The sequence below is a fragment of the Novosphingobium sp. AAP83 genome (assembly GCF_001295795.1).
Lineage (GTDB): Bacteria > Pseudomonadota > Alphaproteobacteria > Sphingomonadales > Sphingomonadaceae > Novosphingobium.
On record NZ_LJHY01000022.1, the window covers coordinates 230,687 to 454,325 of the forward strand.

The 223,639-nt window shown below is 59.6% G+C and carries 199 protein-coding genes, 7 tRNA genes and 2 pseudogenes (1 of these 208 only partly in view); 86 read left to right on the forward strand and 122 right to left on the reverse strand.

From position 1 onward, the window contains the following. The 9 genes in view from IP81_RS20455 to IP81_RS12720 are tightly spaced (at most 46 nt apart) and all read right to left on the reverse strand, a layout consistent with a single transcriptional unit that may run on beyond the window. Window positions 1–11 carry the start of a hypothetical protein gene (locus IP81_RS20455; RefSeq protein ID WP_157573196.1) on the reverse strand. 157 nt of this gene lie to the left of the window's left edge, so the window shows 11 of its 168 coding nt (coding positions 1–11); its start codon is at window positions 9–11; its stop codon lies off the left edge, out of view. Continuing rightward, entirely contained in the window at window positions 8–775 is a 768-nt protein-coding gene (locus IP81_RS12685; RefSeq protein WP_054108347.1) for an MBL fold metallo-hydrolase, read from the reverse strand. The genes IP81_RS20455 and IP81_RS12685 overlap by 4 nt, the downstream gene beginning before the upstream one ends. Window positions 776–785: 10 nt before the next feature. Further along, window positions 786–1,562 (reverse strand): TatD family hydrolase, encoded by a 777-nt coding sequence (locus IP81_RS12690; RefSeq protein WP_054108552.1) that lies wholly within the window; start codon window positions 1,560–1,562, stop codon window positions 786–788. A gap of 5 nt (window positions 1,563–1,567) precedes the next feature. Beyond that, window positions 1,568–3,127 (reverse strand): methionine--tRNA ligase, encoded by a 1,560-nt coding sequence (gene metG, locus IP81_RS12695; RefSeq protein ID WP_054108553.1) that lies wholly within the window; start codon window positions 3,125–3,127, stop codon window positions 1,568–1,570. A 46-nt stretch (window positions 3,128–3,173) separates the two neighbouring features. Beyond that, the gene (locus IP81_RS12700; protein WP_054108348.1) at window positions 3,174–4,139 is read right to left on the reverse strand and encodes a hypothetical protein; all 966 of its coding nucleotides are present in this window, start codon (window positions 4,137–4,139) and stop codon (window positions 3,174–3,176) included. Continuing rightward, window positions 4,136–4,768 carry a dTMP kinase gene (tmk, locus tag IP81_RS12705; protein ID WP_054108349.1) on the reverse strand — a complete coding sequence of 211 codons (633 nt, stop codon included), beginning with the start codon at window positions 4,766–4,768 and terminating at the stop codon, window positions 4,136–4,138. Before tmk ends, IP81_RS12700 begins: the two co-directional genes overlap by 4 nt. Further along, entirely contained in the window at window positions 4,765–5,940 is a 1,176-nt protein-coding gene (locus tag IP81_RS12710) for a D-alanyl-D-alanine carboxypeptidase family protein (RefSeq protein WP_054108350.1), read from the reverse strand. The genes tmk and IP81_RS12710 overlap by 4 nt, the downstream gene beginning before the upstream one ends. Before the next feature lie 45 nt (window positions 5,941–5,985). Continuing rightward, the gene (locus IP81_RS12715; RefSeq protein ID WP_054108351.1) at window positions 5,986–6,834 is read right to left on the reverse strand and encodes an SPOR domain-containing protein; all 849 of its coding nucleotides are present in this window, start codon (window positions 6,832–6,834) and stop codon (window positions 5,986–5,988) included. After that, complete coding sequence (locus tag IP81_RS12720) at window positions 6,818–7,864, reverse strand: lytic transglycosylase domain-containing protein (RefSeq protein ID WP_054108352.1); 1,047 nt, start codon at window positions 7,862–7,864, stop codon at window positions 6,818–6,820. The genes IP81_RS12715 and IP81_RS12720 overlap by 17 nt, the downstream gene beginning before the upstream one ends. Window positions 7,865–7,977: 113 nt before the next feature. On the opposite strand from IP81_RS12720, the gene IP81_RS12725 reads away from it, so the two are divergent. The 4 genes from IP81_RS12725 (at window position 7,978) to IP81_RS12745 (ending at window position 11,143) form a co-directional block, all read left to right on the forward strand. After that, window positions 7,978–8,067, forward strand: a tRNA-Ser gene (locus IP81_RS12725). Window positions 8,068–8,216: 149 nt separating this feature from the next. Next, window positions 8,217–8,783: a hypothetical protein gene (locus IP81_RS12730; RefSeq protein WP_054108353.1), complete on the forward strand. Its 567-nt coding sequence runs from the start codon at window positions 8,217–8,219 to the stop codon at window positions 8,781–8,783. Between the two features lie 168 nt (window positions 8,784–8,951). Then, window positions 8,952–9,725, forward strand: coding sequence for an HIRAN domain-containing protein (locus IP81_RS19755; RefSeq protein WP_082356141.1), 774 nt, complete (start codon window positions 8,952–8,954; stop codon window positions 9,723–9,725). Between the two features lie 269 nt (window positions 9,726–9,994). After that, on the forward strand, window positions 9,995–11,143 hold the full coding sequence (locus IP81_RS12745; RefSeq protein WP_054108356.1) for a cupin domain-containing protein: 1,149 nt from the start codon (window positions 9,995–9,997) through the stop codon (window positions 11,141–11,143). A gap of 90 nt (window positions 11,144–11,233) precedes the next feature. On the opposite strand, the gene lpdA is transcribed toward IP81_RS12745, so the two are convergent. Together lpdA and IP81_RS12755 are read right to left on the reverse strand one after the other, a co-directional pair. Next, window positions 11,234–12,646, reverse strand: coding sequence for a dihydrolipoyl dehydrogenase (lpdA, locus tag IP81_RS12750; protein ID WP_054108357.1), 1,413 nt, complete (start codon window positions 12,644–12,646; stop codon window positions 11,234–11,236). A gap of 75 nt (window positions 12,647–12,721) precedes the next feature. Then, the gene (locus IP81_RS12755; protein WP_054108358.1) at window positions 12,722–13,990 is read right to left on the reverse strand and encodes a pyruvate dehydrogenase complex dihydrolipoamide acetyltransferase; all 1,269 of its coding nucleotides are present in this window, start codon (window positions 13,988–13,990) and stop codon (window positions 12,722–12,724) included. 169 nt (window positions 13,991–14,159) lie between these two features. On the opposite strand from IP81_RS12755, the gene IP81_RS12760 reads away from it, so the two are divergent. After that, a complete protein-coding gene (locus IP81_RS12760) occupies window positions 14,160–14,618 on the forward strand; it encodes a universal stress protein (RefSeq protein WP_054108359.1) in 459 nt (152 codons plus the stop codon). A 2-nt stretch (window positions 14,619–14,620) separates the two neighbouring features. Here the strand turns inward: IP81_RS12760 and IP81_RS12765 are convergent, their stop codons facing one another. The 9 genes from IP81_RS12765 to radA all read right to left on the reverse strand — a co-directional run bounded on the left by IP81_RS12765 (window position 14,621) and on the right by radA (window position 25,923). Beyond that, window positions 14,621–16,891 (reverse strand): ribonuclease R family protein, encoded by a 2,271-nt coding sequence (locus IP81_RS12765; protein ID WP_197274618.1) that lies wholly within the window; start codon window positions 16,889–16,891, stop codon window positions 14,621–14,623. A gap of 93 nt (window positions 16,892–16,984) precedes the next feature. Beyond that, entirely contained in the window at window positions 16,985–18,304 is a 1,320-nt protein-coding gene (locus IP81_RS12770) for a M20/M25/M40 family metallo-hydrolase (RefSeq protein ID WP_054108361.1), read from the reverse strand. Between the two features lie 243 nt (window positions 18,305–18,547). Beyond that, window positions 18,548–20,095, reverse strand: a complete 1,548-nt coding sequence (locus IP81_RS12775; RefSeq protein ID WP_054108362.1) for an aminoacyl--tRNA ligase-related protein — start codon at window positions 20,093–20,095, stop codon at window positions 18,548–18,550. A 66-nt stretch (window positions 20,096–20,161) separates the two neighbouring features. Next, entirely contained in the window at window positions 20,162–20,713 is a 552-nt protein-coding gene (phaR, locus tag IP81_RS12780; protein ID WP_054108363.1) for a polyhydroxyalkanoate synthesis repressor PhaR, read from the reverse strand. A gap of 88 nt (window positions 20,714–20,801) precedes the next feature. After that, on the reverse strand, window positions 20,802–21,851 hold the full coding sequence (gene alr / locus IP81_RS12785; protein ID WP_054108364.1) for an alanine racemase: 1,050 nt from the start codon (window positions 21,849–21,851) through the stop codon (window positions 20,802–20,804). Then, on the reverse strand, window positions 21,844–23,472 hold the full coding sequence (locus IP81_RS12790; RefSeq protein WP_054108365.1) for an MFS transporter: 1,629 nt from the start codon (window positions 23,470–23,472) through the stop codon (window positions 21,844–21,846). The genes alr and IP81_RS12790 overlap by 8 nt, the downstream gene beginning before the upstream one ends. Window positions 23,473–23,568: 96 nt before the next feature. Next, window positions 23,569–23,988: an iron-sulfur cluster assembly scaffold protein gene (locus IP81_RS12795; RefSeq protein WP_197274619.1), complete on the reverse strand. Its 420-nt coding sequence runs from the start codon at window positions 23,986–23,988 to the stop codon at window positions 23,569–23,571. Between the two features lies 1 nt (window position 23,989). Next, on the reverse strand, window positions 23,990–24,544 hold the full coding sequence (locus IP81_RS12800) for a CvpA family protein (protein ID WP_054108366.1): 555 nt from the start codon (window positions 24,542–24,544) through the stop codon (window positions 23,990–23,992). Window positions 24,545–24,555: 11 nt separating this feature from the next. After that, window positions 24,556–25,923 (reverse strand): DNA repair protein RadA, encoded by a 1,368-nt coding sequence (gene radA / locus IP81_RS12805; RefSeq protein WP_054108367.1) that lies wholly within the window; start codon window positions 25,921–25,923, stop codon window positions 24,556–24,558. A 151-nt stretch (window positions 25,924–26,074) separates the two neighbouring features. Between radA and IP81_RS12810 the strand changes: the two genes are divergently transcribed. After that, window positions 26,075–26,578 carry a hypothetical protein gene (locus tag IP81_RS12810; protein WP_054108368.1) on the forward strand — a complete coding sequence of 168 codons (504 nt, stop codon included), beginning with the start codon at window positions 26,075–26,077 and terminating at the stop codon, window positions 26,576–26,578. 8 nt (window positions 26,579–26,586) lie between these two features. On the opposite strand, the gene IP81_RS12815 is transcribed toward IP81_RS12810, so the two are convergent. The 4 genes from IP81_RS12815 to efp form a co-directional block, all read right to left on the reverse strand. Further along, window positions 26,587–27,903, reverse strand: a complete 1,317-nt coding sequence (locus tag IP81_RS12815) for an amidohydrolase (RefSeq protein ID WP_054108369.1) — start codon at window positions 27,901–27,903, stop codon at window positions 26,587–26,589. Window positions 27,904–27,952: 49 nt separating this feature from the next. After that, window positions 27,953–28,036: transfer RNA gene (locus tag IP81_RS12820), tRNA-Leu, on the reverse strand. Window positions 28,037–28,082: 46 nt separating this feature from the next. Next, window positions 28,083–28,907, reverse strand: coding sequence for an inositol monophosphatase family protein (locus IP81_RS12825; RefSeq protein ID WP_054108370.1), 825 nt, complete (start codon window positions 28,905–28,907; stop codon window positions 28,083–28,085). Window positions 28,908–28,911: 4 nt separating this feature from the next. Further along, entirely contained in the window at window positions 28,912–29,475 is a 564-nt protein-coding gene (gene efp / locus IP81_RS12830) for an elongation factor P (protein WP_054108371.1), read from the reverse strand. A 119-nt stretch (window positions 29,476–29,594) separates the two neighbouring features. Between efp and IP81_RS12835 the strand changes: the two genes are divergently transcribed. Continuing rightward, a complete protein-coding gene (locus IP81_RS12835) occupies window positions 29,595–29,960 on the forward strand; it encodes a hypothetical protein (RefSeq protein WP_197274620.1) in 366 nt (121 codons plus the stop codon). Here the strand turns inward: IP81_RS12835 and IP81_RS12840 are convergent. The 8 genes from IP81_RS12840 to tkt all read right to left on the reverse strand — a co-directional run bounded on the left by IP81_RS12840 (window position 29,957) and on the right by tkt (window position 39,660). Next, window positions 29,957–31,903: an OPT family oligopeptide transporter gene (locus IP81_RS12840; protein WP_054108373.1), complete on the reverse strand. Its 1,947-nt coding sequence runs from the start codon at window positions 31,901–31,903 to the stop codon at window positions 29,957–29,959. The genes IP81_RS12835 and IP81_RS12840 overlap by 4 nt on opposite strands. Before the next feature lie 67 nt (window positions 31,904–31,970). After that, the gene (locus IP81_RS12845; protein ID WP_054108374.1) at window positions 31,971–33,089 is read right to left on the reverse strand and encodes a L,D-transpeptidase; all 1,119 of its coding nucleotides are present in this window, start codon (window positions 33,087–33,089) and stop codon (window positions 31,971–31,973) included. A gap of 65 nt (window positions 33,090–33,154) precedes the next feature. Next, window positions 33,155–33,796: a thiamine phosphate synthase gene (gene thiE / locus IP81_RS12850; protein WP_054108375.1), complete on the reverse strand. Its 642-nt coding sequence runs from the start codon at window positions 33,794–33,796 to the stop codon at window positions 33,155–33,157. A gap of 102 nt (window positions 33,797–33,898) precedes the next feature. Beyond that, complete coding sequence (locus tag IP81_RS12855) at window positions 33,899–34,804, reverse strand: fructose bisphosphate aldolase (protein ID WP_054108376.1); 906 nt, start codon at window positions 34,802–34,804, stop codon at window positions 33,899–33,901. Window positions 34,805–34,976: 172 nt separating this feature from the next. Then, window positions 34,977–36,164 (reverse strand): phosphoglycerate kinase, encoded by a 1,188-nt coding sequence (pgk, locus tag IP81_RS12860; RefSeq protein WP_054108377.1) that lies wholly within the window; start codon window positions 36,162–36,164, stop codon window positions 34,977–34,979. Next, complete coding sequence (locus IP81_RS12865; protein WP_054108555.1) at window positions 36,161–36,628, reverse strand: MOSC domain-containing protein; 468 nt, start codon at window positions 36,626–36,628, stop codon at window positions 36,161–36,163. The genes pgk and IP81_RS12865 overlap by 4 nt, the downstream gene beginning before the upstream one ends. A 14-nt stretch (window positions 36,629–36,642) precedes the next feature. Continuing rightward, window positions 36,643–37,650, reverse strand: coding sequence for a type I glyceraldehyde-3-phosphate dehydrogenase (gap, locus tag IP81_RS12870; protein ID WP_054108378.1), 1,008 nt, complete (start codon window positions 37,648–37,650; stop codon window positions 36,643–36,645). 21 nt (window positions 37,651–37,671) lie between these two features. Beyond that, complete coding sequence (tkt, locus tag IP81_RS12875) at window positions 37,672–39,660, reverse strand: transketolase (protein WP_054108379.1); 1,989 nt, start codon at window positions 39,658–39,660, stop codon at window positions 37,672–37,674. Between the two features lie 214 nt (window positions 39,661–39,874). Here tkt and IP81_RS12880 point away from each other — a divergent pair, with 214 nt between their 5' ends. The 4 genes from IP81_RS12880 (at window position 39,875) to IP81_RS12895 (ending at window position 41,434) form a co-directional block, all read left to right on the forward strand. After that, the gene (locus tag IP81_RS12880) at window positions 39,875–40,081 is read left to right on the forward strand and encodes a hypothetical protein (protein WP_054108380.1); all 207 of its coding nucleotides are present in this window, start codon (window positions 39,875–39,877) and stop codon (window positions 40,079–40,081) included. Then, entirely contained in the window at window positions 40,078–40,416 is a 339-nt protein-coding gene (locus tag IP81_RS12885; protein WP_054108381.1) for a cell division protein ZapA, read from the forward strand. The genes IP81_RS12880 and IP81_RS12885 overlap by 4 nt, the downstream gene beginning before the upstream one ends. Before the next feature lie 155 nt (window positions 40,417–40,571). Then, window positions 40,572–41,207 (forward strand): 5-formyltetrahydrofolate cyclo-ligase, encoded by a 636-nt coding sequence (locus IP81_RS12890; protein ID WP_054108382.1) that lies wholly within the window; start codon window positions 40,572–40,574, stop codon window positions 41,205–41,207. Beyond that, window positions 41,204–41,434 carry a DUF2842 domain-containing protein gene (locus IP81_RS12895; protein ID WP_054108383.1) on the forward strand — a complete coding sequence of 77 codons (231 nt, stop codon included), beginning with the start codon at window positions 41,204–41,206 and terminating at the stop codon, window positions 41,432–41,434. The genes IP81_RS12890 and IP81_RS12895 overlap by 4 nt, the downstream gene beginning before the upstream one ends. 65 nt (window positions 41,435–41,499) lie before the next feature. Here the strand turns inward: IP81_RS12895 and IP81_RS12900 are convergent. Then, window positions 41,500–41,576 (reverse strand) — tRNA-Asp (locus tag IP81_RS12900). Window positions 41,577–41,745: 169 nt separating this feature from the next. Here IP81_RS12900 and IP81_RS12905 point away from each other — a divergent pair. Beyond that, on the forward strand, window positions 41,746–42,216 hold the full coding sequence (locus IP81_RS12905) for a hypothetical protein (RefSeq protein ID WP_054108384.1): 471 nt from the start codon (window positions 41,746–41,748) through the stop codon (window positions 42,214–42,216). Window positions 42,217–42,218: 2 nt separating this feature from the next. On the opposite strand, the gene IP81_RS12910 is transcribed toward IP81_RS12905, so the two are convergent. The 4 genes from IP81_RS12910 to thyA form a co-directional block, all read right to left on the reverse strand. Next, window positions 42,219–43,463 carry a dihydrolipoamide acetyltransferase family protein gene (locus IP81_RS12910; protein WP_054108385.1) on the reverse strand — a complete coding sequence of 415 codons (1,245 nt, stop codon included), beginning with the start codon at window positions 43,461–43,463 and terminating at the stop codon, window positions 42,219–42,221. A 5-nt stretch (window positions 43,464–43,468) separates the two neighbouring features. Beyond that, window positions 43,469–44,500: an alpha-ketoacid dehydrogenase subunit beta gene (locus tag IP81_RS12915; protein WP_054108386.1), complete on the reverse strand. Its 1,032-nt coding sequence runs from the start codon at window positions 44,498–44,500 to the stop codon at window positions 43,469–43,471. Then, complete coding sequence (locus IP81_RS12920) at window positions 44,497–45,786, reverse strand: 3-methyl-2-oxobutanoate dehydrogenase (2-methylpropanoyl-transferring) subunit alpha (RefSeq protein ID WP_054108387.1); 1,290 nt, start codon at window positions 45,784–45,786, stop codon at window positions 44,497–44,499. The genes IP81_RS12915 and IP81_RS12920 overlap by 4 nt, the downstream gene beginning before the upstream one ends. A 129-nt stretch (window positions 45,787–45,915) precedes the next feature. Continuing rightward, entirely contained in the window at window positions 45,916–46,872 is a 957-nt protein-coding gene (gene thyA / locus IP81_RS12925; RefSeq protein WP_054108388.1) for a thymidylate synthase, read from the reverse strand. A gap of 138 nt (window positions 46,873–47,010) precedes the next feature. Between thyA and IP81_RS12930 the strand changes: the two genes are divergently transcribed. Then, window positions 47,011–47,087: transfer RNA gene (locus IP81_RS12930), tRNA-Pro, on the forward strand. Window positions 47,088–47,218: 131 nt separating this feature from the next. Here IP81_RS12930 and recG read toward each other — a convergent pair. Then, window positions 47,219–49,276 carry an ATP-dependent DNA helicase RecG gene (gene recG, locus IP81_RS12935; protein ID WP_054108389.1) on the reverse strand — a complete coding sequence of 686 codons (2,058 nt, stop codon included), beginning with the start codon at window positions 49,274–49,276 and terminating at the stop codon, window positions 47,219–47,221. A gap of 143 nt (window positions 49,277–49,419) precedes the next feature. Between recG and IP81_RS12940 the strand changes: the two genes are divergently transcribed. From IP81_RS12940 to mfd, 3 genes are all read left to right on the forward strand, one after another. After that, on the forward strand, window positions 49,420–49,824 hold the full coding sequence (locus IP81_RS12940) for a host attachment protein (RefSeq protein ID WP_054108390.1): 405 nt from the start codon (window positions 49,420–49,422) through the stop codon (window positions 49,822–49,824). 94 nt (window positions 49,825–49,918) lie between these two features. Continuing rightward, a complete protein-coding gene (locus IP81_RS12945) occupies window positions 49,919–50,200 on the forward strand; it encodes a succinate dehydrogenase assembly factor 2 (RefSeq protein WP_054108391.1) in 282 nt (93 codons plus the stop codon). Window positions 50,201–50,212: 12 nt separating this feature from the next. Then, window positions 50,213–53,707 carry a transcription-repair coupling factor gene (gene mfd, locus IP81_RS12950; RefSeq protein WP_054108392.1) on the forward strand — a complete coding sequence of 1,165 codons (3,495 nt, stop codon included), beginning with the start codon at window positions 50,213–50,215 and terminating at the stop codon, window positions 53,705–53,707. On the opposite strand, the gene IP81_RS12955 is transcribed toward mfd, so the two are convergent. Beyond that, window positions 53,704–54,996, reverse strand: a complete 1,293-nt coding sequence (locus IP81_RS12955; protein ID WP_054108393.1) for a bifunctional diguanylate cyclase/phosphodiesterase — start codon at window positions 54,994–54,996, stop codon at window positions 53,704–53,706. The two genes, mfd and IP81_RS12955, sit on opposite strands and share 4 nt — an antisense overlap. Window positions 54,997–55,136: 140 nt before the next feature. Here IP81_RS12955 and IP81_RS12960 point away from each other — a divergent pair, with 140 nt between their 5' ends. Both IP81_RS12960 and IP81_RS12965 read left to right on the forward strand, forming a co-directional pair. After that, window positions 55,137–55,916, forward strand: coding sequence for an NAD kinase (locus IP81_RS12960; protein WP_054108394.1), 780 nt, complete (start codon window positions 55,137–55,139; stop codon window positions 55,914–55,916). Between the two features lie 79 nt (window positions 55,917–55,995). Next, window positions 55,996–56,070: transfer RNA gene (locus tag IP81_RS12965), tRNA-Asn, on the forward strand. An 83-nt stretch (window positions 56,071–56,153) separates the two neighbouring features. Here IP81_RS12965 and IP81_RS12970 read toward each other — a convergent pair. From IP81_RS12970 to IP81_RS12980, 3 genes are all read right to left on the reverse strand, one after another. After that, window positions 56,154–56,477 carry a hypothetical protein gene (locus tag IP81_RS12970; RefSeq protein ID WP_054108395.1) on the reverse strand — a complete coding sequence of 108 codons (324 nt, stop codon included), beginning with the start codon at window positions 56,475–56,477 and terminating at the stop codon, window positions 56,154–56,156. Between the two features lie 177 nt (window positions 56,478–56,654). Next, on the reverse strand, window positions 56,655–59,384 hold the full coding sequence (gene secA, locus IP81_RS12975; protein WP_054108396.1) for a preprotein translocase subunit SecA: 2,730 nt from the start codon (window positions 59,382–59,384) through the stop codon (window positions 56,655–56,657). Between the two features lie 104 nt (window positions 59,385–59,488). Further along, window positions 59,489–59,734, reverse strand: a complete 246-nt coding sequence (locus IP81_RS12980) for a hypothetical protein (protein ID WP_157573197.1) — start codon at window positions 59,732–59,734, stop codon at window positions 59,489–59,491. 129 nt (window positions 59,735–59,863) lie between these two features. Between IP81_RS12980 and argJ the strand changes: the two genes are divergently transcribed. Further along, the gene (argJ, locus tag IP81_RS12985) at window positions 59,864–61,090 is read left to right on the forward strand and encodes a bifunctional glutamate N-acetyltransferase/amino-acid acetyltransferase ArgJ (RefSeq protein WP_054108398.1); all 1,227 of its coding nucleotides are present in this window, start codon (window positions 59,864–59,866) and stop codon (window positions 61,088–61,090) included. Next, complete coding sequence (locus IP81_RS12990) at window positions 61,087–61,893, forward strand: inositol monophosphatase family protein (protein WP_054108399.1); 807 nt, start codon at window positions 61,087–61,089, stop codon at window positions 61,891–61,893. The genes argJ and IP81_RS12990 overlap by 4 nt, the downstream gene beginning before the upstream one ends. 44 nt (window positions 61,894–61,937) lie before the next feature. Here IP81_RS12990 and trxA read toward each other — a convergent pair whose 3' ends face one another. The 8 genes from trxA to ahcY form a co-directional block, all read right to left on the reverse strand. Beyond that, entirely contained in the window at window positions 61,938–62,258 is a 321-nt protein-coding gene (trxA, locus tag IP81_RS12995; protein WP_054108400.1) for a thioredoxin, read from the reverse strand. Between the two features lie 59 nt (window positions 62,259–62,317). Continuing rightward, window positions 62,318–65,791: a double-strand break repair helicase AddA gene (gene addA, locus IP81_RS13000; protein ID WP_054108401.1), complete on the reverse strand. Its 3,474-nt coding sequence runs from the start codon at window positions 65,789–65,791 to the stop codon at window positions 62,318–62,320. Then, window positions 65,788–68,769 (reverse strand): double-strand break repair protein AddB, encoded by a 2,982-nt coding sequence (addB, locus tag IP81_RS13005; protein ID WP_054108402.1) that lies wholly within the window; start codon window positions 68,767–68,769, stop codon window positions 65,788–65,790. Before addB ends, addA begins: the two co-directional genes overlap by 4 nt. A gap of 1 nt (window position 68,770) precedes the next feature. Continuing rightward, the gene (locus IP81_RS13010; RefSeq protein ID WP_054108403.1) at window positions 68,771–69,493 is read right to left on the reverse strand and encodes a nucleotidyltransferase family protein; all 723 of its coding nucleotides are present in this window, start codon (window positions 69,491–69,493) and stop codon (window positions 68,771–68,773) included. Next, on the reverse strand, window positions 69,490–70,473 hold the full coding sequence (locus IP81_RS13015) for an aminoglycoside phosphotransferase family protein (protein ID WP_054108404.1): 984 nt from the start codon (window positions 70,471–70,473) through the stop codon (window positions 69,490–69,492). The genes IP81_RS13010 and IP81_RS13015 overlap by 4 nt, the downstream gene beginning before the upstream one ends. Then, window positions 70,464–70,913, reverse strand: coding sequence for a tRNA (adenosine(37)-N6)-threonylcarbamoyltransferase complex ATPase subunit type 1 TsaE (gene tsaE, locus IP81_RS13020; RefSeq protein WP_054108405.1), 450 nt, complete (start codon window positions 70,911–70,913; stop codon window positions 70,464–70,466). Before tsaE ends, IP81_RS13015 begins: the two co-directional genes overlap by 10 nt. Further along, a complete protein-coding gene (locus IP81_RS13025) occupies window positions 70,910–73,258 on the reverse strand; it encodes a PAS domain-containing sensor histidine kinase (protein WP_054108406.1) in 2,349 nt (782 codons plus the stop codon). Before IP81_RS13025 ends, tsaE begins: the two co-directional genes overlap by 4 nt. Window positions 73,259–73,390: 132 nt before the next feature. Continuing rightward, a complete protein-coding gene (gene ahcY, locus IP81_RS13030; protein WP_054108407.1) occupies window positions 73,391–74,800 on the reverse strand; it encodes an adenosylhomocysteinase in 1,410 nt (469 codons plus the stop codon). 221 nt (window positions 74,801–75,021) lie between these two features. Here ahcY and IP81_RS13035 point away from each other — a divergent pair, with 221 nt between their 5' ends. Continuing rightward, window positions 75,022–75,501, forward strand: a complete 480-nt coding sequence (locus IP81_RS13035) for a peroxiredoxin (protein WP_054108408.1) — start codon at window positions 75,022–75,024, stop codon at window positions 75,499–75,501. A gap of 58 nt (window positions 75,502–75,559) precedes the next feature. Here the strand turns inward: IP81_RS13035 and IP81_RS13040 are convergent, their stop codons facing one another. The 5 genes from IP81_RS13040 to IP81_RS13060 form a co-directional block, all read right to left on the reverse strand. After that, window positions 75,560–76,303, reverse strand: a complete 744-nt coding sequence (locus IP81_RS13040; protein ID WP_054108409.1) for a TorF family putative porin — start codon at window positions 76,301–76,303, stop codon at window positions 75,560–75,562. 14 nt (window positions 76,304–76,317) lie between these two features. After that, window positions 76,318–76,782, reverse strand: coding sequence for a hypothetical protein (locus IP81_RS13045; protein WP_054108410.1), 465 nt, complete (start codon window positions 76,780–76,782; stop codon window positions 76,318–76,320). 114 nt (window positions 76,783–76,896) lie between these two features. Then, the gene (gene folE, locus IP81_RS13050) at window positions 76,897–77,511 is read right to left on the reverse strand and encodes a GTP cyclohydrolase I FolE (RefSeq protein ID WP_054108411.1); all 615 of its coding nucleotides are present in this window, start codon (window positions 77,509–77,511) and stop codon (window positions 76,897–76,899) included. A gap of 12 nt (window positions 77,512–77,523) precedes the next feature. Then, entirely contained in the window at window positions 77,524–79,065 is a 1,542-nt protein-coding gene (locus IP81_RS13055; RefSeq protein ID WP_231626626.1) for a phospholipase D-like domain-containing protein, read from the reverse strand. Between the two features lie 99 nt (window positions 79,066–79,164). Beyond that, window positions 79,165–79,476 carry a septum formation initiator family protein gene (locus IP81_RS13060; RefSeq protein ID WP_082356142.1) on the reverse strand — a complete coding sequence of 104 codons (312 nt, stop codon included), beginning with the start codon at window positions 79,474–79,476 and terminating at the stop codon, window positions 79,165–79,167. 220 nt (window positions 79,477–79,696) lie between these two features. Between IP81_RS13060 and IP81_RS13065 the strand changes: the two genes are divergently transcribed. Then, entirely contained in the window at window positions 79,697–80,320 is a 624-nt protein-coding gene (locus tag IP81_RS13065; RefSeq protein WP_054108413.1) for a gluconate 2-dehydrogenase subunit 3 family protein, read from the forward strand. A gap of 12 nt (window positions 80,321–80,332) precedes the next feature. Further along, a complete protein-coding gene (locus IP81_RS13070; protein ID WP_054108414.1) occupies window positions 80,333–81,982 on the forward strand; it encodes a GMC family oxidoreductase in 1,650 nt (549 codons plus the stop codon). Window positions 81,983–81,995: 13 nt separating this feature from the next. Here the strand turns inward: IP81_RS13070 and IP81_RS13075 are convergent, their stop codons facing one another. The 4 genes from IP81_RS13075 to IP81_RS13090 form a co-directional block, all read right to left on the reverse strand. Further along, a complete protein-coding gene (locus IP81_RS13075) occupies window positions 81,996–83,933 on the reverse strand; it encodes an alkyl/aryl-sulfatase (protein WP_054108557.1) in 1,938 nt (645 codons plus the stop codon). A 612-nt stretch (window positions 83,934–84,545) separates the two neighbouring features. Continuing rightward, window positions 84,546–85,805 carry an MFS transporter gene (locus tag IP81_RS13080; protein ID WP_054108415.1) on the reverse strand — a complete coding sequence of 420 codons (1,260 nt, stop codon included), beginning with the start codon at window positions 85,803–85,805 and terminating at the stop codon, window positions 84,546–84,548. Then, window positions 85,806–86,696, reverse strand: coding sequence for an alpha/beta fold hydrolase (locus tag IP81_RS13085; RefSeq protein WP_054108416.1), 891 nt, complete (start codon window positions 86,694–86,696; stop codon window positions 85,806–85,808). Window positions 86,697–86,716: 20 nt separating this feature from the next. After that, window positions 86,717–89,071, reverse strand: coding sequence for a TonB-dependent receptor (locus tag IP81_RS13090; protein WP_054108558.1), 2,355 nt, complete (start codon window positions 89,069–89,071; stop codon window positions 86,717–86,719). A gap of 116 nt (window positions 89,072–89,187) precedes the next feature. On the opposite strand from IP81_RS13090, the gene IP81_RS13095 reads away from it, so the two are divergent. Then, a complete protein-coding gene (locus IP81_RS13095; RefSeq protein WP_054108417.1) occupies window positions 89,188–89,856 on the forward strand; it encodes a TetR/AcrR family transcriptional regulator in 669 nt (222 codons plus the stop codon). Between the two features lie 73 nt (window positions 89,857–89,929). On the opposite strand, the gene IP81_RS13100 is transcribed toward IP81_RS13095, so the two are convergent. The 6 genes and pseudogenes from IP81_RS13100 to grxC all read right to left on the reverse strand — a co-directional run bounded on the left by IP81_RS13100 (window position 89,930) and on the right by grxC (window position 92,716). Then, window positions 89,930–90,445, reverse strand: a complete 516-nt coding sequence (locus IP81_RS13100; protein WP_197274621.1) for a phenylacetaldoxime dehydratase family protein — start codon at window positions 90,443–90,445, stop codon at window positions 89,930–89,932. 10 nt (window positions 90,446–90,455) lie between these two features. Then, window positions 90,456–90,665, reverse strand: a pseudogene (locus tag IP81_RS19760) (nitrilase-related carbon-nitrogen hydrolase); the annotation flags it as partial. Between the two features lie 319 nt (window positions 90,666–90,984). After that, window positions 90,985–91,061: transfer RNA gene (locus tag IP81_RS13105), tRNA-Arg, on the reverse strand. Window positions 91,062–91,122: 61 nt separating this feature from the next. Beyond that, complete coding sequence (locus IP81_RS13110) at window positions 91,123–91,611, reverse strand: DUF1178 family protein (protein ID WP_054108419.1); 489 nt, start codon at window positions 91,609–91,611, stop codon at window positions 91,123–91,125. Then, complete coding sequence (locus IP81_RS13115; RefSeq protein WP_255352428.1) at window positions 91,608–92,453, reverse strand: carbon-nitrogen hydrolase family protein; 846 nt, start codon at window positions 92,451–92,453, stop codon at window positions 91,608–91,610. Before IP81_RS13115 ends, IP81_RS13110 begins: the two co-directional genes overlap by 4 nt. Next, entirely contained in the window at window positions 92,450–92,716 is a 267-nt protein-coding gene (grxC, locus tag IP81_RS13120) for a glutaredoxin 3 (RefSeq protein WP_054108420.1), read from the reverse strand. The genes IP81_RS13115 and grxC overlap by 4 nt, the downstream gene beginning before the upstream one ends. A gap of 163 nt (window positions 92,717–92,879) precedes the next feature. On the opposite strand from grxC, the gene IP81_RS13125 reads away from it, so the two are divergent. Next, window positions 92,880–93,341: an Hsp20 family protein gene (locus IP81_RS13125; RefSeq protein WP_054108421.1), complete on the forward strand. Its 462-nt coding sequence runs from the start codon at window positions 92,880–92,882 to the stop codon at window positions 93,339–93,341. Between the two features lie 64 nt (window positions 93,342–93,405). Here IP81_RS13125 and IP81_RS13130 read toward each other — a convergent pair whose 3' ends face one another. From IP81_RS13130 to tpiA, 4 genes are all read right to left on the reverse strand, one after another. Then, window positions 93,406–94,095: a Crp/Fnr family transcriptional regulator gene (locus tag IP81_RS13130; protein WP_054108422.1), complete on the reverse strand. Its 690-nt coding sequence runs from the start codon at window positions 94,093–94,095 to the stop codon at window positions 93,406–93,408. A gap of 85 nt (window positions 94,096–94,180) precedes the next feature. Continuing rightward, a complete protein-coding gene (locus IP81_RS13135) occupies window positions 94,181–95,809 on the reverse strand; it encodes a CTP synthase (RefSeq protein ID WP_054108423.1) in 1,629 nt (542 codons plus the stop codon). 151 nt (window positions 95,810–95,960) lie between these two features. Then, window positions 95,961–96,356, reverse strand: a complete 396-nt coding sequence (gene secG, locus IP81_RS13140) for a preprotein translocase subunit SecG (protein WP_054108560.1) — start codon at window positions 96,354–96,356, stop codon at window positions 95,961–95,963. A 106-nt stretch (window positions 96,357–96,462) separates the two neighbouring features. Further along, window positions 96,463–97,233, reverse strand: coding sequence for a triose-phosphate isomerase (tpiA, locus tag IP81_RS13145; RefSeq protein ID WP_054108424.1), 771 nt, complete (start codon window positions 97,231–97,233; stop codon window positions 96,463–96,465). A gap of 288 nt (window positions 97,234–97,521) precedes the next feature. On the opposite strand from tpiA, the gene IP81_RS13150 reads away from it, so the two are divergent. From IP81_RS13150 to trpC, 7 genes are all read left to right on the forward strand, one after another. Further along, window positions 97,522–99,462 carry a peptidylprolyl isomerase gene (locus tag IP81_RS13150; protein ID WP_054108425.1) on the forward strand — a complete coding sequence of 647 codons (1,941 nt, stop codon included), beginning with the start codon at window positions 97,522–97,524 and terminating at the stop codon, window positions 99,460–99,462. A gap of 11 nt (window positions 99,463–99,473) precedes the next feature. After that, window positions 99,474–101,006 carry an anthranilate synthase component I family protein gene (locus tag IP81_RS13155; RefSeq protein WP_054108426.1) on the forward strand — a complete coding sequence of 511 codons (1,533 nt, stop codon included), beginning with the start codon at window positions 99,474–99,476 and terminating at the stop codon, window positions 101,004–101,006. Then, entirely contained in the window at window positions 101,003–101,785 is a 783-nt protein-coding gene (locus IP81_RS13160; protein WP_054108427.1) for an FRG domain-containing protein, read from the forward strand. Before IP81_RS13155 ends, IP81_RS13160 begins: the two co-directional genes overlap by 4 nt. 1 nt (window position 101,786) lies before the next feature. Continuing rightward, window positions 101,787–102,146, forward strand: a complete 360-nt coding sequence (locus IP81_RS13165; RefSeq protein WP_054108428.1) for a hypothetical protein — start codon at window positions 101,787–101,789, stop codon at window positions 102,144–102,146. A gap of 6 nt (window positions 102,147–102,152) precedes the next feature. Then, window positions 102,153–102,740, forward strand: coding sequence for an aminodeoxychorismate/anthranilate synthase component II (locus IP81_RS13170; RefSeq protein ID WP_054108429.1), 588 nt, complete (start codon window positions 102,153–102,155; stop codon window positions 102,738–102,740). Next, window positions 102,737–103,726 (forward strand): anthranilate phosphoribosyltransferase, encoded by a 990-nt coding sequence (trpD, locus tag IP81_RS13175; RefSeq protein WP_054108430.1) that lies wholly within the window; start codon window positions 102,737–102,739, stop codon window positions 103,724–103,726. Before IP81_RS13170 ends, trpD begins: the two co-directional genes overlap by 4 nt. Before the next feature lie 415 nt (window positions 103,727–104,141). Then, window positions 104,142–104,930, forward strand: a complete 789-nt coding sequence (trpC, locus tag IP81_RS13180) for an indole-3-glycerol phosphate synthase TrpC (protein ID WP_054108431.1) — start codon at window positions 104,142–104,144, stop codon at window positions 104,928–104,930. 74 nt (window positions 104,931–105,004) lie between these two features. Here trpC and IP81_RS13185 read toward each other — a convergent pair whose 3' ends face one another. Together IP81_RS13185 and IP81_RS13190 are read right to left on the reverse strand one after the other, a co-directional pair. Then, window positions 105,005–105,775: a DUF2189 domain-containing protein gene (locus IP81_RS13185; protein ID WP_054108432.1), complete on the reverse strand. Its 771-nt coding sequence runs from the start codon at window positions 105,773–105,775 to the stop codon at window positions 105,005–105,007. 81 nt (window positions 105,776–105,856) lie between these two features. Further along, complete coding sequence (locus IP81_RS13190) at window positions 105,857–107,047, reverse strand: serine hydrolase (protein WP_054108561.1); 1,191 nt, start codon at window positions 107,045–107,047, stop codon at window positions 105,857–105,859. Between the two features lie 202 nt (window positions 107,048–107,249). On the opposite strand from IP81_RS13190, the gene moaC reads away from it, so the two are divergent. The 3 genes from moaC to lexA are packed head-to-tail and all read left to right on the forward strand — an operon-like array spanning window position 107,250 to window position 109,696. After that, a complete protein-coding gene (gene moaC / locus IP81_RS13195; RefSeq protein ID WP_054108433.1) occupies window positions 107,250–107,726 on the forward strand; it encodes a cyclic pyranopterin monophosphate synthase MoaC in 477 nt (158 codons plus the stop codon). Beyond that, on the forward strand, window positions 107,723–108,928 hold the full coding sequence (locus IP81_RS13200) for a molybdopterin molybdotransferase MoeA (RefSeq protein WP_054108434.1): 1,206 nt from the start codon (window positions 107,723–107,725) through the stop codon (window positions 108,926–108,928). The genes moaC and IP81_RS13200 overlap by 4 nt, the downstream gene beginning before the upstream one ends. Before the next feature lie 57 nt (window positions 108,929–108,985). Next, the gene (gene lexA / locus IP81_RS13205) at window positions 108,986–109,696 is read left to right on the forward strand and encodes a transcriptional repressor LexA (RefSeq protein ID WP_054108435.1); all 711 of its coding nucleotides are present in this window, start codon (window positions 108,986–108,988) and stop codon (window positions 109,694–109,696) included. 126 nt (window positions 109,697–109,822) lie between these two features. Here lexA and IP81_RS13210 read toward each other — a convergent pair whose 3' ends face one another. Next, window positions 109,823–111,976: a ComEC/Rec2 family competence protein gene (locus IP81_RS13210; RefSeq protein ID WP_231626630.1), complete on the reverse strand. Its 2,154-nt coding sequence runs from the start codon at window positions 111,974–111,976 to the stop codon at window positions 109,823–109,825. Window positions 111,977–112,113: 137 nt separating this feature from the next. On the opposite strand from IP81_RS13210, the gene gltX reads away from it, so the two are divergent. Genes gltX through IP81_RS13225 form a run of 3 tightly spaced genes read left to right on the forward strand, consistent with a single transcriptional unit; the run spans window position 112,114 to window position 115,118 of the window. Beyond that, entirely contained in the window at window positions 112,114–113,577 is a 1,464-nt protein-coding gene (gene gltX / locus IP81_RS13215; RefSeq protein WP_054108436.1) for a glutamate--tRNA ligase, read from the forward strand. Between the two features lie 39 nt (window positions 113,578–113,616). Beyond that, complete coding sequence (locus IP81_RS13220) at window positions 113,617–114,903, forward strand: citrate synthase (RefSeq protein ID WP_054108437.1); 1,287 nt, start codon at window positions 113,617–113,619, stop codon at window positions 114,901–114,903. A gap of 23 nt (window positions 114,904–114,926) precedes the next feature. After that, complete coding sequence (locus IP81_RS13225) at window positions 114,927–115,118, forward strand: hypothetical protein (protein ID WP_054108438.1); 192 nt, start codon at window positions 114,927–114,929, stop codon at window positions 115,116–115,118. On the opposite strand, the gene IP81_RS13230 is transcribed toward IP81_RS13225, so the two are convergent. Genes IP81_RS13230 through IP81_RS20990 form a run of 3 tightly spaced genes read right to left on the reverse strand, consistent with a single transcriptional unit; the run spans window position 115,119 to window position 117,998 of the window. Next, entirely contained in the window at window positions 115,119–116,483 is a 1,365-nt protein-coding gene (locus IP81_RS13230) for a HAMP domain-containing sensor histidine kinase (protein ID WP_054108439.1), read from the reverse strand. A gap of 18 nt (window positions 116,484–116,501) precedes the next feature. Beyond that, on the reverse strand, window positions 116,502–117,470 hold the full coding sequence (locus IP81_RS13235) for a hypothetical protein (protein WP_054108440.1): 969 nt from the start codon (window positions 117,468–117,470) through the stop codon (window positions 116,502–116,504). Window positions 117,471–117,479: 9 nt separating this feature from the next. After that, window positions 117,480–117,998, reverse strand: a complete 519-nt coding sequence (locus IP81_RS20990; RefSeq protein ID WP_197274622.1) for a hypothetical protein — start codon at window positions 117,996–117,998, stop codon at window positions 117,480–117,482. 39 nt (window positions 117,999–118,037) lie between these two features. Between IP81_RS20990 and IP81_RS20995 the strand changes: the two genes are divergently transcribed. Both IP81_RS20995 and IP81_RS21000 read left to right on the forward strand, forming a co-directional pair. Continuing rightward, window positions 118,038–118,265, forward strand: coding sequence for a hypothetical protein (locus IP81_RS20995; protein WP_197274623.1), 228 nt, complete (start codon window positions 118,038–118,040; stop codon window positions 118,263–118,265). A gap of 78 nt (window positions 118,266–118,343) precedes the next feature. Further along, on the forward strand, window positions 118,344–118,730 hold the full coding sequence (locus tag IP81_RS21000; RefSeq protein WP_197274624.1) for a hypothetical protein: 387 nt from the start codon (window positions 118,344–118,346) through the stop codon (window positions 118,728–118,730). Between the two features lie 122 nt (window positions 118,731–118,852). Here the strand turns inward: IP81_RS21000 and IP81_RS13245 are convergent, their stop codons facing one another. Then, window positions 118,853–119,158, reverse strand: coding sequence for a hypothetical protein (locus IP81_RS13245; RefSeq protein ID WP_054108442.1), 306 nt, complete (start codon window positions 119,156–119,158; stop codon window positions 118,853–118,855). Window positions 119,159–119,230: 72 nt separating this feature from the next. On the opposite strand from IP81_RS13245, the gene IP81_RS13250 reads away from it, so the two are divergent. Beyond that, the gene (locus IP81_RS13250) at window positions 119,231–121,708 is read left to right on the forward strand and encodes a hypothetical protein (protein WP_054108443.1); all 2,478 of its coding nucleotides are present in this window, start codon (window positions 119,231–119,233) and stop codon (window positions 121,706–121,708) included. 25 nt (window positions 121,709–121,733) lie between these two features. Here the strand turns inward: IP81_RS13250 and IP81_RS13255 are convergent, their stop codons facing one another. Genes IP81_RS13255 through IP81_RS13275 form a run of 5 tightly spaced genes read right to left on the reverse strand, consistent with a single transcriptional unit; the run spans window position 121,734 to window position 130,169 of the window. Further along, window positions 121,734–125,147, reverse strand: a complete 3,414-nt coding sequence (locus IP81_RS13255; protein WP_054108444.1) for an error-prone DNA polymerase — start codon at window positions 125,145–125,147, stop codon at window positions 121,734–121,736. 3 nt (window positions 125,148–125,150) lie between these two features. Beyond that, window positions 125,151–126,584 carry a UdgX family uracil-DNA binding protein gene (locus IP81_RS13260; RefSeq protein ID WP_231626642.1) on the reverse strand — a complete coding sequence of 478 codons (1,434 nt, stop codon included), beginning with the start codon at window positions 126,582–126,584 and terminating at the stop codon, window positions 125,151–125,153. Continuing rightward, a complete protein-coding gene (locus IP81_RS13265) occupies window positions 126,581–127,846 on the reverse strand; it encodes a putative DNA modification/repair radical SAM protein (RefSeq protein WP_054108445.1) in 1,266 nt (421 codons plus the stop codon). The genes IP81_RS13260 and IP81_RS13265 overlap by 4 nt, the downstream gene beginning before the upstream one ends. Window positions 127,847–127,906: 60 nt before the next feature. Further along, window positions 127,907–129,496, reverse strand: coding sequence for a DUF6504 family protein (locus tag IP81_RS13270; RefSeq protein ID WP_054108446.1), 1,590 nt, complete (start codon window positions 129,494–129,496; stop codon window positions 127,907–127,909). After that, window positions 129,393–130,169: a hypothetical protein gene (locus IP81_RS13275; protein WP_231626645.1), complete on the reverse strand. Its 777-nt coding sequence runs from the start codon at window positions 130,167–130,169 to the stop codon at window positions 129,393–129,395. The genes IP81_RS13270 and IP81_RS13275 overlap by 104 nt, the downstream gene beginning before the upstream one ends. Before the next feature lie 182 nt (window positions 130,170–130,351). On the opposite strand from IP81_RS13275, the gene IP81_RS13280 reads away from it, so the two are divergent. Then, a complete protein-coding gene (locus tag IP81_RS13280; RefSeq protein WP_054108447.1) occupies window positions 130,352–130,834 on the forward strand; it encodes a pyridoxamine 5'-phosphate oxidase family protein in 483 nt (160 codons plus the stop codon). A 72-nt stretch (window positions 130,835–130,906) separates the two neighbouring features. Here the strand turns inward: IP81_RS13280 and IP81_RS13285 are convergent, their stop codons facing one another. Beyond that, window positions 130,907–132,427 carry an amino acid permease gene (locus tag IP81_RS13285; protein ID WP_054108448.1) on the reverse strand — a complete coding sequence of 507 codons (1,521 nt, stop codon included), beginning with the start codon at window positions 132,425–132,427 and terminating at the stop codon, window positions 130,907–130,909. Window positions 132,428–132,623: 196 nt separating this feature from the next. Between IP81_RS13285 and panB the strand changes: the two genes are divergently transcribed. Together panB and IP81_RS13295 are read left to right on the forward strand one after the other, a co-directional pair. After that, entirely contained in the window at window positions 132,624–133,493 is an 870-nt protein-coding gene (gene panB / locus IP81_RS13290; RefSeq protein ID WP_054108449.1) for a 3-methyl-2-oxobutanoate hydroxymethyltransferase, read from the forward strand. A 35-nt stretch (window positions 133,494–133,528) separates the two neighbouring features. Further along, entirely contained in the window at window positions 133,529–134,596 is a 1,068-nt protein-coding gene (locus tag IP81_RS13295; RefSeq protein ID WP_054108564.1) for a DUF475 domain-containing protein, read from the forward strand. 45 nt (window positions 134,597–134,641) lie between these two features. Here the strand turns inward: IP81_RS13295 and IP81_RS13300 are convergent, their stop codons facing one another. The 5 genes from IP81_RS13300 to IP81_RS13320 form a co-directional block, all read right to left on the reverse strand. Next, entirely contained in the window at window positions 134,642–135,706 is a 1,065-nt protein-coding gene (locus IP81_RS13300) for a CaiB/BaiF CoA-transferase family protein (RefSeq protein ID WP_054108450.1), read from the reverse strand. Between the two features lie 74 nt (window positions 135,707–135,780). Continuing rightward, complete coding sequence (locus tag IP81_RS13305; RefSeq protein ID WP_197274625.1) at window positions 135,781–137,376, reverse strand: tetratricopeptide repeat protein; 1,596 nt, start codon at window positions 137,374–137,376, stop codon at window positions 135,781–135,783. Between the two features lie 4 nt (window positions 137,377–137,380). Beyond that, window positions 137,381–138,757 carry a PEP-CTERM-box response regulator transcription factor gene (gene prsR, locus IP81_RS13310; RefSeq protein ID WP_054108565.1) on the reverse strand — a complete coding sequence of 459 codons (1,377 nt, stop codon included), beginning with the start codon at window positions 138,755–138,757 and terminating at the stop codon, window positions 137,381–137,383. Beyond that, window positions 138,757–140,892 (reverse strand): XrtA/PEP-CTERM system histidine kinase PrsK, encoded by a 2,136-nt coding sequence (prsK, locus tag IP81_RS13315; RefSeq protein WP_054108452.1) that lies wholly within the window; start codon window positions 140,890–140,892, stop codon window positions 138,757–138,759. Before prsK ends, prsR begins: the two co-directional genes overlap by 1 nt. A gap of 10 nt (window positions 140,893–140,902) precedes the next feature. Next, window positions 140,903–142,288, reverse strand: a complete 1,386-nt coding sequence (locus IP81_RS13320; protein WP_054108453.1) for a TIGR03013 family XrtA/PEP-CTERM system glycosyltransferase — start codon at window positions 142,286–142,288, stop codon at window positions 140,903–140,905. Between the two features lie 237 nt (window positions 142,289–142,525). On the opposite strand from IP81_RS13320, the gene IP81_RS13325 reads away from it, so the two are divergent. Further along, window positions 142,526–144,838, forward strand: a complete 2,313-nt coding sequence (locus tag IP81_RS13325; RefSeq protein ID WP_054108454.1) for a patatin-like protein — start codon at window positions 142,526–142,528, stop codon at window positions 144,836–144,838. On the opposite strand, the gene dnaJ is transcribed toward IP81_RS13325, so the two are convergent. Together dnaJ and dnaK are read right to left on the reverse strand one after the other, a co-directional pair. Further along, on the reverse strand, window positions 144,839–145,975 hold the full coding sequence (dnaJ, locus tag IP81_RS13330) for a molecular chaperone DnaJ (RefSeq protein WP_054108455.1): 1,137 nt from the start codon (window positions 145,973–145,975) through the stop codon (window positions 144,839–144,841). It lies immediately after the preceding gene. 70 nt (window positions 145,976–146,045) lie between these two features. After that, a complete protein-coding gene (gene dnaK, locus IP81_RS13335; RefSeq protein ID WP_054108456.1) occupies window positions 146,046–147,956 on the reverse strand; it encodes a molecular chaperone DnaK in 1,911 nt (636 codons plus the stop codon). 168 nt (window positions 147,957–148,124) lie between these two features. Here dnaK and IP81_RS13340 point away from each other — a divergent pair, with 168 nt between their 5' ends. Both IP81_RS13340 and IP81_RS13345 read left to right on the forward strand, forming a co-directional pair. Then, complete coding sequence (locus IP81_RS13340) at window positions 148,125–148,679, forward strand: copper chaperone PCu(A)C (protein WP_054108457.1); 555 nt, start codon at window positions 148,125–148,127, stop codon at window positions 148,677–148,679. Continuing rightward, on the forward strand, window positions 148,676–149,170 hold the full coding sequence (locus tag IP81_RS13345; protein WP_054108458.1) for a hypothetical protein: 495 nt from the start codon (window positions 148,676–148,678) through the stop codon (window positions 149,168–149,170). Before IP81_RS13340 ends, IP81_RS13345 begins: the two co-directional genes overlap by 4 nt. A 22-nt stretch (window positions 149,171–149,192) precedes the next feature. Here the strand turns inward: IP81_RS13345 and IP81_RS13350 are convergent, their stop codons facing one another. Then, entirely contained in the window at window positions 149,193–149,753 is a 561-nt protein-coding gene (locus IP81_RS13350; protein ID WP_054108459.1) for a nucleotide exchange factor GrpE, read from the reverse strand. Then, window positions 149,750–150,814 (reverse strand): heat-inducible transcriptional repressor HrcA, encoded by a 1,065-nt coding sequence (gene hrcA, locus IP81_RS13355; protein ID WP_054108566.1) that lies wholly within the window; start codon window positions 150,812–150,814, stop codon window positions 149,750–149,752. The genes IP81_RS13350 and hrcA overlap by 4 nt, the downstream gene beginning before the upstream one ends. 79 nt (window positions 150,815–150,893) lie before the next feature. On the opposite strand from hrcA, the gene rph reads away from it, so the two are divergent. From rph to IP81_RS13375, 4 genes are all read left to right on the forward strand, one after another. Then, complete coding sequence (gene rph, locus IP81_RS13360) at window positions 150,894–151,607, forward strand: ribonuclease PH (RefSeq protein ID WP_054108460.1); 714 nt, start codon at window positions 150,894–150,896, stop codon at window positions 151,605–151,607. A gap of 106 nt (window positions 151,608–151,713) precedes the next feature. Next, window positions 151,714–152,340 carry an RdgB/HAM1 family non-canonical purine NTP pyrophosphatase gene (rdgB, locus tag IP81_RS13365; protein ID WP_054108461.1) on the forward strand — a complete coding sequence of 209 codons (627 nt, stop codon included), beginning with the start codon at window positions 151,714–151,716 and terminating at the stop codon, window positions 152,338–152,340. A gap of 10 nt (window positions 152,341–152,350) precedes the next feature. Continuing rightward, on the forward strand, window positions 152,351–153,502 hold the full coding sequence (gene hemW / locus IP81_RS13370; protein WP_054108462.1) for a radical SAM family heme chaperone HemW: 1,152 nt from the start codon (window positions 152,351–152,353) through the stop codon (window positions 153,500–153,502). Then, on the forward strand, window positions 153,499–154,404 hold the full coding sequence (locus IP81_RS13375; protein WP_054108463.1) for a tyrosine recombinase XerC: 906 nt from the start codon (window positions 153,499–153,501) through the stop codon (window positions 154,402–154,404). Before hemW ends, IP81_RS13375 begins: the two co-directional genes overlap by 4 nt. On the opposite strand, the gene IP81_RS13380 is transcribed toward IP81_RS13375, so the two are convergent. The 3 genes from IP81_RS13380 to IP81_RS13390 form a co-directional block, all read right to left on the reverse strand. Next, window positions 154,405–155,733 carry a sensor histidine kinase KdpD gene (locus IP81_RS13380; protein ID WP_054108567.1) on the reverse strand — a complete coding sequence of 443 codons (1,329 nt, stop codon included), beginning with the start codon at window positions 155,731–155,733 and terminating at the stop codon, window positions 154,405–154,407. 90 nt (window positions 155,734–155,823) lie between these two features. Beyond that, window positions 155,824–156,501 (reverse strand): response regulator transcription factor, encoded by a 678-nt coding sequence (locus IP81_RS13385; protein WP_054108464.1) that lies wholly within the window; start codon window positions 156,499–156,501, stop codon window positions 155,824–155,826. A gap of 101 nt (window positions 156,502–156,602) precedes the next feature. Then, complete coding sequence (locus IP81_RS13390) at window positions 156,603–156,869, reverse strand: PepSY domain-containing protein (protein ID WP_231626653.1); 267 nt, start codon at window positions 156,867–156,869, stop codon at window positions 156,603–156,605. A gap of 175 nt (window positions 156,870–157,044) precedes the next feature. Here IP81_RS13390 and IP81_RS13395 point away from each other — a divergent pair, with 175 nt between their 5' ends. Continuing rightward, the gene (locus IP81_RS13395; RefSeq protein ID WP_054108465.1) at window positions 157,045–158,832 is read left to right on the forward strand and encodes an ABC-F family ATP-binding cassette domain-containing protein; all 1,788 of its coding nucleotides are present in this window, start codon (window positions 157,045–157,047) and stop codon (window positions 158,830–158,832) included. 40 nt (window positions 158,833–158,872) lie between these two features. On the opposite strand, the gene IP81_RS13400 is transcribed toward IP81_RS13395, so the two are convergent. After that, on the reverse strand, window positions 158,873–160,693 hold the full coding sequence (locus IP81_RS13400; protein ID WP_054108569.1) for a DUF885 family protein: 1,821 nt from the start codon (window positions 160,691–160,693) through the stop codon (window positions 158,873–158,875). A gap of 240 nt (window positions 160,694–160,933) precedes the next feature. On the opposite strand from IP81_RS13400, the gene IP81_RS13405 reads away from it, so the two are divergent. Beyond that, the gene (locus IP81_RS13405; protein ID WP_054108570.1) at window positions 160,934–161,506 is read left to right on the forward strand and encodes a helix-turn-helix domain-containing protein; all 573 of its coding nucleotides are present in this window, start codon (window positions 160,934–160,936) and stop codon (window positions 161,504–161,506) included. Window position 161,507: 1 nt separating this feature from the next. Continuing rightward, window positions 161,508–162,695: a glycosyltransferase gene (locus IP81_RS13410; protein ID WP_197274627.1), complete on the forward strand. Its 1,188-nt coding sequence runs from the start codon at window positions 161,508–161,510 to the stop codon at window positions 162,693–162,695. Between the two features lie 39 nt (window positions 162,696–162,734). On the opposite strand, the gene secF is transcribed toward IP81_RS13410, so the two are convergent. The 3 genes from secF to yajC are packed head-to-tail and all read right to left on the reverse strand — an operon-like array spanning window position 162,735 to window position 165,690. Then, on the reverse strand, window positions 162,735–163,712 hold the full coding sequence (gene secF, locus IP81_RS13415) for a protein translocase subunit SecF (RefSeq protein ID WP_054108466.1): 978 nt from the start codon (window positions 163,710–163,712) through the stop codon (window positions 162,735–162,737). Between the two features lie 15 nt (window positions 163,713–163,727). Then, window positions 163,728–165,335: a protein translocase subunit SecD gene (gene secD / locus IP81_RS13420; protein WP_054108467.1), complete on the reverse strand. Its 1,608-nt coding sequence runs from the start codon at window positions 165,333–165,335 to the stop codon at window positions 163,728–163,730. Window positions 165,336–165,360: 25 nt separating this feature from the next. Further along, window positions 165,361–165,690, reverse strand: coding sequence for a preprotein translocase subunit YajC (gene yajC / locus IP81_RS13425; RefSeq protein ID WP_054108468.1), 330 nt, complete (start codon window positions 165,688–165,690; stop codon window positions 165,361–165,363). Window positions 165,691–165,921: 231 nt separating this feature from the next. On the opposite strand from yajC, the gene IP81_RS13430 reads away from it, so the two are divergent. The 13 genes and pseudogenes from IP81_RS13430 (at window position 165,922) to IP81_RS13485 (ending at window position 178,830) form a co-directional block, all read left to right on the forward strand. Beyond that, a tRNA-Pro gene (locus IP81_RS13430) sits at window positions 165,922–165,998 on the forward strand. An 84-nt stretch (window positions 165,999–166,082) separates the two neighbouring features. After that, the gene (locus IP81_RS13435) at window positions 166,083–167,093 is read left to right on the forward strand and encodes a hypothetical protein (RefSeq protein WP_157573199.1); all 1,011 of its coding nucleotides are present in this window, start codon (window positions 166,083–166,085) and stop codon (window positions 167,091–167,093) included. Between the two features lie 76 nt (window positions 167,094–167,169). Then, window positions 167,170–167,367: an AlpA family transcriptional regulator gene (locus IP81_RS19765; protein WP_082356146.1), complete on the forward strand. Its 198-nt coding sequence runs from the start codon at window positions 167,170–167,172 to the stop codon at window positions 167,365–167,367. 103 nt (window positions 167,368–167,470) lie between these two features. Beyond that, window positions 167,471–168,076, forward strand: a complete 606-nt coding sequence (locus IP81_RS13440) for a hypothetical protein (RefSeq protein ID WP_054108470.1) — start codon at window positions 167,471–167,473, stop codon at window positions 168,074–168,076. A gap of 207 nt (window positions 168,077–168,283) precedes the next feature. Continuing rightward, the gene (locus IP81_RS13445; protein WP_054108471.1) at window positions 168,284–168,655 is read left to right on the forward strand and encodes a hypothetical protein; all 372 of its coding nucleotides are present in this window, start codon (window positions 168,284–168,286) and stop codon (window positions 168,653–168,655) included. Then, window positions 168,652–170,484 (forward strand): type IV secretion system DNA-binding domain-containing protein, encoded by a 1,833-nt coding sequence (locus tag IP81_RS13450; RefSeq protein WP_054108472.1) that lies wholly within the window; start codon window positions 168,652–168,654, stop codon window positions 170,482–170,484. Before IP81_RS13445 ends, IP81_RS13450 begins: the two co-directional genes overlap by 4 nt. Next, window positions 170,484–173,249 (forward strand): MobF family relaxase, encoded by a 2,766-nt coding sequence (gene mobF, locus IP81_RS13455; RefSeq protein ID WP_054108473.1) that lies wholly within the window; start codon window positions 170,484–170,486, stop codon window positions 173,247–173,249. Before IP81_RS13450 ends, mobF begins: the two co-directional genes overlap by 1 nt. Before the next feature lie 73 nt (window positions 173,250–173,322). Then, a complete protein-coding gene (locus tag IP81_RS13460; protein WP_054108474.1) occupies window positions 173,323–173,613 on the forward strand; it encodes a type II toxin-antitoxin system RelE/ParE family toxin in 291 nt (96 codons plus the stop codon). A gap of 9 nt (window positions 173,614–173,622) precedes the next feature. Beyond that, window positions 173,623–173,952 carry a HigA family addiction module antitoxin gene (locus tag IP81_RS13465; RefSeq protein WP_054108475.1) on the forward strand — a complete coding sequence of 110 codons (330 nt, stop codon included), beginning with the start codon at window positions 173,623–173,625 and terminating at the stop codon, window positions 173,950–173,952. A 31-nt stretch (window positions 173,953–173,983) separates the two neighbouring features. Then, window positions 173,984–175,538: pseudogene (locus IP81_RS13470) on the forward strand (type IIL restriction-modification enzyme MmeI). Beyond that, window positions 175,531–176,742, forward strand: a complete 1,212-nt coding sequence (locus IP81_RS13475) for a GIY-YIG nuclease family protein (protein WP_054108476.1) — start codon at window positions 175,531–175,533, stop codon at window positions 176,740–176,742. Before IP81_RS13470 ends, IP81_RS13475 begins: the two are co-directional and overlap by 8 nt. A 3-nt stretch (window positions 176,743–176,745) precedes the next feature. After that, entirely contained in the window at window positions 176,746–177,456 is a 711-nt protein-coding gene (locus IP81_RS13480; RefSeq protein ID WP_157573200.1) for a reverse transcriptase domain-containing protein, read from the forward strand. Between the two features lie 246 nt (window positions 177,457–177,702). Further along, complete coding sequence (locus tag IP81_RS13485; RefSeq protein ID WP_197274628.1) at window positions 177,703–178,830, forward strand: hypothetical protein; 1,128 nt, start codon at window positions 177,703–177,705, stop codon at window positions 178,828–178,830. 153 nt (window positions 178,831–178,983) lie between these two features. Here IP81_RS13485 and IP81_RS13490 read toward each other — a convergent pair whose 3' ends face one another. Continuing rightward, window positions 178,984–180,225: a type II toxin-antitoxin system HipA family toxin gene (locus IP81_RS13490; RefSeq protein ID WP_054108479.1), complete on the reverse strand. Its 1,242-nt coding sequence runs from the start codon at window positions 180,223–180,225 to the stop codon at window positions 178,984–178,986. Then, a complete protein-coding gene (locus tag IP81_RS13495) occupies window positions 180,222–180,434 on the reverse strand; it encodes a type II toxin-antitoxin system Y4mF family antitoxin (protein WP_054108480.1) in 213 nt (70 codons plus the stop codon). Before IP81_RS13495 ends, IP81_RS13490 begins: the two co-directional genes overlap by 4 nt. Before the next feature lie 350 nt (window positions 180,435–180,784). Between IP81_RS13495 and IP81_RS13500 the strand changes: the two genes are divergently transcribed. After that, on the forward strand, window positions 180,785–181,687 hold the full coding sequence (locus IP81_RS13500; RefSeq protein WP_054108572.1) for an ArdC family protein: 903 nt from the start codon (window positions 180,785–180,787) through the stop codon (window positions 181,685–181,687). A gap of 151 nt (window positions 181,688–181,838) precedes the next feature. Here IP81_RS13500 and IP81_RS13505 read toward each other — a convergent pair whose 3' ends face one another. From IP81_RS13505 to IP81_RS13525, 5 genes are all read right to left on the reverse strand, one after another. After that, window positions 181,839–182,180: a helix-turn-helix domain-containing protein gene (locus IP81_RS13505; protein WP_054108481.1), complete on the reverse strand. Its 342-nt coding sequence runs from the start codon at window positions 182,178–182,180 to the stop codon at window positions 181,839–181,841. A gap of 50 nt (window positions 182,181–182,230) precedes the next feature. Continuing rightward, the gene (locus IP81_RS13510; protein ID WP_054108482.1) at window positions 182,231–183,493 is read right to left on the reverse strand and encodes a tyrosine-type recombinase/integrase; all 1,263 of its coding nucleotides are present in this window, start codon (window positions 183,491–183,493) and stop codon (window positions 182,231–182,233) included. 271 nt (window positions 183,494–183,764) lie between these two features. Next, complete coding sequence (locus IP81_RS13515) at window positions 183,765–184,154, reverse strand: response regulator (RefSeq protein WP_054108483.1); 390 nt, start codon at window positions 184,152–184,154, stop codon at window positions 183,765–183,767. A gap of 39 nt (window positions 184,155–184,193) precedes the next feature. Further along, a complete protein-coding gene (locus tag IP81_RS13520; RefSeq protein WP_197274629.1) occupies window positions 184,194–186,509 on the reverse strand; it encodes an ATP-binding protein in 2,316 nt (771 codons plus the stop codon). A gap of 218 nt (window positions 186,510–186,727) precedes the next feature. Beyond that, window positions 186,728–189,691 (reverse strand): S8 family peptidase, encoded by a 2,964-nt coding sequence (locus IP81_RS13525; protein WP_054108485.1) that lies wholly within the window; start codon window positions 189,689–189,691, stop codon window positions 186,728–186,730. Between the two features lie 509 nt (window positions 189,692–190,200). Here IP81_RS13525 and IP81_RS13530 point away from each other — a divergent pair. The 6 genes from IP81_RS13530 (at window position 190,201) to accC (ending at window position 194,821) form a co-directional block, all read left to right on the forward strand. Next, on the forward strand, window positions 190,201–191,325 hold the full coding sequence (locus tag IP81_RS13530; protein ID WP_197274630.1) for an EAL domain-containing protein: 1,125 nt from the start codon (window positions 190,201–190,203) through the stop codon (window positions 191,323–191,325). Between the two features lie 113 nt (window positions 191,326–191,438). Next, window positions 191,439–191,852 carry a holin family protein gene (locus IP81_RS13535; protein WP_054108487.1) on the forward strand — a complete coding sequence of 138 codons (414 nt, stop codon included), beginning with the start codon at window positions 191,439–191,441 and terminating at the stop codon, window positions 191,850–191,852. Between the two features lie 80 nt (window positions 191,853–191,932). Beyond that, window positions 191,933–192,298, forward strand: a complete 366-nt coding sequence (locus IP81_RS13540; RefSeq protein ID WP_054108488.1) for a hypothetical protein — start codon at window positions 191,933–191,935, stop codon at window positions 192,296–192,298. Window positions 192,299–192,407: 109 nt separating this feature from the next. Continuing rightward, a complete protein-coding gene (gene aroQ, locus IP81_RS13545; RefSeq protein ID WP_054108489.1) occupies window positions 192,408–192,875 on the forward strand; it encodes a type II 3-dehydroquinate dehydratase in 468 nt (155 codons plus the stop codon). 100 nt (window positions 192,876–192,975) lie between these two features. Then, on the forward strand, window positions 192,976–193,461 hold the full coding sequence (gene accB, locus IP81_RS13550) for an acetyl-CoA carboxylase biotin carboxyl carrier protein (protein WP_054108490.1): 486 nt from the start codon (window positions 192,976–192,978) through the stop codon (window positions 193,459–193,461). A 10-nt stretch (window positions 193,462–193,471) separates the two neighbouring features. Next, window positions 193,472–194,821 (forward strand): acetyl-CoA carboxylase biotin carboxylase subunit, encoded by a 1,350-nt coding sequence (accC, locus tag IP81_RS13555; protein ID WP_054108491.1) that lies wholly within the window; start codon window positions 193,472–193,474, stop codon window positions 194,819–194,821. A 54-nt stretch (window positions 194,822–194,875) separates the two neighbouring features. Here accC and IP81_RS13560 read toward each other — a convergent pair whose 3' ends face one another. The 3 genes from IP81_RS13560 to gshB form a co-directional block, all read right to left on the reverse strand. Then, window positions 194,876–195,103: a hypothetical protein gene (locus IP81_RS13560; protein ID WP_054108492.1), complete on the reverse strand. Its 228-nt coding sequence runs from the start codon at window positions 195,101–195,103 to the stop codon at window positions 194,876–194,878. Between the two features lie 81 nt (window positions 195,104–195,184). Continuing rightward, window positions 195,185–195,790 (reverse strand): DedA family protein, encoded by a 606-nt coding sequence (locus IP81_RS13565; RefSeq protein WP_054108493.1) that lies wholly within the window; start codon window positions 195,788–195,790, stop codon window positions 195,185–195,187. A 111-nt stretch (window positions 195,791–195,901) separates the two neighbouring features. Continuing rightward, complete coding sequence (gene gshB / locus IP81_RS13570; protein ID WP_054108494.1) at window positions 195,902–196,849, reverse strand: glutathione synthase; 948 nt, start codon at window positions 196,847–196,849, stop codon at window positions 195,902–195,904. 122 nt (window positions 196,850–196,971) lie between these two features. On the opposite strand from gshB, the gene IP81_RS20465 reads away from it, so the two are divergent. Next, window positions 196,972–197,160, forward strand: a complete 189-nt coding sequence (locus IP81_RS20465) for a hypothetical protein (protein WP_157573203.1) — start codon at window positions 196,972–196,974, stop codon at window positions 197,158–197,160. Window positions 197,161–197,170: 10 nt separating this feature from the next. On the opposite strand, the gene IP81_RS13580 is transcribed toward IP81_RS20465, so the two are convergent. Together IP81_RS13580 and rsmI are read right to left on the reverse strand one after the other, a co-directional pair. After that, on the reverse strand, window positions 197,171–197,527 hold the full coding sequence (locus IP81_RS13580; RefSeq protein ID WP_054108496.1) for a YraN family protein: 357 nt from the start codon (window positions 197,525–197,527) through the stop codon (window positions 197,171–197,173). Beyond that, the gene (rsmI, locus tag IP81_RS13585; RefSeq protein WP_054108497.1) at window positions 197,524–198,360 is read right to left on the reverse strand and encodes a 16S rRNA (cytidine(1402)-2'-O)-methyltransferase; all 837 of its coding nucleotides are present in this window, start codon (window positions 198,358–198,360) and stop codon (window positions 197,524–197,526) included. The genes IP81_RS13580 and rsmI overlap by 4 nt, the downstream gene beginning before the upstream one ends. Window positions 198,361–198,411: 51 nt before the next feature. Between rsmI and IP81_RS13590 the strand changes: the two genes are divergently transcribed. From IP81_RS13590 to IP81_RS13600, 3 genes are all read left to right on the forward strand, one after another. Continuing rightward, on the forward strand, window positions 198,412–199,593 hold the full coding sequence (locus tag IP81_RS13590) for a penicillin-binding protein activator (RefSeq protein WP_231626657.1): 1,182 nt from the start codon (window positions 198,412–198,414) through the stop codon (window positions 199,591–199,593). Window positions 199,594–199,870: 277 nt separating this feature from the next. Continuing rightward, complete coding sequence (gene parE / locus IP81_RS13595) at window positions 199,871–201,883, forward strand: DNA topoisomerase IV subunit B (protein ID WP_054108498.1); 2,013 nt, start codon at window positions 199,871–199,873, stop codon at window positions 201,881–201,883. 44 nt (window positions 201,884–201,927) lie between these two features. Then, window positions 201,928–202,845 carry a restriction endonuclease gene (locus tag IP81_RS13600; RefSeq protein WP_054108499.1) on the forward strand — a complete coding sequence of 306 codons (918 nt, stop codon included), beginning with the start codon at window positions 201,928–201,930 and terminating at the stop codon, window positions 202,843–202,845. A gap of 24 nt (window positions 202,846–202,869) precedes the next feature. Here the strand turns inward: IP81_RS13600 and IP81_RS13605 are convergent, their stop codons facing one another. Continuing rightward, window positions 202,870–203,112 carry a type II toxin-antitoxin system ParD family antitoxin gene (locus tag IP81_RS13605; RefSeq protein WP_231626667.1) on the reverse strand — a complete coding sequence of 81 codons (243 nt, stop codon included), beginning with the start codon at window positions 203,110–203,112 and terminating at the stop codon, window positions 202,870–202,872. Window positions 203,113–203,164: 52 nt separating this feature from the next. Continuing rightward, window positions 203,165–203,929 carry a hypothetical protein gene (locus IP81_RS13610; protein ID WP_054108501.1) on the reverse strand — a complete coding sequence of 255 codons (765 nt, stop codon included), beginning with the start codon at window positions 203,927–203,929 and terminating at the stop codon, window positions 203,165–203,167. Window positions 203,930–204,176: 247 nt separating this feature from the next. On the opposite strand from IP81_RS13610, the gene IP81_RS13615 reads away from it, so the two are divergent. After that, window positions 204,177–205,022, forward strand: coding sequence for a MoxR family ATPase (locus IP81_RS13615; RefSeq protein ID WP_054108502.1), 846 nt, complete (start codon window positions 204,177–204,179; stop codon window positions 205,020–205,022). Between the two features lie 76 nt (window positions 205,023–205,098). On the opposite strand, the gene IP81_RS13620 is transcribed toward IP81_RS13615, so the two are convergent. Both IP81_RS13620 and IP81_RS13625 read right to left on the reverse strand, forming a co-directional pair. After that, window positions 205,099–205,842 (reverse strand): glutathione S-transferase family protein, encoded by a 744-nt coding sequence (locus tag IP81_RS13620; protein WP_054108503.1) that lies wholly within the window; start codon window positions 205,840–205,842, stop codon window positions 205,099–205,101. Between the two features lie 86 nt (window positions 205,843–205,928). After that, window positions 205,929–206,786: a L,D-transpeptidase family protein gene (locus IP81_RS13625; protein ID WP_082356169.1), complete on the reverse strand. Its 858-nt coding sequence runs from the start codon at window positions 206,784–206,786 to the stop codon at window positions 205,929–205,931. Between the two features lie 170 nt (window positions 206,787–206,956). Here IP81_RS13625 and IP81_RS13630 point away from each other — a divergent pair, with 170 nt between their 5' ends. Continuing rightward, entirely contained in the window at window positions 206,957–208,138 is a 1,182-nt protein-coding gene (locus IP81_RS13630; protein WP_054108504.1) for a VWA domain-containing protein, read from the forward strand. Between the two features lie 280 nt (window positions 208,139–208,418). Here IP81_RS13630 and IP81_RS13635 read toward each other — a convergent pair whose 3' ends face one another. Next, on the reverse strand, window positions 208,419–209,621 hold the full coding sequence (locus IP81_RS13635; RefSeq protein ID WP_054108505.1) for an exo-beta-N-acetylmuramidase NamZ domain-containing protein: 1,203 nt from the start codon (window positions 209,619–209,621) through the stop codon (window positions 208,419–208,421). After that, complete coding sequence (locus IP81_RS13640; protein WP_054108506.1) at window positions 209,621–210,160, reverse strand: DOMON-like domain-containing protein; 540 nt, start codon at window positions 210,158–210,160, stop codon at window positions 209,621–209,623. The genes IP81_RS13635 and IP81_RS13640 overlap by 1 nt, the downstream gene beginning before the upstream one ends. Before the next feature lie 48 nt (window positions 210,161–210,208). Between IP81_RS13640 and tyrS the strand changes: the two genes are divergently transcribed. The 5 genes from tyrS to IP81_RS13665 all read left to right on the forward strand — a co-directional run bounded on the left by tyrS (window position 210,209) and on the right by IP81_RS13665 (window position 214,947). Then, window positions 210,209–211,438: a tyrosine--tRNA ligase gene (tyrS, locus tag IP81_RS13645; protein ID WP_054108507.1), complete on the forward strand. Its 1,230-nt coding sequence runs from the start codon at window positions 210,209–210,211 to the stop codon at window positions 211,436–211,438. Window positions 211,439–211,566: 128 nt separating this feature from the next. Continuing rightward, a complete protein-coding gene (locus IP81_RS13650) occupies window positions 211,567–211,905 on the forward strand; it encodes a pilus assembly protein PilZ (protein WP_054108508.1) in 339 nt (112 codons plus the stop codon). An 83-nt stretch (window positions 211,906–211,988) separates the two neighbouring features. Then, complete coding sequence (locus IP81_RS13655) at window positions 211,989–213,284, forward strand: MFS transporter (RefSeq protein WP_054108509.1); 1,296 nt, start codon at window positions 211,989–211,991, stop codon at window positions 213,282–213,284. Between the two features lie 34 nt (window positions 213,285–213,318). Beyond that, the gene (gene cysK, locus IP81_RS13660; RefSeq protein ID WP_054108510.1) at window positions 213,319–214,236 is read left to right on the forward strand and encodes a cysteine synthase A; all 918 of its coding nucleotides are present in this window, start codon (window positions 213,319–213,321) and stop codon (window positions 214,234–214,236) included. A gap of 6 nt (window positions 214,237–214,242) precedes the next feature. Then, window positions 214,243–214,947: a dienelactone hydrolase family protein gene (locus IP81_RS13665; protein WP_054108511.1), complete on the forward strand. Its 705-nt coding sequence runs from the start codon at window positions 214,243–214,245 to the stop codon at window positions 214,945–214,947. A gap of 54 nt (window positions 214,948–215,001) precedes the next feature. On the opposite strand, the gene IP81_RS13670 is transcribed toward IP81_RS13665, so the two are convergent. The 4 genes from IP81_RS13670 to IP81_RS13685 all read right to left on the reverse strand — a co-directional run bounded on the left by IP81_RS13670 (window position 215,002) and on the right by IP81_RS13685 (window position 218,864). After that, window positions 215,002–216,804, reverse strand: coding sequence for an acyl-CoA dehydrogenase C-terminal domain-containing protein (locus IP81_RS13670; protein ID WP_054108512.1), 1,803 nt, complete (start codon window positions 216,802–216,804; stop codon window positions 215,002–215,004). 12 nt (window positions 216,805–216,816) lie between these two features. After that, a complete protein-coding gene (locus IP81_RS13675) occupies window positions 216,817–217,281 on the reverse strand; it encodes a MerR family DNA-binding transcriptional regulator (RefSeq protein WP_054108513.1) in 465 nt (154 codons plus the stop codon). A 31-nt stretch (window positions 217,282–217,312) separates the two neighbouring features. Beyond that, a complete protein-coding gene (hisI, locus tag IP81_RS13680) occupies window positions 217,313–217,648 on the reverse strand; it encodes a phosphoribosyl-AMP cyclohydrolase (protein WP_054108575.1) in 336 nt (111 codons plus the stop codon). A 445-nt stretch (window positions 217,649–218,093) separates the two neighbouring features. Further along, on the reverse strand, window positions 218,094–218,864 hold the full coding sequence (locus IP81_RS13685; RefSeq protein ID WP_054108514.1) for a ComF family protein: 771 nt from the start codon (window positions 218,862–218,864) through the stop codon (window positions 218,094–218,096). A 64-nt stretch (window positions 218,865–218,928) separates the two neighbouring features. Here IP81_RS13685 and IP81_RS13690 point away from each other — a divergent pair, with 64 nt between their 5' ends. Then, entirely contained in the window at window positions 218,929–219,711 is a 783-nt protein-coding gene (locus tag IP81_RS13690; RefSeq protein WP_054108576.1) for a methyltransferase domain-containing protein, read from the forward strand. Window positions 219,712–219,768: 57 nt separating this feature from the next. On the opposite strand, the gene ppdK is transcribed toward IP81_RS13690, so the two are convergent. Further along, window positions 219,769–222,432: a pyruvate, phosphate dikinase gene (gene ppdK / locus IP81_RS13695; RefSeq protein ID WP_054108515.1), complete on the reverse strand. Its 2,664-nt coding sequence runs from the start codon at window positions 222,430–222,432 to the stop codon at window positions 219,769–219,771. A 66-nt stretch (window positions 222,433–222,498) separates the two neighbouring features. Next, a partial coding sequence (gene glyS / locus IP81_RS13700) for a glycine--tRNA ligase subunit beta (RefSeq protein WP_157573204.1) occupies window positions 222,499–223,639 on the reverse strand: 1,141 nt, incomplete at its 5' end.

Below are 223,639 nucleotides of genomic sequence, written 5' to 3' on the forward strand. Positions count from 1 at the left end.
TCGCCATTCATAGCGCAATCACCATGCCATCGAACGCTGGCTCTACATGGCTTGGCGTTTCTGCGGCTAAAGTTTGATAGTCCATCGACTTGTCGAGATGCGTCAAGACGCCCCGGCCAACACGCGCGGCTTCGATCAGTTCAAGCGACATATCAAGATGCGCATGGGTCGGATGCGGTTTGCGGCGCAGGCAATCGACAACCAACACGTCCACACGATCAAACAAAGCGACCATCTCGGCGGTAATCTCGCTGAAGTCTGTCGCGTAACCGATTGATTTACCGTCCTGATCGAACCTGAACGCGGTCGATTGTGCTGGACCGTGCGGCATTTGGCAATGATTGATGCCGATGCCGCAGATCATGCGGACACGATCAAGATTGTCCAGTTCGCAGATTGTGTGATAGCCGAATTGTCCTGCAAAAACATAGCCGAAGCGCTGGCGCAAGCGGCGCACGGTTTCGGATGCGGCATAGGCTGGTATCGGACCGGCGCGGCCATAGCGCAGCGGCCGCAGATCATCGATGCCGTGGCAGTGATCTGCGTGATCGTGGGTCCACAAGACGCCGTCCACGCTATCGATATCACAAGCGAGGAATTGCTGGCGCAAATCGGTGGGCGTATCAACCAGCAAACGGCTACCATCGCTGCCTTCGACCATGATCGAAACGCGGGTCCGGCGGTTCTTCGGTTCTGCCGGATCGCAATCGCCCCAATCGTTGCCGATGCGCGGAACGCCGGTGGACGTGCCCGAACCGAGGATTGTGACCTTCACAGTGGGACCTTCACAGTGCAGCCTTGCTAAACAGGCGGAAGAAGTTTGCGCCAGTGGTGTCGGCCAAGGCTTCCTTGGTGGTACCGCGCAAACCGGCGACGAACGCACATGTATCGGCCACAAAAGCCGGTTCACACGTTTTGCCGCGATGGGGCACTGGTGCGAGAAACGGGGCATCGGTTTCAACCAGCAGACGGTCATCAGGAAGCGTGGCAGCAACGGCCTGCAAGTCTTTGGCATTCTTGAAGGTTACGATGCCGGATATCGAGATGGACAGCCCCAATTCGAGCATGCGCTGGCCAAAAGCCGAAGACGCGGTGAAGCAGTGGATCAGCGCCGGGAAGGCCCCCTTCCCCATTTCATCCTCGATGATCCGGGTCGTATCGTCTTCGGCATCGCGGGTGTGGATGATCAGCGGCAATCCGGTTTCGCGCGCGACGCGGATGTGCACGCGAAACAGATCTTGCTGTACCTGCCGGTCGGAATGGTCATAGTAATAATCGAGGCCGGTTTCGCCGATCCCGATCACGCGCGGGTGACTTGCGGCTTCGAGCAGTGCAGCCTCACCCAGATCGGCGTGGGCATCGGCTTCATGGGGGTGAATACCGATGCTGGCCCAGACATCGCTTTCACGCTCTGCCGTGGCGACGATAGCGGCCCATTCGCTTTGCCGGGTCGAGATGTTGAGAAACCCGCGCACACCGGTTTCCCGCGCACGGTCAAGCACTTGGGCCTGATCTTCGATCAAACCCTTGTAATTGAGGTGGCAGTGGGAATCGATCAGCATCATGGTTATGCAGCATCCTCTGGCAGTTCGAGCCGTGGGAAGGCTGGAACCGGTGCCCCGAGCTTTTCGCCCGTGGCCACGCGCGCCATATACCAATCGGCACCAGTCAACGCGGCATAGCTGCGTTCATCAGCCGGAATTCCCAATTGGTCCAGTACCTTGGAGGCCGATGTGGGCACGACAGGTGCGATGGCAATCGTCAGATCACGGATCGCCATGAACAAGGTGAGCAGCACGGCGCGCATGCGATCGGGATCGGTCTTGCGCAGTGTCCACGGGGCTTGTTCATCGACATAGGCATTGCAAGCAAACACGCCGCGCATCCAAGCATCTATGCCGCCAGAGAAGTTCATTGCGGCAAATTCGCGCGGCAATTCATCGCGGCATGCGGCAAACACCGTGGCGAGCAGGACATCATCGGCTTCTGCGCTGGAAAAAGTCTCAAGTGTTCCGTCCATGTTCTTGAAAATCATGGAAAGAACGCGTTGAACAAGGTTGCCGTAGCTGTTGGCCAATTCGGCGTTGCAGCGTGTTACGATAGCTTCGGGCGAATAGGAACCGTCCTGCCCGAAGGCCACTTCGCGCATCAGGAAGTAGCGCAGCGGATCAACGCCGAAACGCTCAGCCAATTCAAGCGGATCGGTAACATTGCCCAGCGACTTGGATTCTTTCTGCCCGCGATTGAGCAGAAAGCCATGGCCGAACACCTGACGCGGCAGAGCCAGGCCCGCGCTCATCAAAATGGCGGGCCAATAGACGGTGTGGAACCGCACAATGTCTTTGCCGATCAGATGGATATTGGCAGGCCAATAGTTTGCAAAATCACCGGTTTCATCAGGGAAGCCAAGGCCTGTGATATAGTTCGTCAGCGCATCGACCCAGACATACATGACGTGGCCATCGCTCCCGGGCACTTTCACGCCCCAATCAAAGCTGGTGCGCGACACGGAAAGATCACGCAAACCGCCTTCGACAAAGCGCAGGACTTCATTGCGACGCCCATCGGGCTGGATAAAATCGGGCTGTTCAGCATAGAGCTTCAGCAAGGGTTCTGCATATTTCGACAAGCGGAAGAACCAGCTTTCCTCAACCGTCCATTCGACCGGTGTGCCTTGGGGCGAAAGCTTGTCACCCCCCTCGCCTGCGACCAGTTCGCTTTCGTCGTAGAACGCTTCGTCGCGGACCGAATACCAGCCTTCGTAGCGATCCAGATAGAGATCGCCATTGGCTTCCAATCTGCGCCACAATTCCTGCGATGCAGTGTGATGGCGTTCTTCGGTGGTGCGGATGAACACGTCATAAGACACATCAAGATTATCGCACATCGCAATGAAATAAGAAGACATTCCATCGCACAACTGCTTTGGCGTGATGCCTAGGTCGCGGGCCTTTTGCATCATCTTGAGGCCATGTTCGTCGGTGCCGGTCTGGAAGCGGACATCGCGGCCCATCGCACGCTGGAAACGCGCGATCACGTCTGCTGCGATCGCCTCATAGGCATGGCCGATGTGCGGTTTGCCATTGGGATAGGAAATGGCGGTGGTGATGTAGAAGGGTTCGCCCATCGGGCCGGTCACTTTCATTGGTCGCTTCAAGCAGGGATTCTGCGTCTTACCGTGCGCCTTCCCTAGTCGGCGCAGCCGATGCCAGCAAGGAGCCGATTTCCATCAGCAGCATTCCCACATCGAAGTTATAGACCGGAGCCTCTGAAGCAAGCTTCACCAGACGAGCATGGGCTTCGACCAGACGCAGCCTCGCGCGATCATCAGCCTGGCTCAAAGCGCGCACGACCGTCATCCTTGCAGCCTCGATCGCAGCCATCTGGCGTTCGCGATCAGGCCGTGCGCCCAGCGCGCCGGCCAAGGCCCCGCGCAGTGCGAGATCGGCATCGCCGCGTTCGATAAGCGCGGTAAATATCACTTGCGCCTTGGCAAGATCCTTTTCGGCAAAGGCCAGAGCGGCACCGGGCGAGCCGCCCGCCACGGCGAGCGCTGCGGCGCGGGTTTGCGCATCGAGTTCGGGTGCTGCGATATCGAGCGCGCGGGCCACTTCGGCATCGGTGAGCGTATGAAAGCGCAGGATCGTGCAGCGCGAGCGCACGGTTGGCAGCCAGCGTCCGAGTGCATGAACGATCAGCATGAAGAACGTGCCCTGCGGCGGTTCTTCAAGGCTTTTGAGCAGGGCGTTGACCGCGCTTTTTTCAAGGGGTTCATCGCAATCGATGATGACCACGCGGCGCGATCCCAAGGTGGGGCGCGTGTTCAAGCGGCGCTGCACTTCGCGCACCTGATCGACCGAGATGTTGCGTTTGGTCAGGTAGGGTTTGCCGTCGTCGCGCTTTTTGGCCTCGTCATCGTTGGCCGGAAGCGGGCGCAGCGTGAGGATATCGGGGTGCTTGCCGGGAGCCGGTTGCGGCACGCCGGGTTCTGCCACCAGTTCTGCGGCTGCGGCCTGTGCAAAACTGGCCTTGCCCAGCCCTTCGCGCCCGGCAAGAATCCAGCCATGATGCATCCGCCCGCTGGCCATCGCCGCGCGCCATGTGCGCCAAGCCTCATCATGGCCGATCAACATGGTCATGCGGGGAGCAATCCGGCAAGCGCGGCCATAACGTGGCCGTGGACCCGATCGGGGGGGGCATCGGCGGGGATCACGCTGAAACGGTCAGGCTCTTGTGTGGCAAAGCGCTGGAACGCGGCGGCTACACTGGCGTGATAGGCGGCGCTGCGCCCGCCAATGCGGTCTGCCTGATCGCCATCGCGCAAGGCAAGGCGGGCAGCGGCAACTTCGGGATCGGCGGTGAGCAATAGCGTTCGTTCGGGCAATAATCCTTCGCTGCCGATGGCATGAAGCGCGAGAACATCGGCATCGCTGAGCCCGCTGCCGCCGCCCTGATAGGCGCGGCTGCTATCGACGAAGCGATCACAGATCACCCATGCCCCGCGTGCGAGTGCCGGCCGGACGAGCTTTTCGACGTGATCGGCGCGGGCGGCGGCAAAGAGCAGCGCTTCGGCCCTTGGCCCCCAGCCCTCGCCTTCGTTGGACAGCAGAAGCGCGCGGATCGCTTCTGCGCCGGGGGTGCCCCCGGGTTCGCGCGTGATCACGGCTTCGATGCCGCGCGCCTTGAGGGCTTCGGCCAAAAGGCGTACTTGGGTGGATTTGCCCACCCCTTCTCCACCCTCAAGCGCGATGAAGTGGCCTTTTTTCATAGGCCTACCATTCGCAAGGCGCCATCGCGCATCCGCGAAACCAACCTACCTTTGGGCACCGATGCTCCGGCCACCAGTGGTAGCACGCGCACCGGTTCGCCGGGTACGCGGACGAGCAAGTTGGCCACGGTTTCGCCCGCTGCAATCGGGGCTTTGAGTGGCCCCTTGTAGCGCACGGCCAGCGTGTATTGCGGGGTTGTGCCGTTGGGCGAGGTGATCGATAGCGGACGCGGCGCGATGAGCGGTACGGTGCGTTCCTGCCCGCCCTGCACTTGCGCCACACCCAAAGTTGCGCCTTGCTCGAACAGCGGCTGCGCGGTCCATGCCGCAAAGCCCCATTCGATAAGGTCGCGCGATTGGCGCTCGCGGTCTTTGGGGCGATCATATCCGCCCAGCACCATGACAAGGCGGCGGCCGTTGCGCTGCGCCGAGCCGACAAAGCCGTAGCCTGCTTCGTTGGTGAAGCCGGTCTTGATCCCGTCAGCACCTACGGTCACGCCGTAAAGCGGGTTGTGATTGGGCTGCGTGATGCCGTTCCATGTCATTTCGGCATGGCCATAGAACTGGCGATAGAGATCGGGGAAGCGCGTGATCAGCGCGCCGCTCAAAGTGGCAAGGTCGGCGGCGGAAACATAAGTCTGCCCTTCGTCCATCCACCCGTTGGGCGTGTTGAAGTGGCTATCGCGCATGCCGAGTTTGGCGGCGGCATCGTTCATCAATCTGGTGAAGGCGGGCACAGACCCTGTTGCGCCCTCGGCCAGCACCACACAGGCATCATTGGCCGATACCGTGACGATCCCTTCGAGCAGTTCGGCCACAGTGGGCTGCGCGTCTGCGGGAATGAACATCGTGCTGCCCACGCTGTGCCATTGGCGGAACGTTTCGGGCCGCATCGGCATGCGCTGGTCAAGCCGGATCTTGCCTTGGGTGAGCAGATCAAACGCGACATAGCTCGTCATGATCTTGGTGATCGATGCGGGCACAAAGCGGCGGTTGGCATCGCGTTCGAACAGGACACGGCCCGAGCCGACATCAAGCAGCAGGGCGATGGGCGCATCGATGGCAGGCATAGCTCCGCTCTGGCCGAGGGCAGACACTTCAGGCGCTGCGGCTTGCACCGGCAAGATGGCGAGAAAAGCGCCTGCAAAAGTGGCGATCAGCTTCAGAGGCAAGTTATAGAATCCCGGACTATCCGGGCCAGCGCACGCCTTTGGCGATCAAGGCGCGGTCACGACCCGCGCATCTGCATAGCCCGCCGAGCGCGCCTTCGCCAGCGCCGCATCGGCTTGTCCACGGTCCTTATGCGGTCCGGTGCGCACGCGCCATACTTTGCCCGCTTGCTCGGCTGAAGCGCCAAGGCCCTTGGCGACCGATTCCGCCCGTTCGCGCGAAGAATAGGCGCCGATCTGGACGAACAGGCCCTTGGCCGTGACGGCGGGCGCGGGTTTGGGCTTCGGTGTCGGCTTTGGTGCGACCTTGGCGGGCGGCGTCTGGGGCTTATCCAATGTGGCCTGAGCGACTGGTACCGGCGCACTTAGCTTGCGCTTCAGCACCGCCAGCAGACCCGGCGGTGTATCCATCCGCGCAGGCACCTGGGCACCGCTGCGCAGCAAGGCGCGCTCGGCCTCGGGCGGATTGACGCGGCGGACCCGCACCGGCAACCGCGATGACGGCGTCACGCCAAGCTGCGCGAAGGTTTGCGGCGAAAACGACACGAGATTGCGGCCCTGCATCGGGCCACGCTCGGTCAACCGCACAAGAATCGTCCGCCCGGTTTCCAGCGAGGTGATTTCGACATAGCTTGGCAGCGGCAAAGTGCGATGCGCCCCGCTCACGCCCTCGCCATAACCTGCCTCGGCATAGCCGACCGAATCATAGTTCATCACATCGGCGGGCGTATAAGTGACCCCCTCGACGACGAACGGCTCACCCAGAACCATCGGATAATCACCCGCCGGACCGCGCACTTGAGCGGCGGAAAGTGGCGCAATTGCTGAATTTCCTCCGCCACAGGCGCTCAGCAGAAGGGCTGTCGAAAGGGCAAGATAGCTAGCGGCTGATTTCATCTGCAAGAAGTCCCACGGACAAGGCGTAAAAGTTCGAGCAGTTATAATCGAGGATAACCCTATAATTTCCGGTTAGCAGATAAGCAGTTCGTCCGCGCCCGTCGGGTTCAAGCAAGCTGGCCATGACATCATCGGCAGGCCAAGCGCCGGATTTCGGCACCATCCCCAGCGCGCGCCATTCGCGCATCGTCTTCCAGCCTGTGTGGCGATCAAACACGCGGGCGCAACGCGGGCTTTGCAGCGTGGTACCAAGGCTTGCGCGATCAAGCCCCTCTGGCACGCTGACAGCAACGCCCCACGGCTGCCCCTGCCGCCAACCGGCATCGCGGAAATAATTGCCAATCGAGGCCAGCGTATCGGCGCGACTGCTCCAGATATCGGCAAAACCATCGCCATCACCATCTTGCGCCACCCGCAAATAGACTGACGGCAGGAATTGCGGATTGCCGAACGCGCCCGCCCAACTGCCCACCAGCTTTGACCGGGGCACGCCGCGATCCACCATTTTCAGCGTCGCGATGAATTCGCTGGCAAACAATTCCCGCCGCCGCCCTTCATAGGCGAGCGAGGCGAGCGAGCGCGGCAGATCGAAATCGCCGGTATAGCCGCCATAATCGGTTTCATGGCCCCAGATCGCCAGCATGACCGGCCCCGGCACGCCATAGCGCCGCTCCATTGCCGCCAACTGGTCTGCCGCCGCCAGATACTGCCGCCTCCCGCGCGCAATCCGTGAAGCATCGACATGATTGCGCCGATAGGGCTCAAACGCCGGAATGGTGCCGGTAGAGGAACCTGGCTGCGCACGGTCCAACTGGATCACGCGCGGGTTGAGCGTGAGCCCCGCCATCACTTGCGCAATGGTTGATTCGCGCACGCCCTCACCCCGCGCCTGCGCCGCCAAAAGCTGAAGATAGCCTTGAAATCCAAGTTCTTCCGGATTGACCTGACCGACGGCAGGCCCCGCCAATGCAAGGGTAATAGCCGCCACTACGCCTGTACGAAGGCCGCGATAACGCTGTAAAAATGTCATGCCCCCATGTCGCACGGATGCTTTCCGAAGGGAATCCCCTTTGCGATGCCCTGCGAAGGCGCTAACGGGCAATCGAATCCGGCGGCGCGAATCCCGCACCAGCCGATTCACGCGGACAGGTGGCCGAGTGGTTTAAGGCAACGGTCTTGAAAACCGTCGTGGGTGGAAGCTCACCGTGGGTTCGAATCCCACCCTGTCCGCCAAAATTACACTTTATTGCCTGAATTTATTGGGGTTTTTACACCCAGCCAAGCACATTCCCACATTCCGTCCCTCATTTGGGTTTGTGTTTCCAATCGCTTGGCGAGCACCGCGCGAGATGGCAGGCTGCATTTGCAATAGGGGGAATCACATGTTTGGGTTGTTTCGCAAAAAGGCTGCTCAAGTAGAAGTTACACCCTCACCCGATCTGAATCTTAATCCTGAGTGGAACCGTCAGTGGGCGAGTTTCCTTGTTAACGATACGCAAGCCGTAATCACCACGCTCAGGCAGGATGCAGGCACTTCCCAGCGTTGGGCGCTTACTTCGCTACTTGCCATCAATGGCGGTGCCGCCGTTGCTCTGTGGGGCGAGGATATGCAGGCCTTATCGAAGGTCGCTTCAATCTCGGCGTTGGTCTTAGGCATTGTTGCGTCTGTTTTGAGCGCCCACATTTCAGCAAACAGGGCGCCAGCTTATATGTTCGGCCTGTTGAAGCACATGGGTTATTGGTACGATGTGCAAGTGACAGGCCAAAGAGACGACGCAAAGGAAAGAGAAAACGGACAAGACTTTGGAGGCGTGCTGACTGCCTCAAGGCGACTGCCTCTAGCCTTGGGTTACGTTTCGCTTACGCTTTTCATAGTTGGCGTCTCGATTGCTGGATATGGCGCTTTGACCGATCCCCCAAAGCAAGAGAGGGCGTCAAACTCCAAGTAGTTCGGCGCATTTTCAGGCGACGAACCTGCGGTTTTATTAGCGCCAATCTGCACAAAACCCGATTGTAGAAATACAAGTGGTTGTGCAGGAATGGGGTAGCAGTTGCATCTCGCAAACGCTTACCACACGGAGCAAAAAGAGAAGGTCAACAGATAGGCAAGGTTACCGATGTTAAACTTCCTTAGGCAAGTTATCTTTGGTCAAGGTCGCAAGGTAGAAGTTCCAGTGGTTACCGCCTTACCGGAAGCACCGCCACGGACTCCTGCGACGTGTGTTTTGTCAGCCCACTCGTCCGTAACCGAGCATACGCCCTTTACTCTCGGCGGGGCAAAAGCATATCAAGCCGCGATAGCCGAATGCAAGACTGGCACTCTCTTGTTGGTCGAACCGGATGGAAAGGGTGGGTTTCTATTTAGAATCGAAGGCGGACCTGTTGTCGGAAAGATCACTTCTCGCCACTCCATGGCGAAAAACATGGCGGAGCCCTTTGTTGTCCATCACGCTTCGATCAACTGTATAAATAGTACGCTTGACCAATCAGGACTGCTGCCGCCTCCAACAGTTAGGGTTGTGACGGGGCACAAGGGATCGACATGGTCGCCATTGCCTCTTGACCCGAAGCCCTTTTATCCGGCCGAAGTTGTGGGAGAGAGTTTCTATCAGCAAGATCTGAGCGACTGCCAAGTCGGTGAGCCAGTTAGGCTCTTTCATGAACATGATAATCCGCACGATGCTAAGGCAATCGCCGTCGTAAGCGTTCGCGGCAAAACGATAGGATACTTGCCACGAGATAGCTGGCTTCGTCGCCCGTTGCTGAAGGAGAAGAAAGAATACTCAGCCGCAATAGAACGTATCAACTACAAGGGCAAGTTCCTCGGCATCGTGATCACTGTCCGCCTAGAAGGCGAAGAAATTGGAACTCGGCCATTCACTAGCGCATGACGCTTTTGAACGTCGTTCAGCCTTGATCTTTAGGTTATCGGCTCCAGAGCAGTAAGTCTTTTTGACGACGGACCCATGGCCTTTGGAACGTATGCTGTCTTCGGAATCATCGGCGGCAGAAGTCCTCGGGCTTCCGATTGCCATAGCTGCTTCTCGAGGTAAGGGTTGAGTTTGAGCTCTTTTTCAACTGCTAATTCCCCAACTCCTATATTCCGCTCTACCTTGCTCCCCACTTTGACAGCCACTGCATCCCGGCGCATGGGCGGTTGATGCAGTTTACCAACTTTGATCTCGACACTTTTCTGCGTGATTATTGGCAGAAGCGGCCTTTGCTGATCCGTAATCCTTGGGCCGGATGGCGCAATCCTTTGGAGCCGGATGAGTTGGCGGGGTTGGCTTGTGAGGCCGAGGTGGAATCGCGGTTGGTGATCGGGGATGATCACAGCCGGGTGATGGAGAGTGGGCCTTTCCCCGAGGAACGCTTTGGCGCGTTGACGGCGGGGCCGTGGACTTTGCTGGTGCAGGCAGTTGATCATTATGTGCCGGATGTGGCCGCGCTGATCGCGCCGTTCCGGTTTGTGCCGGATTGGCGGATTGATGATGTGATGGTGAGCTATGCCACGGATGGTGGCGGGGTTGGTTCGCATTATGACAATTACGACGTGTTTCTGGTGCAGGGTCTGGGGCGGCGGCGCTGGCGCGTGGGGCCGAAGTGTGATGCGCAGACCCCGCTTTTGCCGCATCCGGACTTGCGGCTGATCGATGATTTTATGCCGACTGGCGAATGGGTGCTGGAGCCGGGCGATATCCTCTATGTGCCGCCCTGCTATGCCCATGACGGCGTGGCCGTGGGCGATGATTGCATGACCTATTCCATCGGCTTTCGCGCGCCTTCGCGGGCCGAGCTGATCGAAGGCTGGTGCCAGCAAGTGGTTGAACACTTGCCTGATGAGGACCGCTATACCGATCCCGACCTTGCGTTCCAGGACGCCCCCGGCGAGATCACCCCTGCCGCGATTGACCGGTTGCATGACCTCGCGCTGGAGGCGCTGGCGGACAAGGCGGCGTTTGCGCGCTGGTTCGGCCAGTTCAACAGCCTGCCCAAATATGACAAGGATTGGCGGCCCGATGCGCCGGTGAGCGCCAAGGCGTTGCGCGCACTGCTGGCGCAGGAAACGCCGCTGGAGTGCAATCCGGCGGCGCGGTTTGCGTTTATCCGAGAGGGCGAGGCGCGAAATCTGCTGTTTGTGGATGGGCAGGTGTTTGAATGCGAGGGCGTGCTGGCCGCGCTGGCGGAGCAATTGTGTTCAGGCGGGGCGATCGTGCTTGATCCGGCGCTGGTCCAATCAGCCGATGCTTTGGCTTTGCTGACTGTTTTGATCGATCAGGGCAGTTTGGCGTTTGAAGAGGATGATTAGGGCCGGATGTCGGGCTGCATCGAGTAAAACAAAAGCGCGGACTGGTGGGCCAGCCCGCGCTTTTTTATGCGGTTTGGTGGGGCAGCGCGATCAGATGTGGATCGCTTTGCCATAGGCGGCGAGCACGCTTTCATGCATCGATTCGCTGATCGTGGGATGCGGGAAGACGGTGTGCATCAGTTCGGCCTCGGTGGTTTCGAGCGTCTTGCCGACGACGAAGCCCTGTATCATTTCGGTGACTTCGGCACCGATCATGTGCGCGCCAAGCAATTCGCCGGTCTTGGCATCGAACACGGTTTTCACAAAGCCTTCAGGTTCACCCAGAGCGATGGCCTTGCCATTGCCGATGAACGGGAACATGCCGACCTTGAGTGTGTAACCGGCTTCCTTGGCCTTGGCTTCGGTAAGGCCGACGCTGGCGATTTGCGGGTGGCAATAAGTGCAGCCCGGAATGTTGCCGCGATCCATCGGGTGCGGGTGGACATCCTTGTTGCCCAGTTCTGCCGCGATGGATTCGGCAGCGATCACGCCTTCGTGGCTGGCCTTGTGGGCAAGCCATGGCCCCGGAGTGACATCGCCGATGGCCCACAGGTTTTTGACATTGGTGCGGCCATAGCCATCGATGGTGATGAAGCCGCGATCCGCGGTGACGCCGAGCGCTTCGAGGCCGATGTTTTCGGTGTTCGGGACGATGCCGACGGCCACGATGACATGGCTGAATTCGCTTTCCGCAACCGTGCCATCCTTGGCCTTGATCTTGGCTTTCAGACCACTTGCACCCACGGCGATGCTTTCAACGCCAGCGCCGGTCATGATCGTAATGCCCTGCTTGGTCAGCGCCTTTTGCAGGAAACCGGAAACGTCAGCGTCTTCGACCGGAACAACGCGATCGAGCATTTCAACGACAGTGACCTTTGAGCCCATATCGTTGTAGAAGCTGGCAAATTCGATGCCGATGGCGCCCGAACCAATGACCAAGAGATTGCTTGGCAGTTCCTTTGGCGTCATCGCATGGCGATAGGTCCACACGCGTTCGCCATCGGCCTTGGCAAAGGGAAGATCGCGCGCGCGCGCGCCGGTGGCGACGATCACGTGTTTGGCGGAAAGGGTTTCGGTGCCCTTGTCGCCGGTCACTTCGACGCTGGTGGCGCTCTTCAGCACGCCTGTGCCCATGTGGACGGCGATCTTGTTCTTCTTCATCAGGTGGCCAATGCCCTGATTGAGCTGCTTGGCGACGCCGCGCGAACGCTTAACCACCGCATCAAGATCGGCGCGTATATTGTCAGCCGCCAAGCCATAGGACGCGGCGTGCTTCATGTGATTGAGCACTTCGGCGGAGCGCAGCAGCGCCTTGGTGGGGATGCAGCCCCAGTTGAGGCAGATGCCGCCAAGGTTTTCACGCTCGATAATCGCGGTTTTCAGGCCAAGCTGGGCGCAGCGGATTGCTGCGACATAGCCACCGGGGCCTGATCCGAGAACGATGACGTCGTATTGTTCAGCCACGCTTATGCTCCTTCAGACCCTTGTCCCGGGCCATTGATTTAGCGTCAGGAGCAGCTTGCGCCGCTCCTCAATGTATCAGGCAATCAGGCCAAACGGGTTTTCGATCAGGTTCTTGAACGCCTGCATCAGGGCTGCGCCATCGGCCCCATCAATCGCGCGGTGATCGAAACTGCCGGTGGCCGACATGACGGTGGCAATGCCGAGCGCGCCATCAATCACATAGGGCCGTTGTTCGCCCGCGCCCACGGCCATGATCATCGCCTGTGGCGGGTTGATGACGGCATCGAAACTCTTGATACCGAACATGCCAAGGTTGGAAAGCGTGGCGGTGCCGCCCTGATATTCGTGCGGCTGCAGCTTGCCATCGCGTGCCTTGGTGGCCAGCGCTTTCATCTCTGTGGCGACGGCCGAGATCGACTTGTTGCCGGCATCGGTGATGATTGGCGTGATCAGGCCCGAAGGCGCAGCGACCGCCACCGAGATATCAGCGCGCGAATAGCTGCGCAACTCGTCACCTGCAAAGCTGACATTGCATTTCGGCACCTGGATCAGTGCTTTGGCCAAGGCCTTGATAATCAGGTCGTTGACCGACAGCTTGATGCCATCGGCTTCGAGCGCCTTGTTCAATTGTCCGCGAAGCTTGAGCAGGGCATCGAGCTGGATATCCACCGTGAGGTAGATGTGCGGAATCGTCTGCTTCGCCTCGGTAAGGCGGCGGGCGATGGTTTTGCGGACGTTGTTGAGCTTTTGCGCCTGATAGGGGATGCCGAAATCGGGGACCGGTGTAGCGGCAGCAGCTTTGGCAGGTGCGGCTTTGGGCGCAGCGGGGGCGGCAGGTGCTGGGGCTGCTGCTGCGGGCTGGGCGGAGGTGTTCACGTCGGCCTTGACGATTCGTCCGTTCGGCCCGGTGCCCTTCACGCTGCCAAGATCGACGCCTGCATCGGCGGCAATCCGCTTGGCCAACGGGCTGGCGACGACGCGGCTGCCTTTGGCAACGGGGGCTGGGACTGGTGCCGGAGCAGTTACGACAGGGGCTGGTGCCGGAGCTGGCGCTGCAACAGGAGCAGACGCTTTTGCAGCAGGTTCTGGCGCGGAGTCTTCGTCTTCTGAAGAAATCGTGGCGATGACGGTGCCGACTTTCACGCCTTCGCTGCCCTCGGCCACGTCGATGGAAACAATCGTGCCTTCGTCCACAGCTTCGAACTCCATGGTGGCCTTGTCGGTTTCGATTTCGGCCATGATATCGCCCGAGGAGACTTTATCGCCGACTTTCACCAACCATTTTGCCAGAGTGCCTTCCTCCATGGTCGGCGAAAGGGCGGGCATCTTTATCGCGATAGGCATGGGCGGTTTCCGGGTCCTGTTCGAGCACAAGGAATCTTGTGCCGAAGCACAAACCTCCTTCGCATCTTTTGTCTCCCCCATTTCACCAGCATGGTGCGTTCGGTCAAGTGGCTTGCCGCTTGCACTGCATACGAATTTGCCGGTACTTAAAGGCTGAGGGACCCATAATATGCCACAACGTATCTATCTCGTCATCATGGATGATACCGATGAGGCCCGTGCAGCCTTGCGTTTTGCCGCGCGGCGCGCGGTTCGGACGGGCGGGACGGTGCATATTCTGGCGCTGGTGCCGCGCCAGCAATTTGTGGCGTTCGGCGGAGTTCAAGCGACCATCGAAGAAGAAGCACGTGACCGGGCCGAGGTTCTGGCGATGACCGCAGCGGGCAGTATCGCCACAGAATCAGGGCTGACCCCGGTGATCGCGGTGATGCAGGGCGACGGGCCGCAATCGGTCCGCGCCTATTTGAACGAACACCCTGAAATCTCTGCACTGGTGCTGGGTGCTGCGCCTGAAGGCGGTCCCGGCCCGTTGGTCACGCACTTTGCCGGGAACGCAGGCCAGCTCCCCTGCCCGCTGATGATCGTACCGGGGGGCTTGAGCGATGAGACGATTGACCGGGTGAGTTAGGCTCAGCGCTTGCCTTTGCCCTGATGGCGAATGTTGGAGGGGCGACCGCGTTTCCCTGCTGCGTGCGGTCCTTTGAAGCCAGAGCCATTATTACGCGGTTTGTGTTCGGAACGGGTACCGCGCCGCTCGATCCCGCGCACGCCATCAGCCACTTCGACAGGTTCAAACTTCAATGCGCCTGTGAGAGGGTTGGCTTCGGCGAGGCGCAGCTTGAGGATCATGCCCATGGTGAACTGCTCGCCGGTGCTTTCACCGATCAGGCGCTGTGATTTTTCGTCGTAGCCGAAGCGTTCTGCGCCGAGCGTGGAGATGGGCACGAGCCCGTCGCCGCCCAGCCCGATGATCGTGGCGAACAGGCCGAATTTCTGGACGCCGGTGATGCGCGTATCGAATACTTCGCCGACTTTGCCCGAAAGCCAGGCGGCTACATAGCGGTCGATGGTGTCGCGCTCAGCCTCCATCGCGCGGCGTTCTGCGACGCTAAGCGCCTCGGAAATGCGGCCCAGATCGGAGCGGTCACGATCGGACAAGCCCGATGCCGCGGGCACATCGGCATCGGGGCGCGGCTGTTCGAGCTTATAGGCATCGACCAGCGCGCGGTGGACGAGTAGATCGGAATAGCGCCGGATCGGTGAGGTAAAGTGTGCATAACTGCCCAGCGCCAAGCCGAAATGCCCGGCATTGCGCGGGCCATAATAGGCCTGGGTCTGGCTGCGCAGCACGGCTTCCATCACCAGCGCCTTTTCCGTCTCGTCCGACACATCCTTAAGCATGCGGTTGAACAGCGATGGCGTGATGACCTGTCCCAAGGTCAGAGTGCGCTCGAAAGTAGCGAGGTATTCCTTGAGCGCGATCAGCTTTTCGCGGCTTGGCGGTTCGTGGATGCGGTAGACAACGGGGGCGACTTTGGCCTCAAGCGCCTTGGCCGCAGCGACGTTGGCCGCGATCATGAAGTCTTCAACCACGCGGTGCGCGTCTAGTCGTTCGCGCAAGGCGATTTCGGCGATCTTGCCTTGGGCATCGAGCACGACACGGCGTTCGGGCAGATCAAGATCGAGCGGGTCACGGTCCTTGCGGGCCTGTTCGAGCAGACGCCATGCAGCCCACAAGTTTGTCAGATGCGGGGCCGCCTCGCCCGTATCGATCCGGCGCTGGGCTTCTTCATAAGCGATAACTTCGGCGATGCGAACCAGCGCGCGGGTGAAGCGCCATTCCTTGATCCGGCCTTGCGCATCAATCACCATATGGCAGGCCATCGCCGCACGATCCGTGCCTGCTTTGAGCGAGCAGACATCGGCGCTCAACACCTCGGGCAGCATCGGCACGACTCGATCGGGGAAGTAGACCGAGTTGCCGCGCTTGCGTGCCTCACGGTCAATCTGCCCGCCGGGGCGCACGTAGAAGCTGACGTCTGCAATCGCGACGAGCGCGCGGAAACCGCCCTCACCATCGGGTTCGGCCCAGATTGCATCGTCATGGTCGCGCGCATCGCTAGGGTCGATGGCGACGATGGGCAGGTGGCGCAAATCTTCGCGGTGGTCCTCACTGAGCGGCAGACGTGCGGCGATGTTACCCTCTTCCAGCGTTTCGGCGGGGAAGATGAACGGGATGCCGTGCTTGTGAATGGCGATCAGGCTGAAGGCGCGCGGGGCCAGCGGATCGCCCAACACGGCGGTGACGCGCAGCCCTGCACGCGGTGAACGGCCCGCAGGTTCTGCGAGCACAAGTTGGCCGGCTTCGGCCCCGCCAAGGTCCGAGATCGGCACGGCGTTGCGCACGCGCTTGTCTACCGGTGCCAGCCAGCCCTTGCCCGTGCCGTCAAGCTCCACCACGCCGAGCATCTGCTCTTCATTGGTGGCCAGCTTTTTCATCGGATGGGCAAGCCAGCCTTTGCCGACTTCTTCGGTGCGCGCCAGAATGCGGTCGCCCACTTTCAGCGCGGCTTGCCGGTCGCGCGCTTTGCCACGCGGTTCGATCACGCGCAGGCGCGGTGGCGGACTGGCATCATCGGGCTGCCAACTGTCGGGGATGGCGTAAGGTTCGCCGTCTTCGATCTCCAAGACGCGCAGCACGGTGACGCGCGGAACCCCGCCCATCGCGTGGAAGGCGCTGCGATTGCCATCTATCAGGCCTTCCTCGGCCATGTCTTTGAGCAAGGCCTTGAGCGCGATCTTTTCTGCGCCCTTCAGTCCGAAAGCCTTGGATAGCTCGCGTTTGCCCGCCGGTTCATCCGACTGTGCGATGAAATCGAGCACTTGTTCGCGTGTGGGCATGCCTTGGGGAAGCTTGCGCGACGTTTTCGGCGGGAATTTGCTATTTACCATTTCCGGCATGTGGTCTCTCACATGCCGGATGGCAAGCGGTGATCAGGGCTTGGGCAAAGGCGCGAACTGTCCGCCCGGTACGGCGGATGCGACCGGGCTTTGTGCGCCACCTGTGCTGACCGCGCTGACGCCGAACAGCCAGTCATCGGCGCGAACGCCCGGTAGGGTGGTGGCAAGCGCTTCAGTTTCGGCGACTTTGGTTTCCCACATCGGGGAATCGGTGCGGCGCTGCCACACGATATAGCGAACGGCGCCCGCCACAGGCTGCCACTCAAGTTCGGTTGAGGTTTGCACCGCGCCCTTCATGGTGGGCGCTGGCGGCATCGGCGCTGCCGCCAAAGCAGCCAAGGCGCGCACGTTCAACCGCGTGACTTTGGCGAGGTAGGGGAAGTCCATCTCGTCAATCGTATCGCCGAATTTGATGCCGTTTTCGGTGCGCAAATCCTGATGCTGATGCTCGTAATCCTCGACCGCCACGCTGAAGCGGATTGCGGGAAAGCCCTTGTCCGAGAACGGCAATTGGTCCCCGCCCCGGCCCATCCGGTCTGCCCGCCAAATCTGCCGCGCGGCCAAGCCTTGGACATCGTCAGCTGCAAGGCCACCTATCCAGCGTGCGATGTTCCGCGAAGGGCTATCATTCTCACCGCCAAAGCGGCGCATCTGCGCGCGCAATTGATCGGTTGCATCGGCGCGCGGCCCTTCGGACAGGACGCGGACATGGCTATCGTCTTTATAGCCATCGGACCCGCGCGAACCACCGACGATATCGTTATTGAGCACGGCTTTGACGGTCCAGCCCTGCACTGCCGCATAATCGGCCAGCAATTTGCCCCCCATCAATCCCTGTTCCTCGCCCGACAGCGCGGCATAGACGATGGTTCCGGCATACTTGTGCTTTGACAGCATACGCGCTGCTTCCATGACCAAAGCAACGCCCGAGGCATCATCATTGGCCCCTGGTGCATCGCGGGTAGCATCGAGGATTTGGCTGACGCGGCTGTCAATATGGGCCTGAACGATCACCACTTCGTTGGGCCGTTCGGTGCCGCGCTGGATTGCCACGACATTGACGAGGCGCGTTGGCACCGGAACGCGATCACCGGTGACTATGCGTTCGGGCAAGGCAATCTCAAGGCATCCGCCACACTGCGCAGACGTTTTGCGGAATTCGGCTTCTGCCCATGTTCGCGCAGCGCCGATGCCGCGCTTGGGATCGGTTTGAGTGGACAAGGTATGCCGCGTGCCGAAGCTGACCATGCGTTCCACATCGGCGCGCAAGCGTGCTTGTGTGATTGCGTCTTCGGGTGCGGCATAGGCAGCGGTGGAGGCGAGCAGCGATATCAGATACAGGGCGTTTCTCATAGTCCAGACCTTACCCGCACACAGCCTGACGCCAAGCCCCCCCTGTCAAAAAGGGTGATATTGCAAGAAGATGTTTCGCACAGCAGGCGCAGGAGAGTTCGTTCGCGCGGAGGTGCGGAGGGAAGAGGAGCAGAAAGGAGAAATCCTTAAATGCCTGCGGCGCAGCAGCTCTACCCCCCTTCTCTCTCTATCTCTCCGCGTCTCCGCCCGGAAAATTCCTTATTCTAGCGAAGTACGCTCGACCTAATAAGACCGCGCGATCAGGATTGTTTCGACCGCGGGTTCGCCGGTGAACGGGCACAGGCCGTCGGGTTTGGGCGCACCCAGCGGGGTGTTGCGTATGGTGAGCTTGAGCGCTTTCAATTGTTCCACCACTTTATCAAGCGCTTCGCCGGTCGGTTTGGACCAGCCCATTTCGACCCAGCCCGGGAACTTCGCGCTTTCATTGAAGTAGGCGGTGAGGCCCGCAAGATCCTTCACATCGCGCACGATCTGCGCATCGCGGCGGCTGCGGGCTTCTTCATAGAGGCCGGACTGGATGGCTTCCAATTGGGCTGCCGCGCCTGCGATAAAGTCCTCTTTGGACTGGCCGACAAAGTTCGGCTTGGCATCGGCGCGCCAGAGCTGATCACGGCGCAGCGCGGAAACCTGTCCGCCTTCGGCATCGCGGCCACCAATTTCGAGGATGAGCGGAACGCCCTTCTTGACCCATGCCCAACGCTTTTGCGTGGCCTTGCCCGGGCGCTTATCAAGCAGGACGCGCACGCGTTCATCGAATACCGATTGCTTGGCCAGAGCCGTGCGGATTTCCTCGCAATAGGCGAGCAAGGCGGCGTCGCCATCGTTATCGCGCAGCATCGGCAGGATCACGATTTGCTGCGGCGCGACTTGAGGGGGCACACGCAAGCCATCGTCATCACCGTGGGTCATGATCACGCCGCCGATCAACCGCGTCGACACGCCCCAAGATGTGGTGTGTGCGAGCGCTTGCTGGCCTTCCTTGTCCTGATAGCGGATGCCAGCGGACTGCGCGAAGGTGGTACCGAGATAATGCGAAGTACCTGCTTGAAGCGCTTTGCCGTCCTGCATCATCGCTTCGATCGAGAATGTCTCAACCGCGCCGGGGAAACGCTCGTTCTCGGGCTTGGGTCCGGCGATGACCGGCATGGCCAGCGGACCTTCGGCAAAGGCGCGGTACATTTCGAGCGCCCGCAGCGTTTCGACCATAGCATCGGCTTCGTTGGCGTGGGCGGTATGGCCTTCCTGCCACAGGAATTCGCTGGTGCGCAGGAACATGCGGGTGCGCATTTCCCAGCGCACGACATTGGCCCACTGGTTGGTCAGCAGCGGCAAATCGCGCCACGATTGCACCCAGCGCGCCATGGCCGCACCGATCACCGTTTCCGATGTGGGGCGCACGACCAGCGGTTCTTCCAGCTTGGCTTCGGGATCGGGGACGAGGCCGCCCTTGCCATCGGCAATGAGGCGGTGGTGGGTGACGACCGCCATTTCCTTGGCAAAGCCATCAACATGTTCGGCTTCTTTGGCAAAGTAGGACAGCGGGATGAACAGCGGGAAGTAGCAGTTTTCAACGCCTGCTTCCTTGATCTGTGCATCCATCAGCTTCTGGATGCGCTCCCAAATGCCATAGCCCCAAGGCTTGATCACCATGCAGCCGCGCACGCCGGATTCCTCGGCGAGTTCGGCTTCGGCGATCACGGCCTGATACCATTGGGCGAAGTCTTCGGCGCGCTTGACGTTGAGCGCGTGCTTTATCGTAAGCTGGTTCATGGCATGCGCGTTAAGGCGCAAAAGCGTTTCCCGCAATGCCGGATTGGCTATTGCGGGAGCGCATTTCTACTTCACAAGCTGGTCGAGCTTTTTCTGCATTTCGGCCATTTGCGAACGCAGGGCATCAAGCTCGCCACCTTCGGCGGCGGGCTTTTCATCGTCCTTGCCGACAGCGCCGGGCACGAACGCTGCGGCGGCAGCCTTGAACATTTCCATGTTGCGCTGCGCAATCTGCGCCAAGGGATTGGTGCCGATGCTTTCTTCGATCGCTTTACGCATTTTGGCCTGATTATCGCGGAAGTGATCCATTGATGCTTCAAGATAGCCCGGCAGGAAGGCCTGCATCGAGTTCCCGTACATCGAGATCAGTTGGCGCAGAAAATTGGTCGGCAGGATCTGCTCGCCCGTGGCCTCTTCGTCCATGATGATTTGCGTCAGGATCGCGTGGGTGAGGTCAGCACCCGTTTTGGCATCCAGCACTTTGAAATCAACATTATCCTTCACCATCTGCGCGAGATGGTCGAGCGTGATATAGCTGGAGGTACTTGTATTATAGAGCCGGCGGTTGGCGTATTTTTTGATTATGACAACTTCGCCGGACTTGGATTCACTGGACATGGATTGCGACCCCAACGTGTGATCGACCCTTTTAGCATGTGCAGTATGTGCAGCGCAACAATTCTTAATAGTCTCGCTTAACAACAGGTTATCGTGAAAAGCGCTGGCCCATCAGCGTTAGCAATTCATACTGCGATAGGCCACTGGCTTTTGCCGCAGCAGGCAGATCATAGATGGCGCCCAACCAATCGCCTTCCTGACAATCAGGCACCTGGCCCAGATCAACGATGGTGAGGTCCATTGAAACACGGCCCAGAACCGGCACTTCGCGTCCTGCAAACACAAACCGCCCCTTGCCGGACCAGCACCGCAAGTAGCCATCGGCATAGCCGAGTGCCAGCACGCCGACCCGCATGGGATGGTCTGCGGTGAAGGTGGCATTGTAGCCGACCTGATCGCCTGCCTGAAGCGTGCGGATCTGGATGATGCAGGCTTCGGGGAATGCGACCTGTGCGATGGTGTTTGCAAATTCGGGCCGGGGGATGCCGCCATAAAGCGCAAGGCCGGGCCGCGTGAGATCGGCATGATAGGCGCTGCCGAGCGCGATACCGGCGCTGTTGGCCAAGCTATAGCGTTTGGCTTGGACGTTAAGGCGAACTTGCCGGAAGGCGCGCAATTGACTTTCGTTTTGCGCAACATCTTCGTCAGCGCTGGCGAGGTGGCTGAGGCACAGGTCAATATCGAGGCCATCCAGCACGCAATCGCCAAGATCGTTCAAGGATAGGCCCAAGCGGTTCATGCCAGTATCGATCATAATATGGCACAAACCACCGCCGCTGCTTTGCCACAGGCGCGCTTGGGCAAGGCTGTTCAGGACAGGGCGCGCACCTGTTGCGCGCGCATAGGCTATATCTTGCGCAGTTATCGGCCCGTGAAGCACCGCGATCTGGCTTGCAGGGACATGCGGCAGCAGATCGGCGACTTCGCGCCAGTGCGCCACGAAGAAGTTGCGGCACCCGGCCTTCGCCAGGGCTTGGGTGACCCGCCCTGCCCCGAGCCCATAAGCATTCGCCTTGACCGCAGCGCCCGCCTCGGCTGAGCCAGACATCGCCGACAGCGCCTGCCAATTGGCGACAAGCGCGCGGGCATCCATCGCCAGGCGTAGCGCTGAAGGTGGCGGCGCGATGGTATCAGTCATCCTGAAAATCGGTGGGCAAACCGGGTTTCAACCCCCATACCGCCACAAGCAGTCCGACCAACACGATGACCCAAGTATACCATAGGCCCGCATAAGGATCGCCGGTACGCGCCACGATGTAGCTGGAAATCAGCGGCAGAAAACCGCCGAAATAGCCGGTTCCGATGTGATAGGGGATCGACATTGAACTGTAGCGGATGCGCGGCGGAAACATTTCCGAGAGGATCGCCGCCGTTGGCCCGTAAGTAGCGCCAGACAACGCCATCAGCCCGAGCAATGCGGCGATAACCGCAATGGTCCTGCCCAAGGAAGGCTTTACTTTGGCAAAATCATAGCCGTGTTTCGCCAATTCGGTTTGCAAAGCCTCGCTGCGCGCTGCGGATTTGCGATCCCAAGGAAACACCGACAGATCGACCGCCGATCCGCCCACCGTCATGGCGAACACGGATGCTTCGCGCACGCTGTAGGTAACACCCGATGCGGCCAGATCACCAAGCAGCTTTCCGCAATTGCTATCCTGTTCCGAAGCAAATGGGCTGTAATGGCAATCAGCACCGCTGACGACGACAGGGTTGCGTGCAGCATTTGCCGCAAGTTCGGGGTTGGCGGCGGCCCCAAGCAGCCAGAATGTCGGGAACAAAAGCAACAGCGTTGCAATATAGCCGAACACCATCGGCTTTTTGCGACCGATCCGGTCTGATAGCGCGCCAAACAGAATATAAAACGCCATGCCGATGCCCGCACCAAGCCCGACTACGATTTCGGCGTAAGTATCATCGAGATGCATGGCCGATTTGAGGAAGCCGAGGCCAGTGAACATCGCGGTGTACCAGATTACGGTGATGCCCGCGGAAATCCCGAACAGCGCCACGAAAATGCGCTTCTTGTTGCCGGGATAAGTGAAGCTTTCGACGAAAGGATTGCCGGCCAGTTCGCCTTGTTCCTTCATCGTCTGGAACACCGGGCTTTCCGATAGCTTCAGCCGCATCCACAGCGACACCGCCAGCAACGCAATGCTGAGCAGGAAGGGCACGCGCCAGCCCCATGCCAGCCAGAACTCCTGCGTCATCAACGCCTTGCTGGAAAGCACCACGATCAGGCTGAGCACGAAACCACCCACGACACTGGCCTGAATGAAGCTGGTGTAATAGCCGCGCCGTCCGCCCGGGGCATGTTCGGCTACATAGATGGCCGCGCCGCCATATTCGCCACCAAGCGCAAGCCCTTGCAAAACACGCAGGAAGATCACGATGGCAGGGGCAAACAGGCCGATGGAAGCTGCCGAAGGGATCATGCCGACCCCGGCTGTGGCCACGCCCATCAGCGTGACCGTGACGAGGAAAGTATATTTGCGGCCTAGCTTGTCGCCCAGATAGCCGAACAGGATTGCGCCAAGCGGCCTGAAGCCGAACCCGACGGCAAAGCCCGCCCATACGAGGAGAACTTGCAGGGTGGCATTATCAGACGGGAAAAAGGTCTTGCCGATGATCGAGGCGAGCGTGCCGTAAATGAAAAAATCGTACCATTCGAACACGGTGCCAGCCGAACTTGCTGCGATCACCAACCGGATGTCCGAGGCGCTCGGCTCGCCTGCGAGATCCTTAACGTCTGTAGCGCTCACACCAGATTCCCCCGAAGACCTATCTCTTGTTGCGATTGCTCTAGCGAAGTGGGCTGCCCCATGAAAGCCCTACAGATAGACAGTTTGCATACGACGTTATTGGCCCAGCGCACTGAGTGCCGCATCCCATGCGAGCAGAATGGCCGGGTGACGGGCCGGAAAACTACGCGCAGGTTCGAGCAGTGAGATGCCGGGCCAAGCAGGTTGTGCCCCGCCCTCTTGCAACCAGCGCGCAAGACTTTGCCGGGCTTCCCGCAAGGCGGCAGGGCTTTGCCCGACCGCGCTTTTCGCAAACAGCGCTGCGGCGGCTTGTCCGATCGCGCAAGCGTGCGATTTTATACCGATGGCTGACACGTTGCCAGCAGTATCGATCGCGAGGCCTATTTCGATAGCACTGCCGCAACTGCGCGAGCGTGCTGTTGCCTGCAAGCGCAGCCCTTCGTCCCACGGGTAAGCCGTCAACTCCATCGCGGCGCTAAGAATTTCGGGGGTGTAAAGCCTGGCAGCGCCGTTCATGCTAATCCGTTGCGCCGGGGCGGTGCACCCTGACCTGACTGGCTTGAGAGGCCTGACTGGTCGCTTCTTTGCGGCGATCACCGATCATGGTCATCAGTTCTTCGCTGGCGGCGTTAAGGAAGGGATAGCTGCGCGACGCGGTCATCCATTCGGGTCTGCCATCTGCGCCTTTGATAATGTCATAACCAAAGACGACCACGGAATAACCCAGCACGATGATGATGAAGCCTTTGATCGCGCCGAAGCCGAAGCCCAGCAGCCGGTCAATCGGCCCCACCGCCGAACTGCGACTTGCCCGCCCCATCCGCCGCGCCACAAACCGCCCGGCAAACAACGGGAGGAACGACAGCAAAAAGAACGCCAGAATGCCTGCGCCGGTTTCATATGGGAGATAGGCCGACAGATAATACGTGGCCGTTTCATGGAAATAGTGGACGGCGAGCAGCGAAAGACACCACGCAGCCAGCGCCATCACTTCCTGAACGAAGCCTCGCAAGAACCCGCCAACGGCGCAAACGCCCACGAGAAACAGGACGGAATAATCAAAACCAGTCATAGCGCTTTAGCCTATGTCCCGCCCATGACCCGGTCAATCAGATTTGGCAGCAACCGTAGCGGAGAATACTTCAGGCCCGCAACTTTCTCTGCACCTGCCTCTGGTCCGCAGCCACGCGTAAAGCCAAGCTTTGCCGCTTCACGCATGCGCACAGGGGTATGTGCGACGGGGCGTACTTCGCCCGAAAGCGAAATCTCGCCAAACCAGATAGAATCGGCAGGCAGCGGCTTATCGGACAAGGCCGAAACCAACGCGGCGGCCACGGCAAGATCGGCTGCGGGATCGGTCAACCGATAGCCGCCTGCCACGTTGAGATAGACTTCTGCGGTTGAGAAATTGAGCCCGCAGCGCGCTTCGAGCACGGCCAGCAGCATGGCAAGACGCCCGCTATCCCATCCTACCACCGCCCTTCGCGGCGTGGCACCACTGGCAAGCCGGACAGTGAGCGCCTGAATTTCAACCAATACCGGGCGCGTTCCTTCGAGCGCGGGGAACACCGCGCTGCCGGGAACTTCCTGTTCTCGTCCGGATAGAAACAGCAACGAGGGATTGCCGACTTCTTCGAGGCCCGATCCCGCCATGGCGAAAACGCCGATTTCATCCACCGCGCCAAAGCGGTTCTTGATCGCGCGCAGGATGCGGTACTGGTGGCTGCGTTCACCCTCAAAGCTCATCACAACATCGACCATGTGTTCGAGCACACGCGGTCCGGCGATGGAGCCATCTTTGGTGACGTGGCCAACCAGCACCAATGCCGTGCCGGTTTCCTTGGCATAGCGGATCAGTTCAAAGGCACAGCCGCGCACCTGGCTTACGGTTCCGGGAGCGCCTTCGATCTGATCGGAGTGCATCGTCTGGATCGAATCGATCACCAGCAAGGCTGGCGGTTCCATCGTGCCCAGCGTGGTTAAAATGTCGCGCACCGAGGTGGCGGCGGCAAGCCGGATAGGCGCTTTGCCAAGGCCCAGACGATCGGCGCGCAATCGCACCTGATCCGAGGCTTCTTCCCCGCTGATATAGACCGCAGTCCCGCCTTCCATCGCCACCTTTGCCGAAGCCTGGAGTAGGAGCGTAGATTTGCCGATACCCGGATCACCGCCCATAAGGATTGCGCTGCCCGGAACCAACCCACCGCCCAAGGCACGGTCAAATTCGGCAATCCCGGTTTTGCGGCGTTGCGGCAGCGCGATGGGCGCATCAAGCGAGACGAAAGCGACGCGGCGGCCCCCGCTGGATAGATCATGCTTGGCAGAAAATACCGTTTCCGGCGCTTCTTCGGCCAGCGTGTTCCATTCGCTGCAATCCGCGCACTGACCCTGCCAGCGGTGCGTAACACTGCCACAAGCCTGGCAGACATAGCGGCGTTTCGGTTTTGCCATGACTAATGCATATTCAGAACATACAAGGAACGCAAGGCCACGCCGATGCAATTTGATGCCAAAATCGCAAGGATTTTGTAACCATGCCAATTGGGATCATCGTTAACGCTGGCGTGGTATCTCCTGCCACATGGCTACAACATCACCGCACATGCTGGGCATTGATCCCAAGCTTTATCGCCATTTCGCGATTGGCACGATTGCCATCGCAATCATCGTGGCGGTCTTTTCGAGCGGCGGCGCGCAAGAATCAATGGCTTCCAACGAGAAACACGCCGAACTCAAAAAGGCCGAGGAAGCAAAGTTCGGCAAAACCAAGTTGGTCGACAATCGAAACGACAGTTCAAAGCAGCGCTCTGCTAACGCTGCTTTTGCTGCTGATGCGGGGCCACCTGCGAATTTTGGTGGTAATAGTGCCGGCGGTGGTGAAGCTCCGCCGACCCCGCCGCCCCCTGCGAAAATGGAGGTCATCATCGAGCACAGCCAAGCTTTGCTTGCCAAACTGAGCCCCGAAAGCCGCGCGGCTGCTATTAAAAAGCTTAAAGAAAGTGCTGCCAAGCAAGCCGCGAAAGGAAATGTAATCCCTTCGCCGGAACAGATTGAAGCCCTCGCTGCGGCATCAGCGGCACGCTCGGGACCGCCAACTACCGAGTAATGCGACTGTTACTTCTTCTGCATCAAATCCAACGCTGAAACAACAAGCGCCTCCGCGCCTGCTGCGATGACCTTATCGGCTTCGGGGGCGAAAAACGGGCTGTGCAAAGACGGTAAGGCGGTGCCTTCTTTACGGGCTTTTTCAAGCTCTTCGGCGCGTCTTGCACCAACCCACAGGATCGTGGTTTGAATATTCGCGCTATCGGCCAAGCCGAACTCGCCAAAGTCTTCGCCGGCCATGGTGGGTGTGGTTTCAACGACCCGGCCAGTACCCAGCTTTTGCGCAAGCAATGCGTGGATTCTCCGCGTGAAGTCAGGCGTGTTCCACGTTGCACGGGTGTGGGGTTCACGCACCAGCATGGTCGGCATACGCTCTTCGGGTAAACCGGCTGCGATGCCCTCTCCTTTGGCAATGCGGGCGATACCATCGAGCAGGCGCTGGCGATGAGCATCGCCATAACTGCGCACGGTCAATTGCAACTGCGCCTCATCGGGAATGATGTTGTGTTTGGCGCCTGCGTGAAAGCTACCCACGGTGACGACCGATGGTTCGAACGGGCTCATCTCGCGGCTGACCAGTGTTTGCAACCGGGTGACGATGGCGCTGGCAAGAACGATGGGGTCCTTGGTGGTTTGCGGGTAGGCACCGTGCCCGCCAAGGCCGCGAACGGTGAGATCGACGCTATCGACATTGGCAAAGGAATAACCCGGAAGGGTGCCGATCACGCCGCCCGCCAGATCACCGCTATCGTGAAAGGCGATGGCATAATCGGGTTTGGGGAAGCGGGTGTAGAGCCCGTCTGCCAGCATAGCCCGCGCGCCCAGCCCCACTTCTTCGGCAGGCTGCCCGACCATGACCAGTGTGCCCGACCACATCTTGCGGTTTGTGGCCATAAGCCGCGCGACCTCGATCCACGCGGTCATATGGGTATCGTGGCCGCAGGCGTGCACGATGCCGCTTTCGACGCCCGCCGTGGACGTGCCGCGTGCTTTGGAAGCATAAGCAAGGCCGGTCTGTTCGATCACCGGCAAGCCGTCCATATCAGCGCGAATCAGGACAACCGGCCCTGCCCCGTTGCGCATGACCGCAACGACGCCGGTCTTGCCGACTTTTTCGGTAACCTCGAAGCCGACCTTGCGCGCTTCAGCCGCAAGGCGCGCGGCTGAGCGGACTTCCTGAAAGCTAAGTTCGGGGTTGGCGTGAAAATCACGGTAGATCTCCATCAACCCGGGCAGATCGCGGGTGATGGTATCGCTGATGGCGTCAGCCTGTGCGGGTGATGCGGTAAGTGCGAGAGCCGACACGGCGGCGAGCAAGGATTTCATGGCGCGCAAGCTAACCGCTTCGGCGCGACAGACAATCAATTTATGCGGATGGTGCCCCTGGCCCGACTCGAACGGGCACGTCTCTCAACAAACGATTTTGAGTCGTTCGCGTCTACCATTCCGCCACAGGGGCACGGGTACTTCTGGGGACGGGCCTTAGCCACGCCCCCAGCGTTACGTCAAGTGTTGCGAAGCGCTTCTGCCAAAAGCTTGTGCAACTTTGAGTGGAGAGCATCATTTCCGGCAAGGATCGTTTCATCGCAGATGGGCTGCGAACGGCCCCTATAATCGGAAACAAAGCCGCCTGCCTCACGCACGAGCAAGCATCCTGCCGCCGTGTCCCAAGGCTGAAGGCTGCTTTCCCAGTAGCCGTCATAACGGCCAGCGGCGACCCATGCGAGATCGAGCGACGCAGCACCATTGCGGCGGATACCGGCGATGCGCGGGCCAAGTTCGGCGTAAATCCGCGCCCATTCGTTGATGTCGCCATGCCCGGCAAAAGGAATGCCCGTGGCGATCAACGCTTCGTCCATATAGCGCCGCGCCGAAACGCGCAGGCGGCGGTCCTGCAACCACGCGCCACGGCTCTTTTCAGCCCAGAAGCTTTCGTCTGTGATCGGCTGATAGACGATCCCGGCGGTGACTTCGCCCCAATCTCTGCCATCCAGCGTGCGTTCCTGCACGGCAATCGAGATAGCGAAGTGCGGGATGCCATGGAGGAAATTGGTGGTGCCATCCAAGGGGTCGATGATGAAGCGCGGCTTGCCGTCTTCACCGGGGATTTCACCGCCCTCTTCCATCAGGAAGCCCCAGTCGGGGCGCGCTGCACGCAATTCGTCCCATAGGGTACGCTCAGCCGTCTGATCGGCCTTGGACACGAAATCCGCAGGCCCCTTTTTGCTGACCTGCAGATGTTCGACTTCGCCGAAATCCCGGCGCAGGCGCTGTCCGGCCTTGCGGGCCGCACGCTCCATCACCCGGATTATGCCGGAAATAGCTGCCATCTAATCAGCCCACCTTGCCGACGTACGAACGCTCGTAAACGTCGACGATGATGCGGGTGCCGCTGCCGATGTGCGGCGGAACCATCACGCGCACGCCATTATCGAGAATGGCAGGCTTGTAGGATGACGAGGCGGTTTGGCCTTTTACGACAGCGTCAGCCTCGACGATGGTGGCTTCAACTTGATCGGGCAACTGCACCGAGATCGGGCGTTCGTCATACATTTCGAGAAGGACGGTCATGCCGTCTTGCAGGAAGGCGGCGGCATCGCCCAGAAGATCGGAAGGCAGCGTGATCTGGTCGTAGGTTTCGACGTCCATGAACACCAGATCCTCGCCCTCGGCATAGAGGAACTGAAAGTCCTTGGTATCAAGACGCACGCGTTCGATCGTGTCCTGGCTGCGGAAGCGGACGTTGGTTTTGCGGCCGTCGATGAGGTTCTTCATCTCGACCTGCATGAACGCGCCACCCTTGCCGGGTTGGGTGTGCTGGGTCTTGGCAACTTTCCAGATGCCCTTTTCGTATTCCAGGATATTGCCCGGACGGATGTCCACGCCGCTGATCTTCATGATGGAAAGAGCCTTGCAAGAGAAACGGGTTGTAATAATCTGAAGCGCGGCCCTTAGCCGTTCGTGGCGGTTGCTTCAAGCAGGCGTCGCATGCTAGCGCAAATTGAATGAAACGCATCATGCTTCTCGCCCTTGGGCTGATCAGCCTTGCCTCTACGGCCAACGCAGTGCCGGGCGGCAAGCTGAAGACGCTGCAATTGGGCAATTGGTCTTGCGAAGTGCCCGGCGATGCGACGGTCATGCCAGTTGCCAAGCCAGAACTCAGCTTCACCACAATCGCTGATTCGAGCTATATTGCACCTGATGGCGTGCGCGGTTCGTATCTGCGGCTTGCGGGCGATGTGACGCTGACCAGCGGCACATTTGCCGGTCGGCGCTTCACTTTGGATGGTGAAGAGATCATGCGCGAAACGGGTGATGGCGACAGGCAAACAGGTTTGCGCTGCGTCCACGCCAGCCCGGTCAACATCGCGACCCCGGGTTAAGCCGACTTTCCATCTCGCCGCATGCGCCAATAGGCATAGGCCAGAATAGCGGCAAACAAGGCGAGCCCGAACGGAAGGCTCGTGGGGAACCCTTCCGCCAAAGCCAATGCATCAGGGTTGTCCGTCGCCGCAACGATGGCAGCATAGGCGATGTTGAACAGGCTATCGCCCACGATCAGGCCGGTAGCCGTCAGAACACCCATGCGCTCTGCAAGGTCCGGCGCGGTTTGGCGGGCGGCCCAGCGGTTATAGAGATGGCCCAGCACGGCACCCACGATCACCAGCATGGTGACCTGCGTTGGCAGATACATCCCCATCCCCACGGCAAGCGGTGGCAGGCTTTTGCCTGAGCGCTTGAGCAGTTCATCCACCGCGATCACGCCTGCGCCGATGGCCGCGCCTAGCCCGACGAGGTTCCAATCGAGGCTGCCGCCCAGCACACCTTGGGCAATGGCGGAGATCAGTGCGGCTTGAGGCGCGGATAGTGCGTTTTCGCCCGCGCCGGGAGCGCCTTGAAATCCGAAGGTTGAATTGAGCAGATCGAGGATCGGCGGGATCACCAGCGCACCAAACAGCACGCCAAGCACGAGCGCCACTTGCTGACGCCAAGGTGTTGCGCCGACAAGCTGGCCGGTTTTAAGGTCTTGGAGATTGTCGTTCGAGATCGTCGCCACCCCAAACACGATGGCGGTGACGAACAGCGCGAAGGCGACGAGAGCCTTGGTATCGGCCTCGCTGCCGCCCTGCCCGAACAGGCCGAGCAGCAGCAGCGAAATGCCGAGCGCGGCTAGAATGCCAACGCCCGAGATCGGGCTGTTCGATGCGCCGATAAGTCCCGCCATATAGCCGCAGACCGAGGCGATGATGACGCCTGCGACCAGCACATAGACCACCGAGGCGATCAGCGTGAGGCCGAGCGCGCCTGCAACCGGGCCGCCGACCGCAAAATCGGCCAGCAACAGCGCAATCGGGATCATCGAAAGCAGGATCGTGGCCCCGACGATGCCGATGGGAATATCGCGCTCGGTCAAGGCGAGGCTTTCATAGCCCGCGCCTTTGCGTGCCTTGTTGGCGGCAAGCGCGCCGGTGATGCCGCGGATGATCGGGCCGATCACGCGCAGCAGCGTCCAGATAGCGGCAACGCCAATCGTGCCCGCACCAATGAAGCGGATTTTCTGGCGGAACACGGTGCCGACAAAGTCTGCCAGCTCTGTTCCCGCAGGTGCGCCACCGGCGGTAAACTGCGGCAGTAGCACGCCGAAGCTGATGACGATGCCGGTGAGCATGGCGATGCCCACCGCGATGCCGACAAGATGGCCGACGCCCACAAGGGCGAGCGACAGGCCGCCGAACAGCATCGAACCGCCTGTGCCCACTTTGAACACGCCACCCACTTCCTCAACCGCGAATTTCATCTTGGCGAGCAAGGGGTAGAGCGCGGCGAGCAAGCCACCAGTGGTGACGGCAGCAAGGCCCTTGCGGTTTTCGTCTTCCCCGCCAACGCCCGCGCCTACTTTCAGCACTTCGGCAGCGGCAACGCCTTCAGGATAGGGCAGATCGGAACCGGTGACGAGTGCGCGGCGCAGCGGCACCGAATACATAACGCCCAGAATGCCGCCCACCGCGATCACGGCGACCGATTCCCAATAGGGGAAATCTGCCCACCAACCGACCATGACCAGACCCGGCAGCACAAACACAATCGCCGACAGCGTGCCCGCCGAGCTGGCGATGGTCTGGACGATATTGTTTTCCTGAATGGTTGCGCCGGAGAAGGCGCGCAGCACCGCCATCGAGATAACCGCAGCCGGAATCGAGGTGGCAAAGGTCAAGCCGATCCGCAGCCCGAGGTAGACGTTGGCCGCGGTGAACACGACCGTCAGCAACGCGCCGAGGATAACGCCCCGGATGGTCAGTTCCCTTGGGGTCGTAGTCCCGATCATGCGCTACTCCGCTCAGCGAGGTTTAAGGCGCTTGTCTGGCACGCCAAACGCGCTGGGGGAAGCGGGATCAACTGGTAAACGTAACCTTGGTTGATCCGCTGACCATTTGCGCGAGCCGCGCTGCGTCCCAATTCGTCAGGCGCACGCAGCCATGACTTTGCGCACGACCGATTGTCTGCGGCTCTGGCGTGCCGTGGATGCCGTAATGCTCTTTGGACAAGTCTATCCACACCACGCCCACCGGCCCGTTTGGCCCCGGTGGCAGCAGATGTTCGCCCTTGCTATCGGGCACATCCCAAAACAGGCCGGCGTCATAGCTGAATTCCGGATTGTACGATTTGCCGTCGATGGACCAATCGCCGAGGGGCAGCGGGTCCTTGGCGGAACCGGTGGTGACGGTGAAGACCGCAACAAGCTTGTCGGACCTGTCGAACACCTTGAGCGAGCCTGCGGCTTTGCTCACGACGATCCGCGCGGCATCGGGCTGTGATGTTCCCACGCCGAGGCTGGCTAGCGTTGCTGCCCATTCCTTGTTTTCGACCGTCGCGCCATCAAAAGCATCGGCTCCGACATTGGGAACGCGCAATTGCTGCCCGGCGCGATAGACCGCCGGTTCTGGCGCGGCTGCTTGTGAAGCGACTTCATGGCGTGTGGCTGCGGGATTGAGCATGCGCAGAACTTCGGGGGTGGTGTGGAACCGCTCTGCCAGCTTTTCTTCCAGAGAAACATATCCCATCGCCGGAAGCTTTGCCTGTTCGGCAGGTGCTTTGGGGAGCGGCGCGAACGGCCCGCGCGCGAATGCTTCGGGGATTGTCACCGCGCGCGTTGCCGCGATGTTCGACCACGGAGCAAGCGCTTTGATCGTGTCAGGATCAAACGTTCCGGTCACGGGCAGATTGCTCGCCGATTGATAGGCCTCCAGCGCATTGCGCGTGGACAGGCCCAATTTGCCATCGATGACACCCGGCGCAAAGCCGAAGCGCTCAAGCACGACTTGCGCCTGCATGATCGGCAATGGGGTATCCTCACGCTCGCCCGGTTGGCCGGAAGCGGGATCGCGCGACATCATGGGATCAGGCGCCAGAGCCGCCGTCGTCTCCCCGGCCGTTTGTGGCTGCCCAGGATCCGAATTGCATGCTGAGAGTGAAACCAGAACGAGTGCGGCGGCAGTGGCGTGGCGAAGCATCTGAATTCCCGGACAGTTATCCGGTCAGAACGTTCGGGAAGGTGCTGGAGTTCCCCCCTGCCCGCTTATTGATCGGTGCTGCGGGGATTGGCGCGGATGGCTTCGTGGAAGGCTACTATGGCGGCGGCTTCGTCGCCGCCCCAGACGGCGTTGGAGACGGCAATGAAATCTGCGCCTGATTGCACAATCGTGCCGCAGTTTTCAGGCGTAATGCCGCCGATGGCAACGCAGGGGAGTTCGAAAATGCCCTGCCACCATTCCAGCAGATCGAGGCCAGCTGCGAATTCTGTTTCCTTGGTGGCTGAGGGGAAGAATGCGCCGAACGCGACGTAATCAGCCCCTGCCTCGCCCGCTGCCATCGCAAGGTGGCGGCTGTCGTGGCAGGTCACGCCGATCTGCGCATCGCGGCCAAGCCGTTCGCGCGCCTCACGCACATCGCCGTCCTTCTGACCGAGGTGCACGCCATCGGCATCGAGCCGTTTGGCAAGGCTGACCGAGTCATTGATGATGAACGCTACTTCGCGGTCAGCACAAATGCGCTGGAGGGGTTCGGCAAGTTTGGCCGCAGCGTGATCATCCAACCCTTTAACGCGAAACTGGAATGCCGCGACCGGCCCTGCATCAAGCGCGCGGGCGAGCCGATCAGGGAACTGGCCCGTCACATCGAGGGGGGAGATCAGGTAAAGTTCGCTGGCAAGTTCAGTCATGGCTGTGGCCCATATCCCTGCACTGCCGTTACCGCAAGAAAAACGCCCCGCCCCGGCTTTTGCCGGGTGCGAGGCGTGCCTTTCCGTCCTCTCAAACAGGAATTAGGCTGGTACTGCGATCTTGTTGGTTGATCCAGCGTAGATATCGTCAATCGCGGCGCCAAGCGCTGCATCGAATTCCGCGTCGGTCATCTGGTGGCGCAGGTCTTCCAGAAGGGCGCGGCTGAAGCTGGCGATGATGCCGGTGTTTTTGGCCAGTTCCACGCAAGCTTCGGGGCGCTTGTAGCCACCCGAGAGAGCAACAACGCGCAGCACCTTGGGATGCGACACCAGCGGATCGAAGGTGCAAGGCGCAACGGGCAGCGAAAGCTTGAGCATGACCTGCACGCCTTCGGGCAGCGCGTCCAATGCCTTGAGGATTTCGTCGAGCAGGATCGTGTCACATTCGGCGCGGGTGGCGCTCTTGATGTTCACTTCAGGTTCGATGATTGGCATCATGCCGTGGCCAAGCACCTGCATGCCGACTTCGAACTGCTGCTTTACTACAGCGGCGATGCCTTCGCGGTTGGCCGAATTGATGACCGAGCGTTCCTTGGTGCCGAATACGCCGAGCGCCTTTGACCGGGTGAGAAGTTCGTCAAGCGTTGGCATCGGCTTCATCAGTTGGACGCCGTTTGCTTCGTCCTCAAGACCTTTGTCGATCTTGATGAAAGGAACCACGCCCTTTTCGATCAGCGCCTGTGGTACAGACTTGCCATCCACCATGCCGTCCATCGTGCGTTCGAACAGGATCGCGCCGATCACCTTTTCGCCGTGGAACACATCGGAGCTGATGATGCGGGCGCGCATACCGTGAATCAGACCGAACATTTCTTCTTCGGTGGTCCAGGCATCTTCGGTGACGCCGTACCCTGCCAGTGCCTTGGGGGTGGAGCCGCCCGACTGGTCAAGAGCGGCGATGAAGCCGTTACCGGAGGCCATCTTTGCGGTCATTTCGGTCGTGTTCATGAGCCCATCCTGTGTTCATTGAAGCCCGGAATACAGGCTCCGCATACCTATGCGCCAGTGCGCCAAAATAATGCGCCAATAATTGGCGCATAGCTATTCGTTGACTCGCCATAATAAGGCGCGTGCCGCAGTGCAACACGCGCCTTTAAAAAATCATCAACGCAGCCGAAATTTATGCAACAAGGGCGGCAACACCGGGCAATTCCTTGCCTTCCATCCATTCCAGGAAAGCCCCGCCGGCGGTCGATACATAAGAAAAGTCTCCGCCAACACCAGCGTGATTAAGCGCCGCAACGGTATCACCGCCGCCCGCTACTGAAACAAGCGAACCTTCTTTGGTCAGCGCAGCCGCGGTGCGCGCAAGCGCGACAGTGGCGGCGTCAAACGGTTCGGTTTCAAACGCACCCATTGGTCCGTTCCAGACCAGTGTCTTGCAGGTTTTGAGGACATCGGCCAGCGCCTCGACCGCAGTCGGGCCGACATCGAGGATCATCTCGTCCGCTGCCACTTCATGGACATTGCAGGTACGCAGGGACGCCGGATTTGCGGCGAATTCCTTTGAAACCACAACGTCATAAGGCAGGTGGACGGTGCAGCCTGCTTTATCAGCGTTGTCGAGGATTTCGTCTGCCGTGGCGGTGAGATCATGTTCGCACAGCGATTTGCCGACGGCGACGCCGCGGGCGGCAAGGAAGGTGTTGGCCATGCCGCCGCCGATGATCAGGTGATCGACTTTGCCCACCAGATGCTTGAGCACGTCAAGCTTGGTGGAAACCTTGGCACCGCCGACAACGGCTGCCACCGGATGCTCGGGCTTGCCCAGCGCCTTTTCAAGCGCAGTCAATTCAGCTTCCATCGCGCGTCCGGCAAATGCGGGCAGCACGTGGGCAAGGCCTTCGGTTGAAGCATGCGCGCGGTGCGCGGCAGAGAACGCATCGTTGACATAGAAATCGCCAAGGCTGGCAAAGCGTTCGATCACGGCGGGATCGTTCTTTTCCTCGCCACCGAAAAAGCGGGTGTTTTCAAGGATGGCGATATCGCCAGCCTTCAGCGCGGCGACGGCTTCCTTGTCGCCTTCCCAATCGATGAAGCTGACCGGACGGCCCAGCACTTGCGACAGCGGTGCGGCAAGCTTCCTGAGCGAGAACTCTTCGGAAGGCTCGCCCTTGGGGCGTCCGAAATGCGCCAGAACGAGCACTTTTGCACCCTTGTCTGACAGTTCGTTGAGCGTCGCGACGGTGGCGCGCAGGCGGGTGTCATCGGTGACAAGGCCATCAGCCATCGGCACGTTCAGGTCTTCGCGGACGAGCACGGCCTTGCCGGTGACATCGCCAATATCGTCAAGGGTTTTGAAGCTCATTCCTCGATCCTCACTTCATCACCGATGGCAATATCGCCATCGGTCAGCACCCGGCCGAGCACACCGCCGCGCCAATCAGGCAGGAGTGCGTCTTTCAGACCGGGCTGGATTTCGTCCATGCGGCTGCACGGATCGCATTCGCAGGTAATTACTATGCGCAAGCTTTCGCCAATGGCGATGACTTTTCCGGCCTCACGCGGCAGGCGGATGCCTTGCACAAGCAGGTTGGCACGGCGGACGTGCCAAGGCAGCGCAGTATCGGCGCCAGGAGGCAGGTCGGCCAGTGCGGCGTCCCAGCTTTCCGCTTCAATCAGTGAAATCTGGCGCCGCCCCTTGCCGCCGGGACGAATAACGCCGCTCTTGTCACCGGCGACGCCCGATGCGCGGGTTACCGAAATGCTTTGGAGCGTCTCGATAGCACTGCGCGACCGTTCATGCCGTGCAATGCCACCAAGACGCCCCATGTTGCGCATCAACCTTAGAGGAACTTTGCCATCACGCCTGCGGTATCGAGCATGCGGTTCGAGAAGCCCCACTCATTATCGTACCACGAAAGCACGCGAACCAGCTTGCCTTCGAGCACGGCGGTTTCGAGGCTGTCGATGGTTGACGAGTGCGAATCGTGGTTGAAATCGATCGAAACCAAAGGCTCTTCGGTATAACCGAGAACGCCCTTGAGCGGACCTTCCGCAGCAGCCTTGAGCACGGCGTTCACTTCTGCCAGCGTGGTATCGCGCTTTGGCGTGAAGGTGAGATCGACGACCGAGACGTTTGGCGTGGGCACGCGGATCGACGAACCATCGAGCTTGCCCTTGAGGTCTGGCAGAACTTCGCCAACGGCAACGGCAGCGCCGGTGCTGGTAGGGATCATGTTCATCGCAGCAGCGCGGGCGCGGCGCGGATCGCTGTGGATCTGGTCAAGGATCTTCTGGTCGTTGGTATACGAGTGGATTGTGGTCATCAGGCCACGCTCGATACCGATGGCTTCATGCAGAACCTTGGCCATCGGGGCGAGGCAGTTGGTGGTGCACGATGCGTTCGACACGATCTTATGATCGCCGGTGATCTTGTCATCGTTCACACCGAATACAACCGTGAGGTCAACATTCTTGCCCGGAGCCGAGATCAGCACGCGCTTGGCACCTGCATCCAGGTGCTTCTGGCCACCTTCGCGGGTCGTGAAGAAACCGGTGCATTCCAGAGCGATGTCGATGCCATTGGCGGCATGCGGCAGGTTGGCAGGATCGCGCTCTGCGGTCACCTGAATGCGCTTGCCGTTGACGATCAGATCATTGCCATCGACCGAAACATCACCCCCAAAAGCGCCGTGCACGCTATCGCGCTTGAACAGCAGGGCGTTGGCTTTGGCGTCTGCCAGATCGTTGATCGAGACCAGTTCAAGGCCGCAATCGGGCCGTTCGAGGATGGCGCGTGCTACATTGCGCCCGATACGTCCGAAACCGTTGATTGCAACCTTGGTCGCCATGATGAGGATCTCCTGTTTAGATTACGATACCCGCGAAAGGATTTGCGGAACAATCTTGTCAGCCGTCAGACCGAAATGGTCGAACAGCGCTTCGATGGGCGCCGAGGCACCGAACGAATCGATACCAATCGTCAGCCCGTCGCCAACGTACTTCTGCCAGCCTAAGGTTACTCCCGCCTCAACAGAGACCTTGAGAACGTCTGAAGGCAAAATATCTGCGCGATAAGAAGCGTCCTGTTCGTCGAACAGTTCCCAGCATGGCGCGGAAACGACGTCTGCACCGATGCCCTGCGCTTCGAGCGCTGCGGCCACATCCTTGGCGATGGCAACTTCCGAGCCGGTAGCGATCAGTACAACCTTGCGCGCAGCTTGCGCTTCAACCAGGCGATAAGCACCCTTGGCGCTCTTCATTTCGGCATCGAAGCGCACCGGGGTAAGGTTCTGGCGGGTAAGCGCGAGGACCGATGGACGATCCTTGCTGGCCAGCGCCAGCGCCCATGCTTCAGCCGTTTCGATGGCATCGGCAGGACGGAACACCAGCAGGTTCGGGATCATGCGCAAGGACATGACATGCTCAACCGGCTGATGGGTCGGGCCATCTTCGCCAAGGCCGATCGAATCGTGCGTCAGCACATAGACCACGCGCTGGTGCTGCAATGCCGACATGCGGATCGCGTTGCGGCAATAGTCCGAGAAGATCAGGAAGGTGCCGCCATAGGGAATCACGCCGCCATGCAGCGCCATGCCGTTCATCGCCGCCGCCATGCCGAATTCGCGAATACCGTAATAGACATAGCGGCCATCATAGCTGTCAGGCGTAAACGGCAGGGTCGATTTGGTCTTGGTGTTGTTCGAGCCGGTAAGGTCAGCCGAGCCACCGACCATTTCAGGCACGTTGGCGGTGAACGCTTCCAATGCCATTTCGCTGGATTTGCGGGTAGCAACTTTGGGCGGGTTGGCGATTAGCGACTGGATATAGGCATCAAAGCCGGTTTCCGCCGGAAGCACGCCATCCATGCGGCGTGCGAGTTCGGCAGCCTTGGGGTTGCTTGCAGCGCGTGCAGCCCAAGCGGCATGGTCAGCCTGGCCCAATGCATCGGCAGCCCGCCAGTTGGCGAGGATTTCGGCGGGCACTTCAAATGGAGCGGAGGTCCAACCCAGATATTCGCGCGCGGCGGCGATTTCATCAGCGCCCAAAGGTGAGCCGTGGACATTGTGGCCGCCCTGCTTGTTGGGCGCGCCTTTGCCGATCACGGTGCGGCAAGCAACCAGTGACGGACGTGGATCAGTTGAAGCTTCGGACAGAGCGCGGGCGATATCAGCAAAATCATGGCCATCGCATGTCGTGACGTGCCAACCGCTGGCGGTGTAGCGGCCAAGGATATCCTCGGTGGTCGAAAGCGAGGTATCGCCATCGATCGTGATCTTGTTATCGTCCCACAGCACGTTGAGACGGCCAAGCTTCAGCGTGCCGGCAAGGCCGATGGCTTCGTGGTTGATGCCTTCCATCAGGCAACCGTCACCGGCGACGACCCATGTTTTGTGGTCAACCAGATCGTCGCCAAATTGCGCGTTCAGGTGACGCTCTGCCATGGCCATGCCAACGGCCATCGCCAGACCCTGCCCGAGTGGACCGGTCGTGCACTCAACGCCATCGAGCATGAAGTTTTCAGGATGGCCTGCGCAAGGGCTGTTCAATTGGCGGAAATTGCGGATGTCATCCATCGTGGGCGCGGCGTAACCTGTGAGGTTAAGCAGCGCATAGATGAGCATCGAGCCGTGACCGGCTGACAGCACGAAACGGTCACGGTCGGACCACTTGGGAGCTGCCGGATCATGCTTGAGGAACTGCGTCCACAATACGGTGGCCACATCGGCCATACCCATGGGCATGCCGGGATGGCCGGAATTTGCAGCCTGAACGGCATCCATAGCGAGCGCGCGGATTGCATTGGCCATAGGAGCCAACTGGTCCTGACTGTGCGCCAGCGTGGCGGATTGGCGTGTCATGCTTGCAAAAAACCTTCCATGTCGTGCAGGCTCTGGGAACCTTACGCATCTTTTCCGATGATTCGGAGCGCCGCCTCTTTGATCACGCAGGCCCTTATGGTCAAGGCCGGGGGTACTTAACAGAAGCGCCATTCGGGCAATATTCGCAGCAAGACACTGTCGGTATTCGGCTTGGCTGTTGCGATAAACCAACAATGTGTTAGCGTCGTCCTCTATGGCAACTGAAGCATTGGATGCCGCGCTGGATCGGCTTGAGCAAGCACTCGATACGGTTGAGGTGGCACTTTCCCGACGGGGCAATAATGGCGGCGGGGCTGACGAGGAGCTCGCTGTCCTCAAAGTGCGGCATCGCAAATTGAAAGATACGGTGGCGCAGGAATTGCACCAGCTTGATCTTCTTCTGGCAGGATTGCCAAAATGAGCAACGTCAGCCTTCCAATTGGCGGACGCTCCTTTGTTGTCTCTTGCGCCGAGGGCGAGGAATCGCACATCGAAATGCTCGGGCGTATGCTGGACGACCGCGCGCGCAAAATGGGCGGTGCGCCGAACGAGGCGCGGATGCTGCTGGTCGTGGCGCTAATGCTGGCCGATGAATTGCATGAGTTGCATAAGCAAGCACCTCCACCCACGGACCCGGCAAAACCAAGCGCTGCGGCAAGCCCAGTTGACGAGCGCACAGTTGCGCGGATCAATCTTCTGGCCGAACGCTTGGAAAAACTTGGGTTAGCCCTTGAGCATGGGCCTGCGAAGGCCTAACTAGGGGGTGACGGGATCTGCCCGGCACGAGCCGCATGAATATCCCTGAGGCTATAAGCAATCCAAGGGGGCTGCCCCTGCATGGGACCCTGGTCCTGAGTAAGCGGTCCCCACCTGACGTCGAGGCGTCAGAGGATTTTCCGAGCTAACGACCCATGGTGGGCCCGTCACCCTCCCCTCCAAGAACCACTGCGGAGTTGTGCGTGGATCAAAAAGCATCGTTGCGCCGCGATTTAAGAGCCAAGCGCAATGCCCACGTTCTTGCTTTAGACCCGCGCTTCCAGGCGCTCATGTTCAAGCAGCCGCCTTCGCCCGTTGCGGCGCTGGTTCCGGCGGGTGCAACGATTGGCCTCTATCTGGCTGGCCCGGGCGAAGCGCCTGCCACGTCCTATGCCCGCCACTTCCATGAAGCAGGTCACAAGATCGCCCTGCCGTGGTTTGCGAACAGGGGCGCGCCGATGATCTTTCGCGAATGGGGATCGCCATGGGTGGATGATATGTTAGCGCCAAGCCCGTGGCAGCGCATCAAGCAGCCCGAAGCAGACGCTGCCGAGATTGTTCCGGATGTTGTGTTTGTCCCGCTGGTCGGCTTTACAGCGCAAGGCGACCGGTTGGGCCAAGGCGGTGGCCATTATGATCGCTGGCTGGCGGCGAATCCTTCTGCTTTGCCCATAGGTCTTGCGTGGGATTGCCAGCTTGTGGGCGAACTGCCCTGTGAGACGCATGACCGTCCGCTCCACGCCGTGGTAACGCCGACACGAATCTATGGCCCATGGGAAAATGCAGCATGAAACAAGACGAGCGCCCCGATTGGCAGCCCACATGGCGCAAGCCCATCGGCATCATTGCGCTGCTAATCGGTTTGACGCTTTACGCAGTGGCGGTGGCATCTGCTTCATCAATCATCGGACAGTGGCACGTGCTGTTGCAAACCGTCGTCTATGTCATTCTGGGCGTAGCATGGCTGCTGCCGCTGCGGCGTTTTCTGATCTGGATGGAAACCGGCCGCTGGAGTTGAATCAGCGCTGGTCCCGTTAACGGAACCGCGCATCTATCCGACATTTGTGGGAAAATTCCCCAAGGTGGCGCGAGTGACGGGACTTGAACCCGCGACCCTCGGCGTGACAGGCCGATACTCTAACCAACTGAGCTACACCCGCTCACCCTTGGGAGCGCCGCCTCTATGGCAGTGATCGCACCGTGTCAACGATGATCGCGCAGCATTTTTGAGCAAAGCCGAAAATTAGGGTTTCGCGCGCGTTAACCACGATTTAGCGTCTCTGTGGCAAACCCCGCTGTGGCGCAGATCCTGCGCCGGAAGGGCTTGTTATGCTTGCACGTTCAATCATCCTGGGCGCAGGAACCGGCGCTGCCTTGTGCGCACCGTTTGCCGTACAGGCCGCCGATACGGTCCACTTTGCCAGCGATGTGTTTGTGGAAAAGTTCGTGTCTGCGCCCGGTGGCGGCAAAAGCCGCATCCTTGCACGGGCGGACCGGTTGAATCCGGGCGATCAGGTGATCTTCATCGTCAATTGGACTGCACGGCGGGGCAAGGATTTTGTCGTCACCAATCCCCTGCCCCGCGCGGTTGCTTTCCAGCGCAGCGCTGATGGCACAGAGGAAGTGTCTGTCGACGGTGGCCATAGCTGGGGCCGCCTGGAAGACTTGCGCGTGGCAGGGCGCGACGGCTTTATCCGCGCAGCCGCACCCGAAGACGTCACCCATTTGCGCTGGCGAGTGCCGGGCTCCCTCGCCCTGCGCGGCAGCGGCCAGATCACCTATCGCGGAATCATCCGCTAGGGTCAGCTCGCAAGCAACAGCACCGGCGTTTGAATCAAAGTCTTCACCGCCTGCACAAAACTGGCGGCATCGTGGCCATCGACGACGCGGTGATCGCAACTGATCGAGATATTCATCAGCTTGCGCTTCTCGATCCGTTCGCCGCCCATGCTATCCGATACGAACATCGGGCGTTCAACGATGCGGTTCGGCCCGATGATCGCAACTTCAGGGCGGTTGATCACCGGCGTTGTCGCAATGCCGCCCAAGGGGCCAAGAGAAGTGACTGTCAGCGTTGAGCCGGACAGTTCCGCGGGCTTTGCCGATCCGTTACGCGCCGCCTCGGCAAGCCGTCCGATCTCGCGCGCCAGTTGCCACAAATTGAGCGCCTGCGCATCGTGGATGACAGGCACCATCAGGCCTGCCGGGGTCTGGGCGGCGATGCCAAGATGCACAGAACCGTAACGCGTTACGATTCCTGCCTCGTCATCATAGCGCGCATTGAGCATCGGAAACTGCGGCAGAGCGCGGCAAATGGCGGTTATCAGCAAGGGCAGCATCGTCAGCTTGGGCTTGTCACCCTTGCTGCTGTTGAGCTGGGCGCGCATAACTTCCAGCGCCGTTACGTCACACTCTTCGACATAGGAGAAGTGCGGGATGTTGCGCTTTGATGCGGCCATGTTTTCCGCAATGCGGCGACGCATGCCGATAACTTTGATGTGTTCATCGGCACTTTGCCCACCGGCAGGACGATAACCGCCTGCACTGTTATAAGCGAGGAACTGGTCAAGATCGGCGTGGCGGATACGGCCTTCTTCCGACGGGCGGACCTGGGCCAGATCAATGCCAAGGTCTTTTGCGCGCTGGCGCACGGCGGGGCTGGCGAGCACTTTGGTCCCTTCCATGGGCCGGTTCGTATCCGGTGATGGCGGGGCGTCTGGTGTCTCGACTTCGCTCGACACGAACGGTTCCAGGGATTTGGATACAGTGGCAGGTTCAGCCACCGGTTCTTCAACCTCCCCTTCCCCTTCCGTTTCGATCACGACCAGTGCCGAGCCAATCGCAATCACATCGCCCACTTCGCCTGCGACAGCGACGATGCGGCCGGAAACGGGGCTTTCCATCTCGACCGTGGCCTTGTCGGTCATCATGTCGGCGATGCGGGCGTCCTCTTCGATCAGGTCACCAACAGAGACATGCCATGCGACGATTTCAGCCTCGGCGATGCCCTCGCCAATGTCGGGCAGGCGGAATGTGTAGGTTGCCATAGCGATCAGGCCTTCATCAAACGGTCGATTGCCTCGCCAATGCGGACAGGGCCGGGAAAATAGGCCCATTCGAGGCTGTGGGGATAAGGTGTATCAAAGCCCGTGACGCGCTCGATCGGGGCTTCAAGATGGTAGAAGCAGCGCTCTTGCACCAAAGCGGAAAGTTCAGCACCAAAACCGCAGGTGCGCGTGGCTTCGTGGACGATCAGACATTTGCCGGTTTTCTCCACCGACTTTTCCACAGTCGCTATATCCAGCGGGACGAGCGAGCGTAGATCGATGATTTCGGCATCCACGCCCTTTTCTGCGCAAACCGCCGCCGCCACATGGACCATCGTGCCATAGGCGAGAACCGTGAAAGCCTCGCCCGGACGCACGATCCGCGCCTTGCCCAAGGGGATGGAATAATAGCCATCGGGCACTTCGCTGTCGGCATGTTTGGACCAGGGCTCGACCGGCTTGTCGTAATAGCCGTTGAACGGGCCGTTATAGATGCGCTTGGGTTCGAAGAAGATCACCGGATCATCGTCTTCAATCGCGGCGATCAGCAGGCCCTTGGCGTCATGCGGGGTGGACGGGATCACCGTCTTGATGCCCGAAACATGCGTAAACAAGGCTTCGGGGCTTTGGCTGTGGGTTTGCCCGCCAAAGATGCCGCCGCCGAACGGGGAGCGGACAGTCATCGGTGCGATGAATTCCCCGGCTGAACGATAGCGGAGCCGCGCGGCCTCCGACACAAGCTGGTCAAGGCCGGGATAGATATAATCGGCAAACTGGATTTCGGGCACCGGCCGCAGGCCATATGCGCCCATGCCCACGGCCACGCCGATGATCCCGCATTCGCTGATCGGGGTATCGAACACGCGCGTCTTGCCATATTTCTTCTGCAAGCCGGCAGTGGCGCGGAACACGCCGCCGAAATAGCCGACATCCTCGCCCATCACAACCACATCAGGATCGCGCTCCATCATGATATCGAGCGCATCGTTTATCGCTTCGATCATGTTGAGACGGCGGATGGAGACAGGCTCTGTCATGCCTCGTCCTCCTTCCATTCCGGCCATTTGATCTTTCGCTCGCGGATCGCCTGTTCGCTTTGTTCCTTGAGATGCCACGGCAGTTCTTCGAACACGTCTTCGAACATGGTGCGGAACGGGTGATGCAAACCATGGCCAAGGATACCGTTCTTTTCGGCTTCCTTGGTTGCCGCTTTGACTTGCTCCACAAGTTCGCGGTCCATCGCCACTTGCTGCTCTTCCGACCATTCGCCCAGCGCGATCAAATGCTGCTTCAGCCGCATGACCGGATCGCCCAGCGGCCATTCCTCGCGCTCCTGCGCCGAACGATACTGGCCCGGATCGTCGGAGGTGGAATGCCCCTCGGCGCGATACGTAAAATGTTCAATCAGTGTTGGCCCCGCGTTTGAACGCGCGCGGTTGGCGGCCCATTGCGTTGCGGCATAGACCGCTAGCGGATCGTTGCCATCCACACGAAGCCCGGCGATGCCATAGCCGATCGCGCGCGCAGCAAAGGTTGTCCGTTCAGCCCCGGCAAAGCCCGAAAAGCTCGAAATTGCCCACTGGTTGTTGACGACATTGAAGATGACAGGCGCGTTATAAACCGCGGCAAAAGTCATCGCCGCATGGAAATCGCTCTCGGCAGTGGAGCCTTCGCCGATCCATGTAGCCGCGATCCGGCTATCACCCTTGATCGCGCTGGCCATCGCCCACCCCACAGCTTGCGGATATTGTGTGGCAAGGTTGCCCGAGATCGAGAAGAACGAAACCTCACGCGCCGAATACATGATCGGCAACTGGCGGCCCTTCAGCTTGTCGGCGCGGTTGGAATAGATCTGGTTGACCATATCAACCAGCGGATAGCCACGCGCAATCAGGATGCCCTGCTGACGATAACTCGGGAACACCATGTCATCATGCGCCAGCGCCATGGCGGGGGCGACTGACGTCGCCTCCTCGCCGGTGCATTTCATATAGAAGCTAGTCTTGCCCTGCCGCTGGCTGCGATACATCCGGTCATCGAATGCACGGGTGAGCGCCATGGTGCGCAGCATCCGGCGCAGGGTTTCGCCATCCAGCTTGGGGTCCCACGGCCCTGTCGCGCGATGGCCCTCGTCCAGCACGCGCACCATATCAAGGCACAGCGGGTGCGTTTCAACCGGCGCGCATTGTTCATCAGGGCGCGGTTGCATGCCTGCTGGCGGGATGGCCAAGTGCGAATAATCGACCACATCGCCGGGCCGGAACTTCGGCTCTGGCACGTGGAGCGATAGGGGCGGCAAGTTGCCGCGCGCTTTATCGATCATGACTGATCCGCATGCATCTGACTGACTCTCCCGCGCCAAGACTTCCAGCATAAGCAAAAAGCCGCAAGACGCAATATTCTCGGTGTTTGTTATTTTATTTCACACACCTTTATGAGTCAATCAAAGAGGTTACACAGCGACAGGTGCGCTCAATTGGCCCTGTGGCGCATATCCGGTCACTTCAAAGTCCTCGATCCGGTAGTCAAAAATGCTCTCGGGCCGCCGGAGGATGGACAGGCGCGGCTCGCCCTCAGGCGCGCGCGCAAGCTGCGCTTCGACCAGTTCGGAATGGTTGAGATAAAGGTGCGTATCGCCGCCCATCCAAACCAGTTCACCCGGTTCCAGATCGCATTGCTGCGCCAGCAGTCGCAAAAACAGTGCACCGCCCCACAAGTTGAATGGAAGGCCCAGCGCCACATCGCAACTGCGCTGGTAGAGCAGCCCGTTAAGGCGGTTGCCGCTGACATGGAACTGATATGTCTTGTGGCACGGCGGCAGTGCCATCTGGTCAAGCTCGGCCACATTCCACCCTTCGACGATGTGGCGGCGGCTGCCCGGAGTGTTGCGCAGGGATTCGACCAGATCGGCCACCTGGTTGACGCCTGCGGGGCGCTGGCGGAACAGGCCCTCACCTGCTGGCTCATAGACCGGCCAGTTGACCCATTGCTTGCCGTAAACCGGGCCAAGATCGCCCCATTGCGCGGCAAAGGCGGCATCAGCAACGATCCGCGCGGAAAACGCCTCGCGCGTGATCGCCTCGCCGCTTGCCTTGCGGTATTTGTCGAGCGGCCAATCGGTCCAGATCTGCACGCCTTGCGCGCACAACTCACGGATGTTTGTATTGCCGGTGAGGAACCACAGAAATTCGCGGGTGGCGGTTTTCCAAAACACCCGCTTGGTCGTCAGCAGCGGCATCTGCCCATCGGCCAGATCAAAGCGCAGTTGCGCGCCAAAGACCGACCGCGTGCCAATGCCCGTCCGGTCCACCCGCTCGTCCCCCTGCTCCCAAATCTGGCGCATGAGATCGAGATATTGCCATTCGGGATGGCGGCTGGAATCATTGTTTCGATGGGGCGCATTGGACATGCCGACGCTTCTATCGGGCGATGGCCGATCACGCAAAAGCGTGAGGCAAAAAACTTGTTCCCACCCGCTTGTCACTGCGCAAACGCATAAGTATACGGCCTGCCTGCCTTGCGATCGGGTGACTGATCGTTGATCGGTCGGGGAATAGCTCAGCCTGGTAGAGCACTGTCTTCGGGAGGCAGGGGCCGGAGGTTCGAATCCTCTTTCCCCGACCAAATCATCCATCGTGCAGTAAACTCCTGCTCCGGCAGGCCCCTGCGGCTGTTCTGTTTGTCTTGCTGTGCAAGACAGGAGCCGGAGGAAAGAACCCTCTTTCCCCAACAAAATCATGCATGCGGTGAAAGGTCTACCCTCCCCGCAGCAACTGCACACCCCAATCACGTTCGAACAGATAGAGCAGCAGGCGCGCTGCCTCGCCGCGCGGCGATGACAGGCCGCCATCGCGCTCCATCAGCAGCCGTGCGTCGTCATGCGCCATCGGGAGCAGGCGCGCGATCTGTTCGAAATCAGCAACTTTGAAAGGCGTATCGCCCGATTGGCGGGTGCCGAGCAGTTCCCCGCCGCCGCGCAGCCGCAAATCCTCTTCGGCCAGCCGGAACCCGTCCTGCGTTTCGCGCATCAGCGCCAACCGTTCGCGCCCGGTTTCGGAAAGGGCCTCGCCACGCAGCAGGAGGCAGGTTGATTGCTGGCTGCCGCGCCCGACGCGTCCGCGCAACTGGTGTAACTGGGCAAGGCCGAAGCGTTCGGCCTGCTCGATTACCATCAGCGTGGCATTGGGCACATCGACGCCCACTTCGATAACCGTAGTAGCGACGAGGACTTTGGCTTCACCACGCGAAAACTGTTCCATCGCTGCGTCCTTGGCCTCGGGTCGCATCTGGCCGTGAACCATGACCACGGTATCGCCGAACCGTTCCCTCAGAGCTGCATAGCGTGCTTCTGCCGCAGCAATATCCTCTGTCTCCAGCTCGCGCACCATCGGGCACACCCAATAGGCCTGCGCGCCTTTTTCAACGTGGCGGCCAACGCCATCAACCACATCGCCAAGCCGTTCGAGCGCGATCACGCGGGTATCGATCGCTTGTCGGCCCGGCGGCATCTCATCAAGCCGCGAGACGTCCATCTCACCATACTGCGCCAGTGTCAGCGTGCGCGGTATCGGGGTTGCGGTCATCGCCAGGCAGTGCGGCGTGCGCTTGGCCTTTTGCGTGAGCATGAGCCGCTGGCCCACGCCAAAGCGGTGCTGTTCATCAATCACGACCAGCCCGAGATTGCGGTAGGATACGCTGTCCTGAAAGATGGCGTGGGTGCCGACACAGATATCGATACTGCCATCGATCAGGCCCATCAGGATCGATTCCCGTGCCTTGCCTTTGTCGCGCCCTGTCAGCAGCGTGATGGTGACGTCGGTGCCGACGGCCATGCGCGTCAGCGTTTCGGCGTGCTGGCGCGCGAGGATCTCAGTCGGTGCCAGCAAAGCGGCCTGACAGCCTGCCTCGACCGCGATCAACATGGCGTGCAGCGCGACAGCGGTTTTGCCCGAACCCACATCGCCTTGCAGCAAGCGCAGCATCGGTGCGCCTTGGGCCACATCGCCCTCGATCTCGGCAATCGAGCGGGTTTGCGCACCGGTCAGCGCAAACGGCAGATTAAGCTTGGCACGGATGCGGCCATCGCCCACCAAGGGCGTGCCCTGACGGTTGCGATTGCTTGTCCGAACAAGCATCAGCGCCAGACTGTTGGCGAGCAATTCGTCATAGGCCAAGCGATCGCGCGCCAAGACGTTCTGCGCCTTGTGCGCTAGCGGCAAAGCCTCGTGCCAGCGCGGCCAATCCATCTTGGCGGCAAGGCCCGGCTCGATCCATTCGGGCAATAGCGGGAGCTGCGCCAAGGCTTGATGCACCAACCCCTGCAACCGGCCCTGCGTCATGCCATCGGACAAGGGATAGACCGGCTCGTTCAACTGGCCGATCATGCCGCCGCTCTCTTCGCTGACATGATCGGGGTGGACCATCTGCCAAGTCTGCCCGAACTGTTCGAGCTTTCCGGCAACCCAGCGCTTTTCGCCCAAGGGAAGCTGCTTTTTGCCGGTATAGGAGGCGCGGCCGAAATAGGTGAGCGCGACATAATTGCCGACCGCATCTTCGGCCATCACGCGGAATGGCCCGCGTCCTGCGGCCTGTTTGTAGTCGCGCGGGGTCAGCGCGATCACGATCTGCTCACCCAGCCCGGCTTCATCTAGGTTGCCCACCGCACGGCGCAGCACGAAGCGGTCGGGCAGATGGTATGCCAAGTCCCTGATCCGGTTCAGCCCCAGCTTTTCTAGCGGACGCGCCAATCCCGGACCGACGCCTTTAAGGCTGCCGGATTCGGCGAACAGGGGATTGAGCACATCGGGACGCATTTGGTGGACATAGGCGGAACGCAGCGGGTTCGCCAATGGCCAGCGCGCTAAAATTCACCCCTATTTTTGACCCAGCGCATGGAAAGGGGGACCAACTCGGCGCTTCATCCGTTCAACGCAGTGAAGAATAGGAGAAGAATACAATGTTGATCCCCCATGGCGCCGTGATTGCCCTTGTCGATGGTGAAAACTGGGAAGTGCTGCGCAACAGCGGCACAGAGGCCGAACCCGAATTGACTGTTATGCCAACGCCCGCGCTTGCCGAAACCAATCACGGATCGGGCGGACGCCATGGTGTGAGTTCTGCCAATCCATCTGGCAACCAGCGGGACGAAGATGCGCACGCCGCCGCCGTGGGCGATTGGCTGAACGGACAAGTGCAAACGCACAAAATCGAGAAGTTGGTCGTCATCGCCTCGCCCCGCACGTTGGGCGAATTGCGCCATCGTTACAGCAAGGCCGTGCAGGCAGCCTTGATTGGGGAATTGGCGAAGGACCTGATTGGCCGTCAGCCGTCGGATGTGCTGGCGGCTCTGCACCACAAGTAAGTGCAAAGGCATCCCGGCGATCAGTAGCGGGGATGCCTTTTCGTCCCGGTCTTGCCGCCTTGTTTCCACCTGCGGAAACGCCTAACGGCCTTTTATGACTGATGCCCCCTCCTTTGATCCGGCGTACTTCCGGCGCATTCACTTTCGCGCGTGGCATCGTGGCACGCGTGAGGCGGATTACATGATCGGCTGCTTCTTCGATCACTTTCACAAAGAGTGGAATGCCGAGCAGATTGCGTGGTTTGAAGAGCTGATCGAGGAAGAGGATGTCGAGATCATGGCTTGGGCGCTGGGCACCCTTCCCGTACCCGAGAAATACACAGGGCCGATGATGGACGCCATGCGCAAGCTTGATTACGTCGTCATTCCGCGCTGATCCCTTAACGTCATGTCTGATTTCAACCGCATCCTCTCGGCCACGACGCCGCTCACGCTAGCCTCGGTTGCGCGCGGGGCGCAGCCGCTTGTCTTGGCGGATCTGGCGCGTGCCGCCAAAGGCCGGACGGTTTTTATCGCGCCGGACGACGCCGCCATGCGCGCGATTGCCGATAGCGCGGCGTTCTTTGCGCCTGATCTTGAGGTGATAGATTTTCCCGCGTGGGATTGCTTGCCGTTTGATCGCGCCTCACCCGCCATGTCGGTCAGCGCCAAACGCCTTGCGGCGCTGCAAAAGCTGCAACACAAGCGCAGCGGACCGCAACTGCTGGTCACTACGATCAACGCCGTGCTCCAGCGCGTGCTTACCCCGTTCCGCATTCGCGAATCCACGCGACTGCTTTCGCCGGGTGCCGAGATCGGCCGCGAAAGCCTGATCGCGTTGCTGCAACGCCAGGGCTATTCGCGCACCGATACGGTGGTGGATGCCGGTGAGTATGCCGTGCGCGGTTCAGTGTTCGACATCTTCCCCTCAGGGCTAAATCACGGTTTGCGGCTCGATTTCTTTGGCGACGAACTGGAAACGCTGCGCCTGTTCGATCCCAATACGCAGCGTTCGGTGCAGCCGGTCGATACGCACCTCTTGCTGCCTGCCAGCGAAGCGCTGCTCGATGAAGACAGCATCAAGCGCTTCCGCAGCCGTTATCGCGAACAGTTTGGTGCGACCGCAACCGGCGATCCGCTCTATCAGGCGATCAGCGAAGGCCGCCGCCTTGCCGGGATGGAACACTGGCTGCCGCTGTTCGAAGACCGGTTGGTGACGCTGTTCGATCATCTGGCCGAGGATGACCTTGTTCTGATCGATGGCAGTGCGGCCAAGGCGACCGAACAGCGCATCGCCGATATCCTCGATTATCACCAATCGCGGCTGGATAGTTCATCCAAAGCCCCCGGCAGTTATCGCCCGCTGGCCGAAACCGCGCTATACCTTACGCGCGACGAAATTGACCGCGCGCTGCTGGGCTGGCCTGTCCACCGCACAACGCTGTTTGCCGAACCGGAATCAAAGAGCGTCATCGATTTCGGATTCACATCAGGCCACGATTTCACGCCGGAACGCGCCGCAGCCACCAGCGGCGGCACCAACATCTATGAAGTTGCGGCAAAGTATCTTTCGGCCTTGGGCACGCGCGGCCTCAAGCCAATCATCGCAGCCTATAGCACTGGATCGCGCTCCCGCCTTGCCTCGCTGCTGGCCGAGGCTGGCAAGCAAGTGCCGCTTATGGCCGATACATGGCAGGAGGCGCTGGGCCTTGCCGCCACCGGCAAGCCGGTCGCTATCGTGCTGCCGCTGGAACAGGGCTTTGCCAACGCCGAACTGGAACTGCTGACCGAGCAGGACATCCTCGGCGACCGCCTCGTCCGCCGCAAGAAGAAGCGCAAGGACGCCGATGCGTTTCTGGCCGAGCTTTCCGCGCTCACCCCCGGCGATCTTGTGGTTCACATGGACCACGGCATCGGGCGCTATATCGGGCTTGAAGCCATCGCGGTGGGCGATAGCCCGCACGATTGCGTCCAGCTTGAATATGCAGGCCGCGACAAGCTCTACATCCCGGTCGAAAACCTCGACGTCCTTTCGCGCTATGGCTCGGATGCCGAAGGCGTCAGCCTCGACAAGCTGGGCGGCGAAGCGTGGCAGCGCCGCAAGGCGCGGATGCGCGAACGTATCCTTGAAATGGCAGGCCAGCTTATGGCCACCGCCGCCCACCGTGCGCTTCGTGAAGGCGCGGTGCTTGCGGTTGATTCGACCAGCTACGGTCCGTTCGTGGATCGCTTCCCGTGGGATGAAACCGACGATCAGGAACGCGCGATTGACGACGTGTTGAACGACATGGCCAGCGGCAAGCCGATGGACCGCCTCGTGTGCGGCGATGTCGGCTTCGGCAAAACCGAGGTTGCGCTACGTGCGGCCTTCGTGGCGGCGATGGCGGGGATGCAAGTCGCCATCGTTGCGCCAACCACACTGCTCGCCCGCCAACATTACACAAACTTCGTCGAACGCTTCAACGGGTTCCCTCTGGAAATAGGCCGCCTATCGCGCCTTGTTCCCGCCAAGGAAGCGGCTGAGACCAAAGTCGGCCTGGCCAATGGCACCGTCGATATCGTGATCGGCACGCATGCCTTGCTGTCCAAATCGATCGATTTCAAGCGGCTCGGCCTCGTCGTGGTCGATGAAGAGCAACGCTTTGGCGTGACTCACAAAGAAAAGCTCAAAGAGCTTAAAGCCGACGTCCATGTGCTGACGCTGACCGCCACGCCGATCCCGCGCACGCTGCAAATGGCGATGTCCGGCCTGCGCGAATTGTCGACGATCCAGACCCCGCCAGTCGACCGTCTGGCCACGCGCACTTACGTGATGCCGTGGGACGATATGGTGATGCGCGAGGCTTTGCTGCGCGAACACCAGCGCGGCGGGCAAAGCTTCATCATCGTGCCGCGCATTGCCGATATGGCTGATCTTGAGGAATGGTTGCGGCTCAATGTTCCCGAAGTCCGCTTCGTCACCGCGCACGGCCAGATGAGCCCGACCGAGGTCGAGGACCGCATGGGCGCGTTTTACGAGAAGAAGTACGAAGTCCTGCTTTCGACCACCATCGTGGAAAGCGGTATCGATATTCCTTCGGCCAACACCATTGTCATTCACCGCGCCGACCGCTTTGGCCTTGCGCAGCTCTACCAATTGCGCGGACGCGTCGGGCGCGGAAAAATCCGCGCTTACGCCTATCTCACGCATTCGGAAAACATGGCGCTGTCCGAAGTTGCCGAAAAGCGGCTCAAGGTTCTGGGCGATCTTGATAGCCTTGGCGCGGGCTTCCAGCTTGCCAGCCATGATCTTGATCTGCGCGGGGCGGGTAACCTGTTGGGCGATGAACAATCGGGCCACATCAAGGAAGTAGGCTTCGAGCTCTACCAATCGATGCTAGAAGACGCGATCCTTGCGGCCAAGGCTGGTGACATCTCTCTCGCACGCGAACGCGATGCGCTGAGCCCACAGATCACGGTCGATGCGCCGATCATGATCCCGGAAGATTACGTGCCTGATCTGGCTGTGCGCATGGCGCTTTATCGCCGGATGAGCGATGCCGAAGGACCGGATGCCGTCGAGGCCCTCGCCGCCGAGATGATCGACCGCTTCGGCCCTCTGCCGCAACCGACAACGAACCTGCTGCGCCTGATCGAAATCAAGCGTCAGGCCATCGAGGCCAACATCGCCAAGATCGATGTGGGGGCCAAGGGCGCGCTGGTCAGCTTCCACAAGGACACCTTCCCCGATCCGATGGGGCTGATCGCCTATGTCGAGCGGTTGAACGGCATCGCCAAGCTGCGACCCGACAACAAGCTGGTCATCACCCGCGCTTGGGGCACCCCGGAAGGGCGGCTCAACGGCCTTGTGCAGATGACCAAGGGCCTTTCCGCCATTGCACGCCGCGCACGCAAAGCGGCCTAACGCAAAAGCGCTGCAATCTCGTCTGCGGCCATTGGCCCCGCGCGGAAGAAGCCTTGAAACGTATCGCAGCCTTCGTGTGCTAAGACCGCAAGCTGCGTTTCGCGTTCAATCCCTTCGACCACAACCTTCTGTCCCAGCGCCCGTGCCATTGCGATAATCGCCCGCAAGATCGCCCGGTCGCGTGGGTCTTGATCGATGTCGCGCGCCAGCGATCCATCAAGCTTGAGCGTGTCGATCGGCAAGGCCTTAAGGGTTTGAAAATTGGCATAGCCAGTGCCGAAATCATCGAGCGCAATCCGCATTCCCAATCCGGCCAGTTCGCCCAGTACTTGCGCGGATCGGACAAAGTCAGCCACCAGAGCATGCTCGGTCACTTCCAGTGTCAGCAGCTTGGGCGCAAAGCCCGTGCGAGCAAGGAGCACACGAAAGTTTTCGGCAAATTCCTCATCACCCAGATCCTCGGCAGTGACGTTGAGCGATAGCGCCAAGGGCGGCTGCCATTCGGCCGCAATCGCCAAAGCACGCTTGGCAATATGGTGCGATAGCTGCGCAACATGATCACCCCGCTCGGCGATGGCAAACAAGGTTTCCGCGCCGATCCGCCCCAGTTGCGGGTGATCCCAGCGCGCCAATGCCTCAACCCCCGCCAAGGCTCCGGTGGAGACAGTATACTGCGGTTGAAACACCAGACCGATCTCGTTCCGGGCCATGGCTCCGATCAAATCGGCCTCAAGCCGCGCGGCACTGCGTCCGCGCGCGCGGTGTGATCCATCGGCCCATGACACGCGCTTTGCCGTCTGCTGCTGCAAAGATGATAGCGCCTGATCCAGCCTGTCGAGCATCGCCGCCCCACCCTCGCCCGGTTGCGCGCGCAACAGCGCCGTGCGCGGCGCCAGATGCAGCACATCGCCGCGTATCGCCAAGGATCGTGCAACCGTGCGCGCGAAAGCTTCGGCAAGCCATTGCCAGCGCTCGCGGCTTATAGTTCCGGCGCTTGCCACCAGAAAATCACCACCACTGACGCGCGCCACTAGCGCGTCCGGCCCCAGTTCTTCGGCAACGCAATCCCTGATCCGCCGCGCTATTTCCGCAAGCGCAAGATCGCCGCCCGCCTGCCCATAGGCCAGATTGACCGAGCGGAAGCGATGCAGCCCGATCAACATCGCATGGACAAAACCGTCCTGCCCGGCCTTTTCCAACCAGCCCAAAGCATCGGCCGCCTCCGGAAGACCGGTCAGGCGATCCCGGCTCGGAGTGGTTGGGGGCAATGCTTTTGGAAGTTCCGCCATCCGCCATACATAGCGCGCAACCCTTGCCAAAGCGTAGCGCTGCGCAAAAACACTTCGCAGCAAAATGCATGATTGTGCATTGCGCGCATCACCTCGGCCTCATATCCAACACCGGTCTGTTTTTCCGGGGCCTGTTAAGTATGTCTGAATTTGCGCGCCTTGCCCTGCTGGCCTCACCCACAGATCGCGCACAGGATGCCTATGAGGCTTTACTCCAAAGCCGCGAGTGGGTTGCGTTGGAAGATGCGCAAGCCGTCGTTGTCATTGGTGGCGATGGCTTCATGCTGCAAACGCTGCACGCGATGATCGACATGGATCACATCATTCCGGCCTTTGGTCTCAATCTCGGGACTGTAGGCTTCCTGATGAACAAGTACCGGTCAAGCCGCTCCATCGATGAACGAATCGCCAAGGCGACGAAGATCGCGATTTCACCGTTGCGGATGGTGGCCACCACCAATTCCGGGCAGGTCCATTCTGTCTGCGCGATCAACGAGGTTTCCCTGCTGCGCGAAACGCGCCAGACCGCGAAATTGGAAGTGAGTGTAAACGGCAAGGTCCGTATGCCCGAACTGGCATGCGATGGCGTGCTGGTGGCAACACCGGCAGGATCGACCGCCTACAACCTGTCAGCGAATGGGCCGATCCTGCCGCTATCGTCGAACATGCTGGCGCTCACCCCTATAAGTCCGTTTCGCCCCCGCCGCTGGCGCGGCGCAATCCTACCCGAGACATACGAGATCGTCTTCAAGGCGCTGGAATCGGTCAAGCGCCCGGTCCTTGTCGTGGCGGATCAGAAGGAAGTCCGCGATGTCCGCGAGGTGCGTGTGAAGGCTTGGCCGGAGCACCGCTTGACGCTGATGTTCGATCGCGGGCAAAGCCTGGAGGACCGTATCTTCGCCGAACAGTTCATGGTCTGAGAAAAATATGAAAACAGGTGCTTGCCAAACCGGAAACGCCTGTTATTAGCACGGCCCTGCCCCGGGCAACCGTGGCTGCTCCCTGATAGCTCAGCGGTAGAGTAGGTGACTGTTAATCACTTGGTCGTAGGTTCGAATCCTACTCAGGGAGCCAATTTTTTCCTCTGGATGAGGATCGCGAGGGTCGCCGAAAGGCGGCCTTTTTGCGTTTCGGTCCCTTTGCGTTTCGGTCTGGGCTCAGTGATAGCTGCGGATCGAACCGTTCAGGAACGCGTCGAGGACGGCCGGATGGAACGGTTGGGCAAAGCGGATGAAAGCGCGGAAGTCCTCGCTGGTTTCGACGATGGCTGCGCGCGCCTCAAGGCCCGGTAATGTTAGCCAAACTAGCGTACCGACCGGCGGGTTTTCCATGCCGTCGATCGCGGCAGCCGTGCAGGATAAGTCACACACGTTAACTTTCGTGCGCAAGATACCCCGGCGGTAGGATGCCTGGATTGGCGCAGCAATAGTGCTGCAAGGCGCTTGCTGGCGGGCATGATAAGCGTCACGATCAAGCCACATAATCCGTCTCCGGCCCTATGTTGGTGCTGGTAGGAAGGACGGTGTGTTAACCAGCACTTATAGCCTGCCAGTGCTGTTTTGCGGGGCGCCTGCGTGTTCATACGTAACCCGCAAGGCAACGGCGCGGGAATTGCTCCGCGCGCCGCATCGTGTTGCGCCAGAATGCTGCCCTGCCGGTCAGGTGGCGACCCCGTGACAGTGCTTGTACTTCTGGCCCGAACCGCACGGGCATGGCGCGTTGCGGCTGATGCCCTGCCCCGCATAAGGATCGCCAATTGGCTCACCCAGTGTGAGAGAGCCTCCAGCTTGCGGTGGAAGCGCGCCAAACATTGCCGGTTGGGCGGGGATAGCGTCGTTCTCGCCGGTGAACGGATCGATATGACTGGTGAGGAAATCGGGCAATTCGGGAAGCTGGAATTCATCTGCCGGACGCATGCGGATTTCGCTGGTCATCAAGATGCGTGTCACGTCCTCGCGGATCGCATCGAGCATCTTTTCGAACAGACCGAAGGCTTCCTGCTTGTATTCGTTGATCGGCGTCTTTTGCGCATAAGCGCGCAAGAACACGACCTGACGCAGTGCATCGAGCGTGGCCAGATGCTCTTTCCAGTGATGGTCAAGCCGTTCGAGCAGGATTGACTTCTCAAGGCTCCGCCACGCCGCAGCATCAACCTCGGTGATCTTCGTGTCCATGTGCCCATCGGCCAGTGCCTGAACGCGCTCTTCGATCACATCGGGCTCGATAGCCTCTTCCTGAAGCCACTCGTCAATTGGAATTTCAAGGCCCAGAACATCGGCAACGCGCGCCTTCAGGCCTTCTACATTCCATTGTTCAGGATAAGATCCCGGCGGGCAGGCATCAGCGACCAGCGCATTGACCGTATCATTGCGCATATCGGTGACGACATCGGCGACCGCTTCGGCATCCATGATATCGGCGCGCTGTTCGTAAATAACCTTGCGCTGGTCGTTCATCACATCATCGTATTCGACGACCTGCTTGCGGATGTCATAGTTGCGCGCTTCAACCTTCTTCTGCGCGGTCTCGATCGCCTTTGACAGCCACTTCGAGCCGATCGCTTCACCATCGGCGAGGTTGGAGTTCATCATCTTGGAAAACAGCGTGTCCGGCCCGAAAATACGCAGCAGATCATCCTCAAGGCAGAGGTAGAACTTGCTCATGCCCGGATCGCCCTGACGGCCAGAGCGCCCACGCAACTGGTTATCGATGCGGCGGCTTTCATGGCGCTCGGTGCCGATCACGCACAGACCACCAGCTTCCAGCACCTTGCGCTTGTCCTCGGCCACTTCGGCGCGGATCTTGGCAATGCCTGCATCGCGTTCCGGCCCTTCGGGCACATCGCGCAACTCATCATCAATGCGGAATTCGATGTTGCCGCCAAGCTGGATGTCGGTGCCACGCCCGGCCATGTTGGTGGCGATGGTGACCGCGCCTAAACGCCCGGCCTGTGCCACGATACGGGCTTCCATTTCGTGGAAACGGGCGTTCAGCACATTATGCGTGACGCCTTCCTTGGTCAGGAATTCCGAGAGCAATTCGGACTTTTCGATAGAGACCGTGCCCACCAGCACCGGCTGGCCGATTTCATATTTTTCACGGATCAACTTGGCGATGGCCTGGAACTTGTCCGTCGTGTTCTTGTAGAACTCGTCCTCGTCATCAATGCGCAGCACTGGCACATTGGTGGGGATCGAGACGACATTCATCTTGTAAATGTCGAAAAATTCCGGCGCTTCGGTCGCGGCGGTGCCCGTCATCCCTGAAATTTTGGGGTACATGCGGAAGTAGTTCTGGAACGTGATCGAGGCCATCGTCTGGTTTTCGGGCTCGATGTTCACGCCTTCCTTGGCTTCCACCGCCTGATGCAAGCCGTTGGACCAGCGCCGCCCGTCCATCATGCGGCCGGTGAATTCATCAATGATGACGATCTTTTCGTCCTTCACGATATAATCGATATCGCGTTTGAACATCACGTTGGCTTTAAGCGCCTGGTCAAGATGATGGACAACCATCGTATTCTCGACATCATAGAGGTTCGAACCTTCGAGCAATCCCGCTGTTTCCAGCGCACGCTCGACCCATTCGACGCCATCTTCAGTCAGCGAGATGTTCTTGGTCTTCTCGTCCGCCTCGTAAAGATCGGGCTGGATCGTTTTCACCACCGCATCGACCGACAGGTAAAGATCGCTCTTGTCGTCTGTCGGGCCGGAGATGATCAGCGGAGTGCGCGCTTCATCGATCAGGATCGAATCCACCTCGTCGACAATCGCGAAATTGAACGGTTTGTGGACCATCTGATCGCGCGAATGCTTCATGTTATCGCGCAGATAATCGAAGCCCAGCTCGTTATTGGTCGCGTAAGTGATGTCGCTTTCGTAGGCCTCGCGGCGGCGTTCCTCGTTCATGTTCGGAACGATCACGCCCACGCTCAGGCCAAGGAAATTGTAGAGCACGCCCATCGTCTCGGCGTCGCGGCGGGCGAGATAATCGTTCACGGTCACCACGTGAACGCCCTTGCCCTCCAGCGCGTTGAGATAGACCGCCAGCGTCGCCACCAGCGTCTTGCCTTCGCCTGTACGCATTTCGGCAATTTCGCCCCGGTGCAGCACGATACCGCCGATCATCTGCACATCAAAGTGGCGCAAGCCCAACGTGCGGACCGAAGCCTCGCGCACGGTGGCAAAAGCCTCAGGCAGAAGATCGTCGAGCGCGGTCCCTTCGGCCAGCATCTGCCTGAACTTTAGCGTCTGCGCAGCCAGTTCTGTATCCGAAAGCGCCTGCATCGCGGGCTCAAAAGCGGCAATCTGGCGCACGATCTTGTCGAGCGATTTAACGTAACGGTCGTTTGATGAACCAAAAAGCGCTTTGGCGATGGAACCGAACATGGGCGGAACAATCCTGTTGAATCAGAAGGAATACAAACCAGCGCGCCAATCGGGCACCGGCGGGGGCATAAAGCTGCCAGATTAAAGTGAGGCTAAGACACGCGCTATTCGCGGGCGCGGTCGGTCAATTCGATGCCGCAGGCACGCACAAAGGCGGGCGCGGGTGGCCAGACCGTTTTGCGCGGGGCGCTGCTACGCCTTTGCGGAAGTGCGCCGCCGCGTTCGATACAGCGTTGTTGCCGGCGTTCGGCGGAGGCCGTTCCAGCGCCAACCACGCCTGTATTTGCAATCTCTGTGCGCGATGCGGCAAAGGCCACCTCTGGCAGCGAAAGGCCCGTAATTATGGCCAACAGAGCGAGCAAAATCCGCATTACTGCTTCAGATAGGCATTCAAGCGCGTTTCGTCCATCTTGAAAACGCGCATTCTTGCCATGTCGTCACGGTTGAACCGCACTGCATGGCGCGCTAGGCGCAATGCCATGTCAGACGCTGTATCTCCGCTCGCCTCGCCGTTCCCCGCGCTCCCCGCCATTGCCGGAGCCACACCGCACGTGGTCCGTGCAGGCTATAAAGACTGGGGCCGGTGTGATCTTACCTATGTTGAAATGGCGCAAGGCACTGCGGTTGCAGGCGTTTTTACCCGTAATGTGTGCTGCTCGTCTGAAGTGGAACTGGGCCGCCAGAACATCGGCCAAGGCCGCGCCCGCGCGCTGGTGGTCAATGCTGGCAACTCAAATGCCTTTACCGGCTATCGCGGGCGCGAAGCGGTGGAACAGATCATGGAGCAGGTTTCTGCCCATCTCGGTTGCGCAAAAGAGGAAGTTTTCGTCTCGTCCACCGGCGTCATCGGCGTGCCCTTGCCCAAGGACAAAGCGCGCGCCGGGGTTGAGGCCGCACTGCAAGCTGCGCCATGCTCATGGGAAGACGCGGCGCGCACCATCGGCACGACCGACACCTTTACCAAAGGCGCGACCGCCTCGGCCATGATCGGTGACACACGTGTCAACTTCAGCGCGATCATCAAGGGCAGCGGCATGATTGCGCCCGATATGGCCACGATGCTGGGCTATATCTTCACCGATGCCGCGGTTGATCCGGTGTTCCTGCAAGAATGCCTCTCTGCCGCCAACACGCGCACATTCTCGTGCATAACGGTCGATAGCGATACCTCGACCAGCGATACCGTGCTGGCCTTTGCCACCGGCGCAGCAGGCAATGCGCCCTTGACCGGTTTTGACAGCCCCGGCGCAGATGCCTTTGCTGCCGCCCTTGCCGCCATCTGCCGCCAGCTCGCGCACCTTGTCGTCAGGGACGGCGAAGGCGCGCAAAAGTTTATCGCGGTCAGTGTTTCGGGCGCGGTTTCGGACGAGAGCGCGCGCAAGGTCGGCCTTGCCATCGCCAACTCCCCCTTGGTCAAGACGGCCATCGCGGGCGAGGATGCCAATTGGGGCCGCGTTGTTATGGCGGTGGGCAAAGCAGGTGAACCGGCGGATCGTGATCGCCTCTCCATCGGCTTTGGCGGCATTTGGGCCGCGCGCAATGGTCAGCCCCTCACCGATTATGATGAAGCGCCGGTGACTGCGCACCTCAAAGGGCGTGACATCTCGCTGGAAGTCGACCTCGGCCTTGGCGATGGCTGCGCGACCGTGTGGACCTGCGATCTGACGCACGGATACATTTCGATCAACGCCGATTACCGTTCATGACCCGCACCCTTGATACTGCCGTCGCCGCGCTGATGCGCGAAACGGCTGAAAAAACGCTGCTCAAGCATTACCGGAAACTCGGCCTTGGGGATGTGACCGACAAGGCGTCGAACGATGTGGTGACCATTGCCGATACCGAGAGCGAAGTGATGCTCGCCGAAGGTCTGGCCAGAATCCTGCCCGAAGCGGCAATTGTCGGCGAAGAGGCAGCACACGCTGATCCGGCGATTTTTGAACGCCTGTCAGACAAGCTGTGCTGGATCATAGATCCCTTGGACGGCACCAACAATTACGCCGTCGGCAAGCCCCCGTTCGGTATTCTGCTAGCTTTGGCGGAAAAGGGCGAGACGGTTGCAGGCTGGATTTACGATCCGCTTTCGGGCCGCCTGTGCACCGCGCATCGCGGGCAAGGGGCATGGCTGAACGGGGAGCGCTTCACGGCGCGGACCAGTGGGGCCGAAAAGCCCATCGCCGCAATCTCGCTGGTTTTCGTCGATCCGGTCAAACGCGCAGCCCTGCTTGAACACATCGCCCCGCATTATACACTGGTCGACATCCCGCGCTGCGCGGCCGAGCAATACCCGCGCATCGGACTTGGTACCAACGACGTATCGCTGTTTGAAAAAACGCTGGCTTGGGATCACGCAGCGGGCGTGCTGTTCCTCAATGAATCCGGCGGAAAAGCCGCGCGCCCTGATGGCACGCCCTATCGCGTGGACCGTCACCTTGAGCCCGGCCTTATCGGCGCATCAAGCCCGGCCCTGTTCGATGCAATGGCCGAACGTCTGGCGAAAATGGGATAATTGTAGGCCCCTCCTGCGAGTACAGGAGGGGTTTCTTTGAAAACTTAAAGCACGCTTTCCAGCCAGCTCTTCAACTGGGTCTTCGGCGCAGCGCCCAGCTTCTGGGCGACCGGCTTGCCATCCTTGAACAGGATCATCAGCGGGATCGACTGCACGCCAAACTGGCTGGCGGTGTCGGTGTTCTCCATGATGTCGACTTTGACGATCTCGACGCTGTCGGCCAGTTCGTTGGAAATTTCCTCAAGCGCGGGTGCGATCATCTTGCATGGGCCGCACCAATCCGCCCAAAAATCCACGAGTACGGGCTTGCTGCTGCCCAGCACATCTGCGGCGAAGCTGGCGTCGGTTACGGCTTTGGTTGGCATCGAATGAACTCCTGTCTATGCGTCACTAAAGTAGGGCCAGCGCTCCACAGCGCAACCGATCAGGCGGAAAAGGATTCCTGCTGTCCGATAAGGCGCAACTTTTGCGCCTCGATCACATCTGCTGGTACCACGAACAATTGCGGCGTGTGGGTATAAAGCAAAGCCGCCTCAACCGGCACACCGGGATGGATTGCCTCAAGCGCCGCAGCATAGGCCGCCATCTGGCGCACATAGGCCGCCGGTATCTCGGCAAAACTCATGGGCGGCCGCCGCGCTGTCTTGAAGTCTATGATACGAATGCGGTCTGCGCCGATCACCAACCGGTCCACCGTTCCGCTCACCACGCGACCGCCCACCACGGCAGCCAGTGGCACTTCGGCCAGCGAATCCGGCCCGAACACATCAGCCCATTCGGAATGCTCAAGCACGGCAAGGGCCGATTGCACCATCAACTCACGCTCACCCGCGCTGAATTCAGCGCCTGATCGCGAGAGCCAGACACGGCCTGCCGCCAACCGCGCCTCAGCCGCAACCTCGGGCAAACGCTCGATCAACCGGTGCAGCAACGTCCCGCGTCGCGCCGCCAACATCGCACCGGGCCCCGATGGCGCGGGCGGATCGGGTGCGTCATCCTCGCCCAGCGATGATGGAGCCAAGGGGCGCGGTGGGCGCGGCTCTGCGCCAACAGGCGTTAACAAAACCTCGGGCAGAGCCATCCGCGCCGGTGCAACGGCTGGCGCGGTCTTTGTGGCAAAAGGCAGCGGCGCACCGATGGTCTTGCGCCCGCCCCATAGTGCGCAAGGTTCCCAATCGGTATCGCCAAACAGCGGCTCAAGCTGGGCAAACCAGCTATCCTCGGGCAATTCCCCGCCGCCGCGCGGCTTCTTCTTGCCCTTGGCCCCGGCAATAAACAGCGCCTCTTCGGCGCGAGTCATCGCCACGTACAACAAGCGCCAATGCTCCTCGCGCTCGGCCAACTTGGCTGCTGCCTCGGCCTCAAGCACGGCAGGCGCCTTCTCTTCCTTGCGCAACGGCGGCAGCGGAACCTTGCGGCGCGCGCCCAGCACATCTTCGACAATTTCCAACCCGCGCGGCGGCGACAAGTCGGGATCATCGGCAGAATCGGCCAGGATCACGATCGGCGCCTGCAATCCCTTCGATCCGTGCACGGTCATCACCCGCACCAGACCATCGCTCTTGCCCGCCTCGCGCTTAAGCTCGCCCTCGCCCGCATCGAACCACTGCAAAAAGCCAACGAGGCTGGGCACATTGGCACTGGAATAGGCCATTGCGGCATTGAGCAACTCGTCAATCGGGTCGTTCGCCTCACGCCCCAACCGCGCGATCAGTTTGCGCCGCCCATCCCACGGCCCCACCAGCAACCAGTGCAACAGCACTTGCGGCGGATCATAATCCGCCCGCGCCAGCAGACTGCGCAACCGCTCCATCGCGGAAAACGTCGCGGGGCCTTCATTGCGCCGCAGCCAGCTCCACAGCCGTTCGCCATGCGGGCGATAGGCATGTTGAAGAAGCTCTTCCTGCGTCCACCCGATCAGCGGAGAAACCAGCAGGCCTGCCAGATTGAGATCGTCCAGCGGCTGCGCGGCAAAGCGCAAGGCGGCCACCAGATCCTTCACCGCCAGCGGCGCGCCCAGACGGAGCCGGTCAACCCCTGCCACAGGAACTCCGCGCGCATGCAGCCGCGCGACGATCAGCCCTGCCAGTTCCTTGCGTTTGCGCACAAGGATCATCACATCGCCCGCATTGGCCAACTTTGGCCCGCCCTTGGCCAGCGGAAAGCCTACGTCGATCCACGCGCGCACTTGCCGCGCGATGCGATCAGCCAGTTCACGGTCAGGGCGTGAGAGCCAACCTTCCTCGCCCTCGTCCTCGTCACTTGCGTCTTCGGCCTTGATCTCGTCACCGACCACCCGCCACAGGCCAACTGTGCCGGGAATGGGCAATCCGCGATGCGGCTCGGGCGGTTGGCTCAACCCGAAACGGTCCCATCCGATCCGCGCAATCGCCCCATCCACGAAATCGAGGATCGGATTGGCGGTGCGGAACGATTGGCCAAGCCCCAGTTCGAGCAGCTTGCGTTCCGGATCGCGCAAAACATCGGCCACTTGCGCCAACTGGCTTTTGACCTTGCCACTGGCGCGCGCAAAGTTCTCGGGGCTGGTCCCCTGAAAGCCGAAAATCGCCTGCTTGTAATCGCCCACCACAAACAGCGTGCGCATCTTCGGCCCGCGCTGGCCCTCGCCGGTGAAGAAATCGGACACCAGCCCTTCGAGCACGATTTCCCACTGCGAGGCGTTGGTATCCTGCGCTTCATCGACAAGGATATGGTCGAACCGCCGGTCCAGTTTGAACCGGATCCAGTCCGCCGTCGTGCGTTTGGTCAGCAGGTCTGCCGCCGCGCGGATCTGGTCGTCAAAATCGATAAAGCCTTCGCGCGTCTTGGCCTCGTCCCATGCCAGGGCAAACCGCCGCCCGACTGTCAGCGCAGTATCGAGCAAAGCCGCCAGATCAAGCTTGGCCCGCAACGCGCGTGCGTCTTCGATCGAGACGATCACCCGCTGCGCCGCCTCGCCATAGGAGCCATCGACTTTGAGCAGGTTTTTCAGCCACTTCGGCTCGCCCTTATCGTTCAGCAGCGCGCCAGCCATCTCCTCCAGATCGCGTGCGCGCTCTTCCGGTGATGCGGCCAGCCAGCGGGCGATCGGCTCAGACATCTTGGCGCTTGTCGGTGTGCCCCAATCGAGTTGCACCTCAAGGCACGACCGCAAGGCCCGCACATCGAACGCATCATCGGCACAAATCGCTGCAAGGCTGTGCGGCCCGTCGTCCTCATCAAGCCCCAGCACGGCGTTGATGCGTGGTCGCAGCGGGGGAATCCACGATCCTGCCCCCCACCACAGATCGCGTGCGCCTGCACTGCGCAACAGGAAAGACTCAACCTGATCCTCGCTCATCCGCAAGGACAGCGAGGCCAGCGCCTCAAGCAAGGCATCATCCCCGCGCGCCTCGGCCTCGACCAATACGTCGGCCAGAACCTGACGTACCAGAAGCGCGCGGTCACGGTCCTCCATCGCGCGGGTGCCGGGGCGCAAGCCGGCCTCAACCGGGAATGATGCCAGCAACCATTGGCAGAACGCGTGGATCGTCTCGATCCGCAAGCCGCCGCCCGAGCAATCGAGCACTGCGGCAAAGCGGCTGCGCGCTCGCGCCACAGTTTCAGGGCCAATCGGCGCACCAATCGCCAACAGGTCTGCGGCAAGATTGGCATCATTCATCCGCACCCAGCCCGCCAGCACCTCATTCACGCGGGTAGCCATTTCGGCGGCACCCGCCTTGGTGAAAGTCAGGCACAGCAATTGTTCGGGCTCTACGCCATCTTGCAGCAATAAGCGCAGCACACGCGCGGAGAGCACTTGCGTCTTACCCGTGCCTGCCGAAGCCGAAAGCCACACCGTGCGCTGCGGATCAACCGCATAAGCTTGATTTTCCTTGAGCGTATAGACTTTGCTCATGCCTCATCTTCCGCATTGGCGCGTTCACGCCCTTGCCATTCATCAAGCCGCATCAATTGATCGTAATCCGAATAGCCTGCCAAATCCGGGTTCTTCCGCGCAGTGAACGGTTCATCGCCAAGCAGCCAGAGCGCAATCGCATCGCGCAGGTAATCCGCGGTCTTGATCAGGAAGTCTTCCAGCGGAATGCCTGATTTCTTTTTGCCTTCAAGCACTGGCGTATCCATATAGCCGAAGCTTCCCTCCTTATTGCGCCCCAAGGACCAGTATTCAAACCGTGCCGGTTCGCCCGCCACGCCCGCTATACCGCCGCCTTGTGCAATCAGGCCAAGCAGACCCAGTTGCAGGGCAAAGCCTTGTTCGACCATCTTGCCCGAAGGTGGCTTTCCGGTCTTGTAATCCACCACACCAATCGTGCCATCGGCGAGCTTATCGATGCGATCTGCCCGCCCGTGAATGCGGATGCCATCGACGACAATTTCGCCCTTCTGTTCGACGGACAACACCTCGCGGCCCTCGCCTGCAAGCCGGTCCGTCTCTTCTTCAATCCAGTGAAGCGCATTGAGAAGGCGCGGCTTCCACATTGTGCGCATGAACGGATGCGCGCTCATTTCGTCAAACATGCGCTCGGCCAGTGGCACGAGCTCACCCGGCACACCGCCCGCTTCGTGCCACGCCTTGAGCACATTATGCACCGCCGTTCCCTTCCACGCAGGCGTCGGATCGGCATCTATCGGATCAAGGCTGCGCAGGCCCAGAATGGCCGAGGCATAGAACTGGTAAGGATCGCCGCGCAACCGGTCGAGCGCGGTCACCGCTATCGGCACACGGCGTTGATCGGCTGACGGCATTGGTTCGGGTCGCGGATATGCAGGCGCAGGTTCGGCATCGCCCAGCGCTTTTGCCAATTCGACCGCGCGGGTTTCCAAACGCAATTGATCGCCCAGCATCGCCTGAATGCGCAGCAAGAAGCGCGACGGGATCGCAGGTCCGGTGGCATCGCGATGGGCAAAGCTCAACACGACTTCAGGTGCGCCCAAAGCAGCGGCCAGATCGTGCGCGGCAAGGCCGATGCGGAAATCAGCGCCGGGAATTCCCAGCGCACGCAAGATCGGCGGGGCAAGCAGCGGATCGGGCGCGGGATTGCCGGGCCAAGTACCCTCGGTCAGCCCGCCGCAAATCACCAGATCAGCCCGGCTCATCCGCGCTTCCAGCAAACCGTAAATCGCAAGGCGCGGATGCCCGCCGTAGGGCGGACGGACCGAAGTCTCGTCCATCGCATCGCGCAGCAACGCGGGCAGATCGGCGCAATCAAGTTGTGACGGCACACCGCCTGCCGCCTCGCGCCAACGCTCAACAAATTGTGCCAGACACCGCCCGTCGGCCATTGCCCACAAGCCCGTGCCACACAGTGCCTCGCCAGTTTCTGTAAGCGCCACCAACGCTGCATCAAGCGCTATTGCACCCTCCAACACCACAAGCGGGAACAGCAAGTCCTCAACGCCTGACCACCAGTCGGTCAGCCCCGGGAAACGCTTTTCTTGGCTCTCCACGGCCTGACGCGTGGCGGGCAATCCAGGCCCCGGCCTCGGTCCGCGCAACACCAGATCAAGCTGGCGCACGCGCTCCAGCCATAGCGCACGCCCTTCACCGGCCTGCACCAGCGGATGGCCGAGCAATGCGACAAGCGTTACCGGCGAAACCCGCTCAGCCACAACTTCTGCCAATTGCAGGAACAGCCGCCCCGCCGCCGTCTGCGGCAAGGGCCTGCCTGCGGTATCATCGGCCACAATGTTCCACCGGCCCAGATGCGCAACAACCCGCGCGGCAAGGCTGCGATCGGGCGTGATCACCGCCACGCGCCGTTCCGGTTCAGCCAAAGCCTCGCGCACCAGCACAGCGATGGCCTGCGCCTCTTCCTCAGGCTGTGCCGATTGCATCGCTCGCACGCCCGAAAGCCGCCGGTCCTTCGCCTCAAGCGATACCCATGCGGCGCTGGCCTCTGGCGGCAGGAACAGGTTGGAGATCGCGCGGCTGCGTTCCGGCGGCGCAGGCGAAAGGCCCGCGCGGTGCCAGGGTTGCACTTCGTCGCGCGCAATGCCCATGCGGTTCAACAGCAGCTTCAGATGGTATTGCGGATGCGTGACCACATCGCCGCGATCAAACACCGCGCCATCAGGGCCGCCTGCGCTGCCCAGCGCGTCCCACACATCGGCATCCAGCGCCAGATCAAGATCGGGCAGGATCACCCCGCCATCGGGCATATCGGCCACCACCCGCAGCAATTTCGCAACGGCAGGCGAGGCCGAGGTGACGCCTGCTGCAATCACTGGATGGGCAGGCGGGCGGGTCCGCCATGTTTGCGCGGCATGTTCGAGCAGACGGTTGCGACGCTCGGGCGCGTCAATCCGGCCGAGTTCCTCCAGTTCTTTCTGCCAGATAGTGAATACCGATGCGAAAATGCGGGTATTCTCGATCCAGTGGACGGACAAGTCGGAAGCGATCCCGACAACCGTCTCATCCAGCAATTGCGCCGGATGGATACCCTCCACCAGCAACCGGTCAATTCCCTGCGCCAAGCCCCGCGCCTGCCGCAGTAACGCGGCTTCGCCCGGCGCTTCATCGCCCAGAACCTGCCGCAGAATACCGGCAAGGCGCAGCAATCGCCACACCGGATCGACCGCCTCGGGAATATCCAGCCCTGCGCCTATCGGGTCGAGCAACGGCCCCAGTGTCTCGTCAAGATCAAGGTCGCCCACCACGGCCATGCGCGGCAGCAACAGTCCCTGCCCGCTGGCGCGGATAAACGCCTCGGTCACGGTGCGGATCGCGCGCTGGCTGGGCAGCAGCAGCGTCAACCGCGCGAGGCCGAAACGGTCCTCGCGATACCTTGGGATCAGCCCCGCCACCAGCGCATCGGCGAAACCACGGTGCGCCGCGATGGACCACACGCGCGGGCGGGAGGCCCCATCTGTCATATCAATCCTGACGCAATGCGATTTCAGTCGGCGCAATCATCTCGGGCTCACCCACTTCATACCACAGGCCAAGGTGCGATGTGCCGAACAGACGGCCCTCTGCAATCGCCCGGTCCCACAGCTTTGACGTGGAGAACGCACCTTCAGGCGCATCACGCATCAAGCGGTGCGATACGATCTGGATGCCGCTATAGATGAACGGCGCAATCCGTCCCGTCCGGCGGCGGGAAATCGCGCCAAGCGGGTCCATGTGAAAATCGCCCTTGCCGCGATAATTGAACGCGCGGGTATGGGGCACAAGCAAAAGCAGGGCATCCATCCGATCCGCATCCCAATTGTCGGACAGATGCTGGAACACATTGCGCGGGCCATCGAGCCAGATGTTGTCGCTGTTCAGGGCAAAGAAGGGATCGCTGCCGATCAGCGGCAAGGCCTTGACCATTCCGCCACCGGTTTCCAGCAGTTCCGCACGCTCGTCCGAAATCGCAATTTCAGGCGTTTCGCGGCGCGCAAGATAGGCCTCCAGCGCATCGGCAAGGTAGTGCACATTCACCACCGCCCGTGCCACACCCGCATCTTGCAGCTTATCAAGGCAATGATCGATCAGCGGTTTGCCCGCCACTTGCACCAACGGCTTGGGCCGCGTTGCCGTCAGCGGGCGCATGCGCTTGCCCAGCCCTGCCGAAAGCACCATCGCCACGTCGCTCGCCAGCGGTTTGCTCATAACGTGAATGTACCGCCCAGATTGGCCCGAAGATCGGCAGATATATTGGCATCAAACCACGCCGCCACAGGCGCAAGCGCGGGATGTGCCAGATCGCGCTCCATCGCCGCCCAAACGCGGGGGATGTAATCCAGATAGCGCGGCTTGCCGTCACGTTTCCACAACCGCACAAAAATACCCACGATCTTGGCGTTACGTTGCGCGCCAAGGCGGGCGTAATCGGCGCGGAAATCATCGGCCTCGCCCGTTTTGGCAAGGTAATAGTCCAGCATCTTCGCCTCAAGTTCGGGCGAAACATCGCGCCGCGCATCTTGCAGCAGCGATACCAGATCATAGGCCGCATGGCCCACCAATGCGTCCTGAAAATCAAGCAGGCCCTGCTTTTCCAAGCCGCCGAGCAGCATCACGTTTTCCGCATGATAATCGCGCAGCACCGTAACGCCGGGGCGCTGTCGTGCCAGCAAGGGTGCCAGCACCTCATCCCAAGCCTGCGTCCAACTGCGGGCATCAACGTAAAGTTCGCGCGCGGGCACGTACCATTCGGTAAAGAGCCGCGCCTCGCGCTGGTATTCGGCCAGCGTATAGTTGGTAAACGGTCCAGGCGGCAATGTGCGCAACTGGATCAGGGCATCAATCGCAACCCTGTAAATCTCTTCCTCGTCCTGCGGCCACGCATCCAGATATTCGCGCATCCGCACTTCGCCGAAATCTTCGAGCAACACGAAGCCCTCTCCTGCTTGTTCGGCCAGAATGATCGGCGCGCGCAAGCCATTGCCTTCCAGCCATTTGGCTGAACGGAGGAACGGTTCGGGGTCTTCATTGGGCGGCGGGGCATACATCAACATCGCCGTGCCGCTGGAACGGCGGATGCGGAAATAGCGGCGGAACGATGCATCGCCCGGCAAAGGCTCGATCGTCGCGCCGATCCAGCCTGCCTTGTTGAGGAAAGCTTCGGTGCCCAAAGGAATATTCAGATCCATGATCCCCGCTCTAGCCAATCGCGGCCCGCCCGCACAATGGCCCTGCGCCCGTTTTCAGTGGATTCAAGCGTAACCGATAAACAACCCGCCTCATGCGCAAAGCCGCCCGCGTTCTCGGGCCACTCCGCCAGCAGCGCCGCGCCTTGCCGGTAATCATCCAGACCGATCTCGTCAGCCTCAGAGGGATGTTCTAACCGATAGAAGTCTGCATGGACCAAAGGCAAGCGCACCAATGGCGGATCATAGACCTCGATAATCGCAAAACTCGGGCTCGGCACTTCGCCCTGATGACCCAATGCGGCAATGATCGCGCGGGCCAGCGTCGTCTTGCCCGCCCCCAACCCGCCCGTCAGCGCCACCACATCGCCCGCGCGCAAATCCGCCGCAATCCGCGCCGCCAAGACTTGCGAAGCGTCCAGATCAGGAAGCTCGAATATCACGGCAGCACGACAATCGCGGCAGTGCCAAGGCCCGGTTCGGACATCAATTCCAGCGTGCCGCCATGCGCCTCGACCAGTTGCCGCACCAAAGGCAAGCCCAAGCCCTGACGTCGCTCGACCGCGCGCCCATCGGCACTCACGCGCAAGCCGTCCAGCGCGCGTGCCAGCACCTCGGGCTCCATGCCGCATCCGTTGTCTGAAACCACCACTTGCAACCGCGCACCCGGCTTGCGCGATGCCTCAACCAGTATGCGGCCCCCTTCTGGCGTTGCCGCAATGGCATTGTCGATCAACTGGCCGAAAGCGCGCCGCAAACGCCGCGCATCCCCCGTCACCACGCCCGCCGATTTATCGCCGCGCAGATCGAGCGTCAGCTTGGCCGCAGTTAGCCGTTCCTCGCGTTCGTGCACCACTTCGGTCAAAAGAGGGAACATCTCGACGCGATCTTGCGCCAGCGGCAGCGTGCCCGCCTCGCTTTGCGAAAGATCGAGCACATTCTCGATCTGCTCGCCAAGCCGCTCCACCGATGCAAGGATCGCATCGACATATTCGTTCTGCTGATCGGTCAGTTGCCCGGCCAGCCCGCTTTGCAACAGCTCGGCAAACCCGCCGATGGATGTGAGAGGCGTGCGGAATTCATAGCTCATATTGGCGATGAACCGCGTCTTCACCGCGTCGGCCTCAACCAGCGCGGCATTGCGTTCGCGCAGCGCGAGTTCGGCCTTCTGGCTGTCGGTAATATCAAGCACGGTCAGCATGCCGTTGCCATCGGGCAGAGGCACGCCCGCAATCGCCAGATGTCGCCCATCGGCCAGCGTCAACCGCCCACTGCGCTGCTTGCGCTCAAGCGTAGCGCCTTGAATGACTTGCGCAATCGTGCCCACTTGCGCGGGACGCTTAAGCTGGGAGGCAATCTGGTTGAGCAGCACATCGGCGCGCGGATGGGTGGCAAGGAAGGCCTCGTCCAGCCCCCAGTCAGCCGCAAACCGCCGGTTCCACAATTGCAGTTTGGCATCGGGCGCAAACACCGCCAGCGATTCAAACAGGTTGTCAAACGTCGCTGTACGGGTCCGCAGCAAGGTGTCGCGCGTGGCCGATAGCTGCAACTGTTCGGTGCGATCTTCAAAGATCATCAGCATGCCGCCATCGGGCATCGGCTGCGCAATCACGCGCAGATGCGTCCCGTCCGACAAGTGCCACGATTCTTCAACGGGTTCGCGTGACAGGAACCAGCCTTGTCGTTCGCGCCGCCATTCGGGGAAATCGCGCACTTCGGGCAGGCGCCCACCATCGCGCATCCGGTCAATCACCCGGTCAAACGGCGGCGTATCGATCACCCAGGCGTGTGGCACCGCAAAAATGCGCAAGAATGGCTGGTTGGCGAACACCAGATTGCGCTTCTCGTCAAACTGCGCAATTCCGGCGGACAACGTATCGAGCATTTCGCGCTGCGCTTCGCGGAAACGGCGGAACTGGCGGGTGATTTCCTCCATTTCCTCAATATCAACCGCGTATCCGGCCACGCCTTCATCGCCCAAAGGCAGGTCGGTAACGCGCAAAGCCCGGCGCTGGCCCTTGATCGTGGCAAGCATCGAACGCTCGACCGGCACTTTGCGCGCATGGGCTTGCCGCGCCACTTGGGCCGCAGAAAGCCCGTCAACCGGCTCGATCAGTTCCGTGCCTTGGGCGATCACAGCCTCGGCATTTGCTGCACCAACCGCTTTGACATAAGCACTATTGACCAGTCGCAATTTGAAGTCCGGCCCCCGGAACCACATCGGCAACGGCGCAGCCTCGATCAGACCGGAAAGCCCGGCAAAATCCGCCTTGGCATTGCTGGTTTCAGCGCGCAGCTTCACCAATTCCACTGCGCTATCGGAAAAGTCGAAGAACCACACCAACGCTGCGCCGCCGGGCGAGACTTGCGGATCTGCCAAATGGCCGTGCGCAGCCAGACTGCGGGCACCCTTGCGCGGCGTAATCGCCATGCGGAATGGCGTCGCCGTTTTCTGCGCGCGCCGCACCGCTTCGCTTAATTCCGCTAACTCTTGTGCGCCAAGCCCGCGATCGCCTGCGTCGAGTTCGGAGAGATATTCCGGCATGGCATCGAATCCAAGCCACCCCGCAAGCCGCGACGGACCTTCGATCCGCCCGTCTGCGCGCACTAGAAGAGGCAGCGCTGGCGATTCGTCTATCAGCCGCGCCAAGCGCCGCGCCTGACGCTGCACCGCTTCGGCCCGCCGCGCGCGGCCCCGCGCTTGCAGCACAAACCAGCATGCCCCCACCGTCCATGCGGCAAGGAGCAATCCGATCAGCAGCAAAGCAGTCTGGTTCAGCAGCGGCATAATGCTCTCGCTATGCGCACAAAGCCCTTAATACAATGCTTGATATCGGACAGATACCGCCGAAAATATCCACAAAAAAGGGCGGCGAAGCCAAGCTACGCCGCCCATCTTTCAAGTAGCCCGAAAAGGCCCTTAGTAGCGGTAGTGATCCGGCTTGAACGGGCCTTGCGCCGAAACGCCGATATAATCGGCCTGCTTCTTGGAAAGCGTGGTCAGCTTGACGCCCAGCTTTTCAAGGTGAAGCGCGGCAACCTTCTCGTCGAGGTGCTTTGGCAGCACGTAAACGTCGTTCTTGTAGTTTTCGTTCTTGGTGAACAGTTCGATCTGCGCCAGCACCTGATTGGTGAAGCTTGATGACATCACGAAGCTAGGGTGACCGGTGGCGCAACCGAGGTTGACCAAGCGGCCCTTGGCGAGGACAAGGATCTGCTTGCCATCTGGGAATTCGACCAGATCGGTGCCGGGCTTCACTTCGGTCCACTTGTAGTTGTCGAGCGCCGCAATCTGAATTTCGCTGTCGAAGTGGCCGATGTTGCACACGATGCTCATGGGCTTCATCGCCATCATGTGTTCGGCGGTGATCACGTCTTCGTTACCGGTTGCGGTCACGAAGATATCGCAGCGGGTTACCGCTTCTTCCATGGTGACAACTTCATAGCCTTCCATCGCGGCCTGAAGTGCGCAGATCGGATCGACTTCGGTCACCATCACGCGCGCGCCGCCCTGACGCAGCGAAGCGGCTGAACCCTTGCCCACATCGCCGAACCCGGCAACGCAAGCCACCTTGCCGGCAAGCATTACGTCGGTCGCACGACGGATCGCGTCAACAAGCGATTCCTTGCAGCCATAAAGGTTGTCGAACTTCGACTTGGTGACAGAATCGTTCACGTTGATCGCGGGGAAAGGCAGCTTGCCGTCCTTGGCGATCTGGTAAAGGCGGTGAACGCCCGTGGTGGTTTCTTCCGAAACGCCCTTGATCGCCTTGACCGAAGCGGAGAGGTAACCCGGCTTGCGCTTCAGGAAAGCATTGAGCGCGCGGACGAATTCAATTTCTTCTGCGTTCGATGGTTCAAACAGCGTTTCACCTGCTTCCACGCGCGCGCCCCACAGCGCAAACATCGTGGCATCGCCGCCATCGTCAAGGATCAGGTTTGTGGTAATATCGTCACCCCAATCAAAGATCGAACCGACATAATCCCAGTATTCGGCAAGGCTCTCGCCCTTGATCGCGAAGACCGGAATGCCCGCAGCGGCAATAGCGGCAGCGGCGTGATCCTGCGTCGAGAAGATGTTGCAGGTGGCCCAACGGACGTCTGCGCCCAGCGCAACCAGCGTTTCGATCAGGACGGCGGTCTGGATCGTCATGTGCAGCGAACCGGTGATGCGCGCGCCCTTGAGCGGCTGCGATGCGCCGAATTCCTTGCGCAGTGCCATAAGGCCCGGCATTTCGGTTTCAGCAATGCGGATTTCGGCGCGGCCAAATTCGGCAAGGCCGATGTCGGCGATCACATAATCATTCTTGGCATCAACTACGCTGGCCACGAGCTATTCTCCTGAAAAATCGACATGCGCAATAGCGCCATAGCCGCCCCTTAGCGCGGCTTTGGCGTTCGTGCAAACATAACATAAAGATTTCTTTATATCCCGACTGAGGGCTAGCCCTGCACGTGACCCGTTGCGCCGTGGCACAGGCATCCTATATCGCTTCGGCAAGTCCCTGCCGCATCCACGCGCGGACCGGGCATATCGAAAGGAATTTCAGGATGACCATCGCTGTTGGAGACAAGCTGCCCGACGTCAAAATCGTCAAGGCCACCGCCGAAGCGAACGAGGCGGTTCAGTCCTCTGATTACTTCAAGGGCAAGAAAGTCGTCCTTTTCTCGGTTCCCGGCGCTTTCACGCCAACCTGTTCGGCCAAGCACCTGCCGGGCTTTGTCGCCAAGGCTGCCGAACTGAAAGCAAAGGGCATCGACGAAATCGCCTGCACCGCTGTCAACGATGCATTTGTGATGAAGGCTTGGGGCGCAGCTTCGGGTTCGGCTGACGTCACGATGCTGGCCGATGGCAATGGCGACCTTGCCACGGCGCTTGGCCTCACGATGGACGGTTCGGGCTTTGGCCTTGGCACACGCGGCCAGCGCTTCTCTATGGTGGTCAACGATGGCGTGGTCGAACATCTGTTCGTTGAAGCACCGGGCGACTTCAAGGTGAGCACCGCCGAGCACCTGCTCGAAAGCCTGTAATGCAAATTGGCCCCTGCTCCATGGCAGGGGCCACTTTCCCTTAGAAAGCCACCTTCCTTTAGAACGATAGCCTGACGCGACCAACCACGCGGTCTCCTGCGTGGCGCAGATCGGCAAACGGCGATACCGATATCAGCGAAGTATCGATATTGGTCCCCACATAATCAACGCCGACAGTAAACGGGAACTGGTTGTATTCTAGGCCAATTTTCCAATCCGTGTAATTGCCAGCAGGACGCAACCGGGCAGCCCGCAAGGCGTTGTTCGCATCCCCTGTTGTATAGCCGACAGATGCAGCCAGACTGACCGGAAACGCGGGAATTCCCGCAAGGGCATTGGCCCGCACATGCAGATTATCGCCGCCAATCGCACTTTGGCTAGGCGCATAAAAGGCACCGGCACCCACTTGCAGCGGCCCAATGGAATAACGCGCGCCAAGCCCCAGCTCGGCGTAATTCATGCCCGCATCAGCGCCGCCAAACAGGTGGCCAATCGCTTCTGTGCGCAGGGTAAACCCGCTGACGTTCCAATCTTTGCCCAAGGCAATGTCGGCCACAACATCGGCATTCGCATGGCGATCAGACTTGCGTAAAGCCGCGATGCGAACAGATGCATCCAGCCCCGCAAACGAAGCAAAGACATCGGTCGATGCCGAAACCTCACCGTCGCTCCAGCTAAGGCCACGGCGCACCTCGTCGCTTGTGGCCTCAACGCCAAAATCAACCGGTTGTGCATAAGCTGCGGAGCTGATTGCCCCCACGGCCAGCAAGCCCAGTCCTATACGAAAAACTAGACTGGCCATGCAAAACGCCCTTTTTATCCAATACTGTCGCGCTTTTTTGCGCCAGAGGTTTCGACAAGGATCACAGCGCGATCTTGCTCCACCATTGCCATCATCTTTTCACGCAACGTGTCGCGCCGCGCCTCGACCGTGCGCTGAATGCCCTTGCTGCCAGATGAACACCACCCCGGCGCAGAGCCTTTCAGGACGTCGTCCTGCGTCATGGAACGCGATGCCTGCATCCCGGCATCGGCTACGGCGGTGCGCTCAACAGTCAAGGAAACCGACCATCGGCAGTGCAACGAGTTTGGCCGGCCAGCTGCACCAACAGAACCAACCTGCTTTTCGACGATCACCGTCGAACCGCGATAATCTGCCGATATCGGCCCGACTTCAGGGTGCTCGATCGTGGTTTTGTGCTCCAGCGCCTGTGCGGGCACTGCCACCAGCGCGCCAAGCACAAGGCCAGTATAGGCTCCGATTTGGGCAAAGCGTTTCATCACAAAAGTCTCCTGCAAAGCCCCGCCCTTATTGGTACGGTAATAACATACACTTGGGCCATTGTCATAAACGCCGGGAGACTGGTCTGTTACGTTTCATTGCCGACTTTTGCGTCAGTAGCCCATCAGGCTCAACACTTCCTTCCGGCTTTTTGTATCATCCAGAAATGTTCCCATCATCCGGCTGGTCACCATGCCCACGCCGGGTGTGCGCACACCGCGTGCAGTCATGCAGGCATGGCTCGCCTCGATCACAACGGCAACGCCATGGGGCCGCAAGTTATCCCAGATGCACTGCGCCACTTCGGCAGTCAGTCGCTCCTGAATTTGCAACCGGCGGGCAAAGGCGTGCAGCACGCGAGCCAGCTTTGAAATGCCCACCACTTTATCGCGCGGCAGATAGGCAATCGCCGCCTTGCCGATGATCGGTGCCAAGTGGTGTTCGCAGTGGCTTTGGAACGGAATGTCCTTCAGCAGCACGATTTCCTCATAGCCGCCGACTTCTTCGAACTGGCGCTCAAGATGCTTGGCCGGGTCTTCGCCATACCCCAAGCAGTATTCTTTCCACGCCCGCGCCACGCGCTTTGGCGTGTCCAGCAAGCCTTCGCGCGCCGGATCATCGCCAGACCAGCGGATCAGGGTGCGGATCGCTTCTTGTACGTCGGCCGGGACCGGGATTTTACCACGGGCCAGATCATCAGCGTCTTCAGGCCTCGTAACATCATTCATTGTACGTCCCTCTTATCCCTTGGGCCGTTTTAAAATCCGGCTCGTAAACAGACCCTTGCGATAGAACGAGATGATCTCTTCCGGGCGCTCGGGGTCCAGCACTTCATTATCGGCCAGGGCTTTTTCGGTATCGCTCAATTGGTGTGGAACGAACGGAACCAAGCGCTTGCCGACCTTGGTGGTAGACGCGATCATTGCCGCCATCCCGCCATGCTGGTCAAGCCGTTCCGCTACCCGCTCAGGCGTAACACCGCAATGCTCGGCCAGTAATGAAATACGCAAATTGCGGATTGTAGGCCCGCAATGGCCATTGGCAGGGCGCGCACTGTCAATAAAAACGTCGCATTCGCTATCTAGCCCCATCGAACGGTTGTTGAGGTTTGCCGAACCGATCCGCAACACCTCATCATCTACAATCGTAAGCTTCGAATGGACGTAAATGGCTGTTCCGCCAGCGGTAACAGGGTGCCAGATCGAGAACCGGCGCTTGTGGTCCGCTTCCTGAATGGCATGTATCAACCGTACCCTGGCCCCGTCCATCGCGGCTTGCTCCAGCCAGCCATCGGAACTTTGCGGATTGATCAGCATCACCTCGGGCGGATCAGGCTCGGCCATCCGCACCGCGATCGCTTCAGCGATCTTGCGGGAAGCGAAATACTGGTTTTCGAAATAGATATGCCTCTTTGCGCGCGCGATATGCTCAAGAAACAGTGCTTCGATCTCGCGAATCTCGCCCGCGTCGGCATATTGGGATCGCGTACGCGCAATCCCCACTTCCACATTACGAAACTCCGCCTCAATTTGCGCAGGCCAAGGCGATGCCTCCTGCGGCGCGCAGGGCAACAGCCGCTTGCCCCCCGCCTGCTCCCAGCGGGTCCGCCCGAACTTGCCCAGCAACGCCGCCGCCTCGCCTTCCAGCAGCATCGTGCAATCGTGCCACGGACCGTAAGGTCTGCCGCCGGGGCCACGCCGCCGCTTGTCATTATCCAGATGACCGCGCGTGTCCCAGCGGTCGCCTGCCATGTCGATCCCGCCGCACACGGCAAACTTGTCATCAATCACCACGATCTTCTGATGATGGCTGCATCCCAGTGGATGGGCGCTATCCAGCTTGAACACGATCCGCGGGTGCCGCCACCAGCGCAGCAGATCCAGCATCATCGATCCGCGAAAAAAGGCCTTCAGCGCGCCGAAGTTCCATTTCAGCACGCGCACGTCCAGCGTTTTGCGCCGGTTGGCAAGCCACACGATAAACGCCCCGAGCCGCGCGGGTGCGACTTTGCGACGCGGCAGATTCCACCACCTTCGCCCGCCGCCTATCCTGATACGGGTATCAAAATCCCAGCCAATCAACATTATGCGCTGCTGCGCCCGCATCATGGCTTCGCGCATCAACGCGAAATAGTCTGCCACATCGATGACCGCATGCGCCCGCGTCGCCATCGCATATCGCCACACTGATGGCGTCTGGCCTGCATGGTCGCTCTCGTCGTGATCTGATTGCTGATCGCCCGATTGCGTCACAAAATCCCCGCCGCCTGCATACCCCGCCACACTCCATTGCAGCGCACCGCATCAAGGGCAGTACAGCCCCACCGCCTGATGGCAAGGCTACGCTTCACGGCATTGACGGTTCCTGTAATGCAGATGCCATCAAGGCTGGACAGGAATAACCAGTTCGTCAGGGTGCGCCACGTTCAGATTGCTGCGGAGCAACTCGCCAACCAGATCAGGATCGGCATGGCGGGGATCAAGCAAGGCAACGCGGTTCTTGATCCGGTCACGCTCAGCCGAAAGCACCGCGATTTCCCCCTCACGCTGCTCAAGCAAGCGGGCATGTTCACCCCAAGCCAGCAACCCGCTTGGCCCGGCAACCCCGATGGCGCCCAACACAAGCAATGCCACCAGCGCAAGCGACTGGGTCACACTGTCTTTAGGAAGAAAAGGAGTTCGACGCGACTTCATCATTTCACTGAATCACAAATTCCATGCCGATTCAAGCGCTAATGACAGTGTTTTGCCAGATGCTACGGAAAGACACTTAAAATTGGTATCAGACGCATTCCAGCCTCGCTCAGCTGCCATCGTCCACCCTAATGCTGTATATGCGCTGTTCGCCGTATTCCCGTGGTGCTGCATGCCTGACCTTTATCGGTCCGCTTAACAGCCCAACCGGAGCGGCCTTATGGATTTAACAGTACCGTCGCGGCGTCAGTTTTTGACCGCCATCGGCAATCTGGCCAGCGCGGGCTGGATTGCCACCAATTGGCCGCAAATCGCTGCTGCTGCCGAACACTCCAGCCATGGCGCTCACGATGCCGACGCGCCTCCCGCCACGATCAAAACGCTGTCGCCGGGTGAAGCAGCCCAGATCGATGCCATGACAAACCTGATCGTGCCGGGCGGAACAACCCCCGGCGCGCGAGATGCACATGTGCTGTATTTCATCGATAATGCACTGGGCAGCTTTTTTGCCGCACAATTGCCAGCATTCCGCCAAGGCCTCGGCGAATTTACGGCCGCTTATGCCAAGGCCTACGGAGCTGATGCACCGTTCTCGTCCGCTCCTGAACCGCAACAGGTCGCTTTCCTGAAACAGGTAGAAACAACGCCCTTCTTCCTCGCCGTGCGCAGGCTCACCGTGCTCGGACTGCTCGCCCTGCCCAAATACGGCGGCAACAGTGATTACCTTGGCTGGAAGCTGATCGGGGTGGAAAACAACCACGCGTGGGAGCCGCCCTTTGGCTTCTACGATCAGGATTACCCGGGGTTTGAGCCCTATCCCGGCACCAAGCCCTACACCGCCTGACGGAGCAGCCCGATGCAGCGCAAAACATTCAAAACAAGCGAAACAGTCGATTTTATCGTGGTCGGCTCTGGCGCATCCGGCGGCATCATGGCCCGCGAACTGGCACGCGCCGGCAACAGCGTGGTCGTGATGGAGCAGGGCCCGCGCCTTGACGCCCATGAATTCGAACATGACGAACTCAAATACCGCAACCTGTCGGGCATCACCAACAATCCCGCCACCAACCCGCAGACCTTCCGCAACACCGAAGACCAGAAGGCGGAAAAAGTCTCTGGTCGAAATCCTCTGACCTATGCCCGCGTCGTCGGCGGCAGCAGTTCGCACTTTAACGCCAATTTCTGGCGCCTGCACGAAATCGACTTTATCGAGCGCAGCCGCCTTGGCGCAATCGAAGGGGCAGACCTCGTCGATTGGCCGATAACTTACGCCGAACTTGAACCCTATTACACAAAGGTGGAATGGGAAGTCGGCGTATCCGGCCTTGCCGGGGCCAGCCCGTTCGATCCATGGCGCAGCAAGCCCTATCCGATGCCGCCGTTGCCGGTGAAATCATCCGGCGTCTTATTCGAACGCGGCGCCAAAAAGCTTGGCCTCCACCCCTTCCCAGCCCCGATGGCAATCAATTCGGTAATGTATAAGGACCGCCCTGCGTGCATCCAATGCGGGCTGTGCGGCGGCTTTGCCTGCGAAGTGAAGGCAAAATCATCCTCGGTCTGGACCGTCATCCCGGAAGCCGAGGCCACCAAGCGTTGTGAAGTACGCCCGGAAAGCTATGTCTTCCGCATCGGCATGAACAAGGCTGGCCGCGCAACCGGCGTTCATTACTATGATCGTGATCGCAAGGAACAGTTCCAGAATGCCCGCGCGGTGGTGGTTTGTGCCAATGGCGCAGAAACGCCCAGACTGCTCCTCAACTCCGCCACCGGATCTGCGGCACAAGGCCTCGCCAATTCCAGCGGAGCAGTTGGCCGCTACCTGATGTTCAACAAAGGCGGCGGTGCGATGGCGCGCTTTGATCAGCCGCTCAATGAATACAAGGGTGCCAACGTCACACGCATTATGCACGATTTCTATGATTCCGATCCCAAGCGCGGCTTTTATGGTGGCGGCGGATTTGATGCCCGCTCGGGCGGTCCGCTCACATGGGGGCAGACCGTGCCCAAGGGGACATCCAACTGGGGGCCGGAATTCAAGGAATACCTCGAATCCTACACTTATTGGATGAACTGTTCAGGACACGGCACATCGCTGGCCGTCGAAAGCAACCGCGTCGACATCGATCCCGACCTGAAGGACGCGTGGGGCATTCCTGCTATCCGCGTCACCCGCAAAGACCATCCCGATGATACCAAGCACGCCAAATGGCAGGTGGAGCGCGCGGTTGAAATCATGGACGCCGCCGGAGCCAAACAGATCGTACCGGGCGAAGTCGGCGAAGCGACAGGCGGCGTACACTTGCTCGGCACCTGCCGCATGGGCAATGATCCGGCCACATCTGTGATCGACAAGTACCACCGCACCCATGACGTGAAAAACCTCTTCCTGTGCGATGGTTCCAGCATGGTCACATCAGGCCGCGGACAGCCCACGCAAACTATCGAAGCCTTGGCCTTCCGCGCCGCAGACCACATCGCCCGGTTTGCAAAACGGGGCGAGATTTAAAGCGCGCCCACCATCACGGAGTAACAATTGCAAACGCCGGGTCCGGCTTGTCGAGCCAACTGACAAGCCGGCCCAGAACTGCCGCATCGCCTTCCAGCTTTGCCTCACCACTGGCCAGTTTGGCCGCCAAAGGCTGCCCTGCAAACAGCGCGGTCAGCAGGTCTTTGTAAGCCACTGTCAGCGTCGCCTGCCGCCCCTCGCGCAAGCCGCTGCGATGGATCAAAACGCCGTTTGCCACTGATACCGTGTGCTGTTCTTGCTTGTCCGGAAACACAAGGCCCAGCGTCAGGGCATTGTCGCCCGCCTTGGCCGGATCAAGCCGGACGGACAGCACGTCAAGAAAATCAGCCGGTGGCAGCAAACCCAACAGTTCCGCACCGCCCGTCACATCTTCGGCCTTCACGCCATTATCCAGTTCGTTGGCCGCGGTCAGATACATATTGCGCCACAAGGCGTTCTCGCTCTGATAGGCAAGCTGCCGGAACGTCCGCGCTTGCAGGGCTTTGGCAACCGCGTTTGCGCCATCGGCAAAGATCACCTTGTTCAAAAGTTCGGCAGCCCAAGCGTAATCGCCCTTGGCAAAGGCCGCTTGCGCCAAAGCCGTCACACGATCACCCCCGCCCATCGCCTCGACATAACGCCGCGCGCCTTCTTCTGGCGGAAGCGGTGCAAGATGCGCAGGGTTGCCGTCATACCAGCCCATATAGAACTGGTAGACCGCACGCGAATTGAAGCTGTACGATCCATAATAGGGCCGGTCATACCATTGCTGCGCCAGTGCGGGCGGCAAAGTCAATTGCGCCGCGATTTCCGGCCCGGTCTGGCCCTTGTTCATCAACCGCACCGTCTGATCGTGCAGATAGGCATAGGCATCGCGGTGCTTGGCCAGATATTCGGCAATCACCGGCTTGCCAAAACGCGGCCAACCGTGGCTGGTTATCAGCACCTCGGCGTCGGCAAAAATGTCAATCGCCTCGGTTAACCCTTGCGCCCACGCTTTGGCATCACGGATCACCGCGCCGCGTGGGGTCAGGATGTTGTGCTGCGTGGGGTTGGCGTTCTCCGCCAGATCGGCCACCTTCCAATCGGGAAAACCCACATTCATTTCCGCAGGCGCTTCGGTGCCGGGCGTCAACTGAAAGAGCATACGGACGCCATCAATCATCAGTTCCGTGTCCGTCTCGGCCAATTCGCGCGTTGGTGGCACCAACGAGCGACCGCCGCCTGCCACGCCGATTCCAATGCCCGATCCCATCGTACCCTCAGGCCCGGCAGGAAGCCCGAAACCGAACTGGTATCCGGCGCGGCGGCCCATCGCTGGACCTGCGATCACGTTCTCGCTCACCGCAGCACGGGTAAAGCCCTGCGGCGCAAGCACCGGTGCATCGGCCAGCAACATATCTTTGAGCCCAGCTGCCCCGCCAAAGTGATCGATGTGGCTGTGCGTGTAAATCATCGCGCTGACCGGCAGCTTTGCGACGTGCTCTGATATCAATTCATAGGCTGCCGCTGCGGTTTCCGTGGCGGTCAGGGGATCGATCACGATCCAGCCCTTGTCGCCGCGCACAAAGGTGATGTTGGCCATATCGAACCCGCGCACTTGCCAGATCCGGTCGGTCACCTTGAACAGCCCTGCCTTGCCCAGCACTTGTGCGTGGCGCCACAAGCTGGGGTTCACAGTGGCGGGTGCCGGTCCCTTGGCAAACGACAGGGCGGCTGTGTTCCACACCGGTTTGCCCGCAGCATCGCGAATGACCGGATCTTTGCGCGTGGCCACAAACCCGCGCGCGGCAAATTCAAAGTCGCGCACGTCCGTCATGGGCAGGCCCGCAAGGGCATCCGCATTGGTTCTGCGCGTAACCTCGCTTGGTGCTTCAGCAGCTGCAGGCCGGGAAACCAGCATAACAGCCGCCAGCGCCAGACCAGCATGGCGCAATTTCGAATTAGGCATTCTCGTTCCATCTCTCTGATCGGGTGGATTTGCGACAACGCTAAACTTAACCGCGCGATTGGCAACCCGTTGCAGTCCTGCTGCGTCGCGGCCAGGCTGTTTGGTAACAGATAGCTTCAAGGTTTTGAAAATGGTGCGCCCGACATGAAAGCGATGGGCACCCAAATCATTGGGAAATTTTGATCCAAAGGGCTGCATAAACCATAAAAAAGTGCCCCCAAATCGCAGAGAATGGCGAGAGATCCAAGAGGCAGCTGTCGCCCGAACAGGTCATTGACAGCTTTAGCAGGGGATAAGGCAGCTAAGCGCTCCAACTTCGGTGGTTTAAGCGGCGATAGGTGATCTGTGCGCCTTGGGTGCTTCACGCGGTGTTGAGTTGCATTGAGAATTGAGCCGTGCTTTCCTTGCCTCTGGCGTTCAGTCAGGAGGCATCGGAGCGATCGATTGGCCAGAGCAAGGACCTGAGACCCCATTGTTGTTATGGGCTAAGACAAAATCGCCCAAGAACTCGCGAAATTGCGGTAAAAATCGTTGAAAATTCAAGCTTCAGCAACGAATTGCATCCTATGCAGCCTGATGCTGACCGGTTTGTTATGGTGCCGTTGCCCTATGCTACAAACAGTCTCTGCGTAACTTGGGGGCTGCCAAAGCCATGAGTAGCGCTGCCACGAGATACAGGCAGAGGGAATAAAGCATCGAATACCGCAGCGCGTCCGCGCCGTAGCGTGGCGTCAACGCATCCGAAAGCGCTCCAAGCGCAAAGATGCCGCCGCCCAGTCCGATCAGATTGTTGATAAGCAAGAACAGCGCCGAGGCGGTCGATCGGGCCGAAGGGACGACCAGCAATTGTATCGCGGAGATCACTGGTCCGAGCCAGATATAGGCCATAGCCTGCGGAATGAGAAAGAGGGCGAAGGCCCACCCGACGCTGGAACTTTTAATGCCGGCGGCAAAAAGCGGCACACCGATAACAAAGGCGGTTGCTGGTACATAAGCCAGATAGGCTCTATCCCGGTGGCCGAGGAGATCGCCCAGCCAGCCGCCCAGCAGCATTCCCGATATCCCGCCCAGCAACAACATGGCCCCGATAAAATGCGAGGTCTGCACAAGATCGAGCCCGAAGCTGCGTTGAAGCAGGCTGGGCATCCAGAAAGCCAAGCCATAGCCGAGCATCGAGCTCGTTGCCGCGCCAAATGAGAGGAGCCAAAACGAAGGCTTGTGCGCCAGTTTCCGGGCAATGTCTGCGAAGCGGGGAGCCGGTTCTGTCGCTGCGACAATGGGTTTAGGAAGGTCACGCACCAAGTATTTGAACAGCGGCGCAATGACCAGACCGGCAAGACCGACCACGAAGAACGCAGCGCGCCAATCCACCATGACCGCGATGTATCCGCCCGCAAGAACACCCACCGCTGACCCAACCGGAATACCAAGCGAATAGACCGACAAGGCGAGCGCGCGACGGTGGCTTGGGAAGTAATCGGCAATCAGCGCATAAGACGGCGCAACGCCGCCTGCTTCACCAATTCCCACGCCCAGCCGGGCAAAAAAGATATGCCAAAAACCCTGCGCCAGACCGCATAGTGCCGTGAAACCGCTCCACAGCCCGAGCGATATGGTAATCACCCAACTGCGACTGGTCCGGTCGGCAACCCATGCCAACGGCACGGCCAGCGTTGAATAAAGCATGGCGAAAGCCAGGCCGCCCAGCATCCCCAATTGGCCGTCGGACAAGCCGAGGTCACGCTGGATCGGTCCGGCAAGAATGGCAAGGATCTGGCGGTCAACGAAGTTGAACACATAGACCAGCAGCAGCATCGCCAGGACGACATTGGGCCGGCCTGGCAAAGATGCTGTTTGGGGCTTCTGTATCATCTAGAAAGCCCACGTCTGGAGGAATGCATCAATCGCCGAGAGCGCTACAGGTTCATCGAGGATAGGCGCATGGCCCCGATTGGGCACATCCACGGCGGTAAACGCCGCACCATGCCGCTTGCCCATCTCGGCCACGGTGGCAGCCGCGAGCAGGTCCGAATGACTTCCACGCAAAACGAGCACGGGCTTTTCCGCCAGCATGCCCCACAACGGCCATAGATCGGGCGGAAGGGTTGCGGGCTGAGTTCCCTGCGTGCTCAAAGCAATTGCAGGGTCATAGGCAAACCGGATACGGCCTTCGGGCGTTTGTATGCACGTCCGCCGCGCAAATGCCAGCCAATCGTGCCGGCCAAAATCCGGCAGGGCTATCGCGTTGACCGCCGCACAGCTTGCCGCAGCTTCGTCCCAATCCGCCGCGTCCTGCATTGGTCCAACATAGCCTTGGATCCGCGCCAGTCCGGCGGCTTCGATATGCGGGCCGATATCGTTCAGGACGATGCTCGCAATGCGCTCCGGCTGCGCGGCCACCATGATCATCGCGATAAGACCGCCCATCGACGTTCCGATTAGCCCAACCTTGGCTATCCCTAGCCCATCGAGCAGCGCAAACATATCGTCGGCATAAATGTCGGGCCGATAATTCCCCGGGTTGCTATCATACTCAGACAGCCCCCGCCCGCGCTGGTCGGGCACGACCAACCTGTAAAGCACGGCTAACTCTTCGGCCAATGGTTCAAAATCCGCGCTGTTGCGGGTAAGACCGTGCATCAGCAAGAGAGTCGGTTGATCGCTGCCCCGGTCTTGGCCCTTGTCATAAATGCGTGCGTGGAGGTCCAGCCGACCGCATGCGCTACGATAGCGATGCGGCCGGAAGGAAATCGGACTGGTCATGGTCGCTGTCCGATACAGCCTCAGAAGCTGACGGTTGCAGTAACGAAGACCTGACGGGGGTTGCCGTAATAAGCGGTTAAGGTACCTTCGGTGCCCAGGGCTGAAATCGGCAGTCCGGTGACCGCGTTAGGGATGATCGCACCGGTTGTCGGGTTGACCGCGACGAACGTGTAACCCGAGGTCTTGTAGCGCTTGTTGGTCAGGTTCTTGCCATGCACGCCCAAGGTCCAGCGGCCATTGGGAGCCGCATAAACCAGATTAGCATCCCACAGCGTAAACCCGCGCTGATCAAGGAAGGGATTCGGAATTTCGAACTGGTTGGTCGTGCTGCGATAAGAAAGCGTCGTGCCAAAATTCACCAAGCCGTCACCAACGGGCACAGAGTATTCTAGCGTGCCGCTGGCGGTCCACTTTGGCGTATTCTGCACCTTGCGAAACGCGGCGACATCGGTCGGCTGACCGCCGATGTTCGATATGTATTGCTTGTACTGCGCATCGATGTAGCCGAGCGAACCGGACAGGTTCAGACGATCACCACTGGCAGCCATGTCTTGCCCAAGGCGGGTACGCGCTTCGAACTCAAGGCCTTTGAATGTTGCCTTGCCAGCGTTGGTGGTGACCCCGCAGAAGCTTGGCAATCCGCCTACTGTACAAGCAACCGACCCCGGGATTTGGACATCGGTGTAATCGGCATAAAAGCCTGCCAGTGCGACGTTAACAGCTCCATCAAACAGGCTGCCTTTGTAACCGGCCTCGTAGCTATCAACCTCTTCAGGGCGGAAGCTGAGGAACGTGGCGATCTCGTCGTCGCTGCGCACACCGTCCCGGTCAATGTCCGGTGCATTCACGCCGACCCCGCGTGGATCAAAGCCACCGCCTTTGAAGCCCTGCGAATAACTGGCGTAAAGCGTGTGATCTGGCGTCGGCTTGAACGCCACTGAGGCACGTGGCGTAAATTTGGTAAAAGTGCGCTTGCCAGTGAAGTTTGTGCTCGGCGCACCGAACGCAACTCCTGCCCCGCCAAAAACTGGCGAACCACCGCCTAGGAAGTTTTGGCGCAGAATCTCCGCTTCACGCGTGTCACGCGTATAACGTCCACCCACCGACAGGCTGAACTGGTCACTAAAATCGTAAGTAAAATCACCGAAGACCGCAAACGTGTCAGTATCTACAGCCGCGTTGGTGAACGCGGTAAGCCCGGCCACCGTATTAAACAGGCGCACATCGAACAGCGTATCTGCCGTTGCCGCCAAGTAGTACGCGCCGATCAGCCCCTTCAGCTTGGCATCTTCATACAGGATCTGGAATTCTTGACTGGTTTGCTCATTAAGATAGAGCCCAGGAACATCGACGTCTGCCGAAGGCAGCGCGTCAAAGTCGATCGGTGTTGCCGAATTGTCCTTGCGCCATGCGCTGATTGAACGCAGCGTGATTCTGTCGCTCAGTTCAGCCGTAACATTCATGGCAAGGCCATAAGCCTCGATGTCCTGAATCGGCGTGTTGAGTCCGCCGCGGGTGTCGAACACGTTATCCAGCACCGGGGCCCTGGTCACCAACGAAGGGATCAGCCGATGCCCGCCGCGAGGGTTGCTCTTGTCTTTGGTATAATCGCCCGAAACACGGATCAGCACTGGTTCGCCATGGCCGCCAAACTCCACCGTGCCGCGCGCTGCCCAGACGTTCTTGTTATAGTTATCAAGGCCGTTGGTCAGGTTCTTACCAAAACCGCCGCGCGTCAGACGCGCACCCGACGCGCCAATGCGAAATAGATCGCTGATCGGCGCGCTTACAGTAACTACGCCGTCGGCCTGATCGTAAGATCCGTATGTGCCTTTGACCCTCAGCGAAAAGTCCTGCGGAAGCTGGCGGGTCACATATTTGATCGCGCCGCCAATGGTGTTGCGGCCATAAAGCGTGCCCTGCGGTCCGCGCAGAACTTCGATGCGCTCCACGTCGTATATATCCAGAACTGCAGCCTGCGGACGGTTAAGGTAAACATCGTCAAGATAAAGCCCAACGCCCTGTTCAAAGCCCGAGACAGGGTCCTGCTGGCCGACACCGCGGATGAACGCACTAAGCGTGGAGTTCGACCCGCGCGACACTTCGACAGTCGTATTAGGAGTCGTCTGTCCGATTTCTGTGATGTCGATTGCACCGCTACGCTCAAGTTGCGCACCACTGAATGCAGTCACTGCAATCGGCACATCAAGTAACTTCTCTTCGCGGCGACGCGCGGTAACGACGATGGCACCATCATCTTCCGTAACTGTTGCTGTTTCGGCGCTCTGTGCCTGAACTGTCGCGCTGTTGAAGCTTAGTCCGGCAACCGCGATAGCGGAAAACGCGCAGTTCTTAAGCAAATTAGACATACCCATCATTTGTATCCCCCCCGGCCGGCTGAAGCGCCGTTTGAGGTTGTGTAATGAAACATGAACCACCTTTCAATATGGTTCGTTTGCTTCCCCCGCCTTAATCGGTTAGCTGTATCATTATGAGCACACCCCAAGCGCTTTCTGGCAGCAACGCCGCCCCTGCAGAAGAAACTGCCGGCCAAACAAACGCTCGAGAAGGCAAGGAGCCACGCACAGAACGAGGCCGCAAAACTCTGCGCAAACTGCTTGATGCAGCAGCGCTGGAATTCGGTGAAAAAGGGTTTCATGAATCGTCAATCACTGGCATCACCGCGCGGGCGGGAACGGCGCTGGGCAGCTTTTACACGTACTTCGACAGCAAGACCGAAATTTTCCAGGCGCTTGTAAAGGATCTGAGTGATCGTGTGCGGATACAGGCCGCAACCACGCAAACTGTCAACAAGACTGCGCTAGAGGCAGAGCAGATGGCGCTAACCGCTTTTTTGCGCTTTGCCCGTGAACACAAAGAAATCTACCGCATCATCGACGAAGCCGAGTTTGTGGATCCTGCAAGCTATCGGACCCATTACGAATCAACCGCGCAACGCATATTTGAACGGCTTCGTCGGGGCAGCGACAGCGGGGAATTTCAGGAAGACCTGCAAGAAGCTCACGCTTGGGCAATCATGGGTATGAATGTGTTTCTCGGCCTTCGGTACAGCATCTGGTCCGATACTGACTCGGATGGAAAAGTGGCAGCTATAGCCCGTTCGCTCTTGGAACGGGGAATTTTGCGGCGCGAGCCTTGAGGCACGGTTTGATTGTTTGACCGGTACTTGGGGCTCAATATCATTCTCACCTAAGCTCCCAATCAATCAGCAATCAGCCAACTTGTCCGTGCCGCCCGAACCATGGCAGCATGCCGGTGTTGGGGTGGCAGTTCACATATTCGCAAAGGCTGTTCTGTCGATCCAAGATCATAACCTCGTACCAAAGGCGTAAATCAAGTTGGCCGTTGCGCTGTGCCACCATCCGGAAAAAGCTCTGGAAAATGCGCGAATGCGTGGGGTTGCTTTTGGCCCAGGCTTCAAGATCATGCAGCGAAGCAAAGATGGCAAGACCGAAGCTTTGGGCGGCGTAACTGCTGTCGAGCGCCAGTTCATACATCAAGCGGCAGGACAGGTAATTTTTATCGTCGGGATTGCCCTGCAAATAGTTCATGCCTGCCATGAGCGTTGGCCGCACAGTGTCTTGGTAGACGGCCAATTCCTCCGGACCACAGTGGCGGTAATCCTGACCGGACCGAATAAGGCACAGGTTGTCTGGTAAGATAGGCATTGCCTGCATAAAGCGAAAAGCCGGGCCATGCGCCGATGTAAATCTGCTCGTTTTGCGCAAACATGACGAACTTGTTCAGTGGGTTAAGATGCTCCCGGCAGTGAAGTGCGCCGATCCGGCCCAGCGGCGTCTCCCTCACGAAAAAGTCGCTACCGTCGCCCTCACCAAGAACCGTGCGCTCGACATGCGTTGCCTTCAGCTTGCGTCGCGGCGTGATGGTCCGTCCGGCTCCACGGATCGATGTGATGCTGTGCAATATAGAGGCTGAGCCGATCAGCACTGTTTCACTCTGGATCTTGCGTTAAAAATGCACGGCCCGGAGTGAGCATACATTTTTCAAAACCTTAAGATTTATGCTGCTTTGGCCCAAATCGCGTTGCCCTAGGCGGATGCAGAGATTCACGCTACCTGCTGCTGAGCCTGTCAGGTGGGCATGGCGGTCTTGTCCTAAAGTTTGCCACTCAACGCCTGATCGTCGCATCTAAATCTATTGTCTCGGCGCTCACGCGAGGACGTTAGAAGCTGCAAATTTTACGGCGACCAGCATATGGAGGTCGGGTAAAAGTTGAAGCGGCTGAATTTTAAAGCTTTTTTAAAAATGGTGCACCCGACGGGATTCGAACCCATGGCCCCCAGATTAGGAATCTGGTGCTCTATCCGGCTGAGCTACGGGTGCCCCTGTCCTCTTTAGGCAAGCAGGTTGGTGCTGGCAACGCGCTTTTGCGGCTGACGATGGCTCAATTGGCTTCTTCGGGCGGGATCACAGGAACCACAACGGGGGCTACCGGAATGCCCTCTTCCGCCAGCTCTTGGGCTTGTTGCAATGTGGCGTGGCCATGGATGGGGGCGATGTCCTTTTCGCCATAGTGCATCGCGCGCGCATCTTCGGCGAACTTTTCGCCCACCCAGGTCGATGATTTCAGCGCCTCGACCTGCATTGCCGCCACGGCTTTGAGCATGGCGACGGCCTCCGGGGGCAATGGCGTATTGGCAACGGGTTGCGCGGGCACGTGATCGGACAAATCCGCCTTGGCGACGCGCGCTGTCATCTGGTTGCCCTTGCGCCCGACAGCAGGGGCCATCACAGCTTTGGATACATCGCCTGTGCCGCACACCGGGCATGAAACCAGGCCACGCGCTTGCTGGTCCTCATAGTCCGATGAAGAGCCGAACCACCCTTCAAACCGATGCCCTAACGGCCCGCATTGCAGATCAAAGACAATCATGACGCTGACTTAGGGATTTCCCGCTTATTGGCAAGGCTGGGAAGCTGTGCGCGCACCTCGCCCGTTCGGGCAGGGTTAATCATGGCATAGCCGACGCCTGCTGCATCGCCCATATCGAGGACGATCTCACCCCACGGATCAATCACCAGCGAATGACCGAAAGTCTCGCGTCCATCGTCATGATGACCGGTTTGCGCAGCGGCAATGACCCATGCGCTTGCCTCGACAGCGCGCGCGCGTTGCAGCAAGTGCCAATGTGCCTTGCCGGTCGGCACGGTAAAGGCCGCCGGAATGCGGATCGCATCGCAGGCAAAGCGTCCGAATTCCTCAAACAGCGCCGGAAACCGCACATCGTAACAGATTGCCATTCCCAAGCGACCAAGCGGCGTCTGGACATGCACGACCTGCTCGCCCGGCGTATAGGCTGCCGATTCCCGCCATGTCTCGCCCGTTGCCAGATCCACATCAAACATGTGGATCTTGTCATAGCGCGCAACGATTGCGCCCGTGGCATCAATAACAAAACCGCGATTGGCCCATTTGCCGTCTTCGCGCAGGACCGCCAGTGATCCCAGATCAATCCAAATACCGTATTTCCGGGCCGCTTGCTGAGCCGCTCCCAGCACCGGATTGTCGGCTTCGGCCACAATAGCGGGCGTTGCACGCTTGCGATTGCGATCAAGCAATCCGCACATTTCGGGCGTGAACAGCATAGCTGCGCCCTCGCCCGCGGCCTGCTTTGCCGCATCGACAATCGCGGCGGCGTTGGCCTGCTGATCAATGCCGCTCGTCATCTGGAACAGCGCGATCTTCACCGCGCTATTGGCGTCTTGCACAGTCACAGCGCCAGCATTGCGTCCAGTTTGCCACTGGCTTCAAGTGCCGCCATATCATCCGACCCACCAATATGGGCGCCATCAATAAAAATCGATGGAACGGTGGAATGATGTGGCGCGCGCTCCATCATTTCGGCTTTTTTCGGTCCGCCCATCGTCACGTCGAACTCCTCATACGTCGCGCCCTTGCTATCGAGCAAAGCCTTGGCGCGGTAGCAGTATGGGCAGCCCCACTTGGTGTAGATTTCGATTTTCGGCGTGTTCGGCATGGAAACCTCAAACTGGGGGTCTTGAAATGCGTTTTTCGCTAACACACATGGGTGTTCGTGTCATGCGCCGCAAGTCGGGCATGGCCATAAACCGCCAAGGTGGGTGCCGGTTTCCGGGCTCACCACGGCACGTGCAGATTGCTCAAAGATTGAGGATATTGCCATGAACCGTCTTGATTTCACACCCTATCGCCGCACCACCGTGGGTTTTGACCGTCTGTTCGATTTGCTCGAACGTCAGGCCCGCGCTAACGCAGGTGATAATTATCCGCCCTTCAACATCGAACGGCGCGGTGAAGATGCCTATCGCATCACACTGGCTGTTGCCGGTTTCAAGCCCGACGACATCGATATCACCGCGCAGCAAAACCTGCTGACGGTAAAAGGCAGCCGTACCGAACCGCATGACCGCGAATACCTTCATGTCGGCATCGCCAACCGGGGATTTGAACGCCGGTTCGAATTGGCCGATTACGTCCGCGTCGAAGCCGCCGATCTCGCCGATGGCCTGCTGACGATCGACCTCTTGCGCGAAGTGCCAGAGGCTATGAAGCCTAAGAAAGTGCTGATCGGTGCGCAAAATCCGCTCAAAGTCATCGAAGGTGACAACACCGCCGCTGCATGACCCTTAATGGGCATGATTGTGAAGGGGCGGGCCAAAAGCTCGCCCCTTTTTTATCCGTGTAACCTCACCACGCCTCGGCCACATTGGCCAAAGCCTCGCGGTCAAGGATGGTCACTCGTCCACCCTTCAGCGCCACGATCCCGTTATCGACCCAGGCCGAAAGCTGGCGGTTGATCTGCTCGCGCGACATCCCGGCAAAGTTGCCCAATTCACCTTGGCTTAACGCAATCTTCAATTGATTGCCCATCTCGCTGGTATCGCCCATCATCAGCCGCAGCAAAAACCGCGCGAGCCTGGGGCCTGAGGTATAGGCACGGTCGGCTTCGATCACCGCATTGTTCTGCCGCAGCCTGCGCGCCATGGCTTTCAGCAAACGCAACGCCAGTCCGGTATGTTTTTCAATGATATCGGCAAATGCAGCCTTGGTCAGCACAAGCGCCTCAACCGGCTCGATCGCTTCCACAGAAGCAGTGCGCTCCCCCCCGTCCAGAAACGCGATTTCGCCCAGCACATGCCCCGCCTCGGCATAATCCAGGATGATCTCGCGCCCGTTAGCCGCCAGCATGCTGACGCGTGCCAAGCCTTTGATCACGATGAAAAGCGTTTTGCCTTCCTCGCCCTGCGCCATCAATTCCTGGCCGGGTTTGAAAGTCCGCACATTGCCGCGCGCGATGATGTCCGAAAGCTCTGCCCGTTCACAGTCTGCAAACAGGCTTTGCGCTGTCAAAGCCTCTGCCAGTTTCACCGCGTCCATCACCCAATGCCCCACCTGTCGCGATACTTGCGCTAGGCGTGCAAATAATCAGGTAAATTGCGTGCTGACTAGTGTTTTTGAATATCTAAACGAGCCGCATCTGTTTTACGGCCGCAGCAATAAACCCGCTGAACAGCGGATGGGGTTCAAATGGACGGCTTTTCAGTTCCGGATGGAACTGTACGCCGATGAACCATGGATGGTCGGGACGCTCGACAATTTCAGGCAGCAAGCCATCGGGCGACATGCCCGAGAATACCAGACCGCCCTGCTCCAACCGGTCTTTGTAGGCCACGTTCACTTCATAACGATGGCGGTGTCGCTCGCTGATGTCGGTCGTGCCATAGACATTGGCGACATGGCTATTACCATTCAACTTTGCATCATAAGCGCCAAGACGCATCGTCCCGCCCAGATCACCGCCTTCGGAGCGCTGTTCCAGCCCTTCGGTGGTCATCCATTCGGTGATGATGCCCACCACTGGTTCATCGGTCGGGCCGAACTCGGTGGATGAGGCATTGGCGATTCCCGCCGTGTTACGCGCGCCTTCGATGCAGGCCATCTGCATGCCAAGGCAAATGCCGAAGAACGGCACCTTGCGTTCGCGTGCAAACCGCACCGAGGCGATCTTGCCCTCGGTCCCGCGCTCGCCAAAGCCTCCGGGCACCAGAATGCCATGCATCGGCTCAAGGCTCGCCGCGATTTCCGCATCGTCCTTCTCGAACAGTTCGGCATCAAGCCATTTGACCCGCACTTTCACACGGTTAGCCATGCCGCCATGCGTCAAGGCTTCGTTCAAAGACTTGTAGGCGTCTTGCAGGCCGACATATTTGCCCACCACGCCAATCGTCACTTCGCCTTCTGGGTTCTGATAGCGGTCAACGATATCGTCCCATACGCTCAAGTCAGGCTCAGGCGCAGTCAGCCCGAAATGCCGAAGCACTTCGTTGTCCAGCCCCTCGGCATGATATTGCAAGGGGACCGAATAGATGCTCGTCGCGTCCAGCGCCGGGATCACGGCGGATTTGCGCACGTTGCAAAACTGCGCAATCTTTGCGCGCTCACCATCGGGCAGCGGCTTTTCGCACCGGCACAGCAGAATGTCCGGCTGGATGCCAAGACCGGTCAATTCGCGCACCGAATGCTGTGTCGGCTTGGTCTTCAATTCACCCGCCGCCGCAATATAAGGCACCAGTGTCACGTGAACAAAGCACGTCTCGTCGCGCATTTCGTTGTGCAACTGGCGTAGCGCTTCGATGAACGGCAAACCTTCGATGTCGCCCACGGTCCCGCCGATTTCGCACAGCACGAAATCGAGATCGTCGGTTTCCGCTTGTGCAAATTCTTTGATCGCATCGGTCACATGCGGAATCACCTGCACCGTCGCGCCGAGGTAATCCCCGCGCCGTTCCTTGGTGATGATATCGCGGTAAATCCGCCCGGATGTGATGTTGTCGGCCTGCCGCGCGGAAACACCGGTGAAGCGCTCATAGTGGCCAAGATCAAGGTCCGTCTCGGCCCCGTCGTCAGTCACATAGACTTCGCCGTGCTGATAAGGGCTCATCGTCCCCGGATCGACGTTAAGATAGGGATCAAACTTGCGAATTCGCACGCGAAATCCACGCGCCTGAAGCAAAGCCGCAAGGCTTGCCGCCATGAGACCTTTGCCGAGCGAGGAGACCACGCCGCCGGTGATGAAAATGTACCGCGCCATGGGAGGAGAGCCTTAGCGTCTGAAGTTGCAAGTGCGCAAGCGGTTGCCGCTGTAAACTTTGCAGCAATCCACAAGCATGGATCGAACGCAACGCGAGGGCCACCCCGCAACCCCAAGGAAGCGAGGCGGCATCACCGCATTGCCAAAAGTCTTATTGCCCCGCAGCGCCGCCCAGCGGATCGTTTGCCGGGGCCGGAGTGCTTGGCTGCGCAGGCGCTACAGCCGGTGCCGCACCGCCTTGGGCCGGGGCCAGCGGGTCAACTGCGGGCGCATTCTGCACAGGTGCCGCACGCTCGAGCGATGTATCGATTTCGCGACCCGAAGTCTGGCCCACAGCCAGCGTTGCCAGCGCAATGCTCAACACCACAAACGTTGTAGCCAGAACCGTGGTCGCCCGCGTCATGAAATCTGCCGCGCCGCGTGCAGACATGAACCCGGCAGGGCTTCCGCCCACGCCAAGGCCGCCGCCTTCAGACTTCTGCATCAGGATCGTCACAACCAGAAGGGCGGCAACGATGGCCTGGACAACGGTCAGAAAAATAAACAGCGACATGAATCACAACCTCTGGCGCAACTATGCGCGGAAACAATCAGGCTGCCATGTAGGCGGCGCAGCGCCTTGACGCAACCCGCCAAGCGCTTCACCCCGCCAATCAGGCCTCGCCGTTGCCCGCCGCCGCGATAATCGGCAAGAACGCGTCTGCCGTCAGGCTCGCACCGCCGACCAGTGCCCCGCCAACGCCCTGCGCCGCCAGCAATTCCGCTGCATTTCCGGCGTTCACCGATCCACCATAGAGGATCCGCACTTTCTCTCCGGCTTCGCCATAGAGCGCGATCAGCCTCGCGCGAATGGCGGCGTGCATTTCGATTACGTCTGAAACCGCTGCAACGCGGCCCGTGCCAATCGCCCAGACCGGCTCATAAGCGACTGCCACTTTGCCCAAGGCAACAGCGTCAGAAGTGCCCTCGCCCACCGGCATGGACGCATCGACCTGGCCAGCCACAATAGACACTGCCTTGCCTGCATCCCGCTCGTCCAGCGTCTCGCCGACACACACGATCACGCCAAGCCCGTTCGCCAATGCTGCATCAGCCTTGGCCTGAACCACCCCGTCGCTCTCGCCGTGATCCTTGCGCCGCTCGCTATGACCGACGATCACGAAATCCGCACCGGAGTCGACCAGCATCGCAGCCGATACATCGCCGGTATGCGCACCTTTGGCGTGAGCATGGCAATCCTGTCCGCCCACTCCCATGGCCGTCACCGCTTCGCGAAGGGCGCCAATCAGCGTAAACGGCGGCGCCAATGCCACTTGCACATCAGGATAACGGCCCGCAGCACGATCAATCGCACGCGCCTCGGCCAGCATGGCCCGGTTGCCGTTCATTTTCCAATTGCCAACGATGTAAGGACGATGTGGCATATCTGGCCAATTCCCCTGAAAAACCTGAAACTCGCTATAGTTAGTAAGGACTACAGCACCCCTGATTCGGCGTGCGGCTATCAAACCTGTACTGATTCTGCAAAACACCTGATCGCATAACCGGCAAAAACATTTGGTTACTTTGCGCACAGCAGTGCAGAAAAGGCGTTACTACGCAGCAGGGCAACACGCCGGGCATTGCGAGAAAGGCCAATGCCCCCTAAAGCGTCGGGAAATTCCCCTCAGGGTGCGATTGCGTGCCCGGATTGACGAGACGAACACCCGCAAATGCTCGGCTTTTTCCGCTCTTTTCTCAAGTCCCGCTTTGGCGCTGCCATTGCTTTGGTCTTCCTTGGCCTGATCGCGCTCGCTTTTGCCAGCGCTGATGTCACCGGCAGCGGTTTTGGCGGAGTCGCTGGCGGTGATCGCGCGGCCACCGTCGGAGGTGCGCGGATTGGCACCGCTGAACTCGCCAAAGCGCTGACCAACGCGTTCGAACAGGAACGCAAGAAATCGCCCGGCCTTACGATGAAGCAATTCCTCGATGGCGGCGGCATGGACGGCGTTCTGAACGAGATGATTGATCGCCTCGCGCTTGCCGAATGGGGCAAAAAGCACGGGATGGTCATTAGTGATCGTCTGGTCGATAGCGAAATCGTCAAGATCGGTGCGTTCCAAGGGCCTGATGGCAAGTTCAGCCAATCTGCCTACGAACAATTGCTCGCCCAGCGCGGCCTGTCCGACAAGGAAGTGCGCGCGGATCTCGCACAAGGTTTGATGGCGCGGCAATTGCTGCTGCCCGCCGCTTTCGGTGCGCAGATGCCCGACGAAGCCGTTGTCCGCTATGCTTCGCTGCTCACCGAAAAGCGCAGCGGCATGGTCTTCACCGTGCCCTCGCTCGCATTCATCCCGCCAAACCCGCCCTCAGCGCAAGCCGTCAGCGCGTTCTACAACGCCAACAAAGCGCGCTACATGCAGCCTGAACGGCGCACGATCCGCTATACCCTGATCAACGAAGCCAGCCTCAAGAACATCGCCGCCCCCACCGAGGCTGAAATCGCCAACCGCTACAAGCAGGACACGGCAATCTACGCCGCCAGTGAAGAACGCACGGTCACACAAGTCATTGTGCCGACCGAAGCTGCTGCCAAGGCATTGATCGCAGAAGTCGGCAAAGGCGGCTCGCTCGATGCCGCCGCCCGCACCAAGGGCCTTGCCGCCAGCCAGATGGCCAAGCAAACCCGCGAAGCTTTGACCCGGCAAACCGCAAAAGCCGTCGCAGATGCCGCATTTGCTGCTGCATCCGGCACACTGGCTGCGCCCGCAAAATCCACCATCGGCTGGCATGTTATCAAGGTCGATGCAGTCGATCGCAATCCCGGCAAGACGCTCGATCAGGCCCGCCCTGAACTCGTCACGTTATTGACCCTTGAAAAGCGCCGCGCAGCACTGTCCGATCTTGCAGCCCAAGTGGAACAGGAAGTCGATGGCGGCACCGGCCTTGCCGATATTGCCAAGACGCTCGGCCTCACCGTCAGCTCCACGCAGCCGCTGCTTGCCGACGGCAGCGTGTTCGGCAAACCCGCCGAAAAGGCCCCGGCCGAAATCGCACCGCTAATCCAGGCAGCCTTCGCGATGGAACGCGAGGGTGAACCACAACTTGCCGAACTCAAGGCCGGTGAAGTCTTCGCTGTCTATGATGTCGGCCAGCTTACCGCATCCAGCCCCGCCCCGCTTGACCGTATCCGTGATGTTGTTGCCCGCGATTGGGGTCTCGATCAAGGCTCGGCCAAGGCCAAGGTTGCCGCCGACAAAATCCTTGCCGCCCTCAACAAAGGCATATCCGTCGCCGAAGCGGTGAAGCAGGCAGGCGTTGCCCTGCCAGCGCCGCAACCGATCGAGATGGCTCGCCAACAGCTCACCGCAATGCAAGGTCAGGTTCCGCCTGCGCTCGCCTTGCTCTTCGCCATGGCAGAAGGCACCAACAAGCGCCTTGAAGGCCCTAACAAGGCGGGTTGGTTCGTGATTACACTCAAGGATATCATCCCCGGCGAAGTCAAACGCGCTGATCCGGTCTTTGCGCAAGCCTCGCAGGAATTCCGCACCGTCACCGGCAACGAATATGCCAAGGGCCTGAACCTTGCCATCCGCAACGATGTCGGCGTTGAACGCAATGAAGCGGCGATCAAAGCGGTGCGTAACCAGCTAACCGGCGCAAACGCGCAATAACGCCGGTGTCCATGCTCGCAGAACTTGCCACCACCGCGAAGCCCGAAAACCACGGCCCCGCGCTTGCCCAGCTCACTGCCGGAAAACCGGCGCTGATCTGGCGCAAGTTGATCGTCGATACGGAAACCCCGGTCGGCGCAGCGCTCAAGCTGATGGAATCCGGGCGCGGCGATTTCCTGCTCGAATCAGTGCAGGGCGGCGAAGTGCGCGGGCGTTACAGCCTGCTCGGCCTCGATCCCGATCTCGTGTTTCGCGCTACGGGCGAAGCGGCTGAAATCAATCGTATCTGGCGGCACGATAAGGCGGCCTTTGCGCCCCTGCCCGAAAATGCGCTGACAGAGCTGCGCGCGCTCGTCGCCGCATGCCGGATCGATGTGCCTGCCGCGCTGCCCCCTGCCCTAGCCTGCCTCGTCGGCTATTTCGGCTATGAAACGATCGGCCTGGTCGAGAAGCTGCCCCGCGCCCCGCAAAGCGATCTCGTCCTGCCCGACATGCTGTTCACCCGCCCCACCGTGGTGCTGGTGTTTGATCGCTTGTCCGATGAACTCTTCGCCATCGCTCCCGTCTGGGCTGAAGGTGGTGCGCCAGCACACCTCCTCGAAGCCGCAACCGATCGGATCGACAGCGCCATCCGCAAACTGACCGATGCCGTCCCGCCAGAGCAACGCCTGACCGAAGCCGTCGATGTAACGCCGCAACCGGTCATGCCCGCCACGCAATACGCCAGCATGGTAACCCGCGCGAAGGACTATATCGAAGCGGGCGACATCTTTCAGGTGGTCATCGCACAGCGTTTCACCGCGCCATTCCCGCTGCCGCCCATCGCGCTCTACCGCGCCTTGCGCCGCATCAACCCATCGCCGTTCCTCTATTTCCTCGATATGCCGGGCTTCGCGCTCACCGGCTCAAGCCCTGAAATTCTCGTGCGCATCCGCGATGGCGAAGTCACCATCCGCCCGATTGCAGGCACTCGCCCACGCGGCAAAACGCCCGAGGAAGACCGCGCCAACGAAGTCAGCCTGCTCGATGATCCCAAGGAACGCGCCGAACACCTGATGCTGCTCGATCTCGGCCGTAATGATGTCGGCCGCGTCGCCAAGGCTGGCACGGTCAAAGTCACCGAAAGCTACACGGTCGAGCGCTACAGCCACGTCATGCACATCGTCTCGAACGTGATCGGCCAGCTAGACGCCGCCCGCGCCGATAATGTCGATGCCCTCTTCGCCGGTTTCCCCGCAGGCACCGTCAGCGGCGCTCCCAAAGTGCGTGCCTGCGAAATCATCGCGCAGCTCGAACCCGAAACCCGCGGCGCTTACGCAGGCGGCGTCGGCTATTTCGCCCCCGATGGCTCAGTCGATAGCTGCATCGTCCTGCGCACCGGCATCCTCAAAGACGGCGTGCTCCACGTTCAGGCAGGCGCAGGCATTGTTGCCGACAGCAACCCCGAATACGAACAGCGCGAATGCGAAGCCAAGAGCGGCGCGCTGTTCGCCGCGGCGCGTGAGGCGGTTAGGGTGGCGAGCGAGCCGGGGTTTGGACAGTGAGCAAACACGTTTCAAGAAGCCGCCGCATAAGATTGCAAATTGTCAAGTGGCGCGAATTTCAACTTTGGTTGGACGATCATAGTGATTCGCGTTGGGTGTTCCGAGGCTTGGGGGACTCACAATTTGGAATGGTGCCGACGGTTGGTCGTCAAACACCCTACACTTTGGCTTACGAGCGCGCGATCTTGGAACTATTTAAGCTGCGTGCACCTGAATTTTTCATGACGTCTGATAAGCAAACGTTGGACCTCCTCGCGATTGCCCAGCATCACGGCGTTCCTACGCGATTGCTGGATTGGACAAGTAACCCACTAGTTGCAGCATATTTTGCAATTACGGGTTCACCTGGAACACGACAAGCCAAATTGGTCGGAGCGGGAGGGCGCGTTTCTGGTGAGCTAATGAATGTAATACCATCACCGGATGAGATCGACGCCAAGATCGTTGCGGTCGCAATGAGCCGTTCTATGAAGGTCAAAGCGGATGTTGATCCATTTGGATTAACAGACGTCAGGTTTTTTTGGCCAAGAGCGGTGACAACAAGAATTACAGATCAGGGCGGACTGTTCAGCATCCATCCTGAACCGGATATTCCTTGGGTGGTTCCGGGCTCACGGGACGAAGACACATTCATCATACCGGGCAGTATGCGAAACTTTTTTGCGAAAAGGCTGTTCTATTTAGGAATGAACCAGCAGCGAATTATGGGAGGTTTAGACGGTCTAGGAAGCCGCCTTGCTTGGCAACATTCGCGTGGTATCGGTTTAGGAACCTTTTGACATGACAGACTTGAAAGAAGGCGGTTCTGCTCAGGTCGAAGAAGCGATCTTTACAGCGGTGTCTAATTTGACGTTAGATGACTATCCAGTTTTGAACGCCTGGGACGATCTGGACGCACTCTCGAGCCGTACAATTTTTGAGGGAATCGAAGCGATACCAGGCGGTATAGTGTTTGATGAAGACGGGCACTTTGAAGTCGCCGCCACAATTTACGTCACCTTAAATTACGGCGGTTCGCGAGATGAAGTTTCTATGTCTGATTCTTACCCCGCAATGATTTATGGTAAAGTTGATGATCTTTTGAATGTTGATATTAGCGAATGTAGTTTCGACACTCACTCATTTTACAGTGATGAATAACACATCATGATCCTCGTCATCGACAATTACGACAGCTTCACCTGGAACCTCGTCCACTACCTGATGGAGATGGGCGCAGAGGTCGAAGTCGTGCGCAATGATGCGCTTACCGCCGAACAGGCGATCAAGACCGGGGCGCAAGGCTTCCTGCTCTCGCCCGGCCCCTGCACGCCCAACGAAGCAGGCATCAGCCTCGATCTCGTCGGCGCAGCTGCGGACGCCAACCTGCCCTTGCTCGGCGTCTGCCTTGGCCACCAGTCCATCGGCCAATACTTCGGCGGCAAAGTGGTGCGCGGCGGCTTGATGCACGGCAAGACCAGCCCCGTCACCCACGATGGCACCGGCGTCTTCGCGGGCCTGCCCAGCCCGTTCACCGCCACCCGCTATCACTCGCTGATCGTGACCGAAATCCCCGATTGCCTCGCGGTCAATGCGCAGTCCGATGACACGCATGTCATGGGCTTCCGCCACACCGCTCTGCCCATCCACGGCGTGCAGTTCCACCCGGAGAGCATCGCCACCGAACACGGCCACGCGATGATCGCCAACTTCCTCAAGATCTGCGGCATCCCCACCAACCCGCTGCCCGCATGACCTTGCCTGACGCCCTCCACCCGCTCGAAGAAGTCGAAGCCGAACAGGCCTTCGCCGCGATCCTCGATGGCAAAGTGGCTGACGATCAGATCGCGCAGTTCCTCGTCACCCTGTCTGACCGGGGCGAGACCGCCAGCGAAATCGCCGGAGCCGCGCGCGCCATGCGCCAGCGCATGATCCCGATCAGCGCGCCTGCCAATGCCATCGACGTTTGCGGCACCGGCGGCGACGGGCACCACACGCTCAACGTCTCCACAGCGGTCAGCCTTGTCGTCGCGGCCTGTGGCGTCCCCGTCGCCAAACACGGCAACCGCGCGGCCAGCAGCAAAGCGGGCGCGGCAGACACATTGGAAGCGCTTGGCCTAAACCTTGATCGCGCTGCCGAAACCGCTGAAGCAACCCTTGCCGATCTTGGCATCTGCTTCCTCTTCGCCGGGCGTCATCACCCCTCGATGGGGCGCATCATGCCGATCCGCAAAGCCTTGGGCCGCCGCACCATCTTCAATCTGATGGGACCGCTCGCCAACCCCGCAGGCGTCCGCCGCCAACTCGTCGGCATAGCGCGCCCCGCCTATGTCCCGATCTATGCCGAAGCCATCCAGCGCCTCGGCACCGATCACAGCCTCATCATCTCGGGCGACGAAGGCCTTGATGAACTCAGCCTCGCAGGCGGCAACGAACTGGCCGAAGTGCGCAATGGCGAACTCTCCCTGCGCCGCGTCACCCCCGCCGACGCGGGCCTCCCCACCGCCCCGGTCGACGCAATCCGTGGCGGTGACGCCACCCACAACGCCGCCGCTCTGCGCGCGCTCCTTCAGGGCGAACCCGGCGCGTACCGCAACGCCGTCCTGTTCAACGCCGCCGCAGCGCTGATCGTCGCGGGCGAAGCGCAGGACTGGCACGAAGGCGTCGAAGAAGCCGCCGAGGCCATCGACAAAGGCCTCGCCAACGCCCTGCTCAACTGTTGGATTGCCGCGCTGAAATAGGGCGACTGCCCACCCCCAACCCCTCACGCAAGCGGGAAGGGAGTGGCCCCCGCTCTTTTCGCCCTACCGCCTGCGGGAGGGCGGCGAGACTTGTCTGAGCCGCAGGCGAAGCTAGTCGCAGCGGGGTGGGCCTCTACGCTTCCAAGCAAAACCCCGCCTCCTTCCGAAGCATGGACAGAGTTTCACGCAGAGACGCAGAGAAGAAGGGGAGGCGCAGAGGGTCGCTCCACGCGGCAAAGCCGCGCTCGTCCGGCTAACCTCACGCCGCACAAGAGCCCACAAGCCTGAAACGGCCCAAAGGCCAAGCGCCCCTCTCCGCGTCTCACCTTCTTCTCTGCGTCTCTGCGTGAACCAAACATCCTCCCCCAAAACCCACTCGACACATCCCGCCCCACACGGCAAAGACCTACGCACCATGACCGATATGCTCACCGAAATCTGCGATACCAAGCGCAACGAAGTCGCCGCCCGCAAGGCCGCCACCAGCACTGCCGAACTGTCCGCCCGCGCAGCGCAGCAAACGCCCCCGCGCGGTTTCGAAGCCGCCTTGCGCGCAAAAGCCGCCACCGGTTACGCCCTCATCGCTGAAATCAAGAAGGCCAGCCCCTCCAAAGGCATGATCCGCGCCGATTTCAGCCCCGCCGATCACGCCCGCGCCTATCAGGTCGGCGGTGCCACCTGCCTCTCGATCCTCACCGACGCACCCTATTTCCAGGGCCACGAGGATTACCTGATCGAGGCCCGCGCCGCTTGCACCCTGCCGGTGATCCGCAAGGATTTCATGGTCGATCCATGGCAGTGCCTTGAAGCGCGCGCCATCGGTGCCGACGCCATCCTGATCATCGCTGCCTGCCTGTCAGACAGCCAGATGGCCGAAATCGAAGCCGCAGCGCAAGAACAGGGCATGGACGCGCTCGTCGAAGTCCACAACGAAGAAGAAATGGCGCGCGCCCACCACCTCAAATCCCGCCTGATCGGCATCAACAACCGCGATCTAAAACGCTTCGTCACCGACCTGTCGACAACAGAACGCCTCGCCCCCCTCGCCCCCGCGGGCACCCTGCTGGTCAGCGAAAGCGGCATCAACACCCACGCGGATTTGCTGCGTTTGGAACCATGCGGCGCACGCACGTTCCTCGTCGGCGAAAGCCTAATGCGTCAACCGGATGTCGAGGCAGCTACGCGCGCACTCCTAGAGGGCTAGCACAACCGTCTCCCCTCCCGCCTGCGGGAGGGGCCGGGGGTGGGCTTGTTCTGCTAATCAAACAGAACCCAATTTCAAACCACCACCCGCCGATATAAATGCCACGTCGCATGGCCCAGTACCGGCAGCGCCACCAGCAGTCCCAAAAACAGCGGTAGAATCGCCACAAACAGCAGCCCGCCAATTACCGCCGCCCATGCCATCATCGCAAATCCATTGGACCGCACCGTGGCAAGGCTGGTGATAATCGCGGTCAGGAAATCCACCTCGCGGTCCACCAGCATCGGCAAGCTGATCACCGTGATGGCATAGAACGCCAGCGCCATCACCGCGCCCACCGCGCTGCCCACAACCAGCATCAGCAGGCCCGCTGTGGTGGCAAACACCGCGAACGATTCTCCGCCAACGCCTGATTGCGCCATGAACACCGCAAAGATGCCGTGCGCCACCATCAGCCAGAATCCGAACGCCACAAACACGATCACCCCCATCGAGAGGATCTGTTCATCCCCGCGCCCGCGCAGCGCGCCAAGGATCGCCCCCCAGCGCATCGGGAACCCCGCCTCGCGCCGACGGCTCACCTCATAAAGCCCCACCGCCACAAACGGCGCGAGCAGCGGAAACCCGGCCGCCGCCGGAACCAGCCAAGCCACCTCGCCCCCGCGAAACAGCACGAACCAGATCAACAGCCCCGCCGCTACATAAATGCCGCCGAAGAACAACCCGAACAGCGGGAATGCCAAAAAATCACGCCACCCCGCCACCAAGGCCGCGCGCAAATCGGCCAACCCCAAATCCCGCGCCACCGTAAACGGCGCCACCTGAACCTGTCCCGACACCACCATGGCACGCACTCCTGATGTTGTGATTAAGCGAGAAGGGTGCGCTCTTTGTCGCTTTGGTTCAAGAGGCTCGTCATCACAAACTCACCCACCCCCATCCACAATCCGCACAACCTGCCGGTAAAACGCCTGCCGTTCATCCGGCTGCGTCCCCGCGCTTGCCCTTGGCCAATCGGCGTTGCTGGCGATCACCAGCTTGCGTTTGGGATCAATGAAAATGCCCTGTCCGAAAATGCCCTGAGCGGCGAAGGAGCCGTCGTCATAGGTCCACCATTGAAAGCCATAGCCTCTGCCGGGGCGGCCAATGTCGATCTGCTTGGTGGTGGCGCGGGCAAACCAGTCTTCGGGCACGATCTGCCGCCCGTCTTGCGCTTTGCCGCCAGCCAGCACGAACAGCCCGAAGCGCGCATAATCGCGTGTCGCGGCTTGCAGGCAACAACCGCCGATCTCGTGCCCGCTCTCGCCCAGCAGCCACGTCGCGCCCGCTTCCATGCCCGCGGGTTGCCAAACCTTTTCCTGCAAATAGGCCGATAGCGTCTTGCCCGTGGCCGATGAAACCAGCACCCCGATCAGGTTCGTCTCGCCCGTGTTGTAATGCCACACTGTGCCCGGCGCGTGAGCGCGCGGCAATGTGCGCATATAACTGACGGTTGCGTCCATTTCGCCTTCGGGCTTGGCACGGTTAAACTTGGCGACATCGGATTGCGGATCTTCATAATCCTCGTTCCAGCGCACGCCCGAACTCATCGTCAGCAATTGCGCCACGCTTACATCATCATAAGCACTGCCTTTCAGCCTTGGAATATAGGCGCTTACCTTGTCATCCAGACTGCGGATCGCACCATCCTTCAACGCCGCGCCCACCAGAGTCGATGTGAACGATTTGGCTACAGAAAAGCTCGTCCAGCGCCCTTGCGCATCAAACCCGAGGCCATAGCGTTCGAACCGCACTTTGCCATCGACCACAATCACCAGCCCCGCCGTGCGCTGGCTCTGCATGAATGCCTCGACGCCGGGGATCACCAGCGGCTTGCCCACCGGCAGCGGCAATGGTGTGGCCGAAGGCGCTATCGTGTTGGACTTGGCCAGAAACGAAAGCCGGTCCATCGCGCGAAAGCCCGCATCACGCTGCGCCACATTCCACGAAAGCACATCGGCGTTGGTCGGCAGCGCCATCAGCACCCCGCGCGTTTCCTTGTCGAGGCTGGCAAAGCCGACGCCGCCTGCGATCATCAGCGCCCCCAGCGCCGCCATCAAAACCGTCCGTTTGCGCATAGCCATCTCCCCCTGCTGACATTGATGACAATACCGACAAAAGCCTGTCCTACAACATGGCAACCTGCCAAACTTCACCCGATGCCAGCTTCCCGCCCCCTCTTGCTTGAAAACCCCGCAAATCCAAGTCATGGCGGGGCCGCAAAGTTTTCTCTAGAACAGTGTAAACTGTGTAAACCTGTTCAGGCTGCGAAGGCGAAAGATGAACAAATTGACGCATCTCGATTCGTCCGGAACCGCCCGCATGGTCGATGTTGGCAGCAAAGCGGAAACCCACCGCATCGCCATTGCCAAAGGCATGATCCGGATGAACACCGCCACACTGGCTGCCATCGCAGCAGGCAACGCGCCCAAGGGCGATGTGCTTGGCACCGCCCGCATCGCCGGGATCATGGCCGCCAAGAAGACGGGCGAATTGATCCCGCTGTGCCACCCCCTTGGCCTCGATGCGGTGAACATCGATTTCGAACTGATGGAAAGTGGCGTGGAATGCACCGCCACCGCCTCGCTGACCGGCAAGACTGGGATAGAAATGGAGGCGCTCACCGCCGTCTCGGTCGCGCTGCTCACAGTCTATGATATGGCCAAGGCGCTCGACAAAGGCATGGTCATCGAAGGCGTGCGCCTGATCGAAAAGCGCGGCGGCAAATCCGGAATCTGGCGGGCGGACGACGCTTGAGAACGCCCCCGCTCCCCCTCGCCGAAGCGCAGGCCCGCCTGCTCGCGCTGGCCCCTGCCCTACCGGTGCAGGAACGCCTGGTCACGCAATGCCTCGGCCACTACCTCGCCGGACCTCTGCTCGCCCGGCGCACCCAACCCGCCGCCGCCCTCTCCGCCATGGATGGCTACGCCCTGCGCGCCGCAGACCTCCCCGGCCCTTGGCAGGTGATTGGCGAGAGCGCCGCCGGACATCCTTTCGCAGGCACCGTCGGCAAGGGCCAAGCCGTGCGGATCAGCACCGGCGCGGTCGTCCCGTCCGGCGCTGATATGGTGCTGCTGCAAGAAGACAGCGCCCGCGATGGCAACACGCTGCACCTCACCGGAGAGCCGCCCGCTCCGCCCGAACGCCACATCCGCCCCGCCGGTATGGATTTCACCGCCGATACTGTGCTGATCGAAGCCGGCACCCGCATCGGCCCCGCCCAAATCGCGCTCGCTATCGCGGGCGGCCACAGTCATCTCACCGTCCGCCGCGCGGTTTCAGTCACGGTGATTGATAGCGGCGATGAACTGGTCCCGCCCGGCCAGTTGCCCGAACTCCACCAACTCCCCGCCAGCAACGGGCCAATGCTCTGCGCAATGGCCTCCATGCTCCCGTCCACCATCGCACACGGCGGTCCGGTCGCAGACAAACTGGCGGATCTCGCCGCGGCCCTAGAAGCCGCCAGCGATGCAGACGTAATAATCACCAGCGGCGGTGCGTCGGTCGGCGATCACGATCTGATCCGCCCCGCGCTTGAAGCCATCGGCGCAACCATCGATTTCTGGCGCGTCGGCATCAAGCCCGGAAAACCGTTGCTGATCGCAACACGCGGACGCCAAATCATCCTCGGCCTGCCCGGCAACCCCGCTTCGGCTTATGTCACCGCGTTCTTGTTCATGATGCCGCTCTTGCGCGCCATGCTCGGCGCGGCGCAGCCTCTGCCACGCACCATCCCCGCCCGCCTCGCTGCTCCTATGCCCAAAGGCGGCAGTCGCATGGAGTTTTTGCGCGCACAATGGGACGGCGCAACCGTCACTCTCGATCCACTGCAAGATTCTGGCGCGCTATCCCCCTTGGCGCGCGCCAACGCATTCGTCGTTCGCGAAGCCTGGGCCGATGCCAGAACGGCGGGATCGGATGTTCCGGTTTACCTGATCGAAAATGGCGGTAATGCTTGACGAGTCGGAATTGGTTGCTTATCCGTTCCGCATTCGTTCACCTGCGGAGAACCGCCAATGTTAACGCGCAAGCAGCACGAACTGCTCACCTTCATCCAGGTACGCTTGGAGGAATCCGGAATCTCTCCGAGTTTTGAGGAGATGAAGGAAGCACTTGATCTGAAGTCGAAGTCGGGCGTCCATCGCCTGATTTCCGCACTGGAAGAACGCGGTTTCATCCGCCGCCTGCCCAACCGCGCCCGCGCATTGGAAGTGCTGCGCCAACCCGATAGCGCGGTAACCAAAGGCGGCGCTGCCCCGGCACCCGTCCGCGCGGCGGCGAACACCCATTCCGCGCTCACCCCGCTGCGCGCTCCGCCCAAGGCTGCCCCTGCTCCGGCTAATGACGTCGTTGAACTGCCCCTCCACGGCAAAATCGCGGCAGGTGTTCCGATTGAGGCTTTCGAAACCAGCGCAACCTTGCCTGTTCCTGCCGCGCTGCTCGGCGCGGGCGAACATTACGCGCTCGAAGTCTCGGGCGATTCCATGGTTGAGGCCGGCATCTTTGATGGCGATTACGCGCTTGTTCGCAAAACAGATGCGGCGCGCGATGGTGAAATCGTCGTGGCGCTTGTGCGCGGCGAAGAAGCCACGCTTAAATACCTGCACCGCGAAAAGGGTATGATCCGCCTCGATCCCGCCAACGCCGCTTACGATCCACAGTTCTACCGTCCCGACGAAGTGATCGTGCAGGGCAAACTGGCCGGTTTGCTACGCCGCTATCATTGATGGTGATGGCCCCTCGCGCCTGCGCCGTTACATTGTGAGTAGCAGCGCAGGCAGCGGATCGGTGTAGTCCTCCTTTGAGATTCAATCCCAAACCTGAAAGTCTGCCTTTGCACTCGCCGAGTTCGGTCACGGGGCGGCTTTGCTAGCTGCAACTCGTCCATGTGGGTTGACTAGGGCTGGCTTCACCTCCGAAACTGGCCAGCGATACCAGCCCTGCATCCCTTGCGTTTCAGCCACGGTGCGGATGTGCCCGGACGCAAGGTTGATCGTGATGCCGCCAGTCTTGGCGAGAAACGTCCGGTCGGCTTTCAGCATTTTGGGACGGCATGACCATGGCAGGCGGCGGTCGGCGATGACGATGTCCGCGCGTTCACAGGCAGAGGCCAGCGCCATGTCGTCGATGTATTCGCGTGTGCGGGCCATCAGCAGGGTGAAGCGCTTGCCAGCTCGATTGATGGCGAGGGTGCAGAAATCAGCGCTACATCGGGCTGCGGGCCAGTCTTCGAGCGTGCGCAAATCGCCCTCCATTCCGGCCAGTTCGAGCAGGTTTTCGCGCATATAGTCACCCCGGCCCGCGCGCAGGACGAGCAGGTCATTGCCCTCACCCGTGATGCCGACATGGTGACCATCACCGGTAACCAGGATATCGGGCGTAGGAGCAAGGATCATCACCGCGACAGCGATAGCGGCGGGGATGGCTCCCCACAGGCGAACGCGGCCTGTCCATAGGGCGAGCCAGAGCATACCGGCGATGAACAGGCCAAAGCTCCACGGCGCGACAGGCGGCAGCATCGTTACTGCTCCGGGGCGCGCTGCGACGAAATGGGCGATGGCAAGGAGCAGTTCGAGGGCTTTGCCTGCCAACCACCACATCGGCGCCCCCACTCCTCCAAGGTCGAGCAGCAGCGCCAGACCGATCAACGGCATGATCGCAAATGTCGTAAGCGGGATCGCGATAACATTGGCCAAGGCCCCGTAAACACCCGCGCGGTGGAAGTGGAACAGACCGATCGGCATCAGCGCCATCTCGATCACCACACCGGTTACCAGCAACAGGATGATACTGCGTGCAAAGCGCACGACGGGGCCATGATGATCGGCTGTAAGGAACCCGCGCACCGGCGCAGCGGAGTGGAACGCAATAATGGCGATCACGGCAGAAAAGCTCATCTGGAAGCTTGGGCCTACAACCGCCTCGGGCCAGAAAAGCATGACCAGCAAGCCGCCAACCGCGACAAGGCGGAGTGACAAGGGATCGCGTCCCATTGCGAGTGCAGCCAGCACCAGCAATGCGCCGATGCAAGAGCGCACAGTGGGCACTTCCGCACCGGTGAGCAGGGTGTAGGCGACACCCGCCAATGCGCCTGCCAACGCAGCCCCAATAGGAACACGTATACGAAGCGCGATCCACGGAATGAAGGCAAGAACACGCGCAGCGATCCAGTAAACGAAGCCGACAAGCGCACTGACGTGCAAACCGCTGATCGAAAGCAAATGGGTGAGGCCCGCATCGCGCATGGCGTCTTCGTCAATAATGGCGATGGCACCGCGATCTCCGCTCGCAAGCGCCGCTGCGATATTGCCCGGTGAGCCTGCAAGCATCGCGCGGATGTGTGTGGCGAGCGAGGATTGCAGGCCTCGCAAAGTGGTGCTTTGGCCTGATGCCTGTAACACTTCGATATTGGAAAGTGCAGATCCCGTTGCTGCGATACCACTGAACCAAGCCGTGCGCGCGAAGTCATAAGCTCCGGGAAGCATCGGCGCTGCTGGCGGCATCAAGCGGGCACGCAAGCGGACCACAGCCCCTTGGCGCGCGGCAGGACTGTCCTTGTCAGCCGGCAAATTGACGCGGACCAATACCGGATCGGAAAACCCTTCGACCGGCACACGAAGCAGGAGCCTTGCGCGTGCCTTGGCAGGCTCTTCGCGGCGTTCAACCAAAAAACCTTGGAGCCAGACAACACGCGGGCCGGAAATTCCGGGTTGGCCGACAAGTTCGGACTTTGCCCAGATCGTGATGAGCCCTGCACAGCCCATCACGGCAAGGCCGATTACCGCCATCCGCAGCCGACCAAACCGATTTTGGTCCAACATGATGGCCAGAAGCAAAGCCAAACCGGCCAACGTGAGCAGCAACGCGATCCACTGGGCAGGCATAGACAATGCGATCCACGCGACGATCCCCGCGGCAAAGGCGACGACCAGCCACAGCCCGCGTTCAAAAGGATGGGCCTCAAGGAACGCTTCAGCATGTTCAAGGGTGCTGGACAATCGCTTCATGATGTCCCAATGCCGCCCCCGTCCAACCGGCAATCCCGGTGGTCCGGCAACAGGGAACCCTGCTGCCGGGTCATCCGTTTCAGGAGCGCTGGGTAAGCCGGACGCCATGAGTTTTAAAGGGAAGGAAAGCGCGGCCAATGGCAAGCGCCACTGACACCATTATTGCAGGATCGCGCCCAAGTGGCGGGGTCGTCACGCGTTTTGCGCCCTCGCCCACCGGGTATCTGCACATTGGCGGTGCGCGAACCGCGCTGTTTAACTGGCTTTATGCACGCCATCACGGCGGCACCTACCTTTTGCGAGTTGAGGATACCGACCGCGCGCGATCCACCGATGCTGCGATTAAAGCTATCTTTGACGGGCTGGATTGGCTGGGGCTTGGCGGCGATGAACCGCCTGTATTCCAGTTTTCGCGGTCTGATCGCCATGCGCAAGTGGCGCACCAATTGCTCGAAGCAGGGCATGCCTATCGCTGTTACCTGACGCAGGAAGAATTGGCGGCGCGGCGCGAAATGGCGCAGGCGGAGCGACGGCCATTCCGTATCGACAGCGAATGGCGCGATGCAACGGCGGACCAGTGGCCGGAGGGTGCCTCTTTTGTCGTGCGAATGAAATCGCCGCGCGAAGGTGAAACAGTCATCGCCGATCAGGTCCAAGGATCGATCACGGTGCAGAATAGCGAGCTCGATGATTTCATCGTGCTGCGATCTGATGGCACGCCGACTTATATGCTGGCGGTAGTGGTTGACGATCACGACATGGGCGTGACGCATGTGATCCGCGGCGATGACCATATTAACAACGCGTTCCGCCAATTGGTGGTCATTCGCGGCATGAACAGCATTGATGGTACTTGGCCTGACCCGGTCTATGCGCACATCCCGCTGATCCACGGGGCAGATGGCGCCAAACTTTCCAAGCGCCATGGCGCTCTGGGCGTTGATGCCTATCGCGATGAGATGGGCCTGTTGCCCGAAGCTGTGATCAACTACCTGCTGCGGCTCGGCTGGGGCCATGGCGACGAGGAAATCATCAGCCGCGACCAGGCGGTGGGATGGTTCGATGTCGTTGATGTAAACAAGGGTGCTTCGCGGTTTGACATCAAGAAGCTGCTGAACCTCAACGGGCACTATATACGAGAGGCAGACGATGCCCGGCTTGCCGGTTTGGTCGCAGAGCGGCTAGACGCGATGGCCCCCAGTTTCTCGGCGGACACTGGGCTCGATTTGCTCACCCGTGCGATGCCGGTGCTGAAAGTGCGCGCGGCAGACCTTAACGAATTGGCGCAAGGTGCGGTATTCCTGTTTGCGCAGCGCCCCTTGCGGATGGTTGAAAAGGCAGCAGCGATCCTGACAGACGATGCCCGGGCATTGCTCGGAAAAATTGCATCCATGCTGGAGGCTGAAAACGTCTGGACAACCGAAAGTCTCGAGGCCACGGTAAAGCAAATGGCTGAGGAGTTAGGGATAGGTCTGGGCAAAGTTGCCCAACCGTTGCGCGCAAGCTTGACGGGACAGGCTACCTCACCGGGAATTTTCGACGTATTGGCATTGCTCGGCAAAGACGAGTCGCTGGCGCGTATTCGCGACCATGCAGCTTGACCGATGCAGGTTATTGAAATGAAACAGGAGGGCTAAGGCGTGAGCGATAATAAGGCTTCTATGACCGCTGGCGGCAAGACCATCGAGATGCCCGTAAGCAGCGGAACAATCGGTCCTGATGTGATCGATATCCGCAAGCTCTATGCCCAGACGGGCATGTTCACTTACGATCCGGGCTTCACCTCGACGGCAAGCTGCGATTCCGCGATTACCTATATTGACGGTGACGAGGGTGTGCTGCTGCACCGCGGCTATCCGATCGGGCAACTGGCCGAACATTCATCTTTCATGGAAGTCAGCTACTTGTTGCTGAACGGTGAATTGCCAAGCTCGCAGGAATTGGCCGATTTCAGCCGCACGATCACACGCCACACGATGCTGCACGAGCAGCTTGCCACGTTCTACCGTGGCTTCCGCCGTGACGCCCACCCGATGGCAATCATGTGCGGCGTGGTCGGCGCGCTTTCAGCATTCTACCACGACAGCACCGACATTGCCGATCCAACGCATCGCAAAATCAGCTCGCACCGTCTGATCGCCAAGATGCCAACGATTGCTGCTATGGCTTACAAGTATTCGGTCGGTCAGCCTTTCGTCTATCCCGACAACAAGCTGTCGTACACCGGCAACTTCCTGAAGATGACCTTCGGCGTTCCGGCTGAAGAGTATGAAGTGATCCCGGCGGTTGAAAAGGCGATGGACCGCATTTTCACGCTTCACGCCGATCACGAACAGAACGCTTCGACCTCGACTGTGCGCCTTGCCGGTTCGTCGGGCGCCAACCCGTTCGCTTGTATTGCGGCGGGCATCGCCTGCCTGTGGGGTCCGGCGCACGGCGGGGCAAACGAAGCAGCGCTCAACATGCTGAAGGAAATCGGCACGCCTGATCGCATCCAGCACTATATTGACCGCGCCAAGGACAAGAACGACCCGTTCCGTCTGATGGGCTTTGGCCATCGCGTTTACAAGAACTACGATCCCCGCGCCACGGTAATGCAATCCACGGTGCGTGAAGTGTTCGCGGCGCTTAACGTGCAAGATCCGCTGTTCGAAACTGCGCTGCGCCTTGAAGAAATCGCGCTGAGCGATCCTTACTTTGCGGAAAAGAAGCTGTTTCCGAACGTCGACTTCTATTCAGGCATCATCCTCTCAGCGATCGGCTTCCCGACCACGATGTTCACGGTGCTGTTCGCCCTTGCTCGCACTGTGGGCTGGGTGGCGCAATGGAACGAAATGATTTCTGATCCAGGTCAGAAGATCGGCCGCCCACGCCAGCTTTACACCGGGCCGACCTCACGGGACTATGTGCCGTTGAGTGAGCGTTGATCGCATTTTGAGGACTGGCGGCGATGGTGATGCTTCTTAAGGTTTTCGGCATCGCCGCTGTTCTTATCGGCGCGTTGTGGATTGGTCAGGGCACAGGGCTCATCCTGTGGCCGGCTTCCAGCTTTATGTTGGCGCAAACAATTTGGGCTTATATCGGTGCAGGACTGGCAATGCTGGGTATTTTGGCCATCTGGCGTGCAGGCTCGCGCCGCTGATTAGCCTGATGCGATTTTCTGTGATGCACCATCAGCAGGCAAGCTGAGTATGAACTGAGCGCCGCCAGTTTCAGCAGACGTAACCGACAAGTCACCACCCATCGCGCGCGCCAGCTTTCGCGAAATGTACAGGCCAAGCCCGCTGCCGCCATCGCCGCTACGTCCTAGCCTTTCAAACTTTTCAAAGACTTTTCCGGCTTGCTCGGCGGTCAGTCCTTCACCTTCATCTGTTACGGTCAGCCAAGTGAAGTGGCCCTCACCGCCTACGCGAATGCTTACGGTCGTATGGCCGGGCGTATAGCGGATCGCGTTGCTTATAAGATTGAGCAAAATCTGCAAAACGCGGCGGAATTCGCCAATCGCAGGTGCCCGCTCATCGGCTAAAGGTGTTGCAATCACAATCCCGCGCTCTTGCGCACGCATGCCCAGAATCCCTGCCGCGCGGCGCGCGCAATCCGCCAGATCAATCTCATCTGGCGATGTATCAAAGCTTGCGTCCTCGACCGCTTCAAGATCGGAAAGATCCTCAACCAAGCCTAGAAGATGCCGCCCTGCCTCAGCTATGTCGCCGCCATAGTTTGCATATTGATCAGACAATGGGCCAGCAAGGCGCATGCGAATCGTCTCCGCATTTGCGACAATCCGATTGATCGGCTGGCGCAAGGCTGGAGCAAGGTTGCGACCAAGCAATCCTTTGAAATCGGGTAATTTTATTGTTACCGCGGTATCGACAAAAGCTGGCGAATCTACAGTGTCGGCCACCAGCAGAAGCTCAAACCCTCCCGAACGCAGCGGCAGCAACCGCGAACGCCAAGTACGGACAGAGCCCGGCACATCCAGTTCAGCATCATCCAGCAACCGCCAATGCAGTGGCTGACGATGGGAACTACCCCGCACAAGCACCAAATCCGTCCAATGACGGCCAAAGCCTTGGCGGAGGTTTTGTCCAAAATCGGCCAGATCACGGGCCTCGACCATGCCGGAGATAACACGCTGATCAGCATCCAGGACCACATGAGCTTCGGCCAATTGCCGCAACAATGCCTCTGCCGCGCCGGTGTCTTCAGCCTTCCATGCATCTGCGGCCAGTTGCCATTCCGTTATCTCAATGCTTGTGCCATCTTCCAAAGGCACCGCAAGTGCTCGAAACGAAACGGGCTGGCGATCATCTTCAAGCGTGAGTATGGCTGACAGTGCGACACCAGATGTCCGAACCTTTCGAACGAGTGCTAACAATCCTGGCAGTGCGATTGCGCCCGGGAAGCTGCCGCCCAGACGGACCTGCAACGCAGCAAGTGTTTCATCGGCCGCAATCAGCCGGTCATCGCGATCACATCGAGCGCGGATTGGCCCGGCAGCCGTCACAGTTTGGATACCGGCATTTCAGGCGATAAAGCCAAATTGCGATTTGGCCAACAGCGCGGCCGCCTGTTCTGGACGCAGATCAGCAATATCCTCAGGCAATGTCACATCAGGATGAAGCGCGCAGAACGCGTCAATCAGTCCGTCTCTGCCCAAGCCGGATGATACCAGTGACAACGCAAGGCGGGGCATCTGGCTCTCCGTTGTACACATAATCGCCGTCTCACGTGGGATACCGGTGCCCAGCCCCAAGGCCGTCAGAAAGAAGGCGACGCCTGCATTCTGCAATGAAAGCATAGCATTCGGGTTAAAGCCGATGGACGAGACTGCATAGGCTAACAGATCAAGTCGGGACGCTGTTTCAGTACGGACTTTGCGCAGTGCCGCCTCAGCCACGTTTGATGCTGCAACGCTGGAAGGGTCACCTTCAACATAACTGTGCATCGTCATGAGTACGATGTGATGCAAATCGCCCGGCAATTCCGCAAGCGGGATCTGCATGCGGCGAATGGCTTGGCCAAAGCGGGCTTGCGCGGCCAGCAAGTTCATCCCCCGAGCCGCCAGATCGTGATCCGGCGAAGCAATGATGTCTTGTAGCAATGGCGTCAGCACGGGATCTATGCCGACACGGCCATGGAGCCTGTCAGCCAGTTGCCATTCAACCGCCGACATATGCAAGTGGTTGAGAAGAGCCTGATGGCCCGCCAGAAGATCGACCAATCCGGAGCCTGCTTCGCGTGCCCAGGACGCTGCGTCGATGTGCCCGGCAGCCTCCCCCAACGCCTGCACCAATTGCCGGGCGATATCGGCTAACATACCTCGGACCCGCGCAATAACCTCGTCGCTGAAGATGGAACTATCGTCATTGCGCAACAAATGGCGCAGGATCGGCCCCATGTGGACCATAACCTGATCGGCATGTAACAAGTCATCTTGCAGCAACCTCTCGATTGCTGCGTTGTCGCTTTGGGTGTTTGCGCTCGATGCCATTCACAACCCTTAACCCCGAGTGGTTAACTGCGGGTTAGGCGAACCCTTTGATGGTGCATGAAACCTGCGTTCATTTTGGGCGGATTGCAACGAGAGTAAACACGTACCGATCAAAGCAATCACCGCCAAGCAGATCGTGGAATCAAAAGGCAAGAAAGCACTGCTTAAAGCCAGCCCAAAACCAACAACTATGCGGTCTTCAAACCAGTGAGGCCAGCGACTGTCCGGCAATGCTAGCGGCAAAAGCCGTAGCGCAAAAATCAGCAAAATCGGCGCGAACGCTGGCAGGCCCCAAGGCGACTGTGGCAGCTCACTGCGCCAAGTGGCCAGGATGATAAAACCTGCGTCAATCAGCCAATGAAAAACATGGGCACTGCGCCGTGCAAAACCCGATGCCAGCAACGAATCGCGTTCAACCTGCGCAAGCAAGCTCGCGACGCGTTCGATCAACCAGCCAACCCCCAAAAGCAGAAATCCCAAGGCATAGTTGCCTAACCAGCCAACCCCGCCGCCGAGCAAACCGATCAAGCCGGCAGCAAGGGCAACCAGAGCTGGACGCGTTCCAGCATGAAGCAGCGCCGGCCCGAACCTGCGCACAACAGCGATAGCAGAAGATTTGCCCAGCGAACCCGGCCCGATATCAGCGCTGGCCGTATGCAAGCGAAGCCAGCGCCGTTCGGTTTCATGGGCATCGGCCTCGCTTTGCACGATACTCCATCGACCATCTTCAAGGAGCGAAGCTGGCATGCCGCGCTGGGGAAGTCGGGCTTGGGTAGCCAGACGCAAAAGCGCTGACTGGACGTTCCATTCAGGCGGCAAATCTGCAAGGGCTGCGGCCATCCGACCCGGAAAACGCATTGCTGCTGCAAACGCGTGGTTAATGTCGATCCGCTCAAACCCCAGCGGCAGCGCCAATTCCACAGGGAGTGTCAGCAAGACTGGCCCGGCCTCCAGGTGCTCGCACAGGGCATCAGGCATTGCCAACAAACCATCACCCAACACAAAGACATCATCTTCGGGGTGGATCAACGTCACCAAGGCGCGGGCCGTGGCCAGAACATGAAACTGCGCCTGCCCAGCCTCGACAATATGTTGCAACGCAACCAGTTCACCGCTGAGGCCTTCAGCCATGACCACGATACGTTTGCAGCCCAAAGACAGCGCGAAACCGATCTGATGGCGCAGCACCGATCGCCCACCAATTGGCAGGTATCCACGCAGCCTGCCCGGATCAGCTCCAGCGGCCTCAATCAACGATAACAATGCGACCCGCAAAAAGCTCTGCCTCCGATGAAGCCATCGTAGGGGCTGGGACGCCTGCTGCCAAGCATGCCAATGGAAATCTGCAGAGGTTAACGCACTTTAAATCAGGTTAGGCCCAATCAGGGCTGTACGGTCAAATCCTGAAGCATCTGGTGCAAACGGCGCAAAACGGCGCGATCGCCTGGCACGGTATCCAGCGCTTCCTCCGCTAGCGCCAACAATCCATCGGCATGGAAGCTAGCGGCAAGCCCCTTCAATCGCATTGCTGCGACTTGCCAATTACCATCGCAGCGGGACCGTCCCAGCAAGTCGATCTGCCGCTCGGCGCTTTCGATAAATGCGGCACGCAATTCTCTGATCAGCTCCGGATCGTAACCCGCCGCAGCAGCAAGATTCGCGTCTAAAGATCCACCTTCATAGGCCATACAAATGCGCTACGGGCCGAAGTGTTAAGGTGGGGTTTAAAACTTGGATGAAATTGTGATAGTCTTCGCAACATGAGCGGGGGAACACGGATAATTCCGATCGATGGCGCCGAACAGGACGCTGGCCATGCCGAGGCATATGCCGACACCGTTTTTGACGGGGAGGCTGCTGCATCTTGGGATGTTGAGGATGATGTTATTGAGCATCAGCAGCGCAAAGATCGCAGCTGGATCTTGCCTTCTTTGGCCGCGACAATGATCGCCGGTTGGACGGGCTTCTTTGCGTGGTCCGTCATCCTGCCTTCAGACAGCAAATATGTTCCCGAGCAATGGGTGCCTTGGATATCGCAATGGGCAGTTCCTGTGGTGCTCGTGCTGCTGGCCCTGCTGCTCATGATGCGCACCAGTAAACGTGAAGCAGGGCGGTTTGTTGAAGTTTCGCTTTCTTTGGCTCGTGAGTCTGCCGATCTCGAAAAGCGGCTTCTCAGCATCAATACCGAACTCTCCCTCGCGCGCGATTTCATCGCTGCGCAAAGCCGTGATCTCGAATCGCTGGGCCGTATCGCCGTTGATCGGTTATCAGGTAGCGCCGCCAAGCTGGAGGAGCTTTTCACGTTCAACCGACAGCGCGTGGATCAAATCAGCGATGTTTCGGCAAGCGCTTTGGAAAACATGGAAAAGCTGCGCGGGCAGCTTCCGGTAATCGCCAATTCGGCCAAGGATGTGACCAATAGCATCGGCAACGCGGGGCGAACGGCGCATTTGCAGCTTGAAGAAATGGTATCCGGCTTCCAACGGCTTAATGACTTCGGCCTTGCGAGTGAGCGGCAGGTCACAACCGTGCGTGAGCGTGTCCAAGCTTCGCTCGATCAATTTGCGCGGGCAAGCGAAGATCTCGCAAAAGTCGCCGAGGGCAGGTTTGAGGCTATATCAGCGCAAAGCACCGATCATGCAGCAGCTATGGCGCGAACCGAACAGGCTGCGCTGGTAGCGTGGCGCGAGCGGACTGACGCACATGCGGCTACGTTGCGTGCTACTCTGGCACAACTTGGTGAGGAGCATGAGGCGCTGCTCACAGCATCCGCAGAACGTCTGGCCCAGTTCGAGGAAACCGCCACTTCGGTTACCGCCATGCTTGAAGGACAAGCGCGCGATCTTGATGAGCATCTTGCTGACCGTCGCGCCGCAACAGAGGTTGCTGCGGCTGAGCAACAAAGTGCCCTTGATCAACGCTTGGACGCAATTGACAGCGCCATTGCGCAACGCCGCTCTGTGATGGAACAAGCCACTACCGAAGCAACCGGGGCACTTGTTGCAAGATTGGCCGAGGTTGACCAAACCATTGAGGCTCAACGCAAAAAGCAGGTGGCTGAAATTGCCAAGCTTGCCAATACCTGTGACGAAATAAGCAATAAGGTCAATAGCTTGTCGGTCGCTCTTCGTAGCTCTGGCGAAGAGGGAGGCAAAGCGGTTGGAGCCGTTGAGAAATCCATTGCCGATATCAACGCCATGCTCGCAGATATGCGGCGTGCGGTTGCTGGCACGGATTCACAGATCGAGACTTTGACAGATTCTGCGGTCCGCCTGCTTGAGATCATACAGGCCGGTAGTGATCATACCCGCACGCAAATGCCGGAGGCGCTGCGCAGTACAGAAGCAGGCCTTCAGGGGCTGGAAAATCGTGTGTTCACGTTGCGTGATACCTTGCGTGAAGCAGGTGACGGTGGACGTCTCCTGTCCGAAACTGTCGGCGGTGTGCAAGGCAAAGTCTCTAAAACACTCAAAGATTTGCAAAATGCGCAATCAAGTTTGGCTGAGGCTAGGCAGGATAGCGCCGCTCTTTCGGAACAGATCGAACAGCGGCTCAGTGGCGCTATTGCAAGTCTTTCAGATGCAATGGGCAAAACCAGCACAGATTTGCGCGTCAATACCGCAGCAGAGATTGAGGCATTGGCAGAGCATCTTGGCGAGGAAAGCAGCGCAGCCATCAGCCGCGTTCTTCAAGGCAGGGCGGCTGAACTGGTCGGGCGACTGGAGCAAGCGATTGATGCTGCCGCCTCCTCAAGCCGTGAAACTGCCATCCAGATGCGCGACCAGTTGACCCTGGTTGACGAACTTGCCGGCAATCTGGAAGCCCGCGTAAGCCGGGCACGCGAACGGGCAGAGGAGCAAGTGGACAATGATTTTGCCCGCCGCGCCGCGCTCATCACGGATTCCTTGAACTCGACGTCCATCGATATTGCAAAGGCGCTGTCATCAGACGTTTCGGAAACATCATGGGCGTCTTATTTGCGCGGGGATCGCGGCATCTTCACACGCCGTGCCGTTACGCTACTGGATACTGCGGAAGCTAAGACAGTGCAGGCCCATTATGAGGCAGAGAGTGAATTTCGTGAACATGTGAATCGCTACATTCACGACTTTGAAGCGATGTTGCGCCAGTTGCTTTCCACACGCGATGGCAACGCGCTGGGCGTTACCCTTCTATCGTCAGACATGGGCAAGCTTTACATTGCGCTGGCACAAGGGATCGAGCGGCTGCGGACCTGATGTCTATACATCTAATGCCCATGCCCTAATGGAAGTCACGCGATTTTGGGATAATCCTCACATCGCGCGGGTGCGCGCGGATATTAGTGCCGCCCTCTGGCTTGGGACGGTTGCATAAATCGGCCCGCGCGATCTGCGGAACAAGACAGTCGGCATCAGACAGCGCATCAAGACCGGCACTGGCATCGGTCAAATGCGTGGCGATCACGTGGATTACCTCGTCGTCATACTCAACCCGCCCAAGCACTTCCATCAGCCGCGATCCCATGATCACCTTGCGCTGCTTTTCCATAAGGTCCGGCCAGATCACCAGATTGACGACGCCGGTTTCATCCTCAAGCGTAATGAAGCAGACTCCCTTGGCGCTTCCGGGCCGTTGGCGTACCAGCACCACACCCGCCACTTGCACATTGGCGCGGACTTTGTGGTTGCGAAGATCGGCGGCGCGGACAAAACCACGATCCCCCAGCCCTGCACGCAAGAACGCCAATGGATGCGCCTTCAATGACAGGCGATGCGTCTGGTAATCGGCCACGACCTCTTCCGATAGCGGCATTACCGGCAGCACCGCCCTTACCCGCTCCTCACCCTCGGACCGCGCGGTGGCAGCGGCAAACAGCGGCAGTTCCTTGGCCGCGACAAGGCTGCGCGCATCCCACAGCGCTTGCCTGCGCGAAAGAGAAAGCGATCCGAACGCATCGGCAGCGGCTAGCCGCTCGATCAGCGCAGGCGAAAGACCGGCGCTGTCCTTCAATGCACCAACATCACGGAGTGGCCCCTGCTCTGCTCGCGCCGCAACCAGCATGGCTGCGGCATGTTCGGGAAAGCCATCAACTTGCCGAAACCCGAGCCGGAGCGCTCGGCCGCCTTGCTCCAGCGTGCAATCCCAATCGGAATGATTGACGTCTACCGGCAGCACCACAACGCCGTGCTGCGCCGCATCGCGCACAATCTGCGCAGGCGCATAAAAGCCCATCGGCTGCGAATTGAGCAATGCGCAAGCAAACGCCGCCGGATAATGGCACTTCAGCCATGACGAGACATAGACCAGATGCGCGAAGCTGGCGGAATGGCTTTCAGGGAAGCCATATTCGCCAAAGCCCTTGATCTGATTGAAACAGCGCGCGGCAAAGTCAGGATCATAGCCGCGCTGGACCATGCGCCCCACCATCATGTCTTCAAGCTCATGGACCATCCCGCGCGACCGGAAAGTGGCCATCGCTTTGCGCAGACGATTGGCTTCAAGGCTAGAGAACTTGGCCGCATCCAGCGCAATTTTCATCGCTTGCTCCTGGAAAATCGGCACGCCCAGCGTTCGCGCAAGGATCGAGGTCAATTCATCGGGAGGCCCATGTTCCGGACCTGGAGCGGGTATCTCCACCCGCTCCTCACCCCGCCGCCGCTTCAAATAGGGATGGACCATATCACCCTGGATCGGGCCTGGCCGCACGATCGCCACCTCGATCACCAGATCATAGAAACAGCGCGGGCGCAGGCGTGGCAGCATGTTCATCTGCGCGCGGCTTTCCACCTGAAACACGCCCAGTGAATCGCCCTTGCACAGCATATCGTAAACCGCAGGATCTTCGCGCGGGACCGTCGCCAGCGTCAATTCGCGGCCATGATGCGCACCCAGCAGATCGAGGCATTTGCGGATACAGGTGAGCATGCCCAATGCCAGCACATCCACTTTGAGAATGCCCAGTGCATCAATATCATCCTTGTCCCACTCGATGAAACTGCGGTCCGCCATAGCGCCATTGCCGATGGGGACAGTCTCGGTAAGCGGCCCTTGGGTCAGGATAAATCCCCCCACATGCTGGGACAAATGCCTCGGCATTCCAATCATCTGTTCAGCTAACTTGAGAACACGCCGCAAGTGCGGGTCCATTTCATTCAAACCGCTTTGCGCAACATTGCGCTCGCCCACCTCATGGCCCCAACTGCCCCAGACAGTGCGGGCCAACGCTCCCGTCACGTCTTCGGAAAGGCCCATCGCCTTGCCCACCTCGCGGATCGCCATACGCGGACGGTAATGGATCACCGTCGCGCACAGGCCTGCCCGGTGCCGACCATAGCGGCGGTATATGTACTGGATGACTTCCTCGCGCCGCTCATGCTCGAAATCGACGTCGATATCTGGCGGTTCCTTGCGCTCTTCCGAGATGAAACGATCAAACAGCAGGGCATGTTTGGCCGGATCAACCGACGTGATGCCAAGGCAGAAACACACCGCCGAATTGGCCGCCGAACCGCGCCCTTGGCATAAAATTGGCGGATCACAGTTCCGCGCAAAATCAACGATATCCTTGATAGTCAGAAAGTAGGTTGCGAGGTTGAGTTTGCCGATCAAATCGAGTTCGCGCCGCAGCGTCGCGGCCACGCTCTCGGGCACGCCTTCAGGATAATACTCCTCCGCCCCGCGCCATGTCTGCACTTCCAGCCAGTCTTGCGGTTCCTGGCCTTCAGGACAGATCTCATCAGGGTATTCATACCGCAATTCGCTCAAATTAAAGCGGCACGCATCAGCCAGTTCGCGCGCCGCGCTGATCGCATGGGGCCAGCGCCGGAACAGCCGCACCATTTCATCGGGCGATTTCAAGTGGCGTTCGGCATTGGGCTCCAGCAACAGCCCCGCATCGGCGACCGTGGTCTTATGGCGGATCGCAGTCATCACGTCTTGCAGCGGACGGCGCTCTGCCGCGCTATAGAGCACATCATTCGTCGCCAGCAGTGCCACACCACACGCTTGCGCCAGTGCGTTCAGCCGCTCAATCCGCACAATGTCGTCACCTGTGTAGAGGTAACTGGCTGCCAAGTGGCCAAGCGTGGGTAGCCTGTGGACAAGGTGGGGGATAAGTTCGGGAAAAGGCAGGGATTGGCTGTGGGATTCCTGTGGAGCAAGGCTTGGTTCCTGCCCCGGAAAAGCTACCACATTGCTTTCAATATCCAGCGTAAATAGTTGATCCAATTCGCGAGGAGGCACAAGGATCAGGTGGATGCCTTTTGCATGGGCCGCCAGCATTGCCAAATCGATATCGCACACGCCTTTGGTCTGCCAAGTCCCGTCAAGCCGCGCCATCCGCCCTGCCGAAATCAGGCTGCATAAGCGGCCATAGGCTGCGCGATCTGCGGGGTAGGCAAGGAACGCCAACCCTTCGACCGTCTCGATCCGGCAGCCGATGACCGGGCGTAATTGCGCGGCTTCTGCCTCGGTGTGTAGCCGGACGATCCCCGCCAGCGTGTTCACGTCAGCAATGCCAATAGCATCATAGCCCAAGCGGCGGGCCTCGGTGACAAGATCGATGGCATCGGACGCGCCGCGCAAGAAGGAAAAGCAACTGGCAAGGCCAAGCTCGACAAAAGCGGCGCGCGGCGGTGCTACACCTTCGAAAGGCCCAACATGGCGACGTTGAGGGGTAAGCGGTGGATCGGGCATCGCTCAGCGCGAAAGTTCTGACACCCGCGCAGCTACGCGATGCAAGTCATTGGCAAACTTCTGTTCTTCTTCAGCGCGCCCATGATCCTGAAGGCGCAGAAGATAGCTGGGATGCGTAGTGATCCACAATTCGCTACCATCTTCCAAAAGGTTCGGGATGCCGCGCTCCTTCTGCACGCTCACCGTCCGCCCAAGCAAGCCGCGCGCCGCGCTGGCCCCCAGTGCCAGCACGATGCGTGGGCGTATCAGCGCCCGTTCGCCATCAAGCCACCAACGGCAAACATCGATTTCCTTGGCGGTAGGATTCTGATGCAGCCGCTGCTTGCCGCGCGGGGCGAACTTGAAGTGCTTCACCGCATTGGTCACATAAGCCTGCTCAATCGCAATTCCGGCATCCTGAAGATGCGCGCGCAACAACTGGCCGGCAGGGCCGATGAACGGACGTCCCTGCTGCTCCTCGGTATCGCCGGGTTGTTCGCCGACAATCATCAGAACGGGCGTCTGCGGCCCCTCACCCATCACGCTGTTCGTGCCCGTGCAGCCAATTGCACAGCGGCGGCATGACCGGATCGCCTCGGCCATTCCGGCAAGTGTGGCGGGGCGTTCGCCCAAGTCTTGCCCGCCCGCCGCAACCATGCGCGCCTCCCGCGCTTGCGCCCCCGCGATCAGTTCGGGGATCAGCGAAGTTTCGGGCATGTTCTTCCAGTATCTGCGCGGCATTTCCTTCAGCATCGCGCCGACTTTCAGGCGCGCGGGGTTGAAGGTCGATGCATAGTATTTCCGCCAGAGCGCCTCGACCGGATCACCCGCCGGGGCATCGGCGCGGGTGGCAGGCGGGCCTTCCTGCAAGATTTCGCCATCCCAATGCATGCTGCCGCGCGGGGTCAGAATCGACCAGCGCATCGTGGTGAAACGGCGCACGAAGAAGGCAGCATTGGACCGTACAATGTGATGGTCAGGCTCAAACCATGCGACATAGCGCTCACCGTCTGCTTCTTCGATCACGCGGAAGCGCACGAAGGCGCGCATCTTGTGAATATCGCGCCGCACCTGACGGGCCAGTTCATCGATGCTGCGCACATCGGAATCGGCCTTGTCCTCCATCAATCGCGGCTTGGCCTGTAACCGCCAGAGCAAGCGATAGATCAAAGAAAAACGTTTAGAGTCAGAATGAAGGATCGCACTCTTGGCATATTGCACGAAATCGCGTGAGGCGCGCGGCTGCGGTGCATGGGCAGGAGGTGCAGGCAAGCGCCGCTCCCCTTGCGCGAACAGATCGGCGCTGTGATCTGCGGGCGAATCCCATACGATCCGGTCTGGCGGCACATCGGCCTGAATCAGCCGCCGCGCAGCATCACGCCAGCCTTCGAAATCATCCGGAGCCGCCAGCGACACGCAAAACGCCTCCGCCGAATGCATCGCGCGAAACGGCGTCATGACGCAAACAATTCCAGTTGCTCGGACTTTCTGGGCGCAATCAGGTTTTGCAAATCGGCGCGATCGGTCAACAAAACGGGGCGCCAATCCTCGGCAATGATGAACGGGCGGACTTTGGCGACGGACACAGTCAACTTGCCCACGTCTTCAAGCCGCAAGCGGCGCTGGCGTCTGGCTGCGATGATGGCGTTGACCGCCCGCACGCCGAGGCCGGGCACGCGCAACAAGCGTTCACGCGGGGCACGGTTGACGTCCACCGGGAAGTCGGCGCGGAATTGCAGCGCCCATGCCAGCTTGGGATCGATATCCAGCGGTAGCATTCCGTCTGCTCCGGCGGCCTGCTGCACCTCATGCGGGGCATAGCCATAAAAGCGCATAAGCCAATCGGACTGATAAAGCCGGTGTTCGCGCATTAGCGGTGGGCGCTTCAATGGCAGCACCGCGCTGGCATCGGGGATCGGGCTGAACGCGGAATAATAGACCCGGCGCAGGCCAAAGTTGCCGTAAAGCGTGCTGGCGCGGCCAACGATATCGGCATCGGTTGCGGCATCAGCGCCGACGATCATCTGGGTGGATTGACCAGCGGGTGCGAATTTCGGGGCATGGCGGAAGCGTTTGCGGGCGTCCTTGGCCTCGATGATGGAATCCTTGAGCGACGTCATCGCGCCTTCGATCTGCGTGGCCGACTTATCGGGCGCAAGGCGGGTCAAACCGGCGACTGTCGGCAGTTCGACATTGATCGACACACGATCGGCATAAAGCCCGGCGCGGGCGACCAGTTCGGGATCGGCTTCAGGGATCGTCTTGAGGTGGATGTAACCACGAAAATCGTGCTCTTCCCGCAAGATACGCGCAACTTCTATCAATTGCTCCATCGTGTGGCTGGAGCTTTTGACGATGCCCGATGAAAGGAACAGACCCTCGATATAATTGCGGCGGTAGAACGATAGCGTCAGATCAACCACCTCCTGCGGAGTGAAGCGGGCGCGGCGCGTGTTCGAGCTTTTGCGGTTGATGCAGTAATGGCAATCGAAAACGCAGTGATTGGTCAGCAGGATTTTGAGCAGCGAAATGCAGCGCCCGTCCGGCGCATAAGCATGGCAAATGCCCATCCCTTCGGTTGATCCGATACCCTTGCCGCCTTTGCTCGTACGCTTGGTGGTGCCTGATGATGCGCACGATGCATCGTACTTGGCGGCATCGGCAAGTATCTCAAGACGTTCAAGAATTGTCTTCTGGGCGGGCAAGGCTGGTTGCGGCATTCGTTCTTTATATGTTCTTTTTTAAACATATGCCACCCCGGACCTGTGGACAGGTGGGGATCATGCAAACAATCCTTGAATGAACCATTCGGGGGCTCCGCCGCGCCCGTCACCGATCACGCCATGACGGTAGATCCAATAGCGCCGTCCAGTGGCATCTTCGATGCGGTAATAATCGCGCAGGCGCACGGTGGAGCGTTCGCGCCACCATTCAGGCGCGATCCGTTCCGGACCCTCGGCGCGGGCAATCTCGTGGACTTCACCGCGCCACCGGAAACGGCGCGGGAGGCCATCGGGCGTTTCATAAATGACGGCAACGGATTCCGCCTTATCAAGTATTTTCAATGGCCTGTGATGGAAAGCCAATTCCTCTTGTGAAGATGGCAGATCCGCCAGAGGTGGCTGCCAACGCTGTGCGCGTTCGGGCAAGTGGCTGGCGTAAGGGACCGGACGGCGCACGGCTTCGGGACCAAGCCGGACTGTAAGGCGATCCACACAAGCGGCCAGACTGGTACCGTGGCGTTCGGCGGCGGCATCGAGTTGCACTTGTGCCAGTGCCAGCGGTTCGGTCCACGAAGCGCGTAGCCGCACCAGTTCGATGCCAAAACCTGCATCCACATCATCGAGGCGGGTGGCGAACAGGCGGCATATGTGGGCGCAATCGCGCGTGGCGGTGGCCATTTCAAGGCGGCGCACCGCCATTTCGCCATCAACCTTCCACATTCCCAGTTCAAGCCGCCGCGCGCCCTGCCCCAAAGCTTCAAGCAGCCGCGCCATATCGCCCGCCAGATCGGTCACGACCTGATCCAGCAAGATACGATGGCGGATCGGCTCCATCAGGCGGCGCTGGACGAGGGGTGCGGTGACGCTGATCACCGGCAGCAGCGGTTCGGGCAAGCGGCCCAGCAATTGATCGAGCCGGAGCAGCGGATTGGATGCAGCCGAGCGGCGGTTGCGGAAACGCCGCGCCAGGGCATCGCGGGCAAGACCATGCAGATCGCCAAGGCGCTTGAGGCCAAGACGGCGCAGCAGGAGGATCACGTCGTCGTCAAGCCGCAGCGCGGCTGTCGGCAAATCGCCCAGATGCCTCAGCGGATCGTCAGCGGGCGCGATGATCGCGGCATCCGGCCCGAAATGCGCTAGTGCCCATGCCGCGCCTGCGGTGGGGGCGAGCGCCGCGCGGATACCAAGGCCGCGCCGGGTGAAGGCATGGATAGCATCGGCCAGTAGCGCACGCTCTCCGCCGAACAGATGCGCGACGCCGGTTGTGTCGATCAGCAAGCCATCGGGCGGGTCAAGCGCGCTCCACGGCCCCCAGCGCTGCGACCACAGCGCAAGGCTTTCCAGCAAGGCAAGATCGCCTGCCGGGTCAGCCGGACGCACGCCGAGCGCGGGGCATAGCGTGCGCGCATCGGCAAGCCGCATGGCGGGCACAGCGCCTGCGAGCTGTGCCGCATGGTTGGCAGCGGCGATACGTGGCCCGTGCGCGGTGTCTTCGATCAGGGCGAGCGGTTCGGCGTCTGCGCCTTGCCCTCGCGCAAGGCCTTCAGAAAGCCGCCAGCGATCGATCGCCAGCCCCGTGCACCAGATCGCCATGATCCGGCGTGGCGGGGTTGCTGTAAGGTTGTGCAACGAGGGCGGGACCGTCATCGCGCAAAATCCATTTTCCGGGTTGATACGTGTGAGCGCGGAACAATTCAGCCGCCCAAGTGGTGGTGCCGGGCGCATGGGCGTTCCAGCGTGGAGGGGGTGAAGGTGCGGCCTCAACCCGCCAGCGCATTCTGGATGCGCCAAGATCATGTTTGGCATCAAGCCTGATCAGCCAGAGCGGGACGCCGTGTTTTTCAGCGGCAAGGCCAAGGCGGCGTGAGGCGGTGAAATCAAGCGCGCGCGGGTTACCGGCGATCTCTCCGATAACGAAAGCCAGATCGCGGCAGCGCAAACCTTCTTCCAGGGCAAACAGCGCGTCTTCAGGCGTCGTGGCGGCAACGTGGATCAGGCGGTGGCGCATTTCTGCCGGAAGGCCCGGCAGATAAGGCCGCCCGGACAAACGCAGCGCGGCCTTATCCTGCACCCACAGGAACGGACGATGATCGGGCATATCAGCCGCAGGATCGGGCACGGCCATGCGCAAGGCATCTTGCGCCAGAGCCAGCGCCAGCCCTGCCCCCGATGCATCGCGCCCGGACGCAAACAGTTCTGACAGCGCGCAGCCCGTGGCAAGGCCGGGGCGCCAGCGCGGGGTGCGTTCACTTGCCCCGATGCCGCGGACAAGGCCGGGAGCGAGGCGGGCAGGGTCGACGGTAGGGGCGGCTTCTGACATGCGAATCATTCCTTATGTTCTTATTATGTTCTTATTTTCAGAACGCGCAATCCGCTTTGAGCGTCGCCTGTGTGCACAACCTTGGGGAGAAATGCTGGAAGGTTTGGGGATAGCTTGGGGGGAACATCTCTCGCGCCGATCCGTTCATCGATCAAATATCAGACGCGAAAGGCAAATTTGCGATGAAATACGATCAAGCCAATCCCGAAGAGCTTCGTGGAAAATTCTGGAAAGCGTTGGCCTCATCCCCCTACGTGATGCTTCAGCTTGATGCCGATCCCGATACCGCCGCCCCGATGACCGCACAGATCGACAAAGGTGCAAACAGCGCCATCTGGTTCTTTACCTCGCGCGATAACCGCTTTGCCGCGATGGGCGGTGCCACCGCCACATTCTCGTCCAAGGGACATGACGTGTTCGCGCGTTTCCACGGCACGTTGGTTGAGGAAACGGATCGCGCGCTGCTGGACAGGCACTGGAACAACTTTGCTGCGGCATGGTTTCCCGGCGGCAAAGAAGCCCCGGACTTGTTGTTCCTGCGTATGGATCTGGGCGATGCCTCAATCTGGGCGGGCGAGCTTGGCATCATTGGCGTTGCCAAAATGGCTTTGGGTCTGGATGTTACCGGTGACGTCAAAGGCGGGTTCACTGAAACCCGTCTCTGATCTCATCGATCTGTAACAAAAAAGGGCCGCTCCTTTCGGGGCGGCCCTTTTCACATTCAAGCGTCCAACCGATCAGTTGATGGGCGGAACCGAAGTTGGCGGAACATCGCCGTCCATCTCATGCACTTCGACCGACCCACGACCCACGTGGCTGCGGCTGCGGCTATAGGCGAAATAGACCACAAGACCGATTACCGCCCAGATCACGAACAGCATCTGGCTTTTGAAATCGAGCTTGTAGAACAAGTACAGGCAGCCAAGAAACGCGAGCGGCGAGGTGAGATAGATCGCCGGAGTACGGAACGGGCGATGACGGCCCGGTTCGCGGCGACGGATCACCAGCACAGCAACCGACACTGCGGCAAAGGCAAACAGCGTGCCCGAGTTCGAGATATTGGCGAGCAGACCGACCGGGAAGAACGCGGCGAAGAGGGCCACGAAAATGCCCGTCAGGATCGTGATCACATGCGGCGTGTTGTAGCGCGGGTGGATCTTCGAAAACGAGGCGGGCAGCAGGCCGTCACGGCTCATCACGAAGAAGATGCGGGTCTGGCCGAACATCATCATCAAAATAACCGATGGCAATGCCAGACCGGCGGCAAGGCCGATCAGGTTTCCGACTTGTGGCCAACCGATTTCACGCAGCGTCCACGCCAGCGCTTCCTTTGAACAGACGACTGCCTGATCGCCCATCGCGGCGCACCTGGCCGCAAGTTCGGCACTGCCCGGCTCCATGCCAAGGCCATTGGCATCAAGCACCGGCTGCGCGCCAACCGAACCAATCACGCCTGATGCAACCAGCAGGTAGAAGATGGTGCAAATACCAAGGCTGCCAATCAGACCGATCGGCATGTTGCGTTGTGGATTCTTGGTTTCCTCAGCCGCAGTAGAGACCGCATCGAAGCCGACATAGGCAAAGAAGATTGAAGCTGCTGCTGCACCGATTCCGCCGAAGCCCAGAGGCGAAAACGGTTCGAAATTCTCCATCTTCATCACTGGCAGTGCCAAGATGCAGAACAAGGTCAACGCCGCGACTTTGATAGCCACAAGCACAGCGTTCACCGAGGCGCTTTCCTTGGTGCCGATAACCAGCAGCCATGTGACAAGCCCTGCAATTAACATCGCAGGAAGGTTCACCAAGCCGCCATCATAAGGGCCGCGCACCAGCAAATCAGGGATATCCAAATGGAACGCATTCTCTATCAGGCCAACCACATAGCCCGACCAGCCGACGCTAACCGCGCCTGCGGCCACGGCATATTCGAGGATAAGGGCCCAGCCCACCATCCACGCAATCAGTTCGCCCATCACCGCATAGCTATACGTGTAAGCCGATCCGGAGACCGGAACCATCGACGCCATTTCAGCGTAGCATAGTGCTGCTACTGCGCAGACGAACCCGGCAATGATAAAGCTGATCAACATGCCCGGGCCAGCTTTTTGCGCAGCTTCGGCCGTCAGCACGAAAATGCCAGTGCCGATAACGGCACCAACGCCCAACATTGTCAGCTGGAATGCCCCCAGCGAGCGATGCAACGATTTCTTTTCTGCCGTAGCTAGAATGGCGTCGAGCGGCTTGACGCGACCAAACATGAATTTCTCCCGCATGGGTCCAAAGCGCCAATCCGCCGATGCGGTTGCTTCAGAAACCAGGTAATGGGCCGGAAGCTAGCGGGAACCGGATATCGCGCAAGCCATTTTTCCCCAAGATTACGTATAAGGTGCGTAACCTTGCGGCTTTGCGTTAACATAGTAGAAGCGGTGCGCAGTCTCACAAGGATGCTGATTGATGTCTACCACGTTTCAACTCGATACTTCGACGAGCCGCGCGAACCCGACGCCAAGCCCGATGAAGCGCCTGACGATCCCCGCGATCCGCCAGCGCAAGAAGGACGGGGTCACCGCGCAACCCATCGTGATGCTGACGGCCTATACCGCGCGGCAGGCCCAGTTGCTTGATGAACATTGCGACTTGCTGCTGGTGGGAGATTCGCTGGGCCAGGTGATTTACGGCCTGCCCTCCAGCGTGCCGGTCACGCTCGACATGATGGCAGCCCATGGTGCTGCGGTGGTGCGCGGGTCATTTCATGCAGCGGTTGTGGTCGATATGCCGTTCGGCAGTTACGAAGCAGCGCCAATTCAAGCCTTCGAAAGCGCAGCGCGACTGCTCAAGGAGACGGGCTGCGCTGCGGTAAAGCTTGAAGGCGGCGAAGCTATGGCTGAAACCGTAGCATTCCTCACCGCGCGCGGTATTCCGGTAATGGGCCATGTCGGGCTCACCCCCCAGGCGGTTAACGTGCTGGGCGGCTACAATGCGCGCGGCAGGTCCGAGGCAGAAGCGGCCAAGATCATCGGCGATGCGCGTTCCCTATGCGATGCTGGCGCTTTTGCGATTGTCATTGAGGGCGTTATCGAACCCATTGCCATTGCGATTACCCAAGCCGTTGCCTGCCCGACCATCGGCATTGGCGCATCGGCGCAGTGCGATGGACAAGTGCTGGTGACCGAAGACATGCTTGGCATGTTTGAACGCGTGCCGCGCTTTGTGAAGATCTATGAAAACATTGCCGGAACCATTTCAGGCGCGGCAGCGCTTTATGCCAAGGAAGTGCGCGAGCGTACGTTCCCCGGTCTTGAACAGACGTATCAGCCGAAGTAACGGCCTATCACCTCCGAACAGGGAATTTCAGTTTGCTGCTCCGCTTCTACAAAGGGTCCATCCTTTTCACACTGGTCTGCCTCGCGCTGGCTGCGGCCTATGGCTGGATGCAGACCGGCACGATGAGCGGGACGCTCTCGCTGCTGTGGATCGTATTCGTCTTGTCGATCCTCGAAATCTCGCTGTCGTTCGATAACGCCGTGGTCAACGCAGCCGTGCTCGAAGACATGGACGAAGTGTGGCAAAAGCGCTTTCTGACATGGGGCATGATCATCGCCGTGTTCGGCATGCGCATCGTGTTCCCGCTGGCGATTGTGGCCATTGCCGCAGGCCTTGGCCCTATCGAGGCACTGACGCTATCCCTCAACGACCCCAAGCGTTACGAAGAAATCGTCAGCAGCGCCCATACCGGAATTGCCGGATTTGGCGGCGCATTTTTGGCGATGGTGGGCTTGTCGTTCTTTTTCGATGGCGAAAAGGAAGTGCACTGGATCAAATGGATCGAGGAAAAGCTGGCCGTTGTTTCCAACATCAAGGCCGCCGAAATCGCGCTATTGCTGCTCACGATCTATGGCATTTCGCTGACCCTGCCTGCTGATGATGCGCTGACTTTTATCGTATCAGGCGTGTTGGGGCTGGTCACCTTTATTGCGGTCGAAGCGCTCGGCACGATCCTTGAGATGCGGGACGAAGCACAGAAGGCGGCGGGTGTTGTGGTGCGTTCGGGGCTTGGCGGCTTCCTGTACCTCAACGTGCTGGACGCATCGTTCAGCTTCGATGGCGTGATCGGCGCCTTTGCCCTTTCCAACAACATGGTGATCATTGCGCTGGGCCTGTCCATCGGCGCAATGTTCGTGCGTTCGATGACAATCATGCTGGTGCAGAAGGGTACGCTTTCGGAATACCGCTTTCTGGAACATGGCGCATTCTGGGCGATTATCGCGCTGGGGGCGATCATGCTGCTATCGGCGCGCTATCACATCCCCGAAACAGTCACCGGCCTGATTGGTGCGGCGATGATCGGTTTGTCGCTGTGGTGGTCGGTCCGCCACAAGCGCCGCCATCCCGATGAGGAAATCGAAGCGGCTGTCCGCGCCGATTGATCGCCGTTAAAGCGCTGCCGCCCCGGATGGAGCGGCAGCGCGCTTTTATACGCCCCGGCCCTTGAGCGAGGGCACAGGCGCTGGCGTTCCGAGGAAGCGCGGGGCTGGTCCCGGCATCAGGAACCCGTCTTCTTCAATAAATGTGCCGCGCGCCGCGTTGTGGGGATGCTTGGGCGCTTCGAGCAGGCTCAACACCGGGGCAAAACAGATGTCGGTGCCATCCATGATCGCGCACCATTCGTCGCGGGTCTTGGTAAGGATCAGCGCAGCGATGCGGTTTTTAAGATGCGGCCATTTGGTAGCATCCATCTGTTCTGCAAATTCCGGATCGGCGTCCAGCCCGGTCTTTTCCAGCAACAGCGTGTAGAACTGCGGCTCGATCGATCCGAGCGAAATGTACTTGCCGTCGCTGGTTTCGTAGGTGTCATAGAAATGCGCGCCGCCATCCAGCAGATTGACCCCGCGTTCGTCCTTCCATGTGCCGTTGCCGAGGAAGGTATAGGTCATTGCGGAAAGGATCGCAGCGCCATCCACCATCGCGCAATCGATGACTTGGCCCTTGCCGCTGCGCTGGGCGGAAAACACTCCCGCCATCACGCCAAACGCCAAGACCATGCCGCCGCCGCCAAAATCGCCGACAAGATTGACCGGGAACTGCGGCTTGCCGCCTGCCTGGCCAAAGCTGTGCAATGCGCCTGAAAGCGCGATATAATTGATATCGTGCCCGGCAAGCGGGGCCATCGGCCCATCCTGCCCCCAACCGGTCATCCGACCGTAGACAAGCTTGGGGTTGTCAGCCAGCAGCACATCGGGACCAAGCCCCAACCGCTCCATCACGCCGGGACGGAAGCCTTCAATGATCGCATCAGCTTCTTTAACCAGCGCGCGGATCTGCGCGATGGCTGCGGGGTCCTTCAGATTGAGCTCCAGCAGCTCGCGGTTGCGGTTCAGAATATCGCGCTCACCGCTATCGCCAACACGCTCTGCCGGTGAAGGACGCTCGATGCGGATCACGCGCGCGCCATGGTCCGCCAGCATCATTCCGGCAAAAGGCGCGGGGCCTAATCCTGCGAATTCCAGTACCGTCAGCCCTTCGAGTGCGCCTGCCATGCCAAAACCTCCACCATTAATCGAACGATTGACGGGGGATTAGTCACGCGGCCCTGCCCTGTCGAGGGGACATTTCACGATGGATTGCGCAAAGCCCGCGCTTGCAACACTGCCTCGATGCGCGCCGCACCAACATCATCACTCACAGCCGTACGGCCATAGGCCAATAACTTGAGTGCTTGCGGGTTACCGGGGTTCTGCCGCAGATAGCGAGCAACCATGGCATTGGCATCCGCAGGACGGCCAAGCGCGCGCATCGCGTGATCGATCCGCAGCAATGTGGGCAGATTAAACCTGATCATGGCAGCCCTGCCATACATATCCAGCGCACCCAGCCTGTCACCCAGCGCCATGCGCGTATCGGCCGATAAAAGCCAAGCATCCACGGCACCGGGATTGGCTAGCCGCAAACGATCCGCCACAGATTTTGCGCGCGGCCCCTCACCTGCACTGATCAACCCGCGAAGGTAGGGCACCGCATTTCCGGCAAAGTTCGGCGCATCGGCATAACTGATCGCGAGCGCCCCCAAGGATTGCGCCGGAGGAATGGGCTGCGCGGGTCGCTCGCCCAAATCATCGGCCCGCGCGAGCATGGCCGCCCCTTCCACTTTCCGGCCTATCGCCAGATAGGCCTGCCCGGTACTTGCCAACAGATAAGGCGGCGCAAAGCCCTGCTTGACCCACAAGCCCGCCGCCTCAACCGCCTCGGCATTCAGCCCCTGACGACTTAGCGCGCGGACAAACAACATGCGCGCTTGCAGATTATCGGGCTGCATCCGCACCAACCTGTTGAAATGCCCGACCGCCAGATTGCCGTTGCCCGCCCGGTATTCCAGAATTCCATTTAGCAGCACCACCGCCGGCACATCGCGCAAGGCCGTGCCGGTTTGCTGAAGTATCTTGCGGGCCAGTGTGGTCTGCCCCGCCCTCGCCGCCAGAACGGCCTGCAAATACAAGGCCCGCACATTGCCCGGATCAACCGATGTCAATTTGCGACAAACTACCAGCATCGCCCTGTATTGGCCCATATCGCCAAGCGTTGCGGCATACTCGCTCAGCAGCCCCACATCGTTCGGGGCCACTTGCAAACCTGCCTCAAACCATGGCAGCGCGGCAAAAAGGCCGAACTGTTCGCGGATCAAAAGCCCCCGCAATTCAAGCGCGCGCGGATCTTTGGGATTCAATTGAACCGCCCGGTCCGCTGCATCAATGGCCTGCGCCTGCTCACCGCCGCTGAAACGCAAGCGCGCTATATCGATCCACAGCGTCGCATTGTTGCCATCAAGCCGCAACGCCTGATCAAAGGCGCGCCCAGCCTCGGGCAGACGGCCTTCGGCAAGTTCAAGCCGACCACGAAGATGCCAGCCATGCGCGGCGCTTTCGCTGATGAAATCGCCGCCATAGAGCAGCTTGCGCGCCTCACGCCGATCACCCTGAAGCAGCAGCGCCTCGCCCAGCTCTGCACGCACCGTGTCCGCTGCTGCCCCGCTGCGCACTGCCGAACGCAATGGCGCCTCTGCGGCAATGCCATCCCCTTTCGCCAGTGCCGCCCGGGCTTTGGCAAGGGCGGCGTCCAGTGCATCGCCAGATGCATCGCCGCGTACGGGCATAGCGCCGGCCAGCAACAGCAAGGCCAAAGCTGCGCCCAAATGTTTGGAAGGAGAGCGCATGGGCTTACGTCTGCAAATCGTACTGCTTGAGCAGGTCATAAAGTGTGGGCCTGCTTATCCCGAGCAGTTTTGCTGTGCTGGAGATATTGCCCTCACTGCGCGCCAAAGCATGGCGAATGATTTTGCGATCCGTGGCTTCACGTGCTGTCTTGAGGTTAAGCGGGGTGCCTTGTTCCTGCGCAGAGCTTGGCAAATCAAGATCGGCAGCGGTCACCAACTTGCCATCTGCCATAATCACCGCGCGCTTCAGGCGGTTTTCCAACTCGCGCACATTGCCCGGCCAGTTCCAGCTATCGATAGCAGCCAACGCATCGGCGGCCAGCCCTTTGACTTGCGGATTCATCTCTGCGGCAAAGCGCAAAAGAAACGTCTTGGCCAGAAGCGTAGCATCGCCCGGACGCTCTGCCAGACTGGGTATCCGCACCACAATTTCGGCAAGCCGGTAATACAGGTCCTCGCGAAACCGGTTATCGGCAATCATCGCCTCAAGGTTTTGGTGTGTGGCGCAAACAATGCGCGTGTCCACCTCGATTGAGCGCCGTCCACCAATGCGTTCAATCGTGCGCTCCTGCAAAAACCGCAAAAGCTTTACCTGAAGTTGCAGCGGAATATCGCCAACCTCATCAAGGAACAGCGTGCCGCCGCTGGCCAGTTCGATCTTGCCTTCGGTTGTTTTGACAGCGCCGGTAAATGCACCTTTCTCGTGCCCGAACAATTCGCTTTCCAACAGGTTTTCGGGGATCGCCGCACAATTGATCGCAATGAACGATCCATTGGCGCGGTTCGAGGCATCGTGCAGACCGCGCGCCAGCAGTTCCTTGCCGGTACCACTGGCCCCCAACAACATGACCGATGCGTTGGTATTGGCCACACGCTCTATCGTGCGGGCAACTTTGACCATCTCGGGCGCGGCAGTGATCATCCGGCCCAGCACTTTATTGTCAGACGAGGCGCGCGTCGCCAGATTGCGGTTTTCCGCTTCGATCCGCGAAAGATGCAACGCTCGGCGAACGATCAGGCCCAAAGCGTCAATGTCGACCGGCTTCTGATAGAAGTCATAAGCCCCCTTCTCGATGGCTTTCAACGCAGATTCGCGCGCGCCATGGCCCGAGGCGACGATCACCTTGATATCGGGGCGCAGCGCCATGATCTCGTCCAACACGGCAAAGCCTTCGGTCGTACCATCTGGGTCAGGCGGCAGGCCAAGGTCGAGCGTGACAACAACCGGATCTTCTGCGCGCAACAACGTCAGCGCGCTGGCGCGATCGCCAGCGATAACCACCTCGAAATCTTCATACGCCCACTTCAACTGCGCTTGCAGGCCGGGATCGTCCTCGACGATCAACAGCACAGGCCGCTTATTGGGCTGGGTATCGCTCATCATGCCACCTTCTTGTCGGGAGAGCTCGCGCTCGCCTCGATGGAATCCATCAACGGCCGGGCTGCGGTTAGCGGCAGGCGCACGGTAAACCGGCTGCCAAGCCCTTCACGGCTTTCGACGTCCAACCGCCCCCGCATCGCTTTGACCAGTTCGCGCGCTTCAAATGCGCCAATGCCAAAACCACCCTGCCTGGTTGAAACAAACGGCTTGAACAGGCGATTGCGGATGAATTCCGCGCTCATGCCTGAACCGGTATCGATCACCTCAATGATGCCATTCAACCCATCAACGCTGACCTGCAAAAACACCGCCATCCCTTCGGGGCTGGCATCAAACGCGTTTTGCACCAGATGCAGAATGACCTGCTCTAACGCCTCGCGGTTGGCCATCACTTGGCACGGCTGGCTTTGCGTCACGTAAAGCTGCGGCAAGCCCGGCGTGTTATAGCGTGCTGCGATCGCTTCGATAACTTCGCTAGCGTCAATATCCTCAACCCGTTCGGTGCCGCTGGTGCCATAGCGGGACAACCGCGCCAGCAGGCTGTTGAGTTTGTCTGCGGCATTACGCAGCGTGATCAGCATATCGGCGCGAAAGTCAGGGTTCTCGGCGTGCTTCTCGGCATTGCGCACCAGCAGGCTGATCTGGCTCGCGAGATTTTTAATGTCGTGCATCACAAAAGCAATGCGGCGGTTGAACTCGTCAAAGCGGCTGGCTTCCAGCAAGGCGGACTGGCCGGTATGTTCGGCCAGATAGCTCGCCAACTGCATGCCAACTACACGCAGCAGATCGAAGTCCTCCCAATCCAGTTTGCGCGCCACTTGGGGACGGCCCAGCACGACCAGCCCCACCAGCCTGTCAAAATGCAGCAATGGCACCAGCGCCCAAGCTGAATGTTCAGCGAGCATCCAAGCGGGCAAAGAGCCGATCTCGCCCTGATGATCCACGCCTGCGCGCACTTCATCAAGGTCGACGATAAATGCCCGCTTTTCGAACAAGGGCACGCTGGCAGCCTCCAATGCTTCTGCCGGCACATCCGCCGTCGGCCATTGCCAGCGCGATGCTAGAACCAGTTCGCCACTTTCGGCTGGCACCAGCAGCAATCCCGCCGAACTGTCGGTGATATCCGCGACAGCTTGGACCACACGCTCGTGCAGCGGCGGGGTTTGCGAACCTGCGCGCCCGATGGTGCGCGTGAAACGCAGCCATTCGGCGCGATAGTCATAGCGATGCTGGAAGAAGTGCTTGGCCAGCATGACCTTGATCCAACCACGCACTCTGCCAGAGGGGATTACCGCGAGCACCAGTACACTGGATACGAACACAAACCCGAGGTGCGCCAATTGGCTGGCATTTCCGCCAAGCCACGCCAGCGATTGCGCGGCACCAACCATGACGATCATGTATCCACCGATCACCATCAGCGACAGCGATTGGAACGCAACGGCACGCGATGGCGAAAAGCGCGTTGCCGAGCGGCCTCGCACGGCCCCGATGACTAGCAACCCCGCCGCAGTGATCTGGGCAAGCCCGCGCAATGCGGCAAGCTCCATCGGCAATTGGCGCGAAAGATAAGCGATTGTGTATAAGTTGAGATCGTACCCCCAAAGCGTTGCCAATGCCGCGCATGTCCATCGCAAAGCTGTGCGCTGGTGCGCGATTGCGCCAGCATAGAGGTTGTGCACCAACACAAGCCCCCCGATCGCCACCAGCAACCGGAACATACCCGATATCTGGAGGATCATCTCCTGTACGCCATGGTTCGGCCCAAAGCGGAACTGCATCAAGATCAGCAGGAATTGCAGCAATTCGACGAAGACAAGCGATGCGATAACCGGACGGATCGGCCCGACGCTGGTATGCCGGCCATCACGCGTGAACAACGCAAGGGTCAGGCCAAGCAGAGCAATGCTGCGCAGCGTTTCGAAGAGCTGGCTAACCAGTGCTGTCGGGCCATTGGCAGCAGCAACCAGCGACCAAGCCGCGATCACTGCGAATACTGTGATCTCGGTCCAGCCCGATTGCTCGCGTTTGCGGCGGCGTCCATCCCAGCGCCAGCCGATCAGCAATAGAAATGCAAAGGCAGATGTGATGAACATCCATTGCCCGAGGCCTTGCCAGGTAAGCGGGCTCGACACTACCCGATCCTCACCGCGCGCCTTCGTGCCACAGCACGACGCGCAAGGTTTGCAGCAAGATCAGCAGATCAAGAAACGGGGTGTAGTTCTTGGCGTAGTACAGATCGTATTCAAGCTTGTGGCGCGAATCCTCAAGCGATGCGCCGTAGGGATAGTTGATCTGCGCCCAGCCCGTGATCCCGGGCTTCACCATATGCCGCTCGGCATAATAAGGCAGTTCATCTTCCAGACTGGCGACAAATTCGGGGCGTTCGGGGCGCGGGCCGACAAAGCTCATTTTGCCGGTCAGCACCGTCCACGTTTGCGGCAGTTCATCAATGCGCAACTGGCGGATCATCCGTCCGATCCGTGTCACACGAGGGTCGTTCTCCTGCGCAAACTGTGCACCGTTGACCTCGGCATCGGTGCGCATCGAACGCAGTTTGATCACATCAAACGTCTCGCCGTAAAGGCCGACGCGGGTCTGGCGGAAAAACGCCGGGCCTTTGCTATCCAGCTTTACCAAAATCGCAAACAGCACGATCACCGGCAGCGTCAAAACCAGCAAGAGCAGACTGACCGCAATATCGAACAGTCGCTTCGAGGCGCTCGATATGGCGCGACCTGATGAGAATCCGTCCGAGAAAATCAGCCAGCTCGGATTGACAGTATCAAGGTCCACCCGGCCCGTCTCACGCTCCATGAAAGTCGAGAAGTCGTTAACGTGAACACCGGTGGTTTTAATCCTGAGCAAATCCTTGAGAGGCAAGGCATTGCGCCGCTCCTCCAGCGCCAGCACCACTTCGCTAACCCCGAGATTTTCAACATACCGCGTGAGATTGTTGATCGCATCGCGATGGATGGCTTCAATCACGACAGGCGCCACACTGCTCATGCCGATATAGCCGACAATCGCAAACCCGGATTCAGGCTTCTCACCCAACTTGCGCAACCGTTCTGCCCGCGCCCCAGCACCAAGCACCAGCACACGGCGGCGGAACGCGGCTGTTCCCAGCAAGCCCCCCAGCAACAGCCGGATCGACACCAGTGATCCCATGGAAAGGAACATTGCGTAAAGCAGGTTGGATCGCCACAGCGTATGTCCGGGCAACAGGAAATAAACGACTGACAGCGCGATGATTCCAAGGCTTATCGCCACTAGCAATCGCGCCGTTGCATAGCGCAAAGACCGCAATGCTTCCGAGCCATAAACCCCCACCGCGATCATGGCCGTTTGCACCAATGCAGCAAAGATCAAAAGCGGAGTCATCCGTAAGGGCACAAGGCCCGGGTCCATCCCGATTTGGTGCGCCCGCACTTGCCAGCCGACTTCGCCTGCCGCCATCAGCAGGATAAAGTCCAACAGGCCCAACAGCAGGACCGAATGCGGGATGTAATGTTTGAACAAGCGGATCATTGCACCGGCGCTCGATACCCCTGCCAGACCCGGAGCGGGTCAAGTCAAGGTTTGCTCTAGGCACAAAGGGTAAAGCGTCGGTTACTCTGACAATCATAAAACGAGGGCGGTTTTAACTTTTATCATTCGTTTACAATAATATAGTTGAAAAATCTAAATTCCGTTGTCGGGTGTTTTTACATATTTTGACGTTAAATCTCTCTGGTAGAGTGGCGCGAACCCTGCCATGTCTCACCCATGCGGCAAAAAGAATTGCGTACCGCACTCGTGTGTTTTGGCGGCATCAGCCTTGCAGTGTACATGCACGGCGTGACCAAGGAACTATGGCACGCCACCCGCGCAAGTCGGGCGTTCCATTGCCCGCAAAGCGATAATGTCCATGGTGTAGAGCAGGTGTATGTGCGCCTGTTTGAAGAAATCGCACTTAGCCGCGAACTGCGCGTGCGGCTTTTGCCCGATATCATCTCGGGCGCGAGTGCAGGCGGCATCAATGGTGTGTTCCTGGCACAAGCCATCGCTACCGGCCAAAGCCTTGAGCCTCTGACCGCGATGTGGCTTGAACGCGCAGACATAGACGTATTGCTTGATCCTGACGCCAAGCCATGGGGCCGCTTTGCCAAGTTCTGGGCGCAACCGCTAGTGTGGTTCGTGCTGAAGCGCCCCGGCAACGTCGTCAGCAGCACCGTCGCGCCGCAAACCCGCTCGGAAGTGCGGCGGAAGGTATCGAGCCTGATCCGCGCGCGCTGGTTCTCGCCACCGTTTAGCGGCATCGGCTTTTCGCGGATGATCGCCGATGCGCTTGATGCCATGGCGTCTGCCCCCGAAGGTGCGCCCTTACTGCCCGATGGCCATCCGATTGACCTGCTGGTAACTGCGACCGATTTTAACGGCCACCTTGAAGAAATCCGCCTGAACAGCCCGCCCACGGTGGTCGAGAGCGAACACCGCCTGTCGATTGCGTTTCGGCACATGGCTGATCGCAAACACCCTGCGGGCCTTGCTGCAGCTCCCGAACTGGTACTGGCTGCGCGGTCCACTGCCAGCTTCCCCGGTGCGTTCCCGCCGCTGCTGGTCGAGGAGATCGACCAGCTGGTGCAAGAACGCGGCACGTTATGGCGGGGCCGTGACGCCTTCCTTGAACGGATCATGCCCGGCCACTGGAAACGCGGCAGCATTGATAGCGTCGCGCTGGTTGATGGTGCAGTGCTGGTCAACCGCCCCTTTGCCCAAGCGATTGGCGTGCTGCGCGATCGCCCGGCGCGGCGCGAGGTTGATCGCCGCTTTGTTTATATCGATCCCAGCCCCGATCACATGCGGATCGCCCCGAAAGGCGGGCGCACGGTAGGCTTCTTTTCAGTTATTTTCGGCTCGCTCTCATCTATCCCGCGCGAACAACCGATCCGCGACAACCTCGAAGCACTTGAGCGCCAGTCCCGCCAGCGCGCGCGCCTGCGTCTGATCGTCGAAGCACTGCGCCCGGAGATTGAAGAAGCCGTCGAACACCTGTTCGGGCACACGTTATTCTTTGATCGCCCCTCTGCGCGCAGGCTGACCGCATGGCGCAACAAAGCGCAGCAAACCGCCGCAGAGCGGGCGGGCTTTGCCTTCCACAGTTATGCGCAAACCAAGCTATCAGGGATCATTACCAGCCTTGCCGAACTGATCTACGAGGCGGCGCCACAAGCGGCGTCGGCTGCCAAAGTCGAGACTGTTTTATGGGCGCACTTGGCGCAAAATGGAATGGATCACCTGTCAGCTCTGCGCGGTGGAGCCACCGATCAGGCGATCCTTTTCTTTCGAACACACGACATCGCCTTCCGCATTCGCCGCCTGAAGTTGCTCGCCCGTCGCTTGACGCATGAATGGGAGGCCAGCGACGATGTCAGCCCCGCCGCCCGCGAGGCTGCCCGCGATGCCGTCTACCGCGCCCAAGCACTCTATCAAGGCCGCGAGACTGCCGAAGGCTTAGGCCCGGGATTTGCAGAAACAGCAGCTGTTGCGATGGTTGATCCGGGCGCTGTGCTCTCTGCCATCGCGGCCCGCCGCGATTTGATCGGATTGGATCTGCAAGTAGACACTATCCTCATCGCCGCGCTCGACAGCATGGACAAGCCGCTGCGCCGGCGCTTCTTGCACGCCTATCTTGGCTTCCCGTTCTATGACATCGCCACGCTGCCATTGCTGCAAGGCGAAGGCATGAACGAATTCGATCCGGTAAAAGTTGATCGTATCTCGCCTGATGACGCGACCTCGATCCGCAAAGGCGGCACCTTTGCGTGCCTGCGCGGCGTTGAGTTTTTCAACTTCGGCGCATTCTTCAGCCGCGCCTATCGGGAAAACGATTATCTGTGGGGCCGCCTGCACGGTGCCGAACGGATGATCGATCTGATCGCCTCAACCGTCGATGTGCCCTTGCCCGATAAAGCCATCCACGCATTCAAACGCGATGCCTTCCTCGCGATCCTTGAGGAAGAGGAAGGCCGCCTGATCGCTGAACCCGGTCTGATCGCCGGGATCAGGGCTGAAGTCGTGGCGGCCTTTCCGGACTAGCTATTCCGTCAAATCGGTCCAGGCATCCTTGATCCGGTCGAAGAAGCCCTTGGATTGCGGGCATTCTTCACCCGTTTCGGTAGCCTGAAACTCGCGCAGGATTTCCTTCTGGCGCGCTGTAAGCTTGCTGGGAGTCTCCACCTGGATTTCGACCACCAGATCACCCACACCGCGCCCTTGCAGCACAGGCATGCCCGCACCACGCTTGCGCAACTGCTTGCCCGATTGGATACCGGCGGGAATTTCAATCGTATGAACCCGGCCATCCATCCCCGGAATTTCTACCTCACCGCCCAAAGCGGCCTTGGTGAAGCTGATCGGGCAACGCGTCAGCAGCGTTGTGCCTTCGCGTTCAAACATCGCATGGCGTTGAACATGCAGGAAAATGTACAAGTCACCTGACGGTGCGCCAAACGGCCCCGCCTCGCCCTTGCCGGCAAGGCGAATGCGTGTGCCATTATCGACACCTGCCGGAATGTTGACCTGCAACTTCTGTTCGGCGTCTACTCGCCCCTCGCCCCGGCAACTCTTGCAGGGCGATTCAATAATCTCGCCGCGCCCGTGGCACGTCGGGCATGGCCGTTCGACCATAAAGAAGCCCTGCTGCGCGCGGACTTTGCCGTGGCCCTTGCACAAGTTGCAGCGCCGCGCCGACGTACCGGGCGTAGCGCCCGAACCGCCACATGGCGTGCAAGATTGCGATACTTCTACCGCAATTTCAGCATCTTTGCCGTGGAAAGCATCTTCCAGCGTGATTTCCATGTCATAGCGCAAATCGGCACCACGCCGGGCTTGCTGGCGTCCGCCGCTGCTGAACCCGCCGCCAAAGATCGTTTCAAAGATATCGCCGATATCGCCGAAATCTCCGCCGCCAAAGCCGCCACCGCCGGGATTTCCGCCGCCGCCCTGCTGGAATGCAGCATGGCCATAACGGTCGTAGGCCGCGCGTTTTTGCGGATCAGACAGGCACGCATAGGCCTCGTTGATCTGCTTGAACTTCGCTTCGGCTTCAGGGTTTCCCGGATTTTTGTCCGGATGATGAATCATCGCGAGCTTGCGATAGGCGGATTTCAGCACCTTATCGTCGGCAGTGCGCTCAACCTGGAGCAATTCGTAAAAGTCGATTTCGGTCGACATTGCGTTTCCCTGACAAATAAAGACCCGCCGCGAGCCTCAAGGCAAGCGGCGGGTCTGGTTCATCGCAACATCACTTGGTGTCGTCGACTTCCGAGAACTCGGCATCGACCACATCATCATCAGCCTTTGCGCCAGCGTCAGCGCCCGGAGAAGCACCAGCAGCCTGCTCCTTCTCATAGATCGCCTGACCCATCTTCATGGCCTTGTCGGTCAGTTCCTGAGTCTTGGCAGTCATCGCTTCCACGTTGCCGCTTTCCACAGCCGTCTTGGCTTCGGCAATCGCTGCTTCGATTTCAGCCTTCAGCGAAGCATCAACCTTGTCGCCATTTTCTTCCAATTGACGCTCGGTCGCATGGATCAGGCTTTCAGCGTTGTTTTTAGCTTCAGCCTCGGCGCGGCGCTTCTTGTCCTCATCGGCAAACTTTTCAGCATCACGGACCATCTGGTCGATGTCCGAATCCGAAAGACCGCCCGAGGCTTGGATGCGGATCTGCTGTTCCTTGCCCGTGCCCTTGTCCTTGGCCGAGACGTTGACGATGCCGTTGGCGTCGATGTCGAATGTGACTTCGATCTGCGGCACGCCCCGGCGCGCTGATGGAATGCCAACAAGATCGAACTGGCCGAGCATCTTGTTGTCCTGCGCCATCTCGCGCTCACCTTGGAATACCCGGATCGTAACGGCCTGCTGATTGTCTTCAGCCGTCGAATAAACCTGGCTCTTCTTGGTTGGGATCGTGGTGTTGCGATCGATCATGCGCGTCATGATGCCGCCGAGTGTTTCGATGCCCAGCGAAAGCGGGGTTACATCGAGCAGCAGCACGTCCTTGACGTCGCCCTGAAGCACGCCTGCCTGAATGGCAGCGCCCATCGCCACGACTTCGTCAGGGTTCACACCGGTGTGTGGCTCCTTGCCGAAGAAGTCCTTCACGACTTCGCGCACCTTGGGCATGCGGGTCATACCGCCAACCAGCACGACTTCGTCGATATCCTTCGACGAAACGCCAGCATCGGCCAGCGCCTTCTTGCAAGGCTCCAGCGTGCGCTGGATCAGGCCGGCAACCAGCTTTTCAAGGTCCGAACGCGTGATCGTTTCCACCAGATGCAAGGGGGTGGTTGCGCCACCTTCCATGCGGGCTGTGATGAACGGCAGGTTGATTTCGGTGGTCTGCGCAGATGACAGTTCGATCTTCGCCTTTTCAGCCGCTTCCTTCAGGCGTTGCAGGGCGAGCTTGTCGCCACGCAGGTCCATGTTTTCCTTGGCCTTGAACTTGTCAGCCAGGTACTCGACCACAACCGTGTCAAAATCTTCACCGCCCAGGAACGTATCGCCGTTGGTCGACTTTACTTCGAACACGCCGTCACCGATTTCCAGCACGGAGATATCGAACGTACCGCCACCAAGGTCATAAACCGCGATGGTTTTGCCATCCTGCTTGTCGAGGCCATAGGCCAGAGCCGCTGCGGTCGGCTCGTTGATGATGCGCAGCACTTCAAGACCGGCAATCTGTCCGGCGTCCTTGGTTGCCTGGCGTTGCGCGTCGTTAAAGTAGGCAGGAACCGTGATAACGGCCTGCGTGACGGTCTCGCCAAGATAAGCCTCGGCGGTTTCCTTCATCTTTTGCAGGGTGAAGGCGCTGATCTGCGAAGGGCTGTAGTCCTGGCCACCAGCCGAAACCCACGCATCGCCATTCTTGCCCTTGGCGATGGTATAAGGGACGAGTTCCGTGTCCTTCTGGGTCAACGGATCGTCAAAGCGGCGGCCGATCAGGCGCTTTACCGCGAAAATCGTGTTGTCCGGGTTGGTAACAGCCTGGCGCTTGGCCGGCTGTCCGATCAAACGCTCACCATCCTTGGTGAATGCGACGATCGACGGGGTGGTGCGCGCACCTTCCGAATTTTCAATAACCTTCGGCGTGCCGCCATCCATCACTGCAACGCAGCTGTTGGTCGTGCCGAGATCGATACCGATTACTTTAGCCATGGTTTCCCCATTTCCTTCCAATCTGGACACCGCGAGGATGGATGGTCCCCCTGCCGGGCAGACCGCCGAACGCGGCTCGATTGACGGCGATATAGGTGTGGTTCCGCTTGGCACAAGGCCCCAGTGCGCTTACCGCGTGAAGCAATTCAGCATGAGGAGTAGATGGTTATGCGCAAGATGATGTTCGTAAGCCTTTCCGCAATGGCGCTGATCCTCGGCGGATGTGGCCAAAAAACGGACAAGCCAACCACCGACGCCAGCGAATCTTCCGCTGCATCGCCAGACAACGCGCCCGGCGTTACCGTCACTGATGCCATTGTTCGCCTCCCGGCTGTTCCGGGCGCACCCGGCGTTGCCTATTTTGCGGTTAACCAAGGCAGTGGCCCTGCCCGCAAAATCGCAGGGGTCTATGTCGAAGGTGCAGAACGCGCCGAAATGCACGAAACCGCTACCGAAAAAGGCGTGTCATCGATGCGCGCGGTCAAGGATGTGGCACTGGAAACCGGCAAGGCTATCGCATTCAAACCCGGCGGATTGCACATCATGCTGTTCGGCGTGGCTGATACGCTCAAGGCTGGCGACACCACTGAAATCACCATCACGCTCGACAATGGCGACAAAGTCAGTGCGCCCGCCAAAATCGAAAGCATTGGCGGCGCTATGGACGGCGTAGCGGGCGATCATGATATGTCCGGAATGGATCACGACATGAGCAAGATGTGAGCAAGGACTGCGCTCTTTGCCCACCGGGCGCAGAACGCCCCCTGACCCACGGCGAACGCGCGCTGGTGGCAGAAGTCTTCGGCGCGGCCATCAATCCCGATCCCGTCCGCATCCGCCGTCGCCGCTGGTTTCCTTTCCAGCCGACCGGTACGGTCATGGCTCCGATGGGCCACATCCACTTTACGCCTGCCTGCTCGCGCTATTGCGATGATTTTTCCTGCGCAACGCTGTCAGAACAAGGGCTGTTCGTTCATGAAATGGTCCATGTCTGGCAATCCCAGCATCGCGGGCGCTGGTGGCTGCCATTCATGCGCCACCCGTTCTGCCGCTATGGCTATACTTACCACGACGGTAAACCATTCGCGCGCTATGGCATCGAACAACAGGCTGAAATCGTGCGCCACTGGTTCATCGCAAAACGGGGCCACCCGTCACCGGAGGCCCCGCATGTAGATTTGCTGGAAGCGCTGCTTCCGTTTCGACAGGGCTAACCGCTTTACCCCGGAAGCCTGATCAATCAGGCTTCTTGGCCACTGCCACCATCGCGGGGCGCAACAGACGGTCCTTGATCATGTAACCGGCCTGCAATTCGGAAATCACCGTGCCAGGTTCAACATCGGCGGATGGCATTTCAATCATCGCCTGATGCTGATGCGGATCAAGCGGCATGCCCATCGCTGCAATTCGGATGATACCGTGCGCTGCAAAAACCTTCTCGACCTCGCGGCCCGTGGCTTCAAGCCCTGCTACAAGGTTCTTGAACTTGTCGTCTTCGCGCAAGTCAGCGGGGATCGTTTCCAACGCGCGGGCAAGATTGTCTGCCACCGAAAGCACATCGCGGGCAAAACCGGTTGCGGCATAGGCACGCGCGTCTGACACGTCTTTTTCCATGCGGCGGCGCACATTCTGCGTTTCGGCCTTGGCGTAGAGGATGTCCTGCTTTGCCGTTTCAAGATCTTCACGCAGCCGAGCCAGCTCTTCATTAGCCGAAGGCTGTTCGATCATATCTTCGGGCACACCCTTCAGTTCCGCTTCGATCTCTGCGTCGGTTGGGCGTGTGTCGTTATCGCTCATTTTCTAGAAAACCCGTCTTGTCCGATGAATTTGCCCAGTGTCTGGGCCGTGAAATCTACCATGGGGACGACCCGCGCATAATTCAACCGAGTCGGCCCGATTACTCCCACTACGCCCACCACGCGGCCATCGCCATCGCGCCATGGTGAGGCGATGACAGACGAGCCGGATAAAGAAAACAAACGGTTCTCGCTACCAATGAAAATCCGCGTCGCCTGCGCTTCACGTGCGGCATCCAGCACGGCCGCAATTGCCTCGGTGCTTTCCAACTCGTCCAGCAATTGGCGCACGCGTTCGATGTCATGCAACGCCGCATCATCCAACAAATTGGCTTGGCCCCGCACCACCAGCACCGGACGCTGCGCTGCATCAAAGCTCCAGACCGCAAGCCCGCGCTCAACCAGGCCCGCGCTCACCGTATCCAGCGCCGAACGCCCGCCTGCAATTTCAGCGCGTATAACCGCCAGCGCCTCGACCAGCGTGCGCCCCATCAACCGGCTCGTCAGATAATTGCCTGCCTGCTCCAAGGCATAAGCACCCACAGGCTCGGGCAGATCAATCACCCGGTTCTCGATCCCGCCATCTTCGCCCACCAGCACGACCAGTGCGCGTACCGGCGAAAGCGCAACGAACGAAATCTGCACGAGGCGCGGCTCGCGGCGAGGCACCATCACCACCGCGGCGCCTGCCGAAAGCTCAGACAAAGCCGAACTCGCCGCCGCCAGCGCATTTTCGATGGAACCCCCCGTCGTCAGCCCACGCTCAATCTGAGCGCGTTCAATAGCGGTAGGCTCTGCTACTTGCATGATGCCATCGACAAACAGGCGCAGCCCCACTTCGGTCGGCATTCGTCCCGCGCTGGTATGCGGCGCCGCCAGCAATCCTGCGTCCTGCAATTCCTGCAAGACCGACCGGATCGAAGCAGGCGAAAGATTCACCGAACCGCTCCCCGCCAGCGCTTTTGATCCCATTGGATGGCCGCTGGCAATATAGCCCTCCACCACAAGACGGAAAATCTCGCGGGCGCGGTCGGTCAAATCGGAGAGGGTGGGGCCATTCATCATCGCTAATCTGTTTACCGCTCTTGCAGGCGCAAGGGCAATGCGCCAGAGGCTTTTCCGAACTTTTGAGGGAAAACCCATGCGACCGTCAGGACGCGCGCCGGATGAAATGCGCGCTATCACTATTGAAACCGCTTTCACCAAGCACGCTGAAGGCTCAGTCCTGATCGGCTTTGGCGATACCAAAGTGCTCGTCACCGCCTCGGTTGAAGAGCGCGTGCCGCCGTTCATGCGTGGCAAGGGCGAAGGTTGGGTCACCGCAGAGTATTCGATGCTCCCCCGCGCCACGCATACCCGTGGCAGCCGTGAAGCGGCCAAGGGCAAGCAATCAGGCCGAACGCAGGAAATCCAGCGTCTGATCGGTCGCTCGTTGCGCGCTGTCACCGACATGAAGAAGCTGGGCGAGCGCCAGATCACATTGGATTGCGATGTGATCCAGGCCGATGGCGGCACCCGCACCGCTTCTATCTCGGGCGCGTGGATTGCCCTGCGTCTTGCCGTGCAAGGCCTTATGGCCAGCGGTGCAATCAAGGAAGATCCACTCACCCGCAAGGTCGCCGCCATTTCCTGTGGCATCTACAAGGGCAACCCGGTGCTCGACCTTGATTATATCGAAGATTCCTCGGCTGATGCCGATGCCAACTTCGTGCTGATCGAAGGCGGCCACATCGCTGAAGTACAGGCCACCGCCGAAGGCGCCACGTACGACGAAGAAGCCCTGCTCCGCCTCCTGCGACTCTCGCGCATGGGCTGCGACCAGATCTTCGCCGCCCAAGCCAAGGCCGTGGGCTAAAACCCGTCCATCCCGCCACCTCAAATCGTCATTCCTGCGAAGCCGGGAATGACGATTTAAGGAGATGACGACAAACGGTTCAAGACGAATGGTTCAAGGAACTCCAATGCCCCGCCTAGCCCCCGGAAAGCTTGTCATCGCCACGCACAACGCGGGTAAGCTCAAGGAAATCCAGGCCCTGCTCGCCCCTTATGGCATGGAATGCCTCTCGGCAGGCGAACTCGGGCTGGGCGAACCGGACGAGACAGGCCTGACGTTTGTCGAAAACGCGCTGATCAAGGCGCAGGCAGCGGCGGAGGCCTCGCGGCTTCCCTCGCTAGCTGATGACTCCGGCCTCTGTGTCGATGCGCTAAAGGGCTTGCCCGGCGTCTATACTGCCGATTGGGCTGAAGCTGCCATTTATGAAGGCGGCCCCCGCCGCGATTGGTACATGGCGATGGGCAAAGTCGAAGGCAAACTCGCCGAACTCGGTCCGGACGTCTCTCGCGATTGCCACTTCGCCTGCACGCTCGCCATCGCATGGCCCGATGGCACCCACGCCGTCTATGAAGGTCGCGCCCCCGGCGCCCTCACATGGCCACCGCGCGGTACGCTGGGCTTCGGCTATGACCCGGTCTTTGTGCCCACAGGCTATGACCGCACGTTTGCCGAACTCGATCCGGCCGAGAAACACAAAATCAGCCACCGCGCCGATGCTTTCGCAAAGCTGGTAGCGGAGCAGTTTTCAGCCTAACCCTCTTGCCATGGCGCTTGCACTCTACATCCACTGGCCGTTTTGCCTCGCAAAGTGCCCCTATTGCGATTTCAACAGCCATGTCCGGGCACGCACCGACATCGAGGCTTGGGAAGCCGCACTGCTCGCAGATATGCGCCATGAAGCGGCGCTCACCGCAAACCGACCGCTCACTTCGATCTTCTTCGGCGGCGGCACGCCCTCGCTGATGCCGCCAGCTCTGGTGGAAACGCTCTTGAACGAAGCAAAGCGGCTTTGGGGCTTTACCCCCGGCATCGAGATTACGCTGGAGGCCAATCCCAGTTCGGTCGAAGCTGCCAATTTCGCCGCCCTCTGCACCGCAGGGATCAACCGCGTGTCGCTCGGGCTTCAGGCGCTCGATGATAACACTCTGAAATTCCTAGGCCGACTTCATGACGTCAAAGAAAGCCTTGCCGCATTGGAACTTGCGCAACGCCTGTTCTCCCGTGTCAGCTTCGATCTCATTTATGCCCGTCCCGGACACACGCCCGAAGCATGGGAAGCGGAGCTCAAGCGCGCTTTAGGTTTTGGAACCAGCCATCTTTCGCTCTATCAATTGACCATTGAGCCCGGCACCCGCTTCGCCACGCTCGTGCGCGAAGGCAAGATTGCACCGCTGGACGATGATGCCGCCGCAGACCTCTTCACCCTCACCCGTGAACTCACAACCGCAGGCGGTCTGCCCGCTTACGAGACCAGCAATCACGCTCGCCCCGGTGAAGAAAGCCGCCACAATCTCACTTACTGGCGCTATCAGGACTATGTCGGCATAGGCCCGGGAGCGCACGGGCGTAGGCTTGGCATGGCTACCATCCGCCACAAGAAGCCCGAGAATTATCTGCGCGCCCATGCAGAGCGCAGGCACGGTATCGCCGAGGAACGCGCGCTCACCCCGTCCGATCAGGCCATGGAAGCCGTGCTGATGGGCCTGCGCCTCACCGAAGGCATCGAACCCGTCAAGCTCGCCGCACGCTTCGGATTTACCGGGGCTGATCTGATCGATCCGGCCAAGCGCCAGTTTTACACCAGCATCGGCCATCTGGCTGATAACGGGGCAATCTTGCTCGTGACCGAGCAAGGCGCGCCGCTGCTCGAAGCCTTGCTGGCAGAACTTGTGCCCGACACACTCGTCAGCGCATGACCACCGCCGATATCCTTGAGGCGTGGAACGCACATCTCAGCCAATCCCGGCGGCGCTCCCCGCACACGGTCCGCGCTTATGCCGCCACAGCGGCACGCTTGCTGCACACCCTGCCAGCACCGCAATCGTGGGAGTCCCTCGCCCGCCTTGATGCCGGAACCTTGCGCACCCATCTAGCCGAACGCCGCGCCGATGGCCTCGGCAATGTCTCTGCCGCGCGCGAGCTTTCCGCGCTCAAAACCTTCATCGCTTTCGCCCGCGAACAATCAGGCGATCATGATGGCAATGGCGATCTTGGCCGCCCCCGCCTGCGCGGCCCTCGCGTCAAAAAAGGCCTGCCCCGCCCGATTACGCCTGACGAAGCGGTAAACCTTGCAGAGACCGTCGCCGACGATGCCAGCCAGCCATGGATCGCCGCACGCGACCGCGCCGTTCTGCTCCTGCTGTATGGCGCAGGCATGCGCATTGCCGAAGCCTTGGCGCTTCCGGCCTCGGTCCTCCCATTGGGTGAAACCATCATGATCACCGGCAAAGGCGGACGCCAGCGCGTGTTGCCTTTGCTGCCCATCGTGCGCGCAGGGGTGGAAGATTACATCCGCCAATGCCCTTGGCCGCTTGCCAAAGATCACCCCTTGTTCCGGGGCGCGAAAGGCGGTCCTTTGGCGCAAGGTATGGTCCAGCGCGCCGTAGCCCGTGCGCGAACTTACCTTGGCCTGCCCGCAACCGCCACGCCCCACGCGCTCCGCCATTCCTTCGCCACGCACTTACTCAGCGCAGGCGCTGATTTGCGCAGCTTGCAGGAACTGCTCGGCCACGCCAGCCTGTCCTCAACGCAGATTTACACGAAAGTGGACGCTGCAATCTTGCTCGACGTCTATCGCAACGCCCACCCCCGCGCCTGACTATTTGCTTTGGACAGGAGGACGCGGCAGCCGCAACACGGACAACAATCCGCCCAGATCATCGCTCTCGCGCAATTCGACACCGCCGCCATAAATCTCGGCCACATCGCGCACGATCGCTAGCCCAAGGCCCGTGCCCGGCTTGCTGGTATCCAGCCGCGCACCGCGATCAAATATCCGCACGCGCGCATCTTCGGGGATGCCCATGCCGTCATCCTCCACCCAGATTTCGCAGAATTTCGGATCGGAGGGCACTGCATCAATTGTGATAAACACCGATCCGCCGCCATACTTGGCCGCGTTCTCAATCAGGTTACCAAGCACTTCATCAAGGTCCTGCCGTTCAATCGATACTTCCGCAGCGCGGTTGCCATCCATATCCAGCCGCACTTGCGGATAGAGCCGCGTTACCGCGCGCTCCACCGCTTCGGCGCTTTCCCACACTTGCGCGCGTGACAGGCCCACGGCTCGCCGCCCCACCGCGCGCGCGCGCGCCAAGTGGTGATCCACCTGCCGCCGCATAACGGCAGCCTCGCGGATGACCGTATCGGAAAGGTCGTCGGCCTTGGCGGTTGCCGCGTTCATCACCACCGTCAGTGGTGTTTTCAGAGCATGGGCCAGGTTGCCCGCATGCGTCCGCGCTTCTTCGGCCTGCCGCTCGGAATGTTCGAGCAGCGCATTTAACTCCTGCACCATCGGCTGCACTTCCAGCGGCAGCGGATCGGTTACCCGGCTCGCCCCGCCTTCGCGCATCCGCGCAATCGCCAGGCGCACCCGGCGCAGCGGCCCCAAGCCGTAAAACGTCTGCAAACCCGCCATCACGAACAGGCCAAGTCCCAGCACCAGAAACGACCATATCAGGATCGCACGAATGCGCCGGATCTGGGCGTCCAGTTCCCCACGGCTGGCCGCAACCTGAAACTCCCACAAGGTATTGGTACCCGGCAAAATCACCGAGCGCTTGATAATCCGCAGCGGCTCGCCTTCAAATTGGCCGCTGTCATCAATCTTGGGATCAATGTGGTTCTTGTCCAGATCGCTGGTCAGAGACCGGTCCCACAGCGAGCGCGAGGGGAAATCCTCATGCCCCTGTCCCGAAATTTGCCAATAGAGCCCGCTGTTCGGCTCCAGAAATCGCTGGTCACCCAAAGGCCGGTTGAAAAACACCTCGCCATCCGGGCCGATCTCTGCCGAAGCGACCATCGCGGTCAGCATGTAACCAAGCTGCTCGTCGAAATTGCGCGTCACCAGACCGGTCAGCGATTGATCCAGCGCCAAGCCGCCACCCAGCAGCAGCACCGTCACCCAGGCCGACGCGATCAGCAACATGCGACGCGCCAGCGACCCGGTGTGGGGCGCTGGCGTATCTATCGCCCGCTGTGAAGGCGCATTTCGGGCAGGCCTGCTTTCGGCCACGGTTTACCCCCGGCCGGGACCTGCCGGATCATCAAGGCTATAGCCAAGTCCGCGGATCGTGGTGATCACATCCGGCCCCAGCTTTTTGCGAATACGCGTCACGAACACTTCTATCGTGTTCGAATCGCGATCAAAATCCTGATCGTAGATATGTTCGATCAATTCGGTACGGCTGACAACTTTGCCTTTGTGATGCAACAGATAGGACAACAGCTTGTACTCTTGCGCAGTCAGCTTCACCGGCTCGCCCGCCAGTGTCACCCGGCCTGATCGCGTGTCCAGCCGCACGTCACCCGCTGTCAATTCGGACGACGAATTGCCCGAAGCGCGGCGGATCAGCGCACGCAGGCGGGCGATCAGTTCCTCGGTCTGGAACGGCTTGGCCAGATAATCATCTGCACCTGCATCAAGGCCAGCCACTTTGTCCGACCACGAATCACGCGCTGTCAGCACCAGCACGGGAAACTTGCGGCCTTCCTTGCGCCACATGCCCAACACGGTCAGCCCGTCAATTTCGGGCAGGCCAAGGTCGAGCACGACGGCGTCATATTCCTCGGTCGAGCCCATGAAGTGCCCGTCTTCACCATCAACCGAAAGATCAACGGCATAGCCGGTCTGTTCAAGCGTGGACTTGAGCTGTTTGCCGAGAGTGGGTTCATCCTCGACGATCAGGATGCGCATGGAAATCTGTCCCCTGCTGAACGCGACATTCGCGCTTAACGTGAATAACTAGATGGGGCTGTAAACCTGAACGGTCAAGGAACTGCCGCGAAAGCTCTTGTTCAGCGAGACTCGCCAAGTATTTGCCCGGTCTTGGCATCCACATCGACAAACATAACCCGGCCATCGCGAATAAACTTCAGCCTATAGACCATTGCCGCAGGATCATATTCCGGCCCAAGATATTGCATGCCCTGTTTGGTTGGTAAAACACGGCGTTCGATATCGCGCAATGGGCGCACCGCACCCGAGCGTAAATCGCGCCGCGCCTCGTTCTGCTCGTCCGGGCGCTGTTGCGCTTGGGACGTTGCGGGCAAAGCGGTGGCCATAACGGCCGCAAGAAGAAAAGGTGCAAATCGCATGATGCCCGCATGCCTAAACGCGCACCATTGAACAAGCCGTGAATAAGCGCACCTGCACTCATTAAGCCTGCAATCATTCAGCCAATAATCATTCAGGCAGCGGCGTTGCGCATTGGCGACAGCACCGCTAAGCGCAACCCCCATGGCAGCAGCACCAATTCTCAGCTGGGAGGGCCTTGGCCTTATCCAAGGCAATGGCTGGCTTTTCAGCGACCTCGACATTCACATCGGCCCGCGTGATCGCCTCGCGCTGATCGGCCGCAATGGCGCGGGCAAAACCACGCTGCTCAAACTGATCGGCGGGCAGGTCGATGCCGATAAGGGCACCCGCTCTATCCAGCCGGGCACGCGCATTATCACGCTGGAGCAAGACCCGTTCTTCACCGGCTATGATACGCTGATGGATTTCGCGCTATCAGGCAAAGATGCCCCGCCCCGCCACGAAGTCGAGGCCATTGCTGGCCAGCTTGGCATCGATCTTTCGCGCAAGGCCGATAGCGCCAGCGGGGGCGAACGCCGCCGTGCCGCCCTTGCACGCGCGCTTGCCAGCGAGCCCGACTTGCTCCTGCTCGATGAGCCAACCAACCACCTCGATCTTGCCGCCATCGATTGGCTGGAAGACTGGCTGATGCGCTACAAGGGCGCGTTCGTGGTGATCAGCCATGATCGCACCTTCCTCGAACGCCTGACCAAAGCGACACTGTGGCTCGACCGTGGATCGCTGCGCCGCAAGGACATCGGCTTTGGCAGCTACGAAGCGTGGATGGAAACCGTCTATGCCGAAGAAGCCCGCGCCGCCGACAAACTTGACGCCAAGCTCAAGATCGAAGCGCATTGGCTGGAACGTGGCGTCACCGCGCGGCGCAAACGCAACCAGGGCCGCCTTGAAAAGCTGTGGGAGATGCGCGCCCAGCGTGCTGCGATGCTCACCCCGCAAGGCACCGCAAAACTCGCGATCGCCAGCGATGATGCCAAGAGCAAAGCCGTTATCGTCGCCGATCACGCCACCAAGTCTTTCGGTGACCGCCCGATTATCAAGGACTTCACCCTGCGCATCACGCGCAAGGACCGCATCGGCGTCGTCGGCTCGAACGGTGCAGGCAAGACCACGCTGCTCAAGCTGCTCACCGGCGAACTCGAACCCGATAGCGGCAAGATTACGCTGGCCAAGACGCTGCAAGGCATCATGATTGATCAGCAGCGCAGCCTGATGTCGCCCGAAAAGCGCGTCCGCGATGTGCTGGCCGATGGCAGTGACTGGATTGATGTGCGCGGCGTGCGCAAACACATCCACGGCTATCTCAAAGACTTCCTTTTCGATCCCAACCTTGTCGAAGCGCGCATCGGCACGCTCTCGGGCGGCGAACGCTCACGGCTCCTGCTCGCCCGTGAATTCGCGCGTTTCTCGAACCTTCTGGTGCTTGATGAGCCGACCAACGATCTCGATCTGGAAACGCTCGATCTGTTGCAGGAAGTCATCTCGGACTATGATGGCACCGTGCTGATCGTCAGCCATGACCGCGATTTCCTTGATCGCACAGTCACGATCACGCTCGGCATGGATGGCTCTGGCCGTGTCGATATCGTGGCAGGCGGCTATGCCGATTGGGAAAAGATGCGCAAAACCCGCAATGCGGCAGGCGCAAAGGCTGCTGCAAAGCAGGCTCCCTCACCCGTCATCGCACCGCTGCCGCCCAAGAAGGGCAAGCTGTCCTACAAAGACCAGCGCGATTACGAAATCTTGCCCAAGCGGATCGAAGAACTCGACGCCGCCATCGCGCGCGGCGAAACCCAGTTGGCAGACCCGGACCTCTACAGCAAAGATCCCAAGAAGTTCGATGCCCTGATGCAGGCTCTCGCCAAAGTCCGTGCTGAAAAAGACACCGCCGAAGAACGCTGGTTGGAACTGGCCGAAATGGTCGAAGGTTAAAGCCTGCGCGCCCACAAAAGTGGAGGCGCAGGCTTTGCGGTTACGCCTTCAACGCCGCCGCCGTGCGTTCCTCAATGCGCTTTTCGAGGATTGACAGCGGCATGGCGCCTTCCAGCAGCACTTCATGGAACTGCTTGATATCAAACTTCGCGCCCAGCGCCTTCTGCGCCTTTTCCCGCGCGCGCGTCCAAGCGATGTGGCCGATCTTGTAGCTGCAAGCCTGCCCGATCATCGTGCAATAACGCTCGACTTCGCGCAGCGTGCGCGGGCGGGTAAAGCCGGTCGTCGCCACCATATAGTCGGTCGCCTTCTCGCGGCTCCAGCGCTTGGAGTGAATGCCGGTGTCGACAACGAGCCTTGTCGCGCGGAACAGGAATGACTGGAGATAGCCAGCTTTCTCGATGCCGTCATAAGCGCCCAGTTCATCGGCCACTTGCTCGGAATAGAGCGCCCAACCTTCGGAATAGGCAGAAAAGCCCCCGGTCTTGCGGATCAACGGGATGCTGTCCGACCTTTGCGCCAGACTGATTTGCAAGTGATGGCCCGGCGTCCCTTCGTGATAGGTGAGCGAGGGCAGCGTATATTTCGGCCAATCCGACACTTCCTTGAGGTTGATCCAGTAAATCGCCGGACGGCTGCCATCGAGCGACGCCGAATAATAATACCCGTTTGCAGCCCCATCCTGAATTTCCACCGGCACCGCGCGGATATCCAGCGGCTGATCGGGCAGGGTCGCGAAAGCACGCGGAAGCAGCGCATTCATCTTCTTCACACCGGCGTTCAGGCTGGCGATCAGTTCCGCACGGCTCTCAGGCGTATTGGCATAGAGCTGCTCTGGCAGGGTGTTTAGCGCGGCGAGGCGTTCACCCACCGTGCCCTTGGTATATCCTGCCGCCTTGAGCACAACATCAAGCTGCGCGGTCAATTCGGCCACCTGTTCCAACCCGATCTGGTGAACTTCTTCAGGCGTAAAATTCGTCGTCGTCGCTTGGGCCAGCGCGGCAGCATAGATTTCGTCGCCACGCGGAATGCGCCAAGCGCCATCGCCTGCTACGGTCGTCGGCTTAAGCTGTTCAAGCAAGGCAATCTGACGGTCAATCGCGGGGTAAATTGCGTCGCGCACGATGGTTTCTGCACGCTGCTGCCACTGACCGGAAATCCCCTTTGTCGCGGTGCGGCGGACAATCGACTTCACCATCGAGGATTCGCCCGGCGCAGGTTCGCGCAGCTTGGCCAACTGGCCCAGCGCAAGATCAAGCGTCCATGCCGGGGCAAGAATCCCGCGTCCAGCCTGTTCACGCTGTTCTGCAATGTCGTCGTCAATCGCTGTGGCAAGCTGCGCAAGACGGGCAAGATAGGCCTCTGCATCCTCGACCGAATTCATCGGATGGGTTGAATCGAGGAAATCCGGCACGTTGAACGCCGAACAAAACCGCTGGGTAATGCGATAGGGCGATTGCGGATTGTCGATGCCGAAACGCGGGCCATCAAGGCGGCGCTCAAGCTGGTAGCGCACCACATCAAGGTTGACCTTCATCGCATCCGACAGCGCCTTGTCATTGATCTTTGCCAGATCGGCCAGCGATGCACGGGTTTGCGCAACCGAGGCCGCGCGCCCTGCGGCGCTATCATCGCCCAGCTTTGAGCGCAGACCGGCCATTACGCCCTTATCAAGCCCAAGCGAGGTGGCCTGCTCGGGCGCAAGCAGAAGCTGGTCATTGAAAATGCGGGTAAACAAGGCATCAAGCTTTGCATCCTCACCGCCAAGCGCAGCCGCGAATGACAAACCGGGGCGGAAGGCAAGCACCGTCGCAGCACTGGCGGATGCTACGAAAGAACGGCGGCTGAAACGAAAGGTCATCGGCATCATCTCCGGTTATCAATATCTTACAGGCCGGTGCCACAGCCGGAGTGCGGTTTAAAGGTATTTTTGTTACAGAAGATACTTTCCGCTGCTGCCGATGCGGCAAATCCGCAACGCAGCAAACCTTGCAGGCAAATCCCAAACCTCTTCGAACATTCCCCGAACACGCAAAACTCTTGCCTCTCTGTGCGGTTTATAGGAGAACAAAAAACACCGTTCCGGTTAATGGGCCGCACCATGATCAATCGAATTCGCGACATTCGCCGCCAAAAGGGCCTCACATTGGCAGATGTCGCCGCGCGCTGCGACCCGCCAACAACAGCGCAAACCATCGGCCGGCTTGAAACCGGCATGCGCAGTTTGTCGCTCGTATGGATGAACCGGATCGGTGCCGCGCTCGGCGTCGAACCGCAATTGCTGCTCAAACCGGATGAGGAATCCCCGGCCCGGTTTGTCGCACGCCTTACTGTCCACGGTGCCGAAGCGCTGGCCAAACCGATGGATGCCATCCTCCCTGTGGCGCTCGATGGCTCGGCTCGCCTGATGGCTATGGCGGTCGATGCAAGCGCGGGAGAGTACCGCGCAGGCGATCAGGTGTGGATCCGCCAGATTGAGCCTGACGACTTTGCACGCGCTTTCAACCGCGATGTCCTCGCGCCTCGCCCCGGTGGCCGCTTTACCTTTGGTCGCTTGATCGATCATCGCGATGGCCGCATCGCCCTGCTGCCTCCCGGCGCAGGCCAGCGTCAGGTCATCATAGACCGGCCATTCTGGCTGGGCCTTGCCGAAATGCTGGTGCGGAAACTCTGACGTGTTGCGCCTGCTTTCCATTTCAACACTCTATCCCGCACCCGGACGCACCGGCTTTGGCCGCTTTGTCGCCCGGCAGATGGAGGCGCTCGCCGCGCGGGGGGATTGGCAGGTCACCGTGATCAACCCTATCGGTCTGCCGCCCCTCCCCTTGAAGCGTTACGCCCCCTTGCGCGCGATCCCGCCGGTGGAAAACCAAGGTGCCGTGACGGTCCACCACCCCCGTTTCACACTGATCCCCGCCATCTCGGGTCCGTTCAATCCCGCCCTCATCGCCAACGCCGTCCTGCCTATGGCCCAGCGCCTGCATAAGCAAACACCGTTCGATATGGTCGATGCCCAGTTCTTTTATCCGGATGGCCCAGCTGCCGCCAGAATTGCCCGCGCGCTCGGCTTGCCGCTGGCCATCAAAGCACGCGGATCAGACATTCATTTGTGGGGCAAAAGCGCCCTCGCCCGCTGTCAGATGCTCACCGCCGCGCATCAGGCCAAAGCCCTCTTGTCCGTATCACAGGGTCTGGCCCAAGACATGGCGGCCCTGGGTATGCCCGAAGACAACACCCATGTTCATTACACCGGACTTGACCGTGACCGCTTCCAACCACTTGACCGTAAAGCCTCGCGGCAAAGGATTTCGGGCATCCCGGGCCTTGACGTCCCGCCCGACGGCCCGCTTCTGCTGAGTGTCGGCGCGCTCGTCCCCATCAAGGGCCAAGCCATCGCAATCCGTGCGCTTTCGCATTTGCCCGATGATGTGCAGTTGGTCATCGCAGGCACCGGACCCGAGGACGCCGCGCTCAAAGCCCTTGCCAGCGAATTGGGCTTTGCAGCGCGCGTACACTTTCCCGGCGCGGTTGAGCATGACGTGCTCCCGCACTTGCTATGCGCCGCCGATGCCATGGTGCTACCCTCTGAACGCGAAGGCCTCGCCAATGCGTGGATCGAAGCCATTGCTTGCGGCACCCCCGTCATCATCCCCGACATAGGCGGCGCACGCGAAGTCGTGCTGGACGATAGCGCAGGCCGCATCGTTGAACGCACGCCTGAAGCCATCGCCCAAGCCGTAATCGAAGTGCTCGCCAACCCGCCCGGTCAGAATTCCGTCGCCGCCAATGCCGAACGCTTCAGTTGGTCCGCCAACGCAGCAGCGCTTTCCGAAATCTACGAAAAAGCGGCGGCAAAGCCCTGAAGCCCACCGCCGCAAATTTTAAATAGTCTGGCTTGGGAGTTACACGCCTTCGCGCGCCAGCCGCTCTTGCTTGTCCAGCGCGGTTTCGGTCGGCACAAAGCTGTTCGGATTGACTTTCAGCCAGATCAGAATCGGCGCGGCCATATAGATCGAGCTATATGTACCCACGAAAATCCCCAGCGTGATCGCAGCGGTAAATCCGAAGATCACATCAGGCCCCAGCAAAAGCAGCGCCGCCAGCGTGATCAGGATCGAGAGCGACGTCACAATCGTGCGCGCCAGTGTTTCGTTCACCGAAAGGTCAAGCAATTCGGGCATCGGCATCTTGCGGAACTTCTTCATGTTCTCGCGGATGCGGTCGTAAACCACGATCGTATCGTTCAGCGAATAACCGATCAGCGTCAGCAATGCCGCCACGATATTCAGATCGAACTCCATGCCGGTAATCGCAAACAGCCCCAGCGTCAGCGAAACGTCATGGAACAGCGCAAACAGCGCGCCAACGCCGAACTGCCACTCGAACCGGATCCAGATATAGGCTGCCACGGCCAGCGCCGCAAAGCCGAGTGCCTTGAACGCATCCCAGCCCAGCTCCTTGGAAACCTTGCCCGATACGGAATCGACCCCGTCAATCCGCGCATCGGCGTGGTTCTTTTTGATGTCTGCGGTGATCGTGCGCGCCATCTTGTCAGACAGTGCTGCATCGCTGTCCGCGCCTTCGGGCAGCTTCATCCGGATCGAAATCTCGTTGGGCTTACCGTAACGCTGGATGATCGGCTCGCCATAGCCAAGCTTGTCCACCTGGCTGCGCAGTTCCACCACCGGCGCTTCCGGGCTGCGCTCGAACGTCACGCGGATCATCTGCCCGCCAACGAAATCCACGCCGAAGTTGAGGCCCTTGGTCAGGACCAGTCCCCACGAAGCCGCGATCAGGATCATGCTGACGATGTAAAACGGCAGACGCCACTTGAGGAAGTGGATGTTGGTATCGTCAGGAACGAGTTTGAGGAGTTTCATGGTTCCGGTCTCCCCTTACAAATTCAGGTCGGCAGGGCGCGCGCGGCGCAGCCACTGCATAACCCAAAGCCGCGTTAGCGTCACCGCCGTGAACACCGATGTGACGATGCCGATCATTAGAACGATGGCAAAGCCCTTCACCGGCCCCGATCCGAAGGCGAACATCAGCACCGCTGCAATAACGTTGGTGATATTGGCATCGAAGATCGCACGACTGGCTTCCTTGTAGCCCATCTCGACCGCCGCGACGACCTTGCGCCCGCGATGCCGCTCTTCGCGTATACGCTCGTTGATCAGCACGTTGGCATCAACCGCCGCACCAATCGTCAAAACAAAGCCCGCGATGCCCGGCAGCGTTAGCGTGGTGTTGATCACCGCCATGATCCCGAGGATCATCACCACGTTGATAATCAGTGCCACGTTGGCATAAACGCCAAACCGGCCATAGGTCACGAAGATGAACACCATCAACGCCAGCGTGCCAACGCCCATCGCAATCATTCCGCGACGGATCGAGTCAGCCCCTAGATCAGGCCCGACGGTGCGCTCTTCCACCACCTTGAGATCCACCGGCAGCGCGCCAGACCGCAGCGAAATCGCCAGCGAGTTTGCGCTTTCCGCCGTGAACCGGCCCGAGATAATCGCGCTGCCGCCAAGAATCGGCTCGTTGATGGTCGGAGCCGACAGCACTTTGCCATCAAGGATGATGGCAAACTGCTTGCCGGTATTCTGCGTGGTCAACTTGGCAAACTTGGCCCCACCTTCGGTATTGAAGGTAATGTTGACGACGGGCTCGTTGGTTTGCTGGTTGTTGGTCTGTTGCGCATTGGTCAATTGATCGCCGCGAATACCGCCCAGCCGCTTCACTGCGATGGCAGGCATTCCGCCACCCTCGGCAGGACTGATGAACGGCACAATTTCGCTGCCCGCAGGCGCAATCCCTTGCGCCACATCCGAAGGTAGCGCAGCCGTATCGACTAGCTTGAACTCCAGCTTGGCTGTCTGCCCCAACAGGTTCTTCAAGGCCTGCGGGTCTTGCAAGCCCGGAACCTGAACCACGATGCGTGTGGGGCCGGAACGGATGATCGTCGGCTCTTTGGTGCCCAGCGCGTCAATGCGTTTGCGCACCACCTCCACCGCTGTGTCCATCGCTTGGCTCACCGCCTGATCGACACCTGCATTGGTGGGCTTCAGGATAAAGCGGTTGCCATCGCTGACATTGATATCCCAATCGCGCTGGCCGGTCAGGCCCGCACCATTGGTCAGCGGCAAGATAGCCTCGCGCACGGCATCGACTTGCGCTGGGTTGGCCACCACAAACGTAAGCGCGCCATCGCGATTGGAAATGTCGCTGATGCGGATGTTCTTGCCATCCTGCCGCAGCTTGGTGCGCACAGACTCTTCCATGCCCTCGATGCGCTGCTGGCGCACCTGGGTCGGATCGGCTTCCAGCAGGATGTGGCTACCACCTGCCAGATCGAGCCCGAGGTTGACCTTGGGTTCGGGCAGTGTGGATGGCCACGAAAGGCCCATGGTGGAAGTGAGCGAGGGGATCGCGGCAATCACGCAAGCCAGCGTGATGAACCAGAGCCAGATCACCTTCCAGCGCGGAAATTCGAGCATGGGCGGTCAGCTTTCGAAAACAGGATCAGTCGTTTGCAGGGGTCGCGCCGGCAGGTGGGATAATGTCACCCAGCGTTGAACGCACGGCCTTCACCTTCACATTAGGGCCAAGCTCCAGCTCGACGTAATGATCATCAAGCTTGATAACTTTGCCGATCAATCCGCCAGCCGTCACGACCATGTCATTCTTTTTGAGCGCGGCAATCTTGGCCTTATGCTCTTTCTGCTGGCGCATTTGCGGGCGCAAGATCAGGAACCAGAAGATAAAGCCCATCGCCACAAGTGGCAAAAAGCTCATCCAAGCAGGCGGTTCACCAGTGGAAGAGGCGGCAGCGGCAAGGATCGTCAACATCATAAGTCCATTTCTGGGATCGCGTGTCCGGTATTGCAACAGCGCACGACTTGCAATTTAATTGCAAGCTGCGCCGAACAAGGCTTGGCGGCGCGGTTAGCAGCTTGGAAACGGCAAAGCAATCGAACGCCCTTGCACCTTCAAAACGTAAAGCTTCATCATGCCAAACACACCATTTCGCCAAACCGGCGCTTGCCAAGGCGCAAGGCGCCGCTTATAGGCCCGCTCCAAGGTCGGGACGTAGCGCAGCCTGGTAGCGCATCACACTGGGGGTGTGGGGGTCGGAGGTTCGAATCCTCTCGTCCCGACCAATATTTCAAGTACTTAGCGGCATTTTCTCGAAAGCGTACTAACCCCATTTTGCTCTGGTGGTGCGCTGGTGGTGCAGATAATGCTTGAATGTTCTCATCGCGACGCATCCCAACGCATCGAATGTGAACATTTTCGTCCGCGTTTACGAATTGAACGCGACCCCGATTCCCTGTATTTTTCGAACACGGATGCAAGAGCAGTTGCCTCTTCGCCCCGCCGAGTTCGTCAAAATGCGGGACGGCTTCATTGCGTTTCTCAAGCAACCTGCTGGGACACCCTTCGAGCTCATCATCCCGCAGACAGTTCTCGATGTGATGGCATCGGCAGCCCGTCGCGGACGGGCGCGGCAGCGTGCTCTGGACGCCTTGCGCGTTGTTTCTTTGCTAACGGCCATGGTGGGCGCTGTGCTTGCCGTATTCATGCACCCCGGCATCATCGGCACTGGAATTCTTCTGGCCGGTGGAGGGGCATTCATCTGGGCGCATAACAGGAGCAAGGTCCGCCGCGAGCCTGAAAACGACGAACTCGTGACTGAACCAAACAGTGCCTTGGAACGCAATCTCAGAGCGCTCGACGACCTGAAGCATCTCATCGCGAGCGGTGACGTGATTTGCGAAGAGCGGTTGCCGGACGGAACGCTTAAGCCGTTGTCGCCAAGGGCGCGGGCCGCTTTCCTCGCGGACCACGGGTCACTCCTTGTCGTCAGCCGCGATCAATCTCTGTGGCAATGCATTCCGCACCGGCCAATTCCCATGAGCGCTTTATGGATCAGGCTCGGCGGACGCGTTGCGCCAGCCTTTTTCACGTCGCGCACGTTGCTTGACGAGAAGGATGACAAACTGTTCGACAAGCGCGTCGCATGGCTGCTGTCTCAGGCCGATAAGGCTGGCGTGAAAGCGAAGTCATTTCGTGAAGCGATGCAGATCGTCATCGCCCTCAAGCGCCCGGAATTCGAGAACATCACGTTCGAGGAGAAGAAGGAAAGGCTACGCGCCGAGGGGTTGGCCGATAGCCGCATGGAAAAGATCAACGCTGGTATATACCCGCCGTTCAACAATTTTCTGCGTACTTTGCCCATGCATGAATTACCGTGAATGCGGAACTGAATTCACGCTGACGCCCCGTTTTGCCACGTCCTGCACTCCACCTAACGGATGAAAGGACCACGCAATGCCTCCGAACCGAGAACAGCTTCTCACTGTCACTGACGTGCTCAACGTGACGGGCTTCAAATCACGCACGACACTGTATCGCCGTGCACGCAGCGGGGCATTTCCATGCCCTTGCCACATCGGCGCGGGCAAAATCCGGTGGCGTTCTGGCGACATCGAGGATTGGCTCAGCAGCCTGCAAACCCGTCGCTACTGACCGTTGCAAGGCCCGCGCCACGTCCGAGCGAGATCGCTTGGCGCGGGATACTGCCTTCACCTCCACAGCCAACCGCAATCGTGATTTCACGAAAGGATGCCCCATGTCCATTTTCCGCAGCGCCATGGATCGGCTCGCCGATTTCATCTGGACTGGCCGCAAGGTCAATCTGCGCTTCACCGCCGAGTATCGCACAGCCTGTTTCACCGCGCCGCTCATCGCCAAGTTGCTGGCCGAGGATGCTGACGGCCATGCCTATCGCAGCGCCATAGTCCCTTGGCATCGAGCCGAGCGCCCACCGCTCGACATCTATCAAGGCCACACATCATTCTGCCGGATCGACGGCCCGCTTCAATGGGTCGGAAATAAGTCTTTCGCGTTGGGCGGGTTGATCCTGTCCCCCGGCGTTACCGCTCACCTCAATCCCTTCGAAGCAGACGAACTGCGCGACCATATGCAGCAGGCAATTGAAGCAGCCATCGTTGCGTGGGTCCGGGATCATGACCTTTACACCCGGCCACCCGTCCCGGTGAAGTTCGACCGTGCCAAGGCAGATCGCAAGGCCAAGACGATGATTGCCACATGGGCTGCGAACGAAATGGCCAAAGAGGAGGCCAGTCCCAGCCCGGATAACGGGTATTACTGCTGCGCCGCCCCCATCGAGATTACCCCCAGCAACGCTTTCCAGAAAGGGCTGGACGATGGCTGACCTTACAAGCCTGAAGGCAAGGTTGAGGGGCTGCGATGCTACGCATCGAGCCAGCAAATCAGATACACACCGGACGCACGGGTGCATCCAGCCGTTCTGCGGGTTTGACGGGATGCTGATAGCATCCCGTGAAGCGCAAAGGTACGAGAACGGCACATTTCAGCCATTGCGCGCGATGGCGAATAGCATCTCGACGAGTGTTGGACGATGAGCGCCCGCGCCCAGACCGTGCGGCTCACCCCCGCCCGTCATCGCGTGCTTGCAGGGTTCGCCAAGAGCCACGGATTGAGCGAATATGCGATGCTTGCTCGTGTCGTGGACGCGGGCCTTACTGCCCTCGATCACAGGGCAAGCGAGGACATCGACACCCGCGAGATGCTCGCCGAACTGGCATCGGTCAGCACCCGCATGGTCGATGTCGAGCGGATGCTTGACCGCGCACTGTTCACCGCCTGCGCAGCCTATTGTTATGCGCGCCATGCGGCGTTGGGTGCGCGAACATCTGATGAGGCCGTCACCGCCGAGATCAACGCAGCCTATGACCGCCAGCGGCGGCGCGCGCAGGAGGGCCGGGAATGAACCAGTCTCACGACAGGCGCGCCCATGCTGATGCCTTACGCCGCCACAACCGCAACAATCAGGCCGCGCGCTTCCGGCGGCAGGCCAATGCCCTGCTTGCATCCATAGCAATGGGCGCTGTCGCAACGCCCTATGTCATGTTGGATCAGCAGGCGTTGCAAGCAGCGGGCACATTCGCTGTCGCCAAGGCAAAGCTGTGGTTTGCCCAAGGCACTGTGGTCGAACCGGCCATAACGATCAGCCAGGACGGCCAAGCCTACGCCGTTCCGGCCCGCGCAGTTGCCGCGCACCCCTATTACGGCAGCGCTGCGCACAGCGTATGGGCCTACGGGATATTCGGCAGTTCGCTGGGCTTTGCCGGATGGCTGGCGTGCCTGCTGCTGTTGCGCGGAGCCATCGCCCAGCGACGCGACCGCGCTTTGCAAGACCGGGTGATTGCCGGAACTTTGGTGACGACCGAGGCGGCGCTGGCAAAGCTGACCTCTACTGAAGCCGACACCCGAGCGCTCACCATCGGCACGGTCCCCCTACCCGGCAGGCTGGAAACCCGGCACATGGCAATGATCGGCACGACCGGCAGCGGCAAGACCACCGCCTTGCGCCAAATGCTCGACGGCATCGAAGCGCGCGGCGAAGCTGCCTTGGTCTATGACACGAGCGGCGAGTTCGTCGCACATTACTACCGGCCCGAGCGCGGCGACGTGATCTTGAACCCGTTCGATGCCCGGTGCGCATATTGGTCGCCCTTTGCCGAGATTGCCCACCCCGCCGACGCCGACCGCATCGCTCGCCAGCTCATCACCGAGACCGGGCAAGATGACAGCGACGTGTGGCTGGACACCAGCCGCATCCTTGTCGCCAACATGATCAGGGCGCTCTGGCGCGAAGGCAACTCCACCTTGCCCGCTTTGCTCCACGCCTTGCAGGACCGGACCAAGGACGATCTGAAAACATGGCTGGCAGGCAGTTCTTCGGCGCGCACCTTTGCCGACGACGCCGACCGGGCCACGGCCAGCGTGCTGTTCATGCTCGCCAAGGCCGCTGACCTTGTCCAGTTTTTGCGGGTTGATGGCAGCGGAGGCACGCCCTTCGCTTTCCGGGATTTCATCCACGGGCTGGACAAGCGGAAGGGCGCAAAGCCTTGGATATTCGTGCCCCGTAAGGAGGATTATTTCGAGGCGTCAAAACCCTTGCTCGCCTGTTGGCTGGAATGCGCGGCTAGCGCCGTACTTGGCCTTCCCCCGTCGCCCGACCGGCGCATCTGGTTTGTGCTCGACGAGCTGGCTGACTTGCCGCACGTCGATAATCTGGCGCGATTGCTCCCCGAAGGCCGCAAGTTTGGCGCGGCGGTGATTCTGACGTTTCAGGCGCTGGGCCAGATGCAGCACCGCTATGGCCCGAAGATCGCCGAAGCCATGCTGGGCTGCTGCAACACCAAGCTGTTCTTGCAAACCGTCGACAGCGAAACGCGCCAGTGGGCCAGTCAGACCATTGGCGAATGCGAGGTCGAAATCCAGACCATGACCGACGCTCTGGCCGACGACGATGACAAGCCCCGCACCACGCTTGGCAAAATACGCAAAATGCGGCCCGCTATTCTCGAAAGCGAACTGCGGCTGCCCAAGTTCGAGGGTTATCTGTTGCTTCCCGATGGATTGCCGGTGGCGCGGATCAGGCTCACCGCCGATCAAATCGCGCGGCACGGCCCTGCCCGCCAACCGGGGTTTGTGGCGGGAGACGTCAAAACCACGCATTGGAAACAGCCATCGGCTACCCCGCCAGCGGATGCACCAGTCCCGCGATCACTCGCCAGCGAGGGACCAATATAATGGTTGCGTCCGTTTCCGCGCTGACAAGTTCAGGCCAAGCCGCCAGCTACTATGAATCCGCAGGCGAATATTATGCAGACGGAGGTCAGTCTCCATCGGAATGGCAAGGCAAAGGTGCAGAGGCGCTGGGTCTTTCAGGCGATGTGAACCGGGACAAATTTCGCGACTTGCTGGACGGCAAAGTTGCCGACCAGCAGTTGGGCACGACCCGCGACGGCAAACTGGAGCATCGTCCCGGTTGGGATGTGACCTTGAGCGCGCCAAAGTCCGTCTCGATCATGGCCGAAGTTGCGGGCGACCGGCGATTGGTTGCAGCGCACGGAGCAGCGGTAAGAACCGCGCTTGCCCATGTCGAACAGAACATGGCCGCTACCCGCATCCGCGACGGCGGCATAGTGAATCGTGAGGCGACCGGGAATCTTGTGGTCGCCAGCTTTCAGCATAGCACCAGCCGAGCCCAAGACCCGCAGTTGCACACTCACAATGTCGTTCTCAATGCCACCAAGGGTGAGGACGGTACATGGCGCAGCCTTGAACCGCGCGCGATCTACCAACTGCAAAAGCAGATTGGTGCGATCTACCGGCAGGAGCTGGCCTTGAAGGTCCGAGAACTGGGCTATGAGATCGAAGTGGGCAAAGGCTCTATGTTCGAGATCAAAGGCGTTTCTCCTGAGGTCGTGGCCGCGTTCAGCACCCGCAGCGCGGAGATTGAAGCGGCGCTTGAGGAGCGCGGCACATCGCGCAACGAGGCCAGCGCCGCCGAAAAACAAGTTGCCGCGCTGGATACGCGGCAGGCCAAAGTTGCCGCCGATCCGAAAACGCTTGTGGCGGAGTGGCGGGATACCGCCAGCGCAGCCGGGTTCGGGCCAGAGGCAAGGCTGGCCATGATCAAACAGGCTGAAGCCATTGCTGCCGGTAAAGATCATAGCGCCACGATGGAATTGCAGGGCGACAGCGCCGCGAACCGCGCCGTCGCCTTTGCCGCCGACAAACTAGGCGAACGGCAATCGGTGTTCTCCGTCGCTGCCTTGCATGTGGAAGCCGGGCGCGTCGGGCTTGGCAAAGTCAGCTATGCACAGATCGGGGAGGCCATTGCGGCAGCAACCAAGCAAGGCGAACTGATAGACCGCACCCATATCGACCGGCGGGGGGCTGAATTTGCCGGATTCACCACCCGCACCAATGTTAAGACCGAGGCCAAGTTGTTGCGGATCGAGACGGAAGGGCGCGGTTCATTATCGGCCATCGCATCGCCGTTGGCCGCTGCCAAAGCTGTCGCCAGTGCATCAGCGAAGGCCGAGCGGACCGGCCATGGCTGGAATACCGACCAACGCACAGCCACGCAGCAGCTCTTGACCAGCCGTAACCGCATTACCGCGTTGCAAGGCTACGCTGGCACCGCGAAGACAACCACCGTTCTGGCAACCTTCGCCCGCGAGGCCGAAGCGCTTGGTGTGCGCGTTGTTGCGCTCGCGCCAACCGCATCGGCGGCGATGGTGCTGGGCGAGGCGCTTGGCGCGCGCAGCGATACCGTTGCACGGCATCTGTTATCCCCAGAGCGCCCAAATCAGGGCCAGCCCGCTGCATGGATTGTGGACGAGGCATCGCTGTTGTCGGCGCGCGATACGGCCAAACTGTTCGACCTGGCGGAGAAGCAGAACGCCCGCGTTATTCTTGTGGGCGACGTGAAGCAGCTTGGCTCGGTCGAGGCAGGCGAGGCCTTTGCGCAATTGCAGGGCGCAGGCATGGAAACCGCAAATCTAAGCGAGATCGTCCGGCAAACCAGCATCGCGGCGAAGGAGGCCGTGCTGGCATCCATCGAAGGAGACGCCAGAAAGGTTCTTGCCGCACTCGACCGGGGAGGAGGCAAAATCGTGGAGAATACCGACCGTAGCGCGCGCTTCGCGGCCATCGCCAAGGACTATGCCGCGCTCGACAAGGCCAGCCGCGCCAGAACCCTTGTCATTGAGCCATCGCGCGAAGGGCGCGACACCCTGACCGCCGACATTCGCGATGCACTCACAAAATCGGGGACGCTAACCGGCCCCGCCGTCACCATGCAAAGCCTTGCCAACAAGGGGCTGACCCGTGCCGAGGCTCGTGACCCGTTGAGCTATGACAAAGGCGATGTCGTCCGGTTCACCCGTGATTACGCAGACAAAGGCGTGACGCGCGGCGCAGCCTACCGCGTCGATAGCATCGACCCTGCGAAATCCACCATCACCTTGAAATCAGAAGACGGGCGCGAGGTGGATTGGCGCTTGCGGCAATGGGGCGCTGGCAACAGCCAGACGTTCGCGCCGCAAACACTCGAACTCAAAACCGGCGATAACATCCGGTTCACCCGCAATGACCGGGAAGCGGGGCGGATCAACGGCGCGCGCGGCGAAGTGACCGTGATTGATGTGCAGGCCCGCACGGCGGAATTCCGAAACCCGCGTGGGCAGACCCAGACCTTGAGCCTTGATGCGGCACGAGATCAGCACATTGCTCATGCCTATGTCGAAACCGTCTTTGCCGCCCAAGGCCGCACCGCAGATCACGTCATCATCCACGCCGACAGCAAGGCCACCAACCTGATCGACCAGAAGTCATTCTACGTCGGGATTTCCCGTGCAAAGGAGACGGTCGCGATCTTCACCAATGACCGGGCCAAACTGGTATCTGCGATCAGCGAACGGGCCGGACTGGCGCAAACGGCAATCCCGCAGGCGGCTATGCAAACGCCAACAGCAAAGAAGGTTATGGAGGCCGGGTTAGGTTAATCCGGCATGTCGGGTCACCGCAGACCGTATGGCGTCACTTGACACCGTACGAATTGTCGGAGTAGGAACGTCCATGAAGATCAGAAACGTGGTCCACAAGGGATTGCGGCGATTCATCGAAGTTGACGATGAAAGCGGCCTTCAACCCGCCGTTGTCGCCAAGGTCCGGCGTATCGTATCCTTCCTCCAAGATATGGAACGAGAGGATGAATTGCGCACCGTAGCAAGCTGGAAGGCCCATATGCTGACCGGCGACCGCAAGGGGACATGGAGCCTATTCGTCACCAAGAATTGGCGGATGACGTTTCGGATCGACCGTGACGAGATCGAAATCATCGACCTCGACTATGAAGATTACCACTAGGAGGTGGGCATGAGTGCGATTGCAGGCATACGCTTGATGAACCCGGCCCACCCCGGCAGCTTCATCAAGCATGACATCATTGAACCGCTGGGCCTTTCGGTCACGGCGGCGGCGGACGTGCTGGGCGTGACGCGCGCTACGCTATCGACCTTGCTCAACGAGCGCGCGCACCTATCGCCGGAAATGGCGCTTCGGCTCGAAAAGGCGTTCGGCGTGTCGATGGACACCCTCATGCGGATGCAGAACAGCTACGACATCGCGCAGACCCGCAAACGCGCAGATGAGATCAAGGTCATGCCGTTCAGGGGCAAGCCGATTGAACCACAGGCAGCGGCCTGATCGAACCGGCTAGCGAAATGGAATGCCTTGAATGAACGCCGTTGAAATCGAAGAAGCCGTATCCAACCTGGCAGAGCAGCCGTTTGATGTTCAGGAGTTCCCGTTCGCGTTCCTCGAAGCCTTTGGCAACAAAGCGACCACCATCAAGCGGCTGCGCAGTGGCGCATCGAACAAATCAGACGTTGGCGGCGTCTTGCAGGTCAACAACATTCATCTTGCGGTAGCCGAGCCCGGCACGGTGACGCAGACGCTTACGGCTCTGAAGGCTAGCCCACAAACTGCCAAGGGGAAGGCGAAGTTCGTACTTGCGACCGATGGCGACCTGTTCGAGGCCGAGGACCTTGATTCTGGCGAAACCTTGGCTTGTGAATTCGCCAGCTTCGCCGAGCGCTTTGACTTTTTCCTGCCCTTGGCTGGAATTTCCTACGTCAAAGAGCTGAAAGAAACGGCAATCGACAGAGGCGCAGCGCGGCGTCTCAACCGGCTCTACGTTGAATTGCTAAAGGACAATCCGGACTGGGGCAGCGAAGCGCGCCGCCGGGACATGAACCATCTTATGGCTAGGCTGATTTTCTGCTTCTACGCAGAGGACACCGGTATCTTCCATCCCAGCTATCCCTTCACGGGGACCATCGAGAAGATGAGCGAGCGCGATAGCTCCAACACGCATGACGTGATCGGTGAGCTGTTCCGCGCCATGAACACAAATAAGGCAGATCACGAGGCGGCAGACATTCGCAACTGGGCGCGCCCCTTTCCTTATGTGAATGGCGGCCTTTTTAGCGGCAATCTGGACGTGCCGCGCTTCAGCCGAATTGCGCGGTCATACCTGCTGCATATCGGCAGTCTCGATTGGACGAAGATCAACCCGGATATCTTTGGATCAATGATCCAGGCGGTCGCTGACGGGGAGGCCCGTGGCGCGCTGGGGATGCATTACACCAGCGTTCCCAATATCCTGAAAGTGCTGAACCCGCTGTTCCTCGATGAGCTGCGGGAAAAACTGACGGAAGCGGGCGACAACCCGCGCAAGCTGGCCAATCTTCGCAGCCGTATGGCGAAAATCCGGGTGTTCGATCCCGCCTGTGGGAGCGGCAATTTCCTTGTCATTGCCTACAAGCAGATGCGCGAAATCGAGGCCGAGGTAAACCGAAGGCGCGGTGAGGCAAGCCGTGCCAACCGACATTCCTCTGACCAATTTTCGGGGGATTGCTCGTATCGCCATCGGCGATGACAGCCAGCCCAGCGCCAACACCGCGCTGATCGACGGCGTCCGCAAATTCGCGATGGACGTGCGCGAACTCGACATCGACCTGATCGACTTCATTAATCCTTTCGGCGAAGCCTATTCCATACTTGCCAAAACCATGAGCGAAGAAAGCTTGAAGCAGGTCGCGGCAGCAATTGCCGCCAAGCGCACCAGCCTGACGCCCGAGGAGGCGAAAGAACTGGCCGTGCGCGCCGTGCGCTTCAAGAAAGAACGCGGGCGTTTGCCGTCGATCAGTTCGACCGATGCCTGGGAAAAGCGAATGGCCGAAGGCGCAGCCGCATTCGTGCGCTTCAAGGATGAGGGCCGCTATGAGTGACCTCGACCTTGACGACCTTCGCAGCGAGCTGGCCGAATTTGCCCAGCCGGAAAAGAAGATCGGGCGTTCTCCACGCGACGAGCGCATCATCGCTGGATTTGAAGAGATCCAGCGATTTGTGGAGCAGCATGGCCGCGCCCCGCTGCACGGCGAAGACCGGGACATCTTTGAGCGCCTATATGCCGTGCGCCTAGACCGGCTTCGTGCTCAGGATGATTGCCGCGAGTTGCTGGCATCGCTGGACCATCAAGGGCTGTTGGCCGGAGATGGTTCCTTCGCCGCTGCAACAGTTGAGACGATGGATGAAGACGAGCTTTTGGCCGTGTTGGAAGGCATAGCCGGCGATGCTGACATTACCCAGCTCCGCCATGTCCGGCCAAGCGCAGAAAAGCGCGCCGCCGAGGAAATTGCCAACCGCGAGCCATGCCCGGACTTTGACAACTTCAAGCCCCTTTTCGCGCAGGTCCAGCGTGATCTTGATTCCGGTGTTCGGTCCACCCGCCGGTTCGTGAAGGACGCGGGTTTTCTGAAAGCGGACATCACGGACGGGCAGTTCTTCATTCTGGGCGGCCAGACCGCCTATGTCGCCGAAGTCGGGGAGCCCATCAAAGCCCCGAATGGCGAATTGGATGCACGCTTACGCCTGATCTACTCCAACGGCACCGAGAGCAATCTGCTGCGCCGCTCACTCCAGCGGGCATTGTACAAGGATGAAGCAGGGCGACGGATAACGGAGCCAACCGCCGGACCCCTATTTGCCAGTGAAAACGACGATGACGATCAGGCCAGCGGCACCATATATGTGCTGCGCAGCAAGTCGGATCATCCCCTCGTCGCGGCCAATCGGGAAGTCTTGCACAAGATCGGCGTGACCGGCGGAGACGTGGTGCGGCGCGTCGCCAATGCCAAACTGGACCCGACATTCCTTATGGCCGACGTCGAAATCGTCGCAACCTACACCCTGTTCAATATCAACCGGACCAAGTTGGAAAACCTGATCCACCGCATATTCGATCCTGCGCGGCTCGAAATCGAGGTCAAGGACCGTTTCGGCAATCCGGTGGTCCCGCGTGAATGGTTTCTCGTGCCGCGTTTCGTCGTGGATGATGCGGTGGAGAAGATCAGGAGCGGCGCGATCACACATTATCTATACGACCCGAAATCGGCCCGACTCATATCGCACGATGATAACGGGAATGTTTAGTCGGTGAGCGACCTCGAAGCTGTATTCAATCTGAATAATTTGCGGCGAGCTTACCAGTGGGTGATGTCCAACCCAGACGCGCAGTATAAGTCTTACTTTCGCGATTCATACGATGCATTCGCAATCGCGTCGGACACCCATCTCAAATGGATACGCCAAGAAGGATTGAAGGAGCGTTATCAGGTTTCCCATGCGTCCAAACTCCTCCTGCCAAAGCCATCTGGCACATTACGCCCGATCACTCTCCTGACGGTTGAAGATCAAATCGTCTATCAGGCATGTGTCAACCTGATTGCGGACATACTCAAACGAAAGACCCGTCAGCGTTACGAAAAGCGCGTTTTTGCCCATCTGTATGCTGGGAAATCGTCACCGTTCTTTTACTTTCAGTGGCAGCGTAGTTATCGAAAGTTCGGCCGTAGGATCGAGCAGGCATTTAACGACGGATACCACTACGTCGCCAATTTCGACTTGGCCGCATTTTACGATTCTATCGACCATCATGTGCTGCGGCATTTTCTTGCCACCCTCAGCATAGATGAGGACACGGTCGATCTCCTGCTTCGATGCCTGAAAGTTTGGACATCGAGCACTTGGAGTAACGGGCAGGCGAATATTTATCACGAGCATGGAATCCCGCAGGGACCCCTTGCGTCCGGAATGCTCTCCGAAGCAGTGTTGCAGCATATTGACGCTGCGGGCGAGCGGGGTTGAAAAACCGTCTATTTTCGCTATGTCGATGACATCAAGATTCTTGCAAAAAGCGAAGATGAACTGCCGCGCAAGCTCATTGACCTCGACATTGCTTCGAAAGAGATCGGTCTTTTCCCGCAGACGGCCAAAATCAATATCCGGAAAATTGCCGATCCGCGTGACGAGGTAAAATCGATCAGTCGTCCGCCCGAGCCTTCCATCAAGCCGACCGTAAATCAGAAGAAACTCGTCTCCCGGCTTCTCGAATTGACTCGCAACGGCAGAGTTCCGCCGGAAAGCGTGACGCGTTTCAAATATCTTTTAGCACACGCCACGCCAACCCACAGGCTCAATTCCCGCTTGATGAAGGTGCTACATCGGCATCCTGAACACGCGCCCGGAATTTGCCGATACATCGCCTCCTATCCCAAGATTCCCGACGTTCTTGCCAAAGAGATCGAAAGCTTCGTTTCGATCAACGAGTTGTATCATGCCGTTAACGCGCAATTGCTCCGATCATGCCTGGACAGATGCCCTGCCGTTGTCACGGCTTCGTTGGGAAAGATTTGTGCGGATCGACTGCTGCGCCCCAAGCCCGGCGTCATTCAGTTGCAGCCGAGCTACAAAGAAGCCTTGATCGGCTGGGCTTTGAGCGCAAATGCGATAAACTTCGCGGAATTCGATGGCATTGTGTCCAACGAACCAGATTGGTGGGTCAAAAAATGTGCTTTCCGTGAACTGACGCCCGGCCTATTTGGTGCAGCGACTTATGCAGACTTCCTTAATCGCCAAATGCGGGACGCCGAATCTGAGGTGGCGCGCATTGCCGCCGGTAGATTAATTGACGGAAATCTAAAGTTGGCAAGGCCATATGGTGATGTTGAAACGACTGCCAAGCATAGCTTGAAAGCCGCGAGGATCATCCGCTCAGTTGGCCAGCCGGGTGGCCGTATCAACGAGATCCTAGCGTATATCCTGAAACGGCAACAGACTGCCTATGATTGGAAGGCGTTCTTCGGTGCCGCGCACGGCCATGCCGAGCGTATGTCGATCTTCCTCAAGAGGAATCGCGAGTCGAACATCGATGCCTTTTTGGTGCAGCTCGATAGCTGGTGCGACGAGGTTTTTTCCCATCTTTATACGCGCCTGAAGCCGAACCGACAGCGCCCCAACTACGGGGCTGCCTTGAGGGACCAAACGCTACTAGCTCACTTGCCCCAACTAATGCCCTGTTTTCTAAGGCTTCATGATCTGCGACTGGATTCCACTACGGCACATCCACGTAGTCAAAGGTCTGGCACCGCTACGCGTAGATTAAAACATAGGGATTTCCGTGCGATACGAAATGACCTAATCCATGCGTTTGACGAGTTAGAAGCCAACATCGTCCCTTAACGTGTTCAATACTGAGCGGATGAACGCGGCGTTGTTTGCGTTTCTAGGTTATAACGAAGCCTCGTTGCGCTATAACGGAATCGACAGCCACAAGGGGCTTACCCACTACGGCCTCTACGACACGGTCGTGGCGAAAGAAGGCTAAACGTCGTTTTAGGCTTTTCCTTGTAATGTTAAAGTGCGCTCACGAACAACATTACAAACAGACTTAACACCGACCAGTATCGGAAATTTTTCCGAGAACTTGCTATCAATCGCGGTAAGAACCGCATCACCCAATTGCCGAACCCGCGCTCGCACGAACGGCGCACCGAGCTGCGCATCGGCGGCGAACCGATCCCAATGGCGGGCTTCTATATCGTCAAGCACGGCCTTGCCCCCAATCTTCATCGCCAGCTTTGGCGACAATTCTGGGTAGAGCACAGTGGAAAGCAGATCATAGAGCGGTGCGAGCGTGATTGCGCCTTGCTTGTGCAACAGGCTGAAATTCTTGGCATGAGCATCGGCGTTGCCAATGATCAGGTTGAAGATGGCAGCGTCGAGCAGCCGCAGAATGTCGCGCGGCGGGCGGGTTGCCGCGCGGCGCAGCAGGGCAAAGCAATCTGGGAAGTTAGGCCCACCCTCACTGGCATATTTGCGGTGCGACGGGACGCCGAGGGCTTGTGCAAAATCCTCCTGATGGAGCCGTGCCACTTCACCCTCTGGACCGATGGCGCGGTCATAGCGGGTGATCAGCAGGAAAGACCGGCCTTGGACTGTGCGCATTTCGACCGGGGCAACATCCAGCCCAACCGCGCGCGCCAGCGACATGCAGAAATATTCGTTTTCCGTGGTGCCCGCGAACCGGGCAATGGGCGGCTTGAGGATATGGCTGGTTGGCTGTCCCGGTGCTGGCAGGGCGATCTGACCGTCGATCACCAGCACCGGCAGCTTGGATTGTGCGCCTGCCAGTGAAAGCCGCAGCCCATCTTCGCCCGCCAGCATCGGGCGCATCGGCAGATGGTCGAGCAGTCGCACGAGATCGTCATCATTGAGCAATTTCGGGGCGGCGGCGCTGGGCGGCGTAGGTAATTCGCCTTCCGGTAAAAGTGTCAGCGCGCCCGCAACTTCACCGCCCAGATATTCGAGCAGCCTGAATTCATTGTCAGCCGAGACGCCGAGCGCGCGGGCAATCGCGGTCCGCTGGCCTTCCTCTGGCAAGATGCCCCCGAAAAAGGGCTGGCAGGCACGGCGGTTGAACGGTTCGGCTTGTTTGGGCAGGGAAAAGGACAAGGCGGGTAAAGTCGCATCCGCCAGCCACGCCGCGTCATAGGCGAATTGCGTGTCGCCATCGGGGCCGAGGTAGAGACAGCCGGTGACGCGCCCGTCCCACCAGACTGTCAGCCGGTTGGTCATGCGCCGCCCGTAGGTGGCGTTATGGTAATGTCGCACCCAAGTGTCGTGATGACGCGCAGCACCTTTTCAAGCTGAAGCGTTGGCTTGCCAGCTTCAAGATCGACGATGAAGCGAATGCCAACGCCACTCACTGCCGCAAGCTCTGCCTGCTTCAGTTTCTGCGCTTTGCGTTCGCTGCGCACGATGAGTCCAAGTGAGGTGCTGTCCATATTACCGAGCGGGACATTGCCGTAAAGAAGGGCAGCTTGCAAGCCTTGTTTTACCGAGCGGTAAAATTAAGAGGATTTGTGGCTAACTGATCTGCGATATTCCCGTTCAGGAAAATAATCTCACCTTTGTAACGAGCGCCGCCAACGGCGCACCCTTCCCCTGTTTCGCGGAAGAAAGAGGCGCTGCCTCTCTCTCCCAGCAAGGTGCCGCTTTGGGGCCGTGGCTCACTGCGTTGCGCCCGCACCACCCCCGGCACCGGACCTTGCCCCCACTCTCTCCGCCCCTTGCCGGGTCGGCAGGGGTCATGCGCGGCATGACCCGCTGCGCGGATTGGAAGGGAGCAAGTACCATGAACAAGCAAGACCCGCATAGCCGGATCACCGACCGCATTCTGGCCGAACTGGAACAAGGCACCCGTCCATGGCTGAAGCCTTGGAGTGGTGGCGATTTAGCGACAAGCGGCAGAGTGCGGCCACTACGCGCAACCGGCCAGCCCTATCGCGGGATCAATGTTCTACTCTTGTGGATTGAGGCGCAGGCGTCCGGCTTTGTCAGCCCGTCATGGATGACCTACCGGCAGGCGCAGGCATTGGGCGCACAGGTCCGCAAGGGTGAAAGCGGCGCAGCGATTGTCTATTACGGCGACAGCAACAAGACCGTTCGCGACGAAACCAGCGGCGAAGACAAGGCTCAGTCGTTCCGCTTTCTGAAAACCTACACCGTTTTCAATGTGGCGCAGATCGACGGACTTCCCGAGCGCTTCCATATCATACCCGAACCAGCGCCCGAGGCGGAACGCATCGAGACCGCCGAGGCATTCTTTGCCAGCATTCCTGCAACCGTGAACCATGGCGGCGACAAGGCTTATTACATGCCATCAGCCGACCGCATTCAGCTTCCACCCTTTGCGGCTTTCCATGACGCCCAGAGCTACTACGCGACCCGAGGCCATGAAACCTTGCACTGGACAAGCCACAAGAGCCGCCTTGATCGCAGCTTTGGCCGCGAGAAATGGGGCGATGAGGGATACGCCCGCGAAGAATTGTGTGCGGAACTTGGTGCAGCGTTCCTAGCCGCCGACCTTGGCATTGCGCTTGAGCCGCGCCCTGATCATGCCAGCTATATCGCGAGCTGGATAAAGGTCCTTCAGAACGACTCCCGCGCCATTGTCCAGGCTGCTGCCCATGCCGAGCGCGGCGTAGCCTACCTGCACCAATTGGCTCGCACCGAGGACGTGAAAGAGGCGGCATAGCCGCCGATGATCGAGGCCGCCCCGAGCAAGGGCGGCCAGTTCATTTGACCCGCACCACCCACCCCGAGGTTTTGGCCGCTCCCTTTGGTCGCGGCCATATACAGCCTTGCACCGCGTGAGAGACCGTCCAGCTAAGGCGTTGCCAAGCGCGTCAGGCTGCCAGTGAAGTTGGCGTCCGCTTTGCTGGACCCGTGCGCGGCGCTACGTAAATCTTTACGTGAACATCCCGATTGAGCCGGTCGAGGATACGCATCAGCCGGTCGATAGTGAAGCGGTCGAGCTTGACCTGACGGATGCGGGAAAAATCAGCCGCCGCAATACCGGTGCGCGCCTCAGCATCTCCTACGGTCAGCCCTTCGTTATCGAGTGCCTTGACGATTTCTGCAGCGAGGACCGCACGGAGCTGGCGAAGATTTGCATCAGGCGCGTCGAAATCGGCAAAGACATTGCCGCAACCACGGATCAGCTCGAAATCGTCATCTTGGCCAGCCATCGAGCATCTCCTTCCATCACCTGACCCGGTCGCGCCCAAGGTCGTTGCCGTCAACCAACCAGCGAAATAATCTTGGCCCCGCCCATCGTTGCCTCACGAGCCTGATCGAGTACTTCGACGGCCTTGAGCTTGAACTCGGGCGCGAGGTGCGCGTAGCGCAGTGTCATCGTGTAGTCGCTATGGCCGAGCAATTCACGGATGGTGTTGAGATCAACCCCGCCCATTGCCAGACGCGAAGCGAAGTGGTGGCGCATGTCGTGCCAACGGAAGTCGGTAATCTGCGCCTGCTTGAGCAAACCCCGCCACGACGAATTGGCCCGGTCAAACCGTTCCCCCTGCTCGTTGACGAACACCAGCCCCGTGCTGTCTTCGCTTTGCGCGCGCCAGTTGAGCAACACCGATGTTGCCTCGCGGTTGAGCGGGATATGGCGCGTACGCCGCGATTTGGCGGTTGCGCCGGTAACCGTGAGGATGCGCCGGTCCAGATTGACGTTCGACCACGTCAGATCGAACAGCTCTCCCCGGCGGCACCCTGTATTGATCGACAGCAGGATAAGCGGTTTGACGTGGTCGATGAAGACCACGTCCCGCAGGCTGGGAAGCAACACATACCCGCGCTCGGCCCGCCACTGGTTGGCCGTGTCGCGTTCGGCGCGGCGGCGTTCTTCCCGATCATCAATCGCTGTGCGCAGGCGAACTTCCTCGGCCTCGCTGAGATAGCGAACCTTGACACAGTCATCGACCCGCGCCTTCCTGACCCTGGCAAGAGGATTGGCGGGGAGAATGCCCCAGTCGACCGCGCGATTGAAACAGGCCTTTATCGAGGCGATGTCCCGATTGATCGTCTGATTGCTGAGGCCGCGTTCGACCTCTTTGCCGCGCCAGCGCTCGACATCGAGCGCCGTGATCTTGTCGAGCGACTTTTTCAGCAGCGGTTTGAATGCGGTCTTGAGGCGGTTGAGGTTCTGCCCATAGGCCTTCTGGCTGAACTTTGCCCAAGCTGTATAATCGCCATCGAGAAATGCGCCGAATGTTGGCATCTCTGCTTTTGGCTTGCGCGCCTCAATCGGATCGATGCCTTGGAAGACTTCGGCAAGAATGCCGCGCGCGCTTTCGCGCGCCTCGCTGACACCCAGAACATCGGCGCGACCCAGCCAGACGCGCTTGCCACGTGCGAACTCACAATACCATGACTTCGCGCCGCCCGGTGTCACCCGCAAAACGAGACCCTTGAGCCGCGTGTCGCGATGCTCGACAGGACGTTTCGTTGGCACGATCTTATCGACAACCACTTGGGTCAATGCAGAGCGCATAGATTGGCCTCACCGGTTTGCAGAACGTGAAATCCCGTGGTGCTGTGGTGGTGCAAATTGATGAAACGGGGCGGAACAAAACGGAACAATCTGCACCACCACAGCACCATGGAGATACCCCATAATGCCCGAAAAATCAAGGTTTTCTGTTTAATTCTGGTGTGTTAGCGCCCATCCAAAAATGGGGCTGGGGGTGTGGGGGTCGGAGGTTCGAATCCTCTCGTCCCGACCAAGCTAGCATCATCGGCAAAAGGCCGGATGCTGCGCAAAATCAATCAAGCATCATGTCATCGTCTGCTGCGCCCACCATGGCGCGGCCTATGGCGTCGATCAGGGCATTCAGCGCAACCGGCTTCATGATCACATCGCTGGCCCCTGCGGCGAAGCAGCGGTCTTTCAGATCCGGCGCGGTATCGGCGGTCACCACAATGATCGGAATTTGCGCCTGGTATTCGGCGGCGCGTTGATGAGCAATCGCTGTCAATCCGTCCATGCCGGGCATGCGCAAGTCCATCAGCACAAGGTCATAGGGGTCTTGGGAAAGCATTTTCAATCCGGTAGGCCCGTCTTCTGCTTCAGCCATTTCCACGCCGATCACGCTCAGCATGTCCTGTACGACACGCCGGTTCAGAGCATCGTCTTCAACGAAGATCACGTGCATGAATTCATGTTCCTAAACGCACTGCTCATCACGGACACACTAGGCAACTTCTTTGTGCAAATCGCTGTTTTTAAATACTTTCGCCAACTCAGCAATCAAGTATGCCGGTTTAAGCGGTTTTTGCAGGACAATATCGGCATTTTTGTTTGGCACCATAACTGTCTGCCCGTCTACAGCAGGTGCTAGCAAGAGAAAAGTTACAACGTCATACAATTTTGACTTGGCCAGAACTTGCTCAAGCTGTTCTGATCTACTTTCCTCCTCGGGCATGGCGGAAGTGTCGATAATCATCACGCCAACATTGCCAAGCTGCAACAGACCCTCGGCCTGTTCGAGCGTCCTTGCGCCGATAACACCGTCCACATGTGGCGCGATCACCGCCTTCACTTTGGCCTGCCGCAGTTCGTTATAATCAACCATAAGCGTCAGGCGCCGGGTGGCCGGTGCGGCGACTTCCGCCATCTCCGTCACGGCTGCAACATCTGGCGCTCCGGCAACGGGCAAAACAATGCGGAAGGTCGATCCCGCGCCATGCTGGCTCGTCGCACTGATCTCGCCGCCCAAGGCCGTCAGAATGTTGCGGCAAATCGAAAGGCCAAGCCCGGTCCCGCCAAAATCGCGCGACATGCCGTTGTTCACCTGATGGAACGGCTCGAAGATCAATTGCAATTGATCTGCGGGAATGCCGATACCACTGTCTGTAATGCAGATTTCAAGGTTCTGCGCATCGATCATCACCGCGCGCAGCGATACCTTGCCCTCAAGGGTGAATTTGATGGCATTGGCCAGCAGATTGAAGACCACCTGCCGCAAGCGCCCGCCGTCGGTGTAGCTGACAGGTGGCACGTCGGCGGCATCCAGCACCAGTTCGATGCCTTTGCCTTGCGCTTCGCCCTGCCACAACTGGCAGCTTTCCGACAGAATCTTGCCAATATCGCAAGCCTGCTTGTTCACCGTGATCTCGCCACCTTCCGCTTTGGCGGTGTCCAGCAAGTCATCGACCAACGCCTGCATCGTCTGCCCGGCACCCAGCACCAGACTGACGCGTTCGCGTGTGTTCTTGTCGATGCTGTCATCGGCAAGAATGATCTGCGTCATCCCCATAATGCCGTTCAACGGTGTGCGGATTTCATGGCTGGTCATCGCGAGGAAGTCTGTCTTGGCGCGCAACGCGGTTTCCAGCCGTGCGTTCACATCGGTCAGGATCGTATTGGCATCGCGCACTTCATTGCGGCTTTTCCGAATGGAAAGGAACGCCAGACCGGTCACCACAATCAACGCCAAGGCAGCGATCAACAGCCCGGTGGCAATCGTGCCCCTCTGGCGCGCAATCTCGACATCGCGCTGCAATTGCCCCTGTTTCAGTTCGGCAATGCGCGTTTTCTGGTTGGCCGAGGTAAACTGGGCTTCCAGCAGTTGTGAACTGGTGGACGTGATCAAGTTGCGCACTTCCCCGTCCAAACGCTGAAACGCTTGCAGGTGGCGCAGCGCCCGTTCTGGCTGGCCCATGCGAGAATAGAAATCCGCCGCGATTTTGTGCAATTCGCGATAGGAAAGATCGGTTCGCTCCAGATCAATCCCGGCAAACAACCGGTCCAGCAGTGCCGCGCCTTCTTGATCCCGGCCCTGCTGGATCGCAATCATCGCTTGCACGCCATAAACAAACGGCAGCCAATCGCGCGCTTCGGGGTTGCGCCCCAGCCGTTCGGCAAGCTTGGCATTTTGCGCTGCTTTGCCCAACTGGCCCATTTCAATCTGCACTTGCGCCAGATTGCTTAATACCCGCATTTCCAGCATCGGACTTTCAAGCGCTCGCGCATTGGCAAGCGCCGCACTATAAGCCTTTTCCGCTTCCGCCCAGCGCCGCAAAGCGCGATAGGCCTCACCGCGAGTGTTATTGGCGCTCAGAGCAATGCCGGGATCGTCATTGTAGATTTCCTGCGCCTGATCGAAATAGGACAGCATGCGTTGATAATCGCCTGCTTCCCAATAGATCTGGCCGATATCTTGGAGTGCCAGTGCTTGAGATCGCTTCTCGCCAGCCTTGCTGAAAATGCGGTGCGCCTCAAGATAGCTCATCAGCGCTTCAGATGCTTTACCCATGATACCTGCCACAGCACCTTGTGACCGCATGATATCGCCGTGGAGCTTCGTTTCGGGAGCTGCGGCTTTGACCAGCCCGATTGCTTCCCCCAGACCGTCTTGCGCAGCCTCCAGCCGGTTCAAGCCGATGTTGGACTCAATTTTGAGCCATAGCGCCGTCGCTCGGGCGATTTGCTGCTCTTTGCCGGTAAACTTGTCTGTGATTGCAAGTGCTTTGTCCGAATCCCGCAGCGCTGCGGCGGGGTCTGCCATCATATCAGCTTTTGCACCCGCAATCGCCTTGTCAAAGGCGGCTGTATCAGACGACGCAGCCCACGCGAACGTGGGCTGCGAACACAGATACAAAAGGGCTATCAACACAACGTGGAGAAAGTGGCGCATGCAAGTAGATTAACCGCAATGGGTTAAAACTCAAATAAACGCCCGAATTCTCAATTCATCTCCAGGTCTCTTTCAAAGTGCGCCGCCCCTCAGAAGCGCGTTCTAAACTGGCCACCCACTGTCCACCGTGCAATATCCTGGCGTACGTTGCGGGTTTCCATACTGCTGAAGATCGCAAGGTTGGTCTTCCCGTCAGCCATCGAAGCACCATAGTGCGCTTCGGCGCGGATGCGGCGGCGGGCGGGATCGGCGATGTCAAAGCGCTGCGTAATAGCCCCGCGCTCACCCGTTTCACGATCTACCACCCCGATCGAGGTGAATTCGACCTGGCCTGCTTCCACTTGTAGCGGCTGTGCGACCGTAAAGCGCAGATTGTCGTTCGACCCCAGCAGATTGGATTTGGCAAAGCCCACTTGCCATGCGGTGCTGGTCATCTTGGCCAACCGGAAGCTGGCGTTGCGATCAGAGCTTGTGCGGGCAACCGTGGCCGATCCAAAAACCTGCAAGGTATCACCGATCATTGTATCGGATGACAGAGTGGCGCTGCGCGATACCGTGCCATTGCCAAAGTCATCCGACGAAAGCGAACGAACACCCAGCATCGCGCGTGCTTCATGCAATTGCGTAAGTGCGATGTTGACATTGGTCCGCAGCCCGAACGAGCGTTCAAACCGGACGTTCAGCGCCGTGGCATTATAATCCCCAAGCAAACGCTGCTGCTGGAACAGGTCGCTTGACGCTGGCGTGTTGCGGAAATCATCTTCAATATCGCGCCGGTTGTTGGTCACACCAAAGTTGATTCGCAGATTTGGCGCAACTTTCACCCGCGCGGCCATATGGGCATCGCCCGAAGCAAAGCCGAGCAGTGGGTCATTACCGCCAGTCAACGGATTGAAATCCGATGAAAGCTGCATTGCGCCATTGCCTGCGATTGACAGCGCGCCGTCGCCTGAACCCGCCGCAAACGAAGCCACACCTTCAGGTGCCGTAATTTCGAACGACGACGCAAAACCGGGCTGCAAACCGAACCGCGTTTCACGGGTCATGAACCGTCCCTTCATCGCATAGCTCCAGCCGTTGCCGCTCTCGCCAATACCCGCTTTGCCATTGTCGGTCAGGCTGGCAAACCGTGGCTTGCTTGGCATCAAGCCATAGCCCCCTTCGCGGATACCTGCATCGCCGCTCACCCAGGACATGAACAGATCATACATGTATGTCTGGAACGCCTGCCCGTTCACCGATTGATCAAACAACCGGGTCGACAGCGGGATAAGGAAGTCACGCTCGGATTCATCCAGTTCTTCGAATGCGGTGAAGTAAGCCGTACTTCCTGCCCAGCTCGCCTGCACACCTCTGGCAAGCAGGGACTTGGCATTGACTTCCTTGCCGTTTTTCTTGTTTTTCGAAGCGCCGTCGAAAGAATAGTATTTCAACTTGTTAAAATCGAGCGCGGATTGCGCGGCCTGAATATCCAGAAGGCCATGGCCATAGACCGGATCAACCCCTGGTGCGCCCAGATCCTGCGCACTTTCAAGGATGATCTTGGCCACATCGCGCGGATACTTTTTCAACCACGGCCAACGATCCTGGATCAAGGCAATCGCGCCTGAAACCAGCGGAGCCGCAAACGACGTGCCCGACATGCGGGTAACCCCACCCGCTCCGTCCGAAACCAGCAGCATTTCGCCCGGCGCCACAAGGAAGCGGTTCATCAGCAACCCGCTTTCCTTAAGGTAGTCTGAAGTTATAAACTTGTCATTTTTGGCGTTATAGACTGCGGTATTCTCGCACTTGCCCGAAACCGTGATGCACGCTGTGCCCGGACGGTTGGAGAATGCGGAAATACGGCCCAACGGATCAACCGATCCAACCACAAGGAACGTGCTGTCCAGCGCGCCGGTCATGTCGATATTGCTGGTTTGGACTGATCCGTCGTTGCCAGCAGCAATCACATAGATCGTCTTGTCTTTGAAAGTGCTGATCGACGATTGGGTGAATACATCGCGCCATTCGGATGGCAGGGTAAATCCTTCCACGCCCAGCGACAGGTTGATGACCGAGGCGCCCTTTTTGCCGACATGCTCGATCCCGGCGCGGACATCAGCCCAGCTTGCGGTAAGAGTGCTGTCAAAGGGATTGAACGCTGCCACTTTCGCGCGTGGCGCAATGCCCATCACACCCCTGCCGTCATGTGAAGCTACGATAAGGCTCCCGACTGCGGCACCGTGGGCATTGTTGACCCCCTCATAGCCGCCTTTGTAAACAACCTTCGAGCGAACATCGGGGTCGTTATCGGCGAAGAAATCGACCAAGCCAATCACCGCATCGCTACCACCGCCCTGAGCCTGGGTGATTGTGGGCGTCCATTTTACCGCATTCATCCAGTGGTCGTAACGGTCCATCCCCGAATAGTTCATGACGGTGTCATACCAGTCGAGCAGGAAGTACTGGCGGTCAAACAGGTCCCAACCAGCCAGCGTCTTCGGATCGTTGAGCTGAACTTTCCATTTGTTCAGGAACGGCTGCTGGACGGCTGTTTGGAAATCCTTGTTCGTGCTTTGCAGCACTTGGGCTTGCCACTGGGTCTGGGAAGTTGCCAACATGCCGTTCAGCAAAGACGCCACTTGCGTGTAGTCTCTCGTTTGTTCGGCCAGTGTCCAGGCTGCGGCAATTTGGCTGCTCGATGGAACGAAACTGTCGGTAAAGGCGCGGATACGGCCCATTTTCGGATCGAGTTCACCAGCAACCGGGCTCAGGTTACCCCAAAATGCGCGGATCAGGCCGCGATAAGGATCAATATCGCCTTCGAAAGCACGGATGCGCCCGTACAGCGGGTCGATCCCGCCTTCAAACGCACGGATACGCCCCATGAACGGGTCAAGGTTGCCCTCAAACGCGCGGATCAAACCTCTCATCGGGTCGACACTGCTGCTGTAGGAACCAACCGGGCCGCCCATCGCGGTTACTGGACGATCCTCTGTTGCTTGAGCCGTTGCCTGTTCAGCCGCCTGCACACGGGTGCCATCACCTGTTTCAGCCGCCGTCTGTGCCAATACAGATTGCGAAGCAATTAAAGCACATCCGGCAAGCGCTATTGCGCTCCCTCCACTCAGCCATTTGCTTGGAACAGTCATCACGTCACCCCGGCAAAAAACAATTGCTAACGTGATCCTACATAGGGGGTGCTTGTGAACTGCTACCTAAAGCTTCAGGTTAAAAAGAGGTAAATCGAAAGCTTTTTGGATTTACGTAATCCTTCTCTGGGGCCGCATCAGGCAATATTGAACATAATGCGATGACCCAAGACTATCTAAGGACCGAAATTTACCGCATATTCAGATACTGAGGTCATAAAGCCTTTATGCAAGGCACTAGCTCCTTACAGTCAATTATAATCGCGGCCCTTATGGGCATGGCGTTAATTGGCGCTTGGGTTATGCTGCAATTTATCAAAAAAACGCGGTTAAACAAAAATATAAAGCCCGAAGATGGGCTGCGTCACGCTTATTACCAGATCGATATCAGGCAGCTTGAACGAATCCGCACACTGCTGGGATTATCCGTGGCCAAAGCCGCTCTGGATTATCTTGCGCAACAAATTCACGAAGTCGCAGCCTCGCCCGTATCAGTTCTGGTCGGGGAAATGTCTTTGCAACTTGTCGTATCGCAAGATGCAGATGCGCCAATAGATCAAGCCATCGATGCGATCCTGGCGGCACTACCGCAAAGTATAACGGTTTCGGGCATGACATTGGCCGTAACTGTCAAGGCCCGCTTGCTATTCGATACTGTCAACGACGCCAATAGCCCTACCGAACGCGCCCACCTGACCAGCGGCTTTCTGCAATCCCATGATGGCGTACAAGTGCGGCGCAATATTGCCTTGCTCAAAGATTTTTCAGAAGCGTTGGAGCGTGGCAAGCTTACACTTGCCTACCAGCCCAAGCTTGATCTGCGCAGCGATACGATCCCCTCGGTCGAAGCTTTGTTGCGCTGGACCCGCGATGACGGGAGCGAAACCAACATCGCCGATCTCATTGCACTGCTGGAAGATACCGGCAGCATCGGTCCGCTCACGTTCTGGGCACTGCGCCGGGCGATTTGCGACACGACCGCCATGCATGAAGCTGGCTACAAAATCCGCACTTATGTCAATGTTTCCGGCAGCCTGCTTTCATCGCCGGATCTTGCCGAATCGATCATTGCTGCCATTGGCAATCATGCCGATAAAGTGGGGATTGAAATCACCGAAACAGCGGTGATTGCCGATCCGGATCAGGCTTTGCGCAGTCTCGAATCCATTTCGGCGGCAGGTATCTCGGTTGCCATTGACGATTTCGGTGCCGGGGTGTGTTCTCTGGAATATCTCCAAAGACTGCCAGCCAACGAGCTCAAGATCGATCGCAACTTCATTGGCAGCTTAAGCACCAGCCACCGCAATCCTCTCATCGTTAAAGCCACCATCGATCTTGCCCACGCGCTTGAAATGAAGGTCATTGCCGAAGGCGTAGAAGACCAGCTCAGCATGGCGCTGCTACGCGTGATGGGCTGTGATATGGTCCAAGGCTATCTGATTGCACGCCCGATACCTTTGGCAGACTTGCTGAAGTTCCTCGAAAAGCATGGCAGCGCTGACATCACTTTTGCCAAACCGGCCCTGAACTTTAAGGCATCGGCTAAGCGCTAAAGGCCCGCGTTATCGGCAAAGCCGAACCTTGCACGCTTTGGCAAAAGTGTTTTCCTACACGAACCTATATGGTTATTTAAGGGTGCGTCTCCAACAGGAAGGACGCCCGTCAAATGTCATTTTTTGAAGCCTTGATCTCACCGGTCACCAAAATCCTCGACAAAGTCATCCCCGACAAGGAAGCGCGCGACCGCGCCAAGCTTGAACTGCTCAAGCTTGAAGGCACGCAAGAGCTGGAACACTTGCGCACCCGGATGTCGGCCATTGTCGCCGAAGCCCACTCCTCCGATCCTTGGACAAGCCGCGCGCGCCCGGGTTTTCTTTATGTGATGTATGCCATGATCCTGTGGGCCTTGCCGATGGGCATCATCGCTGCATTCCGGCCCGAAGCCGCCCAGTCCATTGCCAGCGGCATCAATGCCTATCTCAATGGCTTGCCCGAACCGCTCTATGCTTTGTTCGGCACCGGCTACCTTGGCTACACCGCCGCACGCCAGTGGGGCAAGCTCAAAGGCTCGGACCGCTAAAAATTCCAAAAAGTGTGGTTAGCTTCTGGTAACCTTCCGTTGCTATTGCCTGAATAGCACATGTTCAGGCCAAAACGACCATGCATAACCAGATTAAAGCCACCACTGCACTTCATACCGGCGTCAAACCGCGCCGCGCTCACCTTATGCTGTTGCCCGCCCTTCTGCTTGCAGGGTGTGGCAGCAGCCCTTCCCCCAATGCCGATCTGGAAGCTCGCCTTGCTGCCGTCGAGGCCAAGGCCGAGCAAGCCGAGCAGCGCTCCAAAGAGGCACTTTCGCTGGCCGCTTCAGGCAGTTCGTCTTCCAGCGGGGGGTTCTCGGAGCCTGAAGAAATGCCGGAAGAAACCGGGTCTCAGGAAGAAGGTTTCGGCGATAGTCCATCACCCCCCACGCAGATGATCGGCCCGCCATCACCGGGTCAGGGCGGACCTCCAGGACAGTTTTGACACCTCTTCCATAACCGGTACAGTCCAACGGCACTGTGCCGCAACCGCTTGCTTGTCTGCGGGCACAAGCTATCAGGTTCTGCAACTGCCACCTTCCCAGGGATTTGCCATGACCGAGCCCGCCCTTTCCGACGCATCAGGGGCCAGCACGACCGTTTTCGTGCTTAACGGACCCAACCTCAACATGCTCGGCCTGCGTGAACCCGAGATTTACGGCTCTGATACGCTCGATGATATCGCAGGTATGCTGGAGGACCGCGCGCAAGAGCTCGGCCTTGAGGTTGATGTGCGCCAGTCAAACCACGAAGGCCACCTTGTCGATTGGCTGCACGAAGCCCACGCCAGTGGCGTAAAAGCGGTCTTGCTCAACGCAGGCGCATATACCCACACCTCCGTCGCCATTCACGATGCCATCAAATCGATCACCGTGCCCGTGATCGAAGTGCACTTGTCAAACCCTTATAAGCGCGAGGAATTCCGCCACAAATCCCTCGTCGGCATGGCCGCCAAGGGCTCCGTCGCTGGCTTCGGTGCCAATAGCTATGTCGTCGCGCTAGAGGCTGCTGCGCGGCTCTAGGCCCAAGCTTTTCCACGCGCAGAATACACAACCTCTTGCCAGCAGCACGGCATGCGGGCATGGCACCAAGCTTGTGACAATACCCGCGAGGAACAAAAAAATGGGGCACGACCGCGGCGAAAAGGCCGAAAATATGGCAATCGACGGCAAGCTGGTGCGAGAACTGGCTGAACTTCTTGCCGAAACCGGATTGTCCGAAATTGAAGTTGAAGACGGTGACCGCAAAATCCGCGTCGCCCGTCAATTGACCGCAGCACCTGTGCAGCACTTTGCCGCCGCCGCACCGGCACCTGTCGCCGCGCCTGCTGCCGCCGCTCCAGCAGCCGCGCCCGTGGCCGCACCTGTGGTTGATGCAAACGCCGTCAAATCACCAATGGTCGGCACATGCTACCTCGCGGGTGAACCCGGCGTTCCCAATTTCGTCTCGGTCGGACAGACGGTAAAGGCAGGCGATACGCTGCTGATCATCGAAGCGATGAAGGTGATGAACCCGATTGTTGCGCCAAACGCTGGGACCGTTACTGCGATTCTCGTAGAGAACGCGCAGCCGGTCGAATTTGACCAACCCCTCGTCGTAATCGCATAAAGGGCCGCAAATGGCCATCAAACGCATCCTCATCGCCAATCGCGGCGAAATCGCGCTGCGCATCCATCGCGCCGCGCACGAAATGGGCATTGAAACAGTCGCGGTTCACTCCACCGCCGATGCAGATGCCATGCACGTGCGGCTTGCCGATCATGCCGTCTGCATTGGCCCGCCTGCGGCCAAAGACAGCTACCTCAATGTCGCCGCAATCATCTCGGCTGCCGAGATTACCCACGCTGACGCGATCCATCCGGGCTACGGCTTCCTTTCAGAGAACGCCAAGTTCGCCGAAATCGTCGAAGCCCACGGCATCACGTGGATCGGTCCCAAGCCCGAACATATCCGTACCATGGGCGACAAGATCGAGGCCAAGCGAACCGCTGGCGCCCTTGGCCTTCCGCTTGTTCCCGGATCGGACGGCGCGGTTTCCGATCTGGCCGAAGCCAAGGAAATTGCCGAAAAGGCCGGCTATCCGGTAATCATCAAGGCCGCATCGGGCGGCGGCGGTCGCGGCATGAAGGTGTGCAACGGCCCGGACGAACTGGAAACGCTGATCCAGCAAGCCGGTAGCGAGGCTAAGGCCGCGTTCGGCGATGCCACAGTCTATATCGAAAAGTACCTCGGCAACCCGCGCCACATCGAATTCCAGATATTCGGCGATGGAAATGGCAATGCGATCCATCTGGGTGAACGCGATTGTTCACTCCAGCGCCGCCACCAGAAAGTGCTTGAAGAAGCGCCCTCACCCGTCATCACGCCGGAAGAGCGTGATCGTATGGGCGGAATCGTCGCCAGCGCCATGGCCGATATGGGCTATCGCGGTGCCGGAACGATTGAATTCCTTTGGGAAAACGGTGAATTCTATTTCATCGAAATGAACACCCGCCTTCAGGTGGAGCATCCGGTGACGGAGGCCATCACCGGCGTAGATCTCGTGCGAGAACAAATCCGCATTGCCGATGGCAAGTCGCTGTCGGTCAAGCAGGAAGAGATCGAGTTCAAAGGCCACGCGATTGAATGCCGCATCAACGCGGAAGATCCGTTCACATTTGCGCCATCGCCGGGCCTGGTAAGGGGCTATCACGCGGCAGGTGGCATGCATGTCCGCGTAGATTCAGGGCTCTATGCTGGCTACAAAATACCGCCGTACTATGATTCCATGATCGCAAAGCTGATCGTGTATGGCCGCACGCGCGAAGGCTGCATCATGCGGTTGAGGCGTGCACTCAAGGAAATGGTCATCGAAGGCCCTAAAACCTCGATCCCGCTGCACCAGCGTTTGCTGGATCAACCAGACTTCCTCAGCGGTGATTACACAATCAAATGGCTGGAAGAATGGTTGGCGAAGGACGCCAAATAACCAAATACACAGAAAAAAGGCCCCCGCGCAAAACGGGGGCCTTTTCTGTTGCTGCTATTCCGGTTGGCCTGAATCAGGCAACCGGGCGCGGATCGCGCGCCATGGCGGATCACTGCGATCATTGCGCACCATAATCGCTTCCACTTCTTCAAACTCTTCCAACTCTAGCGCTTCGGTAACGCTCAAAGGGAAATAGACGTTCTCGTCATTATCCATTCTCACCGCAATCGCACCACGCCCTTCTTCACTGCGCGTTACGATGCACACTGCTTTCACTGCCATAACTGATACCTTTAATTCTAATAAATCTGCTAACCCCGCCAATTACGGGTAAAGATGTCTATGGCTGTTAAACTCGATTTTTCAAGCTTTCGTGCGCGGCTTCCACATAAATACGCGCCAGATATAGACCATCGCCACAATCCCGATCGTTGCAAAGGCCACTGGCCCGGTAAATTTCTCCAAATCGTCAAAGTTGCGACCAAGATAATAGCCGGCCCCTGCCAGAATGGCGTTCCAGATAGCTGCGCCTGCAAACGTGAACACCAGAAACCACCGGTGGCCCATCCGCATAAGGCCCGCAGGCAGCGAAATCATCGTGCGCATGAGCGGCGCAAACCGCACCGCAAACACCACCCATTGGCCATGCCGCTGGAAAAAGCGGACGATATACTCAACGTCCTCCCATTCCACCGTCAGCCAGCGCCCGAAACGGTCCACAAACGGCTTCAACCGCTCATACCCCAGGCTGCGCCCCAGCAGATACCAGCAATAGTTGCCCAGCGTTGATCCCACCGTGCCTGCCAGCATCAGCGGCCAAAACTCCATCCGCCCGCGCGCCACCGCGATCCCGCCAAGCCCCATAATCAGTTCCGAAGGGATCGGCGGAAACACGTTCTCGATCACCATCAGGAACGCAATGCCCCAATAGCCACCGCCCTCGATCAATTGGACAATCCAGTCATTCATACCGGGGGCAACGCATTTTCCGCAAAGTGGTTCAATAAAAAAAGCCCCCTCCTCTTCAGAGGAGGGGAGTGGGGGTAGTGGCGTCCAGGTGGTGACGTCCGAGCAAAGCCCCTAAATCCGCGCCGCAATAGCGTCCCAGATCATCCCTGCGGTGTCGGTGCCGTTGAACTTGTCAATCGCCACAATCCCGGTCGGCGATGTCACGTTGATCTCGGTCAGCCATTTGCCGCCAATCACATCAATGCCCACAAAGATTAGCCCGAGCCGCTTCAATTCCGGCCCCAAGGCGGCGCAAATCTCGCGCTCTTGCTCGGTCAATTCCGTCTTCTCGGCATAACCGCCGACGGCCAGGTTGGACCGGAACTCTCCCTCACCCGGACGGCGGTTAATCGCGCCTGCAATCTCGCCATCTACCAGCACGATGCGCTTGTCGCCCAATGCCACCTCGGGCAGGAACGCCTGCACCATGTGCGGTTCGGGCCAAGTCTGGTTGAACACCTCGAACAGCGCACCCAGATTTTCGCCCTCCTCCGAAACGCGAAAGATCGCCTTGCCGCCATTGCCGTGGATCGGCTTGATCACAATCGCGCCGTGCTTTTTTTGGAACGTGCGCACTTCATCCACCGAGCGTGTCACCAGCGTTGGCGGCATGAACCGGCGGTAATCCAGCACCATCACCTTTTCCGGCGCATTGCGCACGCTGCGCGGGTTGTTCACCACCAGCGTTTCGCCCTCGATCCGCTCCAGCAGATGCGTCGCGGTGATATAGCCCATGTCAAACGGCGGGTCCTGCCGCATCAGCACCACATCGATGTCGCGCCCAAGGTCCAACCGGCGCTTGTCCCCCGCCTTGTAATGATCACCCAACACCGCCTGCACGGTCACAGGGGTCACATGTGCAATCAGCCGATCATCCTCATCCAGCGAAAGCGAGCCAACATCATAGTGAAACACCTCATGCCCGCGCTCTTGCGCAGCCAGCATCAGCGCAAAGCTCGAATCTCCGACGATATTGATCGAATGGAGTGGGTCCATCTGGACAGCAACGCGCAGTGTCATGGCTTACCTATACCTCAGGGGTTTATCTCACCCGCGCCTTAAGGCCGATTTATGTCCTGTGCGACCATTTTAACGCCAGCGCTGAACCGGCGCTCCATGAAATTCACGATAAGGAAGTCCCGATGCGCAAATTGATCACTGCCGCCGCCGCTGCTGTTGCCGTTCTCGGCTGGTCGGGCATGGCCGTTGCCAATCCTGATCCTCACCCCGCACCTGCTCCAAAGGACGGTGAGCACAAGAAGGACGAGCACGCCGGAGATCACAAGGATGATCACAAAAAGGATGATCACCACACTCCGCCAGCCCACTAAGTCTTTCAGGTCACGCGCCGGGTTGCCAGGCATTGGCGATCCGGTGCGGCCAGCGTCCGGGCGCAATCAAGATCACGTCAATCTGCATTGAATCGCCTGCCCGCACAAATTTGGGCGCAATCGCCTCGGCGGCCCGCGCCACGCGCCGCAAACGGTAGGCATCGATAGATCCGGCCAACGCCGCCCCGTCGCGCCGCCACTTTACCTCGACAAAGGCCACTGTCCGCCCCCGCCGCGCGACAAGGTCCACCTCGCCCACCGGCAATTTGACCCGCTGCGCCAGAATGCGCCACCCGGTTAGCCGCAACCACCACGCCGCCAGCGTCTCACCCTTGCGTCCGCGCTTCTCGGCTTCGGCACGGCTCACGATTTAAACGTCATCGCCAAGGCATAAAGCGCTTTGCGGTCCAGCCCGTGCGCCTTGGCCACTTTGCCCGCAGCTTGCGATGTCGACATTTCCGCCAAAGCCGCGCGCAATTCAGCCTCGATCACGTCCTCGGCAGGAGCCTCTTGCGCCAAAGGCGGCCCGACCAGCAGCACAATCTCCCCCCTCGGCGGATTTGCTGTGTAATGCGCCACCAGTTCCTCCGGTCTGCCACTGCGGCATTCCTCATGCAGCTTGGTCAATTCCCGCGCAACAGCCACCTCGCGCCCCGGCAGCTTCAGCGCCAATGCCTGCAACGATGCCACCAAACGCGGCCCCGTTTCGTAAAACACCAGCGTCGCAGGCACGCTCGCCAGTTCCGCCAGCACATCGCCGCGCGCCTTGTCCTTGGCTGGCAGGAACCCGCCAAACATGAACCGGTCCGTCGGCAAGCCCGCCATCGATAGCGCCACCACCAGCGCGCTCGGCCCCGGCACCGATGTCACTGCTATCCCGCGCGCCCGCGCCTCGCGCACCAGCTTGTAACCAGGATCGGAAATCAGCGGCGTGCCAGCATCAGAAACCAATGCCACAGGAGTTTGCGCCATTTCGGACAAGAGAGCCTCACGCGCGCCATCGCTCGCATGATCGTCATAACGCCGCATAACTTTGTGCAGGCCCAACAGGTTAAGCAACTTTCCCGTCACCCGCGTATCTTCGCACGCAATCACGCCGCAGCGCTCAAGCGTTTCAATCGCGCGACGACTCACGTCTCCAAGATTGCCAATAGGGGTTGCTACAATGTAGAGGCCGGGCTCAAGCGGTGGGTTTTCCATGCAGTATGTCATGGACCGAGCAGCAATGTGCGACAAGAGGGTGAGCCGGTAATGATGAACACGCACAAAGGCGATTTGCGCAATTCTGCCGCAATGCCATCACGGCGCTGGATCGTGAAAGGCATCACCGCAAGCTCTCTGGCTCTGCTAGCCGGGTGTGCCGTCATTCCCAAAGGCGGCATTGCCCCCACCCCAGAACCCACTGAAAAAGCGCCCGACGCCAATGTCTTGCCCACCGATGCCGGACGTCACCGCATCGCCCTGCTCATCCCGATGAGCGGTGCCAGCGGCGCTGTCGGACAATCCATCGCCAATGCCGCCACGATGGCCTTGCTTGATACCAATGCGGCAAACTTGCGCATCACCACCTATGATACTGCCGCCGGCGCAGGCATCGCTGCCACCAAAGCCATTGCCGATGGCAACAAGCTGATTCTCGGCCCGCTGCTGTCCGAAGACGTGGTGCTTGTGGCCGATGCCGCACGCGCCGCCAAAGTGCCGATGATCACCTATTCCAACGATAGCGCCGTGGCCTCGCGCGATGTCTTCGTGATGGGTCAGGCCCCCGGCCAATCCATCGCCCGCGTGCTCGGCTTCGCCAAATCCAGCGGCGTGAACACTGTCGCCGCAATCATCCCCACCGGTGATTACGGCCAGCGCGCCACCGCAGGGCTCGTCGCTGCGGCCAGCGCCAATGGCGTCACCGTCACCGCGATCGAAACCTATGATCGCGGCAACACCTCCGTCGCCAGCGCTGTCCGCCGCGCCAAAGACAAAGGCAGGTTCGACGCGCTGCTCATCGCCGATGGCAGCCGCATCGCGCTTCAGGCGGCCACCGCTGCGGGCAAAGGCGTAAAGCTGCTCGGCACCGAATTGTGGAGCGGCGACGCCACCATCGCCACTTCGCCCGCCATGCGCGGCGCGTGGTTCGCCGCTGTGTCTGACGGGCGCTTCGGCAAATTCGAAATGTCCTACCGTAGCCGCTTCGGCGCGATCCCGTCGCGGCTGGCCACTTTGGGTTACGATAGCGTGCTGCTAACGCTTAACGTGGCACGTACGTGGAAACCCGGCACCACCTTCCCCACCGGCAAGCTCTATGACCCGCAAGGCTTCATCGGCCTCGACGGCGTCTTCCGCTTCAGCGCATCAGGCATGGCCGAACGCGCGATGGAAGTCCGCCAAGTGTCGGCGGGCACGTTCACAACCGTCAGCCCGGCACCGACGAAGTTTTAAGTTTGTTTCGCGCAGAGGCGCAGAGGAAAAAGAGAGCGCGAAGATGCGGCGCTATCGGCGCAGCCGCAACTCGCTTCACATATCGTGCCATGCAAACAAGCCTGCGGCTTGGCGCAACACCTCAGCGGTCTCTTTTTCCTCTGCGCCTCTGCGCGAACCATTCTTCTCTTGTGCCTCGGTGCAAAACCCTCCCAACAACGCCAATTCCACGAAAAGCACCGGATAAGCACACTGCAACGCTTGCACACGGATTCACCCGTGTTCTATACCCGTTCGCATGTCCGATGATCTCTTCGACAAACTCCCCGCCACCACCGCTGGCGAAACCTATGACGGCTCTGCAATCGAGGTTCTCGAAGGCCTCGAACCTGTCCGCCGCCGCCCCGGCATGTATATCGGCGGCACCGATGAACGCGCGCTCCACCACCTCGCGGCCGAAGTGCTCGACAATGCGATGGACGAAGCCGTCGCAGGCCACGCCAACCGCATCGAAGTGTACCTTGAAGAAGAGCCCGGCAGCGCAGGCCGCCTGACCATATCGGATAACGGTCGCGGTATTCCGGTCGATGAACACCCGAAATACCCCGGCAAATCCGCGCTCGAAGTAATCCTCACCACGCTGCACTCTGGCGGCAAGTTCTCAGGGAAAGCCTATGCCACCAGCGGGGGCCTCCATGGCGTCGGCGTGTCGGTCGTCAACGCGCTGTCCTCGCTCACCCGCATCGAAGTGGCGCGAAACAAAGAGCTTTATGCGCAGGAATTCTCGCGCGGGCTTCCCACCACCAAGCTGCAAAAAATCGGCAACGCCCCCAACCGGCGCGGCACGCAAGTCACCTTCGTGCCCGATACCGAAATCTTCGGCAGCGATGCCAAGTTCAAACCCGCTCGCCTGTTCCGGCTGGTGCGTTCGAAGGCATACCTCTTCGCAGGCGTTGAAATCCGCTGGAAATGCGCGCCCGGCCTCGTTTCGGATGATGTCCCCGCCGAAGCCGTGTTCCAATTCCCCGGTGGCTTGGCCGATCACTTGGCCGAACAAGTCTCGGGCCGCGAATGCGTCACCACGCTGCCGTTCTCGGGCACGCAAGACTTTCCTGCTGGCCCTGAGGGCCAAGAAATGGGCCGCGTCGAATGGGCTATCGCTTGGCCGCTGTGGTCCGATGGATCGTACTCATGGTACTGCAACACCATCCCCACGCCTGATGGCGGCACCCATGAACAAGGCCTGCGCGCCGCGCTGACGAAGGGCATTCGCGCTTTCGCCGATCTGATCGGCCAGAAAAAAGCCAAAGACATCGCGCCTGAAGACATGATCACCGGCAGCGAAATCATGCTCTCGGTCTTCGTCCGCGATCCCCAGTTCCAAAGCCAGACCAAAGACCGCCTGACTTCGCCTGAAGCCGCGCGCATGGTCGAAGCTGCCGTGCGCGATCACTTCGATCACTTCCTCACCGACAATATGGAGCGCGGCAAAGCCCTGCTCGGCGCGGTGATGGAACGCATGGACGAGCGGCTCCGTCGTAAAGCGGAACGTGAGGTCAAACGCAAAACCGCCACCAGCGCCCGCAAGCTGCGCCTTCCCGGCAAGCTGACGGATTGCACAGGCGAAGGCAGCGGCGAAACCGAACTGTTCATCGTCGAAGGCGATTCCGCAGGCGGCAGCGCCAAGATGGCGCGCGACCGCAAAACGCAGGCGATCCTGCCCATTCGCGGTAAAATCCTTAATGTCGCCAGCGCATCTGCCGATAAAATCCGTGGCAATCAGGAAATCGCCGATCTCGCCTTGGCGCTGGGCTGCGGCATGCGCAAAGACTGCAACCCCGATGCGCTGCGCTATGACCGCGTGATCATCATGACCGACGCCGATGTCGATGGCGCGCACATCGCAACCCTGCTGATGACGTTCTTCTTCCAGGAAATGCCCGAACTCGTCCGGCGCGGCCACCTCTACCTTGCCCAACCCCCGCTCTACCGCATCACGCACGGCAGCACCTCGGCCTATGCCAAGGACGAAGCCCACCGCATCCTGCTGGAAACCACCAAGTTCAAAGGCAAAAAGGTCGATGTGGGCCGCTTCAAGGGCCTCGGCGAAATGAATCCCAACCAGTTGCGCGAAACCACCATGGCCCCCGGCACCCGCAGCCTCATCCGCATCACCCTACCCCCCGAATACGAAGGCCGCGCGGCGGTGAAGGACCTCGTCGACCGCCTTATGGGCCGCGATCCCGCGCAAAGGTTCATGTTCATCCAGAACAGGGCGGGCGAACTGGACCCTGATCTGATTGATGCGTGACGGCACCTGTTCGCAAATAGGTCTGATAAATGCAGGGAATTGCAATGACCCAATTAAAAGGCCCAAAGTTCGTTCAATACTTTCAGCCGGTATTGAGCGCACTCAAGGCATTGGGTTCATCTGCCACGCCAAAGGAAGTCTTCGAGTGGATTGAGAGCAGCATCCAAGTTCCCAAATCCGAAATCGAGGAGATCAATAAAAGCGGTCAGTCGAAGTTTGAAAATAAGGTTCATTGGGCCAGATTCTATCTTGCGAAAGCCGGATATATTGAAACCGAGAAAAGAGGCATTTGGGTCCTTACCGACATGGGTCGGAAGGCAAATCTAACCCACAGCGACGCGTTAAAGATTTTTCATAACGTAAGACTTGAAGGTAATTGGAATAAAGAAGAACAGTCTGAAACGTCAACTTCGGACACCGATAGCGCTCAGGCTTCACCGGCATCGAATTTGGTCGATGAGAATGCTTCTCCAGACGATGATCTTTATATAAACCAAAAAGATATTCAGGATCAGCTTTTCGGAATCCTTCAAAATCTTGATGACAAAGGCTTTGAGGAACTTAGCGCGAGATTGCTCCGCCACCTCGGATTTGAAAGCGTAAACGTCACAGGTCGCACCGGTGACGAAGGGATTGATGGAGAGGGCTATCTTCGGCTCAACCGGTTTGTCCGAACCAAAGTCATGTTCCAATGTAAGCGCTACACGGCGCCAGTCGGCCCCGGTGCCATTCGTGATTTTCGGGGAGCAATTCAGGGACGAGCTGAGCGTGGGATCTTTCTCACAACAGCAAACTTTACGCGCGCTGCGAAAGAAGCAGCAGCGCGGGAGAACGCGACCCCAATCGAACTGGTTGAAATCGACGACATCATCACGCTGCTGATTGAAGAGCGCCTTGGTGTTTCTGAAACCAAAGCACTGAAACTCGATCTCAGCTTTTTCAGGCCTTACAGCCGTTCATAGATAAGTTTTATAGGTTGGCTGAGTTCAACCTTCACCACGCTCCTGTAACTGCTCCTGCGTCTGCGAGATTATGTCTTCGATTGAACGGGAACTGATCCCGGACGCACGGCCTTTCGCAATCTCGGCCCGCAAATGCTCCAGTCGCGCAGCCTCACGCTGATCCTGCCGCACCAGATCGCGCACATAATCGCTGCTGCTGGCAAACGAACCATCAGCCACGCGGCCTTCGATCCATTCTTTTAGCTTGTCGGGCAGAGATATGTTCATTTGTGCCATGCACATGAAATACAAATCCGTGCGCTTATTGTCAAACGGTGCCCTAACCCGCCCCCTCAACCTTCGTTCGCGTAAAATCAAAACGTATCCGCACCCATTCGCCAACCTGCGCTTTTCCATTCACGCGCGGTGGCCGCACGAGGAATTGCCACGAGGCTTGGCGCAGCGCCCGCGCCAGTCCTGAACCCACCGGAGATTCGCCCATCTCCTGACAGTCCTCGACGTGATACTTCTCGATGGTGCGGCAGGCGATCACCGCCCACGCTCCCGGCGGGCGGTTGTTTGGCATATAGGGCGCGATCTCGGCGTCGGTTGGTTCGCGATACCATTGCGCGTTGTGCAGCCGCACCCCGCCCGGCCCGTCGCCCTTGCCCTCTGCGCCCGCACTTCCGCCGCCCGCGCCTGCTTGCCCGCCCCCTTCGGCGCGCTTCATCTTGCGGATATCGCTGGCGGCATAGTCCTGCCGCGAAAGCTCGATAAAGCCCTCGGGCCACTGCACTTTGCCGGGAATGGGCACTGGCGGCGGCAAAACCGGCGTCACCTCCACCGGCACATCGGCGCTATCGGCCTGCTCTTGCGCCTTCTCCGGCTCAGGGCTGTCCTTCTCGCCCTTGTCGGGTTCGGTCCCCAGATCAATCGCGATCAGGCTATCGCCGCCCGGTTCGCCGAACTTGGTCACCCCGCCCATCTGCACGATCACGATGAACACCATCGCGCAAATCAGCAGCGCCGCCACAAACGAAACCGCCCGCTCGCGCGGTGAGGTGCCATAGCCCCTGGCATCATGTGATCGTTGGGTGAAAAGCATTGCGCGCGGGGCCTACACTGCCCGCTGGTATCGGGCAATCGCAGGCTTCGACAAAGGACTTCCAGACAACACTTTGACACAGCACCACGTTACTGACGCTTGCGTCACATAAGCTGCCCGCGTAACTGACGCTCACGTCATCTACCAACACCTTTTCTGACACAGAAGTCAGGAACGCCATCCCCTTGCGTTCGAAAGCCCTGCAATCTAACGCCTAACCGAACGATTAATCAGACAGGATTCGCCGATGCGCTTTGAAGGCACCAGCAATTACGTTGCAACCGATGATCTGAAGGTTGCGGTCAATGCAGCAGTTTTGCTCCGCCGCCCGCTGCTGGTCAAGGGTGAACCCGGCACTGGCAAGACCGTGCTGGCGCATGAAATTGCCAAGGCCGTCGGCGCGCCGCTGATCGAATGGAATGTCAAATCCACCACCAAGGCCCAGCAAGGCCTCTATGAATACGATGCCGTCGCCCGTCTGCGCGATGGCCAGTTGGGTGATGAGCGCGTCCACGATATTTCGAACTACATCAAAAAGGGCAAACTCTGGGAAGCCTTCACCGCGCCCAAGCTGCCCGTGCTGCTGATCGACGAAATCGACAAGGCTGATATCGAATTCCCCAACGATCTTTTGCAGGAACTCGACCGGATGAGCTTCGACGTCTATGAGACTCAAGAGCGCGTCACCGCCGTTGAACGGCCCATCGTTGTCATCACCTCGAACAACGAAAAGGACCTGCCCGACGCGTTCCTGCGCCGCTGCTTCTTCCACTACATCAAGTTCCCCGATCGCCAGACCATGCAGGCGATCATCGATGTCCACTTCCCCGGCATCCAGAAGACCCTCGTCAAAAAGGCGATGGAGATCTTCTATGAAGTCCGCGAAGTCCCCGGCCTCAAAAAGAAGCCCTCCACCAGCGAACTGCTCGACTGGCTAAAGCTTCTCCTCAACGAAGACATGCCTTTGGACGTCCTGCAAAACCGCGATCCCACCAAAGCGATCCCGCCCTTGCACGGCGCGCTGCTCAAGAACGAACAAGACATCATGCTCTTCGAACGCCTCGCCTTCATGGCCCGCCGCCCGGGGAATTGATCCCCCCTTCCCCCCTCCTCTTCAGAGGAGGGGCCGGGGATGGTGGCCCTGTCTATTAACGTGCTTAATCGTGCGCCTATTCACGCGGCCCCAACTTCTCCAATTCGACCTGCGCAAACATCGCCTGCACCGCAGGCCGTGCGTTGATCTGCTCGATCCAGCGCAGCAGATGCGGCGTCGCTTCTTTATTCACAAGGTCCGCAAACCCGAACTGCATGCCGTTGGCGATGGCAAAGTTGCAGATGTCGGCAAGGCTGAACATATTGCCCACCAGCCATTCGTTATCGGCCAGATGATCGTCCAACCGCCGCACTGAAAACGCGATCTTGCGCATTTCCTCTTCAAGCATGTCCTGCGGAAAGCCCTCGCGCGCACGCCGCCATTTCACCTGCTGCTCCACCACCGGGATCGCCGCCACCTTTTCCTCGAACTCGGCGTCGCTCAGTGCTTTCACCATATTGCCCACGTAACGGTGCCAACCGATGGTCGAAACGCACCAGCAGAAGTATTCATCCACCCACTTGGTCCACACCCGCATCTGCGCGCGGCCATAGCTGTCGGCGGGGCGCAACTTCACTTCGGTCGGATACTCATCCTCAAGATATTCGCAGATCACCGTAGACTCGGTGATGACCTTGCCACCATCCACCAGCGCCGGAACCTGCCCGCGCGGATTGATCGCCTTGAACCAATCGGTGTGATGTTCAAACTTGGCCGGATCAAGCCGGTGCTTTTCAACCTCCAAGCCCTTTTCAAACACCGTTAGCAACGGCTTCATCGAATTGGCAGCAGGGCCAAAGCTATAGAGTTTGAGCGTCATTATGGTATCCTCTCCGAATGGGGACACCATAGTCAATTGTTCGCAAACCTAACAATATAAAATACACGTGCTGGCGCTAATCAGCGCTAACTCACCGAAAAACAATCCGCCCCCGCGCGTTTCAGCGAAGCGCAATAGGCATGCGCGCCCGGCGCACTGGCGCGCAGGCGATAGAACTGTCGCTGGCCCACAACAGCCGGGATCACCGCCTTGCGAAATCCTGCAAGCTCTGGATAAGCCGTCACCAGCGATGCCCATCGCGCCTCGGCCTCTCCCACGCTGGCCTCGGCGGCCAACTGGATCGTCTGCCCAGAACCCGCATAAGGCCCAGACACAGGCACAGCCACAGGCGCCGCCGCCAGCGCCACACCCGGCTGGGGCATCACCCACGGCACCACCGGCCGTGGTCGCTGCGCATTCAGCGCCAGCGTCACCGCCACATCGTCCGTCCGCACTGCCTCGTTCGTCACAACCACCGTGGTCGATGCCGCATTCGTCAGCGCAAACAGCGCGCGGGCAAAGCTATAAGGCAGCCGGATGCACCCGTGTGATGCGGGATAGCCCGGCAGCCGTCCGGCATGGATCGCTACGCCGCGCCACGTTAACCTTTGCATATAAGGCATCGGCGCATTGCTATAGAGGTTCGATCGGTGATGCACCCGCTTCTGCAAGATCGGAAACACCCCCGCTGGTGTGGAATGGCCACGCTTTCCGGTGGAAACGGGCGATGAATCCCACAGCGCCCCGTCCTTGAATACGTACATCCGCTGCGATGCCTTGCTCACCACGATCAGCACGCCTGATTGCAGCACATCGGACACCGCAGGCGCGCTCTGCACCGCCAAGGCCTGCGCCTCCGCGCGCTGCTCTGCCCCGAACAACGCCAGATTTATCAGCGCCGCCATGCCAGCCACCGCACCGCCAATGCCCAACCACCGCTTCATGGTAACCATTCCTTAACCATTTCCGTTAAGGAATACCGCTCATCGCCCCCCACTCAACCGATTCTTTTGGCGATACGTATGGCCGCAATATCGCCCCAGCCCATCGCGCACCCTTGCCGATCCGGTCTTGAACGCTTAATCAGTTGGTTAAGCCAAAGGAGCGGTCCCAAGTGTTTTTCAATTTTGTCGATGAATTGCGCGCCGCCGGCATCTCTGCCAGCTTCAAAGAGCATCTCACATTGCTCGAAGCGCTCGACAAAGACGTGATCGACCAGACGCCCGAAGCCTTCTATTACCTCAGCCGCACTACCTTCGTGAAAGACGAAGGCATGCTCGATCGCTTCGATCAGGTGTTCAACAAAGTCTTCAAAGGCGTGCTCACCGATTACGGCCAGCGCCCGGTGGATATCCCCGAAGACTGGCTCAAAGCCATCGCCGAAAAATTCCTGTCCGCTGACGAGATGGAAAAGATCAAAGCCCTCGGTAGCTGGGACGAGATCATGGACACGCTCAAAAAGCGGCTGGAGGAGCAGGAAAAGCGCCATCAGGGCGGCAACAAATGGATCGGCACCGGCGGCACCAGCCCGTTCGGCAATGGCGGCTATAATCCCGAAGGCGTTCGCATCGGCGGCGAAGGCAAACACAACCGCGCCATCAAAGTCTGGGAAAAGCGCGAATTCCAAAATCTTGATAACACGCGCGAACTGGGCACCCGCAACATCAAGATCGCGCTGCGCCGCCTGCGCCGCTTCGCCCGCGAAGGCGCGGCAGACGAGCTTGATCTGCAAGGCACCATCGAAGGCACCGCCCGCCAGGGCTGGCTCGATATCAAGATGCGCCCGGAAAAGCGCAACGCAGTCAAACTCCTGTTATTCCTCGATATCGGCGGATCGATGGACCCGTTCATCAAGCTGGTCGAAGAACTGTTCAGCGCCGCCACCGCCGAATTCAAGAACATGGAATTCTTCTACTTCCACAACTGCCTTTATGAAGGCGTGTGGAAAGACAACAAGCGCCGCTGGACCGATCGCACGAACACGTGGGACCTGCTCCACAAATATGGCCACGATTACAAAGTCGTCTTCGTCGGCGATGCCGCGATGAGCCCTTACGAAATCAGCCACCCGGGCGGCAGCGTCGAACACTTCAACGAAGAATCCGGCGCGGTCTGGATGCAACGCGTCGCGCAAACCTACCCCGCCACCGTCTGGCTAAACCCCGTCCCCGAAAAGCAATGGACCTATTCGCAGTCCACCAAAATGCTCAAAAACATCCTCGGCGGCTCGATGTACCCCCTTACCCTCGAAGGCCTAGACGGCGCCATGCGCGAATTGACGCGGAAGAAGCACTAAATTTCCTCCCCGCCCCGGGGAGGGGGACCATCCGCAGGATGGTGGAGTGGTACAAACCGCTGTCCTACACGCCCCCAAATCCCTACGATCCACCCGCTCCTTGAACCTGTCAAACCTCCGGCACAGCACAGCCCACGCAGCGCTAACCCGCTGCGGGCACGTCCCCAAACACGCCCCCGAAAGGCACACCCTCACCGGCCCCCTGACACTTTCCTCAGGACAGTGTAAACTGTGTAAACCTGTTCAGGTTGAACACCGCAAACCTGAACAAAGTCGGTGCTCAATAGAGCAGGAAGGCGCGGCGTTCTTCCACCCATGCGGCCTCGTCCGGCCCTGCCACCGCGTCGAGATCGGCGGCGGTGGAGGCCGAATCGTCGACCCATTCGCGCAAGGCAGGCCCGCCGTTGATCACGTCGATTGCCAGCTTGTCGAACACGTACTCATAGGGAAAATCGCGCCACAGCGGATAATCGGGATAGAGGGTGCGGATCGCCTTGAACGCCAGCGCCTGAAGCCGCCACGGACGGAACGTGTTGTGATCGTAAAATGCGCCCTCGGCATGGATCATCAGCGCGTTGCACAAAGTCTTGGCATGTTTGTGGAACGTCGGCTCGAACCAGCATTCGCGGACCGCGCAGCCAGTCATCCACTGCGGCGCGAAGGCCTGCATCTGCGCCAGCACCGCCTTGGCGTCCACATCGGGCGCGCCGAACAGCACTTCCAAGGGCCGCGTGGTGCCGCGCCCTTCGGAAACCGTCGCGCCCTCGATCATTACCGTCCCGGCATAGGCGCGCGCCATATTAAGATTCGCGGCATTGGGCGAAGGGTTGATCCAGATGCGGCTCTCCGGCCAGCCAAATCCCGGCCCCGCCTCAGGCTCCCAGCCCTCCATCGCAATCACGCGGTAATCCACATCAAGCTTGAAGTGCTTGATAAACCAGTGGCCCATCTCGCCCAGCGTCATCCCATGGCGCATCGGCATCGGCCCTGCCCCCACAAAGCTTTCCCAACCGGGCAGCAACGTGGTGCCCTCAACCGGGCGGCCAGCGGGATTGGGCCGGTCAAGCACCCACACCGCCTTGCCTGTGCCACTGGCCGCCTCAAGCAGATAAAGCAGCGTTGTAACAAAGGTATAGATCCGGCAGCCAAGGTCTTGCAGATCGAACAGGAACACATCGGCGCTGTCCATCATCCGCGCCGTCGGGCGGCGGACCTCGCCGTAAAGGCTGAACACCGGGATGCCATAGATTGGGTCCAACTCGTCGGCGGTCTCCACCATGTTATCCTGCTTGTCGCCCTTCAGCCCGTGCTGCGGCCCGAACGCAGAGGACAGCGTGATCCCCGGACACGCCGCCAGCGCATCCAGCGAATGCACCAGCCCCTCCGTCACCGAGGCAGGATGCGCAACAGGCGCGATGCGGCGGCCTTCAAGGGGGCTGCGCAGGGCGGGGTCGGCCAACAGCCGATCGATACCGAACTTCATCAGGCAGCAGGTGCCGCAAGCTTGGCCGCGAAGCAAGCCTCGCTGTGAAAATCGGGCTTATCCTCGCGGTGCGCGATGGCCCAATAGGACTTGTGCCCGCCATGCTCCTCGATCACCGCAGTGAGCCCGTAAGCCCAAGGCAGTAGCGGCAGCGCAGCGGACGGAATCGCCGCGTCAAAGATCAACACCGATTGCCCACGGCGCGGCGTGCACACCGGATCGCGCGGGCATGGCCGATCGGCCATGCCCTTACGGTAGCCGGTGAAATCATAAGCCGCCCAGCTTTGCGATGGCGACAAGTTGAACTCGGCATAAGCATCGCCGCCTTCAGGCCTTACAAACAGCTCGAAGCAGCTCGCCTGCCAAAGCCCGTCGGCGCGGCACTTGCCCGAAAAGGGTGAGACTACCAGTTGCGCTGTCCCCTCCACCCGCCACCGCAAGGTCAGCCAATTGGCGTCCAGCGACAGTATGCGCGCCTGCACCGATGATACCGTCAGCGGCGGATTTGCCGGATGCGGAATAAGCTCGAACGTTTCCAAGCGCTTTTCTCCGTGCTACGCGCGCCGCCATTAGCTAAGAAGGCCACGATGACCCAATACCAATCCACCCTCCTCCGCATGCTTGACGAGCGCGGCTACATCCACCAGCTGACTGACCCGCAAGGCCTCGACAAGCTGGCGAACGAGGGCGTTGTGCCGGGTTATATAGGCTTCGACGCAACCGCGCCATCGCTGCATATCGGCAGCCTTGTCCAGATCATGATGCTGCGCCGCTTGCAACAGGCCGGGCACAAGCCGGTCGTGCTAATGGGTGGCGGCACCACGCGCATCGGCGATCCCACTGGGCGCGATGAAAGCCGCAAGATGCTCTCTGACCAGACGATCGAGGACAACATCGCCTCGATCCGGCAGGTTTTTACGCGCCTTTTGACATTCGGCGATGGCCCGACCGATGCGGTCATGGTCAACAATCACGATTGGCTGGGCCAGCTTGGCTATATCGAACTGCTTCAGGAAGTCGGCACGCACTTCACCGTCAACCGCATGCTCACCTTTGATTCGGTGAAGCTGCGGCTGGATCGCGAACAGCCGATGACCTTCCTCGAATTCAATTACATGATCCTGCAAGGCTATGACTTCCGCCACCTCAACAAGGCGATGGACGTGCGCCTGCAAATGGGCGGATCGGACCAGTGGGGCAACATCATCAACGGGATCGAGCTCACCCGCCGCAAGGATGGGCGCGAAGTGTTCGGCCTGACCACCCCGCTGCTCACCACGGCTGACGGCAAGAAGATGGGCAAGACCGCCGCCGGCGCAGTTTGGCTCAATGAAGACGCCCTGCCAGCGTGGGACTTTTGGCAATACTGGCGCAACGCCGATGATCGCGATGTCGGCAAGTTCTTGCGCCTGTTCACCGATCTGCCGCTGGATGAAATCATGCGCCTTGAATCGCTCGAAGGCAGCGAGATCAATAGCGCAAAGATCGTGCTCGCAAATGAAGTGACGCGTTTGGTACGCGGTGAAGAGGCCGCGAAGGCTGCTGAAGCGACCGCCGCGGCCACTTTTGCCGGTGGCGGACTCGGGCAGGATTTGCCGACGTTCGATGTGGCTGAAAGCGATATCGGCATCATCGATGCGCTGGTCGGCCTTGGATTTGCGGCAAGCCGTGGCGAGGCAAAGCGGCTGGTTGCAGGCAGCGGAGCGCGTGTTGATGGCAATCCGATAACCGACGAAGGCTTCCGTATCGCGCTAAAAGATAAGGAAATCCGAGTGTCTTCGGGCAAAAAGAAGCACGGTATCCTGCGCCGCGCCTGATAGTAAGGTTTCGGCAATCCTAACGGCACACCATTGCCGCTACCGGCAAGCAATTGCCGGCGATTTACGAAATGTTCGCCATTAGTGTCCTATAGCGGTTTCTCCACAACGGACGCCAAGGAGGAACGATGCGCGGCGGAGCACAGCTTTCAGTCACCGACTTGCGTCGTTCGACCAGGCACGACATGAACTTGCCGATTATCGGTGAGCATCGTGCACGTGGCGATATCATGCTGCAACTGGTGAATGTCTCGACCACAGGCTTCATGGCCACGGGGATTGACGGGCTTGGGCGGGGTGACCGCGTGACGATCCGCTTGCCGCAAGTGGGCAAAATTGAAGCATTCCTGGTCTGGATCGATGGCGAACGGGCAGGCTTTCAGTTTGAACGGATCGTCCGACTGGATGATTTCACCAAGATGATCAAAAGCTTCCAGCCCAATCCCAAGCTGCGCTCAACCAACTGACTTCTCCGCTAACAACGGAAATGTGAGACTTGGCAGCATTTGCTTTCTTGGCATGAGGCGCTGACGCTGGCATTGCGCTTGGCGTGACCAACACCGCCCAACCAGTCTCGCTTGTCCCAAAATCGCCGCTTGAGATCCCCGACTATCGCCGTTTCTGGATTTCGCGCTTTTTTTCGGTGGTCGCCACCACCGGAATGGTGGTGATCCTTGGCTATCAACTCTACGACTTGGCGCGCAGCGAATACGGCATGACCATTGCCCAAGCCGCGTTTCAACTCGGCTTGCTAGGCCTCGCCCAGTTTCTGCCGCTTTTTTTGCTAACGCCCGTTGCAGGCCTTGTGGCTGACCGATTCGACCGGCGGATGATTGCAGGACTAGCCATCTGCCTTGATCTGTGCATTGCGCTATGTTTGGTCTTCGTCACGCAGTTTGATATGTTGACGCTTCCGCTGCTCTTCGGCCTTGCAGCGCTCCACGGCACGGCGCGGGTATTCATCGGCCCTGCCCTGTCTTCCATTGCGCCCAATATTGTTCCGGCCGAACTGATGCCTAAAGCAATCGCGATCAATGCGATGGCTTGGCAGATCGGCTCGGTTGGTGGCCCGGCGATTGCCGGACTGCTTTTTGCCGGACACGCCTCGCTACCCTACTGGACATCAACGGTATTGCTCACGCTCTCTGCGCTGTGCGTGTTCGGGATCCGGCGCTTGCCACCACCTGCTGGCAATCGCAACGTTCATCCTGTCCGCCAAATCCGCGAAGGAATGTCATTCGTCTGGAATGATCGCTTCCTGCTTGGCTGCATTACTTTGGATCTGTTTGCGGTATTGCTGGGCGGCGCAACCGCCTTGTTGCCGGTTTTCGCGCGCGACATCCTGATGGTGGATGGCCAACCCGTCGGCCCTGACGGACTTGGCATTATGCGGGCCATGCCCGGGCTCGGGGCTGCATTGGTCGCATTCGTTTTGTCCGCGCGCCCGATTGCAGACAACGTCGGCAACAAGATGCTGCTGGGCGTTGCGGTCTTTGGTGTTTTCACCATCGGCTTTGGTCTGTCGACGAACTATTACCTGTCGCTGCTCATGCTGGCCGGGATTGGGGCTGGCGATATGGTTTCGGTGTTCATCCGCTCGACCCTGGTCCAACTCCACACACCTGATGATGTGCGCGGTCGCGTCTCGTCAATCTCGGGCCTTGCGATCTCGGCATCGAATGAGTTGGGCGAGATGCAATCGGGCGTTGCGGCTGCATTGTTTGGCGCCGTGGGAGCCGTTATTGCAGGGGGCATTGGCGCAATTGTCGTTACAGCCGCTTGGTTTGTGTTTTTTCCGGAACTGAAGAACGCACGAACCTTTGCAGCTCGATACAGATCATCCTAAGTTCCCAAAAATTCACCTGAAGGAGCACAGCGAAATGAGAGCGGATTCCATCCTTGCCACCATAGGCAACACGCCGCACGTTCGCCTCTCCCGCCTGTTTCCCGACCACGAGGTATGGGTGAAGAGCGAACGCGCCAATCCTGGCGGATCGATCAAGGATCGTATCGGCCTTGCCATGATCGAGGCCGCCGAAGCAGACGGCAGCCTGAAACCCGGCGGCACTGTTATCGAGCCGACTTCGGGCAATACCGGAATCGGTCTTGCCATGGCAGCAGCGGTGAAAGGCTATAAGCTGGTTCTGGTCATGCCGGAATCGATGTCGCTCGAACGTCGCCGCCTAATGCTGGCTTATGGTGCGACATTCGATCTTACGCCACGTGAAAAGGGCATGAAGGGCGCGATCGAACGCGCGAAGGAATTGATCGAGCAAACCCCCGGTTCATGGATGCCGCAACAGTTCGATAACCCTGCCAATGTGGATATCCACGTGCGGACAACCGCGCAGGAAATCTTGCATGATTTTGCGGATGAACCGATTGATGTGCTGATTACCGGCGTCGGCACCGGCGGACATTTGACCGGTTGCGCCGAAGAGCTCAAGCGCCACTGGCCAGCACTGAAAGCCTATGCCGTAGAACCAACCCTATCGCCGGTAATCTCTGGCGGACAGCCCGCGCCCCACCCGATCCAAGGCATAGGCGCAGGCTTCATCCCCGGCAACCTGCACACCCAATCGATCGACGGGGCTATTCAGGTCGATCCCGCCCACGCCAAGGAAATGGCGCGGCTTTCCGCCTCAAAAGAAGGGATGCTCGTAGGCATTTCTTCCGGCGCGACGCTGGCAGCCATCGCGCAAAAACTGTCAAGCCTCCCGGCAGGCAGCCGCGTGCTCGGCTTCAATTACGATACCGGCGAACGCTACCTCTCGGTTCCCGATTTCCTGCCGGAATAAACCGCGATGGCGCTGGAACAGATTGATTTTGAAGACGGCGAAGTTCCCTTAACCGGGTTTCTCGTCCGGCCTGAGGGCGTGGCGAGGGCAGCGGTTCTGGTCTTGCCAACCATCGTCAATGGCAACAAGCCCATGATCCGCCGTGCCCATATGCTGGCTCAGGCGGGTTATGTGGCGATGATCGCTGATTTTTATGGCTGGCAAGTTCGTGATTTCGATCACGCACGCGAATTGGCAGGTGCTTTGCGCGCCGAGCCGGAACATTATCGCCAGCGCCTGCGCGCCAATCTTGCCGCGCTGATCGGGCATGAAGCGGCCGCGGGATTACCCGTGGCGGCCATCGGCTATTGCATGGGCGGTCAAGCGGCCCTTGAACTGGCGCGCGATGGCGCGGATCTCGTGCTTGCTGCCAGCTTTCACGGGCTGCTAGACACTGCCCTTCCCGCCTCAAACGGCGCAATCAAGCCACGCATTCTGATATGCCACGGCGATGCCGATCCGATGGTTCCGCGCGCGCAAGTGATGGCGTTCTGGGAAGAAATGGACGCAGCCGGTGCCAATTGGCACTTCCACAGCTATAGCGGCGTCAAACACGGCTTCACCGATCCCGGCAGCGACGAGCGCGGCCTCGCGGCCATCGCTTATGATGAAAGCGGCGATCGTCAGAGTTGGCGCGCGATGATGGATCTTTTGGACGAAGTTCTGGGATAAGCCGGGGTTCTGGGATAAACCGGGGGATCCAAGAGGCGCCCCCGATTCAGTTCCTTAGGCAATAGCGAGTTGATCGGCGCTCAATGCCATGATCGTTTCGCAACCTGCCTCAATCTCGCGACGCAGCGCGCCAGCTTCTGTCGCATGGCGCATGGCCCAATGGCGGGCGCAGGCAAGCTTGGCTTCATAGAACGCCTTGTCCTCTGCGCCATTGGCGATGGCAGCGCTGGCAATTTTGGCCATCCGCAGCCACATCAGGCCAAGCGATACGATGCCTGTAAGCGTCATATAGGGATATGCGCCTGCCCCCAGATTGTTGGGATTGGTCATTGCGTTCTGCATGAACCAAATCGTAGCGGCCTTCATCTCGCCCGTAACCTTGGCTAGGCGTTCTGACACCAGTTTGACGGTTTCATCGGCACTGGCCTCGGCACATTCACCATCGACCAGCGCAAACAGGCGTTGCACTGCGCGGCCACCGTTAAGCGCCAACTTCCGCCCGGCAAGGTCCATCGCCTGAACGCCGTTGGCACCTTCATAGATCATCGCGATCCGCACATCGCGCACGAACTGGTCCATGCCATTTTCGGCAATATAGCCGTGGCCGCCCCAGATCTGCTGCATGTCGGTGGCAACTTTATAGCCCATGTCCGTGCCATATCCCTTGATCACCGGGGTGAGCAGGCTGATCAGATCGTCGGCTTCCTGACGGTCAGCCTCGGTTGCGCCCTTATGCGTCAGGTCAACCTGAAGCGCGCCCCACAGGCACAAGGCGCGCATGCCCTCTACGAAGGTCTTGCCGTCCATCAACATGCGGCGAACGTCGGGGTGGACGATGATCGGGTCGGCACGCTCGTTCGGTTCGGCAGGCCCGGTCAAAGCGCGGCCCTGACGGCGATCGAGCGCATAGGCCAAGCCATTCTGGTAAGCTGCCTCAGCTTGCGCCAAGCCTTGCATCCCCACGCCAAGACGCGCGGCGTTCATCATGATGAACATCGCAGCAAGGCCCTTGTTCTCCTCGCCAACGATCCAGCCTTTGGCACCATCATAGTTCATAACGCAGGTAGCGTTGCCATGAATGCCCATCTTTTCCTCTATGGAGCCGACACTTACGCCATTCTTTTCACCCAATGTCCCATCGGCATTGACGATAAACTTTGGCACGATGAACAACGAAATGCCCTTGCTCGATTCCGGCGCACCGGGCGTTTTGGCAAGAACAAGGTGAATGATATTCTCGGTCAGATCATGGTCGCCTGCCGAAATGAAGATCTTGGTGCCGGTGATAGCATAAGAACCATCGGCCTGCGGTTCGGCGCGGGTGCGAATCAGGCCAAGGTCTGTGCCGCAGTGCGGCTCGGTCAGGTTCATGGTGCCCAGCCATTCGCCGCTGACCATCTTGGGCAGATACATCGCTTGCTGTTCGGGCGAACCCTTCTCGCGTATTGCCGAAATCGCGCCATTGGCAAGGCCGGGGTACATCGCAAAGGCCTGATTGGCCGAAGCGAGATACAATTCCATCGTAAAGCCCATCACATGCGGCAGCCCTTGCCCGCCATAGGCCTCAGGCGCGGATAATGTGCCCCATGCGCCGTCTATATACTGGCGATAGGCTACCTTGAATCCGGCTGGCGTGGTGACGCTGCCATCGGCGTGGCGGGTGCAGCCTTCCTTGTCGCCCGAAAGATTGATCGGGGCGACCACTTCGGTCACGAAACGGCCTGCTTCTTCGATGATTGCGTCCGTCATATCCTGCGTGGCGCTTTCGAACCCCGGCAGGTTGCCGTAGGATTCAAGGCGCAGCAATTCGTTGATGACAAAACGCGTATCGCGGGTTGGGGCGTTGTAAACGGGCATCTCTGTTATCCCTTAAAAGCTTGAAGCAGGATCGCGGCCTTCCGACCGTTCTTTTTGCATGACGAGTTCGACAAAGCTGGTGAGTTCATCAACCGTGGCCGCAATATCGGCTTGCTGGCGGCGCAGTTGCTCAATCCGCTCACGACATTTGGCTATTGTAACGCGGCGCTGTTCGGCGCGGCCATCATCGACATCATACAAGTCGATCATGTCGCGAATTTCAGCGAGGCTGAAGCCGACGTTCTTGGCGCGCATGATCCACGCCAAACGAGCACGATCGCGCTTGGAGTAAATCCGGGAAAGCCCGGCGCGCGTTGGTGCGATTAGCCCCTCGTCTTCGTAAAAGCGCAAAGCACGAGCGGTGACGCCGAACTCGTTCGACAAGTCCGATATGGTGAATTGATCGCGCTTCAGGGCATCGGGCTGTTCAAGGTGCCCGGTGTGATCACGAGTCGCGGTGGCATGTTGGTCTGACATGCCATCACGCTAACTAACCTTTACGTAAGCGTCAATCTATCACGCGTTGCAGCAATCCTTCGTCATCAATCCTGCGATAAAAGCAAGTCGGCGCAAGCGTATGGCAGGCAGGTCCGGCAGGTTCGACCCGCAGCTCCAGCGCATCCTGATCGCAATCAACGCGGATCTCGATAATCTTGAGGACATGACCCGAGCTTTCACCCTTCATCCAGAGCCGTCCGCGTGATCGCGAATGGAAATGCGCAAAGCCGGTTTCCCGCGTTTTTGCGATAGCTTCTGCATCCATATGCGCCAGCATCAACAAGGCACCCGTACGGTGATCGATGGCAACCGCCGTCAGCAATCCATTGGCATCAAATTTGGGCATGAATTCAGTGCCGTGTTCACGTAGGGCGGTTTGGTCTGCGCTAGTCAAAGGGATAACGGCCTTTCTTGCCTGCAATATCATGGCGGGACTTGTTGCACGATAACCACAATAGTACGGTAAAATCCACGTTTGCGACATAATCGACTTTCACCCAAGGCATGAATGAACGATTAAGTTCCTGCGGTTTGAGGGAATCGCAGACTGGACGCCGCAAGACTTGGCCAGAAAAGCGAGCGCCAGAAACGCCAATGTTCAGGGATTTACGTGAGGGGCCGATTGGCAACTTTCGCAGCAGGCCTATATCGGCCGCGCGGTTTGCCAATCAGACATTGAGGGGACAGGCGGGTTGGTCAGGGGGCCACCGTATCGCGGACTACGCGAACGCCCGCAGAAATTCGTCACGAAGGACGCCCGGAGCTTGATGTTCCGGGCGTTTCTTATTGGCCTAGGCTTTGATATCTTGCGGTTTCCGGATCGAATCCAGCGCCTCATCCAGCACACGCGCAAAACATGCGATCCGGACTTGCGCCACCCCCGCCTTGCGCAACGCAATAATGCACGCGTTGGTTGTAGCCCCACTCGTCATCACATCATCAACCAGCCAAACATTGGCCCCTTTCAGCGCCCCCAACCGCCCGGGATTTGGCGCAATCGCTCCTGAAAGAGTCCGAGCGCGCGCCTTGCGATTCAGTCCGCCCAGCGATGGCGTAGCCTTGGTGCGGACCAAGCCATCAACCAAAAGTCTCTGCCCCGTCGCCTTGGCAAGTTCGCCTGCCAGCAAAGCTGACTGATTGTACCCGCGCTTCCAGATTCGCCAGCGGTGCAGCGGCACGGGAACCAACAGCCATTCGCCCGCCAGCATAGGCAAGCGCGGAGCCATCATACGCGCCATCATCGGTGCCAGACCGATGCGCCGCCCATGCTTCAGCGCAAGCACCAGCGCGCGCGAAGTGTCATTATAGAGCGTAGCTGCTGCAATCCCTGCGTGGCGCGGCGGTTCTGCCATACAAGGGGCGCAAACCAGGTCCGACGCTGCATCAAGCCCCTCACCCAAAGGTCGCTGACACAGACTGCAACACGTCCCCGTTGGCACGGCCAACTTGCCCCAGCATTCCAGACACAGGCCGCCATGCTCCGCCACCGGCATCCCGCATAGCGGGCAGCGTGGCGGGAACACGAAATCGATAACCGGCATAAGAGCGGCAAGGCGCGTCATGGCCTTTACTGTCTTGCCTGCCGAAGCACTTGGCAAGAGCAGCGCAGACGGGCAAAGCCCGCAAATGGCCACTTCGCCCCCTACTATTTTCGCACCAAATCGGCGGAAAGCCGTTCGCCGCCGCATGGCGCACCTGCAAACGGCTCCCGATGCCCCGCGCTATATCGCCGATGACATGGCCGATGATGTGCTAGACCGGCTATCGTTCCTGCGCCACGAACCAAAGCGCGCGCTTCTGATCGGTGACTGGACCGGCGCGGTGGCCACGGCGTTGGGTGCCCAAAACGTTACAACTGAAAAGCGTGATCCGCTGTTGATCGATGAAGAAGCGCCGCTTCCTGTAACCGAAGGCTTCGATTTCATCGCCAGCCTCGGCACGCTCGATACGCTCAATGACCTTCCCGGCGCTTTGGTGCACCTGCGTCGCGCGCTGGCCGATGGCGGCTTGATGATTGCCTGCTTCATGGGTGCGGGATCACTGCCCGCCTTGCGCGCCATCATGCTGGAGGCAGACGCCGACCGACCTTCTCCACGCATTCACCCGCAAGTGGATGTGCGTGCGGGCGGACAACTGCTCCAACGCTGCGGCTTTGCCGATCCGGTGATTGATCACCACCACATCGATGTACGCTTCAGTTCGTTCGAGCGCTTGATCGGTGATCTGCGCGCACAAGGCCTCGGCAATTGCCTTGCCAGATCGGGCGAGCCTTTGAGCAAACCTGCTTTTACCCGGGCAAAAGCCGCTTTTGCAGCCCGCGCAGATGCCGATGGCAAAGTGACCGAACGCTTTGAAGTGCTAACGCTCAGCGGGTGGGCAAAACCGCTTCGCCCACCCAAATTTTTATAATAGGGACTGTCCCTATTATTCACTTACTTATTCTTCCCAGGCCTTGTGCGCCCGCCGTTACCCCAAAGCCGCTTGCGCTGCGGCCAGCCTGGCAATGGGAACGCGATATGGGCTGGCAGAGACATAATCGAGGCCGGTCTTTTCGCAGAACGCGATCGAGGCCGGATCACCGCCATGTTCGCCGCAGATGCCCAGCTTCAGATCAGGCCGGGTCTTGCGACCACGTTCAGCGGCGAGTTCCACCAATTGGCCAACGCCTTCGATATCAAGGCTGACAAACGGATCGCGAGGGTAGATGCCCTGTTCCACATAAGGGTTCAGGAAGCGCGCGGCATCGTCACGGCTTACGCCCAGCGTGGTCTGGGTCAGATCGTTGGTGCCAAACGAGAAGAACTTGGCTTCTTCGGCAATCTCACCGGCCATCAGCGCCGCACGTGGCAGTTCGATCATGGTGCCGACCATGTATTCGAGCGTTCGGCCCTTTTCGGCGAAGACTTCGAGCGCAACCCGGTCAACCAACGCACGCAAGATTTCCAGCTCCTTGCGCGTGGCAACGAGCGGGATCATCACTTCGGGGATCGGCGCATCGCCAGACTGTTCGGCAACGTCGCACGCTGCTTCAAAGATGGCCCGCGCCTGCATCTCGTAGATTTCAGGGAAGGTGATGCCCAATCGGCAGCCGCGATGGCCAAGCATCGGGTTGAATTCATGGAGTTCACCTGCACGGCGCTTCAAGTGCTCAACACCAAGCCCGGTCACTTGTGCCAGATCGGCGAATTCGGCATCGCCATGCGGCAGGAATTCATGCAGCGGCGGGTCGAGCAGACGGATCGTGACAGGCAGGCCGGCCATCACCTCGAAAATCGATTGGAAATCGCTGCGCTGTTCGGGCAGCAGCTTGGCCAAGGCCTTGCGGCGACCGGCTTCGTCTTCGGCCAGAATCATCTGGCGCACCGCCGAAATGCGGCCCGCTTCGAAGAACATGTGCTCGGTCCGGCACAGGCCGATGCCTTCGGCACCGAACTGGCGCGCGACCTGGCAATCGAGCGGCGTTTCGGCGTTGGTGCGCACTTTCATGCGGCGGTGCTTGTCGGCCCACACCATCAGTGTACCGAAATCGCCGACGAGTTCGGGTTCCACCGTGGCGACTTTACCCGCCATCACATCACCGTTCGATCCATCAAGGGTGATCACGTCACCTTCCTTGATTTCACGATTGCCGATGCGCGCGGTGCGGGCATTCATGTCGATCGACAATGCCGAAGCGCCCGAAACGCAAGGGCGGCCCATGCCACGCGCAACCACCGCCGCGTGTGATGTCATGCCGCCACGCGCCGTCAGGATACCGCGTGCTGCGTGCATGCCGTGGATGTCTTCGGGCGAAGTCTCAACCCGCACGAGGATCACCGCATCGCCGCGTTCGGCAAGCAGTTGCGCGGTATCGGCATCAAACACCACCGCGCCCGATGCCGCGCCCGGAGAAGCCGGCAGGCCCCGCGTCAACACATCGCGCGCAGCCTTGGGATCGAGCGTCGGGTGAAGCAATTGGTCAAGCGCCATCGGATCAATCCGGCGGATCGCGGTGGCTTCATCGATAAGGCCTTCGCCCACCATGTCGACTGCCATTTTCAGCGCGGCCTTGGCGGTGCGCTTGCCCGAACGGGTTTGCAGCATCCACAGCTTACCCTGCTCCACCGTGAACTCGATGTCCTGCATATCGGTGTAATGCTTTTCGAGCAGGTCAAACACGGCGGCCAGTTCGGCGTAAGCGTCGGGCATCGCCTCTTCCATCGACAGCGGCTTGGCGGCGGCGCGTTCGCGTGCGGCTTTGGTCAGGTACTGCGGCGTGCGGATGCCTGCGACAACATCCTCGCCCTGCGCGTTGACCAGCCATTCGCCGTAATAGGCGCGCTCGCCCGTGGCGGGATCGCGGGTGAAGGCAACACCGGTGGCCGACGTTTCGCCCATGTTGCCGAAAACCATGGCTTGCACGTTGACAGCGGTGCCCCAATCGGCGGGAATATCGTTCAGGCGGCGATAGACCTTTGCGCGGTCCGATTCCCATGAATCGAACACCGCGCCGATGGCACCCCACAATTGTTCATGCACATCTTGCGGGAACGGGCGGCCAAGCTGTTCTGCTACGATGGCCTTGTATTCGCCGACCAGCGCCTGCCAATGCTCAGCACCAAGTTCAACATCGTTGAAGAAGCCGTTGTCTTCCTTGACGATTTCAAGCGCATCTTCAAAGCGGTGATGGTCAAGCCCCAACACCACGTCGGAATACATCTGGATGAAGCGGCGATAGCTGTCCCACGCAAAGCGCGGATCGCCCGATCCGGCGGCCAAGCCTTCAACCGTCAGGTCATTCAGACCAAGGTTGAGCACAGTGTCCATCATGCCCGGCATCGAGACGCGCGCGCCCGAGCGCACCGAAACCAGAAGCGGGTTCACAGGATCGCCAAACACACGGCCCGTGGCGGCTTCGACATGTTTCACGCCATCGGCCACGCCTGCGCGCAGCGCATCGTCAAAGGTTTTGCCGTTCGCGTTGTAGGCCGTGCAAACTTCGGTGGTGATCGTAAAGCCCGGAGGCACCGGCAGGCCGATGCCAGCCATTTCGGCAAGGTTCGAACCCTTGCCGCCCACAATGGTCTTGTCCTTGGCGCGCGCGTCGGACGACACGGCGCCACCGCCGAAATGGAATACGTATGCGCTCATGCGGTAACGATGCCCCTTGCGTTTTTTGTCTTTCCCGACCGGTTAACCCCGATCTTCGGAAGCTACTTAACCTTCAATGTATGAAAAGTCCGCTACTTTGTGCACCGCAACACGAAAACGATCAAGCAGCGTAAGCCGGCTTGCCCTTTTGGCCGCGTCGGGATCATTGATCATCACCGCTTCAAAGAAGGCATCAATCGGCGCGCGCAAACTGGCGAGCGCGGCCATCGCGGCGGTGAAGTCCTCGGCTGCGATAGCCGATTCCGCCTGCGGTTCTGCGGCATTCAGCGCATCGATCAGCGCCTGTTCGGCAGGTTCGCGGGTATAATCCGCATCCACCGGCGTGAACTCCTCCTTCTTGAGGATATTCGCCGCGCGCTTGTACCCGGCCAAAAGGTTGGTGCCGTCTTCGGTGGTCACGAAAGCTTGCAGCGCGTGAACGCGCGCGAGCAGGCGGACGAGATCATCCTCACCGCCGAGCGCGAATACGGCGTCGATCAGATCGTGGCGAACGCCTGCTTCGCGTTGCTGGACTTTGAGGCGGTCGGCGAAGAAGTCTAGCACTTGTATTGCTAGTGCCTCTCCAGCGCCCACCTCAACTTCGTTCATTGGGCGATTTGGATTAAAACCGTGCATAATGCTAACCATCAAACGCCCAAGATGCTCTTGGCAACCTTTGATGTTCTTACCACGAAGTTTGCTTAACTCGGCCACCATTTGAGCATTTAGGTAGGTTCCCCTCACTAAATCGAACGTATGGAAAACGACGCGAGAGACCGATAGGCGCAAAGAATTAGCTTGAACAAGGCTGAGAATACCGATTGCTGATCTGCGTAACGCGAAAGGGTCTTTTGAGCCAGAAGGTGGCATTCCCGCAGCAAAGAAAGAAATTAACGTATCCAGTTTATCCGCCAGCGCCACGGCCACCGTTACCGGCGCGGTTGGAACGTCATCGCCCTGCCCTACCGGTTTGTAGTGATCGCGGATGGCGTCGGCTACGGCGTCGGGGAGGCCTTCGGCGCGGGCGTAGTAGCCGCCCATGAGGCCCTGGAGTTCGGGGAATTCACCGACCATTTCGGTGACGAGATCAGCCTTGCAAAGACGCGCGGCGAGTTCGGCCTGATCGGCCAACTGCTCCCTCTCCCCTTCAGGGGAGAGGGCCGGGGTGTGGGGGGTTGCGGGCGCAGCGTTTGCCGCCCCCCCCCCC

Coding starts and splice junctions, on each gene's coding strand:
- IP81_RS12690 (WP_054108552.1), bottom strand. CDS start 1,562: ATGCTGATCGATTCCCACTGCCACCTCAATTACAAGGGTTTGATCGAA.
- metG (WP_054108553.1), bottom strand. CDS start 3,127: ATGGGCGAACCCTTCTACATCACCACCGCCATTTCCTATCCCAATGGC.
- IP81_RS12700 (WP_054108348.1), bottom strand. CDS start 4,139: ATGACCATGTTGATCGGCCATGATGAGGCTTGGCGCACATGGCGCGCG.
- tmk (WP_054108349.1), bottom strand. CDS start 4,768: ATGAAAAAAGGCCACTTCATCGCGCTTGAGGGTGGAGAAGGGGTGGGC.
- IP81_RS12715 (WP_054108351.1), bottom strand. CDS start 6,834: ATGAAATCAGCCGCTAGCTATCTTGCCCTTTCGACAGCCCTTCTGCTG.
- IP81_RS12720 (WP_054108352.1), bottom strand. CDS start 7,864: ATGACATTTTTACAGCGTTATCGCGGCCTTCGTACAGGCGTAGTGGCG.
- IP81_RS12730 (WP_054108353.1), top strand. CDS start 8,217: ATGTTTGGGTTGTTTCGCAAAAAGGCTGCTCAAGTAGAAGTTACACCC.
- IP81_RS19755 (WP_082356141.1), top strand. CDS start 8,952: ATGTTAAACTTCCTTAGGCAAGTTATCTTTGGTCAAGGTCGCAAGGTA.
- IP81_RS12745 (WP_054108356.1), top strand. CDS start 9,995: ATGCAGTTTACCAACTTTGATCTCGACACTTTTCTGCGTGATTATTGG.
- IP81_RS12755 (WP_054108358.1), bottom strand. CDS start 13,990: ATGCCTATCGCGATAAAGATGCCCGCCCTTTCGCCGACCATGGAGGAA.
- IP81_RS12760 (WP_054108359.1), top strand. CDS start 14,160: ATGCCACAACGTATCTATCTCGTCATCATGGATGATACCGATGAGGCC.
- IP81_RS12765 (WP_197274618.1), bottom strand. CDS start 16,891: ATGCCCACACGCGAACAAGTGCTCGATTTCATCGCACAGTCGGATGAA.
- IP81_RS12770 (WP_054108361.1), bottom strand. CDS start 18,304: ATGAGAAACGCCCTGTATCTGATATCGCTGCTCGCCTCCACCGCTGCC.
- IP81_RS12775 (WP_054108362.1), bottom strand. CDS start 20,095: ATGAACCAGCTTACGATAAAGCACGCGCTCAACGTCAAGCGCGCCGAA.
- phaR (WP_054108363.1), bottom strand. CDS start 20,713: ATGTCCAGTGAATCCAAGTCCGGCGAAGTTGTCATAATCAAAAAATAC.
- alr (WP_054108364.1), bottom strand. CDS start 21,851: ATGACTGATACCATCGCGCCGCCACCTTCAGCGCTACGCCTGGCGATG.
- IP81_RS12795 (WP_197274619.1), bottom strand. CDS start 23,988: ATGAACGGCGCTGCCAGGCTTTACACCCCCGAAATTCTTAGCGCCGCG.
- IP81_RS12800 (WP_054108366.1), bottom strand. CDS start 24,544: ATGACTGGTTTTGATTATTCCGTCCTGTTTCTCGTGGGCGTTTGCGCC.
- radA (WP_054108367.1), bottom strand. CDS start 25,923: ATGGCAAAACCGAAACGCCGCTATGTCTGCCAGGCTTGTGGCAGTGTT.
- IP81_RS12810 (WP_054108368.1), top strand. CDS start 26,075: ATGCTGGGCATTGATCCCAAGCTTTATCGCCATTTCGCGATTGGCACG.
- IP81_RS12815 (WP_054108369.1), bottom strand. CDS start 27,903: ATGAAATCCTTGCTCGCCGCCGTGTCGGCTCTCGCACTTACCGCATCA.
- IP81_RS12825 (WP_054108370.1), bottom strand. CDS start 28,907: ATGGCAGCTATTTCCGGCATAATCCGGGTGATGGAGCGTGCGGCCCGC.
- efp (WP_054108371.1), bottom strand. CDS start 29,475: ATGAAGATCAGCGGCGTGGACATCCGTCCGGGCAATATCCTGGAATAC.
- IP81_RS12835 (WP_197274620.1), top strand. CDS start 29,595: ATGCTTCTCGCCCTTGGGCTGATCAGCCTTGCCTCTACGGCCAACGCA.
- IP81_RS12840 (WP_054108373.1), bottom strand. CDS start 31,903: ATGATCGGGACTACGACCCCAAGGGAACTGACCATCCGGGGCGTTATC.
- IP81_RS12845 (WP_054108374.1), bottom strand. CDS start 33,089: ATGCTTCGCCACGCCACTGCCGCCGCACTCGTTCTGGTTTCACTCTCA.
- thiE (WP_054108375.1), bottom strand. CDS start 33,796: ATGACTGAACTTGCCAGCGAACTTTACCTGATCTCCCCCCTCGATGTG.
- IP81_RS12855 (WP_054108376.1), bottom strand. CDS start 34,804: ATGAACACGACCGAAATGACCGCAAAGATGGCCTCCGGTAACGGCTTC.
- pgk (WP_054108377.1), bottom strand. CDS start 36,164: ATGAGCTTCAAAACCCTTGACGATATTGGCGATGTCACCGGCAAGGCC.
- IP81_RS12865 (WP_054108555.1), bottom strand. CDS start 36,628: ATGGGGCGTCTTGGTGGCATTGCACGGCATGAACGGTCGCGCAGTGCT.
- gap (WP_054108378.1), bottom strand. CDS start 37,650: ATGGCGACCAAGGTTGCAATCAACGGTTTCGGACGTATCGGGCGCAAT.
- tkt (WP_054108379.1), bottom strand. CDS start 39,660: ATGACACGCCAATCCGCCACGCTGGCGCACAGTCAGGACCAGTTGGCT.
- IP81_RS12880 (WP_054108380.1), top strand. CDS start 39,875: ATGGCAACTGAAGCATTGGATGCCGCGCTGGATCGGCTTGAGCAAGCA.
- IP81_RS12885 (WP_054108381.1), top strand. CDS start 40,078: ATGAGCAACGTCAGCCTTCCAATTGGCGGACGCTCCTTTGTTGTCTCT.
- IP81_RS12890 (WP_054108382.1), top strand. CDS start 40,572: ATGGTGGGCCCGTCACCCTCCCCTCCAAGAACCACTGCGGAGTTGTGC.
- IP81_RS12895 (WP_054108383.1), top strand. CDS start 41,204: ATGAAACAAGACGAGCGCCCCGATTGGCAGCCCACATGGCGCAAGCCC.
- IP81_RS12905 (WP_054108384.1), top strand. CDS start 41,746: ATGCTTGCACGTTCAATCATCCTGGGCGCAGGAACCGGCGCTGCCTTG.
- IP81_RS12910 (WP_054108385.1), bottom strand. CDS start 43,463: ATGGCAACCTACACATTCCGCCTGCCCGACATTGGCGAGGGCATCGCC.
- IP81_RS12915 (WP_054108386.1), bottom strand. CDS start 44,500: ATGACAGAGCCTGTCTCCATCCGCCGTCTCAACATGATCGAAGCGATA.
- IP81_RS12920 (WP_054108387.1), bottom strand. CDS start 45,786: ATGATCGATAAAGCGCGCGGCAACTTGCCGCCCCTATCGCTCCACGTG.
- thyA (WP_054108388.1), bottom strand. CDS start 46,872: ATGTCCAATGCGCCCCATCGAAACAATGATTCCAGCCGCCATCCCGAA.
- recG (WP_054108389.1), bottom strand. CDS start 49,276: ATGCGTCCCGATGTGCTCAATCCCCTGTTCGCCGAATCCGGCAGCCTT.
- IP81_RS12940 (WP_054108390.1), top strand. CDS start 49,420: ATGTTGATCCCCCATGGCGCCGTGATTGCCCTTGTCGATGGTGAAAAC.
- IP81_RS12945 (WP_054108391.1), top strand. CDS start 49,919: ATGACTGATGCCCCCTCCTTTGATCCGGCGTACTTCCGGCGCATTCAC.
- mfd (WP_054108392.1), top strand. CDS start 50,213: ATGTCTGATTTCAACCGCATCCTCTCGGCCACGACGCCGCTCACGCTA.
- IP81_RS12955 (WP_054108393.1), bottom strand. CDS start 54,996: ATGGCGGAACTTCCAAAAGCATTGCCCCCAACCACTCCGAGCCGGGAT.
- IP81_RS12960 (WP_054108394.1), top strand. CDS start 55,137: ATGTCTGAATTTGCGCGCCTTGCCCTGCTGGCCTCACCCACAGATCGC.
- IP81_RS12970 (WP_054108395.1), bottom strand. CDS start 56,477: ATGTGGCTTGATCGTGACGCTTATCATGCCCGCCAGCAAGCGCCTTGC.
- secA (WP_054108396.1), bottom strand. CDS start 59,384: ATGTTCGGTTCCATCGCCAAAGCGCTTTTTGGTTCATCAAACGACCGT.
- argJ (WP_054108398.1), top strand. CDS start 59,864: ATGTCAGACGCTGTATCTCCGCTCGCCTCGCCGTTCCCCGCGCTCCCC.
- IP81_RS12990 (WP_054108399.1), top strand. CDS start 61,087: ATGACCCGCACCCTTGATACTGCCGTCGCCGCGCTGATGCGCGAAACG.
- trxA (WP_054108400.1), bottom strand. CDS start 62,258: ATGCCAACCAAAGCCGTAACCGACGCCAGCTTCGCCGCAGATGTGCTG.
- addA (WP_054108401.1), bottom strand. CDS start 65,791: ATGAGCAAAGTCTATACGCTCAAGGAAAATCAAGCTTATGCGGTTGAT.
- addB (WP_054108402.1), bottom strand. CDS start 68,769: ATGACAGATGGGGCCTCCCGCCCGCGCGTGTGGTCCATCGCGGCGCAC.
- IP81_RS13010 (WP_054108403.1), bottom strand. CDS start 69,493: ATGAGCAAACCGCTGGCGAGCGACGTGGCGATGGTGCTTTCGGCAGGG.
- IP81_RS13015 (WP_054108404.1), bottom strand. CDS start 70,473: ATGGATCTGAATATTCCTTTGGGCACCGAAGCTTTCCTCAACAAGGCA.
- IP81_RS13025 (WP_054108406.1), bottom strand. CDS start 73,258: ATGCCGCTGCTGAACCAGACTGCTTTGCTGCTGATCGGATTGCTCCTT.
- IP81_RS13035 (WP_054108408.1), top strand. CDS start 75,022: ATGACCATCGCTGTTGGAGACAAGCTGCCCGACGTCAAAATCGTCAAG.
- IP81_RS13040 (WP_054108409.1), bottom strand. CDS start 76,303: ATGGCCAGTCTAGTTTTTCGTATAGGACTGGGCTTGCTGGCCGTGGGG.
- IP81_RS13045 (WP_054108410.1), bottom strand. CDS start 76,782: ATGAAACGCTTTGCCCAAATCGGAGCCTATACTGGCCTTGTGCTTGGC.
- folE (WP_054108411.1), bottom strand. CDS start 77,511: ATGAATGATGTTACGAGGCCTGAAGACGCTGATGATCTGGCCCGTGGT.
- IP81_RS13060 (WP_082356142.1), bottom strand. CDS start 79,476: ATGAAGTCGCGTCGAACTCCTTTTCTTCCTAAAGACAGTGTGACCCAG.
- IP81_RS13065 (WP_054108413.1), top strand. CDS start 79,697: ATGGATTTAACAGTACCGTCGCGGCGTCAGTTTTTGACCGCCATCGGC.
- IP81_RS13070 (WP_054108414.1), top strand. CDS start 80,333: ATGCAGCGCAAAACATTCAAAACAAGCGAAACAGTCGATTTTATCGTG.
- IP81_RS13075 (WP_054108557.1), bottom strand. CDS start 83,933: ATGCCTAATTCGAAATTGCGCCATGCTGGTCTGGCGCTGGCGGCTGTT.
- IP81_RS13080 (WP_054108415.1), bottom strand. CDS start 85,805: ATGATACAGAAGCCCCAAACAGCATCTTTGCCAGGCCGGCCCAATGTC.
- IP81_RS13085 (WP_054108416.1), bottom strand. CDS start 86,696: ATGACCAGTCCGATTTCCTTCCGGCCGCATCGCTATCGTAGCGCATGC.
- IP81_RS13090 (WP_054108558.1), bottom strand. CDS start 89,071: ATGGGTATGTCTAATTTGCTTAAGAACTGCGCGTTTTCCGCTATCGCG.
- IP81_RS13095 (WP_054108417.1), top strand. CDS start 89,188: ATGAGCACACCCCAAGCGCTTTCTGGCAGCAACGCCGCCCCTGCAGAA.
- IP81_RS13110 (WP_054108419.1), bottom strand. CDS start 91,611: ATGATTGTCTTTGATCTGCAATGCGGGCCGTTAGGGCATCGGTTTGAA.
- grxC (WP_054108420.1), bottom strand. CDS start 92,716: ATGCCGAACACGCCGAAAATCGAAATCTACACCAAGTGGGGCTGCCCA.
- IP81_RS13125 (WP_054108421.1), top strand. CDS start 92,880: ATGAACCGTCTTGATTTCACACCCTATCGCCGCACCACCGTGGGTTTT.
- IP81_RS13130 (WP_054108422.1), bottom strand. CDS start 94,095: ATGGACGCGGTGAAACTGGCAGAGGCTTTGACAGCGCAAAGCCTGTTT.
- IP81_RS13135 (WP_054108423.1), bottom strand. CDS start 95,809: ATGGCGCGGTACATTTTCATCACCGGCGGCGTGGTCTCCTCGCTCGGC.
- tpiA (WP_054108424.1), bottom strand. CDS start 97,233: ATGCCACATCGTCCTTACATCGTTGGCAATTGGAAAATGAACGGCAAC.
- IP81_RS13150 (WP_054108425.1), top strand. CDS start 97,522: ATGCTCGGCTTTTTCCGCTCTTTTCTCAAGTCCCGCTTTGGCGCTGCC.
- IP81_RS13155 (WP_054108426.1), top strand. CDS start 99,474: ATGCTCGCAGAACTTGCCACCACCGCGAAGCCCGAAAACCACGGCCCC.
- IP81_RS13165 (WP_054108428.1), top strand. CDS start 101,787: ATGACAGACTTGAAAGAAGGCGGTTCTGCTCAGGTCGAAGAAGCGATC.
- IP81_RS13170 (WP_054108429.1), top strand. CDS start 102,153: ATGATCCTCGTCATCGACAATTACGACAGCTTCACCTGGAACCTCGTC.
- trpD (WP_054108430.1), top strand. CDS start 102,737: ATGACCTTGCCTGACGCCCTCCACCCGCTCGAAGAAGTCGAAGCCGAA.
- trpC (WP_054108431.1), top strand. CDS start 104,142: ATGACCGATATGCTCACCGAAATCTGCGATACCAAGCGCAACGAAGTC.
- IP81_RS13185 (WP_054108432.1), bottom strand. CDS start 105,775: ATGGTGGTGTCGGGACAGGTTCAGGTGGCGCCGTTTACGGTGGCGCGG.
- IP81_RS13190 (WP_054108561.1), bottom strand. CDS start 107,047: ATGCGCAAACGGACGGTTTTGATGGCGGCGCTGGGGGCGCTGATGATC.
- moaC (WP_054108433.1), top strand. CDS start 107,250: ATGAACAAATTGACGCATCTCGATTCGTCCGGAACCGCCCGCATGGTC.
- lexA (WP_054108435.1), top strand. CDS start 108,986: ATGTTAACGCGCAAGCAGCACGAACTGCTCACCTTCATCCAGGTACGC.
- IP81_RS13210 (WP_231626630.1), bottom strand. CDS start 111,976: ATGAAGCGATTGTCCAGCACCCTTGAACATGCTGAAGCGTTCCTTGAG.
- gltX (WP_054108436.1), top strand. CDS start 112,114: ATGGCAAGCGCCACTGACACCATTATTGCAGGATCGCGCCCAAGTGGC.
- IP81_RS13225 (WP_054108438.1), top strand. CDS start 114,927: ATGGTGATGCTTCTTAAGGTTTTCGGCATCGCCGCTGTTCTTATCGGC.
- IP81_RS13235 (WP_054108440.1), bottom strand. CDS start 117,470: ATGGCATCGAGCGCAAACACCCAAAGCGACAACGCAGCAATCGAGAGG.
- IP81_RS20995 (WP_197274623.1), top strand. CDS start 118,038: ATGAAGCAGCGCCGGCCCGAACCTGCGCACAACAGCGATAGCAGAAGA.
- IP81_RS13245 (WP_054108442.1), bottom strand. CDS start 119,158: ATGGCCTATGAAGGTGGATCTTTAGACGCGAATCTTGCTGCTGCGGCG.
- IP81_RS13250 (WP_054108443.1), top strand. CDS start 119,231: ATGAGCGGGGGAACACGGATAATTCCGATCGATGGCGCCGAACAGGAC.
- IP81_RS13255 (WP_054108444.1), bottom strand. CDS start 125,147: ATGCCCGATCCACCGCTTACCCCTCAACGTCGCCATGTTGGGCCTTTC.
- IP81_RS13260 (WP_231626642.1), bottom strand. CDS start 126,584: ATGACGCCGTTTCGCGCGATGCATTCGGCGGAGGCGTTTTGCGTGTCG.
- IP81_RS13265 (WP_054108445.1), bottom strand. CDS start 127,846: ATGCCGCAACCAGCCTTGCCCGCCCAGAAGACAATTCTTGAACGTCTT.
- IP81_RS13270 (WP_054108446.1), bottom strand. CDS start 129,496: ATGACGGTCCCGCCCTCGTTGCACAACCTTACAGCAACCCCGCCACGC.
- IP81_RS13275 (WP_231626645.1), bottom strand. CDS start 130,169: ATGTCAGAAGCCGCCCCTACCGTCGACCCTGCCCGCCTCGCTCCCGGC.
- IP81_RS13280 (WP_054108447.1), top strand. CDS start 130,352: ATGAAATACGATCAAGCCAATCCCGAAGAGCTTCGTGGAAAATTCTGG.
- IP81_RS13285 (WP_054108448.1), bottom strand. CDS start 132,427: ATGTTTGGTCGCGTCAAGCCGCTCGACGCCATTCTAGCTACGGCAGAA.
- panB (WP_054108449.1), top strand. CDS start 132,624: ATGTCTACCACGTTTCAACTCGATACTTCGACGAGCCGCGCGAACCCG.
- IP81_RS13300 (WP_054108450.1), bottom strand. CDS start 135,706: ATGGCAGGCGCACTCGAAGGGCTGACGGTACTGGAATTCGCAGGATTA.
- IP81_RS13305 (WP_197274625.1), bottom strand. CDS start 137,376: ATGCGCTCTCCTTCCAAACATTTGGGCGCAGCTTTGGCCTTGCTGTTG.
- prsR (WP_054108565.1), bottom strand. CDS start 138,757: ATGAGCGATACCCAGCCCAATAAGCGGCCTGTGCTGTTGATCGTCGAG.
- IP81_RS13320 (WP_054108453.1), bottom strand. CDS start 142,288: ATGATCCGCTTGTTCAAACATTACATCCCGCATTCGGTCCTGCTGTTG.
- IP81_RS13325 (WP_054108454.1), top strand. CDS start 142,526: ATGCGGCAAAAAGAATTGCGTACCGCACTCGTGTGTTTTGGCGGCATC.
- dnaJ (WP_054108455.1), bottom strand. CDS start 145,975: ATGTCGACCGAAATCGACTTTTACGAATTGCTCCAGGTTGAGCGCACT.
- dnaK (WP_054108456.1), bottom strand. CDS start 147,956: ATGGCTAAAGTAATCGGTATCGATCTCGGCACGACCAACAGCTGCGTT.
- IP81_RS13340 (WP_054108457.1), top strand. CDS start 148,125: ATGCGCAAGATGATGTTCGTAAGCCTTTCCGCAATGGCGCTGATCCTC.
- IP81_RS13350 (WP_054108459.1), bottom strand. CDS start 149,753: ATGAGCGATAACGACACACGCCCAACCGACGCAGAGATCGAAGCGGAA.
- hrcA (WP_054108566.1), bottom strand. CDS start 150,814: ATGAATGGCCCCACCCTCTCCGATTTGACCGACCGCGCCCGCGAGATT.
- rph (WP_054108460.1), top strand. CDS start 150,894: ATGCGACCGTCAGGACGCGCGCCGGATGAAATGCGCGCTATCACTATT.
- rdgB (WP_054108461.1), top strand. CDS start 151,714: ATGCCCCGCCTAGCCCCCGGAAAGCTTGTCATCGCCACGCACAACGCG.
- hemW (WP_054108462.1), top strand. CDS start 152,351: ATGGCGCTTGCACTCTACATCCACTGGCCGTTTTGCCTCGCAAAGTGC.
- IP81_RS13375 (WP_054108463.1), top strand. CDS start 153,499: ATGACCACCGCCGATATCCTTGAGGCGTGGAACGCACATCTCAGCCAA.
- IP81_RS13380 (WP_054108567.1), bottom strand. CDS start 155,733: ATGTTGCTGATCGCGTCGGCCTGGGTGACGGTGCTGCTGCTGGGTGGC.
- IP81_RS13385 (WP_054108464.1), bottom strand. CDS start 156,501: ATGCGCATCCTGATCGTCGAGGATGAACCCACTCTCGGCAAACAGCTC.
- IP81_RS13390 (WP_231626653.1), bottom strand. CDS start 156,869: ATGGCCACCGCTTTGCCCGCAACGTCCCAAGCGCAACAGCGCCCGGAC.
- IP81_RS13395 (WP_054108465.1), top strand. CDS start 157,045: ATGGCAGCAGCACCAATTCTCAGCTGGGAGGGCCTTGGCCTTATCCAA.
- IP81_RS13400 (WP_054108569.1), bottom strand. CDS start 160,693: ATGACCTTTCGTTTCAGCCGCCGTTCTTTCGTAGCATCCGCCAGTGCT.
- IP81_RS13405 (WP_054108570.1), top strand. CDS start 160,934: ATGATCAATCGAATTCGCGACATTCGCCGCCAAAAGGGCCTCACATTG.
- secF (WP_054108466.1), bottom strand. CDS start 163,712: ATGAAACTCCTCAAACTCGTTCCTGACGATACCAACATCCACTTCCTC.
- secD (WP_054108467.1), bottom strand. CDS start 165,335: ATGCTCGAATTTCCGCGCTGGAAGGTGATCTGGCTCTGGTTCATCACG.
- yajC (WP_054108468.1), bottom strand. CDS start 165,690: ATGATGTTGACGATCCTTGCCGCTGCCGCCTCTTCCACTGGTGAACCG.
- IP81_RS19765 (WP_082356146.1), top strand. CDS start 167,170: ATGCCTCCGAACCGAGAACAGCTTCTCACTGTCACTGACGTGCTCAAC.
- IP81_RS13440 (WP_054108470.1), top strand. CDS start 167,471: ATGTCCATTTTCCGCAGCGCCATGGATCGGCTCGCCGATTTCATCTGG.
- IP81_RS13445 (WP_054108471.1), top strand. CDS start 168,284: ATGAGCGCCCGCGCCCAGACCGTGCGGCTCACCCCCGCCCGTCATCGC.
- IP81_RS13450 (WP_054108472.1), top strand. CDS start 168,652: ATGAACCAGTCTCACGACAGGCGCGCCCATGCTGATGCCTTACGCCGC.
- mobF (WP_054108473.1), top strand. CDS start 170,484: ATGGTTGCGTCCGTTTCCGCGCTGACAAGTTCAGGCCAAGCCGCCAGC.
- IP81_RS13460 (WP_054108474.1), top strand. CDS start 173,323: ATGAAGATCAGAAACGTGGTCCACAAGGGATTGCGGCGATTCATCGAA.
- IP81_RS13465 (WP_054108475.1), top strand. CDS start 173,623: ATGAGTGCGATTGCAGGCATACGCTTGATGAACCCGGCCCACCCCGGC.
- IP81_RS13475 (WP_054108476.1), top strand. CDS start 175,531: ATGAGTGACCTCGACCTTGACGACCTTCGCAGCGAGCTGGCCGAATTT.
- IP81_RS13490 (WP_054108479.1), bottom strand. CDS start 180,225: ATGACCAACCGGCTGACAGTCTGGTGGGACGGGCGCGTCACCGGCTGT.
- IP81_RS13495 (WP_054108480.1), bottom strand. CDS start 180,434: ATGGACAGCACCTCACTTGGACTCATCGTGCGCAGCGAACGCAAAGCG.
- IP81_RS13500 (WP_054108572.1), top strand. CDS start 180,785: ATGAACAAGCAAGACCCGCATAGCCGGATCACCGACCGCATTCTGGCC.
- IP81_RS13505 (WP_054108481.1), bottom strand. CDS start 182,180: ATGGCTGGCCAAGATGACGATTTCGAGCTGATCCGTGGTTGCGGCAAT.
- IP81_RS13510 (WP_054108482.1), bottom strand. CDS start 183,493: ATGCGCTCTGCATTGACCCAAGTGGTTGTCGATAAGATCGTGCCAACG.
- IP81_RS13515 (WP_054108483.1), bottom strand. CDS start 184,154: ATGCACGTGATCTTCGTTGAAGACGATGCTCTGAACCGGCGTGTCGTA.
- IP81_RS13520 (WP_197274629.1), bottom strand. CDS start 186,509: ATGGCAGACCCCGCCGCAGCGCTGCGGGATTCGGACAAAGCACTTGCA.
- IP81_RS13535 (WP_054108487.1), top strand. CDS start 191,439: ATGTCATTTTTTGAAGCCTTGATCTCACCGGTCACCAAAATCCTCGAC.
- IP81_RS13540 (WP_054108488.1), top strand. CDS start 191,933: ATGCATAACCAGATTAAAGCCACCACTGCACTTCATACCGGCGTCAAA.
- aroQ (WP_054108489.1), top strand. CDS start 192,408: ATGACCGAGCCCGCCCTTTCCGACGCATCAGGGGCCAGCACGACCGTT.
- accB (WP_054108490.1), top strand. CDS start 192,976: ATGGGGCACGACCGCGGCGAAAAGGCCGAAAATATGGCAATCGACGGC.
- accC (WP_054108491.1), top strand. CDS start 193,472: ATGGCCATCAAACGCATCCTCATCGCCAATCGCGGCGAAATCGCGCTG.
- IP81_RS13560 (WP_054108492.1), bottom strand. CDS start 195,103: ATGGCAGTGAAAGCAGTGTGCATCGTAACGCGCAGTGAAGAAGGGCGT.
- IP81_RS13565 (WP_054108493.1), bottom strand. CDS start 195,790: ATGAATGACTGGATTGTCCAATTGATCGAGGGCGGTGGCTATTGGGGC.
- gshB (WP_054108494.1), bottom strand. CDS start 196,849: ATGACACTGCGCGTTGCTGTCCAGATGGACCCACTCCATTCGATCAAT.
- IP81_RS20465 (WP_157573203.1), top strand. CDS start 196,972: ATGCGCAAATTGATCACTGCCGCCGCCGCTGCTGTTGCCGTTCTCGGC.
- rsmI (WP_054108497.1), bottom strand. CDS start 198,360: ATGGAAAACCCACCGCTTGAGCCCGGCCTCTACATTGTAGCAACCCCT.
- IP81_RS13590 (WP_231626657.1), top strand. CDS start 198,412: ATGATGAACACGCACAAAGGCGATTTGCGCAATTCTGCCGCAATGCCA.
- parE (WP_054108498.1), top strand. CDS start 199,871: ATGTCCGATGATCTCTTCGACAAACTCCCCGCCACCACCGCTGGCGAA.
- IP81_RS13600 (WP_054108499.1), top strand. CDS start 201,928: ATGACCCAATTAAAAGGCCCAAAGTTCGTTCAATACTTTCAGCCGGTA.
- IP81_RS13605 (WP_231626667.1), bottom strand. CDS start 203,112: ATGAACATATCTCTGCCCGACAAGCTAAAAGAATGGATCGAAGGCCGC.
- IP81_RS13610 (WP_054108501.1), bottom strand. CDS start 203,929: ATGCTTTTCACCCAACGATCACATGATGCCAGGGGCTATGGCACCTCA.
- IP81_RS13615 (WP_054108502.1), top strand. CDS start 204,177: ATGCGCTTTGAAGGCACCAGCAATTACGTTGCAACCGATGATCTGAAG.
- IP81_RS13620 (WP_054108503.1), bottom strand. CDS start 205,842: ATGACGCTCAAACTCTATAGCTTTGGCCCTGCTGCCAATTCGATGAAG.
- IP81_RS13625 (WP_082356169.1), bottom strand. CDS start 206,786: ATGAAGCGGTGGTTGGGCATTGGCGGTGCGGTGGCTGGCATGGCGGCG.
- IP81_RS13635 (WP_054108505.1), bottom strand. CDS start 209,621: ATGAAGTTCGGTATCGATCGGCTGTTGGCCGACCCCGCCCTGCGCAGC.
- tyrS (WP_054108507.1), top strand. CDS start 210,209: ATGACCCAATACCAATCCACCCTCCTCCGCATGCTTGACGAGCGCGGC.
- IP81_RS13650 (WP_054108508.1), top strand. CDS start 211,567: ATGCGCGGCGGAGCACAGCTTTCAGTCACCGACTTGCGTCGTTCGACC.
- cysK (WP_054108510.1), top strand. CDS start 213,319: ATGAGAGCGGATTCCATCCTTGCCACCATAGGCAACACGCCGCACGTT.
- IP81_RS13665 (WP_054108511.1), top strand. CDS start 214,243: ATGGCGCTGGAACAGATTGATTTTGAAGACGGCGAAGTTCCCTTAACC.
- IP81_RS13670 (WP_054108512.1), bottom strand. CDS start 216,804: ATGCCCGTTTACAACGCCCCAACCCGCGATACGCGTTTTGTCATCAAC.
- IP81_RS13675 (WP_054108513.1), bottom strand. CDS start 217,281: ATGTCAGACCAACATGCCACCGCGACTCGTGATCACACCGGGCACCTT.
- hisI (WP_054108575.1), bottom strand. CDS start 217,648: ATGCCCAAATTTGATGCCAATGGATTGCTGACGGCGGTTGCCATCGAT.
- IP81_RS13685 (WP_054108514.1), bottom strand. CDS start 218,864: ATGACGCGCCTTGCCGCTCTTATGCCGGTTATCGATTTCGTGTTCCCG.
- IP81_RS13690 (WP_054108576.1), top strand. CDS start 218,929: ATGGCCACTTCGCCCCCTACTATTTTCGCACCAAATCGGCGGAAAGCC.
- ppdK (WP_054108515.1), bottom strand. CDS start 222,432: ATGAGCGCATACGTATTCCATTTCGGCGGTGGCGCCGTGTCGTCCGAC.